Here is a 230686-nt window from a genome sequence, read left to right as displayed (position 1 = left end):
TGCGGGATATGAGAATATCCGGAAAGTGGTGATCCATTATTCCGTCAGCGACGGATATTATTACACGATACAGGGTAATGTCAAGATTACACCAGAGTTTCTGGAACAGGTGGAAGACCATATGCGCAGGATCGTTGAGGAGAAGCTGCCCATTTTAAAGAGAAGTGTGGACCGCGGAGAAGCCTCCCGTATTTTTCACAAACACGGGATGTATGAAAAAGAACAGCTGTTCCGGTTCCGAAGGGTATCCAGAGTGAATATCTACAGTCTTGACGGATTTGAAGATTATTATTATGGTTTCATGGCCTGGCATACCGGATATCTGAAATACTTTAAACTCATTCCCTACGATGAGGGTGTAGTGCTGCAGATGCCAAAACAGTCAAAACCTGACGAAGTCCCCGAGTTTAAGCCGTCGCCCAAAGTCTTTGCCATTCAGAAAGAATCTGAAAAGTGGGGCGAAATGCTGAAAGTTGATATGGTCGGTGCACTGAACAATTACATCAGCAGGAACGGGATTCAGAAACTGATGCTGATCGGAGAGGCGCTGCAGGAGGGAAAGATATCCGCCATTGCTGAGAAGATCAGTTCGCGCAGGGATGTGAAATTCATCATGATCGCGGGTCCTTCTTCGTCGGGTAAGACGACGTTTTCACAGCGTCTGTCCATACAGCTGGCGGCGCACGGCATGAATCCTCATACGATTGCGGTGGATAATTATTTTAAAAACCGTGAGGAAACTCCGCTTGATGAGTTTGGCAAAAAGAATTATGAGTGCCTGGAGGCGGTTGATGTCGATGGGTTTAACAGGGATATGTCGGCACTGCTGAAAGGAAATACGGTGGAGATCCCCAGGTTTAACTTTGTTGACGGACGGCGTGAATATAAGGGCGACTATATGCAGCTGGGGCCGGATGACGTACTTGTCATCGAGGGCATCCACGGGCTGAACGATGAGCTGAGCTATGCACTGCCGAAAATGAATAAGTTTAAAATCTATATCAGTGCACTGACACAGCTGAATGTAGATGAACATAATCGGATTCCTACGACAGACGGACGTCTCCTGCGGCGGATTGTCAGAGACAACCGGACGCGGGGAACTTCTGCTCAGGAGACCATTGCGATGTGGAGTTCCGTAAGGCGGGGAGAAGAGCAGTATATCTTTCCGTTCCAGGAAGAGGCGGATATCATCTATAATTCGGCATTGATATATGAACTGGCTGTCCTTAAGCTGTATGCCGAACCGCTGTTGTTTCAGATACAGCCGGGATGCCTGGAATACTATGAGGCTGTCAGGCTGCTGAAATTCCTGGACTATTTCGTGGGCGTGCCGGGGGAGGATATCCCGAGAAATTCCATTCTTCGCGAGTTTATAGGCGGGAGCTGTTTTCTGGTATAAAAAGCTTGTATCTTATGGCGGGCTGCCGGTGTGTATTCACTGGGCAGACTGCCGTTTTTATTTATTCTGCCGTGCTGAAACGTCTGCGCATTTCATGATCAGCCTCATCCAGTGAGTGATAGCCGTATTGTGAGACGGTATGTTCCAGAATCTGCTGATTGAGATTCAACCCTTTCTGCTGCAGCTTTTCTGCGTGGGCTGCATACAGTTCGAGTGTTTTTTCGGAATATGTCAGCAGCTCACCCCGGAGATAAGTTTCAAAGGAGGTCACATGGGGACCGTCTTCCCGGGCATGAATGGCTCTTCCCCGGTGTGCCAGGTAAGGCCAGCGGGCGGCGATCTCTTCCTGCCAGCCGACTTGAATTTGACAGATCGATTCGGCCAGGCGGCGTTTTGCTTCGCCGGGTTGAGGCAGCAGCCGGCGGATCTTTTGGTATTCCTCCGGACAGGTGCGTTCCATCATGTAACCGTATTTTTCACTGAGCGGGTTTCGCCCGGCGGCTTTTGCTTCCAGCAGATCATCGCGGTAGCTGCTCAGAAGCTCCGGGGACCAGGGCAGCAGCTGGCTGGAACGCATGATTTGAAATGTGGACCAGTTATCCTGGCAGGCAGCGCGCCCTCCGATGTTCTGTACCTGATCGAACAGTTTCCATTCCATACGGATAATGGAGGATACATATTCTTTTTCTTTTTTCATTTCCGGGGCCATGAGGGTCTCCTTTCAAATCACAGTTTTCACATACTTTCCTATGATATTTTGACACCAGTCCATATGCTCTGCAGAAGGGGTACGTAAGTCCTTCATGGGATAGGGACGTCCTAACTTTCGATAAGTATCAGAACCTAACCGATGATAGGGTAAGAGCTGGAGATAATCCAGATTCGTAAGCTGTGCACAGAAGCGCCCGATACTCCCGAGCTCTGCCTCTGAGTCATTGATGCCCGGTATCAGAGGTGTGCGGATGATCAGCTTGTAATCTGCATTCATAGTTCCCGCCTTTTTCAGGTTTTCCAGGATAAGTTTATTCGAGACCCCGCAATATTCCCTGTGCTTTTCGTCATCAGTGAATTTCAGGTCTGCGAATACCGTATTGGAAACCTGCAGGATAGGTTCGGCTGCCTCCCAGCTTCCATACAGTGTCGTTTCAATGGCAGTGTCAATGGCCTCCCAGCGGGCGCGCGTAAGAAGACACCGCACATATTCAGGCTGACTGAGCAACTCCCCGCCGGAGACAGTCATTCCGCCGCCGGAATGGAAATAAAAAGGAATGTCTTTGCGAACTTCCTGAAGAACTTCCTCGACGGTCATGATTTTGCCGTATCTGTTCCCTTTTACTTCTTCGATTCTATAATTTTGGCTCTCAGGTGTAGAGCACCACTGGCACCGGAGAGGACAGCCTTTCATAAAGACCACAGTGCGATAACCATCGCCGTCATAGATGGAACTGCGCTCCAGTCTGAGAATGGTTCCCTTCAGATTGTATCCTTCGTAATTGTTGTTTATCATATCATATTCCTTTTTTTTCTGGCGTGTGTACGGAATAAAGGCAGAGTACTTCAGCCTGTGCCCTGGTTGAATCGCAGGAAAAATAAGTTGCCTGAAATGTAATTTTATTATACAATGTTGTTGTGGAAAATGCAATAGATTTGCTTGGGTTCAGCAGAAAACATTGAAAAAACAATACTTGGAAGAAAAAGGACAAAGCGTGAATAATTAAAACTATAGGAAAAGTTTCCTCTATATAATATGGAGAAGGGGTGTGGGAGTATAGATGTCGGAAAAACAGGCAATAGGGATTTCAGAATGGAATACGAAGGAATTTTATCATCAGCTGGGAACGCAATATCGAACCCATGATATGCAGCGGATCGAGCAGTTTCTTGCGGGGTGTGCCCGGCAATTGGAAGAAAAACAGAAGAATCCGATTCTGTGCTGCATGGTTTATAATGAGATGGGATCCTTTTACAGGGGGACCAGTCGTTATCAGGATTCGCTGCTGGCCTTCCGGAAGTCTCAGAAACTGATCCTGGAACTAAAAGGAAAGGACACAGTGGAATACGCTGCTTCTATTAATAATATGGCAGGAACTTATAGACTGATGGGAGAGCATAAACAGGCTGTTTCCCTTTTTCAGGAAGCATTAAATATCCATGAGAGGATGGGAGACTGCCAGTCCTACGCCTATGCCAGTGTACATAACAATCTGGCTCTGGCCTGCCAGGAACTGGGACAGCTCTCCCGGGCCGCCAGCCATCTGGAGACGGCGCTGCCGCTGATCGAAAATATGCCAGGGCACGGCCATGAGGTGGCGGTGACGGAAACGAATCTGGGAATCTTGTACCACCGTATGGGGGAGACAACAAAAGGACATCAGTGTATCGCCAGAGCTCTGAAAATCTTTGAAGAATTGGACGATGAGAAAAATGTACATTATGCAGCCGCGCTGAATATGCTGGGGACTTTCTGCTATGAATCCGGTGAGTATGGGCAGGCAGCGGCCGCCTATAAAAAAGCTGCGGAATATACGGAGCGTTTCTTCGGAAGAAATGCAGAATACGAAATAGCCTGCCGAAATCTTTCACGCGCCAGTGAGAAGCTGGAGGAGGGACCGGTTATATGAATGGTTTAGAGTTATCCAGAGCCTATTATGAAGCATATGGAAGAGAAAGGCTGAGACAGAGATTTCCACAACTTTTTGACAGGATGACCATCGGGCTGGCCGGTGAAGGCTCTGAGTGTTTTGGCTTTGATGACTTGTATTCCGAAGATCATGACTTTGGTCCTTCCTTTTGTGTTTGGCTGAATGGCGCTGATTATTTGAAATACGGGCAGGAGGTACAGGATGTCTACGACTGTCTTCCAGAAATATTCCAGGGATATCCGGCCAGAAAAGTGACAGGTCACGGTCAGGGAAGAGTAGGTGTTTTGTGTACGCAGACATGGTACAGTAAATATACCGGATATTTTGGGGGACCAGTGAAACTGGAAGAGTGGCTGCGTGTGCCGGAATCCAGTCTCGCAACGGCCGTGAATGGTGCGGTATTTAAAGATCCCGGTGATCATTTTACTGAGATACGAAATCGCCTGCTGTATGAATGCCCGGAGGACATCCGCATCAAAAGAATCACTGTGAGAGCTGCCGCGATGGCGCAGGCGGGCCAATACAATTATATGCGTTGCTGGAAACGGAAAGACGCAATGGCGGCACTTCTGGCGCTTTCTGAATTCATCAGGGCCGGTCTTTCGATGGTTTATCTTTTAAACCGGACCTATGCACCTTACTACAAATGGATGCATCGGGGGATCAAAAATCTGCCGGTTCTAAACAGATCATATGATCTGTTTGGGCAGCTGACGGAGGCGCAGGGCGGAGAAAAAACAGAGTGTATCATTGAGAGAATCTGCCTGATCGTGGCGGCAGAGCTGCGAAGGCAGGGGTTGTCAGAAGAGAAGGATTCTTTTTTGGATGCACATTGTGAACCGATGCTGGACCGGATAAGAGAACAGAGAATCAGAAATATGCCGGTTACTGTCTGGTAGTTCCATTTTGATTGTAAGAGAGAATAGACAAAATAAAAAAAACGTGCTAGAATATATCGTTGTTGGTAAGTAGAATAAATGATCGCGGCTGACATATACCGAAAGGTGTCAGGTGAGGAAAGTCCGGGCTTCGAAGGGCAGGATGCCGGATAACGTCCGGTGGAGGTGACTCCAAGGCCAGTGCAACAGAAATATACCGCCTGCCAGGTGCAGGTAAGGGTGGAAGGGCAGTGTAAGAGACTACCGCCTGTCTGGTAACAGACAGGGCACATGTAAACCCCATCCGAAGCAAGACCGAACAAAAAGCAATGTGGCTGCCCGTCACGCTTTTAGGTGGGTCGCTTGAGGCTGCCGGCAACAGCAGCATTAGACAGATGATCATTCACGACATAACCCGGCTTATCGTTCTGCTTACCACACGAAAGGAAAAGAAAGTTATGAGACAGATCATACTTGCTTCAAAATCGCCAAGACGAAAAGAGTTGCTTTCGCAGATCGGCATGACATTTACGGTCATTCCCGCCTGCGGGGAGGAACGGATCCAGACGACTGATCCGGTGGAGGCTGTAAAAGAACTCTCATTGCAGAAAGCCCGGGAAATAGGTGTGCAGCAAGACAGTGATGTACTGATCATCGGCGCGGATACCATTGTTGTCCACGAAGGACAGATCCTCGGTAAGCCGTCGAGTCCACAGGACGCCGCTGTGATGCTCTCAATGTTGCAGGGCAGGACCCACAGTGTTTTTACCGGAGTTACGCTGCTGTGCGGACCTGGCGACAGCCGTACTGCGGTTACATTTGCAGAGGAGACAAGAGTCACTTTTTACCCAATGTCAAATGATGAGATCCAATGGTATATCCGTACCGGGGAGCCTCTCGATAAAGCAGGCGCTTATGGAATTCAGGGGCTTGCAGCGGTATTCGTCCGGAGCATCGAAGGGGACTACCAGAATGTGGTCGGTCTTCCGGTGGCAAGGCTTTATCAGGAAATGAAACGAAGAGGATGGGCAGATGCAGATCGTACCGTATGAACATAAAGCACAGTATTATGAGACGGATAAGATGGGAATCATCCATCACTCCAACTATATCCGCTGGTTTGAAGAAGCCAGAATCGATTTTATGGAACAGGCAGGTATCCACTATCAGGATCTGGAGGCGGACGGCCTTATGGTTCCGGTGCTGGAAGTCGAAAGCCAGTATAAAAATATGACCAGGTTTGGTGAAACTGTATGTATTGCGGTCCGCCCAGTCTCCTACAATGGCATACGCATGCGTATCGGCTATGTGATAACTGAAAAAGAAAGCGGTCAGGTACGATGTACGGGGGAGACGGCACATTGTTTCCTGGATCAGAAAGGCAGCCCTGTTTTTCTGAAAAAAGGCAGTCCGCTGTGGCATGAGCGGTTTTTAAATATGATAAATGAAAACAGAAAAGAACAGCTGCACGGTGATGAGTAAAATCATCAGTGCAGCTGTTCCTCTTTTCCTACTTCTTACGGCGGTCGCCTTCGTATTTCTCTTCGCAGTATTTACAGCGGTAGATTTCCCGCTCGGGGTCTGTCAGTATGAAAATATGTTTCAGTTCCTGCTCAATCGAAGTGATGCAGCGCGGATTTCTGCATTTGATAACGTCTTTGATCTGCTTTGGAAGTGACAGCTCACGTTTTTCGCTGATACGGCCGTCTTTGATAATGTTGACGGTAATGTTATGGTCGATAAAACCCAGGATGTCAAGATCCAGCATATCTACCGGGCATTCCACTTTGATAATGTCCTTCTTGCCCATTTTACTGCTACGGGCATTTTTGATGATCGCGACACAGCAGTCCAGCTTGTCCAGCTGCAGATCATGGTAAATGGTCATACTTTTTCCTGCTTTGATGTGGTCAAGCACAAAGCCCTCGTTGATAGCGCCGACATTTAACATGTTTTCACCTCCAGTAATGTGAGAATCAGTGCCATTCTGACATATACTCCGTACTGCACCTGACGGAAGTATGCGGCTCTTGGATCGTTGTCAACTTCTGTGGATATTTCGTTAACCCGAGGAAGCGGATGGAGGACCAGCATATCTTCGGGAGCCAGGGCCATTTTTGCTTTGTCCAGGATATAGAAATCTTTCATGCGCACGTAATCTTCTTCGTTAAAGAAACGCTCTCTCTGGACACGTGTCATGTACAGAAGATCGAGCTCCGGAAGTGCATCTTCCAGGCGGATCACTTCTTTATATTCTTTCTGGTTGCGTTCCAGCACGTCTTCACGGATATAGTCGGGAACACGAAGCTCTTCCGGTGATATGAGAACAAATTTTACTCCGGTATAGCGTACGAGGGCTTCGATCAGAGAATGGACGGTACGTCCGAATTTTAAATCGCCGCAAAGGCCGATGGTCAGATTATCAAGGCGTCCTTTTAAGGAACGGATGGTCAATAGATCGGTGAGTGTCTGGGTCGGATGCTGATGACCACCGTCACCGGCATTGATGACCGGAATGGAAGATACCATGGATGCGACAAGTGGTGCGCCTTCTTTGGGGTGGCGCATGGCACAGATATCTGCATAGCACGATACCATGCGAATCGTATCTGAAACACTCTCCCCTTTCGTTGCGGAACTGGAGCTGGCACTGGAAAATCCAAGTACTTTACCGCCAAGATTCATCATGGCGGCCTCAAAGCTCAGACGTGTGCGGGTACTGGGTTCATAAAAAAGTGTAGCTATACGTTTGCCGTCACAGATGTGTTCATATTTTTCAGGCTTTTTTTCTATGTCGTTTGCAAGATCGAGCAGACGATCCAATTCTTCCACGGAAAAATCCAGCGGACTCATTAAATGTCTCATATATGCCTCCTTCTATGGATAGTGTTTTCCTACAATCCTCTGCATCCCATCATATAATAAAACACAGTCGATTTCAAGCGCAAACTTCCTTGTAATCCGCCTGCTCTTGTAATATAATAACTTTTAACTGATAAGGAGTGGATTATGAACTATAAAGAGGCAAGGGCTTATATAGACGATGCATGGAAATATGCCGGAAATATGGGTCTTTCTAACACAGAAAATTTACTGGAGAGACTGGGGCATCCGGAGGATGACCTGGAATTCATCCATATCGCGGGGACAAACGGCAAGGGCTCTGTGGCGGCGTATATTGCAACGGTACTGCAGTGCGCCGGATACCGGGTGGGGAGATATATTTCTCCTACTATCTATTCTTACAGAGAACGGATTCAGATCAATGAAGCGTACATCAGCAAAGAGGATTTTACCCTTTATATGGAACAGCTGATACCCGTTATGCAGCAGATGACAGCGGAGGGACTTAAGCATCCCACGCCGTTTGAGATTGAAACCGTGCTTTCATTTTTGTATTTCAGAGACCGGAAATGTGATATTGTGGTACTTGAGTGCGGAATGGGGGGAGCCACAGATGCAACAAATGTAATCCGGACGACAAAGATGGCAGTACTTACTTCCATAAGCCTGGACCATATCGGAGTACTGGGAAATGACCTGCTGGAGATCGCAGCAAATAAGGCAGGGATCATAAAACCGGGAGCGATTGTGGTAATGGGGAAGCAGGAGCCGGAGGTGGAGGATGCCGTCTGGGCAATCTGCACGGAGAAGGGAAATCCGTTTATTGCGGCCAAGCCGCAGGAGGCTGTTGTACGGGATGTGACGGTGGAACATCAGACTTTTCGGTATCATGGGAGTGAGATCACCATCTCGCTTGCGGGAAGTCCTCAGATCGAGAATGCTGTGCTGGCGCTTGAGTGTATTATGGCACTTCGCCAGCTGGGATTTAACGTGACCGGAGAGGAGATCGAAGAAGGATTTCTGAAGACGCGCTGGGAAGGCAGGTTTACTGTACTGTCCAGAAATCCATATTTTATTGTGGACGGGGCACATAATCCGGATGCTGCGATGAAACTTCGCCAGTCGATTCAGACTTACTTTCCCCAAAAACGCCTGATTTTTATCATGGGTATGTTTCGGGATAAAGATTACCGGCAGATAGCTGAACTGATGGCAGGGATGGCAGACTGTATTTTTACAGTAACGCCGCCGGATCCCGAACGGGCGCTGCCGGCAGATGAGTTTGCAAAAGTCATCAGGGAGTTTAACCCAAAAGTGACAGCATGTACTTCGCTCAAGGAGGCGGTGGGCAGAAGCTTTGTTGCGGCGAATTCTGAGGATGCGATCCTCTCTTTCGGCTCGCTTTCTTTTGTCGGAGAAGTGACGAGGCTTGTGAAGGAGAGGACAGGAGAAATCAAAAAGGGAGAAACAAAATGATAGATTTACAGGAGATACGGAATCAGATCGATGAGATCGATGATGAAATACTGAAACTGTTTGAAAGGCGCATGCATTTGACTGGTGAGGTGGCTCAGTTTAAGATCGAAACCGGAAAACAGGTTTTTGACAAGGAGCGGGAGATTCAGAAACTGAAGGTGCTGAAGGAAAGAGCATCCAACGATTTTAATGCCAAGGGTGTACAGGAACTGTTTCAGCAGATCATGTCCATCAGCAGGAAACGTCAGTATCAGCTGCTGACAGAAAACGGTGTGGCGGTAAAAAGCGATTTCTGCGAAGTGGAAAAACTTCCGACGGAACAGGTGAGAGTCGTTTTCCAGGGTGTTGAGGGTGCCTACAGCTTTGCCGCGACACACACATATTTCGGAGAATCTGTGGACAGTTTTCATGTAGAGACATGGCGGGACGCGATGGACGCGATCGCAGACGGAAAAGCAGATTATGCGGTGCTGCCGATCGAGAACTCAACCGCTGGGATCGTGGCGGATAATTATGATCTTCTGGTGGAGTATCAGCACAATATTGTCGCACAGCAGATCATCCGGGCGGAACACGTGCTGATGGGGGTACCGGGCAGTGGCATCGAAGATATCAGGACGGTGTATTCTCATCCGCAGGCGCTGCGCCAGTGCAGGAAATACCTGGATGAACATCCGGACTGGAAAGAAGTAGAACTTCTGAATACGGCTGTTGCGGCGAAAAAGGTCAGGGAAGATGCCAACATCAGCCAGGCGGCTATCGCAAGCCGGCAGGCGGCAGAATATTTTGGGCTTGAAATTTTAAACGACAAAGTTTTTTACAGTGAAACGAATTCCACTCGCTTTATCATAGTATCCCGGAAAAAAATCTACACTTCTGATGCTGATAAGATCAGTATCTGTTTTGAACTGCCACATGAAAGCGGTACACTTTATAATATTCTGGCTCATTTCATTTATAACGATCTCAATATGACCAAGATTGAATCAAGGCCTCTTCCTGAGAAGAACTGGGAATATCGTTTTTTCGTGGATTTTGAGGGAAACCTGAATGACAGTGCCGTGAAAAATGCGCTGCGCGGGATTGAGCAGGAAGCCAGCGCACTGCGTGTGTTTGGAAATTATCGATAACAGAGAAAGAAGGAGATAACGTGACCAGAATAGAGGAGTGTATTTTATACCGTGACTTTGAACAGGGAGAGATTCTTGAGCGTGTTACGAAGATCATACAGGCGATACAGAATCAGGATGAGACGGAGATGTTTCGATATGTGTATTATCAATGTCTGAACGGGCTTGTGGAGATGGCGGGAGCGTACGGTTTTTCAGGGAATCTCTGGCATGACTATCTGACATACCTGCTTGTAAATAAGGAAAATGCGTTCAGCACAGCGTGTGAGATCGTGGGACATGTGGAGGGCAGTGTCAATCAGATGGCGAAACATGATTTCGTGCGCTTTAAAGAATTATATGATTTTGATCTGACGGTGTTTGATGAGGTATTTCAGTCTAATGACAGTGCAATTATCTGCAACTATCAAAATACCGGGGCGGATGAGAACAGGAAACTGTTCAACAAACGGGTCCGCGACCGTATCTGCACTCTGAGCCAGCGTCTGGAGGGCTGTGAGAGTGTGGAAGAATTCATGGATGACATGGTCAGCTTTTATAAAGACTTTGGGGTCGGAAAACTGGGTCTTCACAAGGCTTTTCGAATCGACCACACGAAAGAGGATGTGGAAATTCTGCCGATCACGAACATCGCACATGTACAGTTGACTGATCTCGTCGGATATGAGATTGCGAAAAAGAAACTGATTGACAATACGGAGGCTTTTGTCAGCGGAAAGAAAGCCAACAACTGCCTGCTTTTCGGGGATGCGGGGACTGGAAAATCGTCGAGCATCAAAGGTATCCTGAACCAGTACTATGATCGGGGACTGAGAATCATCGAGGTATATAAGCATCAGTTCCAGGATCTGAATGCGGTGATTGCACAGATCAAAAACAGAAATTATAAGTTTATCATTTACATGGATGATCTATCTTTTGAGGATTTTGAAATTGAGTATAAATATCTGAAGGCGGTGATTGAGGGCGGTCTGGAAAAGAAACCGGACAATATCCTGATCTATGCGACGTCAAACAGGCGGCACCTTGTCCGGGAAAAATTCAGTGACAAGGAAGAGCGGCGGGACGATCTGCATTCTTCTGATACGGTACAGGAAAAGCTGTCGCTGGTATCGAGATTCGGCGTATCCATCTTTTTCTGTGCACCGGATAAGAAGGAATTCCAGAATATCGTGAAGACTCTGGCAGATCGGTATCACGTGAATATGCCGGAGGAAAAGCTGTTGCTGGAAGCCAACAAATGGGAACTCAGCCACGGGGGACTGTCGGGGAGAACTGCCCAGCAGTTTATTGATTATCTGCTGGGACAGCAATAGCAGTCGTCAAAAAAAGCACCAAACGGAGGAAAGTATATGCAGGTCACCATGTTTGCAACAATTGAAGTGGGATCTTACAGTGTGAACCTTAATGTATTTGAGCTCTCCCGCAAAGGGGGCATCAAATCCATCGATCATGTAACGCACCGCATTGAGCTCGGAAAAGAGACGTACGCAGAGGGCAGGGTGTCAGCCGGGCTGGTCGATGAATTGTGCGCGATCATTAAGGATATGACACAAATCATGGCTGGTTATCGGATCGGGGATTATAGGGCCGTTGCGACGAGTGCCATCCGGGAGGCCAAGAATTCCATGATCGTGCTGGAAACTATTTTTCAAAGAACAGGAATCCGGATCAACATCCTGAGTAACTCGGAGCAGCGTTTTCTGGGCTATAAGGGAATTGCGTCCAGAGGAGATGCTTTCCAGAAAATCATTGAGAAGGGAACCGCGATCGTGGACGTCAGCGGCGGAAGCATTCAGATCTCGCTGTTCGATAAAGATAATCTGATCACGACACAAAACGTAAAGCTTGGAAGCCTGCGCGTGAGAGAACGTCTTGCTGTTGTGGAGAATGAGACGACGCACTATGAGATGCTGGTTGAGGAGCTGATACGAAATGAAATCGCCAGTTTCATGAAGCTGCATCTGAAGGACAGAAAGATCAGTAATGTCATACTGATCGGAAATAACTTTACAGACTCCATCCTGTATAACCGTGAAAGGCTGGATTCCAAGGTGCTGACACAGGAAGAATATATGGAGTGGTACCGGACGATCATCGGACGTTCTCCCATTGAACTTGCCGTCAGACTGGGGATTCCGCTGGAATATGCATCATTGATGATTCCGACGGCCATCATCAACAAACGGCTGATCCAGGAGATGGGTGCCCAGAGTATCTGGATTCCGGGAATCCGTCTGGCGGACGGTGTTGCGTATGATTATGCGGAGAAGTCAAAAATCATTAAACCGGATCATAATTTTGACAATGACATCGTTATGGCAGCCAGAAATATCGGCAGAAGGTATGCGGTCAGCAAGAATCACACGCAGCTGATGTCAAGACTGGCCCGAACAGTATGCAATGCAATGAAACGCATACACGGGCTGACGGAGCGGGAACAGCTGCTTCTGGAAGTGGCAGTCCAGATTCATGACTGCGGAAAATATATCAGTCTGAGCAATGTGGCGGAATGTTCGTTCAATATTATTATGTCCACCGAGATCATCGGGCTGTCCCACCGTGAGCGGCAGATGATCGCACTGGCAGTCAGGTACAATACGCTGCCGTTTGATGATTATGCAGCGATGAACAGGATCGCAGATCTGGGAGAAACAGACTATATCCGGGTCGCGAAGCTGACCGCTATCTTACGTCTGGTCAATGCGCTGGACAGGAGCCACATGCAGAAGATCGATACCATGAAGGCATCCATTAAAGAAAATGAACTGATTCTTACGATAGACACGAAAAAGGATTTTACACTGGAACGGGGACTGGTGCAGGATAAACTGGACTTTTTTGAAGAGGTTTACAGCATACGGCCAGTGATTAAGGTCAGGAAGACAATATAGGAGGGGTGATGATGGACTATTCGCAATGGAATAAACCGGAGTATTACAGAAACCGCGAACTTAGCTGGATCGGGTTCAATGAACGTGTTCTGAGTGAGGCAAAAGACAGAAATATTCCGCTTTTTGAACGTCTGAAGTTCCTGAGCATTACAGCTTCTAATCTGGATGAATTCTTTATGATCCGTGTGGCTTCCCTGAAAGATATGGTGCATGCGGAATATACGAAGCCGGATATCGCCGGTCTTTCACCGAAAGAACAGCTGAAGGAACTAAGCCCCAGGACGCACGAGCTTGTTCAGGCGCAGTATAATACGTACAACCGGTCACTCATCCCGGCGCTTGGCAACATTGGAGTCAATGTGGTCAGCTCTCATGAACAGCTGAGTAAGGTACAGGCTGCGTATGTGGATACGTATTTCGAGGAAAATGTCTATCCCGTACTGACACCGATGGCGATGGATTCTTCGCGTCCGTTTCCGCTGGTGAGAAATAAGACATTAAACATCGGGGCATTGATCAGAAAAAAAGATACGAAGAAAAATAAAGAGGCGCTGGAATTTGCAACAGTTCAGGTGCCGTCGGTACTGCCGAGGATCATCGCACTTCCTGATGGCAAGAATGGAGAACGCTGTATCATCCTGCTGGAGGAAGTCATCGAGCGGAATATCGGAAAACTGTTTCTCAGCTATGATGTCGTCTGTTCTTATCCATACCGGATCATGCGGAATGCAGATCTGACGATCGATGAGGACGAGGCTGCGGATCTCTTAAAGGAGATACAGAAACAGCTGAAAAAAAGGCAGTGGGGAGAAGTGATCCGTCTTGAGGTACAGGACGGGATTGACAAGAGACTTCTTGCGATTCTGGAAAAAGAGTTTGACATCAGGGAGGAAGATGTATTTCATATCAACGGACCGCTTGACCTTACATTCCTGATGAAGATGTACGGGATGAAGGGATACGATGATTTCAAAACACCACCGTATGTGCCAGCCGCAGTTCCGGCACTTCAAAATGAGAAAGATATTTTTACGAATATCAGAAAGGGTGATATTCTGCTGCATCACCCGTATATGAGCTTCGAACCGGTCGTCGATTTTGTCAGACAGGCGGCGAGAGACCCGGAGGTCCTGGCGATCAAGCAGACGCTGTACCGTGTCAGCGGTAACTCACCGATCATCGCAGCGCTTGCACAGGCGGCAGAGAACGGAAAACAGGTTACTGTACTGGTTGAGCTGAAAGCCCGGTTTGACGAGGAGAACAATATAGTGTGGGCGAAGATGCTGGAAAAGGCAGGATGCCACGTCATCTATGGACTGCTGGGACTCAAAACACACAGCAAGATCACGCTGGTGGTAAGGCGGGAGGAGAGTGGAATCCGCAGATATGTTCATCTGGGGACCGGAAATTATAATGACTCTACCGCGAAACTTTATACAGACTGCGGGCTTTTGACATGTAATGCGAGGATAGGCGAGGATGCAACAGCGGTGTTCAATATGCTGTCCGGTTATTCAGAACCGGGCAGCTGGAATAAGCTGGTGGTGGCACCGCTCTGGATGCGGAACCGTTTCCTTCACTTGATCGAGATGGAAGCGGAACATGCCAGAAAAGGGCAGACAGCACATATTATTGCCAAGGTGAATTCTCTGTGTGACCGAGATATCATTGCTGCACTGTATGCCGCTTCTGCCGCAGGTGTAAAAATTGATCTGATTGTGCGGGGAATTTGCAGTCTGAAGGTTGGAATACCTGGGGTCAGTGAAAATATATCCGTACATTCGATCGTCGGGAATTTCCTGGAACACGCCAGAATCTTTTATTTTTACAGCAATGGTCAGGAAGAGATCTATATGGGCAGTGCTGACTGGATGCCGCGAAACCTGGATAAGCGCGTAGAAATCAGTTTTCCGGTTGAAGATCCGAAGCTGAAGGAGGAAGTAAAGCATATTCTGGACCTTCAGCTGAAAGATAATGTGAAGGCACACGTTCTGCAGCCGGACGGAAGCTATGAGAAAATTGACAAGCGCGGCAAGGTACTGATCGATTCACAGAGAAGTTTCTGCCAGGAGGCGACAGCAAATGCAAAGAAGCCACGGACGCATGGTGATCAGAGAGTATTCATTCCCGCGGAACCCGCGGAAGAATAAAACGTAAGATTATTATAAAAAGAACATAATATAAGGATATTGACAAACCATCGGAGTTGAGTTACATTATGTGTAGCAAATCTGATGGCCGAAAAAAGAGCCTGGAATGCAGGCTCTTTTTTGATTGAAGGGGAATGTTACAATGAAGTCTATCACACAGAAAGGGACAGGTAAATACTATGAATCTGATTGCAGAAGTTGAAAAACAGGTATTGAAAAATCTGGCAGGTACGAAAGCTGCGGCCGGTTATGTTGCGCCGTCAGACAATTGTATCTACCAGAATGGCACGATAAATGCCGGAATGGGAGAAATCCGTAAGGAAACTGCGGATAACCGCGGCCGGTAGTGCCGCAGGCATTTAAGTTTTTTGCAGATTTGCCCATATTTCATAGGGAATCGAAAGATTTCCACGGCCAACTCCGATTTCGATTCCGGGCTTGCCCGCGCCGTGATAGTCAGAACCGCCGGTGATCTTCAGACTGTATTTTCTCGCCAGGCGTTTCATGTTACTCTCATCCATCCAGCGGTTGGCAGAGTAGATGGCTTCCATGGCGTCCAGCCCGGATTTTTTCAGCTCTTTTACGAGTAAGTAAAGGTCTGCATCATTCATATGATAAAGCAGCGGATGCGCCAGTACAGCGAAGCCGCCGCCTTCGTGAACCAGCTGTATGGCCTGAAACGGCGTCACCTTTTCACGCGGAATAAAGCACGGGCAGTCGTCCCCGATATAACGGGCAAAAGCGTCTGGTATATCTCTGACATAGCCATGTTCTGACAGAAATCTTGCAAAATGTGCCCGGGTCCATACCGAATCCGGATATTCTTCCGCCATCTGCTCATGACTGATGGATACGCCGTGATTATTCAATGCCTGTATCATTTTTTCATTTCTCAGATCACGGGAATCGAGGAACTGCTGAAGTGATTCCACGAAGTGATCATTCGCTGTATCAATACCAAGTCCCAGGATGTGCACATCCTTCCCCTTATAATTCGTTGAAAATTCAATTCCCGGTATCAGCTCGATGCCGTATTCCTCAGCTTTTTTTTTCGCCCGTTCAATCCCGGCGATCGTGTCGTGGTCTGTCAGTGCGATTGCGCACAACTGATGTTCATGCGCATGGACGATAAGCTCCTCCGGGCTCAAGGTTCCGTCCGAACAGTCAGAATGCACGTGCAGGTCAATAAGTCTTTCCATGGGTATCGCTCCTTTTCTATGTCGGATAACGCTAACGTTATTGTATAGCAGGTGAGGGCGGAAGGTCAAGGGAAGGAGGGGAGTGGTTTACAGACAGGATTTCGTATTACAATGCGTTTGATGCGTATCATGCAAAGCATAATCCCGGCGCAATGGAAAAACTGTTATCGGGATATGTTAAGCACGGTTGGACAGTTACCTGGAGATGCTGGAATTTTGAAAAAAAATTTGATATGATAGGAACTGGAACATACTTGAATTGCACATACAAAAAGAGGTCGATATGGGGATAAAAATAGAATGTGTGGCGCTTGATCTGGACCGCACGACATTGAATGTACAGGGAAAACTGAGTCCGGGAAACCTGAGGGCGATCGAACAGGCTATTAAGGCAGGCATACATATTGTGATCGCAAGCGGCAGGGCTTACTCCACGCTTCCAACAGAAGTGACAGGGATTGCAGGAATCGAGTACGCGGTGACTTCAAATGGGGCAGCGATCTATCGGATTTCAGATCATACCTGTCTGAAACAGTATAAGATTCGGAGCGCGTCCGTGGATACCATACTGAAAATGTCCGCGGATGAGCCGGTGACGTATGAGGCGTTTGTCGATGGCGCGGCGTATGCTGACCGGGATCTCATAGAGAATCCGGTAAAATACGGGACCTCTTTGCAGGCTGTCGAGTATGTGAAGAATACAAGGCGTCTCGAACCGGATATCGTACAGTTTATCAAGGCACATATGGATGAACTGGACAGCATGGATATCGTCGTTCGGGATGCGCAGATGAAACAGCGCATCTGGGAACGGATCGCCGGGGCAGATTCGGAAGTTTATATCACATCCTCCGTGCAGCAGCTGATCGAGATATCACACAGGGATGCAGGCAAACATACCGGACTGCGCTTTGTGACAGAAAGACTCGGGATATCACCGGATCATGTGGCGGCCTTTGGGGATGGGGACAATGATGTGGATATGCTGAAGTTTGCAGGGTACGGGGTCGCCGTGGCGAATGCCTCCGACAACTGCCGCGCGGCGGCGCATTATCTGACGAAACACCACAATGAGGACGGCGTGGCATACGGACTGAGAGAGGTTCTCAGATGTATTCCCGCAGAGGAATTGTGACAGACGAGGAGAAATGAGATGGGAGATAAGAAAAAAGCATGTTTATTTGAAAATATGATACAGAATCTCAGCATGAACTTCGTGGAGCTTCCTGAACTGCTGGAGACTGCAGCTGAAGAAAAACAACCGGTTCAGATGCCTCTGCGTCTCCAGATACTGGGGAAGGGCTTTGCCGCCGGCTGGGATGCGGCGCGGGTAAATACAGAACTTCTGGAGCATGACTGTGAAGCTTTGTATGCCAGAAGTTTTTATGAGGCGAGTCTGATCTATGCGTTTGACCATCATATGGCTTACGGCGAATGGAAACGGTTTTTTGAGGAGTGCAAAAATTATTGTGATCTGGCGGCTTCTGCAGAGCAGAATATCTTCAGGGGCGGGAAAATCACACTGCAGCAGCTGAAACAGTACGTTTCGCAGGAGTCCTCGGGTAACCTGCAGACCGAGATGCTGACAAGGTGGATGGAGCAGGAGATTCGGACCAAAGAAAAACCGGAAGAGTTCCAGAGCTTTATGAGGGATAATCAGGAGAAATTTTCGGCAGTTCGTGAAAAGGCAAGGTATTACTTCTGTAAATATCTTTATTTTTATATCCGGGAGAAATGTGATAACTATTATCGCAGCTGTGAGAAGGCGGAGCAGGCGCGCAGGCAGTATGGGAATGCACTGGACAGGCAAGAGAGGGGAATTCTCGAGCGTTTTGCACTGGAAGAGCTGAATTTCCTGAAACCATTGACTAAGCTGAAAAAAGACGCGGAGAAAGCAAAGAATACGATGCCGGTTCAGGAAAAGAGAGAGTATCTGGAGAATACGGCGCTGACGCCGGGCGGTATCTTCGATGAATTCAACTATTTCTATTTCGGCTATGTTTCTGCTGACTGGATGGAGGTGCTGTTTGAACTGTACGGTTCTTTTGAGCAGTGGCCCCTGGAGATGAAGGTGAGAGTCGCGCATTCCATGGGACTGTGCAGTGCCAATCCGGACGAGCAGGAGAAGCGAAGGGCGCTGCAGCAGCTTCGGGATATGGAGCAGGAACAGCTTGCGAAGGAACAGGCGCAGGATGCCGCATATGAACGCAGTGATGCCGCCGCCAAAAAGCTGTATCAGAGAGGACGCGTGGGAGAGGATTATTTCCGGGAATTCATCACCGGATCCAGGGATATCAATCGGTCCACCCTGATCAGCTTCCTGCTGTTCGTCAAGACGAGGACCCGTCTGGACGAGGACAACCGGATCACGCTGAACCGCCTGAACCGCATTTTATTAAACTGCGGATTTACACAGCTGCGCCCGGACAGTTCTTTCGATCAGTTCGTGATGCGTTTCCTGAGGGCGAAGGATCCCATGGAAGTGCTGGAAGAAGAGGTGGAAAAGCAGGTCATAAAGGGCCAGGACTTCTATCTGTATAAAGTCTACCGGGATGCATACTGTCATCAGACAGAATTGCTGGAGTATCTGGTATAATATGATGCCAGGGTCAAAAGGTCAAATACCGTTCATGCTTGCATGATAAGGCATTTGAAGTCAAAAGACCTTTTGCCCCCAACATCATAATATGAGACAGAGAGGAGGGGGAGCTGTATGGGCGGGGATATGAAGCGCTGTATTTTCTGTATGGAACCGCTTGAGGAGGGACAGGAGACATGCCCGGTCTGCGGGAAGACCTCCTGGGAATACCAGTGGGAGAAAAACTGGTTGCGGCCGCAGACGCTGCTGAATGAACGCTACCTGATCGGAAGCGTACGCGGGGAGGGAGCGTTTGGGATTACTTATCTGGGATTTGATACGGTGTTGTCGCACAGAGTGGCGGTGAAAGAGCTTTTTCTGAAAGACGGTGTAACACGGGAAGAAAACACGCAGAATGTGATGAAGATAACGGAGGAGCAAAGAAATACGTTTCTGGAGGAAGCCGCCATGCTGGCCGGCAAATATGATATTCCCGGCATCTGTTCTGTCAGGGACTATTTCTGTGCAAATGGGACGGCATATATCGTACAGGAATATCTGCCGGGCGGGGCACTGAAAGAATACTTGAAAAATCAGCCGCATCACCGGCTGGAAGCAGATAAACTGAATCGGATATTCCAGCCGGTGCTTCAGGGACTTGCGCGGATTCACGGTGAGGGGATCATCCACTGCGATATCAGCCCGGACAACCTGATGTTTGACGGGAACGGAGGATTGAAGCTGATCGATTTTGGCGCTGCCAGACAGAAGCTGCAGCCGGGAGATGAACGAATCCTGAAGGAGGGATATGCACCGCCGGAGCAGTACCAGGACGGAAAACTGCTGGGACCATGGACGGATCTCTATGCACTGTGCGCGGTGATGTATCAGGCGCTTGGCGGCAGGAAACCGCCGGGCGCATCAAGACGGATGCTAAAGGACAGTCTGGAGCCGCTTGAAGATCTGGTCAAAGTACCACAGCATGTTGGACGGGCGGTGATGCAGGGGCTGTCCCTCGACATCCGGAAGCGTTATTTCAGCGCGGTCAATCTCATGGAGCAGCTGAACATGGATACCGGCGGTGCGGATATGCTGCTGGGGGCAGCCCGGGCGGTCTGGGGCGATGTCTGGCTTGCGGCGACGGCGGAACAGGCGGGAGACTTTCAGCGGTCAAAACGGCGGAGGGTGACGGGTCGTCTGCTGAAGCGCGCCGGGATGGGGGCGGCCGTTTTGTGCGGTACGGCGCTGCTTGTTTGTGGCAGCCTGTACGCCTATGTGCGGACGCATCCGGAGGAGGTCTTTCGGTGGCGTGTGAAAAGGGCACAGGAATATGAAAGGAAGCATCCGGACTGTGAGATCATTGATGTGAATTCTCCTGGGTATGAGGAGATTCTCTTATTTGTTGAAACTTACGGAATCAAGGATGATAACGATGGTTTAGATACCAGCTATGTAATACCGAAGAAAAAAGTTCAGAAAATGGGACTGGTCAGCAATGCATACCATAAGTTTTACCTTGACAGAGATACATTGAAGACTATTATTGCCTATTATTTGGATATGGATCTCGAGAAAAAATCAGGAAAGTCTATATCTGACTACAATAGCAGTATCATTGTTAAAAATGGAAAGTTAAAGCGGATTAACATTTCATGTGTGGAGACGACAAACTACCAGTTCGTTTCAAATGGTACCGACAGTACACTTAAAGTCAGCTATGATGTTGTGGATGAGAGAGTAATGCAGGTGAAACTTTCTGCCTCCGTAGAGGACTGCCGTACAATGTTAAAAGAGATACTTCCTTATATTGTGCCGGAAACGTATCTGACGGATGAGGAGGTTGATGATATTATAAATCAGGCACAGTCATCGCCGGAGAATGAGGGTGTGTGGCTGAGTGAACATGCAAAATACAGTTTTCTAAGTGTGAAAAAAAGAACCCTGGATGCTTTTTCCGGTGAGGATCAAAAAGTAAAGATGGAATTTTCCATAAGTGCAGGGGGCGTCAATATTTTCTGGTAGCGGAGGATGTGATATGAGAAGAAGTTTATCTAAAGATACACTGCTAAATGGCCGTTACCGGATCAGCAGCATACTTGGCAGGGGAGGGTTTGGAATCACCTGCCTTGCGCAGGACATACAATTAAACCAGCAGGTAGTGATCAAAGAGTACTTATCGGAACATTCTCCTGACAGTGCGAAACGCTTTTTGCGGGAGGCGAAGATTCTGGCATCGCTGTTCGAGATTCCGGGTATTGTCAAGGTACTGGACTATTTTCAGGAAGAGGAGAAGGCCTACTGTGTGATGGAATACGTACGCGGCATCAGTCTGCGCAGCTACCTGGAACGCCGGGAAGAGCCGATGACTTTTGGAGAGAGCTGGCAGTTGCTTCTGCCGGTGCTGCAGTCACTGGAAAAAGTTCATGAGAAGAAACTGCTGCACCGTGATTTTAATCCGGATAATCTGCTTGTGCAGGAGGATGGCAGTCTGAAGCTGATCGACTTCGGTTCAGCCAGGCAGTTTCTGGCAGGACAGGATGTGTCAAAGACGATGACGGTGCTCGTCAAGGATGGTTATGCACCGCCGGAACAGTACCTGAGAAGGGGAAGTCAGGGACCGTGGACGGACATTTATGCGATCTGTGCCACCGTGTATGAGATGGTGACCGGATGTATCCCTGAAAACGCGCTGGAGCGGCAGGTTCGGGACAGTCTGTATCCGCCGTCCGCATACGGGGCGGACATCCTGCCGGAGCAGGAAGCGGCGTTGATGAGGGGGCTGTCTCTGGAAGCCGGGCAGCGGTACCGTACGATCAGTGATCTGTGTACGGCAGTTGATCCGCCGGCCCAACAGGAAAAGAAGCGGGGCAAACGGCGCACAGCAGTTTTGATCACTGCTGTCATTTTGCTATGTCTGGCGGGGACTGCCGGTGTGTATCTGTTCAATTTGAGACAGGGAGATGATGTCGTCTATGCCGGAAATTATGCCAGAGGATCAGCGGAATATGAGGAATTCATGGCGTTTGTCAGAAATCGTGCGGTGTCAGAGAAGGCAGGAGAAAAAGGAGGAACGGTCTACCAGCTGGATGAAGCGGCAGTGCGGGAATGGGGGCTGCCGTCCAACTCTTTTCTGCTTGATACGACGGCGGATGAATACCTGGCTGAGATTGAACGTCTGGGATATCAGCCAAAGCTGCAGGAAAGTGAGACGAAGGATATGTTCAAGGTGACGGAACTGCCTTACGGTGTGATCCAGACATCTTTTGGATGCCGGGAGGAGTATTGGCTGCGGGACGATCTGCGGATGAAGATCATCTATGATCTGGTCAGCAGAAAGATACAGATTCTCTATGTGTATGCTGCACATGGCAGCGGACAGGATATCAGCGAATTTGCAGCGGATACGGCGCTGATTTTATCCGAGGATATTGAGGAGGGACACAAGGAGCTGGCGGGAGATTACCGGGAGACCGGGAAGGAATACATGGAGGCAACAGAAGGAGGAAAAGAGGGCATCGGCAGGGGATACACGTATGCAGACTGTGAGATCATGCTGCTGCGTGACCCCGAGGACGATCTGGCATTTGCATTTTTGCGAAAAGGACTTGAGGGGATGGCGACGATGCCGAACTATAATTGGCCGTAGTATAACTGTTCAGGCGGGGACAAAAAACAAATTTTCCAAACCACAGCCTATAATGAAGACAGTTCAAATAACGACAGTTTTCATGATTAGGAGGGAATGGATATGAGGAAACATTTGAAAGGCAGATTATTAGGGATACTGGCGGCGGTCATGACATTTTCGGCGCTGAATCCGTCAATCGCATCGGCGGATATGGGAAATTACAATTTTGTCTCCATTGAAGCGGGAGCCGTAGACAGCATCACGGTAAACGGGGTAACGGTGGAAGCGCTGTACAAACCATACGGCAGGGGCTATGACTCCGATCAGACGTACTGCTGTGCGGCGCTGGTGCACCGCTTTTACAGCCAGGTGTATGGCAGAAACGTATCCAATCTGAACAACACGGCATCTGTGCCGTGTATCGACCAGGGCAGCTTCTCTGAGACGGCAGCGCCGAAGGTCGGGGATGTGCTGCGGGACAATTACAGCGTCCACTGGGCCATTGTCAAGGAAGTAAACGGGAATACGGTAACGCTGATCCAACAGAATGCATGGAATGGGAGTTATACAAAGGCATGGGTTGGAGCGACGGTACAGATCGGGGATCCCCGTTATACCTTCTTTACCTGGGACGGCAGTCAGCAGACGGCAGGAGACAAAACCGCTGCCGGGAATTATGCGATCGAATATACGGACCAGGAGATCGGCCAGACGAACGCCGTGGTACACGCCAAGGTCAGCAATCCAAACCGTGTGCAGGTGACCCAGGTGGGCTGCAGGCTCTGGGACGCTGAAGGGACACTGCTGAAAGAACATGTGGAAAACTGCCAGAGGCAGGAGAGCCGGTTCAATATGTGGTATGATATTACTGCGGAGCTCGGTGTGACGCTTACTCCTGCGACGGCTTACAGCTATCAGTTCTTCGTGATGGAAAACGGAGCGGAGCACCCGGGTGAGGTGCAGACGTTTACGACGCAGCAGGGACCTGCGAAAGAGACGGATTCCAGGCGTACCAGCGAAGAACGGATCAGTGACGCGATCCTGCTCATGCAGACAGGGGTTAAGCATTATGCGAAAGACGAGCTGGAAGATATCGTCGGGGTTCCCGCGCAGACTTCGGATACGGCATATTATTTTAATATGGAAACGCTGTTTGAAAAAACCGGATGGATGACGTTTGAAATGGCAGAGGGAAGCGATGTTACCGGTGTGAGATGGGAATATACGTATGGAAACGGCAGTGAGGAGAATCTGCAGCACAGTGAGACATTCTACAATGATATCGTCAAGGTCGCAAAGAAGGTGTTTGGCAAAAGCGGAAAAGGAATCTGCACAAACCCGGATAATATGACGATGACGTGGAAGGGACAGGGAAAAGTGGAGAGAAATCTGGTAAATGGTGTACCGGTGGTCAGTGTCTATGTGTTCGAATGACACGAAAAGGTCAAAAGCCGGTTTCAGTGAGGGTATGAGATGGAACACAAAAGATGTATCTTTTGTATGGAACAATTAAACATAGAGGATGGGATATGCCCGGCATGCGGGAAGAGCCGCTGGGAATACCGCTGGGAGCAGAAGTATTTGAAGCCTTACACGGTATTGCAGGAAAAGTATCTCATCGGCGCGGTCTCGGAGGTTAACGCCTCCGGGACCCTTTATGCTGCCTGCGACCTGGTGCTGGATCAGAGGTTATCAGTGATGGAATCAGAAACGGAGGATCCGGAAGATTTTCTCGGGAAAGCGGGACAATTATTCGGCAGCTTTGACATTTTGGGACTGGCGGCAGTCAAAGATTATTTTGTACGGGAGACGAAAGGTTATCTGGTGATGGAAGACCTGACACAGGGCAGTCTGAGAACGGCGATGGAAAAAAAGCAGCTGCCTGAGATGACTCCGGATGAACTGGTAAAGCTGTTTCAGCCGGCACTGGAGGCATGCACATATTTGCACAGTCACGGAATGATCCATGGGGAGATCACTGCCGGTCATTTGTTTTTTGATCAGGAGGGAGATCTGAAGCTGATCGGATTTCAGGCGAAGATGAAAGCTGCGGATGAGACGATGGCTCCGGAACAGTGCCAGGATACGAAACGATCCGGACCCTGGACCGATGTGTACCGGATGTGTGCGGTTCTGTACGAGATTTTGACCGGAAGGAAGGTTCCGGCAGCTGCCAAGCGGCTTAGGAAGGATTCTCTGAGGTGCATGCCGGACTATATTGCAGTTGCACCGGACCTTGATCAGGCGGTGATGCAGGGGCTGGAACTCGAGATGAAAAAACGGTTTTTCAGCCCGGCATTATTGATGGAACGGCTGGGACTTGATGCCGGGAAGAGTAAAAGAATGAGCGGGGCTGTTCAGAAAAACTGGGGGGATCTGTGGCTTAAGATCGCCACGGAGGGCGAGCAGTTCTCATCCGCCAAAAAGAGGATTCATCTTGAGCGGCGGATCAAAAAACGGATAGCTGCAGGTGTCGGTGCCGTGATACTGTGTATCGGTCTGGGAGTTTTGGGCCTGCGGATCTATTGTAAATTAAATCCCGGACGAGTGCTCGATTATAAGCTGGAACAGGTAAGGAAAGCGGCATTACCTTCCACGGAGAGACAACTGACAGACATGAACTCGGAAGATTATACGAAACAGTTGGAATTTGTAAAAGAGAATGCCAATGAGATCAAAGAATATGACTGGTCGGTCTGGTATATGCTGGATCGGCAGGCGGCGGTCAAATGGAAGCGCACCAGCGATGAGTATGCAAAATTTTATCTGGATAAAGATACGCTGACGGAAGCATTTGGCTGCAGGATGCAGCTCAGTGAAGAGCGTATGAGCAGTGAAGTCAGTGGTTATCAGGGGAATGTTGTGGTGGATAAAACAGGACTGCAGACGATGACCGTGATGTGCCGGGAAACAGAAACACATCGTTACCCGGGGTGGGAACATTTGGAGATCATCTATGATGTGGTGGATGAACATGTATTTTCTGTTACTTACCGGGCGAAGAAGGCGCATGCCATAAAGTTTTTGACGAGCGTGCTTTCTGATATCTGCCCGGAGACATATCTGACAGAAGAGGAGGCATCAGGGCTGATTGGCAGGTTGACGAAAGAAGAAAATTCGGTATCACTTTGGCTGAATGCAAAATGCCGTCTCAACATCTTTTACTTTGGGGAGGAAGATTCTGCTGACAGTGCCGACTATTATGTTACGCTGGGAACGAGTACGTGGATGCTGTGAGAAGGAGAAGACGGTAGGCATGGAAAAAATGGTAAAAGAGCGCTATACGATGCTGCAGATACTGACGAATACAGATGAGGAAACAGTCTGTCTGGCGGAAGACTGCCTGTTAAACCAGAACGTAACTCTGACGGTATACCGCGGCGGAAATGCTTCATCTAAAACCAAACTGCGGGAACATGCCGTAATTCAGGCAGCGTGTTCGGATATCCCGCAGATCATTAAGATCCTGGACATCTTTGAGGAGGAGCAGGATCTTTATATCGTATCGGAATACGTACAGGGGAGTTCTTTGCGCCAATACCTGAGGCAGTATCCGGAGCTGCTCAGTTTTGAGCAGGCGTGGAAGCTGCTGCGGCCGGTCACCGAGGCAGCCGGGGTGGTTCGGAAAAAAGGACAGGTGTTTCACACGCTGGATATGGATTCCGTATTGGTGCGTGAAGACGGAAGCATAAAGCTGAATACGTCTTTGATTCCGGAGTGCCCGGGAGAAGGCAGAGGACAGTCAGATGAAATCCACACGCTGTGTGCCATGCTTTATGAGATGACGGCAGGGAATGGGTTATCGCTGCATCAGCAGGAGGCGCTGAACCGGGGAATGGAGGCGGAGCGTCATCGGCAATACAGCGGTATATCGGAGCTGGTCCGCGCACTGGATCAGGAGAAAGGTATCGCGGGAAAAAACAGGAAACGGCTCTTTGCCGGTATCGCGGCGGGGTTCCTCCTGATCCTGACGCTGGCGGCTGTCTTTGTGGGCAATGCCGTCCTCAGCAGCCAAAGCAGAGAATCGGAGGTACTGGAGCTGGCGGGAAATTATGACAGGGGTTCGCCGCGTTATCGGGAATTCGTATCCTTTGTGAAGGAGCATGCGGTCTCGGAGGAAGAGTCTGAGGACGGTATTGTCTATACGCTAAATGAAGAAAGCGTCCGAAAGTGGAACCGGCCCTGCAATCAGTTCCGGTTTGAAATGTCGGCGGACACTGTTTTGAAAGAGCTGGAAAACTGTGGATATGAGCTGACAAAGATCGACGAAACGGAAGAAAACACGGTGGAGCTTCAGACGTATGGGGCAATCCTGACGAGATTTCGGAGAACAGAGACATACCGTGTTATGGAGGGGGTGGCGTTGGCGGTTGTGACCGATTCAGTCAACAAAGATCTGCTGATGCTGAGACTGTACCGGGGAGATGACAGTCAGGAGCCTCTTCACGGGGCAGGGGCGGATCTTCTGTGTATACTTTTGGAGGACTGGTACCTGGGGCCGGAGGAGACCGCCGAAATGATGGCAGAAGATGAGAAAACGGCTTTGAAGCTTAATGGACAATCCATGCCCGGTCAGTATGCATATGGTGTGCAGGAATGCCGCATGGATTTCTACTGGGGTGAAGCCGACAGGGTAATCAGGTATCTTTTTCATCCGAATCACGACTTTGAATACTATTACTGGCCGTGACAGCAAAAACAAATTTTCTTTCCCTGACGCTATACTGAAAGTATCAAAATGATAACGGAGGGCAGCGGCATGAAGAAAAAAGAGAGGATTACGGAACTGGTCTGCATTCTGGACAGAAGCGGTTCCATGTATGGGAAAGAAGCAGATACGATCGGCAGCTACAACAAGATGCTCCGTGAGCAGCAGCAGATTCCCGGTAAGGCATATATCACAACTGCACTTTTCGGAGATAAGTGTGAGATCTTATGCTGCCATACACCGGTCGGATATGCCGGAGAGCTGACGACTAAAGACTACTTTGTGAAGGGAAACACAGCATTATATGATGCGGTCGGAAAGGTGTTTTCTGTGGTGACAGATTCGCTGCACGATATGAGCCCGGCGTATGAGAAGAAAGTTGCGGTATTTATCATAACAGACGGCATGGAGAATGCCAGTGTCCGGTGGACGGCTCCGGAAATAAGAAGACTGATCGCTGAGAAGAAGAGGAGGGGCTGGAAAATTGTCTTTTTCGGGACGGAACCGGAATCCCTGCGGCAGGCCCGGGAAGCCGGGATATCAGAACAGGATTCAAATGTATATCAGAATGACGGGTGCGGCATCCGTAAAAGCTATGAGACGGCGGGACAGATTTTTACGGAAATGCGGAAGTAACAGACACACTTGCCTTGTGTTCCCTGCAGTCAGGTGATATAATGATTCATAATAAGAAAAATTGAATTGCAGGAGGGTACATATGAACCAGAAAAAAATAGCAGGCGAAAAAGCGGCAGAGTATATCAAAGACGGTATGGTAGTGGGTCTTGGAACCGGATCTACAGCGAAATTCATGGTGGACAAGGTTGGTGAGATGGTGAAAAACGGCTTGAAAATTCAGGCGATTCCGACGTCAAAAGCGACGGAACAGCAGGCAAGAGAGCTGGGTATTCCGCTTCTCTCTATCGATGATGTGGACCATATCGATCTGGATATCGACGGCGTGGATGAGATCGACAGCGATTTCAATGCGACCAAGGGCGGCGGTGGCGCGCTGTTCCGGGAGAAAGTCGTTGCTGACCTGGCGAAGGAAGTGATCTGGATCATGGATGAGAGCAAGCTGGTAGACAGCATCGGTGCATTCCCGCTTCCGCTGGAAGTACTTCCATACGGGTACAGGATCGTGTTTAAGAAAATGGAGGATTTTGGATACAATCCCAAGATGCGTATGAATGGCGATGATCTGTTCGTGACAGACAACGGAAATTATATCATTGACCTGTGTATCGGCGCACCGGCACACATTGAAGATATCCGTCAGAAGGTAAACAGCGTCGTCGGCGTGCTGGAGACCGGACAGTTCCTGAAAATGTGCAAACGTATTATCGTTGGTACGGATGAAGGCGTAAAAATCATCGAGGCAGAATAAAATAATCAGAATACGTACATGATATTGAGAAACCGGGAAGTATATCTTTTTGGTTTCTCTTTTGTATCATGACAAGGGTGTGAATAACAGCAGAACAAAAAGATAGTCCCGGCAGTAGGGGAATAGAATAGGTCTTGCCCCAAGTCCTCAGATCTCTGCTCTGAAAGAACAGCTTGTAGCGAAATATGAGAAAAATCTCTCCATGGAAGAGACTTATACTGTGTTCTTTATGTACTTTGGGATTTATCAATCCAAAACTAACGGAAATTGATATTGCAAAGGGAATGACGGAGTTATTCTCTTTAAAATTAAAACCACAGGGAGGAAATGTAAAATGAAGATTTCAATTATTTATGTAAGTCAGGGTGGTAACACGGAAGCAGCCGCGGAATGCATATCAGAGGGTATTCTGGCAAAATTTCCTTTTATCGAAGTGAAACTGATGTCCATCCAGGATAATGAGGTGGATTTGGCATTTTTAAAACAGAGCGATGCGGTGATCATTGGAACTCCGGTGTATTGTGCGGGAATGAGCTGGGAGTTGAAAAAGTGGTTTGATTCAAATGTAAAGCTGGATTTAAGCGGGAAAATAGGTGCAGCATTTGTAACGGCGCAGTCCCCGGTTGGAGGGACAGATACGGCTATCATGGATATTGCCAGGAATATGCTTTTAAAGAAAATGCTGGTATTTTCCGGGGCAGGTGAAAAGACAGAGAACAAATTCCAGTTAGGAGCGGTTGGGATCGCAGAGACTTTGGATCATGATGCAGCGCAGTTTGAAATTTTTGGAGAAAATGTTGCGCAAATAGCAGTGAAGATAGCAGCAAAGTAATAGGAGGTTGAAGATGGCAGCATCGAATTATGAGATTATGCGCGATCAGATGAGAGGAGAATTCACGAAATATGATCAGGCAAAAATAATTCGGAAATTTTCTCTTGAGAACGATGAAGACTATATATACATAGATTTTGTATTGAGACATTACAGAGTCAACCGTAAGAACGGAGTAGTAGAGTTGTCTGAAAATCATTTTGAGACTAGTGTGGAGGAAGATTATAATGAATCCATGACAATCTATGATGTGCTTTGTTATTCTAAAGACGACTGCAGTCTGTCCGGAAATTATTGTCCGGTAAATATGCTGAAAAGTACCGTGAAATCAGCAGCTCCGGGTGGAAATATGTTTCAGAAATCAGCAGATGAATTCAACGGAAAGCTGAAAGAGCTACGGGCTGCCTGCAGCATCCTTGGTGAAGAATTAGACATGAAAGGCGATTTGGCAGCAAAGCTATATCCCTTTCCTTTTTTACCGGTTATCATCCAGTATTGGGAGGCGGATGATGAATTCCCAGCCAATCTGAAATTTATGTTTGATGAAAACATTATCGAATATATGCACTATGAAACCATCTTTTTTATGATGGGACATGTTGTGATTAGAATAAAGGAAATCATGGATGACATTGCTTTTGTATAAGCAAAAGTTTGATGAAAACGGAGGCAGCAGATTTGTGCGGGAGATATTATGTCGATGACGATACGGCAAGAGAAATCGAAAAAATTGTACAGCATGTGGAGGCCGGTCTGATAAGAGAAGCGGTTCGCGGAGAAGTCCATCCGTCTGCCACTGCACCGGTGATCTATATAAAGGATCATCTTCTGACGGCGGGCAGTATGCGCTGGGGATTTCCAAGATATCAGAAAAGCGGCTTATTAATCAATGCCCGGGCGGAAACGGTGACAGAGCGGCCGACCTTCAGGGAAAGCGTACTGCACAGAAGATGTGTGATACCGGCAAAGCATTATTATGAATGGAATGCGGAAAGAGAAAAAGTATCTTTTAGCCTGGAAGATTCACCGATCCTTTATATGGCGGGTATTTACAAAATGGTACAGGGACAGGAAAAATTTGTGGTGATCACCACTCAGGCAAATGATTCTGTTCGTCCGGTTCACGACCGGATGCCGCTGATACTGGACACGGATGAGCTGGAGCGCTGGGTGCGTGATGACCAGGCTGTGGACTTCATTTTAAGTAAGACACCTGTGCGTTTGGAGCATCAGCAGGAATATAGACAGATGACGCTTAAGATCTGACGAGTTTTCCATGTAAAGGTTTATAATGATAGAAAACGGTGTTTGTGTGGAGGACCGAATTGTATGACACGAGCAATCGGGTGCTGGATGACATGGCCTACCGGCTTACAAACTATATCGTGTCGGAATTGGGTTATCGTGCGCTATTCTTTCCGCGGGACTGCTACTACAATATTGAGGTGCTGCAGGGAAATCCAAACGCGGCTTTTTCTCATGTTCTGACGGGCTATTACGCCGGGATTGGCACGATTGGCGACAGCCATAATCTGATTTCAAAAGAATTTGGTCCCAGAGTGCGGTGGTGTCGGTCATAACGGATGCACCCGTTCCTGAAGATGAGATGCTATCGGAAAACTTCTGTATTCACTGCGGACAGTGCCGGAAAAGATGCCCGATTCAGTGCTTCACGGAAAATGGCGATGATATGAAAGTATACCGCAGGGAAAAAGCGGTTACGCAGGAAGGTATTTTACACTGCCAGCATTACGGTTCCTGAGGGAAAGTAACACAGAGGAAAATTAGAGTTCAGATAGGGCTGTCTCGGGCCAAGTTGGTCCCAAGCTATACAATATTTGTTTTCAGTTGATTTTTTATCTATGTTTATGACTATTTTCTAAATATGTCAATCGCATGGCTCGTAATGCCGACTAAGTCTTCGCGCTCACAAGTGGCAAAATGGTACTTCAAATACAATTCAAACGTGTCATTGTCCATCGCGTCGACTGCTTCACGCATAAACAGGGTGCAACCATCTGCCGCGACATAATTTAATCGAGTAACGGGAAATATAGACATCAAATTATCAATGTTTTCTTTACGGACAAGTTCAAATAAATCCTTTGGTTCGGATTTTGCGGCAAATGTCCGGGAGTCAATTAAGCCCTTTTCTATGTATTCAGTAACGCTAATATTACCGCGTTTAAAACCTTCATCAAGGAGACAGCCATCAGAAATAACATATGCTGCAAAAATTACGCCGCCCGGTTTTGTCACGCGAATTGCTTCGCGCAGAGCTTGGTGCTTATCCTCTATGCTGTATAGATGGTACAGTGGGCCTAATAACAGCGTAATGTTATATGTATTGTCCCGGAAAGAAGATAACTCCATAGCGTTGCCTTGGGTAATAGTGACACTTTCGCCCGATTGCGTATTTTGATTGAAAATTTCTATATTATGCTCTATTAATTCCACAGCGTCAACAGCATAACCTTGACGAGCCAGCGCATGGGAATAACGTCCGGTTCCTGCACCTATTTCCAGCACGCGGTCACCTGGTCTGATGTACTTTTCAATGTAACGCATAGTGGTAAAGAACTCAACCGTTCCATGCTTTAACGCCAGCCGATTATCCTCGTCATAATGATTGTAAAAATCAGCTAAGTATTGGTTTGTTTTCATATTGCACTTCCTGTATTTCTTTTATTTTCAAATTGATAAATCCCACTCTGGTTTTTCCTGCCTTATGAACGCAGATAATACATTCTTCAGCATTTTTTCGGCATTTTTTCTATCTAATGCTAATTTTTTTGTCGCTGTTAAGACGGCTACACCGTGAGTATAAAGAAACAAATCTAAAAATATTACCTTTGCTTTATCTAAACCAATTCCAACGGTTTCTGAAAAAAGTTGTGCCTTTTTTTCATTGTCTGCTTCTTTATAAAAATCCTTTGCTTCCGTCATTTCCAAATCCATATCATTTATAAACAACAGCTTAAATAAATGTGGTTCTTCCCCTGAAAATTCAATGTATGAAAGAGGAAGAATTAAATAGGGCCTGATATTTTCAGATTTACGATAATTCGAGACATACTGTTCATAGTATTCATACGCAAAAGCAAGAAATTCTTTTTTTAATGCTTCCATATTTTCATAGCATGTGAAAATTGGTCGAGTAGAGCATTGTAGTTTACCTGCGATACTCCTTGCGTTTACGGTCTCGAACCCTGTTTCCCTTGTAAGCTCTAAAACAGTATTCAAAATCATTTCCTTTGTTATTTTTGCTTTTGGCGGCATAGAAATATACCCTCTCTCGTTAGATTACATATGTTGTGCAACTATTGTTGCATAATTAAGAATATATGTCAAGAGACAAACAAGCAGTGGATAATTTCCGCAGGATGTATTATCATAAAACTACAAGGACAATAAAATCAGAGGAGGAATCGGTGAATGCGTATATTAGTGCTGAACGGCAGTCCACGGCCAGATGGAAATACCGTACATATGATCAGAGCATTTCGGGAAGGTGCCATGTCTTCCGGACATCAGGTGGACGTGATTGATGTCTGTAAAAAGAAAGTAGGCGGATGCATTGCCTGTGAACATTGCCATACAGAAGGAAAAGGGGAATGTATCCAGAAGGATGATATGCAGGAAATCTATGAGCTGCTGAAAAAGGCGGAGATGCTGGTGCTGGCGTCACCGATTTATTATCACGGGATGTCGGGACAGTTAAAATGTGTGATCGACCGTTTTTATGCGGTGGCATACCCGGTAAAACCGGCCGGCCTTAAAAAAGCCGCCATGATTTTAAGCTCCGGGAATGCAGACATGTACGACGGGGCACTGTTCTCTTTTAAAGGAGATTTTCTGGACTTTCTCGGACTTGAAGACATGGGCATATTTACGGCACACGGAGAAGAGAACGGATCGGATGCAAAGCTTGCGGAACTCAGGCGGTTTGGGGAGTCGTTATAAGATGCCGTTTTGGAAGATGTTAAAAAGTCTGTATGATGCTGCAATTGTGAAAAATCATGGGGCATCTCGCAGATTAAAAATGTGCTTTGCAAAGTATTGAAAGGTAAAAGTGGCGGATAGGTTCAGCTTATAAAGCGTCTATCCGCCATCTTTACTCTTTGGAAACAGACAATTATTTATGCAAAACGTGCTCTTAGCTTCTCTAAAAATAATTCTGCTGCAGAAGAAAAAACCTGATACTTTTTCCAGATAATATTCAAACCAGAATCCAGTCTCGGTTCCAGTGGTCTGAAACAAAGGTTGCTGCTCTCTGACGTATTGGCTATTTTATCAATAGTTACCGCATAGCCGATTCCGGCATCCACCATGATAGCTGCATTGTAAACAAGATTGAAGGTGGTCACTACATCTAGCTTATCAAAATCCTCTCCAAACCATTCAGCAAACTCGTTTTTTGAACCTTCCCGTGTTATAGCCTGCCGGGAACAGATGAGAGGCACATTTAGCAAATCCTCTTTCTGAATCGCTTTCTTCTGAGCCAATGTGCTGTCTTTTCTCATAACAACGCCCCATACATCTCTGGCCGGGAGATTTAAGTAGTCATACTTGGAAATATCTGCAGGCTGTATTAAAATCCCAAAATCCAGCAGCCCTTTATCTAACCGCTCAGTTACATCCGCCGCATTTCCGCTGTATAGATGATAATGGATATTAGGGTAATTGCTTCTCAAATCCTTTGCCACCTCTGCTACCAGTTTGATTGCATCTGTTTCTCCGCCACCTATATAGATATCGCCGCCTATGATATTTTCCATATAATTAAATTCAGCTTCTGTCTTATCCACCATAGAGACAATTTCTTCCGCCCTCTTGCGCAGAATCATTCCCTCAGTAGTCAAAGTCATATTGTGGCTCCCGCGAATAAACAGTTTTTGCCCAAGCTCCTCCTCCAATTCTTTAATCTGCCGCGAAAGCGTGGGCTGCGTTACATGAAGAAAATTTGCAGCGTTTGTAATGCTTCCCTCTCTGGCTATGGTTAAAAAATAGCGAAGCACTCTGATTTCCATGAAAACCTCCTCCCACTATGCAGGACTCCAACCCTGCGCTACTAGATTTCTACGTTAACTTATCAGGTCCGTCCAAATGCCGCCTGCGGCGCCGCTTGCCTGTCTGCTGATAAGTCACATTATGGTTACATTATATTACGTTGTGATATGCCTGTAAAGCAAAACATGGAATTTGATTTAGGTATTTGCTATTTCGCGTTTGGGACCATATACTAAAAGCATAAGAAGGAGGTGGTCAGGTGAATGAAATGCCAGAGGAAGAACGTCTTCTTCGCAATTTGAATGACGCGGGTTTTGACGAAGCTGCTATAAGAAGATATTTACAGCTTCAAAAGGAAGGAAAACGGCAGGAACAATTACGGCTTCTTTCCATACACAGATTGTCACTTTTGGATCAGGTTCATGTCAGCCAGCATATGATTGACTGCCTTGATTATCTGGTTTATGAAATGAAAAAAGAAAAAATGTAGAATTTATAGGAGGAATCTATTATGAACATGACTTTCAATTTTAACAACCCTACGAATCTGATTTTTGGCAGCGGTAAGCTCAGTGAGCTTGGAGAGCAGAAACTGCCAGGGAAAAAGGCACTGTTGCTGATTTCCAATGGCAAATCTACAAAGGCAAACGGCTCTTTTGACCGTGTAGTGGAGCAGCTTAATAAGGCTTCCGTCGAATACGCAGTATTTAACAAGATCATGGAAAATCCGCTGAAAGAGGTCATCATGGAGGGCGCTGCTTTCGCAAAGGAGAACGGCTGTGACTTTATTGTTGCTCTCGGCGGCGGCGCGGTGCTGGATTCGTCTACCGCAATCTCGGCTATGGCAACCAATCCCGGTGATCTGTGGGATTATGTGAACGGTGGAACCGGCAAAGGGCAGCCTCTCGTGAATCCCGGTCTGCCGATTGTAACCATCGCGACCTCGTCCGGCACAGGCTCTGAGATCAACTGCTGGGGTGTTATCTCCAACCCGGACACCCATGAAAAGATTGGCTTTGGGTATCCCGAACTGGTACCTGTTCTCTCCATTGTTGATCCGGAGCTTATGAAAACCGTTCCACCGAAGTACACCGCATATCAGGGCTTTGATGCACTGTTCCATAATACGGAGGTCATGATTTCAAATGGCATTAACATCCTCAGCGAAACCATTGCCCTTTCCGCTATTGAAAACATCGCTGGATATCTGCCCCGTGCTATAAAAGACGGGAATGATCTGGAAGCCCGTGAGAGAGTGGCTTATGGCAGCACCATCGCAGGCATCACCATGCAGCTTACCAGCACTACTGCGCAGCACTCGATGGAACATGCCATGAGCGCATATCACCACAATCTGCCCCACGGCGCGGGACTTATTATGATTTCTAAGGCATTTGCGGAGTTTTTCATTGAAAAACACGCCTGTGACGGGCAGTTTATCAAGATGGCGAAAGTAATGGGAATCCCGGATGCTGACAAGCCGGAGGATTTTATTACCGCACTTGTACAGATTCAAAAGGATTGCGGCGTGGATGATCTGAAAATGAGCGACTATGGATTTACCCCGGACGAATGTATGACGCTGGCGGTCAATGCGAGAGAAACGATGGGCGGCCTGTTCCTTGCCAATCCATGCGAAATGACAGCCGAGGAATGTGCAGGTATCTTTGAGAAATCTTACCGTTGAAACCAACGGAATCACTCAATTTCTTGTGCTTTGTAAAATTCTGAAAGGAGGCAGCATGAAAATTTTTGAACCAATTCAGGTTAAGAAGGTTGTGTTTCAAAACCACATTGTAATGGCCCCGATGGTGCCGTTCGGTATTCCGGAGCGTTCTGACGGGGTGATTAGCGATGAGCTGTTGGAACACTATTTGAGCCGGGCGGATAATGATATGGGTTTGCTGATTGTGCAGGCGCTGGCGGTAACTCCAACTGACAGCTCTATAAATGGCGTGGGCGTCTATCACACCGGCATTTTTTCAGACGAACACAAGACCCCGCTGAAAGCAATCGCCGACACATTCCATGCACATGGCAGCAAGGTCTTTGTACAGCTTGGTTTTTCCAGCAGGGATTTTGATTCGGGCGCATCGATTAACGGATACACTACAGCCGAAATGCAGCATATTCGGAATGCGTTTATTGATGCGGCCAGACGGTGCAAAGAGGCCGGATGTGATGGGGTGGAGCTTCATGGAGCGCATGGATTTTTCTTGAATATGGTGACCTCTGAACAATCCAATCAGCGTAAGGATTCTTACGGCGGGAACTTTGAACATAGAATACGGTTTGTTCGTGAGATTGTTACACAAATCAAGGAGTTTGCCGGTGATGATTTTATCATTGCCTATAGGATGGGCTGGTGCAGCCCGGCGGAATCCGATGTCCGTATGGCACAGACCCTTGAAGAACTTGGCGTTGATATGCTCCATGTATCTTCCGGCATTCCGTCAGCAAGAGAAATCAGCCTTCCCAATGATTTCCCATTTAATGCTGTCGTATATGCGGGGATCAAAATTAAGGAGGCTGTACAGATTCCGGTTATTGTTGTGAACGATATTCAGACATTGCAGCGGGCGGAACAACTGATAGAAAATGGCATGGCTGACTTTGCCGCATTTGGCAGGCCGTTCCTTGCAGATGAAAATTTCATCAGGCACTCTGTAGAGAACAAAGGCTATCACTCCTGTTTTCGGTGCCGTGAATGTAAGTGGCTGGAGCATTATGAAAAATGCCCTGCCTATAAAAACAAAAAGATGGAAAGGAAAGATATATTATGAGAAAAAATTTTGGAGCAAAACCTTATCTATATCCTCAGCCGGTGCTGATTATTGCCGCATACGGGGAGGACGATACGCCAAATGCGATGACTGCCGCATGGGGCTGTATTTCCAGTATGGAGCAGGTCTATATCATTCTGAGCGCCGGACATAAAACCACAAAGAATATCCTTGCTAAAAAAGCGTTTACTGTCAGTATGGCAGACGTTGCCCATACAACCGAGGCAGATTATGTAGGCGTGATATCCGCAAACAATGTGCCGGACAAATTTGCAAAGGCGGGTTTCCATGCAATCAACAGTGAATTTGTGGATGCTCCCTTAATCGAAGAACTTCCGCTTGCGCTGGAATGCACTTTGGAAAGTTATGATGAGGTAACCGGAGCATTAATTGGAAAAATCGTCAATGTCAGTGCGGATGAGAAAATTCTGAATGAAACTGGAAAGATTGATCCCGAAAAACTGCAGGCAATCACACTGGATGCCGCAAATGACGCCTATTTGGTTCTTGGAAAAAAGACAGGCAATGCTTTTAAAGACGGTTTGAACCTATGACAATGACTTTATAAAATGTGCGTTTAGAAAGGAGATTATACGATGAAAACTTTAATTGCTTATTTTTCTTATATGGGAAACACAAAAGGTATTGCGCGGCAGATTCAGGAGCAGACCGGCGGCACGCTGTTTGAGATAAAGCCATCAATCCCTTATTCCGAGGATTACGACACTACGGAGCGGCAGGGACGCAGGGAAACCAGTGAAAGATATCGCCCTAAACTGGCGGGGCAGGCAGTAGATTTAGCTGCCTATGACACCATTCTTCTTGGCACACCCAACTGGTTTAACACGATGGCTCCGCCGGTTGCCAGCTTTTTGACGGAGAATGAATTTGCAGGTAAGAAAATTGCACTGTTCTGTACCAACGGCGGCGGAGGCTTAGGGCATATTGTGGCTGATATCCGGACGCTTTGTAAAGACTCGGAAATTCTTGACAGCCTGAACATCTATGAGGATGGCGGCACAGGCGCTAAGGCTAAAATTTCCGACTGGCTGAAAAAGAACGGCTTAACACAGTAAACTGGCGGCGGTCTCCGGCGCAGAGGTAACTTCCGCGTCGGAAACCATAATAAAGGGCATTTATGAGAAAAGAACTGGATTATTTTCAAATCGAAAATGCGTTGGGATGGAATCAGGAGTGGTTTCAGGACTGGTCAATGTACGATGGCGGCTGTGCGGCAGTGACGGCCTGCGACCTTTGTATCCATCTATCAAGGCAAAAGGGACAGAATTTATTGTATCCCTATGATGCACACAGACTTGGCAAAAAAGAGTATCTTGCATTTTCTGCCATCATGAAACCATATTTGCATCCGAGCTGGCAAGGAATTGATACGCTGGAGCGCTATCTTTCAGGCGTGACAGCATATTGGCGGGCTGTTGGCGCAGATACCTTGAAAGCGGATGGTCTGCCTGGAACGGCTTCATGGAAGGAAGCTGCACAGCAGATCAGAGAGCGAATTGATTGCGGCATCCTCGTCCCATTTCTGCTTCTATACCATAAGACTCCTGTATTCCATGACTTTCAGTGGCACTGGTTTAATCTGGCCGGATACGAAGAATTTGAAGAAGAATTTTATGTGAAGGCTGTTACTTATGGAAGTTTTCGATGGCTGAACCTGCAAGAGCTGTGGAATACAGGTTATTGGAAAAAAGGCGGGTTCATTCGCATATTTGCGTAATGGATCTGATGAATTTTGAAATGAGGTGATTATTAATGAATAAAGTGATGGACACGTTACTTTCCCATCGTTCTATCCGTGTCTATGCGGACAAGGCGGTTGAGGGAGAAATCTTAGACCAGATTATGAAAGCAGTGCAGGCTGCGCCCAATTGGGTCAACTTGCAGCACGTTTCTGTCGTTGCAGTAAAAGACAAAGAGCGCAGGGAGAAGATGTCCGAACTTTGCGGCGGGCAAAAGCACATCGCACAGGCTCCGGTTTTTCTGGTATTCTGTGCAGACTTTTACCGGACATGGCTGGCTTGTCAGGCAAAGGGACAGACCCTTGATGAAACGGTCAGTCAGGTTGATAACCTGATTGTAGGAGCAAACGAGGTCGGAATCGCCCTCGGAACCGCCGTGGCCACTGCGGAATCCTTTGGTCTGGGAACAGTGCCGATTGGAGACATTCGGCTTCATGGTTTGGAAGTAATTCAAGAATTGAACCTTCCTAAATATGTGCTTCCACTGCTTGGTCTTTGCATAGGCTATCCTGCGGAAAATCCCGGTATCAAGCCACGCTTACCAAGAGAAGCGGTTTATTTTGAAGAACAGTACAATCAGGATTTGGGGCCACTGCTTGCACAGTATGATGGGATTTATTCCCATTATCTGAAGGAGCGTCCGTGGAACAGCAGGGTTGGAAACTGGACACAGCTTGCAGCCGATTTTTACCAGCTTCCATACAACCATTATCCGGAGGTTCCAGAAATGCTGCACAGGCAGGGATTTTTCAGCGGTAATCAGGTACAGGTTCCGACAAATAATGAAAAAGAAAGGAGGAGAGATTGATGAAAAGAATATCAATTCTACTTCTCGGCTTGGTGCTTCTATTTGCTTTGGCTGCCTGCGGCAGCAGTCAGGGAGCGGTTCCTGGCCGGAATACAGAGGTACAGTCTGCGGAGCCAGATTCAGTCAAGACAGCCTCTGAACAGGAAAAAGCGACATCTGATGCGGAAACGAATCAAGGGAATCAAAACGAGACCGAATCTGTGCCTGTTTTCAATTTTGAAACAAAAACGGTGCGCCTAAACAGCGGCTATGATATGCCGATTGCAGGACTTGGTACATACGCCCTGTCCGATGAAACCTGTATCAATTCCGTGGACGCCTTGTTGGAGAGCGGCGGCCGATTGATTGATACCGCCTCTTTCTATGGAACGGAAAAAAGCGTGGGAGAGGCTGTACGAAACAGTGGTGTGCCGAGAGAAGAAATCTTTGTTACAACCAAACTTTATCCAAATCAGTTTTCTGATCCGGAGGAAGCCATTGAGGAGTCTCTTGAGACGCTGGATATTGAGTACATCGACCTGCTGCTCCTGCATCATCCGGGGGCTGGTGATGTGGAGGCTTACAAGGCAATGGAACAGGCGGTTCGTGACGGGAAAATCCGCTCCATAGGGCTGTCTAACTGGTACATTGATGAACTGGAAGAATTTCTGCCACAGGTCACGATTCCCCCTGCGGTCGTCCAGAATGAGATTCATCCGTACTATCAGGAAAAAGAGGTGATTCCCTATATTCAAAATCTGGGGATTGTAGTAAACGGCTATTCTCCCTTTGGCGGCAGGGGGCATACGGGTGAATTGTTTGCTGACGAAGTGGTTTCCGGCATAGCCGCCGCACATGATGTAACATCTGCGCAGGTAATCCTCCGCTGGAACCTACAGCGGGGCGTGATTGTCATCCCCGGTTCCGGTAATCCCGACCATATCAAAGAGAATCAGGACATCTTCGGATTTGAATTGACGGAAGAAGAAATGGAACAGATTGCAACATTAGACAGGGGGGAAAAGCATGAGTGGTATTGATCTTGCACAGGGTGTAAATGGGAAGGTTCCTGCCATCAGGCTGAACAGCGGCTATGATATGCCCGTTGTAGGTCTTGGAACATACAGCCTGCGCGGCGCTGTTTGTGTGAATGCCGTATGTACTGCGCTCCAAAGAGGCTACCGCATGATTGACACTGCCTGTTTTTACGGAAATGAGCGTGAGGTTGGCGAGGGAATCAGAAAATCGGGTGTGCCACGCTCCGAAACTTTCGCGATTACCAAGCTGTATCCCAATCAATACGGTCATGCAGCCAGAGCCATAGAAGAGGCATTGGATAAACTGGGCATCGGTTATATTGATATGATGCTTCTGCACCATCCCGCTTCAAACGATGTGGTGGCTTACAAAGCGATAGAGCAGGCGGTGCGGGATGGCAAGGTTCGCTCTGCCGGGATATCCTGCTATTACATTCAGGAGACGGATGCGTTTGTTCCCAAAGTGGCATTAAAGCCTGCGCTGATTCAAAACGAAATCCACCCGTATTATCAGGACAGCAGTGTGGTAAAGCACATACAAGGACTGGATATTGTTGTACAGGGCTGGTATCCGCTGGGCGGACGAGGATTTACGGAACCGCTTTTGAATAACAAAGTCCTTTGTGAGATTGTCGCAGCCCACCAAAAATCTCCGGCGCAAGTGATTTTGCGGTGGAATCTGCAAAAGGGTGTAGTTGTGATACCCGGCTCCAGTAACGGGGAACATATTCGTGAGAATATCTCAATTTTTGATTTTACACTTACAGATGAGGAAATGGAGCGGGTTGCAGCTTTGAACAAAAATGAAAAACATGATTGGTATTGATACATCATTAATAAGAAAAGGACGGAAAGAACAATATGGCGCTCTGCTTCGGCAGGGCGTTTTTCTGATTCAGTACTCCACAAATCTTGTGAGATATGGTAGAATAATCCCAGTAGAAAGCACCACGGTTTCTACTACGTTTGACGGCATCAACTTACATGATTAAGATACTTCTTGTATGCCGCATCAATATATAACCAACAAAAACGGAGGATGCCATGACAGAACAGCAAAAAGCGGAAGCAGGTCTTTTATACGATGCCAATAACGACGAAGAAATACTTGCGAAGAGGATCAGGTGTAAGGATCTCTGCTTTCAATATAATCAGACGTTGCCATCCGAGGCAGAAAAAGGACGTCAGATCATGTCACAGATACTGGGCAGGATTTCCGGGAACTATATGATCCTGGCTCCGTTCTGGTGTGACATGGGAGAAAACATCGGGATTGGTGAGAACTTTTATGCCAATCACAACTGTGTGATTCTGGACGGGGCGAAAGTGACGTTTGGGGACAATGTGTTTATCGCACCGAACTGCTGTTTTACCACTGCGAGCCATGCACTGGATGTGGAGCAGAGAAACCGCGGACTGGAAATTGCGTGGCCCATCACGGTCGGAGATAATGTCTGGTTTGGAGCAGGTGTCACCGTGCTTCCCGGGGTAACAATCGGACAAGGTTCCATAATCGGTGCGGGAAGTGTGGTAAATAAGGATATTCCCCCGGGAGTCATTGCGGTCGGAAATCCCTGCAGAGTGCTTAGAAAAATCATGCCGGAGGATGCACTCAGATACCGGCAGACCAGAACAGGAGGAATTATATGATAAAAAATAACAGTATCGATCATGGAAAAGAATTTGACTGGGGGCGTGCCTCATCGGATTATGCAAAGTACCGCGATATCTATCCGCCCAAATTGTATCAGAAGCTTCTGGATATGGATCTGTGTACAGAGGGGCAGAATGTTCTGGATCTCGGGACGGGGACGGGCGTTCTGCCGCGAAATCTGTATCCATACGGTGCGTCATTTACCGGTACGGATATCTCAGAAAATCAGATTGAGCAGGCGAAGAATATGGCAGAACAGGCGGGAATGGATATTGATTTTTTCTGTATGCCTGCCGAAGCCAGTGAGTTTCCGGATCAGTCGTTTGATGTGATCACCGCGTGCCAGTGCTTTTTCTATTTTAATCATACAAGGCTTGCGCCGAAGCTGCACGGGTTGCTGAAAAAGGATGGCAGATTTGCCCTGATCTACATGGCATGGCTGCCATTCGAGGACGTGATCGCGGGAAAAAGTGAAGAACTGGTCCTGAAATATAACCCCGAGTGGACCGGCTGTAAAGAGACGAGACATCCGATCGAGATACCGGACATTTATCCCAGGTATTTTGAGCGGGAGAGCGAGGAGATCTTTGATGTAAAGGTGCCGTTTACAAGGGAGAGCTGGAATGGACGTATGAAAGCCTGCCGTGGGATAGGAGCCTCACTGTCGGAAGAAAAGACTGAGCAGTTTGACACGGAACATATGGCTTTGCTGGAACATATCGCACCGCAAGAATTTTCGGTTTTGCATTACACAGCGATCAGCGTGCTGAGAGCCAAACAGGCAGGATGGAGAGCATGAACCTTTAAAAAGGTGGAATGAGAAGAAGTTTGAATTCTCATTCTGCCTTTTTTGTATTTGACGAATAAAAAATTTCATGTTGACATATACCATGGGAGGGTATATGATAATATCAGAAAGTACCCCAAGGGGGTATATGGAGGTGAAGATATGAAGCAAGAGATATATGAAATTTCAGGGATGACATGTGCTTCCTGCAGCAGTGCGGTGGAACGTGTCACGCGAAAACTGGAAGGCGTGAAGGAGAGCAATGTAAATCTGGCGACGAACCGTATGACCATCGTCTATGATGAGGCTCTGGTGAAACCCGAGGATATCATGGAACGCGTGGAACGGGCTGGTTTTGGAGCCAGCCTTGAACACAGGAAAGAAAAAGAGGAACTGAAAAAAGAAAAAGAGGAGGCGGCAGAGAGTCTGCATGCGATCAGGAGACGGCTGATAACGGCAATCGTACTGGCGGTTCCGCTGCTGTACATTTCCATGGGACATATGATCCCGGTAGAACTGCCGCTTCCCCGGTTTCTGCATATGCATACGCATCCGCTTAATTTTGCAGTGGCACAGCTGCTGCTGACGACTGTTATCCTGATCTGCGGACGAAAGTTTTACATCGTAGGATTCAAGACGCTGTTCAGAGGACATCCGAATATGGATTCTCTTGTGGCGATCGGAACCGGAAGTGCATATCTGTACAGCATCGTCATGACGGTTTCCATCCCATCCAATCACAGTGCGGTGGAAAATCTCTACTATGAATCGGCGGCGGTTGTGGTCACACTGGTGATGCTGGGTAAGTACCTGGAGAGCAGGAGCAAGGGCAAGACTTCGGAGGCAATCGAAAAGCTGATGGCACTTGCGCCGGATGTGGCAGTCGTGATAAGAGACGGGAAAGAAGAAGAGGTTCCCGTGGAGACAGTACAAAAGGGAGAGACGATTCTTGTAAAGCCGGGCAGCAAGGTGCCGCTTGACGGGGAGATTATACAGGGGATGACGAGTGTTGATGAGTCGATGCTGACCGGGGAGAGCATTCCGGTGGAAAAAGCAAAGGGCGATGAGGTGATCGGGGGAAGCATGAATTACCAGGGAAGTATCCAGATCCGTGTGACACATACCGGGAGTGACACGACCCTGGCGAGGATCATCAAACTGATGGAAGACGCACAGGGGAAAAAGGCACCGATCTCCAAGCTGGCTGACACCGTTGCGGGGTACTTTGTGCCGGCAGTGCTGGCGATTGCGGTGATCGCCGCGATTGCATGGGCGTTGACGGGACACTCCGTTACGTTTGTGCTGACCGTATTTGTATCCGTGCTGGTGATCGCCTGCCCGTGTGCATTAGGCCTTGCGACACCGACAGCGATCATGGTGGGAACCGGAAAAGGTGCCAGTTATGGAATTCTGGTGAAAAGCGGTGAGGCACTTGAGATGATGCATAAGGTGGATGCCGTTGTGCTGGATAAGACCGGGACAATCACAAAGGGGAAACCACAGGTGGTCGAAATCATCACGAAAGATATGGAGGAGGATGAAATGCTTACGATCGCCGCCTCCTGTGAACAGGCGTCTGAACATCCGCTGGCACTGGCGATCGCAGAGGAAGGGAAAAAGCGGAATCTGAATCTGACGCGCCCGGAATATTTTGAAAGCCTGACAGGAAGAGGACTGAAGGCAGAACTCGGAGGTAAGACCGTATATATCGGCAATGCCAGAATGGCGGAGGAACTTCAGATAACGCTGGGTGAACTGAAAGAAAAGGCAGACGACATTGCAGATAAAGGGCAGACACCGATGTATGTGATCGCAGAAGACCGGCTGTGCGGCATCATCAGTGTTGCAGATACCATGAAGGAGAGCAGCCCGAAGGCAGTTTCAGACCTGAGAGGCATCGGACTCACTGTGTATATGCTGACGGGAGATAACAGGCGGACGGCGGAATATATCGGAAAACAGGCGGGAGTCAGTGAAGTCATCGCTGAAGTTCTGCCGCAGGATAAAGTTTCTGTCGTGGAGGGACTGCAAAAACAGGGAAAACGTGTTATGATGGTAGGAGATGGAATTAACGACGCGCCGGTTCTTGCGCAGGCAGATGTTGGGGCAGCGATCGGAAGCGGAAGTGATATTGCCATGGAATCCAGTGACATCGTGCTGATGAAATCGGACCTTGAGGATGTGTACCGCGCAATCAAACTGAGTCGTGCGACGATCCGCAACATTAAGGAGAATCTGTTCTGGGCGTTTATCTTTAACAGCCTTGGAATTCCGGTGGCCGCAGGGGTATTATATGCATTCGGGGGACCTCTTCTGAATCCTATTTTTGCGGGGCTTGCGATGTCCTTCAGTTCCGTGTTTGTTGTAACCAACGCATTGCGGCTGAAACGGCTGAAATTGTAAAAACGGAGGATTTGGATGTTGCCAGAACAAGAATGCTGCAGCTGCAAAAAGAAAGAACGCAGTGAGCAGGAGCATAAGGACCTGATCTCGCGCCTGAACCGTATTGAAGGCCAGGTGCGCGGTGTGAAAAATATGGTAGAGGAGGACCGGTACTGTATCGATATTCTGACGCAGGTATCGGCGATACAGTCAGCGCTGAACAGTTTCAACAGACTGCTGTTATCCAGCCACATCAAGACGTGTGTGGTGGAGGATATCCGCAGCGGCAGCGATGATGTGGTAGATGAATTATGTGCAGCAATACAAAAATTAATGAAATAAAAGGAGATAAGAATGATGAGAGTATTAAAAGCAGAAGACATGCACTGTGAGAAATGCGTGGAGAGAATCACTAAATCCATGACCGCGGCAGGATTGGACTTCAAAGTATCCCTGGCGGATAAGACGGTAACAATCGATGGATGCGACAGCTGTGTGGCAAAGGCGAAAGAGATCCTGGATGATCTCGGATTTGACGCGGAAGAGATAACAGAATAAAAGAATACCTGGGGGACGAAAGCATGGAAAAACTGACATTTGGAATGATCGGAGGAGGAAAGGGCTCTTTTATCGCAGACCTGCATCTGAAGGGGGCACTCTTTGACAATATGGGAACACTGGCCGCCGGCTGTTTCTCAAGAAATTATCAGAAATCGCTGGATTTCGGTTCATCGATGGGGATTCAGGAAGACAGGATCTATACGACATACCAGGAGATGGCGGAGGAAGAGGGAAGACGGGAAGATAAGATTGATTTTGTGATTATTGCAGCACCGAATAATGTTCATTATGAGTGCGCAAAAGCTTTTCTGGAGAACGGGATCCATGTTGTCTGTGACAAGCCGCTGACACATTATTCCTGGGAAGCAGAAGAGCTAAAGCGGATTGCAGAAGGGAAAGATCTGCTCTTCGGAGTGACTTATGTATACAGCATGTATCCGGGACCGCGTTTTATGCGGGAGATGATCTCGCAGGGGAAGATCGGCAGGATCCGTCTTGTCAATGCCGAGTACCTGACAGACAATCTGGCTGTCAGCAATGATGAGCTGGGGGGAAACATGGCATGGAGAATCGACCCGAAAGTTGCCGGAAGATCGACCTGCGTCGGTGATATCGGGGTACATGCACAGCAGCTGATTGCTTCCGTATCCGGTCTGGAGATGAAAGAAGTCTGGGCGGATATGAATATTATCGGAGAAGACAGGGTGCTGGACACGAATGCAAACGTTATGGTCCGTTACAAAGGAGGAGCCAAAGGACATATCTGGTGCTCCAATGTAGTGGTTGGAAACAATAACAACCTGAACATCGCTGTTTATGGTGAAAAGGGCTGTCTTCGCTGGTTTCAGGAAGATCCGGATGTTGTGATCTTCGGTGAACTGGGAGGAAAAGAAACAAGATACCGGATGGGAACCAGTTTCCGCAGCATTGGATCCAGTGATATTTATCGTCTTCCTGCAGGGGTCGGGGAGGGTTATTATGAAGCATTTGCCAATGTATACCGGGAATTTATGACGGCCCTGCTGAGAAAGAAACATGGGGAAGCCTATGACATCAGCTATCCCGATATCTGTCACGGGATCGAGAGTATTAAGTTTGTGGAGGCATGCCTTAAGTCCAATGAAAGCAGTCAGTGGGTAAAAATGGATTAATACGCTGTGAGTCGAAAGAGTCTGTGGATACATAACATATAGTATCCACAGGCTCTTTTTGTTCAAAATTCCAAAAGTTTATAAGATTCTTATAAAAAGGAGAAAATGAATAAATATTCTGAAATATATTGCTTAAAGAGAAAAAATATTATATAATAATCTCAGTGAAAGAAATGTCAAAGTATGGTCATAAAAGGAAGAAATTTACTGGATGGAGCCGTATCAGCCGGTGCCGTCTGAGAAAAAAAGAAAGGGTGTGGAAAGTTTGAGCAGACTGATGATTGCAACAAAAAGTACTGCACAGACAACAGTTGAGGGGCTTTACAGGGAGCTGGAACGGAGAATCGTAGCCAGCCCTCCCGGACTGTGTCCTGTGGATATGGCGCTGGTGTTTCTGAAGATGTGTCATGCGCAGACATGCGGAAAATGTGTTCCCTGCCGGATCGGACTGGGACAGCTTGGCAGGCTTCTGGAACAGGTACTGGATGGGGAGGCGAGTATGGATGATATTCCGCTGATCGAAAAGACGGCGCGTACCATCATGGATACGGCTGACTGTGCGATCGGATATACTGCCGCAGAGATGGTGGTGAAAGGGATTTCCGGATTCCGGGATGATTACGAGGAGCATATTCGCCATGGAAAATGTCTGGCATCATTGGAACAGCCGGTACCTTGTGTGGCATTGTGTCCGGCAAGGGTCGACATTCCTGGATATATCGCTCTTGTCGCTGAGGGAAGGCATGCGGATGCGGTACGCCTGATCAGAAAGGACAATCCGTTCCCTACAGCCTGTGCCTTCGTCTGTGAGCACCCCTGCGAGGCGAGATGCCGTAGAAATATAGTGGATACTTCTGTCAACATCAGAGGAATCAAACTTGCGGCGGTTGATAATGCGGGCCATGTGCCGGCACCGGAATGCGGTGAATCTACCGGCAAGCGGGTAGCGATCATCGGTGGAGGACCGAGCGGTCTGAGTGCGGCATATTATCTGCAGCTGATGGGACATCAGACGACCGTGTTTGAAATGCACAGACATCTGGGCGGAATGCTTTACTACGGAATACCGAGCTACCGCCTGCCAAGAGAACGGCTGGATGAGGATATCAATACCATCTTGTCTACCGGAGTTGAGGTGAAACTCGGGACATTTGTCGGCGACGGAGAGGATCAGGTGACTATCAGCGACCTGCGGGAGATGTATGACGCTGTATACATATCGATCGGGGCACATACCGATAAAAAGGTAGGGCTGGAAGGCGAGGATGCCGAAGGCGTGATCTCCGCCGTGGAAATGCTGGGAACGCTGGCTGACGGCGGCAGCATGGATTTTACCGGCAAACGTGTAGTTGTGATCGGGGGCGGAAACGTAGCAATGGATGTGACTCGTTCCGCGATCCGGCTGGGAGCAGAGACCGTTACCGTCGTCTACCGCCGGAGACAGGTAGATATGACGGCTCTTCCGGAGGAAGTGCGAAGCGCCGTCGCGGAAGGAGCACAGATCATGGAGCTGCATGCGCCAGTCCGCATTGACACGGATGAACATAATAAGGTGTCAGCCCTGGTCGCACAGCCGAAGCTGATCGGCCTGATTGGAAAAGACGGGCGTCCGAAACCGTCAAGGAGTGAAAAGCCGGAGGTCAGCATTCCATGCGATGTGGTTATTGTGGCGATTGGTCAGGGGATTGAGACCGATCATTTTGAAGAACGCGGGATTGCGATCAAGCACGGTGTCATTGCGGCGGAGAGCTGGAGTGCCGTTGAGAACGCGCCGGGTGTATTTGCGGGAGGAGACTGCGTGACTGGACCGGCAACGGCAATCCGGGCGATAGCGGCCGGTAAAGTGGCAGCTGCCAATATTGACTCTTATCTGGGCTATGACCATACCATTTCTACCGATGTTGAAATACCGGCGCCTAAGACGAAGGATTATTTCCCGTGCGGCAGAATCAATGTCAGGGAAAGGGAGCCGGCGGAAAGGAAACGTGATTTTGAGGAAGTGGAGTGCAGTCTGACACAGGAGGAGATCCGCCAGGAATCAGCGAGATGTCTGCGTTGCGATCACTTTGGATTCGGCATTCTGAAAGGGGGCAGGGAGACCAGATGGTAACGATTACGATCAATGGAAAAAAGATACAGGTGGAAGAAGGGACGACAATATTAAATGCTGCAGCTGCTGCGGGAATGCCGGTTCCGAGTCTCTGTTACCTGAAAGAGATCAATGAGATCGGTGCATGCCGGGTCTGTGTAGTCGAGGTGAAAGGAGTGGCCAGACTGGTCACCGCATGCAACAATGTAGTGCAGAACGGAATGGAGATTTTAACGAATTCTCCGCGTGTACGCGAGGCGAGGAGAACGAATGTTGAACTTATCCTCTCACAGCATAACAGTTCCTGCACAAGCTGTGTGCGGGGAGGAAACTGTTCACTGCAGAGGATTGCAAATGATCTTGGCATCTATGCATCGGAGTATGCAAAAGTAATTCCGAAGAAACACTGGCCGGTCAGTTTTCCTCTGATCAGGGATTCTTCCCGCTGTATCAAATGTATGCGCTGTCTGCAGATCTGTGACAAAGTGCAGGACCTGCACATCTGGGACATTGCGAAAACAGGTTCCCGCGCAACGGTAGGTGTATCCCACAATTTGCAGATTACGGAAGCGGACTGTGCGATCTGCGGACAATGCCTGACGCATTGTCCGACCGGCGCTTTGAGGGAGCGGGATGATACACTGAAACTCCTCTGTGCCCAGGGCGCATTTGCAGACCCGGAAAAGGTGACGATCGTACAGGTAGCGCCTGCAGTGCGGGCGGCGTGGGGAGAAGAACTCGGTCTTACGCGAGACGAGGCAACGCCGAAGCGTCTGGTAGCGGCATTGAAAGCGTTGGGGTTTGACTATGTATTTGATACGGATTTTGGTGCCGATCTGACGATCATGGAAGAGGGAAGCGAATTCCTGGAACGCCTGAATCACAGAGATGACTACAAATTCCCCATGTTTACTTCCTGCTGTCCGGGTTGGGTCAGATTCCTGAAGTCCCAGTATCCGGAGATGACGGACCAGCTTTCAACGGCAAAATCCCCGCATCAGATGCAGGGAGCGGTGACGAAGACATATATTGCTGAGAAATTTGGAATTGATGCAGACCAGATATTTAATATTTCGATCATGCCATGTATCGCCAAGAAACAGGAGGCGGCAATCCCGAATATCAACGACAGCGGACACGGGAGAGATGTAGATCTGGTGCTTACAACGAGAGAAATCGCCCGTATGATCCGTGCAGATCATCTGGATGTAAAACATCTTCAGGAGGAAGAGTTTGACGATCCGTTTGGCACAGGGAGCGGTGCTGGTGTGATTTTCGGTGCGACAGGTGGTGTGATGGAGGCAGCACTCAGAAGCTGCTATTATCTGGTGACGGGTAAAAACCCGTATCCGGATGCATTCTACATGGTGCGGGGAATGGATGGCTGGAAGGAGGCCTGCTTTGATATCAATGGGATAACACTTCATGTGGCGGTTGTGAGTGGGCTTGGAAATGCCAGGAAGCTGATTCAGGCAATTCAAAACGGAGAAGCACAGTACGACTTCGTGGAGGTAATGGCCTGTCCCGGCGGCTGTGTGGGCGGCGGCGGACAGCCGATTCACGATGGCGAAGAGCTGGCAGAAGTTCGAGGGGAGAACCTGTATTTCCTTGACAGAACAAATGATCTGAGGTTTTCTCATGAAAATCCGAAAATTCTGCAGATTTATGAGGAGTATCTGGAGAAACCGCTTTCCCATATGGCTCATGAACTGTTACATACCGATCATCACGGATGGAAGATGCCGGGGGAAGAGAAGACAGAATAAAAGAGAATTGACAGATTCGGTGCGGGCAGATACTCCTGCGCCGGATCTGTAAAATCAGGAGATGAGAATGATCAGAAATATAATCTTTGATATGGGAAATGTGCTGCTGAACTATGATCCCAGACTTCCGCTTGAAAAGTATGTGCAGACAGAGACGGACAGGGCAGTCATTTTAAAAGAGTTGTTTCAGGGACCGGAGTGGATAGAAGGTGATCTGGGATACATTACGGTGGAGGAAAAGTATCAGAGGATAAAGGCACGGATACCGGAACGGCTGCACGGGGAGCTGAAGGACTGTGTCTGCCGGTGGCACGAGACCATGGAGCCGGTTGCCGGTGCACAGGAATTTGTAAAGCATGTACAGGAGAAGGGATACCACACCTATATCCTGTCGAATGCCAGCGATGAATTCTATCTTTATTTCCCGAGGTGCTATGACATGAAATCATTTCGGGGAGTCGTTGTATCGGCGGACCTGCATATGGTCAAACCGGATGCGGCGATCTATCGGTATCTGCTGGAAACTTACGGTCTTATCCCGGATGAATCACTGTTCATCGACGACCTGCCGGAAAATATTGAAGCGGCACAGAAACTGGGAATCAGGGGTGCCGTATTTGACGGAGACTTTGACGGTATCAGAAAGAAATATTGTCTCTGAAACAACTGTAAAAAGGCAGACTGAAAAAATTGGAAAAAATAATTGAAAAAAATTGAAAAAAGTACTTGCAAAATATCGGAAAGTGCGATATTATAATTGAGCACGTTGCAGTAAGGTCTGTTGGTCAAGCGGTTAAGACGCCGCCCTCTCACGGCGGAAACAGGGGTTCGATTCCCCTACAGACTGTTATCACTTGAATCCATGTACAGCGCACCGACAGGGACGCTTGTATGTGGATTTTTTTCTGTATTCAGATAAGAGCACAAAGGAGCAGCGAATTATGAAATTACTGATAAAACAAAGAGTTTTCTCCTGGACGGATTCCTATGATGTGTACGATGAAGACGGGGATGTGAAATATTTTGTAAAAGCGGAGTTTTTTGCACTGGGGCATCAGCTGCATGTATATGATCGTGATCAGAATGAGATCGGTATGGTCAAAGAGAAGCTGATGACATTGATGCCGGCCTTCGAGATTGAAATCGATGGGAATGCCTGCGGAAGAATCGAAAAGAAGTTTACTTTGTTCAGTCCGAAGTATGAGATAGATTGCAACGGCTGGCACGTGGAGGGGGATTTCATGGGCTGGGAATACGATGTTTATTCAGAATGCAGTCCGGTGATACATATTTCAAAGGAATTGTTTCAGTGGGGCGACACCTATGTGCTTGATTTCGCTGATCCGGCAGATGAACTGATGGGGATGCTTCTGGTGATTGCCATTGATGCGGCTAACTGTACGCGGAATGACTAAGTAACTATTATCTTTATAAGCAGGCATGTCAGAAAATTTTAGCTTTTTCTGACATGCTGTTTTGCTTTTGTGCTCGGCGCCACACGTTTCTAATCAGTGCAAAATGTGTGTTCTGCAAGCTGGCTATAGCTTGCCGGCAAAAGCCTGGGCGCATTAAGCACCCGTGAGCTTCGTAGTAAGTATCCAGTGCTCTTGGATGACCAATTGAACTGAAGCGATGTATGCCTATGTTAAATAGATGCAAGCTAATAATACATAGCAATAAGTGAATCCTGTTGCATCGTTACATTAGCCCTTCTGGGGAAAAGAGAAAATTGAGTCACTGGCTTTACATTATGAGGAGTTGGAAGAACTCATTAATTGAAAAGATGATGAGGAATTGCTTAAAAGGCTATGTATGGATTAAAATAAACGATTACTCCTTCCTTTATGTTAATTAGAGATTGCCGGGGTGGTTTGTGAACAGATTCGGGATAACTGTAAAGTCAGGATAAATGCTGTGAGAAGACGGTAGTCGGCTACCTCATCCTACCTGTTGGAGATATTAATATAAGTATATTTATAAATAATACTTGATGATGATAAAGAAAATTATATATTTATAAAATAAAATACTATACAATTATAAATAATAAGAATAAATATCTTAGTATTGATAATAAAAAGTAAAATATTTAAGAAAGGCGAATTTTTTGAAAATAATGATATACAAAACAAAGTAGAAATCCGTTTAGAATCCTGCATACCTGTTTTTTGCCAGAAATATTTTATGAATTGGCTTTTAATAAATACCCGTTCTTACCATAAGAACATAATGATAGCTTTAATAAACAATCCAGTCCTGTGAAGCTATCATATCAGGAACAAATGTAGTAAATTTACAATATCATTAACTTATGGTTTAACTATAAAACAAGGTAATAAAGTTGAAACTATCACAAAGTTATGGGGGGAGAGTATGATACGGATATTATTATTGATATTAGGATGGGTTATGATTATTGTGTTTGTTTTTTTTGTTTGGGTGGCAGTACAACAGCCATGGACTTACTCCGAGAGTTTGTTACCTGACATCATATTTTATGCTATTTGTATCGTTTACATCGCATGTATAATAAAAGTGTTTCGTTTAGCCGCAAAATATAAAGAAAAGAAATAACAGGGGGGACGGTGCGTATGAAAAAGAAGGTCTGTATATTATTAATTGCAATTTTAGTTGTATTATTAAGTTTAGAATTTGATAACTATACGTATGCCGCTGTAAACGATTCTGCTGAGGTCATCTTGGACATTGAAGATATCAGTGAGACAAACGAAATGTCGGAGTTGGAAAAAGCATATCAGGAAATTAACAATTATATTATTCAAAACAATTTACCTGCAGAAATCACATGGGAACAATTTCTGCAAGAATTTGAATTAATAGGAAATAGCGATGTCCAGCAGTATAAAAATAAATACATTGACCTTTTTTCCATACAACAAGAAGAGAATCCTAAATTAAGAAATAATAAGCCTTGGTTTTATGACACGAAGGAAGAATTACCTATAAAGGCGAATTATTCAAACTATAATCTTTTAAGCACAGTAAAAAAGGGGGATATCCTTTTTGAAGCCAGAGGTGGCTTTTATATAACAGGGCATATCGCAATTGTAGAAGGTATCTTTTACAGCGAGCAGCAGGACCAGGAGTATATCCGCGTTATTGAAGCTACTTCTTATGGAGTTATTCGAAGTGTAGTGGATGATGATAGATATGATAGCCGACTTGGTGTCTTTCTAAGAGCACCTAATGCTACAGCTAACATTATTGATAGTGCAGTGGATTTTTGCATTAGCCAATTAGGCAAACCATACTATTTAGATTTTATGTTAGACTTAGAGGAAAACCAACCTGATTGGTATTGCTCTGAACTCGTTTGGGCAGCTTATTTTCGGAATGGAATAGATTTAGAAAACTGGTCATCTTTGTCTGAACCTGGAATTACCCCTAGAGACATCTTATCCGGCATCTTTGACGGACGGGTTGAGCAAATACATGATAGTGAGGCCGTTAATATAACTATCGATGAACTTGTGCCTTACAATGATCATATTGAGGTGTACTATAGTTATGAATTTACGATTTATGACATGAAAAGTTATAAAATATACCGCTCTGAGGATCGAGTTCACTGGAATGAAATTGCAGAAACAAATGATGGATATTATAGCGATTATGATGTTCAAATTAATAAAGAGTATTTTTACAGAGTAGTTGGCTACAATTATGAAGAAACACCTTCCAATCCTAGCAATATTGAAAATGTGATTATTAGATGTGATACCATACCGGTGCCCACACTTCGGATAGAAAATAGGGAAGAGACAGCAATAACACTTTCTTTTTATGCTGAACAAGGAGTTACATATTTTAATATTTATCGATCCATGTTTAATTCAGATAATTTCAAAAAAATAGCAACTGTGGAGGCAGAAGAAAAGTATTATACCGATACCGGTCTGCGGAGTGGGAATACATATTATTATAAAATAAGTGCAGTGTATTCTGGATTGGGGACCACTAATTTCAGTAATATAAAAAATACAAAAGCAAAGCTGACGACGCCCATATTACATGTTAGTAAATATAATAAAGAAGGAATGAGACTTGATCCTTTTTTAAATGGAGCTACCTCTTTTGATATTTATCGGGCAGACAGTGTTGATGGTAACTATGAAAAAATTGCAACCATACCATGCGAAAATAACCTTGCATGGTATATGGATAACGATAATCTTGAATATAATCATGAATATTTTTACAAAGTGCAGGGATTTAATGAGTATGATGAAAGTGCCTTTAGTAATTCTGCTTCAGCAAAAACTGAGCTAGGTAATATAAGTATAGTGACACGAGGAGATAAAAAGGGCATAAGAATATTTTGGAATATATTAGAGGAAACTAACAGGCAGGTGCTGAGTGTTAGTGAAAAAAATAGTGATGGAACCGGTTATACAGAGATAGCAAGAACTGAACTCGATAAAACTACAAGTACATATTTTTTATCTTCAACAAAATATAATCTAAAGCCTGATACAGTATATATTATTACTATATTGGAATATAGTAATGACAATTATGCTTCTAGGCGTGACAGTAAAACATATTTACCGAATAATCCAGATTATTCTAGTAAGATTAATTTGAATTATACAAATAAAACAGATGGTGTAAATGTTACATGGAATAAACTGGATAATACTAGTACTCAAAAACTTGTTATCTATGAATGCAAAAAAAACTCATCCATAGATGATGGTTTTAATTACAAGTTTTTAGATGATATTACACTCAATAATAATATTAATACATACTTATTTTCAAAAAGTAAATATCAATTAAAAACTTCAAATGAATATCAATATACAATATTAATATATGTGTACAATACAGAAGGCAGTTATTTGGCTAATTCAGTTATGGTAAGCGTAAAGTAAAACCTGTACATCTAAAAAAATAAATTCAATGCCAAGATATGGAATGTTTTTGATAGTAGTGCTGGGATGAGTTTTTGCTTCTGGTGATTGCCATTGATGCGGCTAACTGTACGCAGAACGGATGAAGATTCAAATGTTGACCAGAGGATGATTTTATGATATTCTTATATACATACAAATGTATGTATATAAGGAGGTCTTTTGTTGGCTAGAAACAAATATCCCGAAATCACGGAGCAGCGTATATTAGATACGGCAACCAGGCTGTTTCTTGAAAAAGGATGGGAAGAAACGACGATTCAGGATATTATAGATGAGCTCGGGGATTTAACCAGAGGAGCTTTTTATCATCATTATAAATCAAAAGATGAGATAATTGATGCAGTTACCACCCGTATGTTTAACAAAGATGACATGTTTGATACGGTGAAAAAAGAAAAAGGTTTAAATGGGTTCGAAAAATTGAAAAAGATTTTGCAGTTATCTGTGATAAATGAAGAACAACTTGAATTTGCAAAATCACTCCCCTCGGTTTTCAGCAGCCACATATTCGTCAGTAAGCAGCTGCGGGACTGTATTCATTCTGTGGCACCAAAACTGAACTGCTTTTTCGAAGAAGGTTTGAATGATGGATCCATTACAGTAGAATACCCGGAACAGGTTTCTGAGACATTTACCATTCTTATGACATTATGGTTTAATCCGATTCTGTTTCCTGTCACAAAAGGAGAATACTTGAGAAAGTATGACTATCTTAAGTATCTGCTGGACCATATAGGATTATCGATTTTTGATGATGAGCTGCGTAAGAGGGCTGAAAAAGCCTTTGATAATATTCTGATTTAAGAATACTGCCTTACGGCAGTTTCTTAATAACAATATACATACATTTGAATGTTTCTAAAATGAAGGAGGAATGGTTTTCATGGATAAGAGTCAGGTTGTCATTTTGGTAAATTCCCTTGAGAAGTCGTATCAGGGTTCCAAAGTGCTGAGGGGAATTCATTTTACGGTAACAAAAGGCAGTATCTTTGCCCTTCTGGGATCAAACGGGGCAGGAAAAACGACCACGGTCAGAATACTTTCTACATTAATCAAACCTGACGGCGGGAGCGCTGCTGTCTGCGGCTATGATGTCACCCGGGAGAGTCATAAGGTGCGGGAATGTATCAGTCTGACCGGTCAGTATGCTGCGGTAGATGAGCTTTTAACAGGCAGGGAGAATCTGCGTATCATCGGTGCGTTACACCATCTGAGAGACCGAAATAAAAGAGCCGATGAGCTTTTAGATGCTTTCCGGCTGACTGATGCTGCCGATCGCCGGGTCTCAACGTATTCGGGAGGTATGAGACGAAGGCTTGATCTGGCAATGAGCCTGCTGGGAAATCCTCAGATCATATTCTTAGACGAACCAAGCACAGGGCTCGATCCTCAAAGCCGCCTGTCCGTGTGGAGAATGATCAGATCCCTGGCTGAATCCGGTGTCACAATTTTCCTGACAACACAATATCTGGAGGAAGCGGAGCAGCTTGCCGACCACATTGCCATCTTAAATGACGGTGTCATAGCAGCAGAGGGGACACCGGATACCTTAAAAGAAAATCTTTCTCAGGGTGTGGTGGAGCTTACATTTTATGATGATAATGGGAGGGCGCGCGCATTGGAACTTTTAAAAGAATATCAGATGATTCCTGATAAGAATATACCTGCAGTCAATATTATCACTGACGGCAGTGTAAAGCAGCTGGCTGATATTATGAACAGATTGAATCATGCTGATATTTTACTCTCTGGATTTACACAAAAGCGGCCTACGCTTCAGGAGGTCTTTCTTTTACTGGTGGGTGAAAATGAGGGAGGAAGATATCAATGAGGACCGGGGAGAAAATTGTATGTCTGGCACAGGATTCCAGGACAATGTCTGAGCGTTGTATCCTTCTGTCACTGCGCAATCCTGACGCATTTCTTACGGGAATCGGCACCCCCATACTTATGATGCTGCTGTTTGTCTGTGTCCTTGGAGGTGCAATGAAAACAGGCAGTGCAAATTATGTGGACTACCTGGTACCGGGTATCATTCTGCAGTGTATCGGACAATGCGGATGTACGACAGCTGTCAGTGTAAATATTGATCTGAAAGGGGGAATGGTTGACCGCTTCCGCTCTATGCCTGTTGCGGCATCATCAGTACTGGCAGGGCATGTGTTTGCAGCCATGGTACGTAATATCATAACTGCTGTCCTGGTATTTGGCATGGCGTTTCTTATCGGATTCAGACCGTCGGCGGGTGGGGCACAGTGGCTCATAGTGGCTGGAATATTACTTTTATTTATGGCGGCAATGACCTGGATTTCAATGATACTGGGTCTTATCGCAGGCGGTGCCGAGAGTGCAAATGGTATCTCAGCCGTCATTATGTTTCTGCCGTATCTCAGTTCCGGGTTTGCCCCGACAGAAACAATGCCGGCGGCTCTGCGGTTTTTTGCAGAGCGACAGCCTATGACTCCGATTGCTGAATCAATACGCTCACTCTTAATCAATGCAGAGCTCGATGCTTGCTTTTTACCCGCCGTTCTATGGTGCGTGGGTTTACTTATCGCAGCGCATGCCGGGGCGGTGATGATCTATAAGAAAAAAACAAAAAGATAAAGGCATAAAACAGGGACAATCCGCCGTATCATAAAAAGCGGATGTCCCTTTTTGCGGCTGAATTCCATTTTTCTTTGCGCAAACCCCAAAAGTTATGATATACTACTGCACGATAACAGAAAATACGGGCGGAGGAACTTATGAACGTAAAATTGACAGCCATCGACCTGGATGGCACCCTGCTGCGGGATGACTGCACGGTCTCAAAGAGCAGTCTGGATACGATACGCAGGGCACTGGATGCCGGGCACTGTATTGTGCCGACAACGGGCAGAAGTTTTGAAAATGCGCGCAGTGAGATTTTTCATGATTTTGATGATATCCCATACTTTATCAACGCGAATGGTACCGTGGTGACAGATGGAAGGACAAGAGAAATTCTGTACATAAAAGGCTTTCCGCCGGGGATTGCGTCGAGGATTTACCGGCTGTGCAAAAAGTATAAAACGTATATTGAGCCATATGCCGGTCTGCAGGCTTATATGGAGACAGAAGGCATCCGGCATCTGTTCGCGAGCGGTCTTCCGGAATCATACTGCACACAGCTTATGCGCTCCAATATTGAATGTGCGGATTTAAGTGCCCTGATGGATGATACGCAGGTACCGGTCAGCAAGTTTCATATCGTATGCGAAGACCCTGAAGAGAAAGTCAGGCTCAGACAGGAGCTGGCGGAGATTCCAAAGCTCAACCCGATATCTGTGGTGGAACAGAACCTGGAGCTTGTGTACGGAAAACTGAGCAAACGGGACGGATTGTCTTTTCTGGCAGAAAGGCTGGGCGTACTGCCTTCAGAGGTGCTGGCATTTGGCGACAGCAATAATGACTACGAGATGATGGAGTGGGCCGGATATTCTGTAGCAATGAAAAATGCATCTCAGAGAATTAAAAATGTATCAAAATACGAAACAGATACGAATAATAAGGATGGAGTGGCGAAAGCTCTGACTAGTTTTTTGAATTTATAATATTGGACAGTAATTCATCATTGAACATAAGTAATACGAGAGGAACAAAGATATGACGAGAAAATCAACGTATGATGCGAGCAGCATTTCTGTGCTGGAGGGGCTGGAGGCAGTCCGTAAGCGGCCGGGAATGTATATCGGAAGCGTGTCCAGAAAGGGACTGAATCATTTGATCTATGAAATCGTGGATAATGCGGTGGATGAGCACCTGGCGGGTTTCTGCGATTTTATCCATGTGATACTGGAAAAGGATGGTTCTTGTACCGTTGTGGATAATGGCCGCGGTATTCCGGTCGGTATGCATGAGAAAGGAATGTCGGCCGAGAGGCTGGTATTCACCACGCTTCATGCGGGAGGAAAGTTCGATGATTCGGCGTATAAGACGAGCGGAGGACTGCACGGGGTAGGATCCTCTGTCGTAAATGCACTGTCGGTTTATCTGGATATTAAAATCAGCAGGGAAGGATATGTGCATCACGACCACTATGAACGGGGGATCCCCACAATAGAACTGGAAGAGGGGCTGCTTCCCAGGCTCGAGAGGACCAAAGAGACTGGAACGAGTGTGAATTTTCTTCCGGATCCGGAGATATTTGAGGTGACGCGCTTTTCAGCCACGGAAGTAAAGAGCAGGATGCACGAGACGGCATATCTGAACCCGGAGCTGACGATCCTGTTTGAGGATCTGCGTGCGGATGAGCCGGAAAAGGTAACCTTCCATGAGCCTGACGGGATCATTGGATTTGTGAAGGATCTGGACAAGAAAAAGGAGGCACTCCACGAACCGGTTTATTTCAGGGGGGAGACGGACGGTATCACGGTTGAATGTGCATTTCAGTATGTCAACGAATTTCATGAGAATGTACTGGGATTCTGCAATAATATTTACAACGCGGAAGGCGGCACCCACCTGACAGGATTTAAGACTATGTTCACGACGGTTATGAATAACTATGCGCGTGAGCTTGGTATTCTGAAAGAAAAAGATGCAAATTTTACAGGGGCTGATATTCGCAACGGAATGACAGCCGTTGTCTCCATCAAACATCCGGCGCCGCGGTTCGAAGGGCAGACGAAGACAAAACTGGACAATCAGGACGCGTCAAAGGCGACGGGAAAAATCACCGGTGAGGAAATCGTACATTATTTTGACCGGAACCTGGAAACCCTGAAAAAGGTACTCTCCTGTGCGGAGCGGTCAGCCAAGATCCGAAAGACAGAAGAAAAAGCAAAGACGAATATGCTGACCAGGCAGAAGTATTCGTTTGATTCTAATGGAAAACTTGCCAACTGTGAAAAACGTGATCCGTCCAGATGCGAGATCTTTATCGTTGAGGGTGATTCTGCGGGGGGATCTGCGAAAACGGCAAGAGACAGGAGCTTTCAGGCAATCCTTCCGATCCGCGGCAAGATCCTGAATGTAGAAAAGGCGAGCATCGACAAGGTGCTGGCGAATGCGGAGATCAAATCGATGATCAACGCATTTGGCTGTGGTTTCTCAGAGGGCTACGGGAATGATTTTGATATGTCCAAACTTCGTTACGATAAGATCATCATTATGGCAGATGCCGATGTCGACGGCGCACACATCTCTACCCTGCTGCTGACACTGTTCTACCGGTTCATGCCGGAACTTGTCTACGAAGGCCATGTCTATATCGCCATGCCGCCGCTTTACAAAGCGATGCCGGCAAAAGGAAAAGAAGAATATCTCTATGATGATAAAGCACTGGAGCGATACCGCAAGACACACAAAGGAAGCTTTACCCTGCAGCGCTACAAAGGCCTGGGTGAGATGGATGCCCAGCAGCTGTGGGAGACAACCCTGAATCCCGAGACCAGGATGCTAAAACAGATTGAAATCGAGGATGCGCGTATGGCATCGGAGGTGACGGAAGTGCTGATGGGAACGGAAGTGCCGCCCAGGAAAGCATTTATTTATGAGCATGCACGGGATGCAGAGCTGGATGTGTAGGAGGTAGTGTATGAGTGAAAAAGAACAGATCATAAAAACAGAATATTCAGAAGTCATGCAGAAATCCTACATCGATTACGCGATGAGTGTAATCGTGGCCAGAGCACTTCCTGATATCCGGGATGGATTAAAGCCGGTGCAGAGAAGAACCCTGTATGATATGTATGAGCTCGGCATACGGTATGACAGACCCTATCGTAAATGTGCCCGTATCGTCGGCGATACCATGGGTAAATATCATCCGCACGGGGACAGCTCGATCTATGAAGCGCTGGTTGTGATGGCGCAGGATTTTAAAAAGGGACAGCCCCTGGTGGACGGTCATGGAAACTTTGGATCGATCGAGGGGGACGGTGCAGCCGCCATGCGTTATACGGAGGCGCGTCTGCAGAAGATCACCCAGGAAGTCTATCTGAGTGATATGGACAAGGATGTCGTGGATTTTGTGCCAAACTTTGATGAAACGGAAAAAGAACCGGAAGTACTTCCTGTCCGTGTGCCAAATTTTCTGATCAATGGTGCGGATGGTATCGCAGTCGGCATGGCGACCAGCGTTCCGCCCCATAATCTCGGGGAAGTGATCGACGGTGTCAAAGCGTACATGAAGAACAATGACATTACGGTAAAGGGTCTGATGCGGTATATCAAGGGACCGGATTTTCCGACAGGAGGCATCGTTGTCAATAAAGATGATCTGTACTCCATCTATGAAAAAGGAAGCGGAAAAGTACGCATCAGAGGAAAAGTGGACATCGAAAGGGGAAAAGGCGGAAAGCAGAGTCTGGTCATCACAGAGATTCCCTATACGATGGTAGGTGCAAACATTGGAAAGTTTCTGAATGATGTGGCACAGCTCGTGGAGACTAAGAAGACAACGGATATCGTAGACATCTCCAACCAGTCATCGAAAGAAGGCATCCGTATCGTACTGGAGCTCAGAAAGGGAGCAGACGCTGACAATCTGACCAACATGCTCTATAAGAAAACGCGCCTCGAGGATACTTTCGGTGTCAATATGCTGGCCGTTGCAGACGGGAAACCGGAGACACTGAGTCTTAAGAAAGTCATTGAACACCATGTGGATTTTCAGTTTGAAGTGGCAACCAGAAAATACCAGAATCTTCTGGCAAAAGAACTGGACAAAAAGGAAGTTCAGGAAGGACTCATCAAAGCGTGTGATGTGATTGATCTGATCATCGAAATTCTCCGCGGCAGCAAGAGTCAGAAACAGGTGAAGGATTGTCTGACAATGGGGATTACCGAAGGTATCCGGTTTAAGACCAAAACATCGGAGCGGGCGGCGGCAAAGCTTCGTTTTACGATCAGACAGGCAACGGCGATTCTGGAAATGCGTCTGTATAAGCTGATCGGGCTGGAGATCGAAGCACTGATGAAGGAGCATGATCTGACACTGGCAAATATCGCCGCATATGAAAATATCCTCAATAACTATGATGCCATGGCGGATGTGATCATCAAAGAACTGGACGCGGTCAAAAAGGAATACGGGCAGAGACGTAAAACGGTGATAGAAAATGCTGAGGAAGCTGTCTACGAGGAAAATAAGATCGAAGAGATGGAAGTCTGCATCCTGATGGACCGCTTCGGTTATATCAAAACAGTGGACAAAACTGTGTTTGAGCGTAACCAGGAGGCTGCGGTCAAGGACTATCAGTATGCGTTCCTGTGCAGCAATACGGATAAACTCTGCATCTTCACGGAACAGGGAAAAATGCACATGGTGAAGGTGCTGGATCTGCCGTACGGTAAATTCAGGGACAAGGGTGTGCCGATCGATAATTTTGGAAATTACAGTACCGCCCAGGAGACGATTCTGTATCTTGGATGTCTGGAAGAAATCAAGAGGCAGAAGCTTTTGTTTATCACAAGAAACGGCATGCTAAAACAGGTGGAAGGTACGGAATTCGATGCCGCCAAACGCACGATCGCCGCGACAAAGCTGGCGGACGGCGATGAAGTAGTATTTGTACAGCCGGCGGATACGATGGATTACGTCGTGCTGCAGAGCAGGGAAGGATATTTCCTTCGGTTCCTGAAGGAAGAGGTGCCGGATAAGAAAAAGACGGCGATCGGTGTACGCGGAATGCGTCTGGCGGAACAGGATCAGATCGAGCAGGGCTACCTGATCGAAAGCCGGATGGATTACACCATTTCGTACCATGAAAAGGAAGTGACGCTGAACAGGCTGAAACTGGGAAAACGTGATACGAAAGGCATAAAAATCCGTGTTTAAAGAAACGCCTTGCATTTTATAATAAGAAGTGCTACAATAAACAAGAATTAAATAAATTACTGAATGAGAGTGGGCTTGAAAAAGCCCGCTTTTTTACGATGTAAAGACCATATAAAGGAAACATAATCCGATAAGGCAGGGATGATGCATGAGTAAAAAGGAAAACTATGAACAGAAAGCAGAAGTGATGCTGGAGCCCATCGTCAGTGAAAAGGGATTTGAACTGGTAGATGTGGAGTACGTAAAAGAAGGGGGCACCTGGTATCTGAGAGCTTATATTGACAGGGAAGGCGGCATTACAATTGATGACTGTGAAGCTGTCAGCAGAGCTTTCAGCGAAAAACTTGATCAGGAAGATTATATCGAAGATACGTATATCATGGAGGTGAGTTCACCGGGCCTGGGCAGGCCGTTGAAAAAAGAAAAAGACTATGCCAGAAGTATGGGAAAAGAGCTGGAGATAAGAACGTATCGGGCAATTGATAAACAAAAGGAATTCTATGGGATTTTGACCGCATATGATAATAACAGCGTGACTATTGAGATGGAAGATGGAAGTGAGAGGACATTTGAAAAAGGTGAAATCGCATTGATTCGTCTGGCATTCGATTTTTAAATTAGGAGGAAAAAAGAAAAAATGAACACAGAGTTACTGGAAGCGCTAAACATTCTGGAACAAGAAAAAAACATCAGTAAGGATACCCTGTTGGAAGCGATTGAACAGTCACTGATTCAGGCCTGTAAGAACCATTTTGGAAAAGCAGATAACGTAAAAGTGTATATTGACCCTGAAACCTGCAATTTCAGCGTTTATGCGGAAAAGACGGTTGTTGAAAAGGTAGAAGATTCTGTGATGGAGATCAGTCTGGCAAATGCAAAAATGATAGATTCCAAATATGAACTCGGTGATATCGTCAATGTGGAGATAAAATCCAAGGAGTTCGGGCGTATTGCCACACAGAATGCAAAGAATGTGATTCTGCAGAAAATCAGGGAAGAAGAACGCAAGGTACTGTACAACGAATATTTTGAGAAAGAAAAAGATGTTGTGACAGGTATTGTACAGCGCAACATGGGTAAAAACATCAGCATTAACCTCGGAAAAGTGGATGCAATGCTGAACGAATCCGAACAGGTCAAAACAGAGCACTTCAAACCGACAGAGCGAATCAAAGTATATGTTCTGGAGGTAAAGGATACACCGAAAGGACCAAAGATCCAGGTCTCCAGGACACACCCGGAACTTGTGAAGCGCCTGTTTGAATCAGAGGTGACGGAAGTCAGAGAAGGAATCGTGGAGATTAAAAGCATTGCAAGGGAGGCCGGTTCAAGGACAAAGATTGCCGTATGGTCGAATGATGCGGATGTAGATCCGGTCGGAGCCTGTGTAGGCATGAATGGTGCCAGAGTCAACGCGATTGTAGAAGAACTGCGCGGCGAAAAGATCGATATCATCAACTGGGATGACAATCCGGCATTCCTGATCGAAAATGCACTGAGTCCGGCGAAAGTTATTTCCGTAATGGCGGATCCGGATGAGAAGGCGGCAAAAGTGATCGTGCCGGATTACCAGCTGTCACTGGCGATAGGTAAAGAAGGACAGAATGCCAGACTTGCCGCCAGACTGACCGGATTTAAGATCGATATCAAGAGTGAGACACAGGCGAGAGAAGCAGGTGACTTTGAAATCTTTGAAGAATATGACGAAGATGTGAATGAGTTTGAAGAAGATGTTGACGTAAATGAATATGAAGACGGTGAAAATGAGTACGAAGAATACAGCGAAAAAGATGAAAGTGCCGATGCGTAAATGCACCGGATGTCAGGAAATGAAGAGCAAAAAAGATATGATGCGCATCCTGAGGACTACAGAAGAAGAAATCATCCTGGATACGACCGGTAAGAAAAACGGACGCGGAGCTTATCTGTGCTTTTCAAAGGAGTGCTTTGAAAAGGCAGTGAATAATAAGGGATTGGAACGTTCGCTTAAAATGGCCATTCCGACAGAAGTCTACGAAGCGCTTAAAAAGGAGCTGGATACGATTGAACAGAAATAAAACAGTATCATTGATGGGCCTTGCAATGAAGGCCGGAAAAGTAGCAAGCGGAGAGTTCTCTACGGAAAAGGCAGTCAAAACCGGAAAAGCCAGGCTGGTGATCGTAGCTGACGAAGCGTCGGCAAATACGAAAAAAAAGTTTCAGAATATGTGTCTGTATTATAAAGTGCCATGTTACTTCTTTGGAGAGAAGACAGAACTTGGAAGAGCGATCGGAAAGGAGTTTCGGGCATCATTAGCAATTCTGGATGAGAATCTGGGGCAGGCCATTGAACAGCAGCTAAATGCATAGGAAAGGCAGAAAGGTCAGGTGGTAGAGTGCCAAAAATCAGAGTACACGAAATTGCAAAAGAGATAGGAAAAAGTAACAGAGAAGTCATGAACTTTTTAATAAGCCGTGGTGTGGAAGTAAAAAGTCATATGAGTTCTTTAGAGGAAGCGGAGGAGAAATTATTGCGAGATACATTTGATAAGAAAGAAGAAAATCAAAACAACAACGAGGGAAAACCTAAAAAGAAATCCAATATTATCCAGGTGTTCCGGCCGCAGAATGCAACGACGCCGGAGGGGAAAAACTATGGAAAGAGCCGTTCGGGAGGAAAATCCGGATCCGGTTCAGCACGCCCGGCACAGGGGTCCAAACCTCAGCATCAGGGTCAGCAGAGTCAGAATCAGGGTCAGCAGTCCGGCCAGGGACAGCAGCGTTCTGCGCAGAACAGCGGTGTTCAGGGAAGGACAGAACAGAATCAGCAGAACCGTCAGAGTTCCGGTCAGGGCCAGCGGTATGCATCCGGTGGTACACAGGGCCAGCAGCGTCAGGGCCAGAGCGGTCAGGGAAGACCGGGTTCAGGTGGACAGGGAAGATCAGGCCAGAGTGGTCAGGGAAGACCGGGCCAGAGCGGTCAGGGAAGACCGGGCCAGGGCGGTCAGGGAAGACCAGGCCAGAGTGGTCAGGGAAGACCGGGCCAGAGTGGTCAGGGAAGACCGGGTCCAAGAAGTAATGACAGCCGCAGACCGCAGGGAGACAAGGACGGAAGAGATTTCCGCAGGGGACCGCAGGACGCGCGCCGCAGTACGACTGCACGGAAACCACAGGGAGAGACGGGGGATACGCCACTTGTACAGAAACCGTCCCGTGATGTGAGAAAAGATAAAGAAAAAGATAAAGTAGCACAGCGCGGAGATAAATTTACGAATGACCGTCAAAAAGGCGGAAGCAAACGCCCGAATCAGGGACGCCGCCAGCAGTCAAGAATTCCGAAGGCTCTTCAGAAACCGGTGCATCAGCAGCCGAAAGAGGAGAAGAAGGAAGAAATCAAAGAAATTATACTTCCGGAGAAAATGACGATTCGTGAGCTCGCTGACAAAATGAAAATGCAGCCGTCTGTTATCGTTAAGAAACTGTTTATGCAGGGAATCATGGTTACAGTTAATCATGAGATTGATTTCGAGAAGGCTCAGGAGATTGCGCTCGAGTACGATATCATCGCAGAACCGGAAGTAAAAGTTGACGTAATAGAAGAACTTCTGAAAGAGGAAGAAGAAGATACCAGCATGCTTGTTTCCAGACCGCCGGTTGTCTGTGTTATGGGTCATGTTGACCATGGAAAAACGTCTCTTCTGGATGCGATCCGGAACACGAGGGTGACAGACAGAGAGGCCGGAGGCATCACACAGCATATTGGCGCTTATACAGTAGATGTTGACGGACAGCAGATCACATTCCTGGATACACCGGGTCATGAAGCGTTCACTGCAATGCGTATGCGTGGTGCAAATGCGACAGACATTGCGATCCTGGTGGTGGCAGCGGATGACGGTGTTATGCCACAGACGATTGAAGCGATCAACCATGCCAAAGCGGCAGGAGTTGAAATTATCGTAGCGATTAATAAAATCGATAAACCGAGTGCAAATGTAGAGCGGGTAAAACAGGAATTGTCAGAGTATGAGCTGATTCCGGAGGACTGGGGCGGAAGTACCATTTTTGTTCCGGTATCTGCCCACACACAGGAAGGTATCAATGAACTGCTTGAGATGATCCTGCTGACTTCCGAGGTATGTGAACTGAAGGCAAATCCAAAGCGCAAAGCCAGAGGACTTGTCATTGAAGCCAAACTGGATAAGGGAAAAGGACCGGTTGCAACGATCCTGGTACAGAAGGGAACTCTGTATGTAGGAGATTTTATCGCAGCAGGTGCATGTTCTGGTAAAGTCAGGGCAATGATGGATGATAAGGGACGAAGAGTAAAAGAGGCAGGACCGTCTACGCCTGTTGAGATCCTTGGACTTGGTGATGTGCCAAATGCAGGGGAGGTTCTTGTTGCCACAGAAAATGATAAGGAAGCCAAGAATTTCGCAGCTACCTTTGTATCCGAAAACAGAAACCGTCTTCTGGAAGAGACAAAAGCGAAAATGTCTCTGGATGATCTGTTCAGCCAGATCAAAGAAGGCAACCTGAAAGAGCTGGGTATTGTTGTGAAGGCTGATGTGCAGGGATCTGTGGAGGCTGTGAAGCAGAGTCTTACCAAGCTCTCCAATGATGAAGTGGTAGTCAAGATCGTGCACGGCGGAGTAGGTGCCGTGAACGAATCGGATGTAACGCTGGCTTCAGCTTCCAATGCGATCATTATCGGCTTCAATGTACGTCCAGATGCGACCGCTAAGGCGATAGCGGAACAGGAAGGTGTTGATCTCCGCCTGTACCGTGTCATTTATCAGGCGATAGAAGATGTGGAAGCAGCGATGAAAGGTCTTCTGGATCCTATATTTGAAGAAAAAGTGATCGGCCACGCAGAGGTACGCCAGATCTTTAAGGCATCAGGGGTTGGAAATATTGCGGGAAGCTATGTGCTGGACGGTATCTTCCAGAGAGGCTGCTCCGTCAGGATCACCCGTGAAGGAACTCAGATCTTTGAAGGTCAGCTCGCATCCCTGAAACGTTTTAAAGACGATGTAAAAGAAGTGAAATCTGGTTATGAATGCGGACTTGTATTTGAAGGATTCAATGAAATCCAGGAACTGGATGTGGTGGAAGCATATACCATGGTTGAAGTGCCCAGATAAGCAGATACCGCGCAGGGAGTAGAAAATGAGAAAAAACAGCATAAAAAACACACGTATCAGCGGAGAAGTGCAAAGAGAACTCAGCCTGATCATTCAGAAGGAAATCAAGGACCCCAGGATCCATATGATGACGTCTGTGACTGCAGCTGAAGTTGCCCCGGATCTGAAGACGTGTAAAGCATACATCAGTGTGCTTGGAAATGAAGAGGAAAAAACCAATACGATTGCCGGTTTAAGGAGTGCGGAGGGATTTATCAGGCGTCAGCTTGCAAAAAATCTGAATCTCCGCAATACCCCGCAGATCACATTTGTCCTTGATACATCAATCGAGTACGGGGTTACAATGGCAAAGAAGATCTCTGACCTTCAGTCATCCGAACCGGCCCAAGAGGAATAGGCGGATGAATAGTATTGAAGAAATTCTTGAAGGTGCTGAGAGTATCGCGATTGCAGGACACGTCAATCCCGATGGGGATTGCATCGGTTCCTGTATGGCGATGTACCTTTATCTGAAGGCGAATTATCCCGATGTTAAGGCGGACGTATACCTGGGTGATATGCGGCCGGTATTCGGACATCTGGATGAACTTGAGATTGTCAGAAAAGCGGCAGAGACAGGGAAAATATATGATCTGCTGCTGCTGTTTGACGTCAGCAGTGAAGACAGGATCGGAATTGCAGGCGAATATCTTCAGACAGCAAAGAAAAGCGTATGTGTCGATCATCATATCACAAATCATGGGCTGGCAGAGATCAACCACGTAGTGCCGAAGGCAAGTTCAACTTGTGAGGTTCTGTTTGATCTGATGCAGCGGGAAAAGATCACAGTACCCGTTGCGACAGCACTTTATACCGGAATTGTTCATGACTCCGGAGTTTTTCAGTATACGAATACATCCGGAAAGACGATGCGGATCGCGGGATGGCTGATGGATCAGGGGATCCCGTTCACACGTATTATCGAGGATTCTTTCTATAAGAAAACATATGATCAGAACAGGATCATGGGACAGACGCTGATGCAAAGCAGGCTGCTTCTCGATGGAAAATGCATAGCTGGAGTTGTGACCGGTAAGGATATGAAAAAGTATGGTGCTGCGCCCCAGGATCTGGATGGTGTTGTGAATCAGCTTCGTCTGACGGAAGGAGTGGAAGCAGCTGTCTTTTTGTATGCGGTGGCTGCGCAGCAGTATAAGGTGAGCCTTCGATCCAACGGCATTGTGGATGTCAGCAAAATAGCGGCTTCTTTTGAGGGAGGCGGTCATCGGATGGCAGCTGGCTGTACGCTTGCGGGAGAGCCTGAAGAAATTATTGAAAAAATTGTAACATGCATCCGCCGCCAGCTGAAAGCGGAGAAGAAGAAAAGATGAATGGTATTATCAATATCTATAAAGAGGCGGGATATACTTCACATGATGTCGTGGCCAGGCTGAGAGGGATTCTGAAACAGAAGAAAATCGGCCATACGGGAACACTGGATCCGGATGCAACCGGCGTTCTTCCGGTATGCCTCGGAAAAGCGACGAAACTTTGTGATATGCTCACAGATGAAAATAAGACCTATGAGACCGTCCTGCACCTCGGTATCACAACCGATACTCAGGATTTGAGCGGAGCTGTGCTGAAAACACGGGAAGTCTTTGTGAAAGAACAGGAGGCGGCAGCGTGTATCGATACTTTTATCGGCGATTATATGCAGGTGCCGCCCATGTATTCAGCGCTGAAGATTAACGGAAAAAAACTATACGAACTGGCCCGGGAAGGGAAGACAGTGGAGAGAAAAGCCAGACCGGTACATTTTTATGAAATCGATGTACTGCACATGGAACTTCCGCGGATTGCCCTGAGGGTGACCTGCTCAAAGGGAACGTATATCCGTACGTTATGCCATGATATCGGCGAGAAGCTGGGATGCGGGGCATGTATGGAATCGCTGGTCAGGACCAGGGTGGGCCGCTTTACAGCTGATAAAAGCTTCACTCTTGCACAGATGGAGCGGATGGCGGCTGAGGGAACGGTGGAGCAGGCAGTTGTGCCGATTGATGTTATGTTTGAACAGTATCCGTCGGTACAGGTGGCACAGCCAGCCATTCAGCGTGTCTGTAACGGGAATTCATTTTCAGTGAAAGATCTGGAAAGACCTTCAGGCTGCCTGAGCGATGATCAATGTGTCCGCGCATATGACGGAGAGGAAATGTTTATTGGAATCTACCGTTATGATGGAAAATCCCAGGTGTTTTGTCTGGTGAAAATGTTCAGAGACGGGAGCAGCGAAAGATGAAATATATAACAAGTTCACTTGATTTTGTTTTGAATAGACGCAGTGCCATAACGCTGGGTAAGTTTGACGGGCTCCACCGAGGGCACAGGAAGCTGCTTAACTGCATAAAGAAATTTGGAGAAGATGGCTTTGAAACAGTCATCTTTACGTTTGACGTGTCACCGGTCATGCGTTTGTCAGATCCTGCTTTTAAGATTATACTGACAAATGAAGAACGGCGCCATGTTGCAGAGCTGGAAGGTGTGGAATGCCTGATCGAGTGTCCGTTTGTACCTGAGATCATGCATATGGATGCACAGGATTTCGTACGTGAGATCCTTGTAAATCAGATGAAAGCAGCATACATTGCTGTCGGACCGGATTTTCATTTTGGCTATAAGCGCCAGGGAACTCCGGAGCTTCTGGCCGAGATGGGCAGACAGTATGGCTATTCGGTGGATATCATAGAAAAAGAAATGGACGGTGCGAAAGAAATCAGCAGCACTTATATCCGCGAAGAGATTTTAGCCGGAAATATAGAGAAGGCAAATGATCTGCTGGGGTATCCGTTTTTTATTGAGGGAGAAATCCTGCACGGCAATCACCTTGGACATACGATTGGTGTTCCAACGATCAATCAGAGGCCGTGTGCTCAGAAACTGCTCCCGCCTTTTGGAGTCTATGCATCTGTGACAGAGATTGAAGGGATCCATTACTTTGGAATCAGCAATATCGGTATGAAACCAACGGTTGGGGACAGGTTTCCGGGTGTGGAAACGTATCTTTTTGACTGTGATGAACAGTTATATGGAAAACAGGCCTGTGTCAGACTTCATCATTTTCTGAGGCCGGAGTTCAAGTTCTCCTCCCTTACGGAACTGCAGCATCAGATCCGCAGGGACGAGATGCAGTGTCTGCAGTTTTTCAGGGATACTTATGGACAAACATCTGAGTTTCCTTTATAGTTTTACCATGAGGGGAAATTAAGGAGAAGTACGGTATGAAAGAAGTATTAATGCTAGCCGGTGGATTAGGTTTTTTTCTGTACGGTATGAAAATGATGAGTGAAGGCCTGGAAAAGGCTGCCGGCTCCAAACTGCGCAAAATACTGGAAGTATTTACGAAAAACCGTTTTATTGGTGTGATAGTAGGTATCATATTCACTGCGATCATACAGTCATCGAATGCGACGACAGTTATGGTGGTAAGTTTTGTCAATTCAGGGCTGATGAATCTGGCCCAGGCTTCAGGAGTGATCATGGGAGCAAGTATCGGTACGACTATGACGGGTCAGCTGATTGCTTTCAATCTGTCAGATATAGCGCCGCTGTTTGTTATTCTGGGCGTTGTCATGCTGATGTTTATAAAGAAACCGATTGTCAATAAGTTTGGTGAAGTGTTTCTTGGGTTCGGTATGCTGTTCATGGGTTTGTCGACAATGTCAGCGGCACTCGCAATCATTAAGGATGCGCCGGTCATTGTCAATACGCTTGGCTCCCTGTCGAATCCATATCTGGCGATACTTGTCGGGTATCTCGTGACAGCTGTACTGCAGAGCAATTCGGCGACTGTAGGTATCCTGATGCTGCTGGCGCAGGGAGGACTTCTGGAACTGCCAATCTGCCTGTATCTTATGATGGGAAGCAATATAGGCTGTACAACCTCAGCGCTGCTTGCAAGTCTCGGGGGACGTAAGGACGCCAGGAGAACAGCTCTTATCCATCTGTTCTATAACCTGACGGGAATGTTGATTTTCTGTGTTGTGTTCCTGTTTGCACTGAATCCGGTTGTGGATTGGGTATTACATATTTCAGGCGGAAATATCAGCCGTGCGATCGCAAATGCCAATACGATTATGAAGATTGCCTGGGTGGTGATTATATTCCCGATCATGCCCTGGATCATCAAACTGACACATGTTGTGGTCAGGGGAAAAGACGAGGAGGGAGAAGATTTCGAACTTCTCTATATTGGAGACAAATCCATGTTCTCACCCACAACGGCGGTGCTGGAGGCGACGAGAGAACTGGAGCATATGGGGAATATGGCGATGACGAACCTTGTCCGTTCCATGAATGCGCTGATAACACTGGATGAAAAAGAGATACAGACGGTGTACCGGGTGGAAAAAAATATTGACTATCTCAATAATGCAATTACAAACTATCTGGTAAATATCAATCAGATGACGCTGCCGATTGACGATGCCAGGAGTATCGGAGGACTGTTCCATGTGGCGAACGATATTGAGCGTATCGGCGACCATGCGGAAAATATTGCTGAGGCGGCTCTTATGGTCAGGGACGACCAGGTAACGTTCAGCAGCGAAAGTAAACGGGAACTCTCAGAGATGCTTGATCTGGTTATGCAGATCATGACATATGCACTGGATATGTTCTCAAATAACAGCCAGGAACATCTGCAGGAGATTCTGGATCTGGAAAACCGGATCGATGTAAAAGAACGTGACCTTCAGCAGAGTCATGTTGAGCGGCTGACAAGAAATGCATGTACGCCGGAAGCCGGAATGATCTTCTCCGATGTGGTATCCGGTCTGGAACGAGTGGCTGACCATGCGACAAATATCGCGTTTTCAATCCTGGATGAAGAGCCGGAAGAGGACAAACGTGTGGTGCAGGTTCCAATTTAAAGGGGAGACTGGAAGATTTTGTCGAACGAATTCCGTTGTAGTATGATGAAAATGTGGTATACTTTTCATGTACAGCTGTAATAAAAATGTAACAATTCCGGACGGCGGGAGTATAGCTGTAAGCCGTCCTGAATAGTTACCAATTTCATAGGAGGTATTATGCACAAAAAGGCATGGATGCTGAGTGCGGCAGTCTTAATTGTCTGCGCGGCGGCAGTTTCTGATCCTTTGTTTGCAAAAACGGCTTATGCACAGCCGGAGACTGCAAAGGTGTCTAATACGAATGAAAAAAACTATGGAGTGGTTCATGTAAACACCCATTTGAATGTACGGTCAGATAAAGGAATAGAATTTGATATCATAGGAATGCTGCCGGATCAGGCAGTCTGCTATATTCAGTCGGTTGAAAACGGATGGGCTTTTGTGTCTTCCGGCGAGGTAACCGGATATGTCAGTATGGAGTATCTGTATACAGAAGATACAGCCTGGAGCCTGGTCCATGAGATGGGCGAGGAAAATATGCCTGTAGCTGTATCGACAGTTCAGGATACAGATGAATATGCCATGGAGCAGGAGAAAGCATTTCAGGAGACTCTGGCAGCTACGGCGTACGGAGGAAATCTGGAGGCTGACCAGCTGAGACAGGAGATTGTGAACTTTGCGGAACAGTTTGTCGGTAATCCCTATGTATGGGGAGGAACATCACTGACAAATGGAGCAGACTGTTCGGGATTTGTCCAGAGTGTATATGCGCAGTTCGGGATATCGCTGCCGAGAGTTTCCAAAGAACAGGCACTTGTGGGGACAAGGATTGATCTGTCACAGGCCCGGCCGGGTGATCTGATCTTTTATGCACGGGATGGGGAGATCTATCACGTTGTGATGTATGCCGGGGATGGACAGGTTGTACATGCGAGCAGCAGCGAGACGGGTATTAAGATATCCGATATTTACTATGATAATGTGGATTGTGTCGTTACTCTGCTCTGACGCCTTGCCGTGGCAAAAAAAGTATTTACATCCACACCGCGGTATGCTATACTGGATGAGTATGAAATCAGCCCGGATTCAGGAATCGGAATCTCCAACCATTGCTTAATCTGAGGCGTTTATTAAAATCAAGGAGGAAAAACATGATTTCAAAAGAAAAGAAACAGGCAATTATGAATGAATATGCCAGAACACCTGGCGACACCGGTTCACCGGAAGTACAGGTTGCAATTCTGACAGCAAGAATCCAGGAACTGACAGAGCATCTGAAGGAGCATCATAAAGATCATCATTCCAGAAGAGGTCTTCTGAAAATGGTAGGTCAGAGAAGAGGTCTGCTGGATTACTTGAAGAAAACCGACATTGAAAGATACCGTAATTTGATTGAAAGATTAGGAATCAGAAAATAATAGGTTATAAAGGGGGGCGGATGATTTCCGCCCCGTTTCTGTAAGAAAACAGTAACGGATCATGAAAATCGGCAAAACTGTGACTGTCCGAGACCACTGAAAAGCATATTTAGCGGAGTGTTCTTTTCAGTTGTTTCGGGAGAAGTTTTGTCAATAAGTTTATAAGGAGAAAAGAATATGTACAAAAGTTTTTCAATGGAGCTGGCTGGCAGAACTCTGACCGTAGATATCGACAGAGTTGCAAAACAGGCAAACGGCGCGGCATTTATGCATTACGGGGATACGACGGTTCTCTCAACGGCTACTGCATCGGATAAGCCGAGAGAAGGAATCGATTTCTTTCCGCTCAGTGTGGAGTATGAAGAGAAGCAGTATGCCGTAGGTAAGATTCCAGGCGGATTCAACAAGAGAGAGGGAAAAGCGAGCGAGCATGCGACATTGACATCACGTGTGATTGACCGTCCGATGCGTCCGCTGTTTCCGAAGGACTACAGAAATGATGTGACTCTGAGCAATCTTGTAATGTCGGTAGATCCGGACTGTAATCCGGAGATCCCTGCGATGCTGGGTTCTGCGATCGCAACCTGTATTTCTGATATTCCGTTTGACGGACCGTGTGCGGCGACACAGATCGGTATGCTCGACGGAGAGTTCATTATCAACCCGAGTCTTGGACAAAAGGACATCTCAGATCTTCAGCTGACGGTTGCCTCCACAAGGGACAAAGTCATCATGATTGAAGCCGGAGCGAATGAGATTCCGGAAGCGGTGATGATCGATGCGATCTTTAAAGCACATGAGATTAATCAGGAGATCATCGGATTTATTGATCAGATCGTAGCTGAATGCGGTAAAGAAAAACACACATATGAGAGCTGTGCGGTTCCGGAAGAACTGTTTGCAGCGATTAAGGAAATCGTACCTCCAGCTGCAATGGAGGAGGCTGTATTTACAGACGAGAAACAGGTGAGAGAAGAGAATATCCGTCAGATCAAAGACAAACTTACCGAGGCATTTGCCGAGAATGAAGAGTGGCTGGCAGTTCTGGACGAGGCTGTATATCAGTATCAGAAAAAGACCGTCCGCAAAATGATCTTAAAGGATCATAAACGTCCGGACGGAAGAGCGATCACAGAAATTCGTAAATTGTCTGCTGAGACTGATCTGATTCCGAGGGTTCACGGTTCCGCGATGTTCACACGCGGACAGACGCAGATCTGTACCGTCACGACGCTCGCGCCGATGTCTGAGGCACAGCGGATTGATGGTCTTGATGAGTTTGAAACTTCAAAGAGATATATGCATCACTACAACTTCCCGTCCTATTCGGTCGGTGAGACAAAACCATCCAGAGGCCCGGGACGCCGTGAGATTGGTCATGGGGCACTGGCTGAAAGAGCACTGCTGCCGGTATTGCCGTCAGTAGAAGAATTCCCGTATGCAATCCGTACGGTATCTGAGACGTTTGAATCAAACGGATCCACATCGCAGGCAAGTATCTGTGCATCCTCCATGTCTTTGATGGCGGCGGGCGTTCCGATTAAAAAACCGGTTGCAGGGATATCCACGGGACTGGTGACTGGAGATACGGATGATGATTATCTGGTGTTGACAGATATTCAGGGTCTGGAAGACTTTTTCGGTGATATGGACTTTAAGGTTGCCGGAACACATGACGGTATTACGGCAATTCAGATGGATATTAAAATCCATGGTCTGACGCGTCCGATCATTGAAGAGGCAATCGCTAAAACAAAAGAGGCAAGGGAGTTTATCCTGACAGAGATCATGGAACCATGCATCGCAAAACCGCGGGAGAGTGTAGGTCCTTATGCACCGAAGATTATTCAGATTCAGATCGATCCTGCAAAGATCGGTGATGTGGTAGGACAACGCGGAAAGACCATCAATGCGATTATCGAAGAAACAGGCGTTAAAATTGATATCGCAGACGACGGTGCGGTATCTATCTGCGGCGTTGAGCAGGATGCGATGAATAAAGCGCTTGAATATATCAAAATCATTACAACAGATTTTGAAGCCGGACAGATTTTCGTAGGAAAAGTTGTCAGCATTAAAGAATTCGGAGCGTTCCTTGAGTTTGCTCCTGGAAAAGAAGGCATGGTGCATATTTCCAAAATAGCAAAAGAGCGAATCAACCGTGTGGAAGACGTTCTGACACTTGGAGATATTGTTAAGGTAGTCTGCCTCGGAAAAGACAAGATGGGCAGAATCAGCTTCAGCATCAAGGACGTTCCGGAAGAAGCAAAATAAACAATCAGAAACAGATATAAGAGGGGATTGCGTGAGCGCGTGAGCGCGGAGCAATCGACTTTTATGATTGGACATGTCTGCGTCAGCAGACATGTCCGTTTAGTTTGAAAAAGAGGGAAGATACATGCGATATCATAATATTACAAAAGATGATATGCTCAACGGTGACGGACTGCGCGTTGTCTTGTGGGTATCGGGTTGTTCTCATTGCTGCAGGGACTGCCAGAATCCGCAGACCTGGGACCCGAACGGCGGTATACCTTTTGATGAGTCTGCGAAACAGGAACTGTTTTTGCAGCTGGAAAAACCGTACGTATCAGGGATTACATTCAGCGGGGGTGATCCGCTGCATGTCAACAATATCACGGAGGTGACGGAGCTGGCCAAAGAAATCCGCAGTAAATTTCCGGACAAGACGATCTGGTTGTACACCGGTGGGCTGTGGGAGTTTGTAAAACTTGAAGAGATCGTAAATTACCTGGATGTACTGGTGGATGGAGAATTCGAGTCTGACAGGAAAGATACGTCGCTGAAATGGAAAGGCAGCGCCAACCAGAGAGTGATAGATGTAAAAAAATCACTGGATGCTGGGAAAATTGTGCTGCATACGGCTGATTAAAAGTGGAGGAAAGTTTGACATGAAAAAAATTGCGAGATTCGGCAAGGTTAGTTTGAAGCAGTTTACAGAGGGGTGGCTGGATACGTTTTCCGGATCCGATCCAGAAGAGGCGAAGAGCGTATATGAGAATATCAGACTTCCGCGCAGGGCGACGGCAGGCAGCGCCGGCTATGATTTTTTCAGTCCGCTGACTTTTACGTTAAAGCCGGGAGAGACCATCCGTATTCCCACTGGAATACACGCAGAAATGGAAAACGGCTGGGTGCTGAAGCTGTATCCCAGAAGCGGATTGGGTTTCAAGTACCGCCTCCAGCTGAATAATACGGTAGGCATCATTGACAGTGACTATTTCTATTCTGATAATGAGGGACATATTTTTTCCAAGATCACGAATGATTCCAACGAGGAGAAGACCATTGAGATAAAGACGGGAGACGGCTTTATGCAGGGGATTTTTGTGGAATACGGAATCACATGGGATGATGATGTGACGGAGGCGCGCAATGGTGGTTTCGGAAGTACATCCGGAACTTTACAGTAAAAACAGACCGCATGCTGAAAGTTCGGGCATGCGGTCTGTCGTCTGTTAAACTCAGATTATAATTCTTCGCCGTCTACGATTTCATCGTATTCTGCCTTGTCGAGCAGTTCATCGAATGCATCGGCAGCAGCTTCGTATTCATCATCATCCATGATGTTGTCGAGCATTGGCTGACCGTTTTCATCTTCAGTGAAGCGATAAAGAAAAACTTCACCGTCGGTGTTTTGACCATTTTCATCAAGCGGAAGCAGCGCAATATACTCCTTGTCCTCAACTTTGTATGTGGTCAGAACAGCGCATTCTATCGTGCTGTCATCATCCAGTGTCAGGGTGACAGTTGTATCGCCCGGCTGGATTGAAGAATCACAATCAGAACCGCAGCAGTCACAATTTCCGCTGCAGACATCGTCGTTTTGATTTCCCATGGATTATACCTCTTTCCTGTGTTTTTATAAGACTACTTTACCAGATAGCCGCCATAAAAGCAAATAATATTTGTAACTGTTCGGGACGGCGGAAGAAGATAAGCTGTCCTGAATAGATATTAATATTTCAGTAATAGATATTGACGGATGGGAAACACAGTTTTATACTATATGAAGTAAATGATGTTGGGGTCAAAAGGTCTTTTGCCCCCAATTGATGCCTACGGCTTGCTCCGCACTTCGTGCTCCCGCAATCCTGTAAACATTCGGAATCCGCTGATTTACTGCGTAAATCGCTTCTTCCTCATGTTTAGCGGGTCCCAAGATCAAATGCCTTATCATGCAAGCATGAACGGTATTTGACCTTTTGACCCTGGCATCAGTAAATAAATGGGATACAGACTTTACCATCCCGGGGAGGACAGTACAATGGATATCAAATTTGAGAAACGTGAAAAGTTAAAGGAGAAACCGGATCAGACGAAACTTGGTTTTGGAAAATATATGACAGATTATATGTTTGTCATGGACTGGGACAGAGAAAATGAATGGCATGATGCCAGGATCGTACCGCATGGGCCAATGCTTCTGGACCCTGCGTGCGTGGCCCTGCACTATGCACAGGAGACATTTGAGGGAATGAAGGCATACCGCACAAAGAACGGAAAAATTCAGCTGTTCCGCCCGGAGATGAATGCCAGGCGTATGATCAATTCTAATGCAAGACTGTGTATGCCGGCGTTTCCGGAAGACATGTTTGTGGAGGCAGTGGAAGAACTGGTATGTGTGGAACGTGACTGGGTTCCGTCAGAGCCGGAGACATCACTGTATATTCGTCCGTTTATGTTTGCCACGGAGTCTTCTCTGGGAGTTCACATGGCAAACTCCTATAAATTTGTTATTATCTGTACACCAGTAGGTGCATATTATGCGGAAGGTGTGAATCCGGTGCGTATTCTGGTGGAAGATGAACTTGTGCGTGCTGTAAAAGGCGGAACCGGCTTTACAAAATGCGGTGGGAATTATGCAGCATCTATTCTCGGACAGGTGAAGGCCGAAGAACAGGGATGTGCACAGGTGCTGTGGCTTGACGGTGTGGAAAGAAAGTATGTGGAAGAAGTCGGAACGATGAATATCATGTTCAAGATCAATGGAGAGATCTATACAGCACCGATCGAAGGAACGGTCCTTCCCGGCGTTACGAGAGATTCCATCCTTCATATCCTGAAAGACTGGGGATATAAAGTAAATGAAACAAAACTTTCTGTTGAGGACCTGATGAAGGCCGGACATGAAGGTACCCTGGAAGAGGCATTCGGAACAGGAACAGCAGCAGTCATATCTCCGGTTGGGGAGTTCGTCTATAAAGATGATAAAGTTACAGTCAATGATTTTAAGACAGGTGACCTGACACAGAAACTGTATGATTATCTGACGGGGATTCAGTGGGGCGACGAAGAAGACCGGTATAACTGGACAGTGGAAGTCTGCTGACAGCGTCAGGGCTAAAATAGAAGAATAATAAGGCAGGGAGACACATGGAACGTGCGGTGTCTCCTTTTCTTATGATATTTGTCCGGAGCTGTCATGGCAGAAAGGAACAGATTATGAAAAAAGAATACAACAGAAAACAGGACAGAACCCCGCTTGTGGACGCGCTGAAGCAGTATCAGGAGGACAGGCCTGCATATTTTTGCATCCCGGGTCACCGCTTCGAGCGCGGAGTGAGCAGACGGTGGCTGTCTGAGGAAGAATGTGGTTTTTTGCGGTATGATCTGACAGAGGCGACTGGTCTTGACGACCTGCATCAGCCGTCAGGGGTGATCCTGGAGTCGCAGGAACTCATGGCTGACCTCTATGGTGCCAAAAAAAGTTATTTTCTGATCAATGGTTCGACCTGTGGAAATGAAGCCATGATTCTCGCTGTCCTCCGGGAAGGGGAAAAAATCCTGCTTCCCCGGAATGTTCACAAATCTGTACTGGAAGGCATCATTTTATCAGGGGCAAAGCCTGTGTATATGATGCCGGAATGGATCGGCGAGGAGGGCATCTATGGAGGAGTCCTGCAGCAGACGGTAGAGGAGAAATTAATGGAGCATCCCGATTGTAAAGCTGTGTTTCTGGTGAGCCCGAATTATTATGGCCTGACAAGTAATTTAAAACAAATAGCGGACATATGTCATGAAAACGGAACCCTTCTCCTGGTTGACGAGGCACATGGGGGGCATCTGTATTTTTCTGATAAACTGCCGGATGGAGCGTTAACCCAGGGGGCAGACATGTGTGTTCAGAGCTTCCATAAAGTAACAGGAGCGCTGACACAGAGTTCTGTACTGCATATCGGCACAGGCAGGGTGGACGAACGACGTGTGGAACGTGCCTTGAAACTGGTCCAGAGCACAAGCCCTTCTTATCTGCTGATGGCGTCCCTCGATGCGGCGCGTTATGAACTGGCATCGCAGGGCGAGGATATGATGGAAAAGTCCCTGGCTCTGAGTGATGAGTTAAAGGAAGGAATCAGACAGATCCCCGGTATGTTCTGCATGAACAATGGAATTACCGGAAAATACGGAGTACAGGGGATAGACGGCACACGTGTCGTTATACGCTGCGGGCACAGCAGCGGTTATGAGCTGAAACGCAGGCTTATGGAGGAACACAGGATAGAACTGGAGCTGGCCGATGAAAAAAATGTACTGGCGATCATTACCCATGCAAATACACGGGAAGATATCCGGCGCTTTCTTGCGGCGCTTACGGATATTGCAGAACAACCGCTGGAGTATACAGGCCGGGAAACTGATCCGACCGGTTTGCCTGAAACAGAGATGGTGCTGACACCAAGAGAAGCCTATTTTTCGGTTGTGAGAGAGGTGCCCTGGGAGATGGCCAGAGGGAAAATTGCCGGAGAATTGATCGCACCGTATCCGCCGGGTATCCCCCTGGTATATCCGGGAGAGCGTCTGAGCGACGAAATATGGAATGCGGTGGAGATGTATCGGAGATGGGGATGCCATTTTCATGGACCATCCGATGATTCGCTTTCAATGTTTGAAATAATTGAAAAATAATTCTAAGTGATGAGGTTTTTGTGGTATACTATACCTAATTATCGATGTTGGGGTCAAAGGCAATTTGATTCCATGATACCCACAGATTGCTCCCGCAATCATATAGACAACATGGAAAATGGAGGTCATCATGAAACTGATTTCTTGGAATGTAAACGGACTTAGAGCATGTGTGAATAAAGGTTTTCTTGATATTTTTGCACAGCTCGACGGCGATATCTTCTGTATACAGGAAAGCAAACTGCAGGAAGGGCAGATTGAACTGGATCTTCCGGGTTATTATCAATATTGGAATTATGCAAAGAAAAAAGGTTACTCCGGGACGGCAGTGTTTACGAAAGAGGAACCATTGTCGGTTACTTATGGAATCGGGACAGAAGAACATGATCAGGAAGGGCGTGTCATAACGCTGGAATATGAGAAATACTACCTGGTCACTGTCTATACACCGAATTCGCAGAGTGAATTAGCGCGGCTTCCCTATCGGATGGAATGGGAGGACGCTTTTTTGAAATATCTTTCAGAACTCAAAGGAAAGAAACCGGTCATCTTTTGCGGTGATTTAAATGTTGCGCATCGGGAGATTGATTTGAAGAATCCTAAGACAAACAGAAAGAATGCCGGTTTTACTGATGAGGAGAGAGAAAAATTCTCGAAACTTCTGCAACATGGATTCATTGATACGTTTCGTTATTTTTATCCTGAGAAGGAACAGGTGTATTCCTGGTGGTCCTACCGATTTAAAGCCAGAGAGAAGAACGCCGGATGGCGGATTGATTACTTCTGCGTATCCGAGGATCTGGAACAGTACCTGAGAGATGCAAAGATTCACACGGACATTATGGGCTCTGATCATTGTCCGGTAGAACTGGATATTGAAATGTAAAGAATGTACAGAAAGGCGGAGAATGAATTGACAAGAGCAGCGGAGGTAAAGAGGTTTGAGGTACAGAAGGGATTGCCGCAGTTAACAGGCGCGCAGCAGCATAATGGCGGATATAATTTTACAATCGCCGTAGATGACTGTGAAGAGGCCAGTCTCCTGCTGTATCCCAAAGGAAGTGAGGAAATCTGGAAGGAGATACCGCTGACTGAGGAATTTCGTACAGGAGGTATAGCTGCTGTCTGGATAGAACATTTAGATGCGGGCGATATTGAATACAATTATAAAATAGACGGAAACATCATAACGGATCCGTGTGCAAAGGCAGTAACCGGGCGGGATGTGTTTGGGAATAAATTGTCAGATGGACAAAGGCACAGTGTCAGAGGAATTTTGTCAGACAAAAGGCCCTCTGAAATACCAGGGGTCTTTATACCGTATCCGGAGATGATCCTGTATAAGCTGCATGTACGGGGATTTACCGCACAGCGAAGTTCCCGCTCTGCAAGCAAAGGGACTTTTCAGGGACTTGCAGAGAAAATACCCTATCTGAAGGGATTGGGGGTTACCTCGGTAGAACTGATGCCGGCGTATGATTTCAATGAGAACCGGGAAACCAGGGAAACAGTTACCTCTGAAAATGGCGCTTCTGCTGCTAAGACGCCGACGGCGGACATAAATTACTGGGGATATACGGAGGGGTACTATTTCACGCCAAAAGCTGCTTTTTGCACAGACAGGGATTGTATCAGTGAGTTCCAGCATTGCGTCGATGAATTTCACAGGGCCGGAATGGAATGTCTGATGGAGTTCTATTTTTCACAGAAAACGAATCCCTTAATGGTAGTGGAAATACTCCGGTACTGGAAGCTTTTTTACCATATCGACGGATTTCACCTGGTGGGTGATCATATTCCGATCGAGATTATTGCGCAGGATGATCTGCTGAAGCATACAAAGATCTTGTATCAGGGATTTGCAGCCGACAGTATTTATTCTGGAAAGCTGCCGAAATACCGTAACCTGGCTGAATGTAATTCGGAATTTATGATCAGTGCACGCTGCTTTCTGAAAGGTGACGAGAACCAGGTTACACGTTATATCTGCAATAACAGGCGAAATCCTGTCACACATGGCGTCATCAATTATATGGCATATCAGGATGGATTTACACTTGCGGATATGGTCACTTATAATGAAAAACACAATGAAGAGAACGGCGAAGAAAACCGGGACGGCAGCACATATAACTTCAGCTGGAACTGCGGTGTGGAAGGCCCCACGCGAAAATTGAACGTGGTTGAATTAAGAAGAAGGCAGATGAAAAATGCCGTGCTTCTGCTGCTGACGAGTCAGGGAACACCGATGATCTATGCCGGCGATGAGCGGTGTAACTCACAGGAAGGAAACAACAATGCCTACTGTCAGGATAATCCGATTGGCTGGGTTGACTGGGGAAGAAATAAACGCTGTGAGGAGATGTGGTCGTTTGTAAAAGAAGCCATCGCATTCCGCAAAAGCCATCCGATCCTCCATATGGATCGGGAGCCGCGGGATACCGACTATCTTTCGCTTGGATTTCCGGAAGTTTCTTATCACAGCAGCAGAGCCTGGTTTTCAGAGATGGAACCGCAGAGCAGGAGTATCGGAATTCTTTACTGTGGGGAATATGCAAAGGACAGGGAAGGAAATCCGGACAGTTTTATCTACATCGCATGCAATATGCACTGGAATCCGTATACTTTCGCACTGCCGCATCTGCCGGAACATAAAAAATGGTATCTGGCAGTCGACACGGCTGACAAGAAAAGAGAAGGCTTCTGCCATGATAAAGTGGAGATAGAACCGGACGAGGAAAAAGGATTTGTTGTATCACCGCGGACAATTGTTATATTATTGGGAAAATAGAATAAGGATGTCGTAGTATGTATATCTGGAAGCATTTTAAAACGATCACAAAGCATAAGCTGCTGGTCATGAGATACTGTTTTCGCATCGGTCTTTATAAACAGGGGCTTCTTCATGACCTGTCAAAATACTCCTGGCCAGAATTCAAGGTGGGATGCCGCTATTATCAGGGGAACAGAAGCCCCAATAATGCCGAGCGGGAAGCGCTTGGAGTGTCAACTTCCTGGATGCACCACAAAGGCCGCAATAAACACCACTATGAGTACTGGGTGGATTACGGTGTAGACTGTGATACGGTGATCACAGGCATGCAGATGCCGCGCAGATACGTAGCGGAAATGATCATGGACCGTATCAGTGCGTGCAAGACGTATGCCGGAGACTCTTATACCGACAAGGCTCCGCTCAATTACTATATCAGGAGCAGGAAGCGGCTCTGGTTTGTGCACAGTGAGACGAAAAAACAGATGGAATTTCTGCTGAGGATGCTGGCGGAAAAAGGGGAGAGAAAAACCCTCCACTATATAAAATACAGATTTTTGAAAGAGGAGAGATGAACATGCAGTTCTCAGAGCGAATGCAGTTGTTTGGGGAGAGCATCTTCACCACACTGGCGAAGATGAAAGAGGAAAAAGAAAGCAGGGGAGAAACGGTTATTGATCTGAGTATCGGTACGCCGAATATACCTCCCGCCTCCCATATCATAGATGCGCTGGTGGAAGCGGCGAAGGACGAGAAGAATTATGTGTATGCGATCAAAGACCTCGCTGAGCTGCACAGGGCGGTTGCAAAGTGGTATCAGAACAGATATCAGGTGAAGCTGAATCCAGAGACAGAGATCGTATCGCTTCTGGGGTCCCAGGAAGGGCTGGCACATATCAGTCTTTCTGTCGTGGATCCGGGAGACACCGTGCTCGTCCAGGATCCCTGTTATCCTATTTTTGGGGATGGTCCAAGGATCGCCGGAGCGAAACTTGCATATATGCCGCTGAGGAAGGAATGTGATTATCTTATCGATTTTGAAAACATTGAGGAGGAAACAGCCAGAGAGGCAAAGCTGATGGTTGTGTCATATCCGAATAATCCGACCGCGGCTGTGGCACCGGATTATTTTTATGAAAAACTGATTGCATTTGCCCGAAAGTATGACATTATTGTATTGCATGACAACGCATACAGCGAGCTGATCTTCGACGATAATGTGCAGGGAAAAAGCTTTTTATCTTATCCGGGTGCAAAAGAGGTGGGGGTGGAATTCAATTCCCTTTCCAAAACATATGGACTGGCAGGAGCTCGTATTGGTTTCTGTATTGGAAACGAACAGATCGTAAAACAGCTGACAAGGCTAAAATCCAATATGGACTACGGTATGTTTCTGCCTGTACAAAAAGCTGCGATAGCGGCGATACTGGGTGATCAACAGTGTGTTAAAACTACGAGAGAAGCATATAAAAGGCGAAGGGATCTTTTGTGTGACGGATTCTCATCGATCGGGTGGAAGATGCAGAGAAGCCCGGCAACTATGTTTGTCTGGGCGCAGATACCCGGAAACTTTGCGTCTTCTCTTGATTTTGTCAGGACCTTACTGGAAGAGGCGGGCGTAATGGTCACGCCGGGAAGTGCTTTTGGACCATCTGGGGAAGGATTTGTAAGGATTGCCCTTGTTCAGGAGGAGGAGATGATAAAACAGGCTGTTCAGAGAGTCAGAGAGAGTAAAATACTGTGACTTGAATGCAGGCTGGTATAAAATAAGAATCATATAACCAGAATATGGGCGGTCTGCGGGAGAAATCCTGCGGACCGCTTTGCTGCTGCCATGTGAATTGGCTGCGGTGTCTGGGAGGATGGAAGTGACTGATTATGATTGACAGTGACTGAAAAAGAAATTATGATAGGGTGAGAAGAAAAGTTTATGCTGAAAGGGGGAAAGGAATGATTTATACGTTAACCTGCAATCCATCACTGGATTATATTGTTACAGCGAAAAACTTTACGATCGGTGGGATGAACCGGACAGAAAATGAACGTATCCTTCCCGGGGGAAAAGGAATCAATGTGTCTATCGTGTTAAAAAATCTCGGTATCCCGAGCACGATACTCGGCTTTACCGCGGGGTTTACCGGGGAAGAAATAAGAAAAAGAGTCAGAGAGGCGGGATGCGCAGAAGAATTAATATCTGTCAGCCAGGGATGGTCCCGCATTAACGTGAAACTTCGTTCCAGCAGTGAAAGTGAAATCAACGGACAGGGCCCCCCGATCAGCAGTGATGCTGTTGCGGCACTTTTGAAGAGACTCGAAATGCTGGAAGAAGGGGATGTGCTGGTGCTGGCAGGAAGCATTCCCAATTCAATGCCGCATACGATCTACCGGGACATAACCAGAAGGATGTCTGAGAAAAATGTCATGGTGATCGTAGATGCCGCGAAAGACCTTCTTGTCAGTGTACTGCAATATCAACCGTTTTTAATTAAACCAAATCATCATGAGCTGTCCGAGATTTTCCGTGAAGACCTGCAGGGTCCGAAAGATATTGTAAGGTGCGCCAGAAAGCTTCAAAAGTACGGGGCGAGAAATGTGCTGGTCTCCATGGCCGAAGCCGGAGCGATTCTGGTTTCTGAGACAGAGGGGGTATTCATAGGCTCTGCACCCAGGGGAAAGGTAGTGAATTCTGTGGGAGCAGGTGACTCCATGGTTGCGGGGTTTCTGGCAGGCTACTTTTCGGATGGCAGCTACCGAAAATCACTGGAAATGGGAATTGCTGCGGGAAGTGCCAGCGCATTTTCAGAAGAGCTGGCGTCCAGGGAAGAGATAGAAGCACTGCTTTGCGGGATAAAAGCCTCCGGCGGATTGTGGAGTCGCACAGATGCATTATGTGCGACCCGAAGCAGGTACGCTGGAGCGTATTTGAAGAATGAGGAGAAAAGATATGCTGATCGAAGACAGAATGGAAGAGATCGTACGGGTGGTTGAAGAGCGCGGGAGTATTCAGGTCCAGGAACTGATCGAACTGCTCAATACATCAGAATCTACAATACGCCGGGATCTGACGGTACTGGATAAAAGAGGACTGCTGACAAAAGTGCATGGAGGTGCAATCGCCATTCGCAACAGCGGGATCCATACGGATTCCTTTGTTGAAATCCGTGAAGATATCAACCGGGATGAGAAGGGACTGATCGCCAGGTATGCTGCGGCTCTGGTCAAGGCAAACGATCTGGTCTATCTGGATTCCGGAACGACGACCGGGCAGATCATCGATTATCTGGTGCCCAATAATGCGGTATTTGTGACAAATGCCGTGATGCATGCGAGAAAACTTGCTGCTAAAGGATTTCATGTCTATCTGCCGGGAGGGGAATTCAAGTCAGTGACTGAGGCGATCGTCGGGGAGGAGGCACTGGAAAGTCTTCAGAAGTACAATTTTACCATAGGTTTTCTGGGAACAAACGGTGCAGATATTGAGGCGGGGTACACGACACCGGGACTCAGGGAGGCAAAGGTAAAGGAATATGCCATGAAACAGTGCAGGGAGTGTTACGTACTGTGTGACAGTTCCAAGATTGCGAAGATATCTCCGGTAAGATTTGCGGCATTTGAGGATGCAACGATCATTACGACTCTGGTAAAAGAAGAGCCGTATAAGTCGTGCAGGAATATCATTCAGGTATCCTCCTGACAATTTTATGTCATAAATTCCGTCATATGCTTCCGGTACCAGAGCGGCATCATATTGCGCTGGCATCGCTTGTTCTCTCTGGGAGTGATAGAGACTGCCTGAAAAAAAGAAGTCCAGAGTTCACTGTATTCATCCCTGATCTCTGTACGGCTCAGTGTTAAAAATTCTTCCGGGGTAAGCAGCGTCATATAGTAAGAACTGTCGGCGGGATGGATCACGGCGCTTTTTCTGGTATCATCGATGATCATCCAGTTCTCTGAAGGCATGCGGTCAGAAAAATTCTCTGCCAGAATGGGAAGGACATTGCATTTCGGTTCGATATGACTGACCAGAGTACTGCCTTGTATACTGGAAAAACGGATGAATTCACGAAACAGATGCGCTTCATTTAAAACCTTGCGTTCGACAGCGAACAGACTGGCGACGGCAGGTTCCTGCAGGCGTCCCGTAACAGAGGGACCATAGTGAAATCCAAGCAGTAAAAAGCGGTAGATGCAGTCCAGCTTATCCTCTTTAAATGACAGACTGGAACGGTAGACCATTTTGAAAACTTCATACGATATTTTACATTGAATGGACCGGATAACTTTTCTGGTCTTTTCTTCATCTGCTTCAATATGATGGTAACTGCAGAAAAGCGCAGTTTCATAGAGGGGTTCTGTCATCAGACGGACATTCCGGTGGCCAAGTCCGCTTCCCCATGCTTCATAAATGCAGGTCATCATTGAGCTGAAATCATCAGCACATGTAAAAACAGTCATCGTATACCCTCCACAGTCTGCGGATATGACAGATTCATATCTTCAAACAGTGACATCTGCCGGTAAACGGGAGGATGTGCCAGCTCCCAGTTTGCTTTCTGGTCCATTCCCGTCAGCTGCCGAGTGATAAATTTTTCTTCGATCGGTATCCGGTACATCATTTTACCGCCGCAGGTAATGAAGTACTGAGCACGTTTCAACACCACCCCTGTCTTTTTCAGATGAGAGAAATCCAGGTTCCCGTACCTGCGGGCATTGACAATACGCATGGCCGACTTGTTGCCGATTCCGGGGATTCGGAGCAGGGTTTCAAAAGAGGCAGTGTTGACTTCTATCGGGAAGTGTTCCAGATGACGAAGCGCCCACTCACATTTGGGATCCAGCAGTGGATTGAAATTGGGGCGTTCCGGGCTCAATAGCTCCTCCGCGTGAAAGCCGTAAAAACGAAGAAGCCAGTCAGCCTGATAGAGGCGGTGTTCCCGCAGAAGGGGAACGGCGGTGTCAGGAGGAGGCAGAAGGCTGTCCTCATTGACCGGAATATAGGCAGAGTAAAAGACACGTTTCAGGTCAAAACGCTGGTAAAGGTTCTGAGAAGTCAGCAGAAGCTGATAGTCATTCTCCGGACTGGCCCCTATGATCATCTGGGTACTCTGACCGGCGGGGATGAAAGCAGAATTTTCTTCTTCCCCTTTTTTCATAAAAACGGAAGGGGCATTGCCGGGATCAAAATCCCGCCTGGCTTCCAGCTGTTTCTGACCGAAGATGCTTCCGTTTAAATACCGGTTGGCGCGGTGCCTTTCCATAGATGCCGATTTGCCGATGGCAAGCCGTGATGCAGCGATACCCTGTGCCATTTCTTTCATGGGATGAAAGATGCTCTGAAATGTCTTGTGGGGAGCAAGTGTGTGCAGGCTTTCCTCCGTGGGCAGTTCCATGTTGATGCTCATGCGGTCAGCCAGAAAGCCTGCCTGTGTCAAAAGCTGCGTTGGGGCAGACGGGATGGCTTTGACATGAATATATCCGTTGAAACGGTAAGTTTCACGGAGCAGAAGCAGGGTTTCATAAATTCGTTCCATGGTGTATTCGGGGCTTTTGCAGACTCCGGAACTCAAAAACAGGCCTTCAATATAGTTGCGGCGATAAAACTCCATGGTCAGCTGACAGACTTCCTCCGGGGTAAAGGTAGCCCTCGGGCGGTCGTTGGAACGGCGGTTAACGCAGTATTTGCAGTCGTAGACGCATTCATTGCTGTACAAAATTTTTAAAAGAGAGATGCACCGCCCATCACCTGCAAAACTGTGACAGATCCCGGAAGCAAAAGAATTGCCGAGATATCCTGCTTTTCCCCGCCGGTCCGAACCGCTGGATGTACAGGCTACATCATATTTCGCGGCATCTGCCAGAATATTCAGTTTTTCCTGCAAAGAAAAAGAATGTGTAACTGTTAGCATACAACCTCCATAACAATAAGAACATACGTTTGTTTTAACTGATTGTAACACAACGGAGACAGATAATCAAGAACAAATGTTCTGGATTTGTTTTTATTGCAAATAGTATCAGAAAAATATATACTGGATACAGTGATATCAAATATAGGATATGTTCTTAAAAAAGCTTTCCATAAAGCATGATATGAATCAAACAGGATGTTGACAAGGAGGATTTTCAATGGAAAACATTAGTAAATTTATGATAGAAAGCGGTAATGGGGGCAACGCACCTTCTGTTGATGCATGGCTGAAAGAGGCAAAAACAGACAGGAGTGCTTCCGACTGCGGTATGTACCTGATTCATAACGGTGTTGTGCGTCAGACAGCCAGGGCAAAAGTCCGTCTGGGTGAGGAGACGGCTAAGCCAGTTACAGGCCTGCTGTTTTCCTATGATGAAGAGAAGGCGGCTGCTGCGGTAGAGGAAACGTATCAGATGCCGGGTATCTATTATATACGTGTGTGGCTCAACCGCGGGGAGCTGTCTGTGGGAGATGACATCATGCAGGTACTCATCGGCGGAGATATCCGTCCCCACGTCGTGGACGCTCTGCAGGCGCTGGTGGGACAGATAAAGACAAAGTGTGTTGCCGAGACAGAACTGTTTTAGCTGCCTGCATTTCACTCATAAGGAGCAGATAAAAAGTGGAAAGAGAAACAATGAAGCGAGTGTCCGATTCTAAAATAGAGGTCATTTATCAGGTAAGACCAGAACATCTCAACGGAGCCGGGAGACTCTTTGGGGGAAGATTGATGGAGTGGATTGATGAGATTGCCGGTCTGGTGGCAATACGTCATGCACAGTCTAATGTTATCACGGCTTCTGTCGACAATCTTAAATTTCTCCGGGGTGCATTCCAGGGAGATCTGGTCGTACTGATCGGAAGAATGAGCTATGTCGGCAACACCTCTATGGAAATACGTGTTGATACGTATGTGGAAAGTCTGGATGGAGTCAGACGTCTGATCAATATCGCCCATCTGGTTCAGGTGGCCGTGGATGAAAATGGCCGTCCCAGAAAGGTTCCGGGACTCATTGTCGAGACAGAGGCCGAAAAAGCGGAATGGGAAGCCGGAGTGAAGAGAAAAGAGATGCGTAAACTGCGGAAAGAAGAAGGGTTTTAAAAGATATGAAATTAGGATTGATTCTGGAAGGAGGGGCAAGCCGCACCTGTTTTTCAAACGGCGTGATGGATGTCCTGATGGATGAGAATATACGGGCGGATTATATTATAGGGGCCTCGGCGGGAATCGCCAACGGCGCATCCTATGCTTCCTGGCAGAGAGGCAGAGCCCATGAAATCAGCAGGAAATATATGGTGGACCCGCGCTATATGGGTGCGCGTTATCTTTTTCAGAAAGATAACAGAAGCTTTTATAATATCAAATTTGTTTTTGATGAAGTGCCAAATCATTTAGTACCGTATGATTATGAGGCGCTGAGTGATTATCCCGGCGAATTGGTTGCCTGTGTGACCAGGCTGAAAACGGGTCAGGCGGAATATCTTAAGGTTACGGCAGAGGATCCCACGTGGAAAGTTCTTCAGGCCAGCTGTGCGCTGCCGATACTGTTTCAACCGGTAAAAATTGACGGCAAATACTACATGGATGGAGGAATTGCAGATTCCATTCCGATTGATCAGGCGGTACGCTCGGGATGTGATAAAAATATTGTAGTGCTGACAAGAGAGCGCTCTTACTTAAAAGAGGGGAGCAGAACCACGCGTCTGGCTGCCAGAATCTACAGGAAATATCCGCAGTTTGCGGAAGCGCTTCTGACGAGGGCGGAGCGGTATAATGCAAACAGACGGAGAGTATTTGAACTGGAGAAAGAAGGAAAGGTTTTTATAATTGAGCCTCAGAATGTCGGCGGGTTTAAACGGACCGAGTCCAGTCCTGATAAGCTGGAGGCACTTTATCAGCAGGGGATTGACTGTGCGGAGGCAAGGATGGAGCTGCTGCGCGCATACCTCGAGGCACCGCAGGGAGGAGATGCATGAAAAAGTACTTTCAGCTGCTGAGTATGGCCATGAGAATGGAGGTGAAAGAACATAAGAGTTCTTTCATCGTGTACGCTGTTCTTCGCATTCTGGTCGTGCTTAGTATGATCCGGCAGTTTTTTAACGGAAATTATGAAAATGTATTTCTTTGTGTGCTGACATTGCTGCTCCTGATAGTGCCAAGTTTTATTCAGGTGAAATTCAGGATCGAACTGCCGACTGCACTGGAGATCATTATTCTGTTGTTTATTTTTGCAGCTGAAATACTGGGAGAGATACAGGAATTTTATATCATCATACCATTCTGGGATACTCTGCTACATACTCTGAACGGCTTCCTGGCTGCAGCCATTGGATTTTCGCTGGTGGTTCTGTTAAATGATAATCAAAAACTGGTATTCACCATGTCACCGATTTTTATTGCTGTCGTTGCATTCTGCTTTTCCATGACCATCGGCGTGATCTGGGAATTTTTTGAATGCGCTATGGATTTATTTTTTCACCTGGATATGCAGAAAGACACTGTACTGCATACGATCAGCAGCGTGATGCTGGATCCTGCGGGAGGAAATAAACCATACGTGATAAAGGGAATTCAGAGTACAGTGGTCAATGGACAGGATCTTGGGCTCGGGGGATATCTGGATATCGGTCTTCTGGATACCATGAAGGATCTGTTCGTCAACTTTATCGGTGCCGCAGTTTTTTCACTGATCGGGTTTTTTTATGTAAAAAACAGGGGAACAGGAAGTATTCTGAAAAAGCTTATACCGAGTAAAAAGACCAGGGAGCAGGACTATATGGAAGCAGCAAGAGAAGATTACGAAAAACAGGAAGAAGAAAAGGAAAACAGGAGACAGGAACATGATCGATAAAATTATAAATGTGGCAATTGCCGTTGTCTGTCTGATCGCGGCAGGACAATGTGGGAAATATTCAGCTTCAGCATTTATGAAAAAAGGAAAAATACCGCTGAATGTGTATTCACTCGTGAAAGACGGACAGAAAAAAGATCTTTCAAAGATGAGCGATGAGGAGAGAAAACGCTCTTACAGGACCGCCGCGTATGTTTTTCTGGGCTTTTCTCTGGCCTTGCTGCTGCTGTTTGTTGGATTCATTATGGAAATGTTTCAGAAAAGCGGAGAATCGCTGTTTCTGGCGGCCATTGTAATTGAAGCAATAGAAATGATTCTGATCTTCGTGCTGATACGGAAGCAACAATAAAAGTGTGCCCGGGCAACTAGTAAAAATGCCTGAAAATTTCAGGAAACGGAAAAACATGAGATTTTCATTTTGTTATGATTGACTGTGAAAGCAAATTAGCTTATAATATAATTTGTAAAATATCACTTGAAAGGAAGTATATAAGATGGCAAAAAAAGTTAGAATCGGTATGTTAGGTGCCGGAAGAATCGGTAAACTTCATGCTACAAACCTGGTAAACGCTGTACCGGATGCTGAAGTTGTTATGATTGCAGATCCATTCATGAACGAAGCAACAGAAGAGTGGGCAAAAGGACTTGGTGTTACAAATGTCACAAAAGATTCCGAAGCTGTATTTGCAAATCCAGATGTTGACGCGGTTTTCATCTGCTCATCAACAGACACACATGCTGAATTTATTGTAAAGGCTGCAGAAGCAGGAAAACACATTTTCTGCGAAAAACCAATCGCAACTGATATCAAAGTGATTGAAGATGCACTTGCAGCAGTAGATAAAGCCGGTGTTAAACTTCAGGTTGGATTTGTTCGCCGTTTCGATCACAACCACAAAAAAGTCAGAGATACCGTTGCATCCGGAATGCTGGGCGCTCCAAGTATCGTTAAAGTTACATCCCGTGACCCGGAAGCTCCGCCAATGGCATACGTTAAAGTATCCGGTGGTATCTTTATGGATATGATGATTCATGACTTTGATATGGTTCGTTACCTGTCCGGAAGTGAAGTTACGGAAGTAAGTGCTTACGGTACAGTCATGATCGACGAAGAGTTCAAGAAATACGATGATGTTGATACAGCAATCGTTATGCTGAAATTTGAAAACGGTGCGATCGGTGTTATCGATAACAGCCGTGAAGCTCCATACGGTTACGATCAGAGAACAGAAGTTCACTGTGCAAAAGGTTGCGTACAGGTAGCCAACGACCTGAATGATACTTCCATGATCAGTACAGCTGACGGTGTTGTCTGCGAAAAACCGACCTGGTTCTTCCTTGAAAGATATAACAATGCATTCATCGCAGAGACAAACGCATTTGTTGACGCTGTCATGAATGACAAAGAAGTTCCGGTAAGTGGAATTGATGGTTTAATGCCGGTTAAGATTGCGAAAGCAGCTAAGATCTCTCTGGATGAAGGCCGTCCGGTAAAAATTTCCGAGATCTAATTAGCCTATACATATTATTAAAAGACTGTGTACAAGTTTGTGCACAGTCTTTTTGAATTTCTGAACTGTTATTTTGAATTATTGCACAGTTTTACCGGCATACGGCAAATAGATTGACACATTCTTCCGTTTATACTAAAATTATATTTGGGTGGGCAATACATAAAAACAGGAGGTTATTGCAATGAAACTGAAGTTTGGAATGGTAGGCGGCGGAAACGGTGCATTTATTGGTAATGTGCACAGACACGGTGCTGTCATGGATGATCTTGCTGTGCTGACGGCAGGATGTTTTACAAGAAATATGGAAAAAAATCTGGAGACTGCCCGTACCTGGGGCGTTTTAGATGAAAGTCGTGTTTATGCCGACTACCGTGAGATGGCCGAAAGAGAGAGTTCTCTGGAAGATGGAATTGATTTTGTATCCATCACGACACCGAATGATACACATTATGAGATCGCAAAATGCTTTATGGAGCACGGAATTCATATCATGTGTGACAAACCGCTGGCGCTGACAGCAGCTGAGGGTGAGGAACTGGCTGCACTCGCAGAAAAAAAAGGAGTGCTGTTCGGTGTGACCTATACATACACCGGTTATGCGATGGTCCGGCAGGCCAGAGACCTGATCGATGCCGGCGAGATTGGGAATATTCTGACGGTTGTCAGCGAGTATCCGCAGGAGTGGCTGCTGGTACAGATGGTCAGTGACCGCTCGGATCAGGCGACATGGCGGATGGATCCGGCGAGGAGCGGTCCTTCGGGCTGCTGTGCAGATATCGGAACACATGTGGAGTGTCTGGTTTCCAAAATGACGGGACTGGAGATCGACAGTGTGCTTGCCAGATTTGAACGTCTCCCAAAATCTCAGGAGCTTCCGCTGGAAAATAATGTGCAGGTGCTGGTCAATTATAAGGGCGGGGTATCCGGAATGATCTGGACTTCACAGGTTGCGATCGGACATGAGACTGACCTTACGATCCGCATATTTGGCGATAAAGGAGCAATTGAGTGGGAACATAAGAACCCTTCCGTACTGAAGGTAACCCGCATCAATGAGCCGCCGCAGCTTTATACGGCAACACGAGATTACGTCTCTGACGCATGCCGGGATCTTTCAAGGCTGCCGTCAGGGCATCCGGAAGGATTTTTTGAGGCATTTGGAAATATCTACCGCGGCTTCTGCTCGCATTTACTGAAACAGAAGGAGGGACGTGATCCCGGAAGCTATCGCTATCCGACAGTGGAAGACGGAGTGCGCGGAATTAAATTTGTGGATGCGTGCATCAAAAGTAACAGGGAAGGAAATGTCTGGACAAGTGTAGAATGATATTTTACGGGCGGAGCATAGGATTGCTTCGCCCGTTTTGACGCAGGTAAGTATTTGTTTTAATAAATGATATTACTGGATTTTAATAGTCAATTATGTTAAAATGTATTTGATTTAGAAATGAACGTTACATATCAGGAAAAGGAGATGCAGTTATGAAAGACATTACGATAACAGATTCCATCAGGTATATCGGAGTTGATGACAAGACACTGGATTTATTCGAAAGCCAGTATCATATCCCAAACGGAGTTTCTTATAACTCATACGTGATTCTGGACGAAAAAACCGCTGTTATGGATACGGTGGATGCCAGGGCCACACAGGAGTGGCTGACCAACCTGGAACGTGAACTTGCCGGACGCGATGCGGATTATCTGATCGTTTCTCATCTCGAACCGGATCATGCGGCAAATATACAGGTACTTGCTGAAAAATATCCGAACATGAAGCTGGTTGGAAATGCAAAAACATTTAAGATGATGCCGCAGTTTTTCACTCTTGATCTGACCGGGCGGACGGTTGAGGTAAAAGAAGGCGATTCCTTAAGTCTTGGAAAACATGAGCTTCATTTTGTAATGGCACCGATGGTTCACTGGCCAGAAGTGATGGTGGAATATGAGTCTACGGAAAAAATCCTGTTCTCTGCGGATGGCTTTGGAAAATTTGGTGCACTTGATGCTGAGGAGGACTGGACCTGCGAGGCAAGGAGATATTTTATCAATATTGTTGGAAAATACGGAGCACAGGTGCAGGCTCTTCTGAAAAAGGCCGCTACACTTGATATTTCCATGATCTGCCCGCTGCATGGACCAATTTTGAAAGAAAACCTGGGTTATTACATAGAAAAATATGATATCTGGAGCAGCTACAAACCTGAAGATGAGGGCGTGCTGATTGCCTATGCGTCCATTCATGGGAACACGGCAAAGGCTGCAAAGAAGATGGCAGAGATACTGGAAGCACAGGGTGCTAAAAAAGTGGTTTTAACAGATCTGTCCCGCAATGATATGGCAGAAGCGGTGGAAGATGCCTTTCGTTATAACAGCCTTCTGCTTGCATGTGCCACTTACGATGGCGGTCTCTTCCCGTGCATGGAGGATTTCCTCGCACATCTGAAGGCTAAAAACTATCAGAAACGTACGGTTGGACTTATGGAAAACGGATCGTGGGCTCCAATGGCTGCAAAACATATGAAAGAAATGCTGAGTCAGCTGAAGGAACTGAGTATCTGTGATCAGGTCGTGACAATTCGTTCTACCATGAACGAAAAGAATATCACAGAGATGGAAGTTCTTGCAAAACAGCTGCTCGACTGAAAGAGATAGAGGCGGGAAACCGCCTCTTTTTATGTCAGAGGGGAAAAGGATTTAAAAATGGATATGGATGAAAAAAAAGAAGTGCAGGAACTGGCGGACACGGTTCTGAGAAAATATTTCTGTGAAAGCGATGTCAGTTTTTTGATTTCCCGCTTTACAGATGATATCGTCTGGCTCGGAGGCGGAAAGGAAATGTCCGCGCAGGGAAAAGAGGCAGTTGAATCGGTCTTCCTGGCGGGGGCGAATGATCTGATCCCCTGCCGCATGTGGGATGAAGAATATGTTGTTGTGCAGCAGGCACCCGGATGCTGGCTGTGTGAGGGCCAGAGCTGGGTGGAGTCAGTTGATCCCACACTTATGTTTCGTGAATTTCAGAGGGTGACTTTCATATTCCGCAGGGAGGGTGAGGAACTTAAGATTGGACATATACATCACTCGGCAGCATATTCACCCCTCCAGGATGATGAACTGTTCCCGGTAAAAGAGTCGGGCCGCCGATATGAACAGCTGCAAAAACTGGTATCTGACCAGGAGCGTCAGATAGAACTGATGATGGGACAGCTGCCGGGGGGACTGCAGATATGCTTTTACGACGAGAAGTTTACTACAAAGTGGATCAGCGACGGGCTTTGCCAGATGCTTGGCTTTGAGTCTCAGCAGGAGTATATGCAGGAAGCCGGCTGCTGTAAATCTTTTATTGTCGAAGAAGATTATGACGGCATGTACCGGCAGGTGCACAAAAGTCTGGAACGAGGAGATTCCTACAGTGTGGAATACCGTATCCGGTGTGGTGATGGCAGTGTCCGCTGGGTTCTCGATGCCGGGAAGCTGTATACAGACGGTGACCAGGAATCCGTGATTTGCTGTCTTGTCACGGACATCACCGAACGGGTGAGGCATGAAAATCAACTGAGAGAGACACATGAAGAATTGAAACGGCAGGCGCTGTTTCTTCAGCATCTCTACGATACACTTCCATGCGGCATCATCCAGTTTTCTACGGAAAAGCCATACCGCATTATCAACGCCAATCGGGCTGCATGGGAACTGTATGGATATACGGAAGACGAGTACTGGCAGGAGGCGAGAGATCCATTTCGTTCCGTGATGCCGGAGGATTTTGAATGGGTGTATACATCTGTAGAACAGCTCTCAGCGAATGGAGGTCTGATTAACTATGAGCGTGAAGCAGTTAAGAAAGACGGGACGCATTGTTTTATCGGTGTCGGCATGGAGCGCGTTATTAACGAAAAAGGAACCTCTGTGATTCAGGCGGTATACAGTGATATTTCGGAAGCATGGAAATTCCGGAAAGAGCGGGAACAGGAACGCCTGCTGGAAAACCGCTCTCTCAGGACTGCGATCCATACGGCATACCAGCGCATCAGCCAGGTGAATCTGTCGAAGGGGACATATGAATATTTTGTAAATCAGGATTTTGTGATTTCGGACAGTGAAAGTAATGCTTATGATAAAGAGCACATTCGTCTTACACAGCTGGTCCATGCTTCACAGAGGACTGAATTTCAAGAGATGTTTGGCAGAGAAGCATTGCTGAAGCGCATAGAAGAAGGCGAAAAGGAGACTTTTCGTGAGATTCAGCTGATGGGCAGTGACGGAGAGTATCACTGGATTTCCGTTCATGTGATCCACATAGAGAATCCTTACAATGAGGATATTTTAGAGGTCACGCTTTATAAGGTGCTGGATGAGCAGAGGGCGGAAAAAATAAGACAGGAACAACTTCTTCGGGAAGCACTTGCATCTGCGGAAGCAGCAAATGAGGCAAAATCAGATTTTCTTTCCAGAATGAGTCATGATATCAGGACGCCGATGAATGCGATCATAGGTATGAGTACGCTGGGCAAGCTGAAGGCCGATCAAAAAGAGAGTGTTCAGAATTGCTTTCATAAAATTGATATGTCCACACGGTATCTGCTCTCCCTCATCAATGATGTGTTGGATATGTCCAAGATTGAAAACGGGAAAATGCTGTTGAACAAAGAAGTATTTCATCTGAATGAGCTGATCGAACAGATTACTGCCATTATTTATCCTCAGGCACTGGAGCAGAAGATCGATTATGAAGTTTATCACTGGGAGAGGATCGAGCAGTGTTATATCTCGGATGAGCTTCGCGTGAAGCAGATTTTAATGAACCTGTTGTCGAACGCACTGAAGTTTACGAAGGAAGGAGGAAAAGTTTCACTGATGCTCAGAGAGAGGAGCCGTTCCAATGGTTTTGCATTTGTAGAATTTATCGTTGAAGACAATGGAATTGGCATGTCGGAAGAGTTTCAGAAGAGGATCTGCAGGCCGTTTGAACAGGAGAATCCGGGTGTTGCCCGAAACAGGGCGGGAAGCGGACTCGGGCTGTCTATTGTCTATAATCTGGTTCAGCTTATGGGAGGAACAATTGATATTGAAAGTGAAAAACACAAGGGCAGCAGGTTCACCATTGTTCTGCCCATGGGACTTACAGAAACAGATGCAGATGCAGAGGAGGAACGCAGGTCCAGGGAACTGCTGAATGGGCTGAGTGTTCTGGTTGTCGATGACGATGCCATTGTTGGAGAACAGACAGCTGTCATTATGAAAAATATCGGGGCAGAATCCGTCTGGGTAGACTCGGGAATAAAAGCTATCCGTGAGGTGGAGAAGTCGATCGAACAGGAAAAGGTGTTTAACGTGGCCTTGATCGACTGGAAAATGCCGAAGATGGACGGAGTTGAGACAACGAGAAAAATACGTGCGCTTGTCGGGGAAGATACGATGATCATCATTATTACAGCATACGACTGGAGCAGCATTGAACAGGAGGCAAGAGAGGCCGGTGCCAATTACTTTATTTCAAAACCGGTCTTCCAGTCTACAATCTGTGACACTTTCCGGAAGCTCAAACTCAGTACGTCTGAAAAAGCTGCAGAACAGAGGAAAGTCAGTAGTACTGGACACAGACTGCTTCTCGTGGAAGATAATGAACTGAATATGGAGATCGCGCAGTCGCTGCTGGAACTTTATGGATTTACCGTTGATACGGCTGAAAACGGGAAATTGGCGGTGGAGACTTTTAAACAGGCGGACACTGGCACCTATGCTGCAATTCTGATGGATATCAGAATGCCTGTCATGGATGGCCTCCAGGCAGCCCGGCTGATACGGCAGATGGAGGAGAACGGGGGGGACCTGGTTCCGATTATCGCTATGTCTGCAAATGCATTTGAAGAGGACAAAAGAGCTGCGGCGAAAGTCGGATTTGATGATTATCTTGTAAAACCGATCGACATTGACCAGATTATGGAAGTTTTGGGTCGAATTATTTAATAAAATCTTAATCCTTTTATAAGAGAGAGTTCCTTGTATCGTGATATTCCTGTGGTATACTGGATGAGTAAATTAATGAATAAGGAGTTCTTATCAAATGGAACAATATTATATTCAAATATCATCTCACAGAAGAAATGTGCTGCAGTATCTTGAAGAGTCTGCGAAAAAGAAGCCGGATAAGACGGCGGTCGAGGACGAGAAGGATTCACTGACATACCGGCAGCTGCTCAAGAAGAGCCAGCAGATTGGGACGGCACTGGCAGCACGTAGTGATGAGCACCGACAGCCGATCGCTGTTTTTATGGAAAAATCGGCAGCGGTGCTCACTGTGTTTTTTGGAATTGTATACAGCGGGAACTTCTACGTGATGCTGGACAGCCGGCAGCCTGCGGCGCGTATCCGTCAGATTTTGGACACGCTGGGGCAGCCTGCCGTGATTACGGATAAAAAACATGGGAAAGCGCTGGAAAAAATCATACAAAATGATCAGATTCTGTATATAGAAGAGCTGGCGGACGCTGAGGTGAAGGCTGGAATCCTTGAAAGGGTGCGGGAACAGAGTACAGATCTGGATCCACTGTACTGTATTTTCACCTCCGGTTCCACCGGAGTTCCCAAAGGGGTGCTGGTAGGTCACAGATCCGTTCTTGATTTCATCGATGAGTTTACAGAGACGTTTGGATTTACAGCGGATGACGTGTTTGGATGTCAGGCGCCGCTTGATTTTGACGTTTCAGTGAAGGATATCTACACGTCACTGAAGACGGGGGCAACACTGGAACTGATCCCAAAACAATATTTTTCTTTTCCGACGAAGCTATTGGATTTTCTGGAAGAGAGACAGGTCACGACGCTGATCTGGGCAGTCTCTGCACTCTGTATTATCACAACGCTGAAAGGATTTGACTATAAAATACCGGGAAATGTGAATAAAGTACTTTTCAGCGGGGAAGTGATGCCGGTGGGACATCTGAACCAGTGGCAAAGAGCACTGCCGGATGCAATGTATGTCAATCTGTACGGACCGACGGAGATTACCTGCAATTGTACGTACTACAAAGTTGAGCGCGAGTTCGAACCGGGCGAACATCTGCCGATCGGCCAGCCGTTTTCAAATGAAACGGTAATGCTGCTGGATGATAACGATCAGCTGGTAACAGAACCATTCAAAAAAGGGGAACTCTGTGTGGCCGGAACGGCGCTTGCGCTTGGATATTACGGGAATCCGGATCAGACGGCAAAAGCTTTTGTGAAAAATCCGCTCAATACGGCGTATCCGCAGATGATATACCGGACCGGAGATCTTGCGTTTTATAATGCGGACGGTGACCTCTGCTTTGCGTCCAGAAAAGATTTTCAGATCAAACATATGGGACACAGGATCGAGCTTGGAGAGATCGAGACAGCCATGGAAAAATCAGAAGGAGTCGAGAGGGCCTGTGTCATCTATCTGGAAGACAGCAACAAAATTGGGGCGTGTTATCTGGGCCGCCCTGAAGTGAAGGCGCTGGTGAGAGAACTGAGGCAGAAGCTTCCGGCATTTATGATCCCCAATCTGTTTGAGAAGGTGGATGAGATGCCGCTGACGAAGAATGGAAAGATCGACCGGGGGGAACTCCGGCGGAGACTGGAGGTGCAGGAATGACCCATCAGATGATGATTCAAAAGATTGCAGATGAATGCGGGACTCCGTTTTATCTCTTCAACCTGGATCAGGTCCGGGCACAGGTCCGGGAAGTGAAAGAGATTCTGGGAGAGCGGGTCCGAATCTGTTATGCAATGAAGGCAAATCCGTTCCTTGTCCGTGCAGTGCATTCCTGCGTCGACGGATTTGAAGTGTGCTCTCCCGGAGAGCTGCGTATCTGTGAGCGGCTGAGGATTCCCATGAAGAAGGTAGTGCTGTCGGGAGTTTATAAGGAAAAAAGAGATCTTGAAGCTGTGATGGCCAGATGGACCGGGAGTAATACGTTTACGGCAGAATCTTTTCAGCAGCTGCAGATGATAGAAGAGTGTGCAGGAAACATGGGACTGTTTGCGAGAGTACTGCTGCGCGTGACCAGCGGAAACCAGTTCGGTATGGATGAGATGCTGATAAGAGAGATCGTTGAAACCCGCAACCGGTATCCTCATGTCTGTATCGAGGGGGTGCAGTTTTACTCCGGCACCCAGAAGCACAGGCTTGACAGGATTGAAAAAGAGCTTCGGTATCTGGATGAACTGGTGACGGACTTAGAAGAGCAGTATGGTTATCACGCAGAACATATTGAGTATGGTCCGGGCTTTTTTATCCCGTACTTTCAGAAAGACGGACAGTCAGACCAGAAAGAAATGCTTGCAGAATTTGCCGGAATTTTGAATAGCCTGACGTTTGATGGGCAGATTACCCTTGAGATGGGCAGATATCTGGCAGCATCATGTGGAGAGTATGTGACGGCTATTGTGGATATGAAACAGAACAAAGGACAGAACTACTGTATTGTCGATGGAGGAATCCATCATTTAAATTATTATGGTCAGTCGATGGCGATGAAAATCCCATTTTTTGAACATCTGGGTGAACATAGACACGGTAAGGAGCAGCTTTACAATATCTGCGGATCACTCTGTACTGTGGGGGATGTGCTGGTAAAACAGCTTCCGCTTACGGGAGCTTGCCTGGGAGATCTGCTCGTGTTTCAACGTACAGGGGCATATTCCGTGACAGAGGGCATCCATCTGTTTTTAAGCAGAGATTTGCCGAAGGTGTTTTTTTGTTCAGAACAGGATGGTGTGAGGCTTGTGCGCGGGGATGACCCGACGGATGTGATCAATTCAGAAAGAGAAGGAGAAGCAGTATGGAAAAAATATTAGAAATCTTAGAGGAAATACAACCGGGAGAAGACTATGAAAATTGTACTACTTTAATTGATGACGGGATTCTGGAATCCTTTGCGATTCTTTCCATCGTCAGTGAACTGGAGGATGCGTTTGATATTTCTGTTACACCGGCTGACATTATTCCGGAAAATTTTAATTCAGCCCAGGCGCTCTGGAATATGGTAGTAAGATTACAGAAGGAAAGTTAGAGGATCGGGCGATGTCACTCATCTCACTGCAGTTTTTAGTTTTTACTGCAATAGCAGTTACAGGATATTATCTGATTCCGATGAAATATCAGTGGCAGTGGCTGCTGGGATTCAGCTATATCTACTATTTGTCCGCAGGAGTGAAACTTGTAGCTTTCCTGTTGTTTTCAACAGCAACCACGTACCTTGCGGCTCGCAGAATGTATGCGCTGGACCAGGGAGAGGCAGATAAAAAGAAGGTCCGCAGCCTGAAACGAAGTGTACTTGTCCTTACGCTGTTTTTAAACTTTGGCATGCTGGCACTTCTGAAATACACGAACTTTGCGATCGGCAATATCAATGCAGTGTTTCACACGGACTTCCAGCTTATGAATCTGCTGCTGCCGCTTGGGATTTCTTTCTATACATTCCAGTCAATGGGTTATCTGCTGGATGTATACTGGGGGAAATGCAAACCGGAGAGAAACCCGTTTAAATTTGCGCTTTTTGTGTCCTTTTTTCCGCAGATCCTGCAGGGACCGATCAGCAGGTTTTCCGCACTCTCAAAAGAATTATTTGCGGAGCATGCTTTTGACATGCAGCGGACGCAGGAAGCACTTCTCAGGATCCTCTGGGGATTTTTTAAGAAAATGGTTATTGCCGATAATGCTGCGATGTTTGTGGACGTGATATTTGGAAATTCTCAGGCGTACAGCGGCATGGCGATTCTCGGTGTACTCGGGTATACTGTGCAGCTTTATGGGGATTTTTCAGGGGGAATGGATGTTGTCATCGGAATTGCGTCACTGTTCGGCATCCGTCTGGAAGAAAACTTCAAGCGGCCTTTTTTTGCCGTATCAATCACCGATTTTTGGCACCGCTGGCATATTACACTCGGGACCTGGATGAAGGATTACATTTTTTACCCGGTATCACTTTCCAAATGGATGGGACATTTTACCAGACGGGCAAAAAAAATATTCGGAAAAAGTATCGGGAGGACGCTGCCCATCTGTCTGGCGAATATCATCGTCTTTCTGGTTGTCGGCATCTGGCACGGCGCTGCGTGGAAATTCATTGCATACGGTCTGTATAATGGCGTGATCATCGCATTCAGCGGACTGATGGCAGGGAATTACAGAAAATGGAAGAAGGCCTGCAATATTCGGAATGATTCACGATGGTTTCATGTATTTCAGATACTGCGTACCTTTCTGCTTGTCAACATCAGCTGGTTTTTGGACCGGGGGAGTGATCTGGGACAGGCGTTTGCGATGATGAAAAATGCGGTGACAAAATTTGATCTGTCTCCGCTGCTCCGGCCGGGCTTCCTGGCACTCGCGGATGGCAATCCAAATGTGTGTCTGATCTTTCTCGGGATCGTGCTGGCTGGCTGCGTGCTGCTGTTTTTTGTAAGCTATCGGCAGGAATGTGGGACAAATGTTGCGGCAGTTGTGCTTCAGAGCCCGTGCGTTGTACGTTTCGGCATAGTTCTGATACTGGTTCTGTCACTTCCGCTGCTGGGTGCAGATCCATCGATGGCAGGAGGTTTTATCTATGCGCAGTTTTAAAAGAGTGATGATTCCGGTGATGATACTGGTTGTCTGCATTGCGGTAAACAGCGTGCTGAATTATCTGCTGATCCCCAATAATTATGTGCGCATCGATATCCATAACATCACGACACAAAAGTATGACGATGTGTTTCTGGGGACTTCCCATGGGTTTGCGGGGATTGACCCGGAGACAGTCGATGCAATAACCGGAAGAAAGAGCATTAATCTGTGCCGCGGCGGAGAGTATACGAGGGACTCTTATTATATGCTGAAACTGATGTGTGAGCATCATGTTCCGAAGCGGGTCATCTATGAATTCGATCCCAGTTACTGGACGGTCAGGGATACGCAGCAGGCGGATTTCACACTGATCTACAGAGAAATGCCATTGTCAAAGACGAAGGTGGAGTACCTGTTTGCAAAGGCAATGGAAGCCGACTTCCGGTTTACACTGTTTCCATGGTTTGCATACCGCAAACAGGCGCTTAATATCCGCGGTGTCGTGGAAGGAAAACAGACAGAAGATTATAAGACATACGGTGTACAGGCATTTGATACCGCGGGGCAGGCGTTCCAGCCGAACGGCTTTATGTATCGGAAACGTACCGGAGAGGTAAAAAAACAGCTGGACTATGAACCGTGGTCACTCACACATATGGAGAAGAATTCCCTGAAATACTTTGTCAGGCTGGCAAAATTCTGCAAAGCAAGGGGAATTGAGTTTGTTGCGATTACGACACCCATACCGGATGTCACTTACAGAGATTACCAGTCCCTGTATGACAATGCATTCCAGTATTTTGATCAGCTGACGGATCAGTTTGATGTGGCATATTACAACTTTAATAAACCGGGTATGACAAAAGAAGCGTGGACACTGGATGAATTTGCGGATTATGAAGGCCATATGTATGGTGACAGCGCAAAAGTCTTCAGCAGTGAACTGGCGGACGTATTGAATTAAACACAGGCAAAGGGCAGGGACTTGCTGCTCTTTGCCTGTGTTTAGGTCCGCTGTTTTGAAAAACCGGGTTGCGGGAAAAAGTGTTTCTATGGTATACTGGCAACGAAAGAAAACGGCGGTTTTCCGCACTTTTTACAAGATTATGAGGATTATGTGATTGGAGGCTATCATGAACATACAAAAACAGTATGAAATGAAATTAACGACGGCAGAGGAAGCGGTCAAAGTAGTAAAATCCGGTGACTGGGTAGATTATGCATGGAGTACAGCAACTCCTGTTGCGCTGGATGCCGCGCTGGCAAAACGGGCGGGTGAGCTCAGTGATGTCAAGGTAAGAGGCGGTATCCTGCTACAGGTTCCCGAAATTTTCAAAGTGGAGAACGTAAAAGAGCATTTTTCCTGGAATTCCTGGCATATGACCGGAATTGAGAGAAAGGCGATCGCACAGGGATTTGCATACTACGGACCGATTCGCTATTCAGAACTACCGCGTTATTATTATGATATGGACTGTAAACCGGATGTGGCAATGATTCAGGTTGCACCTATGGACGTCCATGGATTTTTTAACTTCGGACCGAGCGCATCTCATCTGAAAGCAATCTGTGAGACATCGAAGATCGTGATCGTGGAAGTAAATGAGAATATGCCGGTTGCCTACGGTGATGAGACAAGCAGCGTACATATTACAGATGTAGATATGATCGTACACGGCGAGAATCCGCTTGTGCCGGAACTCGGCGGAAGCCAGGCGCCGATGACGGAGGTCGATAAAAAAGTTGCAGAATATATCCTGGAAGAAATCTCTGACGGATCATGTCTCCAGCTCGGAATCGGCGGTATGCCGAATGCAGTCGGCAAGCTGATTGCCGAATCAGATCTGAAGGATCTCGGCGTACATACTGAAATGTATGTTGATGCATATGTTGAGATGGCAAAAGCAGGAAAGATCAACGGAAGAAAGAAAAACATCCACACTGGAAAGCAGGTTTATGCGTTTGCAGCGGGCAGCAGAGAGTTATATGATTATATTGACAATAATCCGGAAATGTACAGCGCCTCCGTTGGATATGTCAATGATGTGCGGACAGTTTCGGCACTGGATAATTTTATGTCCATCAACAATGCGGTGAATATCGACCTGTTTGGTCAGGTCAATGCTGAATCCGCCGGTGTCAAACATATCAGCGGTGCAGGCGGACAGCTGGATTTCGTACTGGGTGCATACCTGTCAAAAGGCGGCAAGAGCTTTATCTGCTGTTCCTCCACGTTTACTGACAGAAACGGACAGCTGCAGTCCAGGATACTACCTGTCCTGGACCCAGGCTCAATCGTAACGGATACCAGGACAAACACACATTTCCTTGTGACAGAGTATGGAAAAGTAAACCTCAAAGGTCTTTCTACATGGCAGAGGTGTGAAGCGCTCATCTCCATAGCTCATCCGGATTTCCGCGATCAGCTGATCAAAGAGGCAGAAAAGATGAATATCTGGAAAGCCAGCAACAGACGGTAGAGATGTACCATATTTTGTAACTGCCAGACCGTCCTGAACAGTTGCCATATTTTATCGTATTTGCACAATTATTCGTTTACAAATTAGAGCAAATACGATAAAATATTAACATAGTGAAATGTTTTAAAATTCCTATAAGAGGAGGATGACAACAATGAAAAAGGTAAGTATTATCACGGCTGAAGAGGCTGCGCTCAAGGTTCAGGACGGCGACACGATCGCGACTGGCGGTTTCGTAAGCTGTGCATGTCCGGAGGCGCTTTCGACAGCACTTGAGAAACGTTTCCTGGAAACGGGACATCCGAAGGATCTGACACTGTTTTTTGCAGCCGGACAGGGGCATCGGGATGGGACAGGAGGAGACCATTACGGTCATGAAGGCATGGTTAAACGTGTGATCGGCGGGCACTGGGACCGGGCACCAAAACTGGGCGAACTGGCCCTGAATAATAAGATCGAGGCATACAACCTGCCGCAGGGTGTCATATCCCACATGTATCGTGATATTGCGGCACATAATATTGGCACGATTACGCATGTAGGACTGTATACATTTGCCGATCCGCGTAACGAAGGCGGAAAACTCAACGACTGCACAAAAGAGGATCTTGTAAAACTCGTCAATATCGACGGCGAAGAGCGCCTTCTTTATAAAGGTTTTCCGATCAATGTGGTATTCCTTCGCGGTTCTTACTGTGATGAGTTCGGAAACTGTACCGTACATAGAGAGATCGGACCGCTTGATGTTACAGCGATGGCGCAGGCATGTAAAAATTCCGGCGGTAAAGTGATCGTTCAGGTTGAAAAGATCGTTCAGGGAGGTTCTCTGGATCCAAAACTCGTGGCCATCCCGGGAATTTATGTGGATTCTGTTGTGATCGGTACAGATGAGGAGAACATGCAGTGTCTCGGCATGCCTTACGATGGAGCGCTCACTGGCGAATTCCGTATTCCTGTTGATGCGATTCCTCCGATTCCCATGGACGCGAAAAAAATTATTGCCCGCCGGGCAGCGATGGAGCTTCCGAAGGATGCCATTGTCAATCTGGGAACAGGGGCACCGGAAAAAATCGCAAATGTTGCCGCAGAGGAAGGCATTTCTAACAGTATGACGCTGACAGTGGAGGCTGGTTCTATCGCAGGAGTTCCGTATGGCGGAACACAGTTCGGCGCTGCGGCAAACTCCATGTCCATACTGCCGCATAATGTACAGTTTGACTTCTATCAGGGAGGAGGACTTGATATCGCGTTTCTTGGTCTGGCTGAGACAGCTCCGAACGGAGATTTGAACGTATCTAAATTTGGAACACGTCTGGCAGGTGCAGGCGGATTTATCGATATCACACAGAATGCGAAGAGTGTTGTGTACTGCGGTACGATGACAGCCAAGGGCCTGAAGACAGAGTGTAAAGACGGCAAGCTGGTGATTACGCAGGAAGGTGCAAAGAAAAAGTTTGTGAAACAGGTTGAACAGATCACGTTCTCGGGCGATTATGCAAACAAAGTAAAACAGCCTGTTCTGTATATCACAGAGCGCTGTGTATTTGAGCTCCGTCCGGAAGGTGTTACGCTGATCGAAATCGCACCTGGTATCGACCTTCAGACACAGATTCTGGATCAGATGGAATTCAAACCACAGATTGCAGATGACCTGAAGCTGATGGATGAGAGAATCTTCCGCGAGGAACTGATGGGTCTTGCGAATGAACAGTAAGGAATAAGATTGAGGAAGGGCACTTGAGGAAGTGCTCTTCTTTTTGCATTGTTCGACATAATTTTTCTATTAACTTTATAAAAGAATTGTTAAGTGTGTGAAAAGTATTTACCCGATGGCACGTTGGTGCTATACTGAGACACGGGAATCATAAACAGTATCAGAGCAAAGAGGGTTAGGAAAAGTTATGAAAAAATTATTTAATACCAGGAAGAAGATCGCATTGGCAATTCTGCTCGTTGCTGTATTGCTGATCGCAATTTACTTTGGTTTCAGTCTGTTTTTTCAGTCGCACTTTATGTTTGGGACAACTATTAACGGGTTAGGCTGTTCAGGCAAAAATGTGGAGCGGGTGAAAGAGGAGCTGCAGGATCATATTTCGGAATATGAACTGCTACTGAAGGAACGGGATGGTCAGTCAGAGACGATAAGTGCCGGTCAGATTGGACTGAAATATATCGATGATAACGGTGTGGAGCAGCTCCTTGAGGAACAGAATCCCTACTCGTGGATCGCAGCACTGTTCAGGGGGAATGATTACCAGGTGTCAGCAAATACAGTGTATGATGAGAGTACAATTGATGAGATTCTCAGTGGCCTGGCATGCTTTCAGGAAGAAAATGTGACGGCACCTGCAGACGCCGTGATAGAAGAGACGGATGACGGCTTTGGGATCACCCCTGAAGTACAGGGAAATACGCTGAAAAGGGATCAGGTAAAGCAGGCAGTGATCGACGCAGTCAATACCGGAAAGACGGAACTGGATCTGGAAGAACTGGACCTGTATGAGAAACCGTCAGTTCTCAGCACAGATGAGGGGCTGAATGCAGAACTTCAGCAGCTGAATACCATTACCACAGCGCAGATTACATACGATTTTGTGGACAGCCAGTTTACGGTCGACCGCTCGGTGATCAGGGAATGGCTGGTCAAAGATGAAGGCGGGAATTATGTACTGGATCAGGAACAGGCAGCGGCGTGGGTAAAGCACATGGCGTATGAGACAGATACATTTGGACTGGAACATACATTCCAGACCTCTCTTGGCCCGACGATAACACTGGCAGCGGGAGGCGATTACGGCTGGGTAATCAACAAGGAAGAGACCACCCAGCAGCTGATTGACAATATCAATGCAGGTACGCAGGGCAATCTGGAGCCGGTATACGTCTACACGGCAATGGACCGGTCATCGAATGATATCGGCGGCACGTATGTGGAGGTGTGCATCTCAGAGCAGAAGATGTGGTGCTACAAAGACGGACAGCTCGTAGTGGAGACTCCGGTGGTAACAGGCAACAGTGCCACCGGTCATGACACACCGTCGGGCAGTGTATGGGCGATCGATGCCAAAAAGAAAGATGCACATTTCAAACAGTTCAATGTCGATGTGACTTTCTGGCTCCCGTTTAACGGAGGCGTTGGTATTCATGATGCCAGCTGGCGTTCCTCTTCTGAATATGTGCCTTCCACATTTCGGTCGGACGGTTCCCACGGCTGTGTGAATACACCGTATGAGGCGGCTGAGCAAATATTCAATACGGTGGATATCGGCTACCCCGTCATCGTATATTACAGCACTGATCAGGTGGTCGGACCTCAGCCGACACAGGAAAATACAATCGGATAGTGACAGCAGAATGAAAAAGGATATCTTCCGGGGGTTGGAAGATATCCTTTTTTAGCAGATTTACCTGTTGTCAGTTCCCTGAATCTTGCCGCATGCGATTTTTGATCCTGAATCACCGGCGGGCTGTGTGCGGAAATCATCCGGCATATCGTGGATAACAACCGTATGTCCGATGATTTCTTCAGGAACAAAGCGGTTAGTATAGAACATTGTCAGTGCATAACCATTGTTGCCGAACAGCGGAGGCAGGTCTCCGGCGTGTTCCGGGTGTGGGCAGGAGTCCGGATTATAGTGAAGACCGGTATCTGCGAATGGATCTTCTTCATTTCCCGTGCAGTTTTCTCCCGTATGAATATGAAAACCGAAAATCTTTTCCGTGCAGGTGCCTTCCTCGAAGGGAAGGCCGGCGACATCGGCAATCACGAAGGTACCGTCCCAGAGCGGGTAAAAATAAACGGTACCCTGGATACCCGCGTAAGCTTCGCTTCCGGCTATGGATGCATAGGCTTCCAGCGGCATATCCATAAGTGTTGAAAAAATTTCTTTAATTGGAATTTCCATAGGCACTCAGCAGTCCTTACAGCTGCATTTTGCAGGCATATCAAAACTCGGGTTAAAAGCATAGAAGTTGTTGGCATCCAGCTCTTCCTGCACGGAGCGGAGCGCTTCACCGAATCTCTGATAATGCACGATCTCACGGGCACGGAGGAATTTGATCGGATCTGCAACTTCTGGACAATCTTTTGCCAGCCGCAGAATATTATCATACGTTGACCGGGCTTTCTGCTCGGCTGCCATGTCTTCATGGAGATCGGTGATCGGATCCCCTTTACACTGGAACTCACACGCATTGAACGGGATACCTCCAGCGGCCTGCGGCCAGAGTGCCAGTGTGTGGTCTACATAGTATTTGTCAAAACCCGATTTCTGGATTTCTTCCATCGACAGGTCACATGTCAGCTGGTAAATGATGGTTCCTACCATCTCAAGGTGTGCCAGTTCTTCTGTACCTGGAGAAGCAGCGGAAATGCTCCGCTATTTTCTCAAATATACTGTAAAAGTGGCACCGCCGCCCGGGGTATCGCTGACCTGAATGGTTCCATGATGGGAAGTCACAATCTCCCTGGCTATGCACAGGCCCAGACCAAAATGCTCTTTTTGAGAGCGCGAGGAATCTTCGCGGTAAAACCGGTCAAAAATATGTTGTTTTGCATCATCGGTGATACCGGGGCCATTGTCTGAAACGCTGAGACTGAAGGTATTGTTTTGATACTGCAGCCCCAGTTTTACGAGGCCCCCGGCATTGCCGTATCCGATCGCGTTGGTGATCAGAATCCCAAGAACCTGTGAAATACGTTCTCCGTCGCACAGACATGCGGGGAAAACCTGCTCCGGCAGATCCACGGACAGAGTCATCTGTTTTTCATCCGCCATCGGCTTAAACGCCTCGTAGACATTTAGCAGCAGGGTGTCCATCTCTTGTTTTTTCAGAGTAAAAGACCACGTATGGCTATCAGAGCGGGCAAGAGTCAGCATATCTGAGATCAGGCGGGACAGCCGCTGCCCTTCATGCTCAACAGTATTGATAAAACGGGTCTGTTCAGATGGGGGCGCACATTTCCAGGCGGAGACGGAGGACAGGATGACCGAGACAGGAGTTCTCAGTTCATGGGAGGCGGCCGCGATAAAAGCTGCCTGCTGTTCCTGAGCTTTCTGAATCGGTGATAACAGCCGTTTCGTAAAATGCCAGCAGAACAGAAACAAAATAAGGATTCCGCCCAGGTCGATCAGCAGAAAACGGATTCGCTGGAAAAACAGCTGACGGAATACTGCATCGGCGGAGTACATGATCACAGCCGTTAAGCTTCCTGGATCATGTCTGATATTTGCAAAGGAGATGTAGTAATGTTCACCTTTATCTGAGAGATATGTGAACTCTTTATGGGATGAAGTGTAGGCGGTATCCGGCTGAACAGAGCTGATGATATCTGGGTTGTTTTCCATGATGTTATTCGCAAGAGAACGTTCCTCATCCGTCAGGATGCTTGCCGTATAATCCAGGGGAGTACCGTTGTCATAGAGGGCCAGCAGGTAGCGTCCATTGGCACTGACTTTGGAGAGCCATTCATAAGTGATCGTGTTTTGCTGTTCAAAGTTGGATATCAGAGTGTTCATCTCACCGGAAAAAGATAGGAAACTGTTATTTTTCAGTGTTTTTTCTGACATGTACAGGTAGCTGACAGACATTACGACCAGTATCAGCGCCGTGATTCCGGTGAAGAGAAACGTCAGGTTTCTGTGAACTTTTCTATACATTTTATTCAGTCCTCCAGCTGATATCCGACACCGCGGATGGTCTTTATTTTTACGGAGGATGCAACCTGTCGTAAACGTCTGCGGATAAAATACATATAGTTATCCAGGTTTCCCTCTTCAACGTCTGCATCCGGTCCCCATACCCGCGTAAGCAGTGTCATGCGGGGAAGTATCTGCCCGGTATTTCGCAGCAGGACTTCGAACATGGCGCCTTCCTTTTTTGACAGGGTGCAGCTGCCCTGGGGGCCGGTCAGTATGTTTCCTGTAACAGAATACGTGATATCCCCTAGAGTCAGAGATTCGATTTCTTCACATTTCCGGGGACGCCTGCTGATACAGCGCATACGGGCAAGCAGCTCTTCAAAGGCAAATGGTTTCACCAGATAATCATCAGCACCCGTATTCAGGCCATTGATCTTGTCTTCCAGTTCCCCTAGCGCGGTCAGGAAGATAACAGGTGTTGAACTGCCTGCAGCCCGGAGCTTTTTTAAAATTGTCAGGCCGTCAACATGCGGAAGCATGCGGTCCAGCAGGATCAGATCATGGATGTTTTGTTCAATATAATAAAAAGCGTCTTCCCCGTCGTCGCAGGTATCAACCAGATAACCTGCATTCTTTAACTGGTACTCGAGGGAATATCTCAGTGCCTCGTCATCTTCAATCAGTAGTATCCTCATAATAACCCTCCGTTCCTTTATGTAAGAATCATTGTAACACAGAAATCTTTATTTATTCTCTAAATTTTAGAGAATCATTAGAGGTTGTTGTGCTATATTGTAATCGTTCAGACGGGGGAATCAACAGGAAAGGATTGAAAAATATGAAAACGAAAAAAAAACGGTGGCACCGTATATTGCTTGCAGGGTTACTGGCAGTGGCATTGATGGGCTGCAGCAGGGTGGGAAGCGGACAGATGACGGATGCCGGACAGAATACCGGCGGCAATGCCGGGAATACGGCGGATGCAAAGGGAAGATACGTCGAAACACAGCTTCCCGCGCCGGATGGATTCTCAGGTGTGGGGAGCATCGGCCGCCTGCAGGATGGCAGACTTATCCTGATCGACAAGAATGAAGGTATAAAATTCACTTCAGACGACGGGGGGAAAACATGGAGTACGGAAACTCTGACAGAACTAAAAACACTGACGGACCAGGATGCGGATATCACAGGCACGGCAGTCGCACCGGACGGGGGAATCTTTATATCCTATATTTTATGGGAAGAATCAAATGCCGAAAAAACTTACCCTGAAAAATATATTTATCTGGAACCCGATGGTACTGTGTATCATGCCGAGTTTGGTCTGGAGGATTACAACACCAGTGTCATAGACGCTGTGATCACCGCGGACGGCAGGGTGTTTGTCATTACGAACAGCTATGACGTCTATGAGCTGGATGTCAGGCAGCAGACATATCAGAAGCTGTTTACCCCGGATGAGGTTCGTGACGTGGGTCTGTACGCCTGTGGTAACTCGCTGGTGGTACAGGATGGACAGAAAGCCTACTTCTACAATCTGGAAAGTGGCGAGCTAGGCACGCCGGATGAAGTGCTCAATTCGTTTATCGGCGAGCAGACAGAGCAAAAAGCGGGCATTGCAATGTGCGCCTCAGATGATAAGGACGGAAACCAGACATTATATCTGGCAGCAGGGGGCGGAATCTACGGTCATGTGCTGGGAGGTAATGTCATGGAACAGCTGGCAGACGGGGCATTGACGAATCTCGGGGATCCGTCAAAAACCCCTGCATGGATGAGCAGAAATGAAGACGGCTCGTTTCTGATCTATTATCACGACGGAGCACTCTATTCTTATGTATATGATCCGGATATTTCGGCCGTTCCAGAACAACTGCTCACGGTATACACCCTGTATGATAATGAGACGGTGCGCCAGGCGATCAGCTGCTACCGCACAGAGAACCCGGATACGTTTATCAGGCTTGAGATCGGGGTCAGTGAGAAGAACGGTGTGACCGCAAATGATGCTGTCAAGAACCTGAATACTCAGCTGCTTGCAGGAAAAGGACCTGATATGATACTGCTTAATGGAATGCCGGCAGATGCTTACATCGAAAAGGGAATCCTGATGGATCTGAGCGATTTTGTAGCAGAGCTTCCGGGAAATTACTTTGAAGGGATTTTAAAAGGATATCAGTCAGAAGAAGGAATTTTCATCCTGCCATTCAGGTTTGATGTGCCGCTTCTGACCGGCAATGAATCCTGGCTGTCACAGATTTCAGATCTGAAAAGTCTTGCAGATACGGCAGAAGCGATCGCTGATTCACCGGAAACGGAGGAGACAGTACTGGGCTCCTACACTGCAACAGAGCTGCTGGAAAAGTTGTATTTAACCTCAGCCGGTGCATGGACTTCGGAGGATGGGAACGTAAATGAAGACGGCCTGCAGGAATTCCTGACGCAGGCGAAAAGGATCTATGAGGCAGAGCAAAAAAATCTGGATGAGGAAGAACTGGCGAAACACCAGAAGATGTATGATGAATTTCTTGCATATTATCAGGATGACCAGAGAGCAAAGGAGAACCTGCTGAGCAATGGACCCCAGTCTGCGTGGCAGATAGGAAGACTGCAGGTCCTGACGGCGGGGCTGCTGGGCAGCATGTCTGATCTGAATTCTGTATTGGCGGTCAACCGTCAAATGGAGGGGAATACTTACCGGGCGTTTAACGGACAGTCCTCAGATGTATTTTCTCCGTCCGGGATCATCGGCGTCAGCGTAAACTCTGAAAACCAGGAGCTTGCCATGTCATGGATGGAAACGCTGTTGGGTACAGAAGTTCAGAGTAAAGATCTGAGAGATGGTTTTCCGGTCAATGCAGAGGCTTTTGACAGCTTTGCCACCAATCCCATTCCGGGATCAATGGAGGGGGCAGGGATTATGGACCGTGACGGAAATGAGATACGGCTTGATGTCGTCTGGCCGAATGACGCGGAAAAGAAGCAGTTCAGAGACCTGATTGAGACTCTTAAGGTACCGGCTGTTACGGACGACAGTCTGAAGGAAGAGATCATAACCATCGGTGCACAGGCTCTGACGGGGGAGAAAGAGATTGAAGATTGTACTGGGGAAATTGTACAGAAAATTTCGATTCATCTACAGGAGTAGGGTATGGTTTCTGCTGCCAAGTCTGGCAGGCGTGGCCATCTTTGTACTGATACCGTTTGCGGATGTGGGAAAACGTTCTTTTCAGACTGCAGTGACGGGGAAGTTCTGCGGGATTGCGAATTACCGGGAAGTTTTTACGAATCAGGCATTCCTGGCGGCGGTCAAAAATACGTTGAAATTTGTGGCCGTCGGGCTTCCGCTGCTGCTTCTGATCTCACTTGTGATCTCACTGGCATTAAATGGATGTAAAAAAATCAGGGGGCTGAAATCGGTGTACCTGCTGCCAATGGCAGTGCCCACCGCGGCGGTGGTACTGATCTGGAAGATGATGTTTCATGTAAACGGCCTGATCAATGCGGGGCTTGCATCACTGGGATTGAGTGCGGTGGACTGGCTGGGGAGTGATGCATCTTTCTGGGTACTGATCATCAGCTATCTGTGGAAGAACATGGGATATACCATCATACTCTGGCTGGCAGGCCTGCACAATGTACCGGAGGAATTAAAAGAGGCTGCCAGAGTGGATGGTGCATCGGAGTTTCAGTGTTTTTTCCACGTAGTGCTCCCGGGACTGAAGCCGGTACTGTATACAATCACAGTATTATCTTTTTTGAATTCCTTTAAGGTATTCCGGGAGGCCTATCTGGTAGCCGGAGCTTATCCGCAGCAGAACATGTACCTTCTCCAGCACATCTTTAACAACTGGTTTACCAAGCTGGAGATCGATAAAATGGCGGCGGCGGCAGTCTGTATCACGATTGTATTTGTTGCATTTGTGCTGCTGCTGCAGCGTTTCTGGGAGAAACAGGAGGATTGAGGTTGAAAAAGATCTGTTGGAAGCTGGGGCTGGTGTTATCAGCAGTGATCATCTGTATGCCGGTGATTCTCACAGTCCTGGGTTCTCTGAAAAGCAAAAATGAACTGGCGGCAAGCCTGGCGCCAGTGTTAAACGGAACCGGCGGCATGATAGAATGGAAGCTTTTTCCGCTGTATCCGACATTGATTCATTTTGTGAAACTGCTGATCTGGACACCGGACTTTTTTACGGTGTTCTGGAACTCGATGAAAATTGTAGGAACAATCCTCGCGGGACAGCTGGTGTTTGCGGTTCCGGCAGCATGGGCGTTTGCAGCATTTCGCTTTAAAGGAAAGAAACTGTTGTTTACACTCTACGTCATTTTAATGTTGCTTCCGTTTCAGGTGACAATGCTTCCCTCCTATCTGGTACTGGATGGGCTGAACCTGATGAATACCCATGCGGCAGTCATCCTGCCGGCAGTTTTTTCTACATTTCCGGTATTTCTCATATACCGCAGTTTTACTGCGATACCGAGAGAATTGATAGAAGCGGCTAAGATTGACGGTGCCGGTGAGCTGGCGGTTTTTTTGAAAATCGGGATTCCGCTGGGTTCGCCGGGCATTCTGTCTGCAGTGGTTTTAGGATTTCTGGAGTACTGGAATATGATGGAGCAGCCGCTGGCATTTTTGCAGGATAAGACATTGTGGCCGCTTTCGCTGTATCTGCCGGAGGTTGGAGCCGGGCAGGCGGGAACCGCACTTGCGGCATCTGTGATAGCACTGATACCGGCTGTGTTTGTGTTTGTAATTGGACAGGATTACCTGGAACAGGGAATCATTTCATCGGGAATCAAGGAATGAGTGAAGACATGAAAACAGTGAAATGGAATACATCTGAAAAAAGAAGAAAAAAAGCGGTCTGGTGTTTTGCTGCATTCCTGCTTATTATGCTGCTGTGCACGATCATATCACGCGGTATCTATGCGTGGCAGATGCCCAGGGTGCAGATTGGAAAAGCAGAGCAGCGAAACATTTCCCACACGGTCACAGCTGAAGGGAGGATCGAGGCGGACATAGGAAAGGCGGTGGTTGTGGAAGAGGGAATCCGGGTAGCGGAGGTCTGTGTCAGGATTGGCGAGAAGATCCAGCAGGGAACGGTACTGCTCCGGCTGGATACAGAGGATTTGAAAAAACTGAGCGAAGAGGTCACAGCCCGGATCGAGATGGAGCAGCAGAAACTTGCGGTGCTTAAAGCCGGCAGGAGTGTGGAGCAACAGACTGTACAGGCTGCGAAACAGCGTGCTTTGGAGGATCTTGAGAATACGATCGCGGTTCAGGATGAGGCTGTTAACAGAGCCTGGCAGGAGTACTCTGATGCAGAGTATGAGCTGTCAGCTTATCCATCCTGGGAAAGCTATCAGGAGATGAATGAAAATGCTGATACAAGCGCATGGGAGCAGGGCATGAAACAACTGGAGGATGCTTTGGCGCAGAAAGAGACGGCGCTCTATAACGCGGAGGTTGAACGTGACAAGGCGGTTGTGCAGGCTCGCCGGGCGGTAGAAGATGCGGAAAATAAGGCACCTGCTGATGAAAGCGGTATCACAGAGGCCGGGCAGACGATCTCACAGCTGGAAACGAAACTGGCAGCGTATCAAAAACTGCAGGAAAACGATGGACAGGTTGTAAGCATGATGGCTGGAAATGTCGGGAAGATCTGTGTGGAAGCAGGCGACCGCACGACGGACAGTGCAGCCATGATCCTGGCGGACGGGTCTGAGGGTTGGAATTTTAAGGCGGTACTCTCAGAAGAACAGGCGGATTATGTGAAGACGGGAAGTAACGTGACCCTTAAGTTCCAAAACGACAGACTGCAGAAAGAAAACTGTGAAATAACCGCCGTGACACAGAAGGAAGAAGGCGGCTATGAGGCTGTTGTGAAAGTAATGGATGAAGCGCTTTCACTCGGTGAGAGCGGTAAGATGGAACTGACAAAACAGTCGGGGCCGTATCCGTGCTGCATCCCGCTGTCCGCGCTGTACGCGGATAATGACAGGAATTATATCCTGATGATCCGGGAGACAGAGACGATTCTGGGAACTGAGCTCAGTGTCGTAAGGCAGGATGTGACTGTTAAGGATAAAAATGAAGGCAGTGCTGCGCTTGAAGATGGTTCGCTGGGGGCAAATGACCAGTTCGTTGTATTTTCCAGCAAAGAAGTATCCCCGGGCGATAAAGTGCGGCTGATGGAGGAGGGAGATGAATAGAAGAAAAAAGATTCTGATCTCACTTCTGCTGCCGGGTGTCTTATGTCTGGCGGGGCTGGGAATCGGTATGGTTTATAAAGCTGCTGCACCTTCGGGGATTGCCAAATGGGAGATGAAAAGCGCAGCGGTGTATGATGAGAACATGAGTCTTATCATCACACGGATGAGAGAAGAGGGATTTGATGTTGCCTTATGGCAGGAAAATAAGCCGGAGACGGTGACGAATCCTGATTACAGCAGAAGTGCTGATGTGAAGACGATCGGGATTGCAGGAGACTGTTCCATACTGTTTCCGAACAGCAACGCACTTCCGGCGGGAGAGACAGGATACTGTATCCTGGGAGAGAAAACGGCGTGGCAGCTCTTCGGAAGTACAAAAGTGGATGGCAGGAGTGTACTGATCAATGAAAAAACCTATCAGGTTGCAGGAATTCAATTTCAGGAAGAAGAGCTGTGTGTCTATGAGCTGACACCGGATACTGAACAGGAGGTAGCCTTTGCTGCCATACAGTACGACAAACGTGAACAAAAAGATATGGGAAAACGCAGGCTTGAAATGCTGGGTGGTCTGACACTGATCGCCTGTGGATAGAAGAGGGGAACTCTATGGCGTCGATATCATTAAAAAAAGTCAAAAAGATATATCCCAACGGATATGAGGCTATAAAAGATTTTAATCTGGAAATAGAAGATAAGGAGTTTATTATCCTGGTGGGACCGTCCGGATGTGGAAAATCCACAACGTTGCGTATGATCGCCGGGTTGGAACCGATCACAGCCGGCGAGGTGGTGATTGATGAAAAAAAGGTGAATGATGAGGAACCAAAAGACAGGGACATTGCCATGGTATTTCAGAACTATGCACTGTATCCACATATGACGGTATATGACAATATGGCGTTTTCACTGAAGATGAGAAAAATCCCGAAAATGGAGATTGATAAGGCTGTCCGAAGTGCCGCAAAGATCCTGGACCTGGAGGAACTTCTTGGCAGAAGACCGAAAGCACTGTCCGGAGGCCAGAGACAGCGTGTGGCCATGGGGCGTGCAATCGTCAGAGATCCCAAGGTCTTTCTGATGGATGAACCGCTTTCCAATCTGGATGCAAAACTGCGTGTCCAGATGCGGCTTGAAATAGCGAAGCTTCACAACCGTCTCGGTGCAACCATCATCTATGTGACACATGATCAGACGGAGGCGATGACACTTGGAACGAGAATCGTGGTGATGAGGGACGGCGATATCATGCAGGTGGATACGCCGAAAAAGGTCTATGACCGTCCGAGGAATCTTTTCGTCGCCGGGTTTATTGGATCTCCCCAGATGAACTTTCTGAGGGGGAAAATCCGGGAGCAGCAGAGCAGCATCATATTTGAATCCGGAGATCGGAAGTTTGAGATACCTTCCGTCAATGCGGAGGTATTGAAAAAAGAAGGCTACACCGGTAAAGAAGTCATTATGGGAATTCGCTCGGAAGATATCCGGGTTGCCCAGTGGAATACGTACGATGACGGACATGTTCTGCCGGCCGAGGTAAAGGCATATGAACTGCTGGGAGCGGAAGCCTGTCTTTACACGGAGTTTAAAGGAGGAAATCTGGTCTGTCGAGTGAGACCGGATACGCCGGCTAAGAGGGGGGATGTGATAACACTCACATTTGATATGAACAAAGCGCATTTTTTTGATGTGAATACCGAACAGAATATAATGGCACCGGACGCCTGAAAGGGCGCAGCCTCTCTGTTATATGGAAAAGCCTACGGCACATATAGTAAAGCAGAGGGAGGTGCGGTTAATGAAACACAGGGAATTTGCCTATACCGGTAAACCAGTGCCAAAACTGGATGACCCGAAGTATGCAGCGTTTCTCACAGAGATTCAAAAAGCGGTCTTCTGGTCTCTGGAGAAGAGAAAACTGCTGACTCCTGAGCAGCGGGAGCATTGTCTGGAGGAACTTGAATCCCGACATTGCCGACAGTGTATTGAGAATCAGAACAACCGGCTGTAAGGAGGGGTTTTTGTGTATGATTACGAACGCTTAAACCAGGAGAGAAGGACAGCTGGCAAAAGAAAGCGTGTCGCAGCATACTGCAGGGTATCTACGGATGGTGATGACCAGGCAAATTCTTTTGAGAGTCAGCGCACGTTTTTCAGGCAGTATATCGAGCGCAATCCCGACTGGGAGCTGTTTGAAATCTATGCCGACGAGGGAATATCCGGGACCAGCACAAAAAAGCGCAGGTCGTTTAACCAGATGATCAGAAGTGCCAAGAATGGAGAGTTTGACCTGATCATTACGAAAGAGATCTCACGTTTTGCGAGGAATACGCTTGACAGCATCTATTACACTCGTGATCTTAAAAAGCATGGTATAGCCGTTATTTTTCTGAATGATAATATCAATACCCTGGATGGAGATGCCGAGCTTCGCCTCGCGATCATGTCCTCCATCGCGCAGGAGGAGAGCCGCCGGACTTCAGAGCGTGTGAAATGGGGGCAGAAACGGCGGATGGAGCAGGGAGTTGTATTCGGCAGAAGCATGCTGGGGTATGAGGTGCGTGACGGAGTCATGTATCTCGATGAAGAAGGTGCCAGGATTGTGCGGCTTATCTTTCATAAATATGTGGAGGAGGGGAAGGGAACACATGTGATCGCGCGTGAGCTTGGGGAAACGGGGATTTTGCCCATGCGTGTCAGTGAATGGCAGAGTTCGGTTATCCTGCGCATTCTTCGGAATGAGAAATACTGCGGTGATCTGGTGCAGAAAAAGACATACACACCGGATTTTCTGTCTCATGAAAAAAAGTATAACCGCGGGCAGGAGGAATATGTGATCATCAGGGACCACCATGAACCGATCATCTCAAGGGAGATGTTTGAAAAAGCCAACCGTATTCTGGACAGCCGTTCTCACTCACAGAAGGGAAAGAAAAAGCACAGCAGCCGCTATACATTCTCTGGAAAAATAAAATGCGGATGCTGTGGTTCGAGTTACGTCTCCAGATATAAACAAAGAAAAGACGGTAGCAGCTATCAGTCATGGCGTTGTCTGGAAGCAGTCCGGCACGGCGCTCCCCGCACAGACGAGAATGAAAATATGACTGGCTGCGCAGGATGCAGCATACGCAATGAGGATGTTCTCCATATCATGGCTGCGGCATGCGATCTTTTGGAATACGACAGAAAAAAAATGAAAGGCAGCATACTTGCTGTGATCAGGTCGGTGACAGATAAAGACAACGAAGAAATCCGGCAGATTGCAGATGCCGTCAGTGAGATGACAGGCGGCATGGATTATGAAGATGAATTTTACCGGCAGTTGCTTGAGAAAATAGTAGTGAGGAACAAAGACAGTATTGATGTTTATCTTAAGCATTTTCCTTTGAAGCTAGGATTTGGGAATACAGACATATCTGCGGAAAAACCATAAGATGCAGCTCTTGCGTTTTAGACAGGCTTGTGGTATCTTCAGTATAATGAATAGATAACAGAAAGGATTGTCCGAGAGGCAAAAGAAAGATGTACAATATATTAAATCATTATTTAAACACAAACCAGATTGTTATGCTGGGTATACTTATTACATTTATCCTCACATTTCTGGCATTGAAATTTCCACTGCCGTTTCTGCCGAGTGACCAGGGAAGAGCATTTGCAGTCAATGGGAACCTGTCGAAAGGAAAGATCAGGGGCGTGGGGCTGACATTTGTCCTGTGTTTCATAGTCGGCAGTGTTCTTTTTATGCCGCTGGACCGTGAGTATATCATTTATCTGATATTGCTTGCATGCATCATGCTGAGCGGCTATCTCGATGATGCGTCTGACAAACCATGGAGTGATTATAAGAAGGGCCTGATCGACCTGATCATATCTGCCGTCACCATGCTTACTTTTTTAAACTATAATCCGACGGCGATTTATATCGGAAGCATGGAGCTGATCATTCCGAAAGCGGTTTACATCATTCTTGGAATTGTCCTGATCTGGATATCGATCAATGTCACGAACTGTTCAGACGGCGTCGACGGATTGTGTGCCAGCCTCTGCTGCGTTGCTATCCTGTCGTTCAGTCTGATCTTTCGTGAGGCACTGGGAAATTATGTGATCGCCGACTTTCTCTTTGTCGCGGTACTGTTTGCATACCTGTATTTTAACACCTCGCCGAGCAGTATGCTGATGGGGGATGCGGGATCAAGGGCTCTGGGATTTTATCTCGCGATCATTGCGATGAAATCACAGCATCCGTTTGTTTATCTGCTCCTTGCAGGAATGCTGATCATCGACGGAGGATTCGGACTGGTCAAGATCTTCCTGAAGAGGTTTTTGAAAATCTCCATACTGAAAAATACGCGTACGCCAATCCATGACCATGTAAGGATTAAATTCAAATGGTCGGACACGCAGGTGGTGGTGCGTTTCCTGATCGCACAGGTGCTTCTTGGGCTGGTAGCGTTTCTGATAGTCTCATAACAGAATACGGGATGTCTAAAGACCGGCAGCCGAATGGGAAACCATTCGGCTTTTATATGGATATGGGTGTTTCAAAGGTTTAACCGCAAACAGATATATCTTTCAATAGGGGACGTGGTATAATAAAAGAAAACCTACGATTGAGAAAAACTGTATGGACAAAAGAGAGAAACAGAAACGATCTAAAACAATGATAAGAGTAATCGCTGCGTGCATTTTATTGACGGTAAGCGGGGGGATACAGATACTGGTGTCTGTGATGCCCGGACTGGCTGAATGGTATTCTGTACATATCTATCAGGTGCTGGTTTCCGTATTTGGAAGATTTTTCGGGATCTTTCCGTTCTCTGTGTCGGAAATATGTCTTTATATCCTGCTGCTGGTCCTGGCAGCATCCCTGGTACATATTACAGTAAAAATTATCCGTAAAGATAACAGGAAGCGCACGTTGATGAGGTGGCTTTCCTGCCTGTTTCTTGTGGCGGCCGTCCTGATGTTCCTGTATACGGTAAACTGCGGTGTGAATTACAAAAGGAACTCGTTCTCTGAAAAAGCAGGAATCTCTGCCGGAGGGGGTACGGTGGATGAGCTGGAAGCGGTATGCAGCCGGCTGACTGAGAAAGTCAATGCTTGCAGCAGTCTGGTCACGAGAAACACAGAGGGGGAAATGATACTGCAGTCAGAGGAAGATGAGGGTGCAGTGAGTGCCATGCAGAAACTGGGGAAAGAGTATCCAATGCTGGATGGATATTATCCGCAGCCAAAAAGACTTCTGGTTTCAGAACTCCTTTCTTATCAGGGACTGACAGGGGTTTATTCTCCGTTTACTCTTGAGGCAAATTATAATGGTGATATGCTTGATTATAATATCCCTTTTACCACCTGTCATGAATTATCTCATTTGAGAGGGTTTATGCAGGAGGATGAGGCAAATTTCATTGCATTTCTGGCATGCAGTTCCTCGGATAGTATAGATTTTCAATATAGTGGATACCTTATGGGATGGATATACAGTATGAACGAGCTCAGCAGTGCTGATGCGGAGCGCTGGAGTGTGGTCCGCAGCGGGCTTGCACCGGAGGCTGAGGCAGATTTGAGGGCCAACAGTACATTTTGGGATGCTTATGATGGCAGAACTGCAAAACTATCGAATCAGATCAATGATCTCTATCTGAAGGCCAACGGGCAGGATGATGGAATAAAAAGCTACAACCGGATGGTGGATTTGATGATTGCATATTACAGAGATACAGAAAATAAAAAATAACAGATTTTAATATGAGGGATACGGGAGAGAAGGAAATGCTGGAAAAAATATTTAAACTTAAAGAGCACCATACGGATGCAAAGACTGAGATCATTGCCGGAATCACCACATTCATGACGATGGCTTATATACTGGCGGTACACCCCAACATGCTTGCCGAAGCGGGGATGGACAAGGGGGCAGTCTTTACGGCGACGGCACTTGCAGCGGTGATCGGTACGCTGTGTATGGCGATGTTTGCCAATTATCCGTTTGTGCTTGCACCCGGAATGGGATTGAATGCTTATTTTGTCTATACGGTTGTACAGCAGATGGGGTATCCCTGGCAGGCAGCGCTTGCAGCAGTGTTTATTGAAGGTATTATATTCATTCTGCTCACGTGTATCAATGTGCGGGAGGCTATATTTAATGCGATACCTACCAGTATGAGGCACGCGATCAGTGTGGGGATTGGTTTATTTATCGCTTTTGTAGGGCTTCAGAATGCCAATATTGTGATCGGCGGCAGTACTCTGCTTTCGCTTTTTTCGCTTGAGAACTATCAGAACCTGCATGGTGGGACAGGTTCATTTCAGGATGCAGGCATCTGCGTTCTGCTCGCTGTGCTCGGTGTGCTGATCACAGGGGTGCTTGTAGCAAAAAAGATAAAGGGAAATATCCTGTGGGGAATCCTGATCACATGGGCACTGGGAATTATCTGCCAGCTGTCCGGGCTTTATGTTCCGAATCCTGAACTGAAGTTATATTCTCTGATACCGGATTTCAGCGCTGGATTAGCCGTTCCAAGTATAGCGCCGGTTTTCGGGAAGTTGAATTTCACTGTTATTCCGTTGGCAGATCTGGGGATCATTGTATTCGTATTGCTGTTCATGGACCTCTTTGATACACTGGGGACGCTGATCGGCGTATCTGCAAAGGCAAATATGCTTGATAAAGACGGGAAACTCCCTAAGATAAAGGGGGCACTCATGGCTGATGCTGTGGCAACGACGGCGGGAGCAGTGCTTGGCACATCGACGGTCACGACATTTATGGAGAGCACCTCCGGTATTTCAGAGGGGGGAAGGACGGGACTGACCGCGGTTGTAGCTGCCATACTGTTCGGTGCCGCTCTGCTGATCTCACCGGTCTTTCTGGCAATACCGGCATTTGCGACGGCTCCGGCGCTTATTATGGTTGGATTCTATATGATGAGTAATGTTGGTCTGATTGATTTCCACGATCCTGGTGAAGGGATTCCCGCGTTTATCGGGATCGGCGCCATGTCGTTTTTCTACAGTATTTCGGAAGGCATTGTTATGGCAGTGATCTCATATGTGGTGATCAATGTGTTATCCGGAAAGGCGAAAGAAAAGAAGATCAGTGTGACGATGTATATTCTGGCGGGACTGTTTGTCCTTCGTTATTTCCTGATATAAAGGGGGCATTACCGGTACCGAGGTACCGATATCGGTCAGCATTCCCATGCAGGTACGGTTCGGCATGGTATAGCGTTGGGAGAGATAGCGCATGGAAGCGGCCAGCTCTCCGTCCGGACCACCGGATGGCGGAAGAATATGGATTAATCAGCCATACATTCCAGGAATATTTTCCAGGATTTTGGATGGGCGGAGTAATAGCCGCTCATCCGTCTGCCGGCGTTTTGGCATAACTGCCGGCGAATCTGGGTAGCCTGTGATCCGCTCAGCGTATCGAACTGCAGAGTATGACCAGCTGAGAGTATTACTTTTGACGGTAATGCTCTCAGTATTTTATTGTCTGCCATAAAAACCTCCTGACGGTTGCTTTGTATCATTTTATTCAGGAAAGCCCTCTTTTGCTTTAAAGACAGACAGGGATGAATATAATAGACTGATGATTTGAAATGTGTCAGGGAGTTTTTATGAAGACAGGGGCGGCTTACATCCGTGTATCTACGGAGGAGCAGATTGAATTTTCACCGGACAGTCAGATAAAGAGAATCCGGGATTACGCTGTCAGCCATGAAATACTGCTTCCGGAAAAGTTCATTTTTATGGATGAAGGGATCAGCGGGAGAAGTGCCGAGAAACGTCCGGCATTTATGAAAATGATCGGGACGGCTAAAATGAAACCGAAGCCGTTTGACGTGATTCTGCTCTGGAAATTTTCCCGGTTTGCACGCAGCAGGCAGGACAGTATTCTCTATAAATCCATGCTCCGCAAAGAATGCGGGATCGATGTGGTATCCATCACGGAGCAGCTGTCGGATGACCCGACTTCTATTCTGATCGAGGCGCTGCTGGAGGCGATGGATGAATACTACTCGATCAATCTGGCGCAGGAAGTCAGAAGAGGAATGAATGAAAAGTTTTCCAGGGGCGGCGTCGTATCCGTACCGCCGTTTGGTTACCGTATGGGAGAGGAGCATTTTGAAATTGATGATGACAAAGCGAACGTTGTCCGTATGATCTTTCAGGATTTTCTGCATGGAATGCCGTACCGCCAGATCGTATCGAAGATCAACGATATGGGAATCCGTACAAACCGCGGAAATCTTTTCGAGAATCGGACAGTGGAATACATCCTAACCAATCCGGTATATATCGGAAAACTTCGCCGCAGCATTGAGGGGGCTGAGCAAAGAGACCGCTATTATCAGGGAAAACAGGTCGTGACTGTAGATGCCGGCCATATACCGATCGTGACCGCGAAATCATTTGATGAGGTACAGAAGAGGGTTGCCGCTCTGAAGAAAGGGTGGCGCGGGGGTACACACGGTGCACCGGAAGACTATATGCTGCGCGGCCTGGTACACTGCAGTGCCTGTGGGGCTGTATTGACACAGGCAGTGCGGGGGAAGGCACTGCAGTGTCAGAAATACGCATGCGGAAAGTGCAGCCAAAGTCATTATATTACGCTGGATAAATTAAATCAGGCGGTTCTTAACAGACTGGAAGCGGATCTGGGAGAGGAAGAGCTGGAGATCAGGATTGAGAAGGAAGAGAAAAATGTCACCAAAGAGGTCTCACGGTCTCTTCTGGATATGGAATATAAACGCCTCGGGCGTGTGAACACGGCCTATGAATCCGGCGCGGACAGTCTGGAGGAGTACCGGCAGAAGAAATCGGAGATTTTAAAACGGGTGGATGCACTGAGACTGGAGCTGGATAGGGCAGGTCAGCTGGAGGGACTGTCCGGGACCGCGCAGTATTTCAAAAAAAAGTTAAAGGGGGTCATTCCAGGACTGAGGTCTTCAGAACTCGGCGAAGCAGATAAGAATGAGCTGCTCAGCTCGATTGTCTCCAAAATCGTGTTTAACAGGAATGATAATACGATTCAGATTTATTATATGGTATAAACAGCACCCGTGAAGGCGTCACCATTCCTTCACGGGTGCTGTTTTCGTATAATAAGGAAAGATTATAAGTATCGGGATGGCAGGAGGGACTGCAGTTCGCTCAGGCTGTCCGCTGCCATTTCCGGAGTGTCGACAAGTGGAAATGGGATGTCAAGACGCTCATATTTCTCCAGGCAGAGCTTTCGAAACGGGAGCAGTTCCACTTTTTCAACATTATCATAATCTGTTAAAAAGCTGATTAAATCTTCGATGTCTTTCGGTGTGTCATTGAGTCCCGGAACAACCACGCGGCGGATCCACATCGGAATCTCCATTCGGCGTGTCAGATTCAGGAATTGTATGACGTGTTCAAAATTTCCGCTGCAGTATGTCTGATAATCCACGCCTGTAAGAAACTTTACATCTGCAAGTACCAGGTCTGTATGAGAAAGTACCTCCCGGGCTGATTCCAGATTTCCGATGCCGCTGGTATCAAGCGCCGTGTGAAATCCCTCTTCCTTTAAAAGACGGAAAAGTTCTGCAGTAAATTCCGGCTGTGACAGCGGTTCACCGCCTGTGACGGTTACACCGCCATTTTTCAGATATGGCCGGTAGCGCAGTATTTTCATGAGAACTTCTCTGGGATCATAAGGAGATCCTCCTCTATATTCCCATGTGTCAGGATTGTGGCAATATGCGCAGCGCAGCGGGCAACCCTGCAGAAAGATCACATAACGAAGTCCGGGTCCGTCAACAGCCCCCATGGACTGAAAGGAATGAATGTAACCCGTTGTTTCCATTACATTGCCTCGTGGAAGGTACGTGAAATGACTTCTCTTTGCTGTTCGCGGCTGAGTTTATAGAAATTTACTGCATAGCCGGATACGCGGATCGTCAGATTCGGGTATTTTTCAGGATTATGGTATGCGTCGATCAGTGTTTCACGGTTCATGACGTTGACATTCAGGTGATGGGCCATCTGACCGAAGTAGCCGTCAAGGATGGAGACCAGATTGTCGTATCGCTCGTCCTCAGATTTTCCAAGTGCCTGCGGAACAATGGAAAATGTATTGGAAATACCGTCTTTACAGTAGCGGTAGGAAAGCTTTGCCACGGAATTGAGTGCAGCGAGTGCACCATTCTTTTCACGGCCGTGCATTGGATTGGCTCCCGGGGCAAAAGGCTCTCCGCTCTTGCGGCCGTCGGGAGTAGAGCCTGTTTTCTTTCCGTATACTACATTTGAGGTGATCGTCAGGATGGACAGTGTATGCTCTGCGCCGCGGTACAGAGGTGTCTTCGTCAGTTCATGATAGAACAGTTCCATCTGCTCGCATGCGATGTTGTCCACGCGGTCATCATCGTTTCCGAATGCCGGATATTCTCCCTCAATTTCAAAATCTGTGATCAGGCCGGTTTTTTCATCACGGATACATTTTACTTTTGCATGTTTGATGGCAGACAGCGAATCAGCCAGAACACTCATACCTGCCACACCGAAAGACATATAGCGGTGTACCTGGGTGTCATGCAGTGCCATCTGAGTCTTTTCATAGGCATATTTGTCATGCATATAGTGAATAACGTTCATGGTGTTGGCGTACATTTTTGCAACCCATGGACGGTAGATATCAAGCAGTTCCAGTACCTTGTCATATTCGAGGTAATCCCCCTGATACGGCTCATGTACAGGTCCGAGCTGCATATTCTGTTTCTCATCTTTCCCGCCGTTCAGTGCCATCATCAGCATTTTTGCCAGGTTGGCGCGCGCGCCGAAGAACTGCATTTCCTTTCCGATGCGCATTGCTGAGACGCAGCATGCGATCGCGTAGTCGTCTCCGAACTGTGGACGCATCAGATCATCATTCTCATATTGAAGTGCGTCTGTGTCACAGGAAACTTTCGCACAGAATTTCTTGAAAGCTTCGGGCAGGTCTTTGGACCAAAGAACTGTCAGGTTCGGTTCTGCGGACGGTTTCAGGTTATACAGGGTATGCATCATACGGAAAGTATTTCTGGTTACCAGAGTACGGCCGTCTTCGCCGGTGCCGCCCAGTGCCTCGGTGATCCACATCGGGTCGCCGCCGAACAGTTCATTATAATCCGGGGTACGAAGATGGCGGGCCATACGCAGTTTCATCACGAAATCATCCATCAGCTCCTGCGCCTGCTCTTCGGTGAGTGTCCCGGCAGCCATGTCACGCTCAAAATAAATATCCAGGAAGGTAGAGACGCGTCCGAGGCTCATGGCGGCGCCGTTCTGCTCCTTGATTGATCCCAGATAACCAAAATACAGCCACTGAACGGCTTCCTGTGCGGTAGCGGCCGGTTTCGAGATATCAAAGCCGTAGAGTGCAGCCATGTCGCGCAGTTTGCCGAGAAAATTGATCTGCTGGTACAGCTCTTCCAGCTGTCGGATATGATCAACATCCATCAGCTCCAGGCTCAGTGCATCTTTGTCCTTCTGTTTCTCTTCGATCAGACGGTCGATGCCGTAAAGAGCAACGCGGCGGTAATCGCCGATGATACGGCCGCGCCCGTAAGCGTCCGGGAGACCGGTGATCAGTCCGCAGTGGCGTGCGGCTTTTGTCTCTTTGTTATATACACGGAAAACGCCGTCATTGTGGGTGGTGCGGTACTGAAATTCATCTTCAACCTTCTGGGACAGCTCATAGCCATAGGCTTTACAGGCATCACGTGTCATGCGGAGTCCTCCGAACGGATTTACACCGCGTTTTAACGGCCGGTCAGTCTGGAGCCCTACGATCAGTTCGTTGTCCTTGTCCAGATAGCCGGGCTTATAGTTCAGAAGAGAAGTGACAGTCTGCGTGTCGATATCCAGAACGCCTCCGAACTCCCGTTCCAGAGACAGCAGATTCTCAAACTTATGAAGCAATTTTTCTGTTCGCGCTGTAGCAGAAGTAAGAAAAGAGTCATCGCCCTCATACGGGGTGTAATTTTTCTGAATGAAATCACGTACGTCGATGCTTTCCTGCCAGTTACCCGGTTTAAAATTGTTCCATTGTGTAAACATTACTAATATCCTCCTGTTTTCTGTGTGAGGCATCATTTTCCAGTGTTTCACCAATAAAAAAGGACAACATCAAGGAAAAAAGATGCTGCCCAGACGGTCGGCTGTTTTGATAGTACTTCATTCCCCTGTGGTAACCCACTTATCCGTCAGTAATGAAGACCCTGTTTACTTTATGAGGCGAGTATAACATCCAAATATAAAAAGAGTCAAGAATATTTTCAAAAATCATAATATTATTACAAAATAAAAAGATTGGTAATCATATAACAGAACCATCCGGACCTCCGAACTGACTGATGATTGCCTGCGCAAGGCTGGCATTGGTGGTGGTAATATTTACCGGATATTGAAGTCGTTTCTCATAATTCCACATAGATCAGCGGCAGCCCCCTTTCTTTTCCCATGGCCATGGCTGTGATATCCACTGCCAGGAGCAGTTTTTTTGTTCGTCTGCAGTATCAATGGTCAATGGCGCATAACATCTGGCATATTCGTTCATGGCATCCTTGCGCATACGAACGTATTCGCGGTAACAGTCGAGGGCCTGCTCATCGTCCGGATGGCTATCCAGATACAGAAGAAGATCATCGACGGCAAAACTGGTTTCGTTGATCCACTGCATCAGCTGAGCGCGTGAAGGTGTCTTTGCATTCATCGGCATCCACCTCTCTTTCCGCAGAACGGTTTGCACAGTTCAGGGAAAATAGTTCCCATTTTAAGCCCTTTACAGGGTTCGAAAGTAGTTTTGAATTTCTGGTTGGCGACGAAAGCCATACCAACGGGAAGTTTGTCTGCAATTGCATATATATCAGAATTGGTATTGCACGGGGCATCTTTATGACAGGTGCATTCTCTGTCCGGGCGTTCCGGGCGGACGGGACTGCACATAACCGGAGGTCTTTGACAGCGGCCGCGGCAATCGGTACGATTCATAGCATATCGATCCATAGATATGATAGTCCTTTCATGAATTTCATTTATTATATTTTATGACGGGGGATATAAAATGTGCGTTTTACATTTTGCGTACATAAAAGATTGTAGGTTTGTCAAACATATGTTACAGTGACATCAGATAATTATCCAGTACCTGTTTTGGGGTTTTCCATCCAAGTGGGCGCATAGGAAAGTTATTATAATCTCTGCGGTTATAGAGTTTTAACTGTTTGCTGAAGTCTTCAAAAGAGTAAAAACTGTGGACAGCATAGAAACGCTCATTGTCTTTCCTGTGGCTTCGCTCCACTTTGCCATTATGCCTTGGAGTAAATGGACGTATCAGCTTGTGCCTGATGCCGTATTCCTTAAGCCGGACTTGAAAGATGGTAGGTTTATCCGAACCGCCGTAAGAGCTGAAGCGTTTGGTAAATTCCTGACCATTATCAGTCTGGACACATTCGACAGGGCAGGGAAACGCTTTGATAAGATGCTCAAGGAACAAGGCAGCGGAATAGGAGCTGTGTTCTTCAAATGCTTCCACAAACCGCCATCTGGAGTACTCATCAATGGCGGTGTACTGATAAAACCGTTGGTCTTTGGCTTCATTCATGAGGCAGGCAGAAGGGACAAATTTCACGTCAATCTGAATCCGCTGTCCGGGATAGGCCATCTGCTCATAAGGCTTAGGAATGTACTTGGGATTAGGAGGATGAACAGCCATAATCCCCTGTTTTCTAAGGAAACGGTAAAGCCCGGGAATAGAACGGGAATAACCGCGCTGCATAAGTTTTACCCAAAGGATGACTAAACCAGCCTCAGGATTACGTCTGCGCATATCGGTAATCATTTTGATCTCCTGAGGCGTATGCTGATTAGGATGGCTGTGTGGGCGTCTGGAGCGTTCACGGAGGGACTCCATAGAGCCGTCAAAGCGACGTTTCCAGCGATAGATATACTGCCGATTGGTTTTATATTTAACGGCAGCTTTGGTAACGCCATACTTCTCAGCGTAACGGATCAGGGATAGACGGTATCTCATATCTTGTGTTATACTAGCCATAGCAGGGAACTCCTTTGTTTATGTTGTGGTTGTGGTGACTAAAATATAACACAAAGGAGAGATCCCTGCATTTTAATTATTCAGTTGTAACATATGTATTGTAATCCTACATTTACATTTTGCGTACATAAAAGATAGCCTTGCACATCTAAGTAAGCTGGGCTACAATGTAAACAATGAGTAAAATTAAGGGGAATATGAAAGTTGAGTAAGACAGAATTGATTATGCTTGGAACTGGAAACGCGATGGTGACCAGATGTTACAATACGTGTTTTGCGCTCAGGAATCAGGAGGACTACCTTCTTGTAGATGCGGGCGGGGGAAACGGCATCCTGGCGCAGATGGAGAAAGCCGGGATACCGTTTGAAAAAGTGCACTTTATGTTTGTCTCCCACGGTCATACTGACCATGTGCTCGGGGTAATATGGGTCGTGCGCAAAATTTCGGCGATGATGAAAAATGGTACATATGATGGAGATTTCGTGATTTACTGCCACTCGGAACTTGCAGATCTGATCCGCAGTTTCTGTATGCAGCTGCTGCCCGGAAAGTTTACAAACATGTTTGACAAACGGATATGGATTGTCAGGGTAGAAGAGGGACAGAAAGAACAGGCTGCAGGTTTTACACTGCGCTTTTTTGACATTGATTCGACCAAGAAGAAACAGTTTGGTTTCTGTGCAAAACTTCCGGATGGGACAAAACTGGTATTTCTGGGAGATGAACCGTTTAATGAACGTAACCGGCCGTACGCTGAGAACGGAGACTGGATGATGAGTGAGGCGTTTTGCCTCGACAAGGAAAAAGAAAGATTTAAACCGTATGAAAAGCATCACAGCACCGCGCTTGATGCGGGAAGAACGGCACAGGAACTGGGAGCACAGAATCTGATCCTGTACCATACGGAAGACAGTGACCTGAAACACCGAAAAGACCGGTACACAAAAGAAGCAGGCAGATATTTTAAGAAAAAGATATATGTACCGGATGACCTGGAAAGGATTTTGCTGTGCTGACAGGATTGAGACTTGAGAAGGATACGAGATACTGATGAGAACGTTCTTAAAAGATGTATACCGGATATGGAAATTAAATGGAATCAGCCTGTTTCTGTTTGAACTTATCTATCGGATCGCGACGAGTGCGGTCATCATGAATCTGACGGACTGGTTTATCAGTATCTCCCTGAAACAGCAGAAATACAGTTATCTGACGGCAGAAAACTATGTGAAATTTATCTGTCATCCGTTAACGCTGATCCTTCTGGCAGTGATACTGCTGTGTATGGCGCTGATGGTCCTGCTGGAGATATCGGCAGTTTTCTGGTGTATACAGTGCTCCATGCTTAACGAGAAGACATATGTGCCGGGAATCATAAAAAACGGGATCACAAACAGTTTGCTGTTTATCCGGTACCATCCGGTTTTCTGGAGTGTTTACATGCTGGGAACGATGCCGTTTCTGGGACTGCATTTTATCATCTGGGAGATCGCGAATGTAAAGATTCTGGAGTTTACAGCACTTCAGATTTATAAGTTTTTTCCAAAAACATGGCTGCTGGTGCTGCTGTGTGTGATTATCATGACAGGGTCTGTCATTATCACATTTTCCCTGCCGTATTGTATAACGGAAAACCGCAGGATACGGCTGGGGATAAAGATGGCTGCTGTTCGCCTGAGACGCCATTTTGGAAAAAGTGTTGCGGGTGTCGTGCTGATGCAGGTACTCGTACTTGTCGTGACGGCAGCAGCTTATCTGATGGCCGTTGCGCTGATCGTTGTCGTAATTATCATTTTTATGAAACCGTCATTTAGAATCAGCGGTGTGCTGACATACGGCAATGGTGCAAAGAGCGTTATCGGTTTATTTGCCGGATCAGCAGGTGTGATCTACGGACTTTTGGCGGTGGGAGGGATCTATCTTCCACGGCGCGGTAAACAGTATCTGAAACGGATTTCACAGAAGAACAGAGGAAAATACCGTGTGTTTCGACGCAGGGCTGCTGCTTATCTTGTAACGGTACTGCTGATCGCTGCGGAAGCAGGAGGAATTCTGTATATGAATCTGGCGCGGGGAAATGTCAACAACATGGTGCTTAGTTCCTTCAGTGTGACTGCACACCGCGGCGGCGCTCTTATGGCGCCTGAGAATACGATGAGTGCCATGGAATATGCGGTTGAATCGATGTCTGATTATGCGGAAATCGATGTTCAGGAAACAAAGGATGATATTCTGGTACTGTTGCATGACAATAATCTGAAAAGAACCACCGGATTGAATGCCAACGTCTGGGATATGACGTATCAGGAAGTTGCTCAGCTTGATGCAGGCGTAAAGTTCAATAAACGTTTTCTGGGGGAAAAAGTCCCGACGCTCGATGACATCATCAAATACAGCAAGGGAAAAATCCGCCTGAATATTGAAGTAAAAAGCAACGGTCACAATAAGAACATTGTCAGTAAGGTAATCAAGTGCATCGAGGATAACGACTTTGAAGACCAGTGTGTCCTCACCTCCATGAATTATAGCTTTTTGAAGCAGGCAAAAGAGCTGAATCCCGATATAAAGACGGGCTATATCATGACAATGACTTATGGCAGTATCAAAGATATCGAGTGTGCCGACCTTTTCAGCGTTAAGCATACGTATGTTACCCGGTGGTTTGTAAAAGAGGCCCATGCCTGCGGTAAAGAAGTACACGCATGGACAGTGAATTATCCAGGTGATGTACAGCGCATGATCACATATGGGGCCGACGGTGTGATAACGGATGACCCTGCTTTAGTTCACAGAATTTACCTGGGTGAGGAAGATAAGAAGACAGGATTCTGGGGGCTTATGAAGTACGCCGTAAAATAAAGAGTTTTTTTATTGGGTATTTAATGTTATAATGATAAACTGATGATGTTGGGGTCAGCAGGTATTCTGATCCTGGTCTCTGTTGAAATAAAGCCGTGGATTAGAGAAACGAGGTTATATATGCGCAAAGCAATTGCTGGATTTATCAAAAAGATGCGTGAAAAAGCAGATTATTATGATTATAATCTGCTTGCGGTGGTAATTTTGCTGATTTGCTTCGGGCTGGTCATGCTGTACAGTACCAGTTCCTATGAATCAAATATGAAATTTGGCGACGATATGTATTATTTCCGAAGACAGGCGCTCATCAGCCTGGCATCTGTTATCGTTGCAGTCATCATATCAAGAATCGATTACCATATACTGATCAGATTATCCGGATTTATTTTTGTGCTGGCATTTGTCCTGATGGCTCTTGTAAAATCACCGCTCGGCGTTGAGGTAAACGGAGCCAGACGCTGGCTGAAGCTCGGCATCCAGTTTCAGCCTTCTGAGATTGCCAAGATTGCGGTGATTACATATCTGCCCGTGGTTATTATCAGCATGGGGAGAAAGGCGAAATCATTAAAAGCCGTGGCCGTACTGCTGTTTCTGGGAGCACTGCAGGCAGGAGGCGCGTATATCCTGACGGATAACCTGAGTACAGGTCTGATCATCGGTGGGATTACTGTCATACTGATCTTTATCTCCCATCCGAAAACAGCGCCGTTCGTCGCAACTGCAGGCGCAGGCGCAGGGGTTCTGGCGATCTTTATCGGATATCTGGCAGCCACGATCGATAACAGCCAGAGTTTTCGTATCCGGCGTGTGCTGGCATGGCTGCGCCCGGAAGAATATTCTGCCGACGGTGGTTATCAGGTAATGCAGGCGCTCTATGCGATCGGATCCGGCGGTCTCTTCGGAAAGGGACTCGGCAACAGTGCGCAGAAGCTGGGGACCATACCGGAGGCACAGAATGATATGATATTTTCTATCGTCTGTGAAGAGCTTGGGATTTTCGGGGGCGTAATGCTGCTCCTGCTGTTTGCGTACCTGCTGTACAGGTTATTTTTTATCGCACAGAACGCCAGGGATCTGTACGGTTCACTTATCGTAACGGGAATTTTTGCGCATATTGCGCTGCAGGTCATCCTGAATATCTGTGTTGTGATTAATGTGATTCCGACGACGGGAATCACGCTTCCCTTCATAAGCTACGGGGGAACCTCTGTGCTGTTTTTGATGACTGAGATGGGGATTGCACTCAGTGTATCAAGGGGTATTAAATTCCAGGAGAAAAACAGGTGAAAAAAATACAGCCCTGATTTTTAAAAATGGGTTGACAAATAATAAAAATCTAGCTATGCTTTGACCATAATATAGTAATTTTTAATGAGAATAAAGGAGAGCGGGATATGTTTGAGAAAATGAAAGAGATTATTGCTGAACAATTAAATTGCGATGCCAATACGATTTTTGCGGATACATCATTTAAAGATGACCTGGGAGCTGATTCACTGGATTTGTTTGAACTGGTGATGGCACTTGAAGAGGAGTACTCGATTGAGATACCATCGGAGGATTTGACAGATCTGCTGACAGTCGGCGATGTAGTCGAATATTTAAAGACAAAAGGTGTGGAAGAATAATCCACGCCTTTCTTAAAGCTTAAAAACAGTTGACGAGGAGAGATACGAGATATGACAAAAGTAAAAACGCGATTTGCCCCAAGCCCTACCGGGAAAATGCATGTGGGCAATCTCCGCACAGCACTGTATGCCTATCTGATCGCAAAACATGAAGGCGGAGACTTTATGCTCAGGATCGAAGACACAGATCAGGAACGTTTTCAGGAGGGAGCACTTTCCATCATTTACCGGACGCTTGAGCATACCGGACTGATTCCGGATGAGGGGCCCGGAAGAGAGAAGGACTGCGGTCCTTATGTACAGAGTGAACGAAATGCCCGGGGCATCTATCTGAAATATGCAAAACAGCTGATCGAGCAGGGAGATGCATATTATTGTTTTTGTGATAAAGAGCGGCTGGAGTCTCTGAGGACCAGTGTATCGGATAAAGATATCGTCGTGTACGATAAACACTGTCTGCATCTGACACCAAAAGAGATACAGGAAAATCTGGATAAAGGGCTGCCTTACGTGATCCGTATTAACATGCCGACAGAAGGTACAACTACATTCCATGATGAAATCTATGGAAATATAACCGTTCCGAATGCAGAGCTTGACGATATGATACTGATCAAGTCCGACGGCTATCCGACGTACAATTTCGCAAATGTTGTGGATGACCATCTGATGGGGATCACGCATGTGGTAAGAGGAAATGAGTATCTTTCATCTGCCCCGAAATACAACCGGCTGTATGAGGCATTTGGCTGGGAAGTACCGGTCTATGTACACTGTCCGCTGATTACAAACGAGGAACATCAGAAGCTGAGCAAGCGCAGCGGCCATTCCTCCTATGAGGATCTGATTGCGCAGGGATTTCTGAGCGAAGCTGTTGTCAATTACGTAGCCCTTCTGGGGTGGAGTCCGCAGGAAAATCGCGAAATATATTCTCTTCGGGAACTGGTGGAGGCATTTGATTACCGTCATATGAGCAAATCGCCGGCAGTATTCGACATGGTTAAACTGAAATGGATGAATGGCGAATATATCAAGAAGATGGACGAAGAAGATTTTTACGAAAAAGCCCTTCCCTGTCTCAAAGAAGTGATTACGAAGGATTATGATCTGAAAAAGATAGCATCCATGGTGAAGACGAGGATTGAGATTTTTCCGGATATCAAAGAACTGATCGATTTTTTCGAGAAAGTACCGGAATATGATGTCTCCATGTATACGCATAAAAAATCAAAGACGAACAGTGAGTCATCGCTGGCGGTTTTACAGGAAATAATACCGGTGCTGGAAGACCAGGACGACTACAGCAATGATGCACTTTATGCGAGACTGTCAGAGTACGTAAAGGAAAAAGGGTATAAAAATGCATTTGTGATGTGGCCCATCCGCACGGCAGTATCAGGAAAACAGATGACACCGGCAGGTGCGACGGAGATTATGGAAGTACTCGGAAAAGAGGAAACTCTTTTGCGTATCCGGGCTGCGGTCGAGAAGTTAAGTATATGACATTCAATCAGGAACAGTCAGAAGCAGTCCGTCATGCCGAGGGACCATTGCTGGTACTGGCAGGGCCGGGATCAGGAAAGACAGCTGTGATCACCGCAAGGACTGCATATCTGACTGAGAAGTATAAAGTGTCTCCTTCTTCTATCCTGGTAGTGACTTTTACGAAAGCCGCTGCCGGTCAGATGAAGGAGCGCTTTTTACGTATGCAGGGTGTTTCCTGTACAAACGTTCAATTTGGGACTTTTCACGGCATATTTTTCGGGATACTGAAACAGGCATATGGGCTGAACGGGCGTAATATCATAAGTGAAGAAGAAAAAAAGAGAATCTTAAGAGAGCTCCTTGGGTGCAGCGGTCTTGAGACGGAGGATGAAAGGGATGTACTGGAACTTCTGCAGCGGGAGATCAGCATGGTGAAGACGGAGCAGATGCCCCTGGACCATTTCTATTCCGGAAGCTGTCCTGAGGAGACGTTTCGGCAGATTTACCGTAAGTATCATGAGATCCTCTGCGGAAAAAAACTGCTCGATTTTGATGATCTGATGGTATACTGCTACGAGCTGTTCATCAAGCGTCCGGATATCCTGAAAAAATGGCAGGAACATTTTCAGTATATTCAGATTGATGAATTTCAGGATATCAATATGCTTCAGTACCGGATCATCAGAATGCTTGCTGCACCGCAGAATAACCTGTTTGCTGTGGGGGACGACGACCAGTCGATCTACCGTTTCCGGGGAGCAAAACCGGAGATGATGTTCCGGTTTCAGAAAGATTACCCGGCTGGAAAAACCATAATTCTCCGCCAGAATTACCGCTGCAGTGCATCGATCGTCAAGTGTTCACAGAAGCTGATCCGTCATAATTCCTCGCGGTTTGAGAAGCAGCTGACTACCGCAAATGATGCAGGTAAAGCGGTGGAGCTTTGTACTTTTCCGGATGAAAAAGCAGAGTCGGATTACCTGCTTAAGAGCATTCAGGAGCTGATAGGAAACGGAGGATCCTGTGATGATATTGCTGTGCTGTTTCGCACGAATATGGGCAGCCGGCCGACGGTCTCAAAACTGATGGAATACAATCTTCCGTTTGTTGTAAAGGACGGTCTGCCTAATATTTTTGAACACTGGATCGCGGTACATATTCTGTCCTACCTCCGCCTTTCGAAAGGAGGAAGACTGCGCAGTGATTTTCTTCAGATCGCAAACAAGCCGAACCGTTATATTTCCAGAGAAGCACTGTACGAGAGCGAAGTCTCTTTTGAACATCTGTATCAGTTCTATGAAGGGAAAGACTGGATGTGTGACAGGATTGAAAAACTTGAGGATGACCTTAAGATTCTGGCAGGCATGCCTCCGTTTGGTGCGATCAACTATATTCGCTGCGGGATCGGGTATCATGAATACATTCGGGAATATGCCCAGTACCGTAAGATGAAGCCGGAAGAGCTGTATGATGTGTTGGATGAACTTCAGCAGAGTGCGCGTGAGTTTCGGACATTCGAAGAGTGGTGCACCTATATTCAGGACTATACGCTGGAGCTCAAAAAACAGAAATCAAAGAAGCAGGAGGGCGGTATCACGATTTCCACACTGCACGGTGTGAAAGGCCTGGAATATCCGCATGTGTATATTTTGGATATCAATGAGGGAACGATACCTTACCATAAAGCCGTGCTTCCGGAAGAGGTTGAGGAGGAGCGCAGGCTTCTGTATGTGGGAATGACCAGGGCGTCAGAGACGCTGCATCTTTTCAATACAAAAAAGAAATATGAAAAGAAACAGGAACCTTCCAGGTTTCTGGAAGAAGTGATGGGGGAAAGTGAAAAGTGTGTTACACAGTGACCAGCATTTACGCGGTAAAGATTCCGGAGAGACTGGATAATAACAACGGCAGGCGGGAGCACAAAGCCGGACGGATGCTGCTGAACTATGGACTCCGGGAAATGTATGGGCTTGAACCGGATGACGGTCTGGTAGAGCAGGGACCGTCAGGGAAACCTCATCTGGTGAATTATCCCAAAATACATTTTAACATCAGCCATTCCGGCGGCTATGCCGTTTGTGCGATTGGGCCAGAGCCTGTGGGAGTTGATATTGAGTTCTGGAGGGCGCTTGATTACGGACGGCTGGCGGGGAAAGCATTTGCGGAGGAAGAGAAAAAAGAACTGGAAAGCAGTTGTGACCCTCAGAGATTTTTCTTTGACCGGTGGGTGGAAAAGGAGAGTTATCTTAAGTGGAAAGGTACAGGTATCACAAGGGATATGAAGGAAATTGACTGCCTGGACGGCTGGAACTGCCATTTTGAACTGAGTGAGGGCTGCAGCTGCGCTATCTGGTCTGAAAAGCCGATGAAACTGAAGATATGTAATATAGATTATTATGAGCTGTTTGAAGATGACAGGATGCAGTAATACTGCATCCTGTTTTTTATTCTAAATCAGGATTCGCCTCATATATTTATTTTAAGAGGTGAACAAGATGAGAAGAGATGAGGTTTTAAAATTATTTTCAGGAGAAATACGCAGTGTGCTTGGAAAAATAGAGCTTAAATTTGAACTTCTGCAGGAGATCAGGCTGCGGATTAATGCACCGCTTGCGATCAATTACTGTGACACAGAATATTTCATCAGCAGAGACGGTGTACTTTGCGGGAGTGTGGAACAAGCTTATCGTGTCACATCTCAGGATGTGAAAGAGACAATGGAATATGTGTCAGGTTACTCGCTTTATGCATATGAGGAGGAGATACGTCAGGGATATCTGACGATTCAGGGAGGGCATCGTGTGGGCATTGCCGGAAAAACGGTGGTTGATGGAAATAAAGTGAAAAGTATCAAATATATTTCTTTTATCAATATTCGTTTTTCACACCAGGTAAAAGGATGTGCTACGGAGGTTCTGCCGTATGTCTCGGATATAAAAGGAATCCATCATACCTTGATCATATCGCCGCCGCGCTGCGGAAAGACAACAATACTGAGAGACCTGATCCGGCAGCTGTCAGATGGCAGCCGGGAACGGCCGGGATGTACAGTCGGTGTTGTGGACGAGCGATCAGAAATCGGCGGCTGTTATCTCGGGATTCCTCAGAATGACATAGGGATTCGCACGGATGTGCTGGACGGCTGTCCGAAAGCGGAGGGAATGATGATGCTCGTGCGTTCTATGTCACCTTCAATCATCGCGGTCGATGAAATTGGAAGTTATGAGGATATCCATGCCATTGAGACGGTCATCAACTGTGGATGCAAGCTCCTTGCAACCGTTCATGGAAGTTCCGTGGATGATATCAAGCGGAAACCGCTGCTGGAGCGGCTGGTAAACGAGAAAGTATTTGAGAGATACATAGTTCTCCAAAATCAGAAAAAAGCGGGGGAGATACGGTCGATATTCGATGAGAGGGGAACCTGTCTTTATCGGAGGGGATCAGTCCTATGATAAAAATGATAGGTATTGCGGCTGTTGTTTTTTCGTGCTGCAGTCTGGGACTCTTAAAGAGTGCGGATATGAAAAAACGATTGCTGCAGCTTCGGGAGTGGCAGCGCCTCGTGATGCTGCTGGAGCATGAGATCACGTTCAATGTGACGCTGCCTGAGGCGATACGCACGGTCGGCAACCGGGCGAAAGAACCGTTTGCCGGGTTTCTGAAGAGTCTGTGTGAACAGCTGGATTCTTACACGGGACGTTCTTTTTCGGAAATTTTTGTATGGGAGGCTACCAGGCATCTGGAAAACAGCAGCCTGCACTCCTCCGATATCCGTGAATTGTGTCAGCTGGCTGATATGATGGGTAACGCTTCAAAACAGATGCAGAAACAGATCCTGGAACATTACCTGGAAGAGCTTGCACTTACGATTCATAATCTGCAGGCTCAGCTGCCGGAAAAACAGAGGCTGTTTCGGAGCCTTGGGATTCTGGGCGGGGCATTTCTCGGTATTCTATTGCTGTGATAAAGGAGGAGGAATGTGGAAGTCAGTATTATTTTTAAGATCGGAGCGGTAGGGATACTTGTATCTGTGCTGAGCCAGGTGCTGAAACACAGCGGAAGGGACGAGCAGGCGTTTTTGACGAGTCTGGCAGGACTGATCATCGTGCTGTTCTGGATCATTCCCTATATCAATGAGCTGTTTGACAGTGTCCGACAATTGTTTTCACTGTAGCGGAGGGATAAGTTATGGATATTATCAAAATTTCTATACTGGGGTTTTCCGGAATGATTCTCGGAATCCTTCTGAAAGAGTGTAAACCGGAATATTCTTTCTATATCAGTTTCGCATGCGGTCTGTGTATCCTGCTGCTTGCGACCTCCAAAGTATCCTATCTGGTGGAGTCTCTGCAGAAGATTCAGAGTAATCTTCCGGTAGATGCTTCTTATCTCAATATACTTCTGAAAATGATCGGGCTTACGTATATCGGCCAGTTTTCATCCAGCCTGTGCAGGGATGCCGGATACAGTGCGATCGCATCACAAATTGAAATTTTCTGTAAATTATCATTGATGGTGATCTCCATGCCGGTACTGCTGACACTCCTGGATGTGATTCAGGGATTTCTGGCATGAAGAAAAATAAAAAGAGAAAGTGTATGCTCCTGATTCTCATTATGAGCGCCTGGTTTATGACAATGACACTGCTCCCGGTTACCTGCTGTGCATCAGCAGCCGGAAGCAGCGACGACCAGCTGGTGAACAGTGAAGACTATGAGGAAGAACTGCTCGATGATATGGACACTCAGCAGATGCAGGAAATCATGGACGAGCTTTTAGAAGACAGCAGCTTTTCCTTTCTGGATGCGATGAAAGAACTTTTGAAGGGTGAAACACCCTTCAGCCTTGAATGGTTTGGGGAGATACTGAAGGAGAGTCTGTTTTCGGAGTTCGAGCAGGGGCGCAGCGTGCTGGGACAGGTTCTGCTGCTGGCCTTTGCGGGAGCCGTGCTGACGAGCTTTGTACACATATTTGACAATGAGAAAATGGGGGACATCTGTTTTTATCTCGTCTATCTTCTGGTGTTTGTACTGCTTCTGAAAGCGTTTGGCCAGCTGAGCGAAGGATTGCATACAACGCTTGAGGGGATCGTCAGCTTTATGCAGGCACTGGCTCCGTCCTATTATATTGCGATCACGGCGGCTTCCGGTGTGACGTCCGCCACTGTTTTTTACCAGATCATATTGATCGTGATATTCTGTGTGGAGTATCTTCTGGTGAATATGATGATACCGGCGATACACATCTATGTACTGCTGGAATTCATAAATCTGCTGACGAAAGAAGAGATGCTCTCCAGAATATCCGAACTGTTGAAATCTGCAATTTTGTGGGCGCAGAAGAGTATGCTGACGGTCATAGTCGGAATGCAGATTATACAAAGTCTGGTAGCACCGGCTGTTGATTCCCTGAAACGTTCTGTTCTCGGAAAAACTGTCAGTGTGATACCGGGAGTAGGCAATGCGGTCAATGCGGTCACTGAAATCATCTTTGGTTCTGCTGTTCTCATCAGGAACTGTTTCGGGGTAACAGCCCTGATCGTATTGATCGTTTGTTCGATCGCACCTGTTATCCGGCTTGGATTTAACGCACTCGTATATAAGTTTATTGGTGCTGTTATCCAGCCGATCTGTGATTCCCGGCTGGTAGGATGCTTTCACGCGATGGGAGAGGGGTGTGGTCTCCTGCTGAAAGTTCTGTTTACAACGCAGGTTATGTTTCTGCTGACGATCGTGATCCTGGCAAACTCGCTGCAGTGAAGGAGAAAAATATGACGGAAACGGTCTACAGCTGGATGAGAAATCTGGTGTGTTACTATCTCGTATATTCTATTGTTATGAATCTTGTACCACAAAAGCAGTATCAGATGTATATAAAGAATTTCATGGGAATGCTGCTGGTAGTCATTATCCTGACACCTGTGCTTCAGTTCTTTCATTCGGAGAGAGATCTGCAGGAATTCTTCCAGACTGAGGAGATGAGAGTAGCCTGGGAAGAGGCGCGGCGTACCGAGGTGGTATTCACCCAGGAAAGTGATGAATATCTGCTGTATGCCTGCCGTGAGGAGATCAAGGAACAGATCGGTGAGATGCTGGGGGAATACGGACTGTATCCGGAAGACATAGAGGTAACGTTAAAACAGGGGGAGATGATTGAGGTGGAGAATATTCGTATACAGGCAGTATCACAGGAGGAGAGCGGCCGTATATCAGTCGGGGAGATTGAAATTGACCCGGAATATGAAAAACAGGATCCTGCCGCAGAGGAGATCCGAAAGCGTTTGGCCGATGTATATCAGATAGATGCTGCGCATATAAGTATTAGTATAGGGTGAATGGTGAAAGGATGAAAGAGCGGATTAGGACCCGGATAAAGGAGATGAAGAAGGAACAGATCCTGGTATTTGTATTAATTCTGGGATTATTGATCGTTGTGCTGCTGCCGACAAAAAAGGCAAAAGATTCGAAACCGGAAGAAGAACCCGGGGTACAGGTGCAGGAAGCGGAAATCCAGGAAGAGACCATGCAAAAACAGCTGGAACGCCAGCTTGTGGAGACACTGCAGCAGGTGGAGGGTGTCGGTACGGTTACCGCAGCAATCACTCTGGAGACAACAGGCAAGAAGATCGTTGAAAAGGATACGCCCGTCAATGATTCCATGACATCGCAGGAGGACAGCCAGGGAGGAAAACAGGATTCAAAAAACAGCAGTTCAGAGGAAGCGACTGTATATCAAAAGGACGGAGAGGGGAATCAGACGCCGTATGTTGTTTCAGAGACGACGCCCGAGATACGGGGAGTCGTTGTGGTGGCGCAGGGAGGAAGTGACCCTGTGATCGTACAGCAAATTCAGGAAGCAGTCATGGCATTATTTCACGTAGATGCACATAAAATAAAAGTGATGAAAATGAAGTGAAGGAGAATGTCGTTGAAAAAAAAGATATTCAAAAAAAATCAGATCATTATTACAGCTTTGGCGGTTATGATAGCGGTCGCCGGATATATTAATTATTCGGATTCGCGACTGAAAACACAAAGTGCGAAAAGTTCGGACAACAGTGAAAAAACTGAGGAGACAGCGGACATCGGAGATATCACGGAGGAGATTGAAAGTCTCGATTATGATCTGACGGATGAGATCGCGGAGGCGGCTGAAAAAGAAAATGCGGATGCTGATTCTGCAGATGTTGACTCCACGGATGCCGATTCTGAGGATGCGTCGGCCCAGACACCGGGTGAGGCAGTGCTGACCGGAGCATCTACATACGTGGCGCAGGCTAAGATCAGCCGGGAGCAGGTGCGTTCTCAGAATAAGGAAACGCTGCTGGAGATCATTAACAATGAAGAACTGTCCGAAGAGGAAAAACAGTCTGCTGTAGAGAGTATGGTGACGATGACTGACCGCATTGAGAAAGAGGCGGCAGCAGAATCCCTGCTGGAGGCGAAGGGTTTTGAAAATGTAGTTGTCAATCTGAATGGTGATACGGCGGACGTTATGGTTCCGACGGCAGATCTGGAGTCGTCACAGCTGGCACAGATCGAAGATGCTGTCAAGAGAAAGACCGGTGTGGAACCGCAGAATATCGTGATCACTCCGATGGATGAGACTGTTGCTGAATAGAACAGAGGGCCGCTGCCATGAGGCAGCGGCTTTGTTTTGCTTCATTCCTGATAGGTCGGGCGTACTGTTCAACCGGGGGATGTGGATATTATACCAAAATATCATGTGGAGACGGCGGAAATTCGCTTAAAAAAATAATTGATGTTATATCCCCGGTACCGGCTTGTATCCGTTCAGAAATCTGATATCATGAAATTACAAATAATGTCACTTTAGAATTCACTCGATTAACATTAATTTTTGGTGACGCAACATCCCGATAGGAAAGTAGTTATGGAGGAAAGCTGTAACTGCTTTTTTATTTCATTCGGGGATAGAAGAAGGGAGAAAGGATCATGGTAGTAAATGTTCTGCTGTATGACAGCTTTGAAACAATGGATGCGTTTGTACCGGTCAGCATTTTAGGAAAACTGCCGGAACATTTTTATATGAATTATCTATCCATATCAGGCGGAGTTATCAACAGCTCGCAGGATGTTAAGGTGTGGACGGAACCACTGGAAGAAAATGCGGGAGGGGATATCCTGCTGATTCCGGGTGGAAAAGGCGCAAAGCGCCTGATCCTGCAGGAACAGGACACGCTGAGACTTATAAAAGACGCTGCGGGTGCAGCCGGTACAGTCATGATGGTAGGGAGCGGATCGGCTATCCTTGCACAGACAGGGGAATTATACCACAGGACGGTTGCAGAGTTCGCTGGCGGCGATAACTGGAAGCGGATGTTTACCGCGGGAATTTACTGGACAGGGGACACCGGTTGGATCTCTGACGGTAAATATTATTCATGCAGGAGATCGGCTGACGCGTCTGATATGATGCTCGGAATGATCGCAGACCTGATTGACATTGATGATGCGAGAAAGGCTGCAAAAGCGCTCGGACTGCAATGGTCAGAATATGATTGTATGGACCGGTAAATTAAAAACATAAATAAAAGTACGGCACAGTAACCTTGACACTGCCCAGACGATATAATACAATGAATGGCGTGTGAATTAAGAACGACTTAAGAACAACAATCAGGAGGTTATTTCGTGGCTGATTATACGAAAGAAATAGAAAAGAGGCGGACCTTCGCCATTATTTCCCACCCGGATGCAGGTAAAACTACATTGACGGAAAAATTCCTGCTCTACGGAGGAGCGATCAATCTGGCGGGATCCGTGAAGGGAAAGGCGACAGCGCGCCATGCTGTGTCTGACTGGATGGAGATAGAAAAAGAGCGTGGAATTTCGGTGACATCATCCGTGCTGCAGTTTAATTATGACGGATACTGTATTAATATTCTGGATACACCGGGGCACCAGGATTTCTCGGAGGATACTTACAGGACCTTAATGGCAGCTGACTCTGCCGTAATGGTCATCGATGGTTCAAAAGGAGTTGAGGCACAGACAAGAAAACTGTTTAAAGTCTGTGTCATGCGGCATATTCCTATTTTTACATTCATCAATAAGATGGACCGCGATGCGAACGATACCTTCGACCTGCTGGACGAGATTGAAAAAGAACTCGGGATCGCAACCTGCCCGATCAACTGGCCGATCGGTTCAGGAAAATCTTTTAAAGGGGTCTATGACCGTGACACGAGGAAAGTGCTGACCTTTTCAGACACCATGAAGGGAACGAAAGAAGGCACGGAAGAAGAAATTGCGGTGGATGATCCGCGTCTGGACGATATGCTGGATCCTGGACAGAAGGATCAGCTGCTGGACGAGATTGAACTGCTGGATGGCGCCAGTGCTGAATTTGATATGGAAAAAGTGAGCAGGGGAGAACTCTCTCCGGTATTTTTTGGATCGGCACTTACAAACTTCGGTGTGGAGACATTCCTGCGGCATTTTCTGCAGATGACAACATCGCCGCTTCCCCGAAAGGCGGATGTGGGGATTGTAGATCCGATGAAAGAGCCGTTTTCTGCATTTGTCTTTAAGATTCAGGCAAATATGAATAAAGCGCACCGTGACAGGATTGCATTTATGCGAATCTGTTCCGGGAAGTTTGAAGCATCAGAGGAAGTCTGCCATGTCCAGGGGGATAAAAAGATGCGTCTGTCACAGCCCCAGCAGATGATGGCTCAGGACCGCCATGTGGTGGAGGAGGCATATGCAGGGGACATTATCGGCGTATTTGATCCCGGAATCTTCTCGATTGGGGATACCGTATGCAGTCCGGGCAAAAGATTTACATTTGAAGGGATTCCGACATTTGCACCCGAACATTTCGCCAGAGTCCGCCAGGTGGATACGATGAAGAGAAAGCAGTTTATCAAGGGAATCAACCAGATCGCACAGGAAGGTGCCATTCAGATTTTTCAGGAATTTAATACGGGAATGGAAGAGATCATCGTTGGCGTGGTCGGAGTGCTGCAGTTTGATGTCCTGAAGTACCGTCTGGAAAATGAATATAAAGTGGACATTCGTCTGGAAACGCTTCCGTACGAACATATCAGGTGGATCGAGAATAAAGATGAGGTTGATCTGGCAAAACTGGTCGGAACCTCGGACATGAAAAAAGTCAGAGATTTAAAAGGAAATCCGCTGCTGTTGTTTGTCAACGCCTGGAGTGTGGGAATGACATTGGACAGGAATGACAATCTGAAACTATCGGAATTCGGAAAGAATTAAAAACCCCTTTTATTTTTCAGACGATTTTGTTATAATATTGAAAAAGGATGAGCTGCAGGAGGTTTCGCTATGGCAGAGAATAAAAATGAAAGCAGAGATGCTTATACGATTTATGATGACAGTACAATAGGGACAGTTCAGATCGCAGATGAGGTAGTGGCTATCATTGCCGGATTGGCGGCGACAGAAGTGGAAGGTGTCAATTCCATGGCCGGAAATATTACGAACGAACTCGTAGGAAAACTCGGAATGAAGAATCTGTCGAAAGGTGTGAAAGTCAATGTGTCGGACGGGGTGGTCGGCGTTGACCTGAACCTGAACATTAAATACGGTTATGGGATTCCGGAGGTCTGCCGCAAAGTGCAGGATAAGGTAAAATCAGCGATCGAGAATATGACGGGACTGAGTGTATCGGATATTAATATAGGCATTGCAGGCGTGAACCTTGAAAATATAGAATGAGAGATCAAGAGGATGAGGGGGGATCTGTAGAGATCCCCCTTTTTCAGCATCGCGTACCTGCTGACTTTTGAAGTGGAGGAAAAAATGGGACGAAGAGAACTGCGGGAAAATATTTTTAAGCTGCTTTTTTTGAGCGCTTTTAATCAGGAAGATGAGATGCCTCGCCAGCTTGAGCTGTATTTTGACAATCTTGAAGATTTGCAGGATAAAGATCAGATATATATGGAAGACAAGTTTCGTCTGATCATGGAAAAGCTGCAGGAAATTGACGGGCTGCTGAATGAAAAGTCATCCGGCTGGAAAACGACCAGAATGAGTAAAGTGGATCTGACGATTCTTCGGCTTGCCGTATATGAGATCAGGTATGATGAAGATGTTCCGACCGGAGTTGCTATCAATGAGGCGGTCGAACTGGCAAAACGTTTCGGCCAGGATGAATCAGCATCATTTGTCAACGGAATTTTAGGTGCAGTCGCGCAGGAGTAGTGTATGAGACAGAGTATTTATTCTGTAAAGCAGGTCAATACTTATATTAAAAACATGTTCACACAGGATTTTCTGCTGTCCAGGATAGCAGTTCGCGGAGAAGTCAGCAATTGTAAATATCACACCTCAGGCCACATTTATTTTTCACTGAAGGATGAAAATGCGGCGATTGCCTGTGTGATGTTTGCCGGACAGCGAAAGGGCCTGGCATTCCGCATGAAAGACGGGGACCAGGTCGTAGTAAAAGGAAGTGTCAATGTCTATGAACGCGACGGCAGATATCAGGTATATGCGCAGGAGATTTCACTGGAAGGCGCAGGAATTCTGTATGAGAGATTTCTTGCCCTGAAAAAAGAACTGGAAGAGATGGGAATGTTTGCGCCGGATTATAAGCAGTCCATACCGACAGGCATACGGACTCTGGGAGTGGTCACCGCACCGACGGGAGCGGCGATCCGTGATATTTTAAGCGTTGCGAAGCGCAGAAACCCCGGGATTTCCATTATCCTGTATCCGGCGCTGGTACAGGGGGAGGGAGCAAAGGAAAGTATCGTGCAGGGAATCCGTGCAATGGATACTTTTGGTGTGGACACCCTGATCGTCGGAAGAGGCGGGGGATCCATAGAGGATCTCTGGGCATTTAATGAGGAGGATGTGGCAAGAGCTATTTTTGAATGTTCTGTGCCTGTGATCTCCGCGGTAGGCCATGAAACGGATGTTACAATCGCGGATTATGTGGCTGACATGCGCGCACCGACTCCGTCAGCAGCAGCCGAACTTGCAGTTGACGATGTACGTGCAGTAATCGCGCGTATGATGGAGTACAAAAAGCGCCTCAGCATCAATATGACGGGAAGGATTACGCTGACGAAACAGCATCTGCTCAGGCTGAAAACTCAATTTGGTTATCTCAGCCCTCATCAGCAGATCATTGAAAAGCGCCAGTTTCTGGCAGACGCGGAAGAGAAACTGCGCAGTGCGATGGGACAGCGTATCCTGGAAAAGCGCCATCTTCTGCAGCTGCATATACAGAGGCTAAAGGGTCTGTCTCCGCTTGATAAACTGAACCAGGGTTTTTCCTATGTGGAAGGCAGGGACGGGAAAGCAGTGACCAGTGTATCACAGGCGGGAACTGGCGACGCGCTTAAGATTCATGTCAGCGACGGATATATCCGGGCGGATGTGACAGAGATATCGGAGGACAGGGTGAATGCAGAAAAAAGACAAAACAGAGAAGACTCTGGAAGAGTCATTTGAGATATTGGATAATATAGTAGCAAAGCTGGAATCGGGGAAACTGTCACTGGAGGATTCTTTTGGCATGTACCAGTCAGGAATGGAACTGTTAAAGGAGTGCAGCAGGAAAGTGGACCTCGTGGAAAAAAAGGTACTGCAGATGGATGCAGAGGGTGAACTTCGTGAATTTTAAAGAGGAACTGAAAAAACGGACAGAAGAGGCAAGGGATATGATTTTCCGCTTCCTGCCGGAGGAGGCCGGATTTACAGCGCCGCTCGCAGAAGCGATCAACTATAATATGAAGGCTCCCGGAAAAAGACTGCGGCCGATACTGATGCGGGAGACGTGCCGTATGTATGGCGGCAGTGACAAAGTGGTGGGACCATTTATGGCAGCGATAGAGATGATACATACACATTCCCTGATCCATGATGACCTGCCTGCGCTTGACAACGATGATTACAGGAGAGGGCGGAAAACCACGCACGTGGTTTACGGTGAAGCTATGGCGGTACTCAGCGGAGATGCCCTGCTCAACTATGCGTATGAGACGGCGCTGCTGACATTTCAGATTCCGGGAGCAGAAGTACAGGCTGCGAAGGCACTTGCAATTCTGGCAGGTAAGACAGGAATCCGGGGCATGCTCGGCGGTCAGAGTGTGGATGTACTGAATGAAGGCAAACCGGTATCGGCGGAAATGCTGTCTTATATCTATGAGAACAAGACTTCGGCACTTATTGAAGCTTCCATGATGATCGGATCAGTTCTGGCCGGAGCACCGGATCATGAGGTGGCCCGCCTGGAAGAGGCGGGACGCTATATCGGTCTGGCTTTTCAGATTCAGGATGATATTCTGGATGTGACAGGGACACAGGAAGAACTGGGCAAACCTTTGCACAGTGATGAAAAAAATGAAAAGACGACGTATGTGACATTGACGGGACTTGACGATGCAGGAGAAGAAGTGGCGCGGCTGTCACTAAAAGCGATCATGCTGCTGGAAGAGAACAGAAAAGAATGCGGGTTTCTGAAGGCATTGATTGAGTATCTGGTAACCCGTACAAAGTAGAAGGTTGCGATATGGTATTAGAGAGAATAAAGAAACCAAACGATGTGAAAAATCTGAATAAAGAAGAGCTTTATACCCTTGCGGAAGAGATCCGGGAATTCCTGATCAGTAACCTGAGCAGGACAGGCGGTCATCTTGCCTCCAATCTGGGTGTGGTCGAGCTGACGATCGCACTCCATCTGGTTTTGAATCTGCCGGAAGATAAGCTGATATGGGATGTCGGTCATCAGTGCTATACACATAAGATACTGACCGGGCGGGCAGATGGATTTCAAAATCTGCGAAAGGCAGACGGAATGAGCGGTTTTCCAAAACGGTGCGAGAGCGATTGCGATTCCTTCGATACCGGCCACAGCTCGACTTCCATCTCGGCGGGGCTTGGATACGTGCGTTCCCGGGATCTGCTCGGCGGATCTTACCGTGTAATGTCTGTGATCGGAGACGGGGCACTCACCGGCGGCATGGCATATGAGGCGTTGAATAATGTTGCGGAGCTGAAAAAGAACTTTATCATCATTCTGAATGATAATAATATGTCGATTTCAGATAACGTCGGCGGTATGTCGCGTTATCTCGGGAATATACGGACTGCTGAGTCCTATACAGAGCTGAAAATGAACGTGACGAATACGCTGAAAAAATTGCCGAAGATCGGGGAGGGGATGGTAAATGCCATTCACAGAACCAAGAATGGAATCAAGCAGTTTATCATTCCGGGGATGCTGTTTGAAAATATGGGTCTGACATATCTGGGACCGGTGGACGGCCACAATGTTCCTCAGATGGTAAAACTGTTTCAGGAGGCGCTTCGCGTGGAAGGCCCGGTGATCGTTCACGTGCTGACCAAAAAGGGAAAAGGCTATGAACCGGCTATGCGTCATCCGGCACGTTTTCATGGGACAGCTCCATTTGAGATTGAGACGGGGATTCCTGTAAGCCGTTCCGGAAAAGCTGCATATTCTGATATTTTTTCAACAGTCATGAGGAAATTTGGCGACCGGGATGAAAAAGTAGTGGCGGTAACCGCAGCGATGCCGACAGGGACGGGGCTGAAGCGGTTTGCACATATGTTCCCGGATCGTTTCTTTGATGTGGGGATTGCGGAAGAACATGCAGTGACATTTGCGGCAGGACTTGCACTTGGCGGTCTGAAGCCCGTGTTTGCCGTATATTCGTCATTTTTACAGCGTGCGTTCGATCAGGTTCTTCACGATGTCTGTATGCAGAAACTGCATGTGGTTTTTGCCATCGACCGGGCCGGTCTCGTAGGAAGCGACGGTGAAACTCATCACGGTTGTTTTGACCTGACGTATTTGTCAATGATGCCGAACATGACAGTGATGGCACCCAAAAACAAATGGGAACTCTCTGATATGATGAAATTTGCCGTAAACTTTGACGGTCCCGTGGCTCTGCGCTATCCGAGAGGTGACGCGTATGAGGGGTTGCAGGAAAACAGGGAGCCCGTCGTCCACGGAAAATCCGAAGTGCTGCAGTGGGGAAAAGACGTTGCGGTTCTGGCTGTAGGCAGTATGGTAAAAACTGCTCATCAGGTGAGTGAACGCCTGAAAGAAAAGGGGATCAAAGTGACTCTGGTAAATGTAAGGTTTGTAAAACCATTGGATTATGCACTGCTTGAGAAACTGGGTGATACACACAGACGGATCGTGACACTCGAAGAAAATGTAGTAACCGGGGGGTTCGGACAGCAGGTGAGTGCATGGTTTCATGAACATCACCGGGAAACTGCTGTCGACATTTTTGCGATACCGGATCAGTTTGTCGGTCATGGCAGTGTAGAACAGCAGTACAGGGAACTGGGAATGGATGAAGAATCCGTTTTTAATAGAATTCTGAAATCCTGAAGTGGAGGAATATGAAAGAACGATTAGATATTCTGGTGGTGAGGAGAGGGTTTGCACCGTCCAGAGAAAAGGCAAAAGCTGTTATAATGTCCGGCAATGTGTTCGTGGACGGACAGAGAGAGGATAAAGCCGGCTCCATGTTTCAGGACAGCGTGGAGATTACAGTGAAGGAAAATGTACTGCCATATGTCAGCCGTGGGGGATTGAAGCTGGAGAAGGCGATGAAACACTTCGGCGTGGTGCCTGACGGAAAAGTCTGTATGGATGTGGGATCCTCTACAGGCGGATTCACAGACTGTATGCTGCAGAATGGGGCACAGAAAGTCTATGCTGTTGATGTGGGACACGGCCAGCTGGACTGGAAGCTGCGTCAGGATAAGCGCGTTGTGTGTATGGAGAGGACAAACATCCGTTATGTGGTTCCCGCGGACATCGGAGAACCGGCACAGTTTGCGTCGATCGATGTATCCTTTATTTCGCTGCTGAAAGTGCTTCTTCCGGTGAGAAACCTGTTGACAGAAGACGGGCAGATTGTCTGTCTCATCAAACCTCAGTTCGAGGCCGGAAGAGAAAAAGTTGGAAAAAAAGGTGTTGTCAGAGACCCTGAGGTTCATATGGAAGTCATTCGAAAAGTGGCGGATTATGCACGCAGCATTTCTTTCGCGGTGTGTCACCTGGATTTTTCACCGATTAAAGGACCGGAGGGAAATATTGAATATCTGATGCATCTGCAGAAACTTCCTGCGGGAACTGTGCCACAGTGTACGGATATTGATGTCGAAGCTGTGGTAAAAAAAGCACACGCTGATCTGGATAAAGGGGTCTGATATGGATTGTTTTTATATCATTACGAACAGTGTCAAAGACAAAGAACTGCTGGTGACACATAAAATTTCCAATTATCTGAAAGAACATGGAAAATCCTGTGTGGTTCAGCAGTCAGATCATGGGAACAATGACGGTTCATTTCATTATACAGATGTCAGCCAGATACCGGAAAATGTTGACTGTGTTATCGTGCTCGGAGGGGACGGCACCCTTCTTCAGGCGGCAAGAGATGTGGTTGACAGACAGCTGCCTCTGTTTGGCATCAATCTTGGGACGCTGGGATATCTGGCGGAGATTGACCAGTATTCTGTCTATCCGGCTCTGGATCACCTGATGGGAGATGACTACGAAATTGAGCGCAGAATGATGCTGTGCGGCAGTGTCTACCACAACGGGGAACTTCTGGAACAGGATATCGCACTGAATGATATTGTGATCAGCCGTGAGCGGTCGCTCTGCGTGGTGAAATTTCACAATTATGTCAATGATGAATTCCTGAACTCCTATAATGCGGACGGTATCATCATAGCGACACCTACCGGTTCGACGGGCTACAGCCTTTCGGCGGGGGGACCGATTATTTCTCCGGATGCATCGATGATCCTGATGACTCCACTGGCACCGCATACTCTCAATACCAGAAGCATCGTCTTTTCGGACAATGATAAGATCACTGTGGAGATCGGTCCGGGAAGGGATGAGATGATTGAACGCGGTATGGCAGCATTTGACGGAGATACAACGGTACCGATGGTCACAGGCGACCGAATCGTGATTGAAAAATCGACAAAAGATACCCGTATCATAAAAATTAATAATGTCAGTTTCCTTGAAACATTACGTAAAAAGATGAATAACAGTTAACTTGAACCATTGGCTATGATTTTCGGCAGGAGGGAATACGAATGAAGATTGCCAGGCATACTCAGATAATAAAGCTGATTAATCAGTATGACATTGAAACACAGGAAGAACTGGCGGAACGGCTGAATGAGAGCGGATTTCGCGTGACGCAGGCGACGGTATCCAGAGATATCAGGGAATTAAGGCTGACGAAAATTGCTTTGGAAAACGGACATTCCAAGTATGCGGTTTTTCAGAATCATGATAAAGAACTTGCAACAAAGTATATCCATGTCCTGAAGACGGCATTTGTGTCCATGGATCTGGCGCAGAATATCCTTGTGATTAAGACCGTATCCGGGATGGCTATGGCGGCAGCTGCGGCACTGGACGAGATGCAGTGGAATGAGATTGTGGGATGTATTGCCGGAGACAACACGATTATGTGTGCGATTCGCAGTGCCGATGAAGCACTTCTTGTCATGGATAAACTCAAAAGGATGTTGGGCAGTATCCTCTGATAACAGCCGGGAGGTAGTCATGTTAACCAATTTACATGTAAAGAATATTGCACTGATCGATGAAGTGGAAGTGGATTTTGAACGGGGGCTTAACATTCTCACTGGAGAAACAGGAGCCGGAAAATCAATCCTTCTTGGTTCGGTCAATCTGGCACTTGGTAAAAAAATGGCCAGTGACAGCATAGGAAAATTTGGGAATTCTGCACTGGTGGAACTGATTTTTACGATTGAGAATCCGAGAATCACGGAAGAACTGCGGAAGCTTTCTGTCATTCCGGAAGACGGACAGGTGATCTTAAGCCGGAAGATCATGGAAGGACGCAGTATCAGCCGAATCAATGGGGAGACCTGCACAGTCAGTCAGATGAAAGCGGTGGCATCCCTGCTACTTGATATCCATGGACAGCATGAGCATCAGTCGCTGCTGTACCCGGAAAAACAGCTGGAGATTCTGGATGGGTTTGCCGGTGAACTGCTCAGGGAGCAAAAACAGAAGGTAGAAGATAGCTATCATGCCTACCAACAGCTGTCACGGGAACTGAAAGCCTGCAGTATCGATGAAGAGCAGCGCCAGAGAGAGGTTTCTTTTCTGGAGTTTGAGATACGTGAGATTGAGGAAGCCGGCATCAGGCCGGGAGAAGATGAAGAACTGGAAAGCCTGTATCGGAAACTTTCCAATTCGAGAAAAATTGTAGAGACACTTCAGGAAGTGCATGGAATGACAGGGTATGACAACCCTGCCTCAGCGGGTGAGCTGACAGGGCGTGTGGTAAGGGAGCTTGCGGCACTGAATGATTTTGATGAGGAACTTTCGCGTATTTATTCTCAGGCGCTGGATATAGAAGGTATGCTCAATGATCTGAACAGAGACATTTCCGGATATCTCGAGGATATGACTTTTTCGGAGGAACTATTTGCACAGACGGAGACACGTCTGGATGAGATCAATCATTTAAAAGGGAAATATGGAGAAAGTGTAGAGAAAATTCTAAACTACCAAAATGAACAGCAGAAAAAGCTGGAAGAACTGCTTAATCTTGAGGAGCACAGAGCCGGACTTGTCAGAGAACAGAACGCTGCACGCGGAAAACTGCAGAAATTGTGTGATAAGTTGTGTGAACTACGAAAAAATGCTGCGAAAGATTTGGAAAAAAGAATTGTTGATTCCCTGCGGGAACTGAATTTTCTTCAGGTGGAATTTGAAATTGCATTTGAAAAACTGCATGATTTTTCAAAAAACGGATACGATAAAATTGAGTTTTTGATTTCTACGAATCCGGGGGAAGAAAAGCGCGCGCTTTCGAAGGTGGTGTCAGGAGGAGAGCTTTCACGTATCATGCTTGCAGTCAAAACGTTGATGGCAGATAAAGATGATACTGAGGTTTTAATATTTGATGAGATTGATACCGGAATCAGCGGCCGTACTGCTCAGAAAGTTGCCGAAAAAATGGCGGAAATTTCTGGAGAGCGACAGGTTTTATGCATTACACATCTGCCTCAGATAGCGGCGATGGCTGATGCACATTTTGAAATTGAAAAAAATGTGCAGGATACAATTACCGTAACAAGGATAAGAAGGCTTGACGAAGAAGGATCCATACATGAAATTGCCCGTATGCTGGGCGGAACCAGGATTACTCAGAGTGTTCTTTCAAATGCCTGTGAGATGAAAGAATTGGCACAGGTACATAAAAATACAAGACTGAAAAACTGAAATCATCGCATACTAAAAAAGGATATACAACACGGTATATCCTTTTTTGCAGCTTTTAAAAGAAAAGGATGTGATGAAGTGAGCAACAGTCAGAAATATAGAAGATTTTTGTGGGTGATGCTTTGCCTGTCACTGATGTTGTGTGCCGGTTACTTCTATTATACGGTGCAGTCATCCATACCGGATGAGATCAGCGTCTATGAGGGACAGGAAGAGCAGCTGGATGAAATATTTCCATCGACATTTGTCACATATGATGATAGCCTGGAGGTTGTGGGAAGCGATTCATACCGAATTACCTGCCGGTTATTCGGAGTCGTGCCGGTTAAGACGGTAACGGTACAGAATGTTGCACAGCGGACAGTCTGTGTCAGCGGAGATACCATCGGCCTGTATATGGAGACCGACGGAGTCATGATCATTGATACCGGGGAAGTAGATGCGCAGGATGCAATGCTTAACGATCCGGCCAAAAATATAGCGAAAGCCGGAGACTATATTATGGAAGTAAATGGTAAAAAACTGGAAGATAAACAGGAATTAATGCAGATGGTGGAAGATAGCCAGGGAGATGAAATGCAGCTGCTGGTGAAAAGAGGGGAAGAAGAAATCATGCTGGCGCTGCAGCCTGTTCTGACAACTGATGGCTCCTATAAACTGGGCATCTGGGTAAGGGATAATATTCAGGGTATCGGAACACTGACATATATGGAGGAAGATGGTACGTATGGGGCACTTGGCCATGGCATCAGTGATATGGATACCGGGGAGCTATTGAGTCTGGAACAGGGTGAGCTGTACAGCGCAAAGATTCTTTCCATATCTAAAGGTGTCAAGGGAAATCCGGGTGAATTAAAAGGTGTTATCACTTATCAGGAGACAGAAAAGCTTGGAGATATCACTGATAATCAGGCGAACGGCATCAGCGGGACGCTGAATGATAACGGGAGACAGCGTCTGTCACTGACACCGAAAGAAATTGGACTGAAACAGGAAATCCAGGAAGGACCAGCCAGCATCCTGAGCAATGTTGACGGTACTGTGGAAGAGTATGGGATTGAAATTTCGGATATCGATTATAATGAAAAAAACACAAATAAAAGTTTTGTCATTCATGTGACCGATCAGCGACTGCTCGGTGCCACCGGCGGGATCGTCCAGGGTATGAGCGGAAGCCCGATTCTGCAGAATGGCAAACTAATCGGAGCTGTGACACATGTATTTATCAAGGATCCATCCCGGGGATTTGGGATTTTTATCGAAAATATGCTAAAAGACTGATTTACGGCATTATATATTAAAATCCGATAATTCCCTTCTTTAGCAGTCAAAACAGGAGTGTATTTTCCAGCGTCTGGCTTTTTTCGGCAATTCTCTCATGGAAAGTGTCGAACGAAACTTACCAATTTATGGCAGTTTAACTTGATTTGGTAAGGAAACATCTCTATAATTGAGTCATGGCAGAGAAAAAAAGTATCTGTTAGGGGCGCCCTGCCGAGAAAAGTAAATGTGCAGGAGGAGAGATATGGAAAAGTTAAATATTGCCATTGCAGATGATAATGAGCGGATCGTGAATCTGCTGGGGGAGATCATAAAAGAAGACAGTGATCTGGAACTGGTAGGTCAGGCAGACAACGGTAATGATATCTACAATATCATTAAGGAAAAGGAACCGGATGTGGTATTATTAGATATTATTATGCCGAAGGTTGACGGACTTACTGTAATGGAAAAAGTGAATCAGGACAATTCAATGAAAAAGCATCCTGCTTTTATTGTGGTATCCGCTGTAGGGCAGGAAAGAATTACAGAAGATGCTTTTAATCTGGGTGCGTATTATTACATTATGAAACCGTTTGACAATGATATGATTATCAATCGGATCAAACATGTAAGAAATCAGGCGATGAGCAGAATACGAGATATCAGGAAGATGAGTACCTGTGACAACAAGAACGAATATATGGAAAAAAATCTGGAAGTGGATGTAACCAATATTATCCATGAAATTGGTGTTCCGGCGCATATTAAGGGATACCAGTATCTGAGAGATGCGATTATTATGTCTGTGCAGGACATGGATATGCTGAATTCCATCACAAAGATCCTGTATCCGACAATTGCCAAAAAACATCAGACGACGCCGAGCCGTGTAGAACGTGCGATTCGTCACGCAATTGAAGTCGCATGGAGCAGAGGAAAGATGGATACTATCGATGAACTGTTCGGGTACACCGTGAGCACGGGAAAAGGAAAACCGACAAATTCCGAATTTATTGCACTAATTGCTGATAAAATAAGACTGGAATACAAAAATATTTAGTGGAATCGTATATTAAGCTTTCCTTAATATTAAAAATACGATATAATGAGTGTTAGTGAGGAAAGCGTGCTTGCACGTTTGACGAACGGCGAATGTCGATCATGAATTGAAGATTCATGATATAATATTCATAGAATGTCGCATCTAATATTAGGGAGGTTCTAACATGAAAAATGTATTGTTCGTTGCGTCGGAAGCTGTACCGTTTATAAAAACAGGAGGACTTGCGGATGTAGTAGGTTCCCTGCCGAAATATTTTGATAATGAGAAATACGATGTACGTGTGATTATTCCTAAGTATTCCTGTATGAAAGAGGAGTTCAAAGGAAAACTTAAGTTTGTGACCAGTTTCTATCTGGACCTGAACTGGAGACAGCAGTATGTCGGAATCCTGGAGACAGAGTATGAAGGGATTAAATTTTATTTTATCGATAATGAAGAACACTTCAGCGGGGATAAACCGTATTCCGGAATGCCATGGGATCTCGAGAAATATGCATTTTTTTCAAAAGCAGCGTTATCTATGCTTCCTGTCATAGGTTTCCGCCCGGACATCATTCATTGCCACGACTGGCAGACGGGGCTTGTGCCTGTTTATCTGAAAGAACGTTTTCAGGGCAATGATTTCTATTGGGGAATAAAATCGGTTATGACGATACATAACCTGAAATTTCAGGGGGTATGGGATCTTCGGACGGTTAAAAATATTACCGGCCTTTCGGATTATTACTTTACGCCGGATAAGCTGGAGCATAACCGGGATGCAAATTATTTAAAAGGCGGGATTGTTTACGCAGACGCTATCACGACCGTGAGCGAGACATATGCGGAAGAAATAAAAGTACCTTTTTATGGTGAAGGGCTGGACGGTCTGATGAGGGCAAGAAGTAACAGCCTGAGAGGAATTGTCAACGGTATTGACTACGATGAATATAACCCGGAGACAGATCCAGCCATTTTCAAACATTATAACGCAAAGAATTTCAGAAAAGAAAAGATAAAAAATAAAACAGCCTTACAGGAGGAACTGGGCCTGGAAGTGAACCCGAAGATTATGATGATCGGGATGTGTTCACGGCTTACGGATCAGAAAGGACTTGACCTCGTATCGTATGTGATGGATGAATTATGCCAGGATGCGATACAACTGGTGGTTCTTGGCACCGGAGACGCCCAGTATGAAAATATGTTCCGGCATCTTGCATGGAAATATGGCAACAAGGTTTCAGCGAATATCTATTATTCAGAGCCTATGTCACATAAAGTCTATGCTTCCAGCGATGCATTTTTGATGCCTTCGCTGTTTGAACCGTGTGGTTTGAGCCAATTAATGAGCCTTCGTTACGGTACGGTACCGATTGTTCGCGAAACAGGAGGATTGAAGGATACTGTACAGCCTTATAACGAGTTTGAAAGCACTGGAACAGGATTTAGTTTTACAAATTACAACGCGCATGAAATGTTAAATACGATTCGCTATGCGGAACGTGTTTACTATGATAAAAAGAGGGAGTGGAATAAAATAATTGACCGGGGGATGGCACAAGACTTTTCCTGGAATCATTCAGCAGCAAAATATGAAGAAATGTATCATTGGCTGGCACCGTAAGTGTCAGTGGCAGACCGCATCAGAGATGGTGTGGTCTTTCTTCATTTACAGAAAATCACACTGCTCTGCTTGCATGGGATGCCTGTGTTTAGTATACTGGTATCAGCATTCAAATCTCATGATTTCTGAAGTCCGGAAAACTCCCATGGCACAAAATGATATTGACAAAACGGAAAATATGTACTACTATATTAAACAGGAAGCGAACATAAGTTCGCATCATAACTGGAGGTAAGCATGGTAAAAGAAGATAAATTAAAAGCATTGGACGCTGCACTCGTACAGATAGAAAAAAATTACGGAAAAGGTGCGGTGATGAAACTGGGAGACTCAGGCATCAATATGAATGTGGAGACGATACCAACAGGTTCACTGAGCCTTGATGTGGCACTGGGGCTTGGCGGCATACCAAAAGGACGCGTGGTGGAGATCTACGGGCCGGAATCCAGCGGTAAGACTACCGTTGCACTCCATATGGTGGCTGAAGTACAAAAAAGAGGCGGGATCGCAGGCTTTATTGACGCAGAGCACGCACTTGACCCGGTATATGCGAAAAATATTGGAGTTGATATTGACAACCTTTATATCTCGCAGCCGGACAGCGGTGAACAGGCGCTTGAGATCACAGAGACGATGGTGCGTTCAGGTGCGGTAGATATTGTGATCGTGGATTCTGTCGCGGCCCTCGTTCCGAGAGCTGAGATTGACGGTGAGATGGGGGATTCTCATGTGGGTCTTCAGGCCCGTCTGATGTCACAGGCACTCAGAAAATTGACTTCCGTTATCGGAAAATCAGGATGTGTTGTTATTTTTATTAATCAGCTGCGCGAGAAGGTCGGAGTAATGTACGGCAGTCCGGAAGTCACCACAGGCGGACGTGCGCTGAAGTTCTATTCCTCCATCCGTATGGATGTGCGCCGGATAGAAGCGATCAAACAGAGCGGTGAGGTCATCGGAAACCGTACGCGTATCAAAGTCGTTAAGAATAAAATTGCCCCTCCGTTTAAAGAGGCTGAATTTGATATTATGTTTGGAAAAGGAATCTCCAGGGAGGCGGATATCCTGGAACTGGCTGCAAGCAGCGGAGTAATCCAGAAGAGCGGTGCATGGTTTGCCTACGATAATGCAAAGATCGGGCAGGGGCGTGAAAATGCGAAGACCTATCTGACGGAACATCCGGAGGTCATGCAGGAAGTGGAGCAGAAGGTAAGAGAGTACTATGGCCTGAATGGCTCAGAAACATCAGAGACACCTCAGGAATCGAAAACACCGGAGACCGGAAAGGCAACTGCCGGGATTGAGACAGAATGACAGTTACAGATATCCGACCCGTGACGAAGCGGAAATACCGTGTGGAAATTGAAGGACAGCTTGCTTTTATTCTGTATAAAGGCGAGCTGTCTCGTTACCGTATTGTCTGCGGTGAGGAGATACGGGAACAGGATTTTTCGGAGATTATGAATGAGGTTCTGCCGCTTCGCGCCAAACGATATGCGATGAATCTTCTGGTTAAGATGGACCGGACCGAGCAGGAGATCAGAGAAAAGCTGAAAAAGAGCGGATACCCGGCGGAAGTGGCCCGGAAAGCGGTTGACTATGTAAAATCTTACGGTTACATAGATGATGAGCGATACGCCGTTCATTATTTTGAACGCTATAAGGACAGTTTAAGTGTCAGGCAGATTTCATGGAAACTGAGACAGAAGGGTGTCGATGCGGGACTTATCGAAAAAGCGGCAGAAAAGGCAGAGCCGGACGATCATGAACAGGTCATCCGTGCGCTGGTCGAAAAGCGATTGAGGAACAGAGCCGAAGTAACAGAGAAAGATATCAGGAAACTGGAAGCTTATCTGGCAAGGCGGGGATTCTACGGGGAAGAGATCTGGAAGGTCTTAAAAGACTGCCGGTTTAGCGCGGGGGAAAAAACGATAGAATAAATCAGCCGCCGTGCTTGACATAATTACCAAAATAATATAAAATTGAAGTGTTGTATTTGTACAATGAAAACTAAATAAGGAGGTGCTCCTGTGGGAACAATTATTATCAGTGTAATTGTTGCTATAGTAATCACGCTGCTTATTGCGGTTCCTATTACTTGCAAGGTTGCGGTTTCCAACAAGGTGAAGCAAGATGCCGAAAAAGTTGGTACAGCAGAAGAAAAGGCAAGAAGCATAATAGATGAGGCATTAAAAACGGCTGAGACTAAAAAACGCGAAGCCCTTTTGGAAGCTAAGGAAGAATCTCTCAGAACGAGAAACGAACTGGAGAAAGAAACCAAAGAACGAAGAGCCGAACTGCAAAAGTATGAAAAGCGCGTCCTGTCAAAAGAGGAATCTGTTGACAGAAAATCTGACGCACTCGAACGGCGTGAAGCAGAATACGCAAACAAGGAAGAGCAATTAAGAAAGAAAGAAAAGAAAGTCGACGAATTACATGCACAGGGAGTACAGGAACTGGAACGAATTTCAGGTCTTACCTCCGAACAGGCAAAAGATTATCTTTTAAAAGCTGTTGAAGATGAAGTGAAAATTGACACGGCCAAGCTCTACAAGGAACTGGAGAGCAAAGCAAAAGAAGAAGCCAACAGAAAAGCGAAAGACTACGTGGTGACAGCGATTCAGAAATGTGCTGTTGATCATGTGGCAGAATCTACCATATCAGTAGTTCAGCTCCCCAACGATGAGATGAAAGGTCGTATCATCGGAAGGGAAGGACGTAATATCCGTACACTGGAAACATTGACAGGTATTGATCTGATCATTGATGATACTCCGGAAGCGGTTGTATTGTCAGGCTTTGATCCGATCAGACGAGAAGTCGCACGTATTGCGCTGGAGAAATTGATAGTCGATGGCCGTATCCATCCTGCGAGAATCGAAGAAATGGTTGAGAAAGCCCGCAAAGAGGTAGAGACCATGATCCGCGAGGAGGGAGAAGCTGCTACCCTGGAAGTGGGAGTTCACGGTATTCATCCGGAATTGATTCGCTTGCTGGGAAGGATGCAATTCCGTTCAAGTTATGGACAAAATGCATTGAAGCATTCCATCGAAGTCGCACAGCTCGCCGGGCTGTTAGCGGCAGAAGTTGGAGCGGACATACGTACTGCAAAACGTGCAGGGTTATTACATGACATAGGAAAATCCATCGACCATGAAGTGGAAGGATCCCATATTCAGATTGGTGTTGATTTATGTAGAAAATACAAAGAATCCTCGCTTATCATCAATGCGGTAGAGGCACACCACGGAGACGTGGAGCCGGAATCATTGATCGCATGTCTTGTTCAGGCTGCAGATGCAATCTCAGCAGCAAGACCGGGAGCGAGAAGGGAAACATTGGAAACATATACCAACAGATTGAAACAGCTTGAAGATATCACAAACTCCTTCAAAGGGGTAGACAAGTCTTTTGCCATTCAGGCAGGACGAGAAGTTCGGGTGATGGTATTGCCAGATCACGTAAATGATACGGATATGGTATTACTTGCCAGGGATATTTCTAAACAGATTGAGTCTGAGCTGGAATATCCGGGACAGATCAAAGTGAATGTAATAAGAGAAAGCCGCGTTGTCGACTACGCGAAATAAAATTTCAGGCAATTTAAAAGAATCCTCAAACCACGTAAATAAGCTGATTGTTAAAGTTTATAGGGGTTTGAGGATTTTTTGGTTTCGTTATATCTTCATGTAAATTCATGCAAATTTATGCTTCTATGGTGTACATTGTGGAGTGAAGAGAAAAAAATCGTGGTGTAAAAGAGACTGTTTCAGATTCTGTGTAAATGCAATAAAACTGACATAAGAAATGTTGATAGTTACGTTGGGCAAAGCCGATTTTTCGGGCTTTGCCCTTTGTTTGTATTATAGCTCCATTATAGAGCATGTCAATAAAGCCGATGATGCAGTGCTGCACTTCAGTATTCGGAAACACCGCTTCAATGGCTTGCGGAAAACCAGTCAGACCATCCATATTTGTCATAGATTATGGAGTAAAGTGTAAAATTTACATGTATACATTTTCCAGACATTGAGAGCAAATAGTAATTTTAATAATTAAATTCAACCAATAATGTAAAAGAATATTGATACTATATGGTAATTATGAAATAATAATTTTTATAAAACACAGTAAGGAGGTAAGTCCGATGGTTTAGACAAAATAAGAAAACAAGATAAGGAAGTGTTGTTATGATAAATAAAAAGAAAAGATTCTTACTATTCTCCATAGTACTTAATATTATCCTATTTGGTATAATTGTTTATAATGGTGTGAAAATACACTATTATAATTATACCAGTGATATAACAAGTAATGTTGATTGTAATATAGTACAGAAAAATCAGGACGAAATTATTTTTAAAAGGCTTTTATCAACGGATGAATATGGAGAAAATGTATATTTTGTGGCAACTCATAAATTTATATATGAATTTGATGTAATTACAGCAGACAAAGACATTAATTTAGATGAAAAAATATGTATTGTTGTACAGTATAATACATCGGCGGATGTCAAAAAAAAGAATGGTGATACATATATTTACATTCGGGGATTAGTTGATGTTAAAGATTCAAAGTACCCAGGAACATCCTTATAAATCAATTGTTAAATATAAAGATAAATCAAGAGTTTTGATTACGATTAAGGACTGGAATTTCCAATTCAATGGAGTTCCAGTCCTTTCTGATGTCGAATTCAAATTTGTAATTACTGAGATCTTCCTTCGTGTTCCTTTTATCCTACGTGATTTCTGAATGTCTGCGCAACTCTGCCATCACCTTCTGATATGTTCCTGCCTTTAAGGAGTCAAACCTGTCGTTTCCTGACAGGTTTGTGATAAAGTCTGGAAAGACCCTCAAAAAAGAGGTCATTTCTGCTTCGTCAATGTTTTTAAGATAGGAAATGAAGAATTCAATATCATCTGCCAATAGAAAGTTTTTGAGTATAGTATTAATATTTGTTAATTTTTTCAATATTTTCGCCTTTCAATGCCGTTGTATTTTATACTGCTTAGTAACTATTTGGTTACCATTATGAATACATTATGACACCAAATGGTAACATAATCAAGAGGTGATCATTTTGTATTTTGAACGACTTGAAAATATGCGAGTAGATCGCGACTTAACACAACAAAAAATAGCAGATGTCCTCAATTGTCATAGAATTGTATATCACAGATATGAAAAAGGAATACGCGAAATACCAGTGTGGGCATTGATACAACTGGCGGAGTATTACGACTGTACCGTAGATTATCTGCTGGGTATATCAAATTCTAAACGTCACTTTGGAGAATGAAACTGTAGTACAGATGAATAACGAGATAGAACAGGCATACCAGAAATCATATTCGATATGCTTTTAGTTGCATGCGCCAAGGTAAATCAACTTTTCTTCGTAAGTCCGCTGTCCAGCGCTTTGTATAAAAATCTGGCAGCGTAAGATGAATAGGGGCTCCATTTCCTGCACCGTTCCTTAACGTCTTTCGGACTGCATTCCTGCGTGTGATAAAGCCAGCAGTAAGACTGTAAAAACGCACCGTCCTCGAACGGTAATATATCAGATCGGTCCAGAACAAAGATCAGATACATTTTTGCTGTCCACATACCGATTCCTTTTATTGAGGTCAGCGTCTTGATAACCGCCTCATCTGTCAGAGTGGAGAGTTTGTCCAGATCGAGATCGCGTGAGATCACAGCCTGCGTTAGTTCTGATATTGTATTGGATTTTCTGTATGAAATTCCAATTTTTCTTAGCTGTTCGGCATCAATATTACACATAATTTCCGGTGATACGCTCCCACACATATCAATGACTCTCCGGAATAACACATCCGCTACTTTGTTTGACAGCATTTGACCGATAATCGTACTGACGAGAAATGAGTAACCGTCTTCATAAGGCTGATATTTAATTTCACCGATCAGATCAATCAGTCTGTAAAGGCTGCTGTCCTTTTGAGCGAGATACTGTATTGCCGGTGTTTGCCGGTTCATGACGATAAGTTTTTCCATAGAAGACCTCCCATTTCAGATTGTCTGTTTCACTCATTTGACACGGTTGGCTATACACATCATTTTAATATCAGTATGGTGGATTCAGTACTATATTACTGTAAGCAAGTTGTGTTTCGATGGTGTTGTCCTGGTAATATACTGTGATGATATTTTCAGTCTGGTATCTGCCTTTGAGGGTTGGAACGTGATACGTTACTTCATACAGTGTTTGACTGTTCGTTTCTGAAAAATTCCATGTCTCCTGTAATACCCACCCCGAAGTATCGGTTGGCTGGCAGCGAAGCCTGCACTCAACAGTGATTCTTTTTACCGGTTTTGTATATTCCACGACGGAAACCTCCGCACGCAGTTTGACACCATCGTGAAGGAGGCGTTCCTGATGTTCAAAACTGGCAGCTGCAAATACAGATGTTGTTATACTTAACGCCATAGCAAGGGTGAGTAGGGTACATAATAATTTCCTGAAATAAGATTTTTTCATAGTAACTCCTTACCCGATGTGTATAGCCGTTAATCATATTATACCATAGATATTTGCATCTGGTCTGTATAACTTTTGCCTTCCGGTCAATGCTTAAAAATAAGAAACGTCTCCGAACCATTCTCTGACGGGGGCGTATGATAATGACGTATGGAGGTGATAGATATGCCCAAATATTCAATTGGCTTTCACAATACAAAAGAAATGTTGGATTTTGTAAATCTGGCAAATAAATTTGAGGGAGAGATCGACTTAAAAAGCGGCGTTCAGGTGGTAGATGGAAAATCACTGATGGGAGTACTTGCAATTGCAGAGAGAGACAGAATGGAAATGACGATCTACGGAGAAGATTCCCAGGCACTGCTTGGAGAAATGAGAAATATAGCTGATATCAGAGAGATTGGGTTTTAGGCAGCAAGGTTTTTAGAAAGCTGAAAACGGTAATATGGATAAACACATCTGAGAGAAGTAACAGGTGTGTTTTTCTATTGTTGTAAAACTGCAGACTGATAAAAAGCAGAAAATAAATATTTGTGCTATCATTATCTGAAATAATAAACTGAAATCAGAAAGGGGAGAACCAGGTGAAATAGGAACATATCATAAATGCTTGCAGTGGGAAATATGTTGATGTATTGACAGGACGAAATAAGTTCCATGCTAAAATGAGGCTCCCGTCAATCAGAAGTCCGGACAAATACATATCTTTCACCGGAAGATAAAGATGGCTGGAACCTATAATTAAGACCATGGAAATTTTTGATGCCGTCGGGACTGGTAATATTATTTTCAGCCAGAAAACGGATCATCTCACCGCGGGCCATCTTAGCCAGGGTTCCCTTTGTGATCAGCCGTCCATTCACCGTCTCTTTGAAATCACAGGTAATACAGGAGATTTGTCCGGGCAAGTGGGGAATTACAGCTTTGCTGTATTCGTGAGAGGCGAGGTTTAATATCAGATCATCGTCTGCGCATATGGTTTCTGCTATAGAACTCCCCCAGTATTCATACAGGTTTGCACTGTGTTCGACAGCAAGAGGCGCCTGCATCTCAAGCCGGTATGGTACAACCCCGTCAAATGGCTTTAAAACACCGTAAAATCCGGACAGGATGCGCAGGTTATGTATTACGTACTCCCATTGGCTCACGGTAAATACTTGTGGAGCCATATACTGATACTGAAGACCTTCATATGTCAGAAGTGCGGGGGAGAGACTTTTGTACAGATTCATTGTCTGGTGCCGTTCATAATTGTTCAGAGCCAGTTTCCGGCTGCAGTGCCAGAGTTTTTCCAGTTGTTCCAAGGTCATTTCCTTCATAACATGGCAGATTCGAGAGGTTTTATCAAGCAGTGCAGGCTGTGTGAGTATTCCTTCAAAATCCCGGGTGATATTCATTTTTTTGGCAGGAGATAGGATGATCTTCATTCGTAAGAACCTTTCCGTTGTTGTTTTCGTTTTCTGACTGACAGGATAAGAAAAAACATACTGAAAATCAGAAGAATTGCTACGATCAGTGCAGCGCAGTTAAAGAAAAACTGTTCCGGCATGATTTTGATGATTTCATCTGTTCCCGAATCCAGAATCCAGTTATCTTTCCCGGGGAAGAGCAGCATGTGGAATACACGAAAAAAGGAGTCGAATGATGTAAGCCCCCAGACTGTGATCGTTATCAGCAGTGTGATATTCAGAATACCGCTGTAGAACAGAGGATGCAGCTGACAGAAACGGTGCATCCTGATTTTCTTCCGGGATTCCAGGATAAGCAGGATCAGCAGCAGCAGGATGGAGATTCCCAGAATCATAAAATCCAGATAAAATAATTTCTGACAGTCTTCGAAATGGGCACGCCCGGATGTGGACCATGCCAGACTTCCGGTACTGAATTCACCGCCGAACAGAAGATAGTCAAGAACGGAATCATATGCATGCCGGATCGTATCGTAGGAATAGCCACTGCTCTCCATGATGCCCAGCAGTCCTATCTGAAGATAATAAAACGGGCGAAAAAGGATTGGAACGGCAATGGCAAAAGCAAGAGAACCGAGAAAACCAGTCAATGTCGTCAGCAGGGAGTATATTTTTGTACGTATCATAAAGTCCTCCTCATTGGTAAGAAAATACAGCAGGATAACGTTATCAGGACTTGTGACGGCAGATAAAACAGCCACATCCCGAAGCCGGCAAAATTCTGTATCGTGTGTATTCCGAAGGTTATATTGTGGACGGCAACACAGATATCGCAACATAAAAACAACCATAAGCCAATACAGAACAGCCGTTGTGAGAGTCCAAAACCTGTAAACGATATGCTTCGCACTGCATTTATGATAAGATTGACGCCGTAAAATGAAGCAGCAGCCGTCAGAAGTGTCAGGCCATTCAGGACATACAGGAACAAAAAGCAGAGCACAGGCAGCAGTATACGAAGCAGCCACTCAAGCTGAGAAGGTTTCTGATTCCAATTGTGAAGCCTGATCCCATATAATACCTGAACCACACAGAACAGCAGAACACCAGCCGTATACCAGCGGCCGATCACGAGCAGAAATAAATCTGCACCTGCAGTGAAAAGCAGCGCGGTAAAGATCAGCAGACTGTCATCGGTATGCCTGCACACCAGCAGAAAAATAAGGCAGAGCAGAACACCGGCATATTTAATCAAAGTGCTGTCCCCGGTGCCCGTAAGATCCATGAACAGAAAGCAGAGATAGAGTAGCGTTTCCAGGGACAGATATATCAAGATTTGTCTTTTCAAAATTACCTCCTGCAAGTAGAAATAGGTTTTATTCTTTGCTTACCGGGACAGTCTGCAAATTGCATCTGCATACATGTGGGCTGCCAGCATCAGATGGTCGATTGAGACACACTCATCTGTCTGGTGGCACAGGTCCGGTTCACCTGGAAACAGTGGGCCAAACGCAAGAGTGTTGGGTATGGCACGTGCATACGTGGCGCCGGCGGTCGCAGCAGGCGGTGTCCTGGTATCGCCCGTATGCCGGCGATATACATCCATCAGAACTGTAACCAGAGGATCGTCGGCAGCGGCATAGAGGGGAGGCAGATGATCCAGACGGGTTACGGATAATCCTGCATGCGAGGCGACCTCCTCCAGTGGCGTATAAATTATATTTTCATCCACAGTAACAGGGTACCTGATATTCAGGGTCAGCCGAAAACAGGAATCAGTCCATTCGATCATTCCGACATTCAGCACCAGTTTTCCTGAGACTTCATCAGAAAATCCACAGCCAATGCGCTCACCGTGAAGATCGAAACCGATATGCTCATTGTAAAACTGAATCATTTCCGAAACTTCACGGTGAAAAAAGGCAAGTCCTGACAGTATGTCAAAACCTGTACTGATGGCATTTAATCCTTTGTCCGGAGTGGCCCCGTGAGCGGCCTTTCCCCTGACTGTTATCGAGATGGATGTTTTGGCTGCGGCAATCGTAAAATATTTATCCGGATGAGCATTTTTCCAGGCGGTGAGATATTCCGTGACATAAGCTGTATGACTGCCGCATTCTATGGTTATGGAAGCGGTGTCTGCAGTCACGTTGGGAGCACTGCCTCCCGTAAATGACAACAGCTGTATCTGATCGGGGTTCCGGTCTGCAGTGGGAGGCCTGTGGAAAGCTTTGTCGAGACTGCACACGAGAAGCCCCATCTCCGCGTGGATGACCGGGAAATCGGCATCAGGGGAGAAGCCGCAGACAGGAGCACGCTCTTGTTTCAGATAGTATTCCATACCCTTCCAGTCAGTCTCTTCATCGCATCCGATGATGAGTCTGATCGTTTTTGCTGGTGAGAACCCACAGTCTCTGAGCGCTTTCATTGCGTAGTAACAGGCCAGCAGAGGGCCCTTGTCATCGATGACTCCGCGTCCGAAAATGCAGCCGCAGCGGATAGCCGGAGCAAAGGGAGGGGTGGTCCACTCAGATAAATCACCTTCCGGGACGACATCGAGATGTCCCGCAATACCGACAATCTCATCAGTTAGTCCGGGGAATTCAATATGACCTCCATATCCATCCGTGTCTCTGACAGAGAAGCCATCGTCTCTGGCAAGATCCAGGATATAGGTAAGTGCTTCCCGTACGCCGGTTCCAAAGGGGGCATTTGGGGCGGCAGGACCTTCCACGCTTCGGATACTTACAAATTCTTTTAATGTTTTCAATAACACAGGTTTGAGTGATTCAAGTTTTTCCGTGAAAATCATACGCACCTCGTTTGGGTTTTCTTCTATTGTAACATGAAAGTTTTCCATTGCAAGAAAAAGGAATCGCTGATACAATGAAAGCAGTATAAGGGGGGAAGACATCCTATGAAAAGACTGATCATTTATCTGGCGGGGCTGTTTATTATGGCATTCGGTGTATCTGCTTCAATTGTGTCGAATCTTGGAGTATCTCCGATAGATACCATACCGTATGTCACGAGTGAAATATTGAAGATTGATATGGGGATCTGTACCACTGTTATTTTTACCTGTTATGTGCTGCTTCAGATTTTGCTTCTGGGCAGACAGTTTCCAAAGAGGAATATACTTCAGATTGTAGTATCGGCAGTTTCAGGAGGGTTTATCAGCATTACAAACCGACTGGCGGCTGTGATCCTTCCTGAAGCTTCCGGATATGGAATGCAGTTGTTTTACGTTGTTCTCAGTATGGCACTTTTGGGATTTGGCATATTCCTGTACGTGGAGACGGATATTATGTCGCTGCCTGCAGAGGGTGTTGCCCAGGCGCTGGCGATCCGGACGAAACGCCCGATGTCCACGATGAAAATTTTTTTCGACTGGTCTGTCGTAGCAGTTTCTGCGATCTTATCAATCTGCTTTTTGAAAGAATTCAGGGGAATTCGGGAGGGAACACTGATCGCCGCGTTTGGTGTCGGACTGTTCATCAAACTGTATACACGTTGTTTCCAAAAACCGCTGCAGAGATTTCTTGGAAAAGAAATACACAGCGCTCAGCCGGACCCGGAGATTTCTCAGCCGGACTAAAAGATATATCGCCCGCAGTTTAAAATTGCGGGCGATATTTTTATTTGTATTCAGTTTTCCAGAAGCCATGGAGATTACAGTATGCATATGCCGCCGCCGGTTCGTCATTTTCGTTTAATACGAATTCGGCGACTGGTTCACACAGTCCGTCCAGATAAACGCGCTGACAGCATCCGGCTTTTGTAAACAGATAGACCCACGCAATGCTGTGTTCCTCAGTCATCGGATGAAAGACGCTTCCGACTTTTACAGTCACATGCTGACCGTTCACTTCGATGACCGGCAGATGCTTTTCAGCAGCTCCCTCAGAAGTGTTGGGCACGAGTTCTTCCAGAGAGTTGCAGTCACAGGACAGTGCCTGATCACCGCATCCAAGGATCGCGTCAAAAATTACGGTTTTCTCTTTGTTCATAAAGAATTTTGGTTCTTTTACCATCGTTTTTACCTCCTGTTCAGTTTTCAAATGGTGCCAGTTCCAGGCGGATGTAATATCCCTTGTCATGGTGGCAGACAGGACACTGTTCCGGAACTTCTGTGCCGTAATAAATATTACCGCATTCGAGGCACATCCACGCTGTTTCCGCCTCAGCGACAAAGAGTTTGCCCTGTTCCAGCATATCGGCAAAACGTCCGAACCGGTCTCCGTGTGTTTTTTCGATGTTTGCGATCATACGGAAAGATCCGGCCACATTCTGAAATCCCTCTTCCTGAGCTGTTTCGGCAAAGTGTTTATAGACATCATCATGCTCTTCATATTCATTGTGCTGTGCATAGCGCAGCAGCTGTGCAACATCGGAAGCGATATCTACCGGATATGCACCGTCGATGGAAATGGATTCTCCTGCCAGCTCAGTCAGATGCTTGTAAAATATTTCTGCATGCTCCTTTTCCTGATCAGCGGTAAATGTAAAAATTGCCTCAATGACATGCAGGTGCTCTTTTTTTGCCTGAGATGCAGCCATCGTATAACGGTTCCTGGCCTGACTTTCACCGGCAAATGCACGCATCAGGTTATCTTTTGTCACACTGTTTTTAAAATCTACTGCCATATTTATACCAATCCTTTCTTGAACGATATCCTAAGTATTACCGGAGAAATGAAAAATTATCCAGAAAAAAACAGAAACAAATGACGATGTTGTCTTGAAGAAATTCCGCTAAATTGATATAATTTAATAAATAGTATGAAGGAATGAAAAAGGTATGATGATTTTTCTGGAATTGCTGGGAATATTCTTAATATTTACTGCGGGATCATGTTTTTATTCTTTCCTGAACGTTGTGATATACCGGCTTCCGAGGGGGATTTCGATATTAAGGGAGCATAACCAGTGCATGGTCTGCGGACATGTATTGACGATGTATGATATGATTCCGGTCGTCAGCTGGCTCCGGCTTGGCGGAAGATGCCGATATTGTGACACGGTCATACCGATTCGATATTCAAGGGTTGAACTGCTGGGCGGTATCACTGCATTGGCCAGTGTCTGCCGCATGGGCTGGACGTTTCGTGCCTGCCTGATGTTTGTCTTTCTGGCACTTATTACGGTGACAGGGCTCACAGAGTGGGACACCGGAAAAATTCCGGCTGTATTGCTGAAGCTGATTACAGTCCCTGCCGTCCTTCAGCTTCTTTTTTTGAATCAGCCGCCGTACTTGGAATATGCAGTGGGTTGTCTCTGCATAAGTCTGCCGCTGTACGGTGTCAAATTCAGAATTCCATCGGCATTTACGATGGATGAGATTTTTCTGATGGCTGTCTGCGGCATGTTTAACGGGTGGAAAGTAATGCTGTTATCTTTTACGTTTGCAGTATTTTGCGGCGGAATTTATGCATTAAAAAAACTGCTGGGTGACGATGAACGGAATGATAAAAATTTTTTATATGGACCGTTTCTGTGTATTGGCGTGTATTTTGGTCAGATGTTCGGGGAGCCCCTGATCAGAGGATATCTCAGTTTTTTTGGCTTATGAAGGATGATTTGTAAAATACCCGGATTTGCAGTATAATAGAGTAAAATTTGTTGGACATGACAGGAGGGATTTCATATGACGATTAATGAAGTGATTGAAGTGCTTGAAATGCAGGAAGAGATTCTTCAGTTTTCTCATTTTACGAATGCAGATGCGTGGACGCTGGGCAATATGCTCGTGGCAGAGGCGCAGAGAAGAGGGGTGTTTCCTGCGATCAGTATTCGGCTGAACAATGGATTTACCGTGTTTCAATATGCATTTGACGGTACAAACCTGTGCAATGAAATGTGGCTGTCTAAGAAACAAAAAACGGTTATGATGACAGAGCGGAGCAGCCTGCATCTGGCGATGGTGCTCAGAGAATCCGGTGAGACCTTGGAAGAGAGATTCCCGGACTGCAAAGATTTTGCAGCAAGCGGAGGTGGATTTCCGATACGGATCGAGGAAGTGGGTGTGATAGGAACCATTCTTGTATCCGGCATGGACCCGGTGTCAGAACATGACCTGATCATTAAATGTGTAAGTAAATATCTGCATATTGATGAAGTGCCGCGCATTCGTGCGGTTTAGAATACCGCTGTGCGGCAGGACGGGGCAGAGTGCGTCATCTTATTTTGACGGCTCTGCCCTGCCTTCGTGAAGGCGGATGTATTCCTGCATATCCCGGGGAAGAGGGGCATGAAATAAAAGTTCACGGCCTGTGATTGGGTGTATGAACTGCAGAGTATGGGAGTGCAGTGCCTGACGTGGAAGGGAGGTATCCTGCGGATTGTAAAGAAAGTCCCCGAGCAGCGGGTGCCCGATATGTTTCATGTGCACCCGGATCTGGTGTGTGCGTCCTGTTTCCAGATGCAGTTCAACGAGTGCAGAAGATAATAGCTGTCTGCAAACGTGATAGTGCGTGACAGCCGCTGCACCGTCCCCGCTGACGCATCGTTCCAGCACGGAATCGGGGACGCGCGCGATCGGTGCGTTGATCGTGCCGGAATCCGGTTCCGGGTTGCCCCTGACGAGAGCCAGGTAAGTGCGGGAGATGCCGCGCTCTTTCATTTGCCGGGAGAGAATGGCAGCGCTCAGCATGTTTTTGGCGAGGATTAAAAGCCCCGTTGTATCACGGTCCAGCCGGTTCATACAGCGGAAGACGAATGGGAGATTCTGACATTGGTAGTAATATGCAACGGCGTTTGCAAGGGTATTTTCATAGTTGCCTGAAGAAGGATGCACCGGCATGTCTGCCGGTTTATTCAGTATAATCAGATCGTCATCCTCATAGACGACTGACAGCGGAAGGTCTGAGGGCGGTATCTTTTCAGATGAATATTCCTCGATGATCTGTACAGTCAGGATTTCTCCTGTGGATAACCGGTGAGAAGTCAAAACTTTCCGGCCGTCGATGTGTATGCCAAGGGGAGTCTGTTTAAGACGGATGATAATATGGCGGGAATATCCTCTGGACTGCAGATATTCACCGACGGACATACCGGCATCGGCTGCAGTAATATGATAAGTCAGTATTCGGTTCATGACGGACCCTCTTTCGTGATGTGATGATATGTATTATAAACAAAGAGGAGAAAGTGTCAAGAAAATCTGCTGAATCTTTTGGTGTACAGAAAGAAAAAAGCATGATAAAATAATCCATATACAGGAAAAAGTTTGAAAGGACGGGCTTTTGCATGAACCAGGAAAAATATGTAGCGTATGTGGGTACTTATACACACGGAAGCAGTATCGGCATCCATCTGTATGACGTCGATGTGGAAGAGGGAACGCTCACGGAACGTAAAGTAGTTCCGGTTAACAATTCTTCCTATCTGGCGCGTTCGAAAAACGGAAAATACCTTTATTCGATTGCGGATGAAGGAGTCGCGGTTTTCGCGATTCATCCGGACGGAGATTTGGAATATATTAATAAAGTTGACATTGACGGTATGAGAGGGTGTTATCTCTCGGTTGATGTCACCGGAAAATATTTGTTTGTGGCGGGATATCACGATGGTAAGGTGACGGTGGTGCATACACACCGCGACGGAAGGCTGGGGAGTGTCATGGACGGCATCTTTCACAAGGGAACCGGCAGTGTGGCAGAACGGAGTTTCCGCCCGCATGTAAGCTGTGTCGTTCCGACCCCGGATGACAATTATGTGTGTGCGGTTGACAATGGAATCGACCAGGTGAAGGTATACGGAATAGATAAAAGAAAAGACAAGCTGAACCTGCAGGATATTATCAGATGCCGCAGAGAATCCGGTCCGAGAGAAATGAAATTTTCTAACAACGGTAAATTTGCTTATCTTGTCTATGAACTGAGCAATGATATCGACGTGTTTTCTTACCATGAGGGCAGTAAGGGACCGGTATTTGAAAAGATTCAGAATATCAGTATTCTGGATACGGAACTTGATCCGATGCATGACGCCGCGGAGGCTCTTGCAATCTCGCCTGACGGCAATTACCTGTTTGCGTCGACAGCGGGGGATAATTCCATTACGATGTTTAAAATCGACCAGGAGACGGGCATGCTGAGCAGCCAGTTCTCACTTCCGATCAGCGGAGAATATCCAAAAAGTATGCGTCTGTTCCCGGATGGAAAGCATATCGCTATCGTAAATCATGAGTCGGACAGCATTACGACATTTACCATTGACTATGAAAGAAAACTTTTGATGATGAAAGGAAAACCTATGAAGGTGGAGACGCCGAACTGTATACTGATAGAGAAAGTAGGACAGCAGTTTGAATAGATGAGGGAAATGAAAGCCGGGCGAAGAAGAGGGCAGCAGTGCTCTGACTCTGCCCGGTTTTCGGCGTTTTAATATTTATGATTCGGATTTCCAGATGAGCTTAAGATGTTCCATGCGTGCTCCCATGCCGCACAGCAGAGCATCGACCAGTGTTATGGCCGTCATGGACTCTACGACGACGACTGCGCGTGGGACGATGATGGGATCATGGCGTCCTTTAATGTTGATATCTATCGATTCGCCCTGACGGTTAACCGTCTGCTGGGTGGAAAAAATGGAAGGGGTTGGTTTGAAAGCCGCACGTATTATGATATCACTTCCGTCGCTGATACCTCCGAGGATACCACCGGAATGGTTTGTTGATTTGCCGATATGTCCATCCGCGCTGCAGCAGAATCCGTCGTTGTTGATAAGCCCGGTTGCTGTTGCTGCGGCAAACCCGTCACCGATCTCAACTGCTTTTACGGCCCCGATGGAAAAGACTGCCTTGCCAAGGTTGGCATCCAGCTTCTCAAATACCGGAGTTCCTGCACCCGCAGGAAAATGGCTGACGATGCATTCAACGACACCTCCGGATGAATCGTGATGCTTCATGCAGTCATCGAGATATGCCTGTGCCCTTTCACTGGCATCTGTGTCCGGCATGTACAGCGGGTTATCGGCGATCAGTTCCGGGTGGAAGTGTTCGGCAGTGACCGGACCAATTGCTTTGGTGTAAGTACAGATGGAAACGCCGAGGCTGTTCAGGATTTTTACGGCGATAGCGCCGGCAGCGACACGGCCGATCGTCTCACGGCCGGAAGATCGTCCTCCTCCGCGGTAGTCCCGGAAGCCATATTTCTGATCGAAGGTATAATCTGCGTGTCCGGGGCGATAATAAGAAGCGATCTCCCCATAGTCGCCGGAACGCTGGCTGGTATTGCGGACGACCATGGAAATCGGTGTCCCGGTGGTCCGGCCTTCAAAAATACCGGAGAGGATTTCAACCTCGTCTGCTTCTTTTCTGGGTGTTGCATATTTATTCTGACCCGGCTTTCTGCGGTTTAAAAATGCCTGGATATCTGACTCCTGAAGTAAAAGGCCTGACGGACATCCGTCTACGACGACGCCGACGCCCTTTCCATGAGATTCGCCCCATGTGGTAACGGTAAAAAGTGTACCGAATGATGATCCTGCCATACTGTTATCCTTTCTGTTTTCTGTCATTAGTACCAGTTTGTATTATAGCTGACCAAAAGACGTTTGTAAATGTAAATAAGCTGTAAACACGAGCAAAAAAATTGACAAAGGGTGGGGCACAGCGTATAATAAAATCTGATTTTCTATTGATATGGAACTAAAAATTAAAGAGGAGATCTTATGAACTGGATCAACAAAATGGAACGGAAATTTGGAAAATATGCAATTCCAAACCTGACACTGTATATTATCATAACGTATGTTGTCGGATATCTGTTGATGTACCTGGCGCCAAATGTGATGAACTACTGTCTGCTGGAGCCTGGACTGATTTTACGGGGACAGGTGTGGAGGATTGTAAGCTGGCTTTTGATACCTCCCGGCAATCTTGATATCTTTACGATTATCATGTTGTTTTTTTACTATTCCATCGGTACGACGCTGGAAAAGACCTGGGGGGCTTTCCGCTACAACTTTTACATTTTTGGCGGAATCATTCTGACCGTAATCGGATCATTTATCATGTATTTTGTTCTGGGAGGAGAAACCCTTCTTATAATGCGGGGTGGTTTTTTCAGCACGTATTATATTTCACTCTCAATTTTCCTGGGTTTTGCGGCGACCTATCCGGATATGCAGGTACTTTTGTACTTTATCATTCCGATCAAGATCAAATGGCTGGCATGGCTGGATGTGATCTTTCTTGCATGGCAGATGTTCCAAAGCGGGTGGACGACACGTGTGGCTATCATATGTAGTCTGATGAATTTTATTATTTATTTTTTTGCCACCAGGAACCTGGCACGCTATTCACCGCATGAGGTAAAACGTAAACGGACGTACGCCAAAGCAGTACACAAGAGTCAGAATCCGAACGTCACAAAGCATAAGTGTGCGGTCTGCGGAAGAACGGAAAAAGACGGGGATGATCTCGAATTTCGTTTTTGTTCAAAATGCAGGGGCAATTATGAGTATTGCCAGGATCATTTATTTACACATAAACATATACAATAAGGAGTTAAACAAATATGAAAAAAACAAAAATAGTCTGTACTATGGGCCCGAATACTGATAAACGTGAAATGATGAAACAGCTGATTGAGGCGGGAATGGATATCGCCAGATTCAATTTTTCACACGGGTCTCATGAGGAGCAGAAAGCCCGCATGGACATGCTGAAGGAAGTCCGTGCGGAGATGAAAAAACCGATTGCGATCCTGCTGGACACGAAAGGACCCGAGATCAGGACGGGACTGCTCGAGGAACATACGCCGGTAACTCTGAATACCGGAGATACCTTTACGCTCACGACAAATAAAATCTCCGGGAATAAAGATATCTGCTATCAGACTTATGAAGGCCTTCCGATGGACGTAAAGCGTGGCGCACGTATTCTTGTGGATGACGGGCTGATCGAGCTGAAGGTGGAATCCACAACGCATACGGATGTTGTATGTACCGTTGTAAACGGCGGAGAACTCGGGGAACGAAAAGGCATCAACATTCCGGGAACCAGTACAAACCTGCCGAATATTACGGAACAGGATATAAAAGATATCCTGTTTGGGATTGAGCAGGGTGTTGATTTCATTGCTGCATCGTTTGTACGAAATGCGGATGCGATCAAAGAGATCCGAAGTCTGCTGAAGGAGCACGGCGGTGAGCATATTGATATCATTGCCAAGATCGAGAGTATTGAAGGTGTAGCGAATATTGACCGTATTATTCAGCATTCAGACGGTATCATGGTTGCCAGAGGTGACCTTGGGGTGGAAATTCCGGCATGGGAAGTACCGCATATTCAGAAAGAAATCATCAGAAAATGCAATGAGCGTTATAAACCGGTAATCACCGCGACGCAGATGCTGGATTCCATGATACGAAATCCGCGTCCGACAAGAGCTGAAGTGACGGATGTTGCGAATGCGATTTATGACGGAACAGATGCAATCATGCTTTCAGGAGAAACGGCAGTTGGCAAATATCCGATCGAATCCGTACATATGATGGTGGAGATCGCGAATTCAACAGAGCCATACATTGACTATGAACATTTTCTGGATTACCGTGCACTGCGCGGGAACAGCAATGTATCCAGCACTGTCGGTGTGGCAGCGGTACAGTCCAGTATTTATCTGCACGCAAAGTGTATCGTGACACCTACTGTATCGGGCCAGACGGCACGCCTGATTTCCAATTTCCGGCCGAAAGTGCCGATTTATGCGGTGACACCGAATGACTGGGTACAGCGTAAGATGCAGATTTTCTGGGGTGTAAGGCCGCTCAGCGGATATGAAGAAGACAGTACGGAAAATATTATATCTCATGCGATGTACGTCGTGGAACGTGAAAAGTTTATAAAAACCGGGGATCTTGTTGTATTTACGGCGGGGGATCCGGCAACTAATATTGTAACGGGTGAAGGTGCCGTGACGAACATGCTGCATATTATCCAGGCTAAATAAGGAGTGACTAATGAGGAGGAATATGAAATGACCAAGAAACCATTTGTGACAAAACAAAAGCTGGAAGAGATCCGACAGACAATACCGACTCCTTTTCATTTGTATGATGAGAAAGGAATTCGTGAAAATGCCCAGGCACTGAAGGAGGCATTTGCATGGAATAAGGGATACCGCGAATATTATGCGGTAAAAGCCTGCCCGAATCCGTTTCTGATCGATATTCTGCGGGAATACGACTGTGGCTGTGACTGTTCTTCCATGACAGAGCTGATGCTCTCGGATGCACTGGGCTGCAGCGGGGATGATATCATGTTCTCCTCAAATGCAACACCGGCTTCTGAATATCAATATGCCAATAAGATTAATGCCATCATTAATCTGGATGACATTACACATATTGATTTTCTGGAAAAATCAATCGGATATATCCCGAAAAAGATCAGCTGCCGCTACAATCCCGGCGGACTGTTCAAAATCAGTAATGATATCATGGATAATCCTGGTGATGCGAAATACGGTATGACGACGGATCAGCTGTTTGAAGCATTTAAAATTTTAAAAGAAAAGGGCGCGGAAGAATTCGGAATTCATGCGTTTTTAGCCAGCAATACTGTCACAAATGAGTATTATCCGATGCTGGCAAAAGTATTGTTTGAAGTGGCTGTCCGTCTGAAAGAAGAGACAGGTGCAGATATTCGCTTTATCAATCTTTCGGGAGGAATTGGTATTCCTTACCGTCCTGACCAGGAGCCAAATGATATCCGGTTGATCGGAGAAGGTGTGCGAAAAGTCTACGAAGAAATTCTGGTGCCTGCAGGAATGGGGGATGTTGCGCTGTATACTGAGCTTGGACGGTTTATGACAGGACCGTATGGCTGTCTTGTCACAGAGGCCATTCATGAAAAACATACACATAAAGAGTATATCGGCTGCGATGCCTGCGCGGTAAACCTCATGCGGCCGGCAATGTACGGCGCATATCATCATATCACGGTGATGGGAAAAGAGGATGCCCCATGTGACCATATGTATGATGTAACCGGGTCACTCTGTGAGAATAATGATAAATTTGCAGTGGACAGGATGCTTCCGAAGATTGATATGGGAGATCTTCTGGTTATCCATGACACGGGAGCCCATGGATTTGCAATGGGATATAACTATAATGGGAAATTGAAATCAGCCGAGGTGCTGCTGAAAGAAGACGGAAGTTTTGAAATGATCCGGCGTGCGGAGACACCGAGAGATTATTTTGCTACCTTTGACTGCTTTCCGATCTATAAGAAGATATTTGAAACCGAGTAACAATCAGAGGGGTGTCGGTTAATACCAGGTTTTAACCAGTTCACCCCTGAATTAGAACATTCCCACCTGAACCAATGTTATGACGGCATTGAGATTTCCGGTGGGAATGTTTTTGTCTCTCGCTTTTTCCGAAACTCCTTATCGATTCAGGTAACTGTACGATGTTCTCATTACCGGACAGAATTGTTTCCATGCATAAGCCGCTTCAGGACAAAAAAAGATCCGGTATCTCTTAGAAATACTGGATCTGATACTGCCGGCGGTGGGACTTGAACCCACACGTGGTTACCCACAACAGATTTTGAGTCTGCCTCGTCTGCCATTCCGACACGCCGGCCTGCTTTACACGCAGACATTATAATACCATGTCTGTATGTAAAGCGCAAGTAATATTTCCACAAAATTCATTGTTTGTTTCACAGTTAATGCACGGTTGCTGTCAGAATGTGATGACTCTTGGTTCTTCAGTAAATGAAGAGAAGGTTGCTGTCACATCTTTCAGATAGAAAACCTGTGTATTGCCGTCACCCGGCTGATACATGTTCTGCAGAGACGGATACGCGTCCAGCATATGTTTCTGTGCTTCCATATTATCATCTTCCACAGCAATGCCGGCAACACGAAGCCATTTGCCATTCAGAAAACCACAGATCTCGACTTTCGGGTTTGATTTCATCTGCTTTGAAACATTTTTTACTTTACCGGTTTGAATATAAAGTTTGCCATCGTAAATGTCGATTGTTCCAAACGGACGTACCCGAGGCTGATCTCCTTCCATGGTTGCCAGATAATAAGTTTCACATGCTTTTAAAAAATCATAAACTTCATTCATTATTAGCTCCTCCTTTGTATTTTGGGCGAACACTCTTTGCTGCCTTTATTATATACCTTTCTCGGAACGGATTCCAACAGTTTCTATCATAAAAAAGATGTTTGATGCCATAAGTATTACCATGTCATTCTTATTAAACAAAGCGGAAAAATTTCAATTAAGAAAAGCGACGGGCATGACGCAGGAGAAACTTGCAGACAGGCTCAATGAATCTTTCCAGGCGTATAGCATAATTTAATATTTTATGAAATGGATTCCAATATTTTCTTTTTCCTACACAAAAAAATCATAATTCTCTGCTATGATTAGATACAACTAAGATCAGGAGGTGAAACATCCTTTGTCAACAAAAACAGCAGGAATAGAAGAATACCAGACCATGATAAAGCCGTATCAGGAAGCCATGTCAAGTCTTCTGGTGCATATTGATGCTTTAAATGAGGAATACCGGATGCGATACAGGGATTATCCGATACACAATATACAGTCACGGATAAAAAATTCAGAGAGTATTCAGGCTAAATTAAAACGGAAAGGGCATCCACCCGCTCTGGAGTCTGCTAAAGATTATCTGACAGATATTGCGGGAATCAGGATCATATGCTATTTCGAACAGGATATCGTCCCCATTGCCGCTCATCTAAAAAAATATTCAGATACGGTGATCGTAAAGGAGTGTGATTATGTGACACAGCCAAAGCCTAACGGGTACCGCAGTTATCATCTGGTACTGGGAACTCCGGTCTATCGCACGGACTGTAAACAGTATTATCCTGTTGAGATCCAGATACGCTCCCTTGCCATGGATTTGTGGGCGAGCATGGAGCACCGCATGCTGTATAAAGCAAAAGAAGCGAATCAGGAGCGCATCAGGGAACGCTTTAAGGGCTTTGCCTCAGAATTAAAAGAAATGGAAAATCAATTATATGAACTGGAATTTTAGATTTTGTTAAGAAAGTAAACACTGTTTCATAAGAAAAAACTCATACATTAAACACTGAATGGTCACATTTTCCAGCTATGATATATTTATTCCTAAGCGAAGGGAGGACGAGTCAAAAATAGTAAACGGAAAAGAATCATTACAACAATACAGGTTATGACTTGAAAGGAGTGTTTAAAAAAAATGAAACGTAAATTTGCTTTAAAACTTTTAGCACTGACATGTGTAGCAGCTCTGTCGATTGGTGTTTTCACAGGCTGCGGATCTGACGATGATAAATCCAGCACTACCAACAGCTCTTCAACAGAGAGTGACAGCCAGGCGGGAAGCAGCTCAAAAGACAGCAGCACTTCCAAAGACAGTGAATCGAAAGACAGCAGCGCAACAGGAAGCGAATCGAAAGACAGCAACAGTACGACGGGAAGTGAGTCAAAAGACAGCAACAGTACGACAGGAAGCGATGCAGCAGACAGTGACAGCCAGGCAGGAAGCGGCGCGGGAGAAAGCAACAGCCAGACAGGAAGCAGTGCAGCAGACAGTGACAGCACTACAGGCGGCAGCTCGACAGACAGTGACAGTGCTGCGGGAAGTTCCTCAGGAAGCGGTACAACAGACAGCGCATCTTCAGAATCATAAAGCAGAAGCTATTATATAGAACATATTACTTTTAACAATCACCTTCTCCATTATTAACAGGCCGGCAGGCTTTTAATAATCGGAAGGTGATTTTTTGCTGCAAAAACGCTCCGCGTGCTCACGCAGCGGCGGAATCTCTCTTACAAAGTCTTTCACATCTGAAGATTCAGGACATTCTGAATTGTGATGGCAACTGACATCCTGTATAATATGACATGAAATATGTTACATACAGTTGCAGGGAACGATATTATAAAATTGAGGTAGAGGATGCAGAAGATATTAGTAGTTGAGGACGACTGGCAATTGAACCAGGGGATTTGTTATGCGCTGCAGAGCGAGGGGTATCGTACAGAGTGTGCACATTCACTTGAGGAGGCGAAAAAGGCCTGTTTAAAAGAAAGTGCAGCACTTATATTGCTGGATGTGAACCTTCCGGATGGAGACGGGTTTTCTTTCTGCAATTGGGTCCGGAGCCGGAAAAGGACTCCGGTACTGTTCCTCACAGCCAGGGATCTCGAGGAGGATGTTCTGAGAGGTTATGAACTGGGAGCGGAGGATTACGTCATAAAACCGTTTTCCATGAAAGTCTTATTAAAAAAAATAAATGTAATTATGAAAAGAGAACCTGTCTTCGGGCAGAATATTTTTGATGACGGTTATTTATACATGAATTTTGAAACGGCAAATGTAACTGTTGACGGAAAAGAATGTACGGTGACACCTACAGAATTCCGCCTGCTCAGATATCTGTCAGGACACAGCGGGCAGCTTCTGACGTATTCGGTATTGTTGGAGCATCTGTGGGACATCGACGGCCGGTTTGTGGATAAGCACGCGCTTGCAGTGAACGTCAACCGTCTGAGGGGCAAGATAGAAGATGGAGAGCACAAATATATATCAAACGTTTACGGGATGGGATATCAATGGCTGGGCTGATTGTGGTTATCATCGGCATGTGCTGTGTGATTGCCTTTATGGGATGGAAGATGCGATGTCTGAAACGGGATATTTATTCGTTTGAGAACCTGTTGGAGAGGCATCTGGATGATATGGCCTCAGGACGAGATCTGCCGGATTCAGATGTGGACAGGGATACACTGTGGAGTAAGGTATATGAGGAACTACAGAGGGTGCAGCATATCTGGAAACAGAAAGACAGGGAAGGGACTGAGGAAAAACGTAAAATTCAGGAATTGATATCCGATATTTCACACCAGACAAAAACGCCCATCGCCAATATGAAAATGTATCTGGAATTGTTTGCCGCGGAACGGAATCTGTTAGAAAAAGAGCGGGAATTTCTTACAAGAATAACAGGGCAGACGGAGAAGCTTGATTTTTTACTGCAGAGCATGGTAAAGATGTCCAGGCTGGAGACGGGCATTATCAAGATCTGTCAGCGCAAAGATTACCTGCTTGAAACATTGGGTGGTGCTGTCGCTGCCGTTGTTCCAAAGGCGGAGAAGAAACAAATTAGAATATATGTATCGTGCGATGAAAGTGTTCAGATCTGCCATGACAGAAAATGGACGGAGGAAGCCATCTTTAATATTCTGGACAATGCCGTTAAGTATACGTATACAGGAGGGTGTATCCGTATATCCGTGGATATTCAGGAAATTTTCACGAAGATCAGTATCAGGGATTCCGGAAAAGGAATTGCACTGGAACGTCAGGCGGAGATATTTACCAGGTTTTATCGCGAACCGGAGGTGCACAGTGAGGAAGGGATAGGTGTCGGACTATATCTGGCAAGAGAAATACTGACGCTGCAAAAAGGATATATTCAGGTATACTCTGAAGCAGGAAAAGGCTCAGATTTTCAAATATATCTTCCGAACGGCTGATGTGTGATTATCACAGTTTTGTGATAATCACGGATTGTGAGCAGTTTGTGATTTTTATGAGATATGCTTGGTCTGTAAAGGAGGGACATAAAAGAATGGAATCATGGATGATAGAAACACGGGCATTGAAAAAATATTACAAGCTGGGTGAAACTGTTGTAAAAGCTCTGGACGGTGTGGATTTTGCTGTGCGGGAGAGAGAATTTGTGGCAATTATCGGGAAGTCGGGAAGTGGAAAGAGCACCCTGCTCCACATGATCGGCGGTCTTGATGTGCCGACGGAAGGTGAGGTATATATTGACCACAGAAAAATTACAAATCTGAATAAAGAACAGCTGGCAATCTTTCGGAGGAGAAAGGTGGGATTTGTTTTCCAGAACTATAATCTGGTGCCTGACTTAAATGTATATGAAAATATAACACTGCCTGTAGAACTGGATGGAAAACAGGCAGACAGTGATTATATCGGGCATATACTCAAGATCCTGAAACTGCAGGATAGAGCAGAGGCATTGCCGGGGACACTGTCAGGCGGACAGCAGCAGCGGGTGGCTATTGCAAGGGCAATCGCTTCCAAGCCATCCATTATACTGGCGGATGAGCCGACAGGAAATCTCGATACGGCTGCCAGTCATGATGTTATGGGACTTCTGAGAATAGCAGCGAAGCAGTTTCAGCAGACCATCGTACTGATTACACATGACCATGACATCGCACAGATGGCGGACCGTATAGTACGCATTGAAGATGGCAGAATTGTGGAAGGAAGTGCTGCAAATGTTAGCTAATAATAACCAGAATATTCTTGTTAAAATGTGCAGGCGCTCGCTCGTCAGGAATAAACAGAGGTTTGGAATCATCACTGCGGCGATCATGTTGTCGGCTTTTATGCTGTTCAGTGTCCTGACTGTGGGAACCACATATTTTAAAATGCAGCATCAGCAGGAGATGCGCCTGCAGGGCGGGGACTATGATGCCCTGCTGGTCAATGGATTTACGGAGGGGCAAAAAGAGATATGCGGGCGGGATGAAAATATACTGTATGCCGGCACGGAAGCCTATGCCGGATATGCGATGGAGACAGATGTGGATGATACCATGTATTCAGGCATGCTGTGGTGTGATGAAGTCCAATGGGAAAATATTCTGGCTCCCGCACGGGAATGGGTGAAAGGGGAGTACCCGGAAAAAGATCATGAACTGATGGCCACCAGGGAAGCACTTCAAAACTGCGGAAAAGGAAATCTCGGTGTTGGGGACCGTTTTATTCTGACTTATTCCGATAAAAAAGGAACACATACCAGGGAGTTTTTGATATCCGGAATATGGGAGGGATATGGTACGAAAGACGCGTTCTATGTATCGGAGTCGTTTTATAAACAGTCCGGGTATCAATTGCGTTATAACGGTGTGCTTAATCTGAAGTTCAGAGGTTCTCTTATACGGCAGAAGACGTTGTCTGATCTGGAGAAGAGTCTTTGTCTGTCAAACCGGCAGTATTTTATGCCCACCGTCACGATGGAGAAAACGGCAGGTGTTCTCGCAGGAATGGCAGGACTGGTCATTATCACATGTATAAGTGCTTATCTGCTCATCTATAATATCCTGTACTTATCGGTATCCGGCAATATCAGGTATTATGGACTCATGCAGACGGTGGGCATGACGGAAAGACAGATATACTGTCTGATACAGAAACAGATGCTCTGCGTCACCATTATCGGAACAGGCGCCGGGCTTCTGGCAGGTTTTGCCGTCTCATACCTGCTGATTCCGGCAGTGGTAAGGGCGCTCGGTATTCATAAACTGGCAGTAGAGATTTCTTTTCATCCTGCGGTTTTTCTCGGAACCATACTGTTCGTGGGAATCACAGTCTTTCTTTGCAGCCGCCGACCTGCGAAAATTGCTGCCTCGGTATCACCGGTAGAAGCCATGAGATATCGCGCGGGTTCGCCGCGCAGACTCTCCCGCAGAACAGGCAGACTGCATGTTTTGTGGAGGATGGCAGGGGAGCAGCTTCAAAAGGACTGGAAAAAGACCGGGATCGTCATGCTTTCGCTGGCGGCAAGCCTGTCTGTGTTTCTGTGCCTGGTCACACTGATTCAAAGCCAGAGTGCCAAAACAGTGATGTCAAATAACATGGATACGGATCTGATACTTCAAAATGATACACTTCAAAAGGAAAATACAGAAGACTGGATTCATATCATGGACGATGCATTTCTTAATGATCTTGAGGGAATTACAGGTATCAGGGAGATACGTCCGCTGTGGAGTGCCAGGATCATCGTGCCGTGGGAACCGGAATTCTCCGATGTCTGGATGAGAGAGTTTTATGAGGTATGGAAGGATTATCCGTATGATACAGATGTTGAAGCGTATAAAAGGAATCCTGAAAAATTTTATTCGTTCTTAAAAGGAATTGATGAGGATGGACTGAAAACTCTGAATGACGAACTGGGAGGCGATGTCGATAAAGAGGCTTTTATGCGCGGAGAAACCTGTATTCTTTACCGGGGCGGACTGTCGCTTGATATGAAACGATTAGAGGGAAAAGGTGTAGTGTATTCACCGGACGGCAGCACAGACACACAGTATCGGCTGAACATAGCGGGGCTGACAGATGACCCGTATTATGGAAGTTCGACAGGGGGTGCCCCGATCGTCATTGTAAGTGATACGTACCTGAAACAATGCGCCCAAAATCCGTACATTGCGAAAATCGATATTCAATATGAGAAAGAGTATGATGAGGATACCGAGAGGAAAGTGAAACGATTAATAGACATCAGTCCTTATGCAAGAGATTTTTCCTGGGAGTCCAGGCTGGAAGATATGAAAGAACTGGAAAGAGCGCAGGGAAATATGATGGAGATCGGCATCGGGATATCTCTGATTCTGGCATGGATTGGGCTTATGAACTATATCAACACTGTGTTGGGCAGCATTCAGAACCGCCGGACTTCGCTGGCTATTATGGAAAGTATCGGAATGACGGATAAACAGATGAGAGGCATGCTGATGCGTGAGGGACTGTTGTATGCATTCGGTTCCGTGCTGCTGACGGCTACCGTCGGACTTGGGATAACATACGGATGCTACCGTGCATTAAATTACACAGAGACCGCATTTAAAATACCTTTGGTACCCGTCATAATTGGGGTGGTCCTGATTGTGCTGGCATGCATGCTGATTCCGACCGCCGCATATCATCGTCTGGCGGGAGGCAATACGATTGCAGAGAGGATCAAAGAATTTGAATAGCATAAAAGGCAGAACATGGGAAAAGCAGTTCTGCCTTTTGGCTGCTGGCCGGCAGTTACATGCCGGTTTATATTTCACCGCGGGATTCCCGCAGTTTTAAATCACTCATGATATCAGGATAACGTTTATCCAGCTGGTACAGGAGCAGTACGATCACTGCAATCACCCAGATCAGAAGTGTTCCGTATTCGTAGATGTTCATAATCATCGTCCTTGCAGATTCCGGCTGAACGGCACCTCCTGTTTCGGAACTGACATATCCGCTTCGCATCAGCAGCGAGCTGATAACGGCGCTGGTTGCACCGACTCCCATTTTAAATCCCAGAGAGCCACCGCCAAATACAAGACTTTCCTGACGGATATGGCTTTTCCACTGGCCGAATTCAATCACATCACCCATCATTCCGAAAATAACAGCTGTGACAGGAGCCTGTCCCAGCGCTCTCAGTATTGAAGTTACAAGAGCCCATTCGTAACTGTGGGGATTCAGCAGAAATGCTGCCTGTGCTGCAACAGCGACAATACAGCCGAGCAGAGACAGGCTCCTCTTTCCAAAGCGTTTCAGCAGCACCGGGCACAGGAGAGCTCCTGCGATCAGCGTTACAGACTCAGCCATATACAGAGTACTGTACATCCAGCTGTCATTTCCGAAGATATATTTGCAGTAATACGGCAGGACAGTTCCGACTAAGGTCTGGTGGATACAGGTGATCATCCAGAGTATCAGAGTTGCCCAGAAATACTGGTTTGTCAGAAGAGCTTTGATATTTTTCCGGAACGATGCTTTTTGATGTTTTTCGGCGGTTTTGATCATAACCTCTTCCTCACAGTATTTAAAACAGATCAAAAGCAGAAAAAATGCGAGAACGCACCACATCATCATTGCTTTCATCCATGCAGACTGAGTATCTCCGAACAGTTTTACGATCGGCATTGTCAGCGTGACCGCGATAAGCCTTCCAAGCGGTGCCATCGTCATACGGATGATAGATAGTAAGTCCCGCTCATGTGACGAACGTGTCATCAAAGCGGACAGTGTGCCGTAGGGGACGTTAATTGCCGTATAGCAAATGGTTGTACAAAGATTATAGGTGATCAGTATATACCAGAATTGCAGCGTTGTGCTCGTCTGTGGTATGATAAACATCGCCACTGCACATATTACGTAGGGGATTGCCATCCACAGAATCCAGGGCCTGGCCTTTCCCCATCTTGATTTTGTTTTGCTGACGATTACACCCATGATCAAATCGGATGTCCCGTCAAAGATACGTGATATCAGCATGACCAGACCTACGGTTGCGATCGGAATACCTGCATAGTCCGTATAAAATAACGTGAGCAGTGCACTTGTCATTCCAAAGACGATGTTGCATGCGGTGTCTCCGCAGCCATAAGCAATACGCTTTTTCCAGGACAGATCCGGTACGCCTGCTTTCTGACAGCTTCCAGCTGTTGTAATTGCTTCATTACTCATAGTTAGTTTTACCTCTCAATACCTCTCAATTGTTGTGAGTTTTGCGCAAAACTCCTATATAAAATTTTTTCATTATACTTGTTATTCGATTTTATCTGTGGCTGTTCATGAACAATGACTGGTATTATATTATCATTTTTATGAAAATCTTGTTATAGCATTCTTGTTGGATTTTTGGCGTTTTTTTTATTTTATTTCATTGCCGGTTATAAAATCTTGCAGTGATCATATGCCTGAAGATGTGTGTCACGGTTTTGTGGCACTAAATAGGGTCTTGACATAATATGGTTGCAGGCATATACTTAGTAATGCTAATTAATAGTAATGTAAAATGTTAGCAATACAAAAACAGAAAGGCAGGGAGAGTATGCTGCGATGAAAAATGATGAGTTGAGGGTGCGGCTGTTTCAGGCTTCTCATGAATTCCGCAGACTTCGCGTACAGAGAATGTTTCCGGATATTTCCAGGCAGGAGTTCATGGCGATGGAAATTATTCAGAGGGAAGAAGACAGAAACAGTGGTGGTGTAACGGTTTCCGGCCTGGCAAAGATCATGAGATTTTCTGCGCCTACGGCTTCCAGGCTGTTACGCTGTGCAGAAGGAAAAGGCCTGATAGCCAGAAGTGAAAAAGATGAGGACCGAAGGAACACTTACGTCTGTCTTACTGAGTATGGCAGAAAAAGACACTGTGAGATTCTGGAACTTCTCAGAGATTTCACAGATACAGTCATAATGAGGCTGGGAGAAGAGCGTATGGAGGCTATTCTTGCATATATTGAAGATCTTACGGATATCATGGAAGATGAGATCAGTAAACGTGAAACAGGAGGAAAAGAATGAAATATATGTTCAAATATCTGGCAGAGCATAAGCGTATGATTCTGTGCATTATTGTTCTGCTTGTCATCCAGGCATATTGTGACCTTTCGCTGCCTGCATATACATCAGATATTGTCGATGTTGGTATCCAGCAAAAAGGTATTGAGGGGGCAGTACCGGATGAGATGCGTCCGGACACACTGGAATCCCTGACGCTTTTTATGACGGATAAGGAAGAACAAGAGGTGCGGAAAGCATATGCATTAAATGCAGATGGAAATATGGAACTGACAAAGGACGGAGAAAAGGAAAGAGAGTCTTTGGACCCGGCCTTCGGAAGAGCCATGCTTATGATGTCAACGATGGAAGAATCCGGAAAGATTGACGCCGCACAACTGGGAGCTCTTGTAGACAGCGGTCAGGTGACCAGAGAGCAGCTTCAGCAGGCTGAGGCGCAGGCGATGGATAAATTCGGTGATTACAGCGAATCCCTGATCGCACAGAAAGCGGTATTGTTTATTCAGAAGGAATACCAGGAGATGGGAATCAATCTGGATGATTATCAGATGAACTATCTTTTAAGAAACGGCGGTATCATGCTTGCGCTAGCAGTACTTGCGATGGCGGCTTCTGTGGCAGCAGCCATGCTTGCATCTTATACGGCGGCAAAGGTGGGCATGACGCTCCGGAACCGGGTATTTAAAAAAGTACTGCACTTTACACATGCTGAGATGGATCAGTTCTCGACAGCATCACTGATTACCAGGAGTACGAATGATATCCAGCAGATTCAGATGGTTTCTGTCATGCTGCTGAGAATGGTCATGTATGCGCCGATCATCGGTATCGGAGGTATCATCAAGGTTGCCAATACCAGGACTGGGCTGGGATGGATCATCGCTGTTGCAGTGGTTGCCATTGTAGTCGTAGTGGGCATTCTGATGTCAGTTACAATGCCCAAATTTAAAATCATGCAGACACTGGTCGACCGTCTGAACCTGGTGTCCAGGGAGATTTTAACAGGACTTCCGGTCATTCGTGCATTCAGCAGAGAGAAATATGAGGAAAAAAGATTTGCTGCAGCAAATCAGGACCTGAAATCAACGCAGCTGTTCACCAATCGTATCATGACATTTATGATGCCTGCAATGATGCTGATTATGAACTGTATTACTGTCCTGATCGTCTGGGTAGGCGGCAAAGGCATTGACCTGGGAAATCTGCAGGTGGGTGATATGATGGCATTCATCACATACACGATGCAGATCGTCATGGCATTCCTGATGCTGACAATGATATCCATTATGCTGCCGCGTGCCGGTGTGGCTGCTGCACGTATCAATGAGGTTTCTGAGACCACGATCAGTATTACGGATAAAGAAAATACGAAGGATGATTCCCGGGAAAACTGGGATGGATGTCTCTCATTTGAGCATGTTTCCTTTAAATATCCGGGAGCTGATGAAAATGCTCTGGAGGATTTGAATTTTACGGCGGAACCGGGAAAGACGACTGCGATCATCGGAAGTACAGGGTGTGGGAAGACAACACTGTTGAATCTGATCCCGCGGTTTTACGATGTAACGGACGGGCGCATAACAATGGACGGTGTGGACATCAGAGACCTGTCCATGCATAAACTGAGGGAGCTTCTCGGCATGGTACCCCAGAAAGGGGTACTGTTTTCAGGAACCATTGAATCCAACATTAAATTTGCGGGTGATATGGTGAGTGATGACCTGATGAAAGAGGCAGCAGAGATTTCTCAGGCGACCGAGTTCATTGATGAAAAGCCGAAAAAGTATCAAAGCAGTATCTCACAGGGCGGAAACAATGTGTCCGGCGGACAGAAACAGAGACTCTCGATCGCCCGGGCAATCGCTAAAAGACCGAAGGTTCTGTTGTTTGATGACAGCTTTTCTGCACTGGATTACAAGACGGATGCGGTACTTAGAAGGACACTGAATGAAAGGGTGAAAGATGCTACGGTTATCATAGTGGCACAGCGCATCAGCACCATCCTTCATGCAGACCAGATTCTTGTGCTGGATGATGGAAAGATCGTCGGAAAGGGCACACATCAGGAACTAATGGAACAGTGTGAATCCTATCAGGAGATTGCAAAATCGCAGCTTTCAGAGGCTGAATTGAAAGGGGGCTGTGCATAATGAGTGAGACACAGGGAAGATCCCAGAGACCGGGGCGCATGCATGGACCGGGAGGAGGAATGGTACCCGGAGAGAAGGCTCAGGACTTTAAGGGAACCATCAGAAAACTGCTGGCATCTATGGGGCGCTATAAATTTGCACTGATTGGTGTGTTCATATTTGCAGTAGGCGGAACAGCTTTTAATATTGTAGGGCCCAAGATCCTTGGAAAGGCGACAACGGAGATCTTTAACGGACTTGTAGGAAAGATTACCGGAAACGGGGGTATCGACTTTGAGAAAATCGGAAGGATACTGCTGATATTGATCGCGCTTTATCTGATCAGTGCGCTGCTTACATTTATCCAGGGATTTATCATGACCGGTATTTCGCAGAAGCTCTGTTACAGGTTCAGAGAAGAGATTTCTCAAAAGATCAACAAAATGCCGATGAAATACTTTGAGTCCAGAACAGTCGGAGAAGTCCTCTCAAGGATTACAAATGACGTTGATACTCTGGGACAGAGCCTGAATCAGAGTGTTACCCAGCTGATTACCTCAGTTACCATGATTATCGGAATTCTGATTATGATGCTTTCCATCAGTCCACTGATGACTGTGATCGCACTTGTGATCCTGCCGGTATCGCTGGGGCTGATTGCGATTGTTGTGAAATTTTCGCAGAAATACTTTGTTGCACAGCAGAAATATCTGGGTAAGATCAACGGGCAGGTGGAGGAAGTCTACAGCGGTCATACGATTGTTCAGGCATTCAATAAAGAGGATGAGATGGAGCAGGAATTTGACGAGACAAATAATGTATTGTTTCAGTCAGCCTGGAAATCGCAGTTCCTGTCCGGTATGATGCAGCCGATCATGAACTTTGTTGGTAACCTCGGATACGTTGCAGTTGCAGTGGTCGGAGCACTTCTCACCGTTAAGAATATGATTGAAGTCGGTGATATCCAGTCTTTCATTCAGTATGTGAGAAGCTTTACACAGCCGATCACACAGGTTGCACAGGTATCCAATATGCTGCAGTCAACGGCTGCTGCAGCGGAACGGGTATTTGAATTCCTGGGTGAGGAGGAAGAAGACCAGACAGTGGAACATCCGGTACACCTCGAACATGTAGAGGGTGAGGTGGATTTCAACCATGTACAGTTTGGTTATCAGCCGGATAAAGTGATCATTCATGATTTCAGCTGTCATGTGGAACCCGGGCAGACTGTGGCAATTGTAGGTCCCACGGGCGCCGGAAAGACAACAATGGTAAAACTGCTGATGCGTTTTTACGATGTCAACAAAGGAGATATCAGGGTAGATGGCCATGATCTGCGCAGCTTTAACCGAAGCGAGCTCAGGGAGAGTTTTGGTATGGTACTGCAGGATACCTGGCTGTTCAAGGGTACAATTATGGAAAATATCCGCTATGGCCGGTTGGATGCTACGGATGATCAAGTCATAGCCGCAGCAAAGGCGGCACATGCTCATCATTTCATTCAGACTTTGCCGGGCGGATACCAGATGGAACTCAATGAAGATGCAAGTAATGTGTCACAGGGACAGAAACAGCTGCTGACGATCGCGCGGGCTATTCTGGCGGATAATCCGGTCATGATACTGGATGAGGCGACCAGCTCTGTTGATACGAGAACAGAAGCCAGAATACAGAAAGCGATGAATAATCTGATGAAAGGCCGTACCAGCTTTGTGATCGCACACCGGCTTTCTACCATTAAAGATGCAGATGTCATTCTGGTAATGAAAGACGGCGACATAATTGAGCAGGGTGATCATGAAAGTCTTTTGGAAAAGAATGGATTCTACGCCCAGCTGTATAACTCTCAGTTTGAGGTTGTAACTGCATAAAATGCAATGTGTATTATTGGGAGCTGCCGGATGGCAGCTTCCTTTTTATGCCGGCTGTTTTCTTTTTATTTGCTTTCTTAACATGGCAGGGCTATAATGGAACGTAGTTAATCCACAGGAGAAACTATTTTCAAGGGTAAATAAAAATTAAAAAAGAGGGAAAAGTATGCTTAAGATTGAAGGCCTGACCAAAATGTACGGCAGCAAAAAAGCGGTAGATCATCTGTCACTCCATATCCATCCGGGTGAGATTTACGGATTTATCGGGCATAACGGTGCCGGTAAGACAACGACTATTAAATGTTGCTGTGGAATTCTTAATTTTGAAGAGGGGGAAATCCTGATAGACGGGAAATCTATCCGGTCGCAGCCATTGGACTGTAAAAAAGCTCTGGCATATATACCGGATAACCCGGATCTCTATGAATTTATGAGCGGCATTAAATACCTGAATTTTATTGCCGATATCTACGGTGTATCAGGAAAGGACCGCGAAGAACGGATTCACCGGTATGCCCGTCAGTTTGAACTGATGGATGACCTGGCGTCCCCTGTCAACACTTATTCTCACGGAATGAAACAGAAACTAGCCATAATATCCGCGCTGATCCACGAACCAAAGCTGTTAATCATGGACGAGCCTTTTGTCGGTCTCGATCCCAAAGCGGCATTTGAGGTAAAGGAACTGATGCGGACGCTGTGCGATAACGGCGGGGCGATTTTCTTTTCCACACATGTGCTGGAGGTGGCGGAGAAACTCTGTGACCGGATAGCGATCATCAAAAATGGCACACTGATAAAGAGCGGAAAAACAGACGAAGTGATCGGGGATGAGTCGCTGGAAGATGTATTTCTGGAATTGGAGGGAGAACATGTTCAAAGCGCTGATTAAAATGAATCTCCGGCAGATGTTTTCGGCGATGTTTCAGAGATCCCGGAATAAGAAAAGCAGTGCCCTTCTGACAGTCGGCATCGTATTGCTGGCAATCTATGTTGTAGGATGCCTGTTTCTGCTGTTTGGCATGCTGTTCGGTGCTCTCTGCCTGCCGCTTACCAAAGCCGGGCTTGACTGGCTGTATTTTGCGGTCATGGGGATTGTCGGGATACTGCTGAGCTTTATCGGCAGTGTCATGATGACCAAGTCGCAGCTCTATGACGCGAAAGATAATGAACTGCTTCTCTCCATGCCTATCGCACCGGGAAATATACTGGCGGGGCGGCTGTTATCCCTGCTGCTGCTTAATTATGTCTATCAGAGTTTTGTTATGATCCCGGCGGGTGTAATATATGGGATTATGGTGGGATTTTCGGTCACACAGGAGATAAGTTTTATTGTTGTATTTCTGCTGCTTCCGTTTATCAGCCTGACTTTATCCTGCATTCTCGGATGGGTGCTTGCAGTTGTGAGCAGCAGGATACCGATGCGGCATATTGTGAGTCTGATTATTTTTGTGGCCTTTATGGGCGGTTACTTTTATGTATACAGTAAAATCACAGTCTATATGCAGTGGCTGTTAAATCACGGAGCAGATCTGGCGGAGGCGGTCAGAAAAAGCCTGTTTCCCATTTATCATCTGGGGGTGGCTGTCGGTGAGGGCAATCTGCTCAGTCTGCTTCTGTTCATGCTGTGTACGATCATTCCGGCCGTAGTGGTGGCGGTAGTTCTCACAAAAAGCTTTATCCACATTGCGACGACGAAGCACAGTCAGGCGAAAGTAAAATATAAGGAAGGGGCACTGAAAACAGGAGGTATCAGGAACGCACTCTTTAAAAAAGAGCTGTCCAGGTTCGGGACGAATTCCATGTATATGATGAATGCAGCGATTGGCTCCATTTTTACGCTGCTGCTGACAGCTGCCGCGGTTATCAAATGGAAAGATATCATGCCGTATGTTCAGAAAATTCCTGAGCAATACTATGGGGTGGCCGGAGCTATGGTACTGGCAGGCCTTTTGTCAATGAATTTCATATCGGCACCGAGTATATCGGTGGAGGGAAAAAATCTGTGGATTGCCAAGACCCTCCCGGTACCGACGATTGAGCTGCTGCTGGCGAAAGTGAAACTTCATGTAGTGGTTGGAGAAGTTCCGTCTATAGCAGCCGGTATTCTGCTGAATGTTCTGCTGCCGATGGATATCCTGTCCAGGATTATGATTTTTCTGCTGCCGTTTTGCTTTAACGTGACGATAGGTTTTTTGGGAATTGTTTTGAATCTGAGATTTCCAAAGCTGGACTGGGTGAATGAAACAGCCGCCGTTAAACAGGGGCTGAGTCCGTTTTTATCGATGATACTTGCAATGGTATTTATCGCGGCGCCTGCCGCAGGCTATATTGCACTGTTCGTAATGGGCATGTCATGTGGTTTCTTTATGGCAGTCCACTGTATGATTCTGGCAGCGGCCTCCGCCGGTATGTATTTTTATCTGAAAGAAAACGGAAGCCGCAGATTTATGGAACTATAGGAAAAATTACTCTCCCATGACCTGAAACACGATCTCCCTGTGGCGGTCTCTCGTATCACATTCAACCAGGGTTAAATTCTGCCAGGGACCGATCGTGATACGGCCTTCCACGAACGGGATCGTGATGAACGGTGAGAGAAGCGCTGATTTGATGTGGCTGGAGCCGTTGTCATCGTGCCAGGTATCGTGGTGCTTATAATGGATGACGCGTCCATCCTTATCGCGGTAAGGGGAAAATACATCCATAGCTTCCTTTAAATCTTTTGTCACCATTCCGGGTTCAAATTCAAGCGTTGTCAGGCCGGCGACACCTCCGGTTGTGAAGCCTGTGATGGTTCCTGCGCTGATATGGTGTTTTTCGCAGGCCTCACTGACTGCTGCCTGGAAATCGTTTGTGACATCGATCATACCCATATGGGCTTTGGTGTGATAATCTTTTGTTTTCGTATAAACTGCCATGTGTAGTTACCTCCTTGTGAATCCTGATTTATGATCATCGGTATTATAGCATAAAACAGAGAAAATAAAAAGAAAGCAGATGGGAAAGACATGATAAAAGAACGTATGAAACAGCTTAGAAATGAGATGAAAAGACAGGAAATTGATTACTATATCGTTCCCTCTGATGACTTTCATGGTTCGGAGTATGTTGGGGAATATTTTAAATGCCGTCAGTTTATCACGGGATTTACGGGTTCTTCAGGGACGGCAGTCATATGGAAAGACGGTGCCGGGTTGTGGACAGACGGCCGCTATTTTCTTCAGGCAGAGGAACAGCTTTCAGGGAGCGGGATTACACTTTTTAAAATGGGGGAAGCCGGTGTTCCTGCGGTTCCTGAATTTCTGGAACAGCGGATGGGGGCGGGAGAATGTGCAGGTGTGGATGGCCGGACAGTGAGCGCTTCCTGGATCAGGCGTCTGTCGGAAATGCTTGAAAAAAAAGGAGCATCGGTCAGGACGGACGTGGAGCTGATCGGAAAAATCTGGAATGACAGGCCGCCTCGTTCCTGCAGTCCTGTCTGGATGCTGCCGGAAATTCAGGGTGAGAGCTGTGAGGACAAAACCGAACTTATTCGCTGTGATATGAAAAGAGAGGGATGTGATCTTTTGATTCTGTCATCCCTTGACGAGATTGCATGGCTCTTTAACATGAGGGGGAATGACACCGCCTGCTGTCCGGTAGCGCTGGCATATGCAGTAGTCGGTATGCAGGAGATTGCTGTCTATATGCAGGAGAAAGCACTCACAAAGGAGACAAGATCAGTGCTTCAAAAGCGCGGAGTCTGCATTCATGATTATGAGCAGATCTATGAGGAACTTTCTGCAGCCGTACAGGATAAAACGGTATGGGCAGATCATGACCAGCTGAACGCAGCGCTGGCAGGCAGGCTGAAAGGAGCGGCATCTGTTTTGGAGCAGGAATCTCCCATTCTGAAAAGAAAAGCTGTCAAAAGCAGAAGCCAGCTGCAAAGGATCCGGGACGCGCATGTAAAAGACGGTGTTGCCGTTACACGCTTTCTTTGCTGGCTGAAAGATCATATTGGACATGAGAGGATTACAGAGATCAGTGCAGCCAAAAAGCTGGAAGAATTCCGGCGCGCACAGGAGGGGTATTTAATGCCCAGTTTTGAACCGATCATGGCATACAGGGAACACGGTGCGATCGTGCACTATGCTGCAGACATGGCTTCGGATATGGAACTGGCTCCCGAAGGGCTGCTTCTGATGGATACAGGAGCGCATTACAGGGAAGGCACAACAGATATTACAAGAACAGTATCGCTGGGACAGCCGGATGCACAACAGAAGATGCATTATACCATGGTGCTGAAAGGTAATCTGCGTCTCGCCGCCGCAAAGTTCCAATACGGATGCAGCGGTGAAAATCTGGATATTCTGGCAAGACAGCCGCTGTGGAATGCGGGACTTGATTATCGTCATGGGACAGGTCACGGGGTTGGTGACCTGCTGAGTGTCCACGAAGGTCCACAGGCAATCCGCTGGCGCCACATCAGGGGGAAGGAGGCGGTCGTGCTGGAAGAAGGCATGGTGATTTCGGATGAACCGGGTCTTTATCTGCATGGAAAGTACGGAATCCGTCTGGAGAATCTGATGGTGTGTGAAAAAAGAGAGAAAAATGCGTATGGACAGTTCATGGGATTTGAGGTTCTGACGATGGTGCCGTTTGACAGGGAGGCTATAGCTTTGGAGCTTCTCGATGGTACCGACAGGAAACTGTTGAATGATTATCACCGGCATGTGTACGAAACACTGGTTCCATATCTGGATAAGCGGGAAGCGGCATGGCTGAAGGAGATTACAAAAGAAATATAAAATACGATGAGGGGGAAATATGAGAAATGGAAGCGTACAGTGTATTTAAAGATCTGGCAATTATCGTTATCGCAGCGAAGGCGTGTGGAATCCTGGCAAGAAAGCTGAAGGCACCACAGGTTGTCGGAGAGATTGTGGCGGGGCTTTTAATTGGACCAAGCCTTCTGGGATGGGTGCAGCAGACCGATTTTTTGATGGTGATGGCAGAAGTCGGAGTGGTTCTGCTGATGTTTTCGGCAGGATTGGAGACGAACCTGAAAGAACTGATGAAGACAGGGCCGATCGCACTTGTGATTGCCTGCGCAGGAGTCTTTATTCCTCTCGGAGCGGGAACCATCCTTTACATGGCTATGTACGGGGCTGCTCCGTGGGGAAGCGAGGGATTTCTGAAAGCGGTATTCGTTGGGACGATTATGACAGCCACTTCCGTCAGTATTACAGTCCAGACTCTGCGGGAGATGGGCCGTCTGAAAGGGCGCGTCGGGACTACCATTCTGAGTGCGGCTATCATCGATGACGTCATTGGGATTATCGTACTGACAGTTGTGATCGGGTTTAAAGATGAAAACTCCAGGGCATCTACAACGATCATCAGTACAGCCCTGTTTTTTGTGTTTGCACTGGTGATCGGCTATGTACTTTACCGGGTGTTTAAAAAAATCGACAGTATGTATCCGCATACGCGAAGGATTCCGATCGCAGGACTGGCTCTCTGTCTCGGTCTTGCGTACATAGCAGAACGGTATTTTGGGATTGCCGATATTACAGGGGCATACGTTGCAGGAATTATTCTGTGCAACATACAGGATTCGGAATATATCGCAAGAAAGATGGATATCAATTCTTACATGCTGTTTGGCCCGATATTTTTTGCCAGTATCGGTCTGAAAACGGACATCAAGAATTTCAGCATGACGCTGCTCGTCTTTTCCATAGGATTTGTTCTGGTTGCGCTGGTTTCCAAGATCATCGGATGCGGACTTGTCGCAAAATTGTGCCGATTTTCGGGCAAAGATTCCCTGAAGATCGGCGTTGGAATGATGACAAGGGGAGAGGTGGCGCTGATCGTGGCACAGAAAGGTCTGTCAGCAGGTTTTCTCGAGTCGGAATACTTTACAGCCGTAATCCTGCTGATCATCGTGTCCTCGGTGGTGACACCGATTCTGCTTAAGGTTTTATACCACGGGGAACCGGCGGACGTGCAGGAAGTATCCTGAATCCGGATACAGGCTTTATAGAAAAACAGGAACGATTCACAACAGTGAGTCGTTCCTGTTTTTTTACAGCAATTTCCAGCGTTTGCCAAAACGCACTTTTGCTACAATGTGATGAAGATCACCGCACCCTGAGCACTGCTGAGAATAATAATAATACAGACAGTCTTTTTTCTTCAGCTTCAGGGAATACTTTTTATTCAGGCATTCCCGGCAGAGATTCGCATCGTAGATTTCTCTGTTAGTAACCATGTCAAGCTCCTTTTCCGATAAAAATGGGATTACGAACAGTTAAAATATAACATATTAGGTTTATAAAAGCAACACCTAAAGCCTTGTGTATGGAACCTTTCGTATAGGGTAAAATATCCGGTATAAGGATGGTGAGATATGCAAAACTACAAAGTGGAAATGGGGATGCGGCTGAAAGAAAAACGTAAGAACCATCATTTAACACAGGAGCAGATGGCAGACCGCCTGAACATCTCGATCAAGCATTACAGTGAAGTTGAAAGAGGAATCGCGGGACTGTCTATAGAAAATATCATTAATGTCTGCGATATTCTGGGAATCAGTATTGATTACTTACTGCAGGGAAGAGAGGCTGAGACAGAAGTGCCGGAACAAATACTGGAAATGTACCGTGCATGTCCGGAAGAAAAGCAGTATTTACTGCTTGAGATCATGGAAACTATATCAAAATTGTACGATAAATGACAATGGTGCCTGAGTGTAAAATCCCACTCCGATAAGGCGGACTGTTCATAGGTGACGCCGCTTACGGGGTGGGATGCTTTTTGATTATGATTAATCAGTCATGAACAGAATGCCAAGCGTATTTGGGCCGCAGTGGCATGAAATGGTACAACTTGCCTTTGTTACATGAATTTCGGAGAAATCCATTGTTTCCTTTATCGTATTTTTTACGGCTTCGATGCAGGAACTGTCGATGCCGGAGTGGGTGATGAAAATATGGTCAGTCCGTATATTATGGTACCGTTTCAGCTCATCCTGTGTATAGCGGGTTAGTACTTTCTGCAGGCTTCCCCGATATTTGCGGCCGACTTTCATGCTTCCGTCCGAATTGTCAACTTCGATACAGGGCTTCAGATTCAAAAGACTTGCACCGAGTGCGACTACGGAAGAACAGCGTCCTCCTGCATGCATGAAATCAAGAGTATCCAGAATAAAACTGGCGTGGCAGTGGCTGCGAAGTTCTTTGATGCGTCTGACAATTTCTGCTGCAGGAAGACCCTGGCGGATCATATCACCGGCGGCTATAACCAGAAGGGATATTCCTGTAGACAGGTTCTGGCTGTCAATTGGATAGACACCCGGAAGTTCTTCGGCGGCCAGCATACAGTTTTGATGAGCGCTTGAGAGAGCACCGCCGAGATTCAGGTGGATAATTTCGTATCCGGCATCAGTCCATGGGCGAAAATAATCAATGTATTCGCTGACATTGATAGCAGCTGTCCTGGGAAGAGTTTTGTCTTCGTAATAGGCCTGATAAATATCTTCTGTTGTGATCGTAACATTATCCTGATAGTCTGATCCTCTCAGTATAACATGAAACGGATAGTAGTGTACGTCATAGCGGTCTTTGAGTTCCTGGCCTAAATCACAGGTACTGTCTGCGCTTAAGATGATTTTTCGAGTTTCCATAATGAATTTTCTTTCCTCCTATTCTGTTTCGATTATAACATTGTAAATTCGGGTTGACAAACGAATAATCAGAGGGTAAGGTAAAATTGACTTTTATCTGGCAAAACAGATAAAGAACCCGCAGGGGGAGGCATGAATGAAGGGAGAGGCACAGTGAAAGAGAGAATTACACAGCTTCTGGAAGAAAAAAAGCTGGCAGAATTAAGGGAAGAGCTTCAGAAGATTAATCCTGCTGACCTGGCAATTCTTTTGGAGGACATGGATGAAAAAGAGCGTCTCCTCGTATACCGGCTGCTTCCGAAAGAACTGGCGGCAGATACATTTGCGTTTATGGAAAGTGATATGCAGGAAGGTCTGATCAATGGATTCACGGACCGTGAGCTCCGTGATGTTCTGGAACAGACATTTGTGGATGATGCGGTTGACATGATTGAGGAAATGCCTGCGAACGTGATCAATCGTATTCTGCGCAGCACTGACCGGGAAACGCGCGATGCGATCAATCAGATTCTGAATTATCCGAAAGACAGTGCCGGAAGCATCATGACGATCGAATACGTCAAACTTTCCCGCTATCTGACAGTCGCTGACGCCATTTCCAGAATCCGGCGTGTAGGAACGGATAAAGAGACGATATATACGTGTTATGTGACGGAATACCGAAAACTGATCGGGATGGTTACAGTTAAGGATCTGCTTCTCGCTGAAGATGATGAACTGGTAGAAGATATCATGGAAACAAATGTCATCACTGTGAACACTCATGATGATAAAGAAGATGTTGCAAAGCAGATGAGTAAATATGATTTCATGGCAATGCCAGTTGTAGATGATGAAGGGCGTCTTGTCGGTATTGTAACCTTCGACGATGCGCTTGATGTTCTGGAAGAAGAGACAACGGAAGACTTCTCGAAACTGGCAGCTATGAGCCCTAACGAAGATTCATATTTTAAGACTTCGGTTCCCGTACATGCCAAAAACCGTATCGGGTGGCTTCTGGTCCTCATGCTCTCCGCAACACTGTCCGGATCTGTCCTAAGGCATTATGAAGCGGCCTTTCAGGCAATTCCGCTGCTGGTTTCATTTATCCCCATGCTGATGGGAATTGGCGGAAACTGCGGATCTCAGACCTCGACCCTTGTGATCCGCGGACTTGCGCTGGATGAGATCCATATCGGAGATTTCTTCCGCATCATCTGGAAGGAACTCAGGATTGCGTTGATCGTCAGCGTTGTGCTTGCGATTGTCAACGGTATCAGGATTCAGCTTACGTATCATGATATGACGATTTCTCTGATCATAGCGCTGTCTATGGTGGGGATTGTCATTCTTGGAAAACTGGTGGGAGGCATGCTTCCGATCGTCGCCAAAAGTCTGAAACTGGACCCGGCGTTGATGGCGACGCCGCTGATCACGACAATTTTGGACACGTGTTCGATTTTAATATATTTTGGGATTGCCACGCACTTTCTGGCGCTGACATGATGACCGGAATCCCGGAAATGATACTGGAGGAATTATATGAACTGTCAGAAGGCACAGGCCTGCATCGACCAATATTTAAACGGGACCATATCAGACAATGATCTGGAGGAATTCGTCTACCACATCAGAAACTGCCAGGCGTGTTATGAGGATCTGGAAATTTACTATATTGTGGATATGGCTCAGAAGTATCTGGATGAAGATCAGGAGGAATCCTATAATATCAGCCAGCTGCTGGAGGAAGATATACACGATAAACTGACGAGAATGCACAAGCGCCAGCATCTGCGCACGTTTGTGTTTATCGTGGGCTGCCTGATGCTGGGACTTGCGGTTACCGGAGTCTGTATCATCATGGGATATCTGTAAGAGGAGACATAAATGGAGAAAATAGTTTTAGTTGACGGACACAGTATTATCAACCGTGCGTTTTACGGCATACCGGATCTGACAAATGCGGATGGGAAGCATACGAATGCCGTGTATGGTTTTTTGAATATTTTATTTAAGACGTTGGAAGAGGAGCAGCCGCAGTATCTGTCGGTTGCTTTTGATGTGCATGCACCGACGTTCCGGCATGAGAAGTACGAGGCGTACAAGGGAACGAGAAAACCGATGCCGCAGGAGCTTAAAGAGCAGGTCCCACTGCTGAAGGAGGTGCTGGCGGCTATGGGAGTCTGCCTGATCTCCATGGAGGGGTATGAGGCGGACGACCTGCTGGGAACTGTGGCGAAAAAAAGCGAAGCACAGGGCATGGAGGTGACCATCGTATCAGGAGACCGTGACCTGCTGCAGCTTGCGACAGAAAAGATCAAGATACGTATTCCGAAGACGAAGGGTGGCAAGACGGTCACCGAAGATTATCATGCAGCAGATGTCCTGGAGAGATACCAAGTGACACCTGCTCAGATCATTGAACTGAAAGGTCTGATGGGAGACAGCTCTGACAATATACCGGGAATTCCCGGAGTTGGCGAAAAGACGGCGACAAAGCTGATCGCAGAATATGGGAGTATCGAGAACGCCCATGAACATCTGGAGGAGGTTAAACCCAATAAAGCCCGGGAATCACTGCGGGATCATTATGACCTTGCAGTGCTGAGCAGAGAACTTGCTACCATCAACACGGAGAGTCCGGTTGCATTTGAACCTGAATCTGCCAGATTAAAAGATCTGTTTACTCCGGAGGCTTACCAGTATTTCAAAGAACTGGAGTTTAAAAATCTTCTGTCACGCTTTTCCTGTGAATCACCGGTTCCGGATGTGGAAGATTCGTTTCAAACGGCCTCTGAGCTGACGGAAGTGGAGTCGGTGTTTTCCAGATTTTCGGAATCAGCAGATATCGGTATGTATCTGCTGATCCAGGATGGGGAACTGCTGGGAGCCGCGCTGGCTGAGTCGGCGGATGCTATTTGCTTTCTGCCGGTACAGGGTTTTGTCACCGCGGATTACCTGAAAGATAAAATCGGTTCGCTGATTGACTGCAACAACGTAACTGCGATGCTGGACATTAAGCAGGCGCTTGCTGTTGCAGAACCGAAAAATAAAAACAGCGTGTTTGACATCGGGGTTGCCGCTTACCTGAATAATCCTCTGAAGTCTGCCTATACGTATGATGATATTGCGAAAGAAATTCTGGGTCTGATGTTTCCCTCGAAAGAAGATTTGCTGGGAAAGCTTTCGCTGCGGGATGCGCTGGTTCAGAGACCAGAAGCCGTGATGCGTTTTGCGTGTTATATGAGCTACACAGCATTTGCGGCTAAACAACCGCTTGAAAAGCTTCTGGAAGATAAGGGCATGCTGGGATTGTACCGGGAGATTGAACTGCCCCTTGTCTTTGTCTTGCATGATATGGAAAAAGAAGGTATCCGTGCAGCAAAAGATGAACTGAAAGTATACGGGGATCAGCTGCAGGTGCGGATATTGGAGCTGGAAGAGCTCATTTATGAAAAGGCAGGCGAGAAGTTTAATATCAACTCTCCGAAACAGTTGGGTGTGATTCTGTTTGAGAAACTGAAACTTCCGGGTGCCAAAAAGACAAAAACAGGGTATTCAACAGCCGCAGACGTACTTGATAAACTGGCACCCGATCATGAAATCGTGACAGATATTTTAGAATACCGGCAGCTGACAAAATTAAAATCCACCTACGCCGACGGGCTTGCAGGATATATTGGCGAGGACGGCAGGATTCATTCGAACTTTAATCAGACGATCACGGCTACGGGAAGGATCAGCAGCACCGAACCCAACCTGCAGAATATTCCGATACGGATGGAACTTGGAAGACTGATCCGCAAGGTTTTTATCCCGAAGGAGGACTGTGTGTTCCTGGATGCGGATTACTCTCAGATCGAGCTGCGCGTGCTGGCGCATTGCTCCGGGGATGAGACATTGATCGAGGCATACCGCGAGGCAAGGGATATTCACAGAATCACCGCTTCCCAGGTGTTCCACACTCCGTTTTCAGAAGTGACGGACCTGCAGCGAAGAAATGCAAAGGCAGTTAACTTTGGAATTGTCTATGGCATCAGTTCATTCGGACTCAGTCAGGACTTAAGCATCACCAGAAAAGAAGCCGCGGATTATATTGAAAAATATTTTGAGACATATCCAAAGATCAAACAGTATCTGGACGGTCTTGTTGCGGATGCAAAAAAGAAGGGATATGCCGAAACGCTGTTCGGCAGAAGACGGCCGATCCCGGAATTGTCGTCCAGCAATTTTATGCAGCGATCTTTTGGAGAACGTGTTGCGATGAATTCCCCGATTCAGGGAACGGCGGCAGATATTATTAAAATTGCGATGATTCGTGTCAATGAACGGCTGAAAGAACGCAATCTGCGTTCGCGCCTGATCCTGCAGGTGCACGATGAACTGTTAATCGAAGCATACCGGGAGGAGACAGATGAGGTCTCGGAAATCCTCCGTACGGAAATGCAGGGGGCTGCTGATCTTGCAGTGCCGCTGGAAGTAGATATGCACCAGGGAGAGAACTGGTATGAGGCAAAATAAACGCATGAAGATGATCGGGGTCACCGGCGGGGTCGGCTCGGGAAAAAGCGAAGTGATGAAATATATTGCCGGAAACTATGATGCGGCTGTCCTGCTTGCGGATCATGCAGGACATCTGCTGATGAAATCCGGGCAGGCATGCTATGAACCGGTCCGCCGGCTTTTTGGGGACGGGGTACTGGATGAAGACGGTGAACTCGACCGCTCCCGGATTGCGCGGATCGTGTATCAGGATCATGCGCAGCTGGAAGCGCTCAGCCGTATCATTCATCCGGCCGTCCGCAAATATATATCTGAGCAGATAGAAGCTGCAGCAGAACAGGGGAAGACGTACTTTTTTCTGGAAGCTGCTCTGCTTCTGGAAGAACATTATGATGAAATTTGTGACGAAGTGTGGTATATTTATGCCCATCAGAGTGTGCGCCGGGAAAGATTGAAAAAAAGCCGGAATTACAGCGATGCCAAGATCACTCAGATGATCGCGAATCAGCTGGATGAAGAGGAATTTAAGAAACGCTGCGATATTACAATTGATAACAGCGGAACATTTGAAAATACGGCAAGACAGATAGAAGCCAGGATGAAACAATGGAGGACACCATGAGATTATGTAGTATAGCGAGCGGAAGCAGCGGTAACTGTATTTTTGCAGGGAGTGAAAATACCAGCCTGCTTGTGGATGTCGGAATCAGCGGAAAGAGGATAGAGTTTGGGCTGAATGAAATTGACCGGACGACTTCCGATATTGACGGCATTTTGATCACGCACGAACATTCCGACCATATTAAAGGACTGGGAGTTATCGCAAGAAAGCATCGGATTCCGATCTATGCAACAGCCGGGACGATTGGTGCCATGGAACAGATGAGTACGCTTGGCAGACTGCCGGAAGGAATTTTCCATGAGATCCGTGCAGATGAACCATATCAGATCAAAGATATGATGGTCCATCCATTTTCCATTTCCCATGATGCGGCGCAGCCGGTTGGATACAGACTGGAACATGGGGAACAGACCATTGGTATTGCGACGGATATGGGTGAATATTCAGATTATATTATTTCCAATCTTCAGAATCTGGATGCGCTTCTTCTGGAAGCAAATCATGATGTAAACATGCTGCAGGTGGGGAAATACCCATATTATCTGAAGCGCAGAATCCTGGGGAACAGAGGACATCTGTCAAATGAATCTGCCGGCAAACTGCTGTGCAGCCTGCTTCACGACAACCTGAAGAAAATACTTCTGGGTCATTTGAGCAGAGAGAATAATTATGAGGCACTTGCATATGAGACTGTGTGTTCGGAAGTGACGATGGGAGATAATCCTTACAGAGCATGTGATTTTGATATTTCGGTAGCGAGCCGTGAGAGTATTTCAAAGATGGCTGAGATTTGATACATATCAAAAAATATAAAGAAAAACCGCAGCCGTTGCGGTACAGGAGGATGAGATGGAAAAAACGATTATTACTGTGGTGGGAAAAGATACTGTAGGAATCATAGCGAGGGTATGTGCGTATCTGGCTGATCATCGGATCAACATTCTGGATATTTCGCAGACGATCGTAGACGGATACTTTAATATGATGATGGTGACGGACACTTCAGCATGCGGCAAGGGCACGGGAGAACTGGCAGAAGAGATGAAAGAACTGGGAGAAGAGATCGGAGTTGTCATCCGCTGCCAGCACGAAGATATATTTAACAGAATGCACCGCATCTAAATACGAGGAGACGTTATAATGATCAATATATTTGAAGTCAATGAAACGAACAAGATGATTGAACAGGAGAATCTGGATGTCCGTACGATCACAATGGGAATCAGTCTTCTGGACTGCATCGATGATGATCTTCTGACGGTCAGCAGCCGGATTTATGATAAGATCACCGCAACGGCGAAGGAACTTGTAAAAACAGGGGAAGACATTTCTGCAGAATATGGCATTCCGATCGTCAATAAAAGAATTTCCATTACACCGATGGCGCTTGTGGGCGGCGCGGCATGCACAAGGCCGGAGGATTTTGTGACCCTGGCAAAAACGCTTGACAGGGCGGCAAAGGAAGTCGGGGTCAACTTTATCGGCGGATACTCTGCGCTGGTCTCGAAGGGAATGACGAAAGCAGATGAACTTTTAATCCGTTCGATCCCGGATGCTCTGGCGTGTACAGAACGTGTATGCAGTTCCGTCAACCTCGGCTCTACTAAAACGGGAATCAATATGGATGCAGTGCGTCTGATGGGGGATATTGTACTGCAGACAGCAAATTGCAGCAAAGAGAATGATTCCCTTGGCTGTGCAAAGCTGGTGGTATTCTGCAACGCGCCGGACGATAATCCGTTTATGGCGGGTGCTTTTCACGGCGTGACGGAGGCCGATGCGATCATCAATGTGGGCGTCAGCGGACCGGGTGTTGTGAAATATGCGCTGGAACAGGTACGAGGGCAAAATTTTGAGGTGCTGTGTGAGACGATCAAGAAGACGGCATTTAAGATTACACGTGTCGGACAGCTGGTAGCTCAGGAGGCATCAAAGAGGCTGGGCATACCTTTTGGGATTATCGATCTGTCCCTGGCACCGACGCCGGCGATCGGCGACAGTGTCGCAGAGATCCTGCAGGAGATCGGACTGGAAGCAGCCGGTGCTCCGGGTACAACGGCGGCGCTTGCCATGCTGAATGACCAGGTAAAGAAAGGCGGCATCATGGCTTCCTCTTATGTGGGAGGATTGAGCGGGGCGTTTATTCCGGTCAGCGAGGACCAGGGAATGATTGATGCGGTGATCGCGGGGGCGCTGACACTCGAGAAGCTGGAAGCTATGACATGTGTCTGCTCCGTCGGACTTGATATGATTGCTATACCGGGGGATACAAAGGCAACGACGATCGCTGGAATTATCGCGGACGAGATGGCGATCGGTATGATTAATCAGAAGACAACGGCTGTACGTATTATCCCTGTGATAGGAAAGGGCGTCGGGGAAACGGTGGAATTCGGCGGCCTGCTGGGTTACGCCCCGGTTATGCCGGTCAATACCTTTGGATGTGATGCGTTTGTAAACAGAGGGGGAAGGATACCGGCTCCGGTTCACAGTTTTAAAAACTAACATTTATAACTGGCGTTATAAATGTTAAAATACGTGAGGGATGAAAGACCGATTTGCTCGTGTAAGGGCTGAATGGGGAAGTCCTTATACCTGCATGTGAGACACCCGCACTCTGGTCAGATGATGACCGGGGTGCGGGTGTACTCGTGTTGGAAGGGGGTATGATAGGCGTCAGTCATGAGGGTTTCGTAGATGTGGGCGGCGCGGATGTCCTGTTCGAATGTTTTTAGCGCGGATACATTGAGATAGCCGGCTGCATCTGAGGGTTTTGTGATGATGGGCACAGTACTTTTCAGTTTCAGTTCTTTTAAAAGTGCAGCGGCATCTTTCCGGAAGCCGAGAATGCGCAGGTAACTGCTCTCCTGCCGGAGAGAACGTGCAAGGTCCTCACCGGTAAGTTTCAGCAGCACATGCAGAAGGGCACGAGAGATGCGGGAATACGTCAGTTCCCGGGTTTTCAGCAGTGAAATAAAGGAGCTGATTTCCATAAAATCATTTAGACGGTTCAGTATGCGGTTTGCGAGAGCCTCTGTCATATCCTGATAACGGCACAGGGAAGTGGTACTTTCTGACAGCAGGGTATATTTAAGCAGTGCCGAGAAACTGTCGATATTAAGACTCCCACGGTTCTCAAGATGCTGTTTCAGGATCGCGGCCGCCTGTGGAGGAATCTTTTCCAACGCTGAAGCGGAAATCTGCTGCTCATGGATCTCTCTGCGGACAGCCGTGGCTGAACTGTAAGTGCCGGTCAGAGTCTCGTCGTGATAGCTGCTACCGATGCGCTGTATGGGGAATGGAGCGATTGTATTGTGCTCCTGATTCAGAGCCCTGATGTATTCCAGTCCCAGAATATTATTTGGGGACTTAAGAAACGTATCTATCCTGAGTTCAGGCAGACAGGCGGACAGAGCCTGCTGGCGGGCAGCAGGATATGACTGTCCCTGTGAGAGTTCTGATCTTAAGACACGCCGGTACGTCTCTGGCTCTTCCGTTAAAACAGAGGATATTTCATGAAAGAGCTGAAGGTTGGCATGTTCGCATCCGAAACAGATGTAATCTGTTACATTGGTCTGGCTGAGGATGCGGACTGCCCCACGGGCAAAAAATTCAGCGCTCCCTGTTGCGAAACAAACCGGGAGTTCCAGGACGAGGGAGGCTCCTTCGGAGAGTGCCATGGCAGCCCGGGTATATTTGTCTGTGACAGCGCAGGAACCGCGCTGCACAAAATTTCCGCTCATAACGGCAATCACGTAGTCAGCGCCTGTGACTTCCCTGGCTTTTTCAATATGATATTTATGACCGTTGTGAAACGGATTATATTCTGTGATAAGTCCCGTTGTTTTCATGATTACCTCCTATACCACATTTGCAGCGGTTTTGGTCAGGAATAGGCGAAAGTTTTTATTCAGTTCTTGCACCTCAAAAAATACATTGAATTATCCAGTATTCTACCATTGAAATGCTTGAAATACAAGGGTATTGGGGGTATAATGAAATGAATTAAAACAGTTCAGACGGGGCATCTTCCTGTCCGGCGTAACCGGACAGGAAGCATCGGATGTTCATCCAATGTGAAAATCTGTATAGAATCAGTCTTATAAACAAGTATAACGCTTGATTCTGTACAAATTTTCTCGCCGTCTGAACTGTTAAAATGAATTAGTATAAAACGAAAGGAGTCAAAAAAATCATGGGATTTATTGACGTAATTAAAGACAGGGCGAGAGCTGACAAAAAAACAATCGTACTTCCGGAGACAGAAGACAGAAGAACGTATGAGGCAGTTGCACAGATCTTAAAAGAAGATATTGCAAATGTAGTTCTGGTGGGAAGCGAAGACGCTGTAAAAGCGGGAAGCGAAGGACTGGATATCACAGGAGCAGTCGTAGTGGACCCGGCAACTTCTGATAAGACACAGTCTTATATTGACAAACTGGTTGAATTAAGAGGCAGCAAAGGCATGACAGAAGATAAAGCAAAAGAGATCATGCTCAACCAGTATCTGTACTACGGAGTTATGATGGTAAAAATGGGCGATGCTGACGGAATGGTTTCCGGTGCATGCCACTCTACAGCAGACACTCTGCGTCCATGCCTGCAGATTCTGAAAACGAAACCAGGTACAAAACTTGTATCTGCATTTTTCCTGATGTCCGTTCCGAACTGTGAGTATGGTGCTAATGGTACTTTCGTATTTGCTGACTGCGGGCTGAACCAGAATCCAAATCCGGAAGAACTGGCTGCAATCGCAGAATCCTCAGCAGAATCCTTTAAACTTCTGGTTGGCGAAGAACCGAAAATTGCATTCCTGTCACACTCAACAATGGGAAGTGCAAAACACGCCGATATTGATAAAGTAACAGAAGCAGTAAAAATCGCAAAAGAAAACTATCCGGATCTGAAACTGGACGGGGAACTGCAGCTTGACGCAGCGATCGTTCCCAGTGTAGGCGCTTCCAAAGCTCCGAACAGCCCGGTAGCAGGACAGGCCAACACGCTGATCTTCCCGGACCTTGATGCAGGAAATATCGGATACAAACTGGTTCAGAGACTGGCTAAGGCAGAAGCATACGGACCGGTTACCCAGGGTATTGCAGCTCCGGTCAACGATCTTTCCAGAGGATGCTCTGCAGAAGATATCGTAGGAGTAGTAGCCATCACAGCGGTACAGTGCCAAAACTGAGCACTTAGCGAGGTCTTTACGAGCTTAGTGCGAAGTTTGTTCGATGAGCGAAGCGAATCGAAGATACCCGTTAACTTAGCGAGGTCTTTTCGAGCTTAGTGCGAAGTTTGTTCGATGAGCGAAAGCTGAGCCCTTAGCGAGGCATTTACGAGCTTAGTGCGAAGCTTGTTCGATGAGCGAAAGCTGAGCCCTTAGCAAGGCATTTACGAGCTTAGTGCGAAGCTTGTTCGATGAGCGAAGCGAATTCGAACTTCCTTAAAAGTGCGGAAACCCATCTATTCGTATAAAGCTCACTAAAATAAGTAATAAATATTACATAAAACCAATAAAGCGAGGTAATACCGATGAATGTATTAGTAATTAACTGCGGCAGTTCTTCACTGAAGTTCCAGCTGATCAACTCTGACACAGAACACGTTCTGGCAAAGGGACTCTGTGAGAGAATTGGAATTGACGGAAGACTGGTTTATCAGCCTGACGGCGGCGAAAAAGAAGTAACCGAGGCAGCTATGCCGACACACAAACAGGCGATACAGATGGTTCTGGATGCGCTGATGAATCCAAAGACAGGAGTTATCAAAAGCCTTGAAGAAGTCGATGCTGTCGGACATCGTGTCGTACACGGCGGTGAAAAATTTGCATCATCTGTTGTGATCAATGATGAAGTGATGGCTGCAATTGAAGAGTGCAACGATCTTGCACCGCTTCACAATCCGGCAAACCTTATCGGAATCCGCGCATGCCAGGAGCTGATGCCTACTGCACCGATGGTAGCTGTATTTGATACTGCATTCCATCAGACAATGCCGGAAAAGGCTTACATGTATGGTCTTCCATATGAATATTATGAGAAATACAAAGTGAGAAGATATGGATTCCACGGAACATCACACAGCTTTGTTTCCAAACATACGGCAGAATTTCTTGGGATGGACCTGAATAATTCCAAGATTATTGTAGCACATCTTGGTAACGGCGCATCTATCAGTGCTGTAGTAAACGGAAAATGCGTTGATACATCCATGGGACTGACACCACTTGAAGGTCTCGTGATGGGAACACGTTCCGGTGACATTGATCCGGCTATCATCGAATTCATTGCGAAGAAAGAGAATCTGGATCTGGCAGGCGTTATGAATGTGCTGAATAAGAAATCCGGCGTTCAGGGTCTTTCCGATGGACTTTCCAGCGATTTCCGTGATCTGGAAGAAGCGATGGAAGACGGCAATAAACTGGCTGCCAATGCACTGGAAGTATTCTGCTACCATGTAGCGAAATATATCGGATCTTACGTTGCTGTAATGAATGGTGTGGATGCGATCGCATTTACCGCAGGTATCGGCGAGAATGCATCTATCGTACGTGAGAAGGTCGTATCTTACCTGGGATACCTTGGAATCACACTGGATGAGAAAGCGAACTCCGGAAGAGGAGAAGACTGCGTTATTTCCACACCGGATTCCAAAGTAAAAGTATGTGTCATTCCTACGAATGAAGAGCTTGCGATCTGCAGAGAGACAGTAGCACTTGTGTAAAGGCTGTATTTCAGTATATCTGTAGAATTCCCGCCGCGGCAAAAAGCCGCGGCGGTTTTTATGCGATGATAACATGGTTTCCTGTTAAGATCTGCCGAAACAGTGTTGTGGGTAAAAGAAATTAAGGGTATACTGTTAATAAGTGTGTTTGGCGGGTGTCGGGATAAAATCAATCTTAAAAGTCAAGTAAAAAGAGTTGACAAATTCCGCACTCATATGTATAATTAACAAAGTGTGATTAGGAGACTATTATGCGAATTGATCTGACAGATATTTTAGCCCGGGAGGGGAAAACGGAAGAACTGGAAACAGCTTTGGAAATTAGTGTGTTTAAAACCAGGGCAGGAGAATATCCAATAATTGGGAAATCCCCTGTGCACCTGTGCATTACGCACAATGCCGGTCAGGTTCTGGAGATTGCTGCAGATTGCGATGCAGTGATCGAGATTCCGTGCGCCCGTTGTCTGGAGCCGGTCAGGACTTTATTTGAGCTTCACGCAGTGCGCGAAGTGGATATGAAGCTGACGGATGCGGAGCGGGAAGAAATGCTGGATGATGGCGGATATATTGAGGGGAAAACACTTGATGTGGATGCGCTGATGCATAATGAGATTTTATTCGATTGGCCGATGCAGGTACTGTGCAGTGAAGACTGTAAGGGCATCTGTATAAAATGCGGGGCTAATCTGAACCAGACATCATGCGATTGTGATACTGCCAGTCTTGACCCAAGGATGGCGGCAATCAGTGATATATTTAGAAAGTTTAAGGAGGTGTAATAATGTCCATCTGTCCAAAAAATAAAACATCAAAAGCCAGAAGAGATAAGAGAAGAGCAAACTGGAAAATGAGTGCTCCGAACCTGGTGAAATGCAGCAAATGCGGAGAACTGATGATGCCTCATCGTGTATGTAAGGCATGCGGGTCCTATAATAAAAAAGAAATCATTACTATGGACTAAGTTATTAAAAGGCTTTCCGATGCTTCGGAAAGCCTTTTGTCATATGTGCAGACAAGGAAACAACAGGATCGGGGGATTTGTTATGAAACAGTACGAAGAAATGGAACAGCATTGTATGGAGTGCGGTGCTTTTAAGGCGAAAGTTATCGATACAGGGAAGATTCCGTTCGATGAAGAACTTCGCAAAGCCTGTGAGGCTAATATTTGCGGGCACTATGGAAGGAATTATGCCTGCCCTCCGAATGTGGGGGCGCCCGGAGAGCTGATCGCTGAGGCGAAATCTTACCATAAGGCTCTGGTTTTTCAGACAGTTACAGAAATTGAGGATTCCTATGATATCGAGGGGATGATGGATGCGCAGAACCGCCACACGGAGGTTGCAGAATCCATAGAAGAGATGGTCAGGAAGTACTATGAGAAATTTCTGAGACTGGAGGCGGGCGGCTGCACACGGTGTAAAGTCTGCGGACAAATTACAGGGGAGCCATGCAGAATGCCGGATAAAGCAACTGCATCGGTAGAAGCTTACTGCATGAACTGTTCGCAGCTTGCAGAAGTAAGTGGAATGAAGTATATTAATGGGGTGAATACAGTTACATACTTCGGCATGTTTTTGCTGCCGGCTTCAGAGATTGACTTTTGATTCATAGTTATGCTATACTGTGAAACAGGAAATATACAAAACTGAAAAGATTTTGTAACAATTAGATAAGGGGTAACGAGTATGAAGTTTAAAAAAGGGATATTAGCAGTAATGCTGGTCGGATGCATGACATTTTTATCGGGCTGTTCCCTGGGAGAGACCTGGGAACTGCTGTGGGGGAACCATAAGAGTGAAGCTGAGGATGGGAGTACGGCACAGGATGTTTTTGACCCGAATGCCATTAAGGTGGATGAAAATGTTGAAGTACCGAAGTTCAGCAAGAATCTCGAAGGAAAGGCTACATATGCTGTAGGTGATAAAGCCAAGGAACTTGCCGTGGAAGCCAAGGTAGAAGGAGATGGCAAGATCAGTTACCAATGGTATAAGAATACCGTAGATTCAAACGGCGGCGGCATGAAAATTGAAGGCGCCACCGAGGCTAAATATACACCGGATACCTCCGAAGAAGGATACTGGTATTATTTTGTTGTCGCAACAAACACGGTAGATAAGGCTGTCAACATGGTGACGAGCGATATCGTTGAGATCTATGTGGATCCGAATAAAGATCCGGCGCCTAAAGAGGGAGAAGAAAAACCTGGATGGGCAAAGGACAAAACCGGAAAGTACTATGTAGCGGATGATGGAAACCGCGTCAAAGGCAAATGGAAAGAAATAAAGGGCAAGTGGTATCTGTTTGACAAGAATGGATATATGCTGACTGGATGGCAGAAGGTCAAAGATATCTGGTACTATTTAAATGAGAACGGGTCAATGGCGACAGGGTTTATTACTGTTGACGGAAAGAAATATTATCTGAACGATAAGGGTCAGATGAATGTCGGCTGGCTGGATGGGAGCGGCAGCTGGTTCTATTCCGGATCAGATGGAGCGCTGAAGCTTTCCGAGTGGGTGGAAATTGATGACAGCTGGTATTACTTTAATGAAGACGGCATTATGCTCACAAACTGTGAGGTAGACGGCAAGTGGCTGAATCCAGACGGCAAGCTCGCAGAATAATTGTAAATGGTAAAAGGGGGGATACTGCGCATGCGGTATCCCCTTTCTTATACTTGCATTTTATAAGGATGTTTAGTATATTATTCTTAGTGTTATTTTTGGGAACGAAAAAAATGAAGGTTTGGAGATGAATAAATGGAACAGTTGGTAAAGGTGGCAGTAGATGCGATGGGAGGCGATTACGCACCGGAAGAGCCGGTTAAGGGAGCTGTGGAGGCCGTCAGAGCGGATAAGCGTATCTTTGTATATCTGACAGGAAAAAAAGATCTTATTGAGAAAGAACTTGAGAAATATACTTATCCGAAAGAAAGAATTGAAGTGGTCCATGCATCTGAGGTGATTGAAACAGCAGAACCGCCGGTAAATGCGATTCGTGGAAAAAAAGATTCTTCTATTGTAGTGGCATTGACGCTGGTACGAAAAGGTGAGGCAGATGCATTCGTCTCTTCAGGCAGCACCGGTGCAGTTCTGGTTGGCGGGCAGGTACTGGTGGGCAGGATTAAGGGAGTTGAGCGTGCACCGCTTGCGCCGATGATTCCGACTGCCAGGGGTGCTTCTCTTCTGATCGACTGCGGCGCGAATGTAGATGCAAGGGCGTCTCATCTGGTACAGTTCGCGCAGATGGGTTCCATATATATGGAGAGTGTAATGGGAATCGAAAACCCGAGGGTCGCCATCGTAAATATTGGGGCGGAAGAAGAAAAGGGAAATGCGCTTGTGAAGGAGACGTTTCCGCTGCTGAAGGACTGCCGGCATATCAATTTTATTGGAAGTATTGAGGCGCGGGACATTCCGGCGGGATATGCAGATGTTATTGTCTGCGAAGCATTTGTCGGCAACGTGATCCTGAAACTGTATGAAGGTGTGGGAGCGACGTTGATTTCGAAGGTGAAAGAAGGCATGATGACTACCCTGAGAAGCAAGATAGGAGCACTTCTTGTAAAACCGGCATTGAAAACGACGTTGAAGGCATTTGATGCCAGCCAGTATGGCGGAGCACCTCTGCTGGGATTAAAAGGTCTGGTCGTAAAAACGCATGGCAGCTCCAAATCAATGGAATTTTGTAACTCTATTCTTCAATGTATCCAGTTTAAGTCTGAGAATATAAGCGGAAAAATTCAGGAGCATATCGCGGAAGTGTAAAGGATGAGGGAGGAGAAGGGTATGGAATACGAAAAACTTCAGGAAATCATTGCTGACGTTCTGAATGTGGATAAAGCGGAAGTAAAGATGGATACAACATTTGTCGATGATCTCTGTGCGGATTCTCTGGATATTTTCCAGATCATCATGGCGTTGGAGGAAGAATTTGATATTGAGATCTCGAACGAAGAGACAGAAAAGATTGTATCTGTCGGTGATGCGGTAGAGGCAATCAGGCGCGCGATCGGATGAGAAAATAAGGTTTGGTTATAGAAAGACTGTCTTGGGAAAAATCTGTTCAGGTGAGACAGTCTTTTTGATTGGAGAAGAGATGAAGACGGAAAAACAACAATGTAATTTGGAAACAAAACTGGATTATCAATTTAAGAACCGGAAGCTTCTGGAAATGGCGCTCCGCCACAGTTCGTACACAAACGAGCACCGGATGCCGAGGGTGGAGTGCAATGAGCGTCTGGAATTTTTAGGGGATGCGGTGCTGGAACTTGTCTCGAGCGAATTTCTTTATCAGACGTATCCTGATTATCCGGAGGGAGAACTGACAAAATTCAGGGCGAGCCTGGTGTGTGAACCGACGCTTGCATACGATGCGCGGCAGATCTGTCTGGGAGAGTATCTGCTGCTCGGAAAGGGAGAAGACAATTCAGGCGGACGCAGGAGAGATTCCATAGTATCTGATGCATTGGAGGCGATCATCGGAGCCATTTATCTTGACGGCGGGCTGGAATGTGCAAAAACATTTATTATCAGGCATGTACTGAATGATATCCAGCATAAGCAGCTGTTTTATGACAGCAAGACAATCCTGCAGGAGATCGTACAGGGAAGTATGCAGGGAGATATTGTATACCAGCTGGTGGGAGAAGACGGACCTGATCATGACAAGACATTTACAACAGAGGTACAGGTGAACGGTCAGATGCTGGGCACCGGTAAAGGACGGACAAAAAAGGCAGCGGAGCAGGCGGCCGCGTATCATGCGATCTGTGAGCTGAAGAAAAAACAGGTGAGTCATGTATTTAAAGAGCATTGAAATCCAGGGATTTAAGTCGTTTGCAAATAAAATATGTTTTGAATTTCACAACGGAATCACAGGAATCGTGGGTCCGAATGGAAGTGGAAAAAGTAATGTCGGAGATGCGGTTCGCTGGGTGCTGGGAGAGCAGAGTGCAAAGCAGCTTCGCGGCGGGAATATGCAGGATGTGATTTTTTCAGGAACAGAAAACAGGAAACCGCTCGGTTTTGCGTCGGTTGCGATCACGCTGGACAATTCCGATCATAAGCTTGATATAGAATATGAAGAGGTTACGGTCACAAGAAGGCTGTACCGGTCAGGCGAGAGTGAATATCTGCTGAATGGTGCTGCGTGCAGGCTGAAAGATATCAATGAGCTGTTTTATGACACAGGTATTGGAAAAGAAGGGTATTCCATCATCGGCCAGGGCCAGATCGATAAGATCTTAAGCGGAAAACCTGAGGAGCGCAGGGAATTATTTGATGAGGCTGCAGGCATTGTAAAGTTTAAGCGCAGGAAAAATACAGCTTTAAAAAAACTGGCAGAAGAACAGCAGAATCTTGTCCGTGTCAATGATATCTTAAGTGAGCTGACCAGGCAGCTGGGACCGTTGTCCAGACAATCTGAGACGGCGCGTATTTATATCAAAAAGAGAGAAGAACTGAAAAATTTTGAGGTCAGCATGTTTCTCTCGGAGCTGGAACACAGCGGTGAACAGCTGAACCAGATCGATAATAAGTATCGTATTGCGGATGAAGAACTGAAGGCGGCGGCGCGTGAATTTGAACAGACCAAGACTGAATATGAGACATTGGAACACGAGATGGAGGTTCTCGACGAAAAGATCGAACAGACCAGAGAGGCATCGGGAAGCAGCGCACTTTTAAAACAGCAGCTGGAGGGTCAGCGCAATGTATTAAAAGAACAGATCAATACGGCACGTCTGAACGATGAACACCATCAGAACCGTGTGGATGCCATCGAGAGTGAGCTTTGCAGGCATGAAGAGGAAGCCGGGAAATGTCTGAAGGAGAAAGATGATGTTCTGGCTGAAAAAATGAAATCTGAGTGCCGGCAGAAGGAAAAAGAAGAAGCGTTAAAAAGCCTGCAGGAGGAGATTGAGGCTGTCAGCAGAAATGTGGAAGACGGCAAGGGCAGGATCATTGAGATGCTGAACAAAAGAGCGTCCACCAAAGGCAAGGTGCAGCGCTATGATGCCATGCTGGAACAGATCCAGATCCGAAAATCAGAATTGAACCAGCGTTACATACAGACGAAAAGTGAAGAGAGCCAACAGAAGGAACTGGAAGTCACGTATCAGACGCAGTATGAGAAAATCACAGCGGGAGTCGAGGAGATGAGCCGCGAACAGAAACGTCTGGAACAGGAAGTTGCGTCAATCCAACAGCAGCTGGCCGAACAGAACCGCCAGATGGAGGTCGGCCAGACAGCGTACCACAGAGAAGCTTCGCGTCTGGAGTCCCTGAAAAATCTAACCGAACGGTATGACGGCTACGGCAACAGTATCCGCAGGGTGATGGAACAAAAACAAAAACATCCGGGAATCCGCGGAGTTGTGGCTGACCTGATCCAGACGGAGAAGAAATATGAGACTGCAGTGGAGACTGCTCTTGGCGGCAGTATTCAAAATATCGTCACGGATGATGAGCACACTGCGAAGTCCATGATTGACTTTTTGAAAAAGAACAGATACGGACGCGCGACATTCCTCCCGCTGACAACAGTAAGAGGAGGCGCCTCTTTTCCAAAGCCGGAAGCGCTCCGTGAAGAGGGGGTCATAGGGCTTGCGCATACGCTGGTAAAGACGGAGTCCAGATATGAATCGCTGATCGAGTATCTGCTCGGCAGGACGCTGGTTGTGGACCATATCGATCATGCGATCGCGCTGGGGAAAAAATACAGGCATTCTCTCAGAATGGTGACCCTGGAGGGAGAATCCTTTAGTCCGGGCGGTTCCATGACAGGCGGGGCTTTTAAAAACAGCAGCAACCTGCTTGGACGACGCCGTGAGCTGGAAGAGCTTGAACATAATGTGAAAACCCTCAGGCGTGAGATGGATGAGATGCAGCAGGTGATCGAGGAGAACCGCAGCAAAAGAAATGTTCTGCGCGACACTATCATGGAAATGTCGGAACGCATCCAGGAACAGTGCATTCTTCAGAATACAGCAAGAATGAATCTGGAACAGACACGGGAAAAACTGACACAGACGGAAACGGGATATGCTCAGCTGAAAAACGAACAGTCTGAGCTGAGTGCACAGATTAAGGAAATCAATGACAGCAGTGCTGCAATCGGACGTGAACTGGACGACCTGAAAATTCTGGAAGAACGCATTCAGGAAGAAATATCTGCAGGTCAGGAACAGGCAGATGCCCTGCGGAGAACAGAAGAACAGGCTGTCGGGGAACTTGAAACCGCCCACCTTGAATACGCACAGCTGAAACAAAAAGAAGAATTTCTGGATCAGACACTTGGTAGGATTCATCGGGAAGAGGTTACACTCAGGGAAGAGCTGACAAAGATTCGTGAGACCATGAATCAGGGAAGCGGGCAGATGGCTGAGATAGAACAGCGGATCGCCAAAATGGAGCAGGAGATCGAAGAGGCTGCCTGCAAGACAGAACTGTTTGAACAGAAGACGAAAAATTATAATATAGAAAAAGAGAAGATGAGCAGGAGTCATAAAGCGTTCTTTGAAAAGCGGGATGAACTTTCGCAGAAAATGAACCTTCTGGATAAAGAGTGTTTTCGTCTGAATAACCAGAAAGAAAAGCTTGAAGAATCCCGTGAGGCCAGGATCAATTATATGTGGGAAGAATATGAAGTCACTCCGGGAACAGCGGCATCACTTGTCACCGGGGAAATACCGGAACGGGGAGACCTGCGAAAGGATATAGCTGCCTGCAAGGAAGAGATCCGAAAGCTGGGACCTGTGAATGTAAATGCGATCGAAGACTATAAAGAGCTGAAAGAACGGCACGAGTTTCTGGAATCACAGCACCATGACCTGGTGGAAGCGGAAGCGACGCTGCTCAATATCATAGATGAGCTGGAAGCAGGCATGCGAAAGCAGTTTGCGGAAAAATTTGAAGAAATCAGGAAAGAATTTGACAGGGTCTTCAAGCAGCTGTTCGGCGGAGGCAAGGGAACACTTGAACTGATGGATGATGAGGATGTGCTGGAAGCAGGTATCAGGATCATATCACAGCCTCCTGGAAAGAAGCTGCAGAATATGATGCAGCTGTCGGGAGGAGAGAAAGCGCTCACGGCAATCGCGCTGCTGTTTGCGATTCAGAATCTGAAACCATCCCCGTTCTGTCTGCTGGATGAAATTGAGGCCGCGCTGGACGATTCCAACGTCACACGCTTTGCCCAGTATCTTCATAAGTTGACAAAGAATACACAATTCATTATTATTACACATAGGAGAGGCACCATGACGGCCGCAGACCGCCTGTATGGAATTACGATGCAGGAGAAGGGCGTCTCGACCCTGGTGTCTGTCAATCTCATAGAAAATGATCTGGATAAGTAGGGGGCTTTAGACATGGCAGGAGAAAAACAAGGATTTTTCAAACGTCTGGTGAGTGGATTATCCAAAACCAGAGACAATATTGTATCCGGGATTGATTCTATTTTCAGTGGCTTTTCCAGTATTGATGAGGATTTTTATGAAGAGATCGAAGAAATTCTCGTGCTGGGAGACATTGGTATCAATACCACAAATGCGATCATTGAAAACCTGAAACAGCAGGTTAAGGAAAAAAAGATCAAGGAACCATCGGAATGTAAGCAACTGCTGATCGACAGTATCAAACAGCAGATGGATGTAGGCGAGACGGCATATGAATTTGAAAGCAGAAAGTCGGTGGTGCTGGTCATCGGAGTAAACGGTGTTGGCAAAACGACCTCCGTCGGAAAACTGGCCGGAAAATTAAAGGATCAGAATAAAAAAGTTGTTCTGGCTGCGGCGGATACCTTCCGGGCTGCAGCGGGAGAGCAGCTGACGGAATGGGCGCACCGCGCGGGTGTTGAGATCATCGGTGGACAGCAGGGTGCGGACCCGGCTGCCGTTGTGTTCGATGCCGTACAGGCAGCAAAGGCGAGAGATGCGGATATTCTGCTGTGTGATACGGCAGGCCGCCTGCACAATAAAAAGAATCTGATGGAAGAATTGAAAAAAATATACCGGATTCTGGAGCGTGAATACCCGGAGGCCTTTCTGGAGACCCTGGTTGTGCTGGATGGTACAACGGGTCAGAACGCGCTTGCGCAGGCGAAGCAGTTTGCGGAGGTGGCAAATGTCACAGGAATTATTCTGACGAAGCTGGACGGGACCGCCAAAGGCGGGATCGCTGTTGCGATTCAGTCAGAACTTGATATTCCGGTGAAATATATCGGTGTGGGCGAAACGATTGATGATCTTCAGAAGTTTGATTCTTCAGAATTTGTCAATGCACTGTTTCACAAAAATGATGATAATTAGCGGATATACAGCATGTGCCGGGGTATGTGCAGATGGAGGAGACTATGTTAACGTTAGAAAAATTTGAGGAAGCATCAGAAGTCGTAAAACAAGTGACACAGGAGACGAAACTGGTCTACAGTGAGTATTTCAGTGCCAATACCGGTAACAGGGTTTATTTAAAACCGGAAAATATGCAGGTCACCGGGGCATACAAGATCAGAGGGGCTTACTATAAGATCAGCACGCTTAGCGATGAGGAGCGTTCCAAGGGGCTGATTACGGCGTCTGCCGGCAACCATGCGCAGGGAGTGGCGTACGCGGCGAAGAAATTTGGTGTAAAGGCAGTGATCGTGATGCCGACGACGACTCCTCTTATCAAGGTAGAGCGCACGAAGAGCTATGGAGCTGAAGTCGTGCTGGAAGGCGATGTCTATGATGAGGCATGCGAACATGCATATAAACTGGCGGAGGAACACGGCTATACCTTCATTCACCCGTTCGATGATCCTGCGGTGGCTACCGGTCAGGGAACAATTGCAATGGAGATCGTGAAAGAGCTGCCTCTGGTGGACTACATCCTGGTTCCGATCGGAGGAGGAGGCCTTGCGACGGGGGTCTCCACACTTGCGAAACTTCTGAATCCGAATATCAGGGTGATCGGAGTAGAACCGGCAGGTGCAAACTGTATGCAGGCATCCCTGGAAAAAGGGGAAGTCACAACACTTCCGCACATCGATACGATCGCCGACGGTACGGCAGTAAAGACGCCGGGGGAAGTTATTTTCCCGTATATCCAGAAGAACCTGGACGATATCATCACGGTGGAGGACGAGGAACTGATCGTGTCCTTCCTGGATATGGTGGAAAACCATAAGATGATCGTGGAGAATTCAGGTCTGCTGACTGTTGCGGCGCTGAAGCATCTGAATATGAAAAACAAAAAAATCGTCTCCATCTTAAGCGGCGGCAATATGGATGTGATCACCATGTCATCCGTTGTGCAGAATGGTCTGATCCAGAGAGACCGTATCTTTACGATCTCCGTACTGCTTCCGGATAAACCGGGTGAACTCGTCAGGGTATCGCAGGTGATCGCTGAGGAGCAGGGAAATGTTATCCGTCTTGATCATAATCAGTTTTTCAGTACGAACCGGAACGCGGCTGTTGAGCTGAAGATCACGCTGGAAGCATTCGGAACCCAGCACAAAGGACAGATTGTCCGGGCGCTTGAGGAGCACGGATACCGCCCGAAGCTGATCCGTCCGAATCTGTAAGTAATGACTAACAACAGAAACAGAAGAGGAAGACACTGATTCACATCTGCTGAATCAGCGTCTTCCTCTTTGTGGATTATTTCACTTCAATCAACTCATATTCCTTACTTCCAAGACCCAGCTTCACCGCATGGTCGATGCAGACCATCCAGTTGGTCTCCGGGCTGATGGCGCTGAAGTGATCGTGGCCTTCGTGGTCGGATTCGTCGAGCAGGCTTCCCGGTGTGACGGGCTGAGCGTTGACGGCATCGGCACATGCGACATCGAGCGCTACCGGGTCAAAGGAGGCGAACATTCCGACATCCGGGATGACAGACAGGTCGTTGTCCGGATGACAGTCGCAGAAAGGTGCGACATCGATCACGAGGCTGATATGGAAATTCGGCCGTCCGTCGAGGACTGCCTTTGAATACTCTGCGATCTTCTTGTTCAGGATGTCATTGGATTCATCCGAGGCCTCACGGATTGCATCCTGCGGACAGGCTCCGATACAGCGGCCGCAGCCGACACATTTGTTGTGATCGATGGACGCTTTTTTATCCGTGATCGTAATCGCCTCATGTGCACAGTTTTTGGTGCAGAGAGTGCAGCCCACACATTTGCGTTCTTTCACAAACGGTTTTCCGGCATTGTGCATCTCCATCTTTCCGGCGCGGGAACCGCAGCCCATGCCAATGTTCTTTAAGGCTCCGCCAAATCCGGTGAATTCATGACCTTTAAAATGATTCAGGGAGATAAAAATATCCGCATCCATGATAGCCTGTCCGATTTTGGCTTCCCTGATGTGTTCGCCGCCTGCAACAGGGACGAGTGCCTCGTCTGTTCCCTTCAGACCGTCGCCGATGATGACATGGCAGCCTGTTGAAAATGGAGAAAATCCGTTCTCATACGCACTGTTCAGATGATCGAGTGCGTTTTTTCGTCCGCCGATATAGAGTGTGTTGCAGTCTGTCAGGAAGGGACGGCCGCCCAGTTCGCGGACAACGTCAACGACGGTTTTGGCATAATTGGGACGAAGATAGGCCAGATTTCCAGGCTCACCGAAATGCATCTTGATAGCGGTATAACGTCTGTCAAAGTGAATATTATCGATGCCGGCCGCTTTGATCAGCTTTGCGAGCTTTTGCTGGCGATTGGATTTCATGGTTGTGCGAAGATTGGTATAGTAGACTTTTGAAGCTTCCATTTGATACCTCCGTATGTAATTGAATTTGCATGATGCCAGGGCTAAAGACGTTTTGACCCTGGTATCTTTACATAATTGTATCATAGATGCTATAATATCGAAAGATGAAAAAGAGGGTTGAACATATGGATACATATAAATTATTGGAACAGGTTAAAAATGGAGAGCTTTCCATCGCGGAAGCCGAAGAGCAGCTGAAGAAGCTTCCTTATGAAGATATCGGCTGTGCCAAGATCGATCATCACCGAAGCCTTCGAAGCGGGTTCGGGGAAGTGATCTACAGTGCCGGAAAGTCAGTGGAACAGATGCGGGCAATCTACCGCAGCTTTTATGAGCGGCGGGAAAATGTGATGGGTACGAGAGCCAGCCGGGATCAGTATCTCGCGCTGAGCGGGGAATTTCCAGAGATAGAATACGATGAGACCGCGCGGATCCTGGGACTGTATTTCAACCGTCCCAGGCAGACCGGATGTGTAGCGGTGTGTACCGGAGGTACATCGGATATTCCGGTGGCTGAGGAGGCGGCACAGACAGCCGAATA

Annotated in this window: 219 protein-coding genes, 2 tRNA genes, 1 other RNA gene, 3 pseudogenes and 1 riboswitch (2 of these 226 cut by a window edge); of the genes and pseudogenes, 183 read left to right on the top strand and 42 right to left on the bottom strand. The window is 46.7% G+C overall.

Going from position 1 to position 230686, the window contains the following annotated elements; all coding sequences use genetic code 11:
* A protein-coding gene (locus MCG98_RS15175; RefSeq protein ID WP_240302733.1) for a nucleoside kinase crosses the window boundary here: on the top strand, positions 1–1402 show its 3' portion. Its footprint begins 266 nt before the window's first position; only the last 1402 of its 1668 coding nucleotides appear in the window; its start codon lies beyond the left edge, outside the window; its stop codon occupies positions 1400–1402.
* 61 nt (positions 1403–1463) lie between these two features.
* On the opposite strand, the gene MCG98_RS15170 is transcribed toward MCG98_RS15175, so the two are convergent.
* Both MCG98_RS15170 and MCG98_RS15165 read right to left on the bottom strand, forming a co-directional pair.
* Positions 1464–2111: a DUF4125 family protein gene (locus MCG98_RS15170; protein ID WP_240302732.1), complete on the bottom strand. Its 648-nt coding sequence runs from the start codon at positions 2109–2111 to the stop codon at positions 1464–1466.
* 12 nt (positions 2112–2123) lie between these two features.
* Positions 2124–2909: a glycyl-radical enzyme activating protein gene (locus MCG98_RS15165; protein WP_240302731.1), complete on the bottom strand. Its 786-nt coding sequence runs from the start codon at positions 2907–2909 to the stop codon at positions 2124–2126.
* 265 nt (positions 2910–3174) lie between these two features.
* Here MCG98_RS15165 and MCG98_RS15160 point away from each other — a divergent pair, with 265 nt between their 5' ends.
* The 5 genes from MCG98_RS15160 (at position 3175) to MCG98_RS15140 (ending at position 6404) form a co-directional block, all read left to right on the top strand.
* Complete coding sequence (locus MCG98_RS15160; protein ID WP_240302730.1) at positions 3175–4023, top strand: tetratricopeptide repeat protein; 849 nt, start codon at positions 3175–3177, stop codon at positions 4021–4023.
* The gene (locus tag MCG98_RS15155) at positions 4020–4943 is read left to right on the top strand and encodes a DUF4037 domain-containing protein (protein WP_240302729.1); all 924 of its coding nucleotides are present in this window, start codon (positions 4020–4022) and stop codon (positions 4941–4943) included. The genes MCG98_RS15160 and MCG98_RS15155 overlap by 4 nt, the downstream gene beginning before the upstream one ends.
* 66 nt (positions 4944–5009) lie before the next feature.
* Positions 5010–5361: RNase P RNA component class A (gene rnpB / locus MCG98_RS15150), an RNA gene on the top strand.
* A 19-nt stretch (positions 5362–5380) separates the two neighbouring features.
* Complete coding sequence (locus MCG98_RS15145; protein WP_240302728.1) at positions 5381–5974, top strand: Maf family protein; 594 nt, start codon at positions 5381–5383, stop codon at positions 5972–5974.
* On the top strand, positions 5955–6404 hold the full coding sequence (locus tag MCG98_RS15140; protein ID WP_240302727.1) for an acyl-CoA thioesterase: 450 nt from the start codon (positions 5955–5957) through the stop codon (positions 6402–6404). Before MCG98_RS15145 ends, MCG98_RS15140 begins: the two co-directional genes overlap by 20 nt.
* 28 nt (positions 6405–6432) lie before the next feature.
* Here MCG98_RS15140 and MCG98_RS15135 read toward each other — a convergent pair whose 3' ends face one another.
* Together MCG98_RS15135 and pyrB are read right to left on the bottom strand one after the other, a co-directional pair.
* The gene (locus tag MCG98_RS15135) at positions 6433–6873 is read right to left on the bottom strand and encodes an aspartate carbamoyltransferase regulatory subunit (RefSeq protein WP_240302726.1); all 441 of its coding nucleotides are present in this window, start codon (positions 6871–6873) and stop codon (positions 6433–6435) included.
* Entirely contained in the window at positions 6867–7787 is a 921-nt protein-coding gene (pyrB, locus tag MCG98_RS15130; RefSeq protein WP_240302725.1) for an aspartate carbamoyltransferase, read from the bottom strand. The genes MCG98_RS15135 and pyrB overlap by 7 nt, the downstream gene beginning before the upstream one ends.
* A gap of 144 nt (positions 7788–7931) precedes the next feature.
* Here pyrB and MCG98_RS15125 point away from each other — a divergent pair, with 144 nt between their 5' ends.
* The 6 genes from MCG98_RS15125 to MCG98_RS15100 all read left to right on the top strand — a co-directional run bounded on the left by MCG98_RS15125 (position 7932) and on the right by MCG98_RS15100 (position 15763).
* The gene (locus tag MCG98_RS15125) at positions 7932–9242 is read left to right on the top strand and encodes a folylpolyglutamate synthase/dihydrofolate synthase family protein (RefSeq protein ID WP_240302724.1); all 1311 of its coding nucleotides are present in this window, start codon (positions 7932–7934) and stop codon (positions 9240–9242) included.
* A complete protein-coding gene (gene pheA / locus MCG98_RS15120) occupies positions 9239–10372 on the top strand; it encodes a prephenate dehydratase (protein ID WP_240302723.1) in 1134 nt (377 codons plus the stop codon). Before MCG98_RS15125 ends, pheA begins: the two co-directional genes overlap by 4 nt.
* Before the next feature lie 20 nt (positions 10373–10392).
* On the top strand, positions 10393–11688 hold the full coding sequence (locus MCG98_RS15115) for an ATP-binding protein (RefSeq protein ID WP_240302722.1): 1296 nt from the start codon (positions 10393–10395) through the stop codon (positions 11686–11688).
* Between the two features lie 36 nt (positions 11689–11724).
* Positions 11725–13266, top strand: a complete 1542-nt coding sequence (locus tag MCG98_RS15110; protein ID WP_240286020.1) for an exopolyphosphatase — start codon at positions 11725–11727, stop codon at positions 13264–13266.
* An 8-nt stretch (positions 13267–13274) separates the two neighbouring features.
* The gene (locus MCG98_RS15105) at positions 13275–15416 is read left to right on the top strand and encodes an RNA degradosome polyphosphate kinase (RefSeq protein ID WP_345891674.1); all 2142 of its coding nucleotides are present in this window, start codon (positions 13275–13277) and stop codon (positions 15414–15416) included.
* 179 nt (positions 15417–15595) lie between these two features.
* Positions 15596–15763 (top strand): hypothetical protein, encoded by a 168-nt coding sequence (locus MCG98_RS15100; protein WP_240286024.1) that lies wholly within the window; start codon positions 15596–15598, stop codon positions 15761–15763.
* A 12-nt stretch (positions 15764–15775) separates the two neighbouring features.
* Here the strand turns inward: MCG98_RS15100 and MCG98_RS15095 are convergent, their stop codons facing one another.
* Entirely contained in the window at positions 15776–16615 is an 840-nt protein-coding gene (locus tag MCG98_RS15095; protein ID WP_240286026.1) for a PHP domain-containing protein, read from the bottom strand.
* 283 nt (positions 16616–16898) lie between these two features.
* Between MCG98_RS15095 and MCG98_RS15090 the strand changes: the two genes are divergently transcribed.
* From MCG98_RS15090 to MCG98_RS15025, 14 genes are all read left to right on the top strand, one after another.
* The gene (locus MCG98_RS15090; RefSeq protein ID WP_240302721.1) at positions 16899–17750 is read left to right on the top strand and encodes an HAD family hydrolase; all 852 of its coding nucleotides are present in this window, start codon (positions 16899–16901) and stop codon (positions 17748–17750) included.
* Positions 17751–17768: 18 nt separating this feature from the next.
* Positions 17769–19211: a hypothetical protein gene (locus tag MCG98_RS15085; protein WP_240302720.1), complete on the top strand. Its 1443-nt coding sequence runs from the start codon at positions 17769–17771 to the stop codon at positions 19209–19211.
* 117 nt (positions 19212–19328) lie between these two features.
* Positions 19329–21215, top strand: a complete 1887-nt coding sequence (locus MCG98_RS15080) for a serine/threonine-protein kinase (protein ID WP_240302719.1) — start codon at positions 19329–19331, stop codon at positions 21213–21215.
* A 13-nt stretch (positions 21216–21228) separates the two neighbouring features.
* Positions 21229–22839: a serine/threonine-protein kinase gene (locus MCG98_RS15075; protein WP_240302718.1), complete on the top strand. Its 1611-nt coding sequence runs from the start codon at positions 21229–21231 to the stop codon at positions 22837–22839.
* A 102-nt stretch (positions 22840–22941) separates the two neighbouring features.
* Positions 22942–24255 carry a hypothetical protein gene (locus tag MCG98_RS15070; protein WP_240302717.1) on the top strand — a complete coding sequence of 438 codons (1314 nt, stop codon included), beginning with the start codon at positions 22942–22944 and terminating at the stop codon, positions 24253–24255.
* 66 nt (positions 24256–24321) lie between these two features.
* Positions 24322–26058: a protein kinase gene (locus MCG98_RS15065; protein ID WP_240302716.1), complete on the top strand. Its 1737-nt coding sequence runs from the start codon at positions 24322–24324 to the stop codon at positions 26056–26058.
* Between the two features lie 19 nt (positions 26059–26077).
* A complete protein-coding gene (locus MCG98_RS15060) occupies positions 26078–27511 on the top strand; it encodes a protein kinase (RefSeq protein ID WP_240302715.1) in 1434 nt (477 codons plus the stop codon).
* Positions 27512–27580: 69 nt separating this feature from the next.
* Positions 27581–28165: a vWA domain-containing protein gene (locus tag MCG98_RS15055; protein ID WP_240302714.1), complete on the top strand. Its 585-nt coding sequence runs from the start codon at positions 27581–27583 to the stop codon at positions 28163–28165.
* Between the two features lie 82 nt (positions 28166–28247).
* Positions 28248–28916 (top strand): ribose-5-phosphate isomerase RpiA, encoded by a 669-nt coding sequence (gene rpiA / locus MCG98_RS15050; protein ID WP_240302713.1) that lies wholly within the window; start codon positions 28248–28250, stop codon positions 28914–28916.
* 334 nt (positions 28917–29250) lie between these two features.
* A complete protein-coding gene (locus MCG98_RS15045) occupies positions 29251–29748 on the top strand; it encodes an NAD(P)H-dependent oxidoreductase (protein ID WP_240302712.1) in 498 nt (165 codons plus the stop codon).
* Positions 29749–29761: 13 nt separating this feature from the next.
* A complete protein-coding gene (locus tag MCG98_RS15040) occupies positions 29762–30394 on the top strand; it encodes a DUF3786 domain-containing protein (RefSeq protein ID WP_240302711.1) in 633 nt (210 codons plus the stop codon).
* A gap of 11 nt (positions 30395–30405) precedes the next feature.
* Positions 30406–31014, top strand: a complete 609-nt coding sequence (locus tag MCG98_RS15035; RefSeq protein ID WP_240302710.1) for an SOS response-associated peptidase — start codon at positions 30406–30408, stop codon at positions 31012–31014.
* Positions 31015–31073: 59 nt separating this feature from the next.
* Positions 31074–31328 (top strand): hypothetical protein, encoded by a 255-nt coding sequence (locus MCG98_RS15030; RefSeq protein ID WP_240302709.1) that lies wholly within the window; start codon positions 31074–31076, stop codon positions 31326–31328.
* Positions 31316–31510: a 4Fe-4S binding protein gene (locus MCG98_RS15025; protein ID WP_240302708.1), complete on the top strand. Its 195-nt coding sequence runs from the start codon at positions 31316–31318 to the stop codon at positions 31508–31510. The genes MCG98_RS15030 and MCG98_RS15025 overlap by 13 nt, the downstream gene beginning before the upstream one ends.
* 110 nt (positions 31511–31620) lie before the next feature.
* On the opposite strand, the gene MCG98_RS15020 is transcribed toward MCG98_RS15025, so the two are convergent.
* The gene (locus tag MCG98_RS15020; protein ID WP_240302707.1) at positions 31621–32412 is read right to left on the bottom strand and encodes a class I SAM-dependent methyltransferase; all 792 of its coding nucleotides are present in this window, start codon (positions 32410–32412) and stop codon (positions 31621–31623) included.
* 27 nt (positions 32413–32439) lie between these two features.
* A complete protein-coding gene (locus tag MCG98_RS15015; RefSeq protein ID WP_240302706.1) occupies positions 32440–33027 on the bottom strand; it encodes a TetR/AcrR family transcriptional regulator in 588 nt (195 codons plus the stop codon).
* A 156-nt stretch (positions 33028–33183) separates the two neighbouring features.
* On the opposite strand from MCG98_RS15015, the gene MCG98_RS15010 reads away from it, so the two are divergent.
* Complete coding sequence (locus MCG98_RS15010; RefSeq protein WP_240302705.1) at positions 33184–33711, top strand: flavodoxin family protein; 528 nt, start codon at positions 33184–33186, stop codon at positions 33709–33711.
* A 176-nt stretch (positions 33712–33887) separates the two neighbouring features.
* Here MCG98_RS15010 and MCG98_RS15005 read toward each other — a convergent pair whose 3' ends face one another.
* A complete protein-coding gene (locus MCG98_RS15005) occupies positions 33888–34778 on the bottom strand; it encodes a LysR family transcriptional regulator (RefSeq protein WP_240302704.1) in 891 nt (296 codons plus the stop codon).
* 248 nt (positions 34779–35026) lie between these two features.
* Here MCG98_RS15005 and MCG98_RS15000 point away from each other — a divergent pair, with 248 nt between their 5' ends.
* The 42 genes from MCG98_RS15000 (at position 35027) to MCG98_RS14795 (ending at position 79123) form a co-directional block, all read left to right on the top strand.
* Entirely contained in the window at positions 35027–35248 is a 222-nt protein-coding gene (locus tag MCG98_RS15000) for a hypothetical protein (protein ID WP_240303460.1), read from the top strand.
* Positions 35249–35275: 27 nt separating this feature from the next.
* On the top strand, positions 35276–36445 hold the full coding sequence (locus tag MCG98_RS14995; RefSeq protein ID WP_240303459.1) for an iron-containing alcohol dehydrogenase: 1170 nt from the start codon (positions 35276–35278) through the stop codon (positions 36443–36445).
* Positions 36446–36500: 55 nt separating this feature from the next.
* Positions 36501–37541 (top strand): tRNA-dihydrouridine synthase, encoded by a 1041-nt coding sequence (locus MCG98_RS14990; RefSeq protein ID WP_240302703.1) that lies wholly within the window; start codon positions 36501–36503, stop codon positions 37539–37541.
* On the top strand, positions 37538–38095 hold the full coding sequence (locus tag MCG98_RS14985) for a flavin reductase family protein (protein WP_240302702.1): 558 nt from the start codon (positions 37538–37540) through the stop codon (positions 38093–38095). The genes MCG98_RS14990 and MCG98_RS14985 overlap by 4 nt, the downstream gene beginning before the upstream one ends.
* 42 nt (positions 38096–38137) lie before the next feature.
* Positions 38138–38617, top strand: a complete 480-nt coding sequence (locus MCG98_RS14980) for a flavodoxin (protein WP_240302701.1) — start codon at positions 38138–38140, stop codon at positions 38615–38617.
* Between the two features lie 62 nt (positions 38618–38679).
* The gene (locus tag MCG98_RS14975) at positions 38680–39279 is read left to right on the top strand and encodes a hypothetical protein (RefSeq protein WP_240302700.1); all 600 of its coding nucleotides are present in this window, start codon (positions 38680–38682) and stop codon (positions 39277–39279) included.
* 35 nt (positions 39280–39314) lie between these two features.
* Entirely contained in the window at positions 39315–40109 is a 795-nt protein-coding gene (locus MCG98_RS14970; protein ID WP_240302699.1) for an NADPH-dependent oxidoreductase, read from the top strand.
* The gene (locus MCG98_RS14965) at positions 40109–41128 is read left to right on the top strand and encodes an aldo/keto reductase (protein WP_240302698.1); all 1020 of its coding nucleotides are present in this window, start codon (positions 40109–40111) and stop codon (positions 41126–41128) included. Before MCG98_RS14970 ends, MCG98_RS14965 begins: the two co-directional genes overlap by 1 nt.
* Complete coding sequence (locus tag MCG98_RS14960; protein ID WP_240302697.1) at positions 41115–41951, top strand: aldo/keto reductase; 837 nt, start codon at positions 41115–41117, stop codon at positions 41949–41951. The genes MCG98_RS14965 and MCG98_RS14960 overlap by 14 nt, the downstream gene beginning before the upstream one ends.
* A 218-nt stretch (positions 41952–42169) precedes the next feature.
* A complete protein-coding gene (locus MCG98_RS14955; RefSeq protein WP_240302696.1) occupies positions 42170–42775 on the top strand; it encodes a sugar O-acetyltransferase in 606 nt (201 codons plus the stop codon).
* Positions 42772–43578 carry a class I SAM-dependent methyltransferase gene (locus tag MCG98_RS14950; protein WP_240302695.1) on the top strand — a complete coding sequence of 269 codons (807 nt, stop codon included), beginning with the start codon at positions 42772–42774 and terminating at the stop codon, positions 43576–43578. The genes MCG98_RS14955 and MCG98_RS14950 overlap by 4 nt, the downstream gene beginning before the upstream one ends.
* Positions 43579–43728: 150 nt before the next feature.
* Entirely contained in the window at positions 43729–45969 is a 2241-nt protein-coding gene (locus MCG98_RS14945; protein WP_240302694.1) for a heavy metal translocating P-type ATPase, read from the top strand.
* 15 nt (positions 45970–45984) lie between these two features.
* Positions 45985–46290, top strand: coding sequence for a metal-sensing transcriptional repressor (locus MCG98_RS14940; protein ID WP_240302693.1), 306 nt, complete (start codon positions 45985–45987; stop codon positions 46288–46290).
* A 12-nt stretch (positions 46291–46302) separates the two neighbouring features.
* A complete protein-coding gene (locus tag MCG98_RS14935) occupies positions 46303–46506 on the top strand; it encodes a heavy-metal-associated domain-containing protein (protein ID WP_345891672.1) in 204 nt (67 codons plus the stop codon).
* A gap of 23 nt (positions 46507–46529) precedes the next feature.
* Positions 46530–47660, top strand: coding sequence for a Gfo/Idh/MocA family oxidoreductase (locus MCG98_RS14930; RefSeq protein WP_240302692.1), 1131 nt, complete (start codon positions 46530–46532; stop codon positions 47658–47660).
* Between the two features lie 265 nt (positions 47661–47925).
* Positions 47926–49770, top strand: a complete 1845-nt coding sequence (locus tag MCG98_RS14925; RefSeq protein ID WP_240303457.1) for an NAD(P)-binding protein — start codon at positions 47926–47928, stop codon at positions 49768–49770.
* Entirely contained in the window at positions 49764–51515 is a 1752-nt protein-coding gene (locus tag MCG98_RS14920) for an NADH-dependent [FeFe] hydrogenase, group A6 (protein WP_240302691.1), read from the top strand. The genes MCG98_RS14925 and MCG98_RS14920 overlap by 7 nt, the downstream gene beginning before the upstream one ends.
* 67 nt (positions 51516–51582) lie before the next feature.
* Entirely contained in the window at positions 51583–52176 is a 594-nt protein-coding gene (locus tag MCG98_RS14915) for an HAD family phosphatase (protein WP_240302690.1), read from the top strand.
* A 114-nt stretch (positions 52177–52290) separates the two neighbouring features.
* Positions 52291–52362, top strand: a tRNA-Glu gene (locus MCG98_RS14910).
* Between the two features lie 94 nt (positions 52363–52456).
* Positions 52457–52930, top strand: coding sequence for an LURP-one-related family protein (locus tag MCG98_RS14905; RefSeq protein ID WP_240302689.1), 474 nt, complete (start codon positions 52457–52459; stop codon positions 52928–52930).
* 1176 nt (positions 52931–54106) lie between these two features.
* A complete protein-coding gene (locus tag MCG98_RS14900; RefSeq protein WP_240302688.1) occupies positions 54107–56410 on the top strand; it encodes a YiiX/YebB-like N1pC/P60 family cysteine hydrolase in 2304 nt (767 codons plus the stop codon).
* Positions 56411–56614: 204 nt separating this feature from the next.
* A complete protein-coding gene (locus MCG98_RS14895; RefSeq protein ID WP_240302687.1) occupies positions 56615–57256 on the top strand; it encodes a TetR/AcrR family transcriptional regulator in 642 nt (213 codons plus the stop codon).
* A 79-nt stretch (positions 57257–57335) separates the two neighbouring features.
* A complete protein-coding gene (locus MCG98_RS14890; RefSeq protein ID WP_240302686.1) occupies positions 57336–58283 on the top strand; it encodes an ATP-binding cassette domain-containing protein in 948 nt (315 codons plus the stop codon).
* A complete protein-coding gene (locus tag MCG98_RS14885; protein WP_240302685.1) occupies positions 58280–59059 on the top strand; it encodes an ABC transporter permease in 780 nt (259 codons plus the stop codon). Before MCG98_RS14890 ends, MCG98_RS14885 begins: the two co-directional genes overlap by 4 nt.
* A gap of 140 nt (positions 59060–59199) precedes the next feature.
* Positions 59200–60027, top strand: coding sequence for an HAD family hydrolase (locus MCG98_RS14880; RefSeq protein ID WP_240302684.1), 828 nt, complete (start codon positions 59200–59202; stop codon positions 60025–60027).
* 52 nt (positions 60028–60079) lie between these two features.
* Positions 60080–62002 carry a DNA gyrase subunit B gene (locus tag MCG98_RS14875; RefSeq protein WP_240302683.1) on the top strand — a complete coding sequence of 641 codons (1923 nt, stop codon included), beginning with the start codon at positions 60080–60082 and terminating at the stop codon, positions 62000–62002.
* Between the two features lie 10 nt (positions 62003–62012).
* Positions 62013–64256: a DNA topoisomerase (ATP-hydrolyzing) gene (locus MCG98_RS14870; RefSeq protein ID WP_240302682.1), complete on the top strand. Its 2244-nt coding sequence runs from the start codon at positions 62013–62015 to the stop codon at positions 64254–64256.
* A 148-nt stretch (positions 64257–64404) separates the two neighbouring features.
* Positions 64405–64872, top strand: a complete 468-nt coding sequence (rimP, locus tag MCG98_RS14865; RefSeq protein WP_240302681.1) for a ribosome maturation factor RimP — start codon at positions 64405–64407, stop codon at positions 64870–64872.
* A 21-nt stretch (positions 64873–64893) separates the two neighbouring features.
* On the top strand, positions 64894–66066 hold the full coding sequence (nusA, locus tag MCG98_RS14860; protein ID WP_240302680.1) for a transcription termination factor NusA: 1173 nt from the start codon (positions 64894–64896) through the stop codon (positions 66064–66066).
* 19 nt (positions 66067–66085) lie between these two features.
* The gene (locus MCG98_RS14855) at positions 66086–66313 is read left to right on the top strand and encodes a YlxR family protein (RefSeq protein WP_345891671.1); all 228 of its coding nucleotides are present in this window, start codon (positions 66086–66088) and stop codon (positions 66311–66313) included.
* A complete protein-coding gene (locus MCG98_RS14850) occupies positions 66300–66605 on the top strand; it encodes a ribosomal L7Ae/L30e/S12e/Gadd45 family protein (protein WP_240302678.1) in 306 nt (101 codons plus the stop codon). The genes MCG98_RS14855 and MCG98_RS14850 overlap by 14 nt, the downstream gene beginning before the upstream one ends.
* A gap of 26 nt (positions 66606–66631) precedes the next feature.
* A complete protein-coding gene (gene infB, locus MCG98_RS14845) occupies positions 66632–69379 on the top strand; it encodes a translation initiation factor IF-2 (protein WP_240302677.1) in 2748 nt (915 codons plus the stop codon).
* Between the two features lie 25 nt (positions 69380–69404).
* On the top strand, positions 69405–69776 hold the full coding sequence (gene rbfA, locus MCG98_RS14840; protein WP_240286100.1) for a 30S ribosome-binding factor RbfA: 372 nt from the start codon (positions 69405–69407) through the stop codon (positions 69774–69776).
* 4 nt (positions 69777–69780) lie between these two features.
* Positions 69781–70749: a bifunctional oligoribonuclease/PAP phosphatase NrnA gene (locus MCG98_RS14835; protein WP_240286102.1), complete on the top strand. Its 969-nt coding sequence runs from the start codon at positions 69781–69783 to the stop codon at positions 70747–70749.
* Positions 70746–71660, top strand: a complete 915-nt coding sequence (truB, locus tag MCG98_RS14830; RefSeq protein ID WP_240286104.1) for a tRNA pseudouridine(55) synthase TruB — start codon at positions 70746–70748, stop codon at positions 71658–71660. The genes MCG98_RS14835 and truB overlap by 4 nt, the downstream gene beginning before the upstream one ends.
* The gene (locus tag MCG98_RS14825) at positions 71657–72604 is read left to right on the top strand and encodes a bifunctional riboflavin kinase/FAD synthetase (RefSeq protein WP_240286106.1); all 948 of its coding nucleotides are present in this window, start codon (positions 71657–71659) and stop codon (positions 72602–72604) included. The genes truB and MCG98_RS14825 overlap by 4 nt, the downstream gene beginning before the upstream one ends.
* Positions 72605–72639: 35 nt before the next feature.
* Positions 72640–74289: a Na/Pi cotransporter family protein gene (locus MCG98_RS14820; RefSeq protein WP_240286108.1), complete on the top strand. Its 1650-nt coding sequence runs from the start codon at positions 72640–72642 to the stop codon at positions 74287–74289.
* Between the two features lie 159 nt (positions 74290–74448).
* The gene (locus MCG98_RS14815) at positions 74449–75279 is read left to right on the top strand and encodes an SH3 domain-containing C40 family peptidase (protein WP_240286110.1); all 831 of its coding nucleotides are present in this window, start codon (positions 74449–74451) and stop codon (positions 75277–75279) included.
* 143 nt (positions 75280–75422) lie between these two features.
* Complete coding sequence (gene rpsO / locus MCG98_RS14810; protein WP_028529154.1) at positions 75423–75689, top strand: 30S ribosomal protein S15; 267 nt, start codon at positions 75423–75425, stop codon at positions 75687–75689.
* 177 nt (positions 75690–75866) lie between these two features.
* Positions 75867–77963 (top strand): polyribonucleotide nucleotidyltransferase, encoded by a 2097-nt coding sequence (locus tag MCG98_RS14805; protein ID WP_240302676.1) that lies wholly within the window; start codon positions 75867–75869, stop codon positions 77961–77963.
* A gap of 124 nt (positions 77964–78087) precedes the next feature.
* On the top strand, positions 78088–78582 hold the full coding sequence (gene nrdG, locus MCG98_RS14800; RefSeq protein ID WP_240302675.1) for an anaerobic ribonucleoside-triphosphate reductase activating protein: 495 nt from the start codon (positions 78088–78090) through the stop codon (positions 78580–78582).
* A 19-nt stretch (positions 78583–78601) separates the two neighbouring features.
* Positions 78602–79123 carry a deoxyuridine 5'-triphosphate nucleotidohydrolase gene (locus MCG98_RS14795; RefSeq protein WP_240302674.1) on the top strand — a complete coding sequence of 174 codons (522 nt, stop codon included), beginning with the start codon at positions 78602–78604 and terminating at the stop codon, positions 79121–79123.
* Positions 79124–79179: 56 nt separating this feature from the next.
* Here MCG98_RS14795 and MCG98_RS14790 read toward each other — a convergent pair whose 3' ends face one another.
* Entirely contained in the window at positions 79180–79548 is a 369-nt protein-coding gene (locus tag MCG98_RS14790) for a DUF1292 domain-containing protein (protein WP_240302673.1), read from the bottom strand.
* Positions 79549–79977: 429 nt separating this feature from the next.
* Here MCG98_RS14790 and MCG98_RS14785 point away from each other — a divergent pair, with 429 nt between their 5' ends.
* The 8 genes from MCG98_RS14785 to MCG98_RS14750 all read left to right on the top strand — a co-directional run bounded on the left by MCG98_RS14785 (position 79978) and on the right by MCG98_RS14750 (position 89086).
* Positions 79978–81042: a branched-chain amino acid aminotransferase gene (locus MCG98_RS14785; RefSeq protein ID WP_240302672.1), complete on the top strand. Its 1065-nt coding sequence runs from the start codon at positions 79978–79980 to the stop codon at positions 81040–81042.
* A gap of 113 nt (positions 81043–81155) precedes the next feature.
* The gene (locus tag MCG98_RS14780; RefSeq protein WP_240302671.1) at positions 81156–82619 is read left to right on the top strand and encodes an aminotransferase class I/II-fold pyridoxal phosphate-dependent enzyme; all 1464 of its coding nucleotides are present in this window, start codon (positions 81156–81158) and stop codon (positions 82617–82619) included.
* Positions 82620–82746: 127 nt separating this feature from the next.
* On the top strand, positions 82747–83505 hold the full coding sequence (locus tag MCG98_RS14775) for an exodeoxyribonuclease III (RefSeq protein WP_345891729.1): 759 nt from the start codon (positions 82747–82749) through the stop codon (positions 83503–83505).
* A 27-nt stretch (positions 83506–83532) separates the two neighbouring features.
* On the top strand, positions 83533–85410 hold the full coding sequence (locus MCG98_RS14770) for an alpha-amylase family glycosyl hydrolase (RefSeq protein ID WP_240302669.1): 1878 nt from the start codon (positions 83533–83535) through the stop codon (positions 85408–85410).
* A 17-nt stretch (positions 85411–85427) separates the two neighbouring features.
* Positions 85428–85967 (top strand): DUF5662 family protein, encoded by a 540-nt coding sequence (locus MCG98_RS14765; RefSeq protein ID WP_240302668.1) that lies wholly within the window; start codon positions 85428–85430, stop codon positions 85965–85967.
* A gap of 2 nt (positions 85968–85969) precedes the next feature.
* Complete coding sequence (locus MCG98_RS14760) at positions 85970–87136, top strand: aminotransferase class I/II-fold pyridoxal phosphate-dependent enzyme (RefSeq protein WP_240302667.1); 1167 nt, start codon at positions 85970–85972, stop codon at positions 87134–87136.
* Between the two features lie 206 nt (positions 87137–87342).
* Positions 87343–88380 (top strand): 1-phosphofructokinase, encoded by a 1038-nt coding sequence (pfkB, locus tag MCG98_RS14755; RefSeq protein WP_240302666.1) that lies wholly within the window; start codon positions 87343–87345, stop codon positions 88378–88380.
* A complete protein-coding gene (locus MCG98_RS14750) occupies positions 88337–89086 on the top strand; it encodes a DeoR/GlpR family DNA-binding transcription regulator (RefSeq protein WP_240302665.1) in 750 nt (249 codons plus the stop codon). The genes pfkB and MCG98_RS14750 overlap by 44 nt, the downstream gene beginning before the upstream one ends.
* Positions 89087–89091: 5 nt before the next feature.
* Here the strand turns inward: MCG98_RS14750 and MCG98_RS14745 are convergent, their stop codons facing one another.
* Together MCG98_RS14745 and MCG98_RS14740 are read right to left on the bottom strand one after the other, a co-directional pair.
* Positions 89092–89847 (bottom strand): TIGR03915 family putative DNA repair protein, encoded by a 756-nt coding sequence (locus MCG98_RS14745; protein ID WP_240302664.1) that lies wholly within the window; start codon positions 89845–89847, stop codon positions 89092–89094.
* Complete coding sequence (locus MCG98_RS14740; protein ID WP_240302663.1) at positions 89844–91298, bottom strand: putative DNA modification/repair radical SAM protein; 1455 nt, start codon at positions 91296–91298, stop codon at positions 89844–89846. The genes MCG98_RS14745 and MCG98_RS14740 overlap by 4 nt, the downstream gene beginning before the upstream one ends.
* Before the next feature lie 220 nt (positions 91299–91518).
* On the opposite strand from MCG98_RS14740, the gene MCG98_RS14735 reads away from it, so the two are divergent.
* The 17 genes from MCG98_RS14735 to MCG98_RS14655 all read left to right on the top strand — a co-directional run bounded on the left by MCG98_RS14735 (position 91519) and on the right by MCG98_RS14655 (position 112123).
* Complete coding sequence (locus tag MCG98_RS14735) at positions 91519–91947, top strand: molybdenum cofactor biosynthesis protein MoaE (protein WP_240302662.1); 429 nt, start codon at positions 91519–91521, stop codon at positions 91945–91947.
* 35 nt (positions 91948–91982) lie between these two features.
* Positions 91983–92462 (top strand): acyl-CoA thioesterase, encoded by a 480-nt coding sequence (locus MCG98_RS14730; protein WP_345891670.1) that lies wholly within the window; start codon positions 91983–91985, stop codon positions 92460–92462.
* 5 nt (positions 92463–92467) lie between these two features.
* The gene (locus MCG98_RS14725; protein WP_240302661.1) at positions 92468–93337 is read left to right on the top strand and encodes a patatin family protein; all 870 of its coding nucleotides are present in this window, start codon (positions 92468–92470) and stop codon (positions 93335–93337) included.
* Complete coding sequence (locus MCG98_RS14720; RefSeq protein WP_240302660.1) at positions 93334–94212, top strand: hypothetical protein; 879 nt, start codon at positions 93334–93336, stop codon at positions 94210–94212. The genes MCG98_RS14725 and MCG98_RS14720 overlap by 4 nt, the downstream gene beginning before the upstream one ends.
* Positions 94202–94561 (top strand): hypothetical protein, encoded by a 360-nt coding sequence (locus tag MCG98_RS14715; RefSeq protein ID WP_240302659.1) that lies wholly within the window; start codon positions 94202–94204, stop codon positions 94559–94561. The genes MCG98_RS14720 and MCG98_RS14715 overlap by 11 nt, the downstream gene beginning before the upstream one ends.
* A 145-nt stretch (positions 94562–94706) precedes the next feature.
* Positions 94707–95723 (top strand): inositol 2-dehydrogenase, encoded by a 1017-nt coding sequence (iolG, locus tag MCG98_RS14710; RefSeq protein WP_240302658.1) that lies wholly within the window; start codon positions 94707–94709, stop codon positions 95721–95723.
* Between the two features lie 184 nt (positions 95724–95907).
* On the top strand, positions 95908–97053 hold the full coding sequence (locus MCG98_RS14705) for a Gfo/Idh/MocA family oxidoreductase (protein WP_240302657.1): 1146 nt from the start codon (positions 95908–95910) through the stop codon (positions 97051–97053).
* A gap of 155 nt (positions 97054–97208) precedes the next feature.
* Positions 97209–98372, top strand: a complete 1164-nt coding sequence (locus MCG98_RS14700; protein WP_240302656.1) for an FprA family A-type flavoprotein — start codon at positions 97209–97211, stop codon at positions 98370–98372.
* A gap of 57 nt (positions 98373–98429) precedes the next feature.
* Positions 98430–101696, top strand: a complete 3267-nt coding sequence (locus MCG98_RS14695) for a response regulator (RefSeq protein ID WP_240302655.1) — start codon at positions 98430–98432, stop codon at positions 101694–101696.
* Positions 101697–101793: 97 nt separating this feature from the next.
* A complete protein-coding gene (locus MCG98_RS14690) occupies positions 101794–103344 on the top strand; it encodes an amino acid adenylation domain-containing protein (protein ID WP_240302654.1) in 1551 nt (516 codons plus the stop codon).
* Positions 103341–104549, top strand: a complete 1209-nt coding sequence (locus MCG98_RS14685; RefSeq protein WP_240302653.1) for an alanine racemase — start codon at positions 103341–103343, stop codon at positions 104547–104549. Before MCG98_RS14690 ends, MCG98_RS14685 begins: the two co-directional genes overlap by 4 nt.
* Positions 104534–104764, top strand: coding sequence for an acyl carrier protein (locus MCG98_RS14680; protein WP_240302652.1), 231 nt, complete (start codon positions 104534–104536; stop codon positions 104762–104764). The genes MCG98_RS14685 and MCG98_RS14680 overlap by 16 nt, the downstream gene beginning before the upstream one ends.
* A gap of 11 nt (positions 104765–104775) precedes the next feature.
* Positions 104776–106314, top strand: coding sequence for an MBOAT family O-acyltransferase (locus tag MCG98_RS14675; RefSeq protein ID WP_240302651.1), 1539 nt, complete (start codon positions 104776–104778; stop codon positions 106312–106314).
* Positions 106301–107263: a hypothetical protein gene (locus MCG98_RS14670; RefSeq protein ID WP_240302650.1), complete on the top strand. Its 963-nt coding sequence runs from the start codon at positions 106301–106303 to the stop codon at positions 107261–107263. The genes MCG98_RS14675 and MCG98_RS14670 overlap by 14 nt, the downstream gene beginning before the upstream one ends.
* Positions 107264–107432: 169 nt before the next feature.
* Positions 107433–108779 (top strand): butyryl-CoA:acetate CoA-transferase, encoded by a 1347-nt coding sequence (locus tag MCG98_RS14665; RefSeq protein ID WP_240302649.1) that lies wholly within the window; start codon positions 107433–107435, stop codon positions 108777–108779.
* 154 nt (positions 108780–108933) lie between these two features.
* A complete protein-coding gene (locus MCG98_RS14660; protein WP_240302648.1) occupies positions 108934–110493 on the top strand; it encodes a CoA-transferase in 1560 nt (519 codons plus the stop codon).
* Positions 110494–110680: 187 nt separating this feature from the next.
* Positions 110681–112123, top strand: a complete 1443-nt coding sequence (locus MCG98_RS14655; RefSeq protein ID WP_240302647.1) for a L,D-transpeptidase family protein — start codon at positions 110681–110683, stop codon at positions 112121–112123.
* A 60-nt stretch (positions 112124–112183) separates the two neighbouring features.
* Here the strand turns inward: MCG98_RS14655 and MCG98_RS14650 are convergent, their stop codons facing one another.
* From MCG98_RS14650 to MCG98_RS14635, 4 genes and pseudogenes are all read right to left on the bottom strand, one after another.
* Positions 112184–112684 carry a superoxide dismutase family protein gene (locus MCG98_RS14650; protein ID WP_240302646.1) on the bottom strand — a complete coding sequence of 167 codons (501 nt, stop codon included), beginning with the start codon at positions 112682–112684 and terminating at the stop codon, positions 112184–112186.
* Positions 112685–112690: 6 nt separating this feature from the next.
* Positions 112691–113134 (bottom strand): annotated as a pseudogene (locus MCG98_RS14645) (manganese catalase family protein); the annotation flags it as partial.
* A gap of 24 nt (positions 113135–113158) precedes the next feature.
* Positions 113159–114439, bottom strand: coding sequence for a HAMP domain-containing sensor histidine kinase (locus MCG98_RS14640; protein ID WP_240302645.1), 1281 nt, complete (start codon positions 114437–114439; stop codon positions 113159–113161).
* Between the two features lie 5 nt (positions 114440–114444).
* Positions 114445–115116: a response regulator transcription factor gene (locus MCG98_RS14635; RefSeq protein WP_240302644.1), complete on the bottom strand. Its 672-nt coding sequence runs from the start codon at positions 115114–115116 to the stop codon at positions 114445–114447.
* Positions 115117–115259: 143 nt separating this feature from the next.
* On the opposite strand from MCG98_RS14635, the gene MCG98_RS14630 reads away from it, so the two are divergent.
* From MCG98_RS14630 to MCG98_RS14580, 11 genes are all read left to right on the top strand, one after another.
* Complete coding sequence (locus MCG98_RS14630; protein ID WP_240302643.1) at positions 115260–117569, top strand: extracellular solute-binding protein; 2310 nt, start codon at positions 115260–115262, stop codon at positions 117567–117569.
* A complete protein-coding gene (locus MCG98_RS14625; RefSeq protein WP_275891338.1) occupies positions 117514–118386 on the top strand; it encodes a sugar ABC transporter permease in 873 nt (290 codons plus the stop codon). The genes MCG98_RS14630 and MCG98_RS14625 overlap by 56 nt, the downstream gene beginning before the upstream one ends.
* A 2-nt stretch (positions 118387–118388) precedes the next feature.
* Positions 118389–119228, top strand: a complete 840-nt coding sequence (locus MCG98_RS14620) for a carbohydrate ABC transporter permease (protein ID WP_240286316.1) — start codon at positions 118389–118391, stop codon at positions 119226–119228.
* 8 nt (positions 119229–119236) lie between these two features.
* Positions 119237–120634, top strand: coding sequence for a hypothetical protein (locus MCG98_RS14615; RefSeq protein WP_240302642.1), 1398 nt, complete (start codon positions 119237–119239; stop codon positions 120632–120634).
* A complete protein-coding gene (locus tag MCG98_RS14610; protein ID WP_240286320.1) occupies positions 120627–121226 on the top strand; it encodes an ABC transporter permease in 600 nt (199 codons plus the stop codon). Before MCG98_RS14615 ends, MCG98_RS14610 begins: the two co-directional genes overlap by 8 nt.
* A gap of 14 nt (positions 121227–121240) precedes the next feature.
* Positions 121241–122359 (top strand): sn-glycerol-3-phosphate ABC transporter ATP-binding protein UgpC, encoded by a 1119-nt coding sequence (ugpC, locus tag MCG98_RS14605; RefSeq protein WP_240286322.1) that lies wholly within the window; start codon positions 121241–121243, stop codon positions 122357–122359.
* A gap of 70 nt (positions 122360–122429) precedes the next feature.
* On the top strand, positions 122430–122642 hold the full coding sequence (locus MCG98_RS14600; protein WP_240286324.1) for a hypothetical protein: 213 nt from the start codon (positions 122430–122432) through the stop codon (positions 122640–122642).
* Between the two features lie 12 nt (positions 122643–122654).
* Entirely contained in the window at positions 122655–124064 is a 1410-nt protein-coding gene (locus MCG98_RS18980; protein ID WP_240286326.1) for a recombinase family protein, read from the top strand.
* An 89-nt stretch (positions 124065–124153) separates the two neighbouring features.
* Positions 124154–125104, top strand: coding sequence for a phospho-N-acetylmuramoyl-pentapeptide-transferase (locus MCG98_RS14590; protein WP_240286328.1), 951 nt, complete (start codon positions 124154–124156; stop codon positions 125102–125104).
* Between the two features lie 154 nt (positions 125105–125258).
* The gene (locus MCG98_RS14585) at positions 125259–126371 is read left to right on the top strand and encodes a DUF3810 domain-containing protein (RefSeq protein ID WP_240302641.1); all 1113 of its coding nucleotides are present in this window, start codon (positions 125259–125261) and stop codon (positions 126369–126371) included.
* Positions 126372–126406: 35 nt separating this feature from the next.
* The gene (locus tag MCG98_RS14580; protein WP_240302640.1) at positions 126407–127789 is read left to right on the top strand and encodes an NCS2 family permease; all 1383 of its coding nucleotides are present in this window, start codon (positions 126407–126409) and stop codon (positions 127787–127789) included.
* 21 nt (positions 127790–127810) lie between these two features.
* On the opposite strand, the pseudogene MCG98_RS14575 reads toward MCG98_RS14580, so the two are convergent.
* Together MCG98_RS14575 and MCG98_RS14570 are read right to left on the bottom strand one after the other, a co-directional pair.
* Positions 127811–127933, bottom strand: a pseudogene (locus MCG98_RS14575) (manganese catalase family protein); the annotation flags it as partial.
* The gene (locus MCG98_RS14570) at positions 127933–128136 is read right to left on the bottom strand and encodes a hypothetical protein (protein ID WP_240302639.1); all 204 of its coding nucleotides are present in this window, start codon (positions 128134–128136) and stop codon (positions 127933–127935) included. The pseudogene MCG98_RS14575 and the gene MCG98_RS14570, both read right to left, overlap by 1 nt.
* Positions 128137–128253: 117 nt before the next feature.
* On the opposite strand from MCG98_RS14570, the gene MCG98_RS14565 reads away from it, so the two are divergent.
* The gene (locus MCG98_RS14565; RefSeq protein ID WP_240302638.1) at positions 128254–129690 is read left to right on the top strand and encodes a recombinase family protein; all 1437 of its coding nucleotides are present in this window, start codon (positions 128254–128256) and stop codon (positions 129688–129690) included.
* Positions 129691–129752: 62 nt separating this feature from the next.
* Here MCG98_RS14565 and pflA read toward each other — a convergent pair whose 3' ends face one another.
* From pflA to MCG98_RS14535, 6 genes and pseudogenes are all read right to left on the bottom strand, one after another.
* Positions 129753–130469: a pyruvate formate-lyase-activating protein gene (pflA, locus tag MCG98_RS14560; protein WP_240302637.1), complete on the bottom strand. Its 717-nt coding sequence runs from the start codon at positions 130467–130469 to the stop codon at positions 129753–129755.
* Positions 130469–132700 carry a formate C-acetyltransferase gene (gene pflB / locus MCG98_RS14555; protein ID WP_240302636.1) on the bottom strand — a complete coding sequence of 744 codons (2232 nt, stop codon included), beginning with the start codon at positions 132698–132700 and terminating at the stop codon, positions 130469–130471. The genes pflA and pflB overlap by 1 nt, the downstream gene beginning before the upstream one ends.
* Positions 132701–132780: 80 nt before the next feature.
* A riboswitch (ZMP/ZTP riboswitch) is annotated at positions 132781–132864 on the bottom strand.
* Between the two features lie 107 nt (positions 132865–132971).
* Positions 132972–133073: pseudogene (locus tag MCG98_RS14550) on the bottom strand (manganese catalase family protein); the annotation flags it as partial.
* A gap of 3 nt (positions 133074–133076) precedes the next feature.
* On the bottom strand, positions 133077–133355 hold the full coding sequence (locus tag MCG98_RS14545; RefSeq protein ID WP_240302635.1) for a spore coat protein CotJB: 279 nt from the start codon (positions 133353–133355) through the stop codon (positions 133077–133079).
* Positions 133352–133474: a spore coat associated protein CotJA gene (locus MCG98_RS14540; RefSeq protein ID WP_240303454.1), complete on the bottom strand. Its 123-nt coding sequence runs from the start codon at positions 133472–133474 to the stop codon at positions 133352–133354. The genes MCG98_RS14545 and MCG98_RS14540 overlap by 4 nt, the downstream gene beginning before the upstream one ends.
* Before the next feature lie 286 nt (positions 133475–133760).
* Positions 133761–134696, bottom strand: a complete 936-nt coding sequence (locus tag MCG98_RS14535) for a DDE-type integrase/transposase/recombinase (protein ID WP_240288967.1) — start codon at positions 134694–134696, stop codon at positions 133761–133763.
* 204 nt (positions 134697–134900) lie between these two features.
* Between MCG98_RS14535 and MCG98_RS14530 the strand changes: the two genes are divergently transcribed.
* The 34 genes from MCG98_RS14530 to MCG98_RS14365 all read left to right on the top strand — a co-directional run bounded on the left by MCG98_RS14530 (position 134901) and on the right by MCG98_RS14365 (position 168474).
* On the top strand, positions 134901–135713 hold the full coding sequence (locus MCG98_RS14530; protein ID WP_345891668.1) for an MBL fold metallo-hydrolase: 813 nt from the start codon (positions 134901–134903) through the stop codon (positions 135711–135713).
* 34 nt (positions 135714–135747) lie between these two features.
* Complete coding sequence (locus MCG98_RS14525) at positions 135748–137556, top strand: glycerophosphodiester phosphodiesterase (RefSeq protein WP_240302634.1); 1809 nt, start codon at positions 135748–135750, stop codon at positions 137554–137556.
* A 120-nt stretch (positions 137557–137676) separates the two neighbouring features.
* Positions 137677–138843 (top strand): putative peptidoglycan glycosyltransferase FtsW, encoded by a 1167-nt coding sequence (locus MCG98_RS14520; RefSeq protein ID WP_240302633.1) that lies wholly within the window; start codon positions 137677–137679, stop codon positions 138841–138843.
* Positions 138844–138950: 107 nt separating this feature from the next.
* The gene (acpP, locus tag MCG98_RS14515; RefSeq protein WP_028528060.1) at positions 138951–139184 is read left to right on the top strand and encodes an acyl carrier protein; all 234 of its coding nucleotides are present in this window, start codon (positions 138951–138953) and stop codon (positions 139182–139184) included.
* Between the two features lie 51 nt (positions 139185–139235).
* Positions 139236–140687: a glutamate--tRNA ligase gene (gene gltX / locus MCG98_RS14510; RefSeq protein ID WP_240302632.1), complete on the top strand. Its 1452-nt coding sequence runs from the start codon at positions 139236–139238 to the stop codon at positions 140685–140687.
* The gene (locus MCG98_RS14505; protein ID WP_240302631.1) at positions 140684–142528 is read left to right on the top strand and encodes an ATP-dependent helicase; all 1845 of its coding nucleotides are present in this window, start codon (positions 140684–140686) and stop codon (positions 142526–142528) included. Before gltX ends, MCG98_RS14505 begins: the two co-directional genes overlap by 4 nt.
* On the top strand, positions 142513–143097 hold the full coding sequence (locus tag MCG98_RS14500) for a 4'-phosphopantetheinyl transferase superfamily protein (protein ID WP_240302630.1): 585 nt from the start codon (positions 142513–142515) through the stop codon (positions 143095–143097). Before MCG98_RS14505 ends, MCG98_RS14500 begins: the two co-directional genes overlap by 16 nt.
* A 67-nt stretch (positions 143098–143164) precedes the next feature.
* Entirely contained in the window at positions 143165–144124 is a 960-nt protein-coding gene (gene spoIIIAA, locus MCG98_RS14495; RefSeq protein ID WP_240302629.1) for a stage III sporulation protein AA, read from the top strand.
* Complete coding sequence (locus MCG98_RS14490) at positions 144121–144636, top strand: stage III sporulation protein AB (RefSeq protein WP_240302628.1); 516 nt, start codon at positions 144121–144123, stop codon at positions 144634–144636. The genes spoIIIAA and MCG98_RS14490 overlap by 4 nt, the downstream gene beginning before the upstream one ends.
* A 15-nt stretch (positions 144637–144651) precedes the next feature.
* Entirely contained in the window at positions 144652–144846 is a 195-nt protein-coding gene (gene spoIIIAC / locus MCG98_RS14485; protein ID WP_028528065.1) for a stage III sporulation protein AC, read from the top strand.
* A gap of 14 nt (positions 144847–144860) precedes the next feature.
* Positions 144861–145247: a stage III sporulation AC/AD family protein gene (locus MCG98_RS14480; RefSeq protein WP_240302627.1), complete on the top strand. Its 387-nt coding sequence runs from the start codon at positions 144861–144863 to the stop codon at positions 145245–145247.
* The gene (locus tag MCG98_RS14475) at positions 145244–146431 is read left to right on the top strand and encodes a stage III sporulation protein AE (RefSeq protein ID WP_240302626.1); all 1188 of its coding nucleotides are present in this window, start codon (positions 145244–145246) and stop codon (positions 146429–146431) included. The genes MCG98_RS14480 and MCG98_RS14475 overlap by 4 nt, the downstream gene beginning before the upstream one ends.
* 11 nt (positions 146432–146442) lie before the next feature.
* Positions 146443–147006 carry a stage III sporulation protein AF gene (locus MCG98_RS14470; protein ID WP_240302625.1) on the top strand — a complete coding sequence of 188 codons (564 nt, stop codon included), beginning with the start codon at positions 146443–146445 and terminating at the stop codon, positions 147004–147006.
* Between the two features lie 44 nt (positions 147007–147050).
* The gene (locus MCG98_RS14465; protein WP_240302624.1) at positions 147051–147587 is read left to right on the top strand and encodes a stage III sporulation protein AG; all 537 of its coding nucleotides are present in this window, start codon (positions 147051–147053) and stop codon (positions 147585–147587) included.
* Between the two features lie 12 nt (positions 147588–147599).
* On the top strand, positions 147600–148292 hold the full coding sequence (locus MCG98_RS14460) for a SpoIIIAH-like family protein (protein ID WP_275891337.1): 693 nt from the start codon (positions 147600–147602) through the stop codon (positions 148290–148292).
* 335 nt (positions 148293–148627) lie between these two features.
* The gene (locus tag MCG98_RS14455; RefSeq protein ID WP_240302623.1) at positions 148628–149209 is read left to right on the top strand and encodes a DJ-1/PfpI family protein; all 582 of its coding nucleotides are present in this window, start codon (positions 148628–148630) and stop codon (positions 149207–149209) included.
* 117 nt (positions 149210–149326) lie between these two features.
* Positions 149327–150919: a peptide chain release factor 3 gene (locus MCG98_RS14450; protein ID WP_240302622.1), complete on the top strand. Its 1593-nt coding sequence runs from the start codon at positions 149327–149329 to the stop codon at positions 150917–150919.
* Between the two features lie 69 nt (positions 150920–150988).
* A complete protein-coding gene (locus tag MCG98_RS14445; protein ID WP_240302621.1) occupies positions 150989–151381 on the top strand; it encodes an Asp23/Gls24 family envelope stress response protein in 393 nt (130 codons plus the stop codon).
* Between the two features lie 84 nt (positions 151382–151465).
* Positions 151466–151867, top strand: a complete 402-nt coding sequence (gene nusB / locus MCG98_RS14440) for a transcription antitermination factor NusB (RefSeq protein WP_240302620.1) — start codon at positions 151466–151468, stop codon at positions 151865–151867.
* Positions 151868–151870: 3 nt separating this feature from the next.
* On the top strand, positions 151871–153124 hold the full coding sequence (xseA, locus tag MCG98_RS14435) for an exodeoxyribonuclease VII large subunit (RefSeq protein ID WP_240302619.1): 1254 nt from the start codon (positions 151871–151873) through the stop codon (positions 153122–153124).
* On the top strand, positions 153078–153296 hold the full coding sequence (xseB, locus tag MCG98_RS14430) for an exodeoxyribonuclease VII small subunit (RefSeq protein WP_240302618.1): 219 nt from the start codon (positions 153078–153080) through the stop codon (positions 153294–153296). The genes xseA and xseB overlap by 47 nt, the downstream gene beginning before the upstream one ends.
* Positions 153286–154173, top strand: coding sequence for a polyprenyl synthetase family protein (locus tag MCG98_RS14425; protein WP_240302617.1), 888 nt, complete (start codon positions 153286–153288; stop codon positions 154171–154173). Before xseB ends, MCG98_RS14425 begins: the two co-directional genes overlap by 11 nt.
* Positions 154174–154184: 11 nt before the next feature.
* On the top strand, positions 154185–156038 hold the full coding sequence (dxs, locus tag MCG98_RS14420) for a 1-deoxy-D-xylulose-5-phosphate synthase (protein ID WP_240302616.1): 1854 nt from the start codon (positions 154185–154187) through the stop codon (positions 156036–156038).
* 11 nt (positions 156039–156049) lie between these two features.
* On the top strand, positions 156050–156865 hold the full coding sequence (locus MCG98_RS14415) for a TlyA family RNA methyltransferase (RefSeq protein WP_240302615.1): 816 nt from the start codon (positions 156050–156052) through the stop codon (positions 156863–156865).
* Position 156866: 1 nt separating this feature from the next.
* The gene (locus MCG98_RS14410) at positions 156867–157730 is read left to right on the top strand and encodes an NAD(+)/NADH kinase (protein WP_240302614.1); all 864 of its coding nucleotides are present in this window, start codon (positions 156867–156869) and stop codon (positions 157728–157730) included.
* A gap of 41 nt (positions 157731–157771) precedes the next feature.
* On the top strand, positions 157772–158230 hold the full coding sequence (gene argR, locus MCG98_RS14405; RefSeq protein ID WP_028528080.1) for an arginine repressor: 459 nt from the start codon (positions 157772–157774) through the stop codon (positions 158228–158230).
* Between the two features lie 19 nt (positions 158231–158249).
* Entirely contained in the window at positions 158250–159944 is a 1695-nt protein-coding gene (gene recN, locus MCG98_RS14400; protein ID WP_240302613.1) for a DNA repair protein RecN, read from the top strand.
* Positions 159945–160022: 78 nt separating this feature from the next.
* Positions 160023–161225 carry a SpoIVB peptidase gene (gene spoIVB, locus MCG98_RS14395; RefSeq protein WP_240302612.1) on the top strand — a complete coding sequence of 401 codons (1203 nt, stop codon included), beginning with the start codon at positions 160023–160025 and terminating at the stop codon, positions 161223–161225.
* A 244-nt stretch (positions 161226–161469) separates the two neighbouring features.
* Positions 161470–162267, top strand: coding sequence for a sporulation transcription factor Spo0A (gene spo0A, locus MCG98_RS14390; RefSeq protein WP_240302611.1), 798 nt, complete (start codon positions 161470–161472; stop codon positions 162265–162267).
* 166 nt (positions 162268–162433) lie between these two features.
* Positions 162434–163876: a glycogen synthase GlgA gene (glgA, locus tag MCG98_RS14385; RefSeq protein WP_240302610.1), complete on the top strand. Its 1443-nt coding sequence runs from the start codon at positions 162434–162436 to the stop codon at positions 163874–163876.
* A 237-nt stretch (positions 163877–164113) separates the two neighbouring features.
* Positions 164114–165187: a recombinase RecA gene (gene recA, locus MCG98_RS14380; protein WP_240302609.1), complete on the top strand. Its 1074-nt coding sequence runs from the start codon at positions 164114–164116 to the stop codon at positions 165185–165187.
* Entirely contained in the window at positions 165184–165813 is a 630-nt protein-coding gene (locus MCG98_RS14375) for a regulatory protein RecX (protein WP_240302608.1), read from the top strand. Before recA ends, MCG98_RS14375 begins: the two co-directional genes overlap by 4 nt.
* A gap of 90 nt (positions 165814–165903) precedes the next feature.
* Entirely contained in the window at positions 165904–167463 is a 1560-nt protein-coding gene (rny, locus tag MCG98_RS14370; protein WP_240302607.1) for a ribonuclease Y, read from the top strand.
* Between the two features lie 600 nt (positions 167464–168063).
* Complete coding sequence (locus tag MCG98_RS14365) at positions 168064–168474, top strand: hypothetical protein (protein WP_240302606.1); 411 nt, start codon at positions 168064–168066, stop codon at positions 168472–168474.
* Between the two features lie 142 nt (positions 168475–168616).
* Here MCG98_RS14365 and MCG98_RS14360 read toward each other — a convergent pair whose 3' ends face one another.
* On the bottom strand, positions 168617–168850 hold the full coding sequence (locus MCG98_RS14360) for a hypothetical protein (protein WP_240302605.1): 234 nt from the start codon (positions 168848–168850) through the stop codon (positions 168617–168619).
* A gap of 133 nt (positions 168851–168983) precedes the next feature.
* Between MCG98_RS14360 and MCG98_RS14355 the strand changes: the two genes are divergently transcribed.
* Positions 168984–169178 carry a helix-turn-helix transcriptional regulator gene (locus MCG98_RS14355; protein WP_345891728.1) on the top strand — a complete coding sequence of 65 codons (195 nt, stop codon included), beginning with the start codon at positions 168984–168986 and terminating at the stop codon, positions 169176–169178.
* An 86-nt stretch (positions 169179–169264) separates the two neighbouring features.
* Here the strand turns inward: MCG98_RS14355 and MCG98_RS14350 are convergent, their stop codons facing one another.
* Together MCG98_RS14350 and MCG98_RS14345 are read right to left on the bottom strand one after the other, a co-directional pair.
* Positions 169265–169894, bottom strand: coding sequence for a hypothetical protein (locus MCG98_RS14350; RefSeq protein ID WP_240302603.1), 630 nt, complete (start codon positions 169892–169894; stop codon positions 169265–169267).
* Positions 169895–169964: 70 nt separating this feature from the next.
* Positions 169965–170378, bottom strand: coding sequence for a hypothetical protein (locus MCG98_RS14345; protein WP_240302602.1), 414 nt, complete (start codon positions 170376–170378; stop codon positions 169965–169967).
* Between the two features lie 165 nt (positions 170379–170543).
* Between MCG98_RS14345 and MCG98_RS14340 the strand changes: the two genes are divergently transcribed.
* Positions 170544–170789, top strand: coding sequence for an HPr family phosphocarrier protein (locus MCG98_RS14340; protein WP_240302601.1), 246 nt, complete (start codon positions 170544–170546; stop codon positions 170787–170789).
* A 266-nt stretch (positions 170790–171055) separates the two neighbouring features.
* On the opposite strand, the gene yaaA is transcribed toward MCG98_RS14340, so the two are convergent.
* Genes yaaA through pepV form a run of 4 tightly spaced genes read right to left on the bottom strand, consistent with a single transcriptional unit; the run spans position 171056 to position 174599 of the window.
* Positions 171056–171775: a peroxide stress protein YaaA gene (gene yaaA, locus MCG98_RS14335; protein ID WP_345891727.1), complete on the bottom strand. Its 720-nt coding sequence runs from the start codon at positions 171773–171775 to the stop codon at positions 171056–171058.
* 26 nt (positions 171776–171801) lie between these two features.
* Positions 171802–172473, bottom strand: coding sequence for a TIGR01906 family membrane protein (locus MCG98_RS14330; protein ID WP_240302599.1), 672 nt, complete (start codon positions 172471–172473; stop codon positions 171802–171804).
* The gene (locus MCG98_RS14325) at positions 172470–173135 is read right to left on the bottom strand and encodes a lysoplasmalogenase family protein (RefSeq protein WP_240302598.1); all 666 of its coding nucleotides are present in this window, start codon (positions 173133–173135) and stop codon (positions 172470–172472) included. Before MCG98_RS14325 ends, MCG98_RS14330 begins: the two co-directional genes overlap by 4 nt.
* 39 nt (positions 173136–173174) lie before the next feature.
* The gene (gene pepV, locus MCG98_RS14320; protein ID WP_240302597.1) at positions 173175–174599 is read right to left on the bottom strand and encodes a dipeptidase PepV; all 1425 of its coding nucleotides are present in this window, start codon (positions 174597–174599) and stop codon (positions 173175–173177) included.
* Positions 174600–174704: 105 nt separating this feature from the next.
* Here pepV and MCG98_RS14315 point away from each other — a divergent pair, with 105 nt between their 5' ends.
* The gene (locus MCG98_RS14315) at positions 174705–175385 is read left to right on the top strand and encodes a DUF6198 family protein (protein WP_240302596.1); all 681 of its coding nucleotides are present in this window, start codon (positions 174705–174707) and stop codon (positions 175383–175385) included.
* Positions 175386–175425: 40 nt separating this feature from the next.
* On the opposite strand, the gene MCG98_RS14310 is transcribed toward MCG98_RS14315, so the two are convergent.
* Both MCG98_RS14310 and rbr read right to left on the bottom strand, forming a co-directional pair.
* The gene (locus MCG98_RS14310) at positions 175426–175821 is read right to left on the bottom strand and encodes a desulfoferrodoxin family protein (protein WP_240302595.1); all 396 of its coding nucleotides are present in this window, start codon (positions 175819–175821) and stop codon (positions 175426–175428) included.
* A gap of 16 nt (positions 175822–175837) precedes the next feature.
* Positions 175838–176434, bottom strand: a complete 597-nt coding sequence (gene rbr / locus MCG98_RS14305) for a rubrerythrin (RefSeq protein WP_028528106.1) — start codon at positions 176432–176434, stop codon at positions 175838–175840.
* A gap of 154 nt (positions 176435–176588) precedes the next feature.
* Between rbr and MCG98_RS14300 the strand changes: the two genes are divergently transcribed.
* Together MCG98_RS14300 and MCG98_RS14295 are read left to right on the top strand one after the other, a co-directional pair.
* Positions 176589–177359: an A24 family peptidase gene (locus MCG98_RS14300; RefSeq protein WP_240302594.1), complete on the top strand. Its 771-nt coding sequence runs from the start codon at positions 176589–176591 to the stop codon at positions 177357–177359.
* Positions 177360–177434: 75 nt separating this feature from the next.
* Entirely contained in the window at positions 177435–177929 is a 495-nt protein-coding gene (locus MCG98_RS14295; RefSeq protein ID WP_240302593.1) for a heme-binding protein, read from the top strand.
* Positions 177930–177968: 39 nt separating this feature from the next.
* On the opposite strand, the gene MCG98_RS14290 is transcribed toward MCG98_RS14295, so the two are convergent.
* Entirely contained in the window at positions 177969–178883 is a 915-nt protein-coding gene (locus MCG98_RS14290) for an RluA family pseudouridine synthase (protein WP_240302592.1), read from the bottom strand.
* A 152-nt stretch (positions 178884–179035) separates the two neighbouring features.
* Between MCG98_RS14290 and MCG98_RS14285 the strand changes: the two genes are divergently transcribed.
* Positions 179036–180103 (top strand): lactonase family protein, encoded by a 1068-nt coding sequence (locus tag MCG98_RS14285; protein ID WP_240302591.1) that lies wholly within the window; start codon positions 179036–179038, stop codon positions 180101–180103.
* A gap of 75 nt (positions 180104–180178) precedes the next feature.
* Here MCG98_RS14285 and aroC read toward each other — a convergent pair whose 3' ends face one another.
* A complete protein-coding gene (aroC, locus tag MCG98_RS14280; protein ID WP_240302590.1) occupies positions 180179–181282 on the bottom strand; it encodes a chorismate synthase in 1104 nt (367 codons plus the stop codon).
* A 180-nt stretch (positions 181283–181462) separates the two neighbouring features.
* Here aroC and MCG98_RS14275 point away from each other — a divergent pair, with 180 nt between their 5' ends.
* Genes MCG98_RS14275 through MCG98_RS14265 form a run of 3 tightly spaced genes read left to right on the top strand, consistent with a single transcriptional unit; the run spans position 181463 to position 185052 of the window.
* Positions 181463–182296 (top strand): hypothetical protein, encoded by an 834-nt coding sequence (locus MCG98_RS14275; RefSeq protein ID WP_240302589.1) that lies wholly within the window; start codon positions 181463–181465, stop codon positions 182294–182296.
* Positions 182297–182310: 14 nt separating this feature from the next.
* Complete coding sequence (gene pyk / locus MCG98_RS14270) at positions 182311–183747, top strand: pyruvate kinase (RefSeq protein WP_240302588.1); 1437 nt, start codon at positions 182311–182313, stop codon at positions 183745–183747.
* 27 nt (positions 183748–183774) lie between these two features.
* Positions 183775–185052, top strand: a complete 1278-nt coding sequence (locus MCG98_RS14265) for a diaminopimelate decarboxylase (RefSeq protein WP_240302587.1) — start codon at positions 183775–183777, stop codon at positions 185050–185052.
* Positions 185053–185306: 254 nt separating this feature from the next.
* On the opposite strand, the gene MCG98_RS14260 is transcribed toward MCG98_RS14265, so the two are convergent.
* Both MCG98_RS14260 and MCG98_RS14255 read right to left on the bottom strand, forming a co-directional pair.
* Positions 185307–185389: transfer RNA gene (locus MCG98_RS14260), tRNA-Leu, on the bottom strand.
* A 102-nt stretch (positions 185390–185491) separates the two neighbouring features.
* The gene (locus MCG98_RS14255; RefSeq protein WP_240302586.1) at positions 185492–185884 is read right to left on the bottom strand and encodes a pyridoxamine 5'-phosphate oxidase family protein; all 393 of its coding nucleotides are present in this window, start codon (positions 185882–185884) and stop codon (positions 185492–185494) included.
* A 340-nt stretch (positions 185885–186224) separates the two neighbouring features.
* On the opposite strand from MCG98_RS14255, the gene MCG98_RS14250 reads away from it, so the two are divergent.
* The 6 genes from MCG98_RS14250 (at position 186225) to MCG98_RS14225 (ending at position 192577) form a co-directional block, all read left to right on the top strand.
* The gene (locus tag MCG98_RS14250; protein ID WP_240302585.1) at positions 186225–186827 is read left to right on the top strand and encodes a (p)ppGpp synthetase; all 603 of its coding nucleotides are present in this window, start codon (positions 186225–186227) and stop codon (positions 186825–186827) included.
* A 183-nt stretch (positions 186828–187010) separates the two neighbouring features.
* Entirely contained in the window at positions 187011–187463 is a 453-nt protein-coding gene (locus tag MCG98_RS14245) for a hypothetical protein (RefSeq protein WP_240302584.1), read from the top strand.
* A gap of 270 nt (positions 187464–187733) precedes the next feature.
* Complete coding sequence (locus tag MCG98_RS14240; protein WP_240302583.1) at positions 187734–188402, top strand: response regulator transcription factor; 669 nt, start codon at positions 187734–187736, stop codon at positions 188400–188402.
* Positions 188390–189313, top strand: coding sequence for a HAMP domain-containing sensor histidine kinase (locus tag MCG98_RS14235; RefSeq protein ID WP_240302582.1), 924 nt, complete (start codon positions 188390–188392; stop codon positions 189311–189313). The genes MCG98_RS14240 and MCG98_RS14235 overlap by 13 nt, the downstream gene beginning before the upstream one ends.
* Before the next feature lie 95 nt (positions 189314–189408).
* Positions 189409–190101: an ABC transporter ATP-binding protein gene (locus MCG98_RS14230; protein ID WP_240302581.1), complete on the top strand. Its 693-nt coding sequence runs from the start codon at positions 189409–189411 to the stop codon at positions 190099–190101.
* Entirely contained in the window at positions 190091–192577 is a 2487-nt protein-coding gene (locus MCG98_RS14225) for an ABC transporter permease (protein ID WP_240302580.1), read from the top strand. Before MCG98_RS14230 ends, MCG98_RS14225 begins: the two co-directional genes overlap by 11 nt.
* Before the next feature lie 67 nt (positions 192578–192644).
* On the opposite strand, the gene MCG98_RS14220 is transcribed toward MCG98_RS14225, so the two are convergent.
* Positions 192645–194054, bottom strand: a complete 1410-nt coding sequence (locus tag MCG98_RS14220) for a glycoside-pentoside-hexuronide (GPH):cation symporter (RefSeq protein ID WP_240286070.1) — start codon at positions 194052–194054, stop codon at positions 192645–192647.
* Between the two features lie 375 nt (positions 194055–194429).
* On the opposite strand from MCG98_RS14220, the gene MCG98_RS14215 reads away from it, so the two are divergent.
* From MCG98_RS14215 to MCG98_RS14195, 5 genes are all read left to right on the top strand, one after another.
* Entirely contained in the window at positions 194430–194894 is a 465-nt protein-coding gene (locus MCG98_RS14215; protein ID WP_240286068.1) for a MarR family transcriptional regulator, read from the top strand.
* A complete protein-coding gene (locus MCG98_RS14210) occupies positions 194891–197041 on the top strand; it encodes an ABC transporter ATP-binding protein (RefSeq protein WP_240286066.1) in 2151 nt (716 codons plus the stop codon). The genes MCG98_RS14215 and MCG98_RS14210 overlap by 4 nt, the downstream gene beginning before the upstream one ends.
* Positions 197041–198891 (top strand): ABC transporter ATP-binding protein, encoded by a 1851-nt coding sequence (locus MCG98_RS14205; protein ID WP_240286064.1) that lies wholly within the window; start codon positions 197041–197043, stop codon positions 198889–198891. The genes MCG98_RS14210 and MCG98_RS14205 overlap by 1 nt, the downstream gene beginning before the upstream one ends.
* A gap of 166 nt (positions 198892–199057) precedes the next feature.
* Complete coding sequence (locus tag MCG98_RS14200; protein ID WP_240286062.1) at positions 199058–199783, top strand: ABC transporter ATP-binding protein; 726 nt, start codon at positions 199058–199060, stop codon at positions 199781–199783.
* The gene (locus tag MCG98_RS14195; RefSeq protein ID WP_240286060.1) at positions 199764–201353 is read left to right on the top strand and encodes a hypothetical protein; all 1590 of its coding nucleotides are present in this window, start codon (positions 199764–199766) and stop codon (positions 201351–201353) included. Before MCG98_RS14200 ends, MCG98_RS14195 begins: the two co-directional genes overlap by 20 nt.
* A 6-nt stretch (positions 201354–201359) precedes the next feature.
* On the opposite strand, the gene MCG98_RS14190 is transcribed toward MCG98_RS14195, so the two are convergent.
* On the bottom strand, positions 201360–201812 hold the full coding sequence (locus MCG98_RS14190; protein WP_240286058.1) for a YjbQ family protein: 453 nt from the start codon (positions 201810–201812) through the stop codon (positions 201360–201362).
* Between the two features lie 90 nt (positions 201813–201902).
* Here MCG98_RS14190 and MCG98_RS14185 point away from each other — a divergent pair, with 90 nt between their 5' ends.
* Entirely contained in the window at positions 201903–203687 is a 1785-nt protein-coding gene (locus MCG98_RS14185) for an aminopeptidase P family protein (RefSeq protein WP_240302579.1), read from the top strand.
* Between the two features lie 26 nt (positions 203688–203713).
* Positions 203714–204904, top strand: coding sequence for a cation:proton antiporter (locus MCG98_RS14180; RefSeq protein ID WP_240286054.1), 1191 nt, complete (start codon positions 203714–203716; stop codon positions 204902–204904).
* 63 nt (positions 204905–204967) lie between these two features.
* On the opposite strand, the gene MCG98_RS14175 is transcribed toward MCG98_RS14180, so the two are convergent.
* Positions 204968–205153 carry a hypothetical protein gene (locus MCG98_RS14175; RefSeq protein WP_240302578.1) on the bottom strand — a complete coding sequence of 62 codons (186 nt, stop codon included), beginning with the start codon at positions 205151–205153 and terminating at the stop codon, positions 204968–204970.
* 138 nt (positions 205154–205291) lie between these two features.
* Here MCG98_RS14175 and MCG98_RS14170 point away from each other — a divergent pair, with 138 nt between their 5' ends.
* Positions 205292–205618, top strand: coding sequence for a helix-turn-helix transcriptional regulator (locus MCG98_RS14170; protein WP_240286052.1), 327 nt, complete (start codon positions 205292–205294; stop codon positions 205616–205618).
* Positions 205619–205708: 90 nt separating this feature from the next.
* Here MCG98_RS14170 and MCG98_RS14165 read toward each other — a convergent pair whose 3' ends face one another.
* The gene (locus MCG98_RS14165; RefSeq protein ID WP_240286050.1) at positions 205709–206566 is read right to left on the bottom strand and encodes a DegV family protein; all 858 of its coding nucleotides are present in this window, start codon (positions 206564–206566) and stop codon (positions 205709–205711) included.
* A gap of 132 nt (positions 206567–206698) precedes the next feature.
* Here MCG98_RS14165 and mgtE point away from each other — a divergent pair, with 132 nt between their 5' ends.
* Genes mgtE through MCG98_RS14130 form a run of 7 tightly spaced genes read left to right on the top strand, consistent with a single transcriptional unit; the run spans position 206699 to position 214175 of the window.
* Positions 206699–208051: a magnesium transporter gene (gene mgtE / locus MCG98_RS14160; RefSeq protein ID WP_240302577.1), complete on the top strand. Its 1353-nt coding sequence runs from the start codon at positions 206699–206701 to the stop codon at positions 208049–208051.
* Positions 208052–208087: 36 nt separating this feature from the next.
* Entirely contained in the window at positions 208088–208420 is a 333-nt protein-coding gene (locus MCG98_RS14155) for a zf-HC2 domain-containing protein (protein ID WP_240286046.1), read from the top strand.
* Positions 208421–208432: 12 nt separating this feature from the next.
* Positions 208433–211066: a DNA polymerase I gene (polA, locus tag MCG98_RS14150; RefSeq protein WP_240286044.1), complete on the top strand. Its 2634-nt coding sequence runs from the start codon at positions 208433–208435 to the stop codon at positions 211064–211066.
* Positions 211053–211670, top strand: a complete 618-nt coding sequence (gene coaE, locus MCG98_RS14145) for a dephospho-CoA kinase (RefSeq protein WP_240302576.1) — start codon at positions 211053–211055, stop codon at positions 211668–211670. Before polA ends, coaE begins: the two co-directional genes overlap by 14 nt.
* Positions 211667–212464 carry an MBL fold metallo-hydrolase gene (locus MCG98_RS14140; RefSeq protein WP_240286076.1) on the top strand — a complete coding sequence of 266 codons (798 nt, stop codon included), beginning with the start codon at positions 211667–211669 and terminating at the stop codon, positions 212462–212464. The genes coaE and MCG98_RS14140 overlap by 4 nt, the downstream gene beginning before the upstream one ends.
* Positions 212465–212519: 55 nt before the next feature.
* Entirely contained in the window at positions 212520–212792 is a 273-nt protein-coding gene (locus MCG98_RS14135) for an ACT domain-containing protein (RefSeq protein WP_240286040.1), read from the top strand.
* Positions 212793–212810: 18 nt separating this feature from the next.
* Positions 212811–214175, top strand: coding sequence for a PFL family protein (locus MCG98_RS14130; RefSeq protein ID WP_240302575.1), 1365 nt, complete (start codon positions 212811–212813; stop codon positions 214173–214175).
* Between the two features lie 116 nt (positions 214176–214291).
* Here MCG98_RS14130 and MCG98_RS14125 read toward each other — a convergent pair whose 3' ends face one another.
* Complete coding sequence (locus tag MCG98_RS14125; RefSeq protein WP_240302574.1) at positions 214292–215521, bottom strand: nucleotidyltransferase; 1230 nt, start codon at positions 215519–215521, stop codon at positions 214292–214294.
* Positions 215522–215865: 344 nt separating this feature from the next.
* Between MCG98_RS14125 and pta the strand changes: the two genes are divergently transcribed.
* The 12 genes from pta to ilvA all read left to right on the top strand — a co-directional run bounded on the left by pta (position 215866) and on the right by ilvA (position 228959).
* Positions 215866–216858, top strand: a complete 993-nt coding sequence (pta, locus tag MCG98_RS14120) for a phosphate acetyltransferase (protein ID WP_240302573.1) — start codon at positions 215866–215868, stop codon at positions 216856–216858.
* A 344-nt stretch (positions 216859–217202) separates the two neighbouring features.
* A complete protein-coding gene (locus MCG98_RS14115; protein ID WP_240302572.1) occupies positions 217203–218393 on the top strand; it encodes an acetate kinase in 1191 nt (396 codons plus the stop codon).
* Positions 218394–218644: 251 nt separating this feature from the next.
* Positions 218645–219172 carry a DUF177 domain-containing protein gene (locus tag MCG98_RS14110; protein WP_240302571.1) on the top strand — a complete coding sequence of 176 codons (528 nt, stop codon included), beginning with the start codon at positions 218645–218647 and terminating at the stop codon, positions 219170–219172.
* Positions 219173–219174: 2 nt separating this feature from the next.
* On the top strand, positions 219175–219354 hold the full coding sequence (rpmF, locus tag MCG98_RS14105) for a 50S ribosomal protein L32 (protein WP_028528917.1): 180 nt from the start codon (positions 219175–219177) through the stop codon (positions 219352–219354).
* An 82-nt stretch (positions 219355–219436) separates the two neighbouring features.
* The gene (locus MCG98_RS14100; protein WP_240302570.1) at positions 219437–219997 is read left to right on the top strand and encodes a DUF2284 domain-containing protein; all 561 of its coding nucleotides are present in this window, start codon (positions 219437–219439) and stop codon (positions 219995–219997) included.
* An 81-nt stretch (positions 219998–220078) separates the two neighbouring features.
* Positions 220079–221017 (top strand): hypothetical protein, encoded by a 939-nt coding sequence (locus MCG98_RS14095; protein WP_240302569.1) that lies wholly within the window; start codon positions 220079–220081, stop codon positions 221015–221017.
* 144 nt (positions 221018–221161) lie between these two features.
* Positions 221162–222160, top strand: coding sequence for a phosphate acyltransferase PlsX (gene plsX / locus MCG98_RS14090; RefSeq protein ID WP_345891726.1), 999 nt, complete (start codon positions 221162–221164; stop codon positions 222158–222160).
* 21 nt (positions 222161–222181) lie between these two features.
* Positions 222182–222412: an acyl carrier protein gene (gene acpP, locus MCG98_RS14085; protein WP_240302567.1), complete on the top strand. Its 231-nt coding sequence runs from the start codon at positions 222182–222184 to the stop codon at positions 222410–222412.
* Positions 222413–222491: 79 nt separating this feature from the next.
* Positions 222492–223211: a ribonuclease III gene (rnc, locus tag MCG98_RS14080; RefSeq protein WP_240303451.1), complete on the top strand. Its 720-nt coding sequence runs from the start codon at positions 222492–222494 to the stop codon at positions 223209–223211.
* Positions 223192–226752, top strand: a complete 3561-nt coding sequence (smc, locus tag MCG98_RS14075) for a chromosome segregation protein SMC (protein WP_240302566.1) — start codon at positions 223192–223194, stop codon at positions 226750–226752. Before rnc ends, smc begins: the two co-directional genes overlap by 20 nt.
* Before the next feature lie 12 nt (positions 226753–226764).
* Positions 226765–227703 carry a signal recognition particle-docking protein FtsY gene (ftsY, locus tag MCG98_RS14070; protein WP_240302565.1) on the top strand — a complete coding sequence of 313 codons (939 nt, stop codon included), beginning with the start codon at positions 226765–226767 and terminating at the stop codon, positions 227701–227703.
* Between the two features lie 32 nt (positions 227704–227735).
* Positions 227736–228959, top strand: a complete 1224-nt coding sequence (gene ilvA, locus MCG98_RS14065; RefSeq protein WP_240302564.1) for a threonine ammonia-lyase — start codon at positions 227736–227738, stop codon at positions 228957–228959.
* 76 nt (positions 228960–229035) lie between these two features.
* Here the strand turns inward: ilvA and MCG98_RS14060 are convergent, their stop codons facing one another.
* The gene (locus MCG98_RS14060) at positions 229036–230145 is read right to left on the bottom strand and encodes a DUF362 domain-containing protein (RefSeq protein WP_240302563.1); all 1110 of its coding nucleotides are present in this window, start codon (positions 230143–230145) and stop codon (positions 229036–229038) included.
* A gap of 125 nt (positions 230146–230270) precedes the next feature.
* Between MCG98_RS14060 and larB the strand changes: the two genes are divergently transcribed.
* Positions 230271–230686, top strand: partial view of a nickel pincer cofactor biosynthesis protein LarB gene (gene larB, locus MCG98_RS14055; protein WP_240302562.1) — the 5' portion only. The gene runs 334 nt beyond the window's last position; only the first 416 of its 750 coding nucleotides appear in the window; the start codon lies at positions 230271–230273; its stop codon lies off the right edge, out of view.

The sequence above is a fragment of the Ruminococcus sp. OA3 genome (genome assembly GCF_022440845.1).
GTDB lineage: Bacteria > Bacillota > Clostridia > Lachnospirales > Lachnospiraceae > Ruminococcus_G.
The sequence above is the reverse complement of the archived record's forward strand: the minus strand, read 5'-3'. Positions and strand labels throughout refer to the sequence as shown.

Bases quoted from the DNA above. Each gene is read 5' to 3' on its own strand.
- MCG98_RS15170 (WP_240302732.1), bottom strand. From the start codon at position 2,111: ATGGCCCCGGAAATGAAAAAAGAAAAAGAATATGTATCCTCCATTATC.
- MCG98_RS15165 (WP_240302731.1), bottom strand. From the start codon at position 2,909: ATGATAAACAACAATTACGAAGGATACAATCTGAAGGGAACCATTCTC.
- MCG98_RS15160 (WP_240302730.1), top strand. From the start codon at position 3,175: ATGTCGGAAAAACAGGCAATAGGGATTTCAGAATGGAATACGAAGGAA.
- MCG98_RS15155 (WP_240302729.1), top strand. From the start codon at position 4,020: ATGAATGGTTTAGAGTTATCCAGAGCCTATTATGAAGCATATGGAAGA.
- MCG98_RS15145 (WP_240302728.1), top strand. From the start codon at position 5,381: ATGAGACAGATCATACTTGCTTCAAAATCGCCAAGACGAAAAGAGTTG.
- MCG98_RS15140 (WP_240302727.1), top strand. From the start codon at position 5,955: ATGCAGATCGTACCGTATGAACATAAAGCACAGTATTATGAGACGGAT.
- MCG98_RS15135 (WP_240302726.1), bottom strand. From the start codon at position 6,873: ATGTTAAATGTCGGCGCTATCAACGAGGGCTTTGTGCTTGACCACATC.
- pyrB (WP_240302725.1), bottom strand. From the start codon at position 7,787: ATGAGACATTTAATGAGTCCGCTGGATTTTTCCGTGGAAGAATTGGAT.
- MCG98_RS15125 (WP_240302724.1), top strand. From the start codon at position 7,932: ATGAACTATAAAGAGGCAAGGGCTTATATAGACGATGCATGGAAATAT.
- pheA (WP_240302723.1), top strand. From the start codon at position 9,239: ATGATAGATTTACAGGAGATACGGAATCAGATCGATGAGATCGATGAT.
- MCG98_RS15110 (WP_240286020.1), top strand. From the start codon at position 11,725: ATGCAGGTCACCATGTTTGCAACAATTGAAGTGGGATCTTACAGTGTG.
- MCG98_RS15105 (WP_345891674.1), top strand. From the start codon at position 13,275: ATGATGGACTATTCGCAATGGAATAAACCGGAGTATTACAGAAACCGC.
- MCG98_RS15100 (WP_240286024.1), top strand. From the start codon at position 15,596: ATGAATCTGATTGCAGAAGTTGAAAAACAGGTATTGAAAAATCTGGCA.
- MCG98_RS15095 (WP_240286026.1), bottom strand. From the start codon at position 16,615: ATGGAAAGACTTATTGACCTGCACGTGCATTCTGACTGTTCGGACGGA.
- MCG98_RS15090 (WP_240302721.1), top strand. From the start codon at position 16,899: ATGGGGATAAAAATAGAATGTGTGGCGCTTGATCTGGACCGCACGACA.
- MCG98_RS15085 (WP_240302720.1), top strand. From the start codon at position 17,769: ATGGGAGATAAGAAAAAAGCATGTTTATTTGAAAATATGATACAGAAT.
- MCG98_RS15080 (WP_240302719.1), top strand. From the start codon at position 19,329: ATGGGCGGGGATATGAAGCGCTGTATTTTCTGTATGGAACCGCTTGAG.
- MCG98_RS15075 (WP_240302718.1), top strand. From the start codon at position 21,229: ATGAGAAGAAGTTTATCTAAAGATACACTGCTAAATGGCCGTTACCGG.
- MCG98_RS15070 (WP_240302717.1), top strand. From the start codon at position 22,942: ATGAGGAAACATTTGAAAGGCAGATTATTAGGGATACTGGCGGCGGTC.
- MCG98_RS15065 (WP_240302716.1), top strand. From the start codon at position 24,322: ATGGAACAATTAAACATAGAGGATGGGATATGCCCGGCATGCGGGAAG.
- MCG98_RS15060 (WP_240302715.1), top strand. From the start codon at position 26,078: ATGGAAAAAATGGTAAAAGAGCGCTATACGATGCTGCAGATACTGACG.
- MCG98_RS15055 (WP_240302714.1), top strand. From the start codon at position 27,581: ATGAAGAAAAAAGAGAGGATTACGGAACTGGTCTGCATTCTGGACAGA.
- rpiA (WP_240302713.1), top strand. From the start codon at position 28,248: ATGAACCAGAAAAAAATAGCAGGCGAAAAAGCGGCAGAGTATATCAAA.
- MCG98_RS15045 (WP_240302712.1), top strand. From the start codon at position 29,251: ATGAAGATTTCAATTATTTATGTAAGTCAGGGTGGTAACACGGAAGCA.
- MCG98_RS15040 (WP_240302711.1), top strand. From the start codon at position 29,762: ATGGCAGCATCGAATTATGAGATTATGCGCGATCAGATGAGAGGAGAA.
- MCG98_RS15035 (WP_240302710.1), top strand. From the start codon at position 30,406: ATGAAAACGGAGGCAGCAGATTTGTGCGGGAGATATTATGTCGATGAC.
- MCG98_RS15020 (WP_240302707.1), bottom strand. From the start codon at position 32,412: ATGAAAACAAACCAATACTTAGCTGATTTTTACAATCATTATGACGAG.
- MCG98_RS15015 (WP_240302706.1), bottom strand. From the start codon at position 33,027: ATGCCGCCAAAAGCAAAAATAACAAAGGAAATGATTTTGAATACTGTT.
- MCG98_RS15010 (WP_240302705.1), top strand. From the start codon at position 33,184: ATGCGTATATTAGTGCTGAACGGCAGTCCACGGCCAGATGGAAATACC.
- MCG98_RS15005 (WP_240302704.1), bottom strand. From the start codon at position 34,778: ATGGAAATCAGAGTGCTTCGCTATTTTTTAACCATAGCCAGAGAGGGA.
- MCG98_RS15000 (WP_240303460.1), top strand. From the start codon at position 35,027: ATGCCAGAGGAAGAACGTCTTCTTCGCAATTTGAATGACGCGGGTTTT.
- MCG98_RS14995 (WP_240303459.1), top strand. From the start codon at position 35,276: ATGACTTTCAATTTTAACAACCCTACGAATCTGATTTTTGGCAGCGGT.
- MCG98_RS14990 (WP_240302703.1), top strand. From the start codon at position 36,501: ATGAAAATTTTTGAACCAATTCAGGTTAAGAAGGTTGTGTTTCAAAAC.
- MCG98_RS14985 (WP_240302702.1), top strand. From the start codon at position 37,538: ATGAGAAAAAATTTTGGAGCAAAACCTTATCTATATCCTCAGCCGGTG.
- MCG98_RS14980 (WP_240302701.1), top strand. From the start codon at position 38,138: ATGAAAACTTTAATTGCTTATTTTTCTTATATGGGAAACACAAAAGGT.
- MCG98_RS14975 (WP_240302700.1), top strand. From the start codon at position 38,680: ATGAGAAAAGAACTGGATTATTTTCAAATCGAAAATGCGTTGGGATGG.
- MCG98_RS14970 (WP_240302699.1), top strand. From the start codon at position 39,315: ATGAATAAAGTGATGGACACGTTACTTTCCCATCGTTCTATCCGTGTC.
- MCG98_RS14965 (WP_240302698.1), top strand. From the start codon at position 40,109: ATGAAAAGAATATCAATTCTACTTCTCGGCTTGGTGCTTCTATTTGCT.
- MCG98_RS14960 (WP_240302697.1), top strand. From the start codon at position 41,115: ATGAGTGGTATTGATCTTGCACAGGGTGTAAATGGGAAGGTTCCTGCC.
- MCG98_RS14955 (WP_240302696.1), top strand. From the start codon at position 42,170: ATGACAGAACAGCAAAAAGCGGAAGCAGGTCTTTTATACGATGCCAAT.
- MCG98_RS14950 (WP_240302695.1), top strand. From the start codon at position 42,772: ATGATAAAAAATAACAGTATCGATCATGGAAAAGAATTTGACTGGGGG.
- MCG98_RS14945 (WP_240302694.1), top strand. From the start codon at position 43,729: ATGAAGCAAGAGATATATGAAATTTCAGGGATGACATGTGCTTCCTGC.
- MCG98_RS14940 (WP_240302693.1), top strand. From the start codon at position 45,985: ATGTTGCCAGAACAAGAATGCTGCAGCTGCAAAAAGAAAGAACGCAGT.
- MCG98_RS14935 (WP_345891672.1), top strand. From the start codon at position 46,303: ATGATGAGAGTATTAAAAGCAGAAGACATGCACTGTGAGAAATGCGTG.
- MCG98_RS14930 (WP_240302692.1), top strand. From the start codon at position 46,530: ATGGAAAAACTGACATTTGGAATGATCGGAGGAGGAAAGGGCTCTTTT.
- MCG98_RS14920 (WP_240302691.1), top strand. From the start codon at position 49,764: ATGGTAACGATTACGATCAATGGAAAAAAGATACAGGTGGAAGAAGGG.
- MCG98_RS14915 (WP_240302690.1), top strand. From the start codon at position 51,583: ATGATCAGAAATATAATCTTTGATATGGGAAATGTGCTGCTGAACTAT.
- MCG98_RS14905 (WP_240302689.1), top strand. From the start codon at position 52,457: ATGAAATTACTGATAAAACAAAGAGTTTTCTCCTGGACGGATTCCTAT.
- MCG98_RS14900 (WP_240302688.1), top strand. From the start codon at position 54,107: ATGAAAAAGAAGGTCTGTATATTATTAATTGCAATTTTAGTTGTATTA.
- MCG98_RS14890 (WP_240302686.1), top strand. From the start codon at position 57,336: ATGGATAAGAGTCAGGTTGTCATTTTGGTAAATTCCCTTGAGAAGTCG.
- MCG98_RS14885 (WP_240302685.1), top strand. From the start codon at position 58,280: ATGAGGACCGGGGAGAAAATTGTATGTCTGGCACAGGATTCCAGGACA.
- MCG98_RS14880 (WP_240302684.1), top strand. From the start codon at position 59,200: ATGAACGTAAAATTGACAGCCATCGACCTGGATGGCACCCTGCTGCGG.
- MCG98_RS14875 (WP_240302683.1), top strand. From the start codon at position 60,080: ATGACGAGAAAATCAACGTATGATGCGAGCAGCATTTCTGTGCTGGAG.
- MCG98_RS14870 (WP_240302682.1), top strand. From the start codon at position 62,013: ATGAGTGAAAAAGAACAGATCATAAAAACAGAATATTCAGAAGTCATG.
- rimP (WP_240302681.1), top strand. From the start codon at position 64,405: ATGAGTAAAAAGGAAAACTATGAACAGAAAGCAGAAGTGATGCTGGAG.
- nusA (WP_240302680.1), top strand. From the start codon at position 64,894: ATGAACACAGAGTTACTGGAAGCGCTAAACATTCTGGAACAAGAAAAA.
- MCG98_RS14855 (WP_345891671.1), top strand. From the start codon at position 66,086: ATGAAGAGCAAAAAAGATATGATGCGCATCCTGAGGACTACAGAAGAA.
- rbfA (WP_240286100.1), top strand. From the start codon at position 69,405: ATGAGAAAAAACAGCATAAAAAACACACGTATCAGCGGAGAAGTGCAA.
- MCG98_RS14835 (WP_240286102.1), top strand. From the start codon at position 69,781: ATGAATAGTATTGAAGAAATTCTTGAAGGTGCTGAGAGTATCGCGATT.
- truB (WP_240286104.1), top strand. From the start codon at position 70,746: ATGAATGGTATTATCAATATCTATAAAGAGGCGGGATATACTTCACAT.
- MCG98_RS14825 (WP_240286106.1), top strand. From the start codon at position 71,657: ATGAAATATATAACAAGTTCACTTGATTTTGTTTTGAATAGACGCAGT.
- MCG98_RS14820 (WP_240286108.1), top strand. From the start codon at position 72,640: ATGAAAGAAGTATTAATGCTAGCCGGTGGATTAGGTTTTTTTCTGTAC.
- MCG98_RS14815 (WP_240286110.1), top strand. From the start codon at position 74,449: ATGCACAAAAAGGCATGGATGCTGAGTGCGGCAGTCTTAATTGTCTGC.
- rpsO (WP_028529154.1), top strand. From the start codon at position 75,423: ATGATTTCAAAAGAAAAGAAACAGGCAATTATGAATGAATATGCCAGA.
- MCG98_RS14805 (WP_240302676.1), top strand. From the start codon at position 75,867: ATGTACAAAAGTTTTTCAATGGAGCTGGCTGGCAGAACTCTGACCGTA.
- nrdG (WP_240302675.1), top strand. From the start codon at position 78,088: ATGCGATATCATAATATTACAAAAGATGATATGCTCAACGGTGACGGA.
- MCG98_RS14795 (WP_240302674.1), top strand. From the start codon at position 78,602: ATGAAAAAAATTGCGAGATTCGGCAAGGTTAGTTTGAAGCAGTTTACA.
- MCG98_RS14790 (WP_240302673.1), bottom strand. From the start codon at position 79,548: ATGGGAAATCAAAACGACGATGTCTGCAGCGGAAATTGTGACTGCTGC.
- MCG98_RS14785 (WP_240302672.1), top strand. From the start codon at position 79,978: ATGGATATCAAATTTGAGAAACGTGAAAAGTTAAAGGAGAAACCGGAT.
- MCG98_RS14780 (WP_240302671.1), top strand. From the start codon at position 81,156: ATGAAAAAAGAATACAACAGAAAACAGGACAGAACCCCGCTTGTGGAC.
- MCG98_RS14765 (WP_240302668.1), top strand. From the start codon at position 85,428: ATGTATATCTGGAAGCATTTTAAAACGATCACAAAGCATAAGCTGCTG.
- MCG98_RS14760 (WP_240302667.1), top strand. From the start codon at position 85,970: ATGCAGTTCTCAGAGCGAATGCAGTTGTTTGGGGAGAGCATCTTCACC.
- pfkB (WP_240302666.1), top strand. From the start codon at position 87,343: ATGATTTATACGTTAACCTGCAATCCATCACTGGATTATATTGTTACA.
- MCG98_RS14750 (WP_240302665.1), top strand. From the start codon at position 88,337: ATGCTGATCGAAGACAGAATGGAAGAGATCGTACGGGTGGTTGAAGAG.
- MCG98_RS14745 (WP_240302664.1), bottom strand. From the start codon at position 89,847: ATGACTGTTTTTACATGTGCTGATGATTTCAGCTCAATGATGACCTGC.
- MCG98_RS14740 (WP_240302663.1), bottom strand. From the start codon at position 91,298: ATGCTAACAGTTACACATTCTTTTTCTTTGCAGGAAAAACTGAATATT.
- MCG98_RS14735 (WP_240302662.1), top strand. From the start codon at position 91,519: ATGGAAAACATTAGTAAATTTATGATAGAAAGCGGTAATGGGGGCAAC.
- MCG98_RS14725 (WP_240302661.1), top strand. From the start codon at position 92,468: ATGAAATTAGGATTGATTCTGGAAGGAGGGGCAAGCCGCACCTGTTTT.
- MCG98_RS14720 (WP_240302660.1), top strand. From the start codon at position 93,334: ATGAAAAAGTACTTTCAGCTGCTGAGTATGGCCATGAGAATGGAGGTG.
- MCG98_RS14715 (WP_240302659.1), top strand. From the start codon at position 94,202: ATGATCGATAAAATTATAAATGTGGCAATTGCCGTTGTCTGTCTGATC.
- iolG (WP_240302658.1), top strand. From the start codon at position 94,707: ATGGCAAAAAAAGTTAGAATCGGTATGTTAGGTGCCGGAAGAATCGGT.
- MCG98_RS14705 (WP_240302657.1), top strand. From the start codon at position 95,908: ATGAAACTGAAGTTTGGAATGGTAGGCGGCGGAAACGGTGCATTTATT.
- MCG98_RS14700 (WP_240302656.1), top strand. From the start codon at position 97,209: ATGAAAGACATTACGATAACAGATTCCATCAGGTATATCGGAGTTGAT.
- MCG98_RS14695 (WP_240302655.1), top strand. From the start codon at position 98,430: ATGGATATGGATGAAAAAAAAGAAGTGCAGGAACTGGCGGACACGGTT.
- MCG98_RS14690 (WP_240302654.1), top strand. From the start codon at position 101,794: ATGGAACAATATTATATTCAAATATCATCTCACAGAAGAAATGTGCTG.
- MCG98_RS14685 (WP_240302653.1), top strand. From the start codon at position 103,341: ATGACCCATCAGATGATGATTCAAAAGATTGCAGATGAATGCGGGACT.
- MCG98_RS14680 (WP_240302652.1), top strand. From the start codon at position 104,534: ATGGAAAAAATATTAGAAATCTTAGAGGAAATACAACCGGGAGAAGAC.
- MCG98_RS14675 (WP_240302651.1), top strand. From the start codon at position 104,776: ATGTCACTCATCTCACTGCAGTTTTTAGTTTTTACTGCAATAGCAGTT.
- MCG98_RS14670 (WP_240302650.1), top strand. From the start codon at position 106,301: ATGCGCAGTTTTAAAAGAGTGATGATTCCGGTGATGATACTGGTTGTC.
- MCG98_RS14665 (WP_240302649.1), top strand. From the start codon at position 107,433: ATGAACATACAAAAACAGTATGAAATGAAATTAACGACGGCAGAGGAA.
- MCG98_RS14660 (WP_240302648.1), top strand. From the start codon at position 108,934: ATGAAAAAGGTAAGTATTATCACGGCTGAAGAGGCTGCGCTCAAGGTT.
- MCG98_RS14655 (WP_240302647.1), top strand. From the start codon at position 110,681: ATGAAAAAATTATTTAATACCAGGAAGAAGATCGCATTGGCAATTCTG.
- MCG98_RS14650 (WP_240302646.1), bottom strand. From the start codon at position 112,684: ATGGAAATTCCAATTAAAGAAATTTTTTCAACACTTATGGATATGCCG.
- MCG98_RS14640 (WP_240302645.1), bottom strand. From the start codon at position 114,439: ATGTATAGAAAAGTTCACAGAAACCTGACGTTTCTCTTCACCGGAATC.
- MCG98_RS14635 (WP_240302644.1), bottom strand. From the start codon at position 115,116: ATGAGGATACTACTGATTGAAGATGACGAGGCACTGAGATATTCCCTC.
- MCG98_RS14630 (WP_240302643.1), top strand. From the start codon at position 115,260: ATGAAAACGAAAAAAAAACGGTGGCACCGTATATTGCTTGCAGGGTTA.
- MCG98_RS14615 (WP_240302642.1), top strand. From the start codon at position 119,237: ATGAAAACAGTGAAATGGAATACATCTGAAAAAAGAAGAAAAAAAGCG.
- MCG98_RS14610 (WP_240286320.1), top strand. From the start codon at position 120,627: ATGAATAGAAGAAAAAAGATTCTGATCTCACTTCTGCTGCCGGGTGTC.
- ugpC (WP_240286322.1), top strand. From the start codon at position 121,241: ATGGCGTCGATATCATTAAAAAAAGTCAAAAAGATATATCCCAACGGA.
- MCG98_RS14600 (WP_240286324.1), top strand. From the start codon at position 122,430: ATGAAACACAGGGAATTTGCCTATACCGGTAAACCAGTGCCAAAACTG.
- MCG98_RS14590 (WP_240286328.1), top strand. From the start codon at position 124,154: ATGTACAATATATTAAATCATTATTTAAACACAAACCAGATTGTTATG.
- MCG98_RS14585 (WP_240302641.1), top strand. From the start codon at position 125,259: ATGGACAAAAGAGAGAAACAGAAACGATCTAAAACAATGATAAGAGTA.
- MCG98_RS14580 (WP_240302640.1), top strand. From the start codon at position 126,407: ATGCTGGAAAAAATATTTAAACTTAAAGAGCACCATACGGATGCAAAG.
- MCG98_RS14570 (WP_240302639.1), bottom strand. From the start codon at position 128,136: ATGGCAGACAATAAAATACTGAGAGCATTACCGTCAAAAGTAATACTC.
- MCG98_RS14565 (WP_240302638.1), top strand. From the start codon at position 128,254: ATGAAGACAGGGGCGGCTTACATCCGTGTATCTACGGAGGAGCAGATT.
- pflA (WP_240302637.1), bottom strand. From the start codon at position 130,469: ATGGAAACAACGGGTTACATTCATTCCTTTCAGTCCATGGGGGCTGTT.
- pflB (WP_240302636.1), bottom strand. From the start codon at position 132,700: ATGTTTACACAATGGAACAATTTTAAACCGGGTAACTGGCAGGAAAGC.
- MCG98_RS14545 (WP_240302635.1), bottom strand. From the start codon at position 133,355: ATGAATGCAAAGACACCTTCACGCGCTCAGCTGATGCAGTGGATCAAC.
- MCG98_RS14540 (WP_240303454.1), bottom strand. From the start codon at position 133,474: ATGGCTTTCGTCGCCAACCAGAAATTCAAAACTACTTTCGAACCCTGT.
- MCG98_RS14535 (WP_240288967.1), bottom strand. From the start codon at position 134,696: ATGGCTAGTATAACACAAGATATGAGATACCGTCTATCCCTGATCCGT.
- MCG98_RS14525 (WP_240302634.1), top strand. From the start codon at position 135,748: ATGAGAACGTTCTTAAAAGATGTATACCGGATATGGAAATTAAATGGA.
- MCG98_RS14520 (WP_240302633.1), top strand. From the start codon at position 137,677: ATGCGCAAAGCAATTGCTGGATTTATCAAAAAGATGCGTGAAAAAGCA.
- acpP (WP_028528060.1), top strand. From the start codon at position 138,951: ATGTTTGAGAAAATGAAAGAGATTATTGCTGAACAATTAAATTGCGAT.
- gltX (WP_240302632.1), top strand. From the start codon at position 139,236: ATGACAAAAGTAAAAACGCGATTTGCCCCAAGCCCTACCGGGAAAATG.
- MCG98_RS14505 (WP_240302631.1), top strand. From the start codon at position 140,684: ATGACATTCAATCAGGAACAGTCAGAAGCAGTCCGTCATGCCGAGGGA.
- spoIIIAA (WP_240302629.1), top strand. From the start codon at position 143,165: ATGAGAAGAGATGAGGTTTTAAAATTATTTTCAGGAGAAATACGCAGT.
- MCG98_RS14490 (WP_240302628.1), top strand. From the start codon at position 144,121: ATGATAAAAATGATAGGTATTGCGGCTGTTGTTTTTTCGTGCTGCAGT.
- MCG98_RS14480 (WP_240302627.1), top strand. From the start codon at position 144,861: ATGGATATTATCAAAATTTCTATACTGGGGTTTTCCGGAATGATTCTC.
- MCG98_RS14475 (WP_240302626.1), top strand. From the start codon at position 145,244: ATGAAGAAAAATAAAAAGAGAAAGTGTATGCTCCTGATTCTCATTATG.
- MCG98_RS14470 (WP_240302625.1), top strand. From the start codon at position 146,443: ATGACGGAAACGGTCTACAGCTGGATGAGAAATCTGGTGTGTTACTAT.
- MCG98_RS14465 (WP_240302624.1), top strand. From the start codon at position 147,051: ATGAAGAAGGAACAGATCCTGGTATTTGTATTAATTCTGGGATTATTG.
- MCG98_RS14455 (WP_240302623.1), top strand. From the start codon at position 148,628: ATGGTAGTAAATGTTCTGCTGTATGACAGCTTTGAAACAATGGATGCG.
- MCG98_RS14445 (WP_240302621.1), top strand. From the start codon at position 150,989: ATGGCAGAGAATAAAAATGAAAGCAGAGATGCTTATACGATTTATGAT.
- nusB (WP_240302620.1), top strand. From the start codon at position 151,466: ATGGGACGAAGAGAACTGCGGGAAAATATTTTTAAGCTGCTTTTTTTG.
- xseA (WP_240302619.1), top strand. From the start codon at position 151,871: ATGAGACAGAGTATTTATTCTGTAAAGCAGGTCAATACTTATATTAAA.
- xseB (WP_240302618.1), top strand. From the start codon at position 153,078: ATGCAGAAAAAAGACAAAACAGAGAAGACTCTGGAAGAGTCATTTGAG.
- dxs (WP_240302616.1), top strand. From the start codon at position 154,185: ATGGTATTAGAGAGAATAAAGAAACCAAACGATGTGAAAAATCTGAAT.
- MCG98_RS14415 (WP_240302615.1), top strand. From the start codon at position 156,050: ATGAAAGAACGATTAGATATTCTGGTGGTGAGGAGAGGGTTTGCACCG.
- MCG98_RS14410 (WP_240302614.1), top strand. From the start codon at position 156,867: ATGGATTGTTTTTATATCATTACGAACAGTGTCAAAGACAAAGAACTG.
- argR (WP_028528080.1), top strand. From the start codon at position 157,772: ATGAAGATTGCCAGGCATACTCAGATAATAAAGCTGATTAATCAGTAT.
- recN (WP_240302613.1), top strand. From the start codon at position 158,250: ATGTTAACCAATTTACATGTAAAGAATATTGCACTGATCGATGAAGTG.
- spo0A (WP_240302611.1), top strand. From the start codon at position 161,470: ATGGAAAAGTTAAATATTGCCATTGCAGATGATAATGAGCGGATCGTG.
- glgA (WP_240302610.1), top strand. From the start codon at position 162,434: ATGAAAAATGTATTGTTCGTTGCGTCGGAAGCTGTACCGTTTATAAAA.
- recA (WP_240302609.1), top strand. From the start codon at position 164,114: ATGGTAAAAGAAGATAAATTAAAAGCATTGGACGCTGCACTCGTACAG.
- MCG98_RS14375 (WP_240302608.1), top strand. From the start codon at position 165,184: ATGACAGTTACAGATATCCGACCCGTGACGAAGCGGAAATACCGTGTG.
- MCG98_RS14365 (WP_240302606.1), top strand. From the start codon at position 168,064: ATGATAAATAAAAAGAAAAGATTCTTACTATTCTCCATAGTACTTAAT.
- MCG98_RS14355 (WP_345891728.1), top strand. From the start codon at position 168,984: ATGCGAGTAGATCGCGACTTAACACAACAAAAAATAGCAGATGTCCTC.
- MCG98_RS14350 (WP_240302603.1), bottom strand. From the start codon at position 169,894: ATGGAAAAACTTATCGTCATGAACCGGCAAACACCGGCAATACAGTAT.
- MCG98_RS14345 (WP_240302602.1), bottom strand. From the start codon at position 170,378: ATGAAAAAATCTTATTTCAGGAAATTATTATGTACCCTACTCACCCTT.
- MCG98_RS14340 (WP_240302601.1), top strand. From the start codon at position 170,544: ATGCCCAAATATTCAATTGGCTTTCACAATACAAAAGAAATGTTGGAT.
- yaaA (WP_345891727.1), bottom strand. From the start codon at position 171,775: ATGAATATCACCCGGGATTTTGAAGGAATACTCACACAGCCTGCACTG.
- MCG98_RS14330 (WP_240302599.1), bottom strand. From the start codon at position 172,473: ATGATACGTACAAAAATATACTCCCTGCTGACGACATTGACTGGTTTT.
- pepV (WP_240302597.1), bottom strand. From the start codon at position 174,599: ATGATTTTCACGGAAAAACTTGAATCACTCAAACCTGTGTTATTGAAA.
- MCG98_RS14315 (WP_240302596.1), top strand. From the start codon at position 174,705: ATGAAAAGACTGATCATTTATCTGGCGGGGCTGTTTATTATGGCATTC.
- MCG98_RS14310 (WP_240302595.1), bottom strand. From the start codon at position 175,821: ATGGTAAAAGAACCAAAATTCTTTATGAACAAAGAGAAAACCGTAATT.
- rbr (WP_028528106.1), bottom strand. From the start codon at position 176,434: ATGGCAGTAGATTTTAAAAACAGTGTGACAAAAGATAACCTGATGCGT.
- MCG98_RS14300 (WP_240302594.1), top strand. From the start codon at position 176,589: ATGATGATTTTTCTGGAATTGCTGGGAATATTCTTAATATTTACTGCG.
- MCG98_RS14295 (WP_240302593.1), top strand. From the start codon at position 177,435: ATGACGATTAATGAAGTGATTGAAGTGCTTGAAATGCAGGAAGAGATT.
- MCG98_RS14290 (WP_240302592.1), bottom strand. From the start codon at position 178,883: ATGAACCGAATACTGACTTATCATATTACTGCAGCCGATGCCGGTATG.
- MCG98_RS14285 (WP_240302591.1), top strand. From the start codon at position 179,036: ATGAACCAGGAAAAATATGTAGCGTATGTGGGTACTTATACACACGGA.
- aroC (WP_240302590.1), bottom strand. From the start codon at position 181,282: ATGGCAGGATCATCATTCGGTACACTTTTTACCGTTACCACATGGGGC.
- MCG98_RS14275 (WP_240302589.1), top strand. From the start codon at position 181,463: ATGAACTGGATCAACAAAATGGAACGGAAATTTGGAAAATATGCAATT.
- pyk (WP_240302588.1), top strand. From the start codon at position 182,311: ATGAAAAAAACAAAAATAGTCTGTACTATGGGCCCGAATACTGATAAA.
- MCG98_RS14265 (WP_240302587.1), top strand. From the start codon at position 183,775: ATGACCAAGAAACCATTTGTGACAAAACAAAAGCTGGAAGAGATCCGA.
- MCG98_RS14255 (WP_240302586.1), bottom strand. From the start codon at position 185,884: ATGAATGAAGTTTATGATTTTTTAAAAGCATGTGAAACTTATTATCTG.
- MCG98_RS14245 (WP_240302584.1), top strand. From the start codon at position 187,011: ATGAAACGTAAATTTGCTTTAAAACTTTTAGCACTGACATGTGTAGCA.
- MCG98_RS14240 (WP_240302583.1), top strand. From the start codon at position 187,734: ATGCAGAAGATATTAGTAGTTGAGGACGACTGGCAATTGAACCAGGGG.
- MCG98_RS14235 (WP_240302582.1), top strand. From the start codon at position 188,390: ATGGCTGGGCTGATTGTGGTTATCATCGGCATGTGCTGTGTGATTGCC.
- MCG98_RS14230 (WP_240302581.1), top strand. From the start codon at position 189,409: ATGGAATCATGGATGATAGAAACACGGGCATTGAAAAAATATTACAAG.
- MCG98_RS14225 (WP_240302580.1), top strand. From the start codon at position 190,091: ATGTTAGCTAATAATAACCAGAATATTCTTGTTAAAATGTGCAGGCGC.
- MCG98_RS14220 (WP_240286070.1), bottom strand. From the start codon at position 194,054: ATGAGTAATGAAGCAATTACAACAGCTGGAAGCTGTCAGAAAGCAGGC.
- MCG98_RS14215 (WP_240286068.1), top strand. From the start codon at position 194,430: ATGAAAAATGATGAGTTGAGGGTGCGGCTGTTTCAGGCTTCTCATGAA.
- MCG98_RS14210 (WP_240286066.1), top strand. From the start codon at position 194,891: ATGAAATATATGTTCAAATATCTGGCAGAGCATAAGCGTATGATTCTG.
- MCG98_RS14205 (WP_240286064.1), top strand. From the start codon at position 197,041: ATGAGTGAGACACAGGGAAGATCCCAGAGACCGGGGCGCATGCATGGA.
- MCG98_RS14200 (WP_240286062.1), top strand. From the start codon at position 199,058: ATGCTTAAGATTGAAGGCCTGACCAAAATGTACGGCAGCAAAAAAGCG.
- MCG98_RS14195 (WP_240286060.1), top strand. From the start codon at position 199,764: ATGTTCAAAGCGCTGATTAAAATGAATCTCCGGCAGATGTTTTCGGCG.
- MCG98_RS14190 (WP_240286058.1), bottom strand. From the start codon at position 201,812: ATGGCAGTTTATACGAAAACAAAAGATTATCACACCAAAGCCCATATG.
- MCG98_RS14185 (WP_240302579.1), top strand. From the start codon at position 201,903: ATGATAAAAGAACGTATGAAACAGCTTAGAAATGAGATGAAAAGACAG.
- MCG98_RS14180 (WP_240286054.1), top strand. From the start codon at position 203,714: ATGGAAGCGTACAGTGTATTTAAAGATCTGGCAATTATCGTTATCGCA.
- MCG98_RS14175 (WP_240302578.1), bottom strand. From the start codon at position 205,153: ATGGTTACTAACAGAGAAATCTACGATGCGAATCTCTGCCGGGAATGC.
- MCG98_RS14170 (WP_240286052.1), top strand. From the start codon at position 205,292: ATGCAAAACTACAAAGTGGAAATGGGGATGCGGCTGAAAGAAAAACGT.
- MCG98_RS14165 (WP_240286050.1), bottom strand. From the start codon at position 206,566: ATGGAAACTCGAAAAATCATCTTAAGCGCAGACAGTACCTGTGATTTA.
- mgtE (WP_240302577.1), top strand. From the start codon at position 206,699: ATGAATGAAGGGAGAGGCACAGTGAAAGAGAGAATTACACAGCTTCTG.
- MCG98_RS14155 (WP_240286046.1), top strand. From the start codon at position 208,088: ATGAACTGTCAGAAGGCACAGGCCTGCATCGACCAATATTTAAACGGG.
- polA (WP_240286044.1), top strand. From the start codon at position 208,433: ATGGAGAAAATAGTTTTAGTTGACGGACACAGTATTATCAACCGTGCG.
- coaE (WP_240302576.1), top strand. From the start codon at position 211,053: ATGAGGCAAAATAAACGCATGAAGATGATCGGGGTCACCGGCGGGGTC.
- MCG98_RS14140 (WP_240286076.1), top strand. From the start codon at position 211,667: ATGAGATTATGTAGTATAGCGAGCGGAAGCAGCGGTAACTGTATTTTT.
- MCG98_RS14135 (WP_240286040.1), top strand. From the start codon at position 212,520: ATGGAAAAAACGATTATTACTGTGGTGGGAAAAGATACTGTAGGAATC.
- MCG98_RS14130 (WP_240302575.1), top strand. From the start codon at position 212,811: ATGATCAATATATTTGAAGTCAATGAAACGAACAAGATGATTGAACAG.
- MCG98_RS14125 (WP_240302574.1), bottom strand. From the start codon at position 215,521: ATGAAAACAACGGGACTTATCACAGAATATAATCCGTTTCACAACGGT.
- pta (WP_240302573.1), top strand. From the start codon at position 215,866: ATGGGATTTATTGACGTAATTAAAGACAGGGCGAGAGCTGACAAAAAA.
- MCG98_RS14115 (WP_240302572.1), top strand. From the start codon at position 217,203: ATGAATGTATTAGTAATTAACTGCGGCAGTTCTTCACTGAAGTTCCAG.
- MCG98_RS14110 (WP_240302571.1), top strand. From the start codon at position 218,645: ATGCGAATTGATCTGACAGATATTTTAGCCCGGGAGGGGAAAACGGAA.
- rpmF (WP_028528917.1), top strand. From the start codon at position 219,175: ATGTCCATCTGTCCAAAAAATAAAACATCAAAAGCCAGAAGAGATAAG.
- MCG98_RS14100 (WP_240302570.1), top strand. From the start codon at position 219,437: ATGAAACAGTACGAAGAAATGGAACAGCATTGTATGGAGTGCGGTGCT.
- MCG98_RS14095 (WP_240302569.1), top strand. From the start codon at position 220,079: ATGAAGTTTAAAAAAGGGATATTAGCAGTAATGCTGGTCGGATGCATG.
- acpP (WP_240302567.1), top strand. From the start codon at position 222,182: ATGGAATACGAAAAACTTCAGGAAATCATTGCTGACGTTCTGAATGTG.
- rnc (WP_240303451.1), top strand. From the start codon at position 222,492: ATGAAGACGGAAAAACAACAATGTAATTTGGAAACAAAACTGGATTAT.
- smc (WP_240302566.1), top strand. From the start codon at position 223,192: ATGTATTTAAAGAGCATTGAAATCCAGGGATTTAAGTCGTTTGCAAAT.
- ftsY (WP_240302565.1), top strand. From the start codon at position 226,765: ATGGCAGGAGAAAAACAAGGATTTTTCAAACGTCTGGTGAGTGGATTA.
- ilvA (WP_240302564.1), top strand. From the start codon at position 227,736: ATGGAGGAGACTATGTTAACGTTAGAAAAATTTGAGGAAGCATCAGAA.
- MCG98_RS14060 (WP_240302563.1), bottom strand. From the start codon at position 230,145: ATGGAAGCTTCAAAAGTCTACTATACCAATCTTCGCACAACCATGAAA.